Source organism: Wolbachia endosymbiont of Howardula sp. (assembly GCF_025021925.1).
In the GTDB taxonomy this organism is placed as follows: Bacteria; Pseudomonadota; Alphaproteobacteria; order Rickettsiales; family Anaplasmataceae; genus Wolbachia.
On record NZ_CP092368.1, the window covers coordinates 57,672 to 288,357 of the forward strand.

207 protein-coding genes, 12 tRNA genes, 3 other RNA genes and 3 pseudogenes (2 of these 225 only partly in view) are annotated in these 230,686 nt (G+C 29.1%); 129 read left to right on the forward strand and 96 right to left on the reverse strand.

The genetic code is table 11. The annotated features are described in order from the left end of the window. Positions 1–1,441, forward strand: the 3' portion of a protein-coding gene (locus MC061_RS00280; RefSeq protein ID WP_259535925.1) for an aminopeptidase P family protein. Its footprint begins 227 nt before the window's first position; only the last 1,441 of its 1,668 coding nucleotides appear in the window; its start codon lies beyond the left edge, outside the window; the stop codon is at positions 1,439–1,441. Between the two features lie 161 nt (positions 1,442–1,602). On the opposite strand, the gene MC061_RS00285 is transcribed toward MC061_RS00280, so the two are convergent. From MC061_RS00285 to MC061_RS00330, 11 genes are all read right to left on the reverse strand, one after another. Continuing rightward, entirely contained in the window at positions 1,603–2,568 is a 966-nt protein-coding gene (locus MC061_RS00285) for a beta-ketoacyl-ACP synthase III (protein ID WP_259535927.1), read from the reverse strand. Then, positions 2,561–3,589: a phosphate acyltransferase PlsX gene (plsX, locus tag MC061_RS00290; protein ID WP_259535929.1), complete on the reverse strand. Its 1,029-nt coding sequence runs from the start codon at positions 3,587–3,589 to the stop codon at positions 2,561–2,563. Before plsX ends, MC061_RS00285 begins: the two co-directional genes overlap by 8 nt. A 29-nt stretch (positions 3,590–3,618) precedes the next feature. Beyond that, a complete protein-coding gene (gene rpmF / locus MC061_RS00295) occupies positions 3,619–3,801 on the reverse strand; it encodes a 50S ribosomal protein L32 (RefSeq protein WP_259535931.1) in 183 nt (60 codons plus the stop codon). A 204-nt stretch (positions 3,802–4,005) separates the two neighbouring features. Next, entirely contained in the window at positions 4,006–4,395 is a 390-nt protein-coding gene (ccmE, locus tag MC061_RS00300; RefSeq protein WP_259535933.1) for a cytochrome c maturation protein CcmE, read from the reverse strand. Next, on the reverse strand, positions 4,379–4,516 hold the full coding sequence (locus MC061_RS02660; RefSeq protein ID WP_458695057.1) for a CcmD-like small membrane protein: 138 nt from the start codon (positions 4,514–4,516) through the stop codon (positions 4,379–4,381). The genes ccmE and MC061_RS02660 overlap by 17 nt, the downstream gene beginning before the upstream one ends. Continuing rightward, positions 4,513–5,256 (reverse strand): biotin--[acetyl-CoA-carboxylase] ligase, encoded by a 744-nt coding sequence (locus tag MC061_RS00305; protein WP_259535934.1) that lies wholly within the window; start codon positions 5,254–5,256, stop codon positions 4,513–4,515. Before MC061_RS00305 ends, MC061_RS02660 begins: the two co-directional genes overlap by 4 nt. A gap of 3 nt (positions 5,257–5,259) precedes the next feature. Continuing rightward, complete coding sequence (locus MC061_RS00310; protein WP_259535936.1) at positions 5,260–6,660, reverse strand: NADH-quinone oxidoreductase subunit N; 1,401 nt, start codon at positions 6,658–6,660, stop codon at positions 5,260–5,262. After that, positions 6,657–8,114 (reverse strand): complex I subunit 4 family protein, encoded by a 1,458-nt coding sequence (locus MC061_RS00315; RefSeq protein ID WP_410543433.1) that lies wholly within the window; start codon positions 8,112–8,114, stop codon positions 6,657–6,659. Before MC061_RS00315 ends, MC061_RS00310 begins: the two co-directional genes overlap by 4 nt. Before the next feature lies 1 nt (position 8,115). Then, positions 8,116–9,972, reverse strand: coding sequence for an NADH-quinone oxidoreductase subunit L (gene nuoL / locus MC061_RS00320; protein ID WP_259535940.1), 1,857 nt, complete (start codon positions 9,970–9,972; stop codon positions 8,116–8,118). A gap of 11 nt (positions 9,973–9,983) precedes the next feature. Beyond that, a complete protein-coding gene (nuoK, locus tag MC061_RS00325; protein ID WP_259535942.1) occupies positions 9,984–10,295 on the reverse strand; it encodes an NADH-quinone oxidoreductase subunit NuoK in 312 nt (103 codons plus the stop codon). Then, positions 10,283–10,873 (reverse strand): NADH-quinone oxidoreductase subunit J, encoded by a 591-nt coding sequence (locus MC061_RS00330; RefSeq protein ID WP_259535943.1) that lies wholly within the window; start codon positions 10,871–10,873, stop codon positions 10,283–10,285. The genes nuoK and MC061_RS00330 overlap by 13 nt, the downstream gene beginning before the upstream one ends. A 304-nt stretch (positions 10,874–11,177) precedes the next feature. On the opposite strand from MC061_RS00330, the gene MC061_RS00335 reads away from it, so the two are divergent. Beyond that, positions 11,178–13,106 (forward strand): ATP-dependent helicase, encoded by a 1,929-nt coding sequence (locus MC061_RS00335; protein ID WP_259535945.1) that lies wholly within the window; start codon positions 11,178–11,180, stop codon positions 13,104–13,106. Positions 13,107–13,259: 153 nt separating this feature from the next. After that, positions 13,260–13,332, forward strand: a tRNA-His gene (locus tag MC061_RS00340). Between the two features lie 44 nt (positions 13,333–13,376). On the opposite strand, the gene MC061_RS00345 is transcribed toward MC061_RS00340, so the two are convergent. Together MC061_RS00345 and MC061_RS00350 are read right to left on the reverse strand one after the other, a co-directional pair. Continuing rightward, the gene (locus MC061_RS00345) at positions 13,377–14,135 is read right to left on the reverse strand and encodes an alpha/beta hydrolase (protein ID WP_259536207.1); all 759 of its coding nucleotides are present in this window, start codon (positions 14,133–14,135) and stop codon (positions 13,377–13,379) included. Positions 14,136–14,145: 10 nt separating this feature from the next. Continuing rightward, the gene (locus MC061_RS00350) at positions 14,146–14,670 is read right to left on the reverse strand and encodes a c-type cytochrome (RefSeq protein WP_259535947.1); all 525 of its coding nucleotides are present in this window, start codon (positions 14,668–14,670) and stop codon (positions 14,146–14,148) included. A 248-nt stretch (positions 14,671–14,918) separates the two neighbouring features. Between MC061_RS00350 and recJ the strand changes: the two genes are divergently transcribed. Further along, positions 14,919–16,664, forward strand: coding sequence for a single-stranded-DNA-specific exonuclease RecJ (gene recJ, locus MC061_RS00355; protein ID WP_259535949.1), 1,746 nt, complete (start codon positions 14,919–14,921; stop codon positions 16,662–16,664). Between the two features lie 6 nt (positions 16,665–16,670). Here the strand turns inward: recJ and MC061_RS00360 are convergent, their stop codons facing one another. The 4 genes from MC061_RS00360 to tsaD all read right to left on the reverse strand — a co-directional run bounded on the left by MC061_RS00360 (position 16,671) and on the right by tsaD (position 20,070). After that, a complete protein-coding gene (locus MC061_RS00360) occupies positions 16,671–17,843 on the reverse strand; it encodes an NADH-quinone oxidoreductase subunit D (RefSeq protein ID WP_259535951.1) in 1,173 nt (390 codons plus the stop codon). Between the two features lie 267 nt (positions 17,844–18,110). Beyond that, on the reverse strand, positions 18,111–18,584 hold the full coding sequence (gene ssb / locus MC061_RS00365; RefSeq protein ID WP_259536208.1) for a single-stranded DNA-binding protein: 474 nt from the start codon (positions 18,582–18,584) through the stop codon (positions 18,111–18,113). Positions 18,585–18,650: 66 nt separating this feature from the next. After that, a tRNA-Arg gene (locus MC061_RS00370) sits at positions 18,651–18,724 on the reverse strand. Positions 18,725–19,053: 329 nt separating this feature from the next. After that, positions 19,054–20,070, reverse strand: coding sequence for a tRNA (adenosine(37)-N6)-threonylcarbamoyltransferase complex transferase subunit TsaD (tsaD, locus tag MC061_RS00375; RefSeq protein WP_259535953.1), 1,017 nt, complete (start codon positions 20,068–20,070; stop codon positions 19,054–19,056). Between the two features lie 505 nt (positions 20,071–20,575). On the opposite strand from tsaD, the gene thyX reads away from it, so the two are divergent. Then, entirely contained in the window at positions 20,576–21,448 is an 873-nt protein-coding gene (gene thyX, locus MC061_RS00380) for an FAD-dependent thymidylate synthase (protein ID WP_259535955.1), read from the forward strand. 488 nt (positions 21,449–21,936) lie between these two features. On the opposite strand, the gene MC061_RS00385 is transcribed toward thyX, so the two are convergent. Further along, complete coding sequence (locus tag MC061_RS00385) at positions 21,937–23,466, reverse strand: lysine--tRNA ligase (protein WP_259536209.1); 1,530 nt, start codon at positions 23,464–23,466, stop codon at positions 21,937–21,939. Positions 23,467–23,676: 210 nt separating this feature from the next. Here MC061_RS00385 and rsmD point away from each other — a divergent pair, with 210 nt between their 5' ends. The 3 genes from rsmD (at position 23,677) to MC061_RS00400 (ending at position 26,058) form a co-directional block, all read left to right on the forward strand. Further along, positions 23,677–24,228, forward strand: coding sequence for a 16S rRNA (guanine(966)-N(2))-methyltransferase RsmD (rsmD, locus tag MC061_RS00390; protein WP_259535957.1), 552 nt, complete (start codon positions 23,677–23,679; stop codon positions 24,226–24,228). A gap of 1,066 nt (positions 24,229–25,294) precedes the next feature. Further along, positions 25,295–25,642, forward strand: a complete 348-nt coding sequence (locus MC061_RS00395) for a ferredoxin family 2Fe-2S iron-sulfur cluster binding protein (RefSeq protein WP_259535960.1) — start codon at positions 25,295–25,297, stop codon at positions 25,640–25,642. 65 nt (positions 25,643–25,707) lie between these two features. Further along, on the forward strand, positions 25,708–26,058 hold the full coding sequence (locus MC061_RS00400; RefSeq protein WP_259535961.1) for a cytochrome c-type biogenesis protein: 351 nt from the start codon (positions 25,708–25,710) through the stop codon (positions 26,056–26,058). A 109-nt stretch (positions 26,059–26,167) separates the two neighbouring features. Here the strand turns inward: MC061_RS00400 and fumC are convergent, their stop codons facing one another. Continuing rightward, a complete protein-coding gene (fumC, locus tag MC061_RS00405) occupies positions 26,168–27,559 on the reverse strand; it encodes a class II fumarate hydratase (protein WP_259535963.1) in 1,392 nt (463 codons plus the stop codon). Positions 27,560–27,952: 393 nt separating this feature from the next. On the opposite strand from fumC, the gene MC061_RS00410 reads away from it, so the two are divergent. Together MC061_RS00410 and MC061_RS00415 are read left to right on the forward strand one after the other, a co-directional pair. Further along, positions 27,953–28,870 carry a ribose-phosphate diphosphokinase gene (locus tag MC061_RS00410; RefSeq protein WP_259535965.1) on the forward strand — a complete coding sequence of 306 codons (918 nt, stop codon included), beginning with the start codon at positions 27,953–27,955 and terminating at the stop codon, positions 28,868–28,870. Between the two features lies 1 nt (position 28,871). Then, complete coding sequence (locus tag MC061_RS00415; RefSeq protein WP_259535967.1) at positions 28,872–29,219, forward strand: Asp-tRNA(Asn)/Glu-tRNA(Gln) amidotransferase subunit GatC; 348 nt, start codon at positions 28,872–28,874, stop codon at positions 29,217–29,219. A gap of 17 nt (positions 29,220–29,236) precedes the next feature. On the opposite strand, the gene rsmA is transcribed toward MC061_RS00415, so the two are convergent. Further along, positions 29,237–30,034, reverse strand: a complete 798-nt coding sequence (gene rsmA / locus MC061_RS00420; protein ID WP_259535969.1) for a 16S rRNA (adenine(1518)-N(6)/adenine(1519)-N(6))-dimethyltransferase RsmA — start codon at positions 30,032–30,034, stop codon at positions 29,237–29,239. 81 nt (positions 30,035–30,115) lie between these two features. Between rsmA and MC061_RS00425 the strand changes: the two genes are divergently transcribed. Both MC061_RS00425 and MC061_RS00430 read left to right on the forward strand, forming a co-directional pair. After that, positions 30,116–30,188: transfer RNA gene (locus MC061_RS00425), tRNA-Thr, on the forward strand. 85 nt (positions 30,189–30,273) lie between these two features. Then, positions 30,274–30,984: a triosephosphate isomerase gene (locus MC061_RS00430; protein WP_259535971.1), complete on the forward strand. Its 711-nt coding sequence runs from the start codon at positions 30,274–30,276 to the stop codon at positions 30,982–30,984. Positions 30,985–31,073: 89 nt separating this feature from the next. Here MC061_RS00430 and prfA read toward each other — a convergent pair whose 3' ends face one another. Further along, on the reverse strand, positions 31,074–32,156 hold the full coding sequence (gene prfA / locus MC061_RS00435) for a peptide chain release factor 1 (RefSeq protein WP_259535973.1): 1,083 nt from the start codon (positions 32,154–32,156) through the stop codon (positions 31,074–31,076). Positions 32,157–32,273: 117 nt separating this feature from the next. Here prfA and yihA point away from each other — a divergent pair, with 117 nt between their 5' ends. Genes yihA through dut form a run of 3 tightly spaced genes read left to right on the forward strand, consistent with a single transcriptional unit; the run spans position 32,274 to position 34,317 of the window. Next, positions 32,274–32,870, forward strand: coding sequence for a ribosome biogenesis GTP-binding protein YihA/YsxC (yihA, locus tag MC061_RS00440; protein WP_259535975.1), 597 nt, complete (start codon positions 32,274–32,276; stop codon positions 32,868–32,870). 3 nt (positions 32,871–32,873) lie between these two features. Then, on the forward strand, positions 32,874–33,812 hold the full coding sequence (gene argB / locus MC061_RS00445; RefSeq protein WP_259535978.1) for an acetylglutamate kinase: 939 nt from the start codon (positions 32,874–32,876) through the stop codon (positions 33,810–33,812). 55 nt (positions 33,813–33,867) lie between these two features. After that, the gene (dut, locus tag MC061_RS00450; RefSeq protein WP_259535980.1) at positions 33,868–34,317 is read left to right on the forward strand and encodes a dUTP diphosphatase; all 450 of its coding nucleotides are present in this window, start codon (positions 33,868–33,870) and stop codon (positions 34,315–34,317) included. 88 nt (positions 34,318–34,405) lie between these two features. Here dut and MC061_RS00455 read toward each other — a convergent pair whose 3' ends face one another. Beyond that, positions 34,406–37,078 (reverse strand): 2-oxoglutarate dehydrogenase E1 component, encoded by a 2,673-nt coding sequence (locus tag MC061_RS00455; protein ID WP_259535982.1) that lies wholly within the window; start codon positions 37,076–37,078, stop codon positions 34,406–34,408. 288 nt (positions 37,079–37,366) lie between these two features. Here MC061_RS00455 and MC061_RS00460 point away from each other — a divergent pair, with 288 nt between their 5' ends. The 3 genes from MC061_RS00460 (at position 37,367) to MC061_RS00470 (ending at position 41,095) form a co-directional block, all read left to right on the forward strand. Then, positions 37,367–37,978 carry a superoxide dismutase gene (locus MC061_RS00460; RefSeq protein WP_259535983.1) on the forward strand — a complete coding sequence of 204 codons (612 nt, stop codon included), beginning with the start codon at positions 37,367–37,369 and terminating at the stop codon, positions 37,976–37,978. Positions 37,979–37,987: 9 nt separating this feature from the next. Then, on the forward strand, positions 37,988–39,253 hold the full coding sequence (locus MC061_RS00465; protein WP_259535985.1) for a M16 family metallopeptidase: 1,266 nt from the start codon (positions 37,988–37,990) through the stop codon (positions 39,251–39,253). Between the two features lie 174 nt (positions 39,254–39,427). Further along, the gene (locus MC061_RS00470; RefSeq protein ID WP_259535987.1) at positions 39,428–41,095 is read left to right on the forward strand and encodes a 30S ribosomal protein S1; all 1,668 of its coding nucleotides are present in this window, start codon (positions 39,428–39,430) and stop codon (positions 41,093–41,095) included. Between the two features lie 75 nt (positions 41,096–41,170). Here the strand turns inward: MC061_RS00470 and MC061_RS00475 are convergent, their stop codons facing one another. Beyond that, entirely contained in the window at positions 41,171–41,437 is a 267-nt protein-coding gene (locus MC061_RS00475) for a succinate dehydrogenase assembly factor 2 (protein WP_259535989.1), read from the reverse strand. 217 nt (positions 41,438–41,654) lie between these two features. Here MC061_RS00475 and rseP point away from each other — a divergent pair, with 217 nt between their 5' ends. The 7 genes from rseP to ffh all read left to right on the forward strand — a co-directional run bounded on the left by rseP (position 41,655) and on the right by ffh (position 51,892). After that, positions 41,655–42,659 carry an RIP metalloprotease RseP gene (gene rseP, locus MC061_RS00480; RefSeq protein ID WP_259535991.1) on the forward strand — a complete coding sequence of 335 codons (1,005 nt, stop codon included), beginning with the start codon at positions 41,655–41,657 and terminating at the stop codon, positions 42,657–42,659. A 31-nt stretch (positions 42,660–42,690) separates the two neighbouring features. After that, positions 42,691–44,988 carry an outer membrane protein assembly factor BamA gene (gene bamA, locus MC061_RS00485; RefSeq protein WP_259535994.1) on the forward strand — a complete coding sequence of 766 codons (2,298 nt, stop codon included), beginning with the start codon at positions 42,691–42,693 and terminating at the stop codon, positions 44,986–44,988. Then, the gene (locus MC061_RS00490) at positions 44,989–45,546 is read left to right on the forward strand and encodes an OmpH family outer membrane protein (protein ID WP_259535996.1); all 558 of its coding nucleotides are present in this window, start codon (positions 44,989–44,991) and stop codon (positions 45,544–45,546) included. Between the two features lie 23 nt (positions 45,547–45,569). Beyond that, on the forward strand, positions 45,570–46,016 hold the full coding sequence (gene fabZ, locus MC061_RS00495; RefSeq protein WP_259535999.1) for a 3-hydroxyacyl-ACP dehydratase FabZ: 447 nt from the start codon (positions 45,570–45,572) through the stop codon (positions 46,014–46,016). 12 nt (positions 46,017–46,028) lie between these two features. Then, a complete protein-coding gene (locus tag MC061_RS00500) occupies positions 46,029–48,827 on the forward strand; it encodes an FAD-dependent oxidoreductase (protein WP_259536001.1) in 2,799 nt (932 codons plus the stop codon). Positions 48,828–48,992: 165 nt separating this feature from the next. Further along, positions 48,993–50,567, forward strand: a complete 1,575-nt coding sequence (locus MC061_RS00505; protein WP_259536003.1) for a proton-conducting transporter transmembrane domain-containing protein — start codon at positions 48,993–48,995, stop codon at positions 50,565–50,567. Continuing rightward, positions 50,552–51,892, forward strand: coding sequence for a signal recognition particle protein (gene ffh, locus MC061_RS00510; RefSeq protein WP_259536005.1), 1,341 nt, complete (start codon positions 50,552–50,554; stop codon positions 51,890–51,892). Before MC061_RS00505 ends, ffh begins: the two co-directional genes overlap by 16 nt. Positions 51,893–52,016: 124 nt before the next feature. On the opposite strand, the gene rpsI is transcribed toward ffh, so the two are convergent. Beyond that, positions 52,017–52,478 (reverse strand): 30S ribosomal protein S9, encoded by a 462-nt coding sequence (gene rpsI, locus MC061_RS00515; protein WP_259536007.1) that lies wholly within the window; start codon positions 52,476–52,478, stop codon positions 52,017–52,019. A 17-nt stretch (positions 52,479–52,495) separates the two neighbouring features. Then, entirely contained in the window at positions 52,496–52,954 is a 459-nt protein-coding gene (gene rplM, locus MC061_RS00520) for a 50S ribosomal protein L13 (RefSeq protein ID WP_259536009.1), read from the reverse strand. 300 nt (positions 52,955–53,254) lie between these two features. On the opposite strand from rplM, the gene MC061_RS00525 reads away from it, so the two are divergent. Then, the gene (locus tag MC061_RS00525; protein ID WP_259536210.1) at positions 53,255–53,848 is read left to right on the forward strand and encodes an RlmE family RNA methyltransferase; all 594 of its coding nucleotides are present in this window, start codon (positions 53,255–53,257) and stop codon (positions 53,846–53,848) included. Between the two features lie 22 nt (positions 53,849–53,870). Here the strand turns inward: MC061_RS00525 and MC061_RS00530 are convergent, their stop codons facing one another. Further along, positions 53,871–54,458, reverse strand: a complete 588-nt coding sequence (locus tag MC061_RS00530) for a heme exporter protein CcmB (protein WP_259536011.1) — start codon at positions 54,456–54,458, stop codon at positions 53,871–53,873. Between the two features lie 319 nt (positions 54,459–54,777). Here MC061_RS00530 and MC061_RS00535 point away from each other — a divergent pair, with 319 nt between their 5' ends. Further along, entirely contained in the window at positions 54,778–56,412 is a 1,635-nt protein-coding gene (locus tag MC061_RS00535; protein WP_259536012.1) for a ribonuclease J, read from the forward strand. A gap of 221 nt (positions 56,413–56,633) precedes the next feature. On the opposite strand, the gene MC061_RS00540 is transcribed toward MC061_RS00535, so the two are convergent. Then, positions 56,634–57,008, reverse strand: a complete 375-nt coding sequence (locus MC061_RS00540; RefSeq protein WP_259536211.1) for a ferredoxin family protein — start codon at positions 57,006–57,008, stop codon at positions 56,634–56,636. A 441-nt stretch (positions 57,009–57,449) separates the two neighbouring features. On the opposite strand from MC061_RS00540, the gene MC061_RS00545 reads away from it, so the two are divergent. Both MC061_RS00545 and trxB read left to right on the forward strand, forming a co-directional pair. After that, positions 57,450–58,049, forward strand: coding sequence for a peroxiredoxin (locus tag MC061_RS00545; RefSeq protein WP_259536015.1), 600 nt, complete (start codon positions 57,450–57,452; stop codon positions 58,047–58,049). Next, entirely contained in the window at positions 58,050–58,994 is a 945-nt protein-coding gene (trxB, locus tag MC061_RS00550) for a thioredoxin-disulfide reductase (protein WP_259536017.1), read from the forward strand. An 81-nt stretch (positions 58,995–59,075) separates the two neighbouring features. Here the strand turns inward: trxB and MC061_RS00555 are convergent. The 3 genes from MC061_RS00555 to MC061_RS00565 all read right to left on the reverse strand — a co-directional run bounded on the left by MC061_RS00555 (position 59,076) and on the right by MC061_RS00565 (position 60,234). Beyond that, positions 59,076–59,149: transfer RNA gene (locus MC061_RS00555), tRNA-Ile, on the reverse strand. A 2-nt stretch (positions 59,150–59,151) separates the two neighbouring features. Next, the gene (locus MC061_RS00560; protein ID WP_259536019.1) at positions 59,152–59,481 is read right to left on the reverse strand and encodes a thioredoxin family protein; all 330 of its coding nucleotides are present in this window, start codon (positions 59,479–59,481) and stop codon (positions 59,152–59,154) included. A gap of 105 nt (positions 59,482–59,586) precedes the next feature. Continuing rightward, a complete protein-coding gene (locus MC061_RS00565; RefSeq protein WP_259536021.1) occupies positions 59,587–60,234 on the reverse strand; it encodes a ribonuclease D in 648 nt (215 codons plus the stop codon). A gap of 184 nt (positions 60,235–60,418) precedes the next feature. On the opposite strand from MC061_RS00565, the gene MC061_RS00570 reads away from it, so the two are divergent. The 4 genes from MC061_RS00570 to MC061_RS00585 all read left to right on the forward strand — a co-directional run bounded on the left by MC061_RS00570 (position 60,419) and on the right by MC061_RS00585 (position 62,497). Beyond that, a tRNA-Gly gene (locus MC061_RS00570) sits at positions 60,419–60,491 on the forward strand. A gap of 102 nt (positions 60,492–60,593) precedes the next feature. Further along, positions 60,594–61,250 (forward strand): HAD family hydrolase, encoded by a 657-nt coding sequence (locus tag MC061_RS00575; RefSeq protein ID WP_259536023.1) that lies wholly within the window; start codon positions 60,594–60,596, stop codon positions 61,248–61,250. Continuing rightward, complete coding sequence (locus MC061_RS00580) at positions 61,247–61,741, forward strand: RDD family protein (RefSeq protein ID WP_259536025.1); 495 nt, start codon at positions 61,247–61,249, stop codon at positions 61,739–61,741. Before MC061_RS00575 ends, MC061_RS00580 begins: the two co-directional genes overlap by 4 nt. Before the next feature lie 144 nt (positions 61,742–61,885). Continuing rightward, positions 61,886–62,497, forward strand: a complete 612-nt coding sequence (locus MC061_RS00585; RefSeq protein WP_259536027.1) for an SURF1 family protein — start codon at positions 61,886–61,888, stop codon at positions 62,495–62,497. A gap of 74 nt (positions 62,498–62,571) precedes the next feature. Here the strand turns inward: MC061_RS00585 and MC061_RS00590 are convergent, their stop codons facing one another. Continuing rightward, the gene (locus MC061_RS00590) at positions 62,572–64,275 is read right to left on the reverse strand and encodes a monovalent cation:proton antiporter-2 (CPA2) family protein (RefSeq protein WP_259536029.1); all 1,704 of its coding nucleotides are present in this window, start codon (positions 64,273–64,275) and stop codon (positions 62,572–62,574) included. A 9-nt stretch (positions 64,276–64,284) separates the two neighbouring features. Next, positions 64,285–64,854 (reverse strand): thioredoxin family protein, encoded by a 570-nt coding sequence (locus MC061_RS00595; protein ID WP_259536030.1) that lies wholly within the window; start codon positions 64,852–64,854, stop codon positions 64,285–64,287. A gap of 122 nt (positions 64,855–64,976) precedes the next feature. Here MC061_RS00595 and tmk point away from each other — a divergent pair, with 122 nt between their 5' ends. Then, entirely contained in the window at positions 64,977–65,603 is a 627-nt protein-coding gene (tmk, locus tag MC061_RS00600) for a dTMP kinase (RefSeq protein WP_259536032.1), read from the forward strand. Between the two features lie 84 nt (positions 65,604–65,687). On the opposite strand, the gene ftsH is transcribed toward tmk, so the two are convergent. Next, positions 65,688–67,529 (reverse strand): ATP-dependent zinc metalloprotease FtsH, encoded by a 1,842-nt coding sequence (gene ftsH / locus MC061_RS00605; protein ID WP_259536034.1) that lies wholly within the window; start codon positions 67,527–67,529, stop codon positions 65,688–65,690. A gap of 12 nt (positions 67,530–67,541) precedes the next feature. Beyond that, positions 67,542–68,846: a tRNA lysidine(34) synthetase TilS gene (gene tilS, locus MC061_RS00610; protein ID WP_259536036.1), complete on the reverse strand. Its 1,305-nt coding sequence runs from the start codon at positions 68,844–68,846 to the stop codon at positions 67,542–67,544. 711 nt (positions 68,847–69,557) lie between these two features. Here tilS and MC061_RS00615 point away from each other — a divergent pair. From MC061_RS00615 to MC061_RS00630, 4 genes are all read left to right on the forward strand, one after another. Further along, complete coding sequence (locus tag MC061_RS00615) at positions 69,558–70,991, forward strand: gluzincin family metallopeptidase (RefSeq protein WP_259536038.1); 1,434 nt, start codon at positions 69,558–69,560, stop codon at positions 70,989–70,991. 590 nt (positions 70,992–71,581) lie between these two features. Further along, complete coding sequence (gene mnmA / locus MC061_RS00620) at positions 71,582–72,691, forward strand: tRNA 2-thiouridine(34) synthase MnmA (protein ID WP_259536212.1); 1,110 nt, start codon at positions 71,582–71,584, stop codon at positions 72,689–72,691. Between the two features lie 90 nt (positions 72,692–72,781). After that, positions 72,782–73,288, forward strand: coding sequence for an inorganic diphosphatase (ppa, locus tag MC061_RS00625; RefSeq protein ID WP_259536040.1), 507 nt, complete (start codon positions 72,782–72,784; stop codon positions 73,286–73,288). Between the two features lie 170 nt (positions 73,289–73,458). Further along, positions 73,459–73,550: transfer RNA gene (locus MC061_RS00630), tRNA-Ser, on the forward strand. Positions 73,551–73,606: 56 nt separating this feature from the next. Here MC061_RS00630 and ispF read toward each other — a convergent pair. Continuing rightward, positions 73,607–74,932, reverse strand: coding sequence for a 2-C-methyl-D-erythritol 2,4-cyclodiphosphate synthase (ispF, locus tag MC061_RS00635; protein WP_259536042.1), 1,326 nt, complete (start codon positions 74,930–74,932; stop codon positions 73,607–73,609). Positions 74,933–75,421: 489 nt separating this feature from the next. Here ispF and MC061_RS00640 point away from each other — a divergent pair, with 489 nt between their 5' ends. Further along, complete coding sequence (locus MC061_RS00640; protein WP_259536044.1) at positions 75,422–76,135, forward strand: lysophospholipid acyltransferase family protein; 714 nt, start codon at positions 75,422–75,424, stop codon at positions 76,133–76,135. A 70-nt stretch (positions 76,136–76,205) separates the two neighbouring features. Continuing rightward, positions 76,206–76,481: a 30S ribosomal protein S20 gene (gene rpsT / locus MC061_RS00645; RefSeq protein ID WP_259536046.1), complete on the forward strand. Its 276-nt coding sequence runs from the start codon at positions 76,206–76,208 to the stop codon at positions 76,479–76,481. Positions 76,482–76,545: 64 nt separating this feature from the next. Here the strand turns inward: rpsT and MC061_RS00650 are convergent, their stop codons facing one another. After that, positions 76,546–77,178, reverse strand: coding sequence for a ferredoxin reductase domain-containing protein (locus MC061_RS00650; RefSeq protein ID WP_259536048.1), 633 nt, complete (start codon positions 77,176–77,178; stop codon positions 76,546–76,548). A 204-nt stretch (positions 77,179–77,382) separates the two neighbouring features. On the opposite strand from MC061_RS00650, the gene purF reads away from it, so the two are divergent. From purF to hemA, 3 genes are all read left to right on the forward strand, one after another. Continuing rightward, positions 77,383–78,771, forward strand: a complete 1,389-nt coding sequence (gene purF / locus MC061_RS00655; RefSeq protein ID WP_259536050.1) for an amidophosphoribosyltransferase — start codon at positions 77,383–77,385, stop codon at positions 78,769–78,771. 164 nt (positions 78,772–78,935) lie between these two features. Continuing rightward, positions 78,936–80,873 carry a molecular chaperone HtpG gene (gene htpG, locus MC061_RS00660; protein WP_259536052.1) on the forward strand — a complete coding sequence of 646 codons (1,938 nt, stop codon included), beginning with the start codon at positions 78,936–78,938 and terminating at the stop codon, positions 80,871–80,873. Between the two features lie 174 nt (positions 80,874–81,047). Continuing rightward, positions 81,048–82,247 carry a 5-aminolevulinate synthase gene (gene hemA, locus MC061_RS00665; RefSeq protein ID WP_259536054.1) on the forward strand — a complete coding sequence of 400 codons (1,200 nt, stop codon included), beginning with the start codon at positions 81,048–81,050 and terminating at the stop codon, positions 82,245–82,247. Here the strand turns inward: hemA and MC061_RS00670 are convergent. The 3 genes from MC061_RS00670 to rimM are packed head-to-tail and all read right to left on the reverse strand — an operon-like array spanning position 82,184 to position 84,082. Beyond that, complete coding sequence (locus MC061_RS00670; protein ID WP_259536056.1) at positions 82,184–82,978, reverse strand: inositol monophosphatase family protein; 795 nt, start codon at positions 82,976–82,978, stop codon at positions 82,184–82,186. The genes hemA and MC061_RS00670 overlap by 64 nt on opposite strands. Next, positions 82,950–83,507, reverse strand: a complete 558-nt coding sequence (locus MC061_RS00675) for an elongation factor P (protein ID WP_259536058.1) — start codon at positions 83,505–83,507, stop codon at positions 82,950–82,952. Before MC061_RS00675 ends, MC061_RS00670 begins: the two co-directional genes overlap by 29 nt. 59 nt (positions 83,508–83,566) lie before the next feature. Continuing rightward, positions 83,567–84,082, reverse strand: a complete 516-nt coding sequence (gene rimM, locus MC061_RS00680; protein WP_346268841.1) for a ribosome maturation factor RimM — start codon at positions 84,080–84,082, stop codon at positions 83,567–83,569. A 797-nt stretch (positions 84,083–84,879) separates the two neighbouring features. On the opposite strand from rimM, the gene recF reads away from it, so the two are divergent. Next, positions 84,880–85,950: a DNA replication/repair protein RecF gene (recF, locus tag MC061_RS00685; RefSeq protein WP_259536062.1), complete on the forward strand. Its 1,071-nt coding sequence runs from the start codon at positions 84,880–84,882 to the stop codon at positions 85,948–85,950. Between the two features lie 10 nt (positions 85,951–85,960). Here the strand turns inward: recF and MC061_RS00690 are convergent, their stop codons facing one another. Both MC061_RS00690 and MC061_RS00695 read right to left on the reverse strand, forming a co-directional pair. Beyond that, entirely contained in the window at positions 85,961–87,148 is a 1,188-nt protein-coding gene (locus tag MC061_RS00690) for a SurA N-terminal domain-containing protein (RefSeq protein WP_259536064.1), read from the reverse strand. A gap of 241 nt (positions 87,149–87,389) precedes the next feature. After that, positions 87,390–87,689: an ETC complex I subunit gene (locus MC061_RS00695; protein WP_259536066.1), complete on the reverse strand. Its 300-nt coding sequence runs from the start codon at positions 87,687–87,689 to the stop codon at positions 87,390–87,392. Between the two features lie 148 nt (positions 87,690–87,837). Here MC061_RS00695 and MC061_RS00700 point away from each other — a divergent pair, with 148 nt between their 5' ends. Together MC061_RS00700 and MC061_RS00705 are read left to right on the forward strand one after the other, a co-directional pair. Next, a complete protein-coding gene (locus MC061_RS00700) occupies positions 87,838–88,491 on the forward strand; it encodes an alpha/beta hydrolase (RefSeq protein WP_259536068.1) in 654 nt (217 codons plus the stop codon). A 1-nt stretch (position 88,492) separates the two neighbouring features. Further along, positions 88,493–89,293: an SDR family oxidoreductase gene (locus tag MC061_RS00705; RefSeq protein ID WP_259536070.1), complete on the forward strand. Its 801-nt coding sequence runs from the start codon at positions 88,493–88,495 to the stop codon at positions 89,291–89,293. Positions 89,294–89,378: 85 nt separating this feature from the next. Here the strand turns inward: MC061_RS00705 and MC061_RS02640 are convergent, their stop codons facing one another. The 4 genes and pseudogenes from MC061_RS02640 to MC061_RS00715 form a co-directional block, all read right to left on the reverse strand. Further along, complete coding sequence (locus tag MC061_RS02640) at positions 89,379–89,654, reverse strand: SurE domain-containing protein (protein WP_410543434.1); 276 nt, start codon at positions 89,652–89,654, stop codon at positions 89,379–89,381. A 6-nt stretch (positions 89,655–89,660) separates the two neighbouring features. Further along, positions 89,661–89,777: pseudogene (locus MC061_RS02645) on the reverse strand (5'/3'-nucleotidase SurE); the annotation flags it as partial. After that, a pseudogene (locus MC061_RS02650) lies at positions 89,746–90,046 on the reverse strand (5'/3'-nucleotidase SurE). The pseudogenes MC061_RS02645 and MC061_RS02650, both read right to left, overlap by 32 nt. A gap of 254 nt (positions 90,047–90,300) precedes the next feature. Then, positions 90,301–91,623, reverse strand: a complete 1,323-nt coding sequence (locus MC061_RS00715) for a malic enzyme-like NAD(P)-binding protein (protein WP_259536214.1) — start codon at positions 91,621–91,623, stop codon at positions 90,301–90,303. A 135-nt stretch (positions 91,624–91,758) separates the two neighbouring features. On the opposite strand from MC061_RS00715, the gene pgsA reads away from it, so the two are divergent. Both pgsA and bamD read left to right on the forward strand, forming a co-directional pair. Then, the gene (pgsA, locus tag MC061_RS00720) at positions 91,759–92,292 is read left to right on the forward strand and encodes a CDP-diacylglycerol--glycerol-3-phosphate 3-phosphatidyltransferase (protein WP_259536072.1); all 534 of its coding nucleotides are present in this window, start codon (positions 91,759–91,761) and stop codon (positions 92,290–92,292) included. A gap of 201 nt (positions 92,293–92,493) precedes the next feature. Beyond that, positions 92,494–93,192 (forward strand): outer membrane protein assembly factor BamD, encoded by a 699-nt coding sequence (gene bamD / locus MC061_RS00725; RefSeq protein WP_259536074.1) that lies wholly within the window; start codon positions 92,494–92,496, stop codon positions 93,190–93,192. A 123-nt stretch (positions 93,193–93,315) separates the two neighbouring features. Here the strand turns inward: bamD and hslU are convergent, their stop codons facing one another. Together hslU and hslV are read right to left on the reverse strand one after the other, a co-directional pair. Beyond that, positions 93,316–94,782 (reverse strand): ATP-dependent protease ATPase subunit HslU, encoded by a 1,467-nt coding sequence (gene hslU / locus MC061_RS00730; RefSeq protein WP_275976645.1) that lies wholly within the window; start codon positions 94,780–94,782, stop codon positions 93,316–93,318. A 4-nt stretch (positions 94,783–94,786) separates the two neighbouring features. After that, entirely contained in the window at positions 94,787–95,335 is a 549-nt protein-coding gene (gene hslV / locus MC061_RS00735) for an ATP-dependent protease subunit HslV (protein WP_275976646.1), read from the reverse strand. Between the two features lie 118 nt (positions 95,336–95,453). Here hslV and gshA point away from each other — a divergent pair, with 118 nt between their 5' ends. After that, positions 95,454–96,614, forward strand: a complete 1,161-nt coding sequence (gshA, locus tag MC061_RS00740) for a glutamate--cysteine ligase (protein ID WP_259536076.1) — start codon at positions 95,454–95,456, stop codon at positions 96,612–96,614. A gap of 100 nt (positions 96,615–96,714) precedes the next feature. Here the strand turns inward: gshA and hemH are convergent, their stop codons facing one another. Next, positions 96,715–97,722: a ferrochelatase gene (hemH, locus tag MC061_RS00745; protein ID WP_259536078.1), complete on the reverse strand. Its 1,008-nt coding sequence runs from the start codon at positions 97,720–97,722 to the stop codon at positions 96,715–96,717. Between the two features lie 266 nt (positions 97,723–97,988). On the opposite strand from hemH, the gene ndk reads away from it, so the two are divergent. Continuing rightward, positions 97,989–98,408, forward strand: a complete 420-nt coding sequence (gene ndk, locus MC061_RS00750) for a nucleoside-diphosphate kinase (RefSeq protein ID WP_259536079.1) — start codon at positions 97,989–97,991, stop codon at positions 98,406–98,408. 56 nt (positions 98,409–98,464) lie between these two features. Here ndk and MC061_RS00755 read toward each other — a convergent pair whose 3' ends face one another. After that, entirely contained in the window at positions 98,465–99,886 is a 1,422-nt protein-coding gene (locus MC061_RS00755) for a metallopeptidase TldD-related protein (protein WP_259536220.1), read from the reverse strand. 68 nt (positions 99,887–99,954) lie between these two features. Between MC061_RS00755 and MC061_RS00760 the strand changes: the two genes are divergently transcribed. The 3 genes from MC061_RS00760 (at position 99,955) to MC061_RS00770 (ending at position 101,890) form a co-directional block, all read left to right on the forward strand. After that, positions 99,955–100,041, forward strand: a tRNA-Leu gene (locus MC061_RS00760). 320 nt (positions 100,042–100,361) lie between these two features. Continuing rightward, on the forward strand, positions 100,362–101,069 hold the full coding sequence (locus MC061_RS00765) for a uroporphyrinogen-III synthase (protein ID WP_259536081.1): 708 nt from the start codon (positions 100,362–100,364) through the stop codon (positions 101,067–101,069). A 2-nt stretch (positions 101,070–101,071) separates the two neighbouring features. Continuing rightward, positions 101,072–101,890 (forward strand): exodeoxyribonuclease III, encoded by an 819-nt coding sequence (locus MC061_RS00770; protein WP_259536083.1) that lies wholly within the window; start codon positions 101,072–101,074, stop codon positions 101,888–101,890. Positions 101,891–101,974: 84 nt separating this feature from the next. On the opposite strand, the gene infC is transcribed toward MC061_RS00770, so the two are convergent. The 6 genes from infC to MC061_RS00800 form a co-directional block, all read right to left on the reverse strand. Then, positions 101,975–102,493 carry a translation initiation factor IF-3 gene (gene infC / locus MC061_RS00775; RefSeq protein ID WP_259536085.1) on the reverse strand — a complete coding sequence of 173 codons (519 nt, stop codon included), beginning with the start codon at positions 102,491–102,493 and terminating at the stop codon, positions 101,975–101,977. 12 nt (positions 102,494–102,505) lie between these two features. Continuing rightward, the gene (thrS, locus tag MC061_RS00780; RefSeq protein WP_259536087.1) at positions 102,506–104,407 is read right to left on the reverse strand and encodes a threonine--tRNA ligase; all 1,902 of its coding nucleotides are present in this window, start codon (positions 104,405–104,407) and stop codon (positions 102,506–102,508) included. 198 nt (positions 104,408–104,605) lie between these two features. Continuing rightward, a complete protein-coding gene (gene nuoI, locus MC061_RS00785; RefSeq protein WP_259536089.1) occupies positions 104,606–105,085 on the reverse strand; it encodes an NADH-quinone oxidoreductase subunit NuoI in 480 nt (159 codons plus the stop codon). A 107-nt stretch (positions 105,086–105,192) separates the two neighbouring features. After that, positions 105,193–105,972, reverse strand: a complete 780-nt coding sequence (locus MC061_RS00790; protein WP_259536091.1) for an enoyl-ACP reductase FabI — start codon at positions 105,970–105,972, stop codon at positions 105,193–105,195. Positions 105,973–106,430: 458 nt separating this feature from the next. Beyond that, positions 106,431–109,670, reverse strand: coding sequence for a carbamoyl-phosphate synthase large subunit (gene carB, locus MC061_RS00795; RefSeq protein WP_259536093.1), 3,240 nt, complete (start codon positions 109,668–109,670; stop codon positions 106,431–106,433). Between the two features lie 169 nt (positions 109,671–109,839). Beyond that, a complete protein-coding gene (locus tag MC061_RS00800; protein ID WP_259536095.1) occupies positions 109,840–110,589 on the reverse strand; it encodes an SDR family oxidoreductase in 750 nt (249 codons plus the stop codon). Between the two features lie 370 nt (positions 110,590–110,959). Between MC061_RS00800 and MC061_RS00805 the strand changes: the two genes are divergently transcribed. The 8 genes from MC061_RS00805 to MC061_RS00840 all read left to right on the forward strand — a co-directional run bounded on the left by MC061_RS00805 (position 110,960) and on the right by MC061_RS00840 (position 117,990). Continuing rightward, the gene (locus tag MC061_RS00805) at positions 110,960–111,829 is read left to right on the forward strand and encodes a 4-(cytidine 5'-diphospho)-2-C-methyl-D-erythritol kinase (protein ID WP_259536096.1); all 870 of its coding nucleotides are present in this window, start codon (positions 110,960–110,962) and stop codon (positions 111,827–111,829) included. Between the two features lie 22 nt (positions 111,830–111,851). Further along, positions 111,852–112,211 carry an MTH938/NDUFAF3 family protein gene (locus MC061_RS00810; RefSeq protein WP_259536097.1) on the forward strand — a complete coding sequence of 120 codons (360 nt, stop codon included), beginning with the start codon at positions 111,852–111,854 and terminating at the stop codon, positions 112,209–112,211. Further along, positions 112,204–113,004 carry a metal ABC transporter permease gene (locus MC061_RS00815; RefSeq protein ID WP_259536098.1) on the forward strand — a complete coding sequence of 267 codons (801 nt, stop codon included), beginning with the start codon at positions 112,204–112,206 and terminating at the stop codon, positions 113,002–113,004. Before MC061_RS00810 ends, MC061_RS00815 begins: the two co-directional genes overlap by 8 nt. Before the next feature lie 120 nt (positions 113,005–113,124). Further along, positions 113,125–114,126, forward strand: coding sequence for a DNA polymerase III subunit delta (gene holA / locus MC061_RS00820; RefSeq protein ID WP_259536099.1), 1,002 nt, complete (start codon positions 113,125–113,127; stop codon positions 114,124–114,126). 445 nt (positions 114,127–114,571) lie between these two features. After that, a complete protein-coding gene (pstB, locus tag MC061_RS00825) occupies positions 114,572–115,330 on the forward strand; it encodes a phosphate ABC transporter ATP-binding protein PstB (protein ID WP_259536222.1) in 759 nt (252 codons plus the stop codon). 762 nt (positions 115,331–116,092) lie between these two features. Beyond that, positions 116,093–116,917: an oxygen-dependent coproporphyrinogen oxidase gene (gene hemF, locus MC061_RS00830; RefSeq protein WP_259536224.1), complete on the forward strand. Its 825-nt coding sequence runs from the start codon at positions 116,093–116,095 to the stop codon at positions 116,915–116,917. Positions 116,918–117,181: 264 nt separating this feature from the next. Continuing rightward, positions 117,182–117,253 (forward strand) — tRNA-Glu (locus tag MC061_RS00835). Between the two features lie 32 nt (positions 117,254–117,285). After that, complete coding sequence (locus MC061_RS00840) at positions 117,286–117,990, forward strand: 16S rRNA (uracil(1498)-N(3))-methyltransferase (RefSeq protein WP_259536100.1); 705 nt, start codon at positions 117,286–117,288, stop codon at positions 117,988–117,990. Positions 117,991–118,091: 101 nt separating this feature from the next. Here MC061_RS00840 and MC061_RS00845 read toward each other — a convergent pair whose 3' ends face one another. Together MC061_RS00845 and MC061_RS00850 are read right to left on the reverse strand one after the other, a co-directional pair. Beyond that, positions 118,092–119,318 carry an IscS subfamily cysteine desulfurase gene (locus tag MC061_RS00845; protein WP_259536226.1) on the reverse strand — a complete coding sequence of 409 codons (1,227 nt, stop codon included), beginning with the start codon at positions 119,316–119,318 and terminating at the stop codon, positions 118,092–118,094. Between the two features lie 90 nt (positions 119,319–119,408). Next, positions 119,409–120,563 (reverse strand): cysteine desulfurase family protein, encoded by a 1,155-nt coding sequence (locus MC061_RS00850; protein WP_259536101.1) that lies wholly within the window; start codon positions 120,561–120,563, stop codon positions 119,409–119,411. Positions 120,564–120,714: 151 nt separating this feature from the next. On the opposite strand from MC061_RS00850, the gene MC061_RS00855 reads away from it, so the two are divergent. Then, the gene (locus tag MC061_RS00855; RefSeq protein ID WP_259536102.1) at positions 120,715–121,374 is read left to right on the forward strand and encodes an alpha/beta hydrolase; all 660 of its coding nucleotides are present in this window, start codon (positions 120,715–120,717) and stop codon (positions 121,372–121,374) included. Between the two features lie 184 nt (positions 121,375–121,558). Here MC061_RS00855 and MC061_RS00860 read toward each other — a convergent pair whose 3' ends face one another. Then, positions 121,559–121,993 (reverse strand): HesB/IscA family protein, encoded by a 435-nt coding sequence (locus MC061_RS00860; RefSeq protein WP_259536103.1) that lies wholly within the window; start codon positions 121,991–121,993, stop codon positions 121,559–121,561. Between the two features lie 371 nt (positions 121,994–122,364). Between MC061_RS00860 and rpsO the strand changes: the two genes are divergently transcribed. Together rpsO and pnp are read left to right on the forward strand one after the other, a co-directional pair. Continuing rightward, the gene (gene rpsO, locus MC061_RS00865; RefSeq protein WP_259536104.1) at positions 122,365–122,637 is read left to right on the forward strand and encodes a 30S ribosomal protein S15; all 273 of its coding nucleotides are present in this window, start codon (positions 122,365–122,367) and stop codon (positions 122,635–122,637) included. A 51-nt stretch (positions 122,638–122,688) separates the two neighbouring features. Further along, positions 122,689–124,941 carry a polyribonucleotide nucleotidyltransferase gene (pnp, locus tag MC061_RS00870; RefSeq protein ID WP_259536105.1) on the forward strand — a complete coding sequence of 751 codons (2,253 nt, stop codon included), beginning with the start codon at positions 122,689–122,691 and terminating at the stop codon, positions 124,939–124,941. Between the two features lie 18 nt (positions 124,942–124,959). Here the strand turns inward: pnp and rpe are convergent, their stop codons facing one another. Beyond that, positions 124,960–125,637, reverse strand: a complete 678-nt coding sequence (rpe, locus tag MC061_RS00875; RefSeq protein WP_259536106.1) for a ribulose-phosphate 3-epimerase — start codon at positions 125,635–125,637, stop codon at positions 124,960–124,962. Between the two features lie 186 nt (positions 125,638–125,823). Between rpe and MC061_RS00880 the strand changes: the two genes are divergently transcribed. From MC061_RS00880 to mdh, 6 genes are all read left to right on the forward strand, one after another. Then, positions 125,824–125,897 (forward strand) — tRNA-Arg (locus MC061_RS00880). Positions 125,898–126,169: 272 nt separating this feature from the next. After that, a complete protein-coding gene (locus MC061_RS00885; protein WP_259536107.1) occupies positions 126,170–126,538 on the forward strand; it encodes an HIT domain-containing protein in 369 nt (122 codons plus the stop codon). Between the two features lie 24 nt (positions 126,539–126,562). Next, the gene (gene ndhC, locus MC061_RS00890; protein WP_259536108.1) at positions 126,563–126,913 is read left to right on the forward strand and encodes an NADH-quinone oxidoreductase subunit A; all 351 of its coding nucleotides are present in this window, start codon (positions 126,563–126,565) and stop codon (positions 126,911–126,913) included. 3 nt (positions 126,914–126,916) lie between these two features. Next, positions 126,917–127,450, forward strand: a complete 534-nt coding sequence (locus tag MC061_RS00895) for a NuoB/complex I 20 kDa subunit family protein (protein WP_259536109.1) — start codon at positions 126,917–126,919, stop codon at positions 127,448–127,450. Then, positions 127,443–128,033: an NADH-quinone oxidoreductase subunit C gene (locus MC061_RS00900; protein ID WP_259536110.1), complete on the forward strand. Its 591-nt coding sequence runs from the start codon at positions 127,443–127,445 to the stop codon at positions 128,031–128,033. The genes MC061_RS00895 and MC061_RS00900 overlap by 8 nt, the downstream gene beginning before the upstream one ends. Then, on the forward strand, positions 128,020–128,970 hold the full coding sequence (gene mdh, locus MC061_RS00905) for a malate dehydrogenase (protein WP_259536111.1): 951 nt from the start codon (positions 128,020–128,022) through the stop codon (positions 128,968–128,970). Before MC061_RS00900 ends, mdh begins: the two co-directional genes overlap by 14 nt. A 13-nt stretch (positions 128,971–128,983) precedes the next feature. On the opposite strand, the gene MC061_RS00910 is transcribed toward mdh, so the two are convergent. Beyond that, positions 128,984–129,772: a TatD family hydrolase gene (locus MC061_RS00910; RefSeq protein WP_259536113.1), complete on the reverse strand. Its 789-nt coding sequence runs from the start codon at positions 129,770–129,772 to the stop codon at positions 128,984–128,986. A 334-nt stretch (positions 129,773–130,106) separates the two neighbouring features. On the opposite strand from MC061_RS00910, the gene rsfS reads away from it, so the two are divergent. The 6 genes from rsfS (at position 130,107) to fabF (ending at position 135,330) form a co-directional block, all read left to right on the forward strand. Continuing rightward, a complete protein-coding gene (gene rsfS / locus MC061_RS00915; protein WP_259536115.1) occupies positions 130,107–130,424 on the forward strand; it encodes a ribosome silencing factor in 318 nt (105 codons plus the stop codon). A 63-nt stretch (positions 130,425–130,487) separates the two neighbouring features. Beyond that, a complete protein-coding gene (gene tyrS, locus MC061_RS00920) occupies positions 130,488–131,744 on the forward strand; it encodes a tyrosine--tRNA ligase (protein WP_259536116.1) in 1,257 nt (418 codons plus the stop codon). 247 nt (positions 131,745–131,991) lie between these two features. After that, the gene (ruvA, locus tag MC061_RS00925) at positions 131,992–132,570 is read left to right on the forward strand and encodes a Holliday junction branch migration protein RuvA (RefSeq protein WP_259536118.1); all 579 of its coding nucleotides are present in this window, start codon (positions 131,992–131,994) and stop codon (positions 132,568–132,570) included. Further along, positions 132,561–133,547, forward strand: a complete 987-nt coding sequence (gene ruvB, locus MC061_RS00930; RefSeq protein WP_259536120.1) for a Holliday junction branch migration DNA helicase RuvB — start codon at positions 132,561–132,563, stop codon at positions 133,545–133,547. The genes ruvA and ruvB overlap by 10 nt, the downstream gene beginning before the upstream one ends. Before the next feature lie 239 nt (positions 133,548–133,786). Next, the gene (gene acpP, locus MC061_RS00935; RefSeq protein ID WP_259536121.1) at positions 133,787–134,053 is read left to right on the forward strand and encodes an acyl carrier protein; all 267 of its coding nucleotides are present in this window, start codon (positions 133,787–133,789) and stop codon (positions 134,051–134,053) included. A gap of 5 nt (positions 134,054–134,058) precedes the next feature. Then, entirely contained in the window at positions 134,059–135,330 is a 1,272-nt protein-coding gene (gene fabF / locus MC061_RS00940) for a beta-ketoacyl-ACP synthase II (protein ID WP_259536122.1), read from the forward strand. A 114-nt stretch (positions 135,331–135,444) separates the two neighbouring features. On the opposite strand, the gene MC061_RS00945 is transcribed toward fabF, so the two are convergent. Beyond that, a tRNA-Met gene (locus tag MC061_RS00945) sits at positions 135,445–135,518 on the reverse strand. 212 nt (positions 135,519–135,730) lie between these two features. Between MC061_RS00945 and MC061_RS00950 the strand changes: the two genes are divergently transcribed. Next, complete coding sequence (locus MC061_RS00950; RefSeq protein ID WP_410543435.1) at positions 135,731–136,573, forward strand: TrbG/VirB9 family P-type conjugative transfer protein; 843 nt, start codon at positions 135,731–135,733, stop codon at positions 136,571–136,573. A gap of 329 nt (positions 136,574–136,902) precedes the next feature. Here the strand turns inward: MC061_RS00950 and truA are convergent, their stop codons facing one another. Next, positions 136,903–137,640, reverse strand: a complete 738-nt coding sequence (truA, locus tag MC061_RS00955) for a tRNA pseudouridine(38-40) synthase TruA (protein ID WP_259536123.1) — start codon at positions 137,638–137,640, stop codon at positions 136,903–136,905. 165 nt (positions 137,641–137,805) lie between these two features. Between truA and recA the strand changes: the two genes are divergently transcribed. The 6 genes from recA (at position 137,806) to plsY (ending at position 144,147) form a co-directional block, all read left to right on the forward strand. After that, positions 137,806–138,867 (forward strand): recombinase RecA, encoded by a 1,062-nt coding sequence (gene recA / locus MC061_RS00960; protein WP_259536124.1) that lies wholly within the window; start codon positions 137,806–137,808, stop codon positions 138,865–138,867. A 213-nt stretch (positions 138,868–139,080) separates the two neighbouring features. After that, positions 139,081–139,776 (forward strand): phosphatidylserine decarboxylase, encoded by a 696-nt coding sequence (locus MC061_RS00965; RefSeq protein WP_259536125.1) that lies wholly within the window; start codon positions 139,081–139,083, stop codon positions 139,774–139,776. After that, positions 139,773–140,543, forward strand: coding sequence for a CDP-alcohol phosphatidyltransferase family protein (locus MC061_RS00970; RefSeq protein ID WP_259536126.1), 771 nt, complete (start codon positions 139,773–139,775; stop codon positions 140,541–140,543). The genes MC061_RS00965 and MC061_RS00970 overlap by 4 nt, the downstream gene beginning before the upstream one ends. 100 nt (positions 140,544–140,643) lie before the next feature. Next, a complete protein-coding gene (locus MC061_RS00975) occupies positions 140,644–141,957 on the forward strand; it encodes an alanine/glycine:cation symporter family protein (RefSeq protein ID WP_259536127.1) in 1,314 nt (437 codons plus the stop codon). After that, positions 141,947–143,413, forward strand: coding sequence for an alanine/glycine:cation symporter family protein (locus tag MC061_RS00980; protein WP_346268842.1), 1,467 nt, complete (start codon positions 141,947–141,949; stop codon positions 143,411–143,413). Before MC061_RS00975 ends, MC061_RS00980 begins: the two co-directional genes overlap by 11 nt. A 134-nt stretch (positions 143,414–143,547) precedes the next feature. Further along, the gene (gene plsY, locus MC061_RS00985) at positions 143,548–144,147 is read left to right on the forward strand and encodes a glycerol-3-phosphate 1-O-acyltransferase PlsY (protein ID WP_259536130.1); all 600 of its coding nucleotides are present in this window, start codon (positions 143,548–143,550) and stop codon (positions 144,145–144,147) included. Positions 144,148–144,184: 37 nt separating this feature from the next. Here plsY and MC061_RS00990 read toward each other — a convergent pair whose 3' ends face one another. Both MC061_RS00990 and MC061_RS00995 read right to left on the reverse strand, forming a co-directional pair. Further along, a complete protein-coding gene (locus MC061_RS00990; protein ID WP_259536131.1) occupies positions 144,185–145,090 on the reverse strand; it encodes a cation diffusion facilitator family transporter in 906 nt (301 codons plus the stop codon). Positions 145,091–145,126: 36 nt separating this feature from the next. Further along, positions 145,127–145,199: transfer RNA gene (locus tag MC061_RS00995), tRNA-Val, on the reverse strand. Between the two features lie 626 nt (positions 145,200–145,825). Here MC061_RS00995 and ssrS point away from each other — a divergent pair. From ssrS to dnaN, 9 genes are all read left to right on the forward strand, one after another. After that, a non-coding RNA gene (ssrS, locus tag MC061_RS01000) (6S RNA) lies at positions 145,826–145,986 on the forward strand. A gap of 37 nt (positions 145,987–146,023) precedes the next feature. Then, positions 146,024–146,482, forward strand: coding sequence for a type II toxin-antitoxin system RatA family toxin (locus MC061_RS01005; protein WP_259536132.1), 459 nt, complete (start codon positions 146,024–146,026; stop codon positions 146,480–146,482). A 60-nt stretch (positions 146,483–146,542) separates the two neighbouring features. Further along, positions 146,543–147,250 (forward strand): DsbA family protein, encoded by a 708-nt coding sequence (locus MC061_RS01010; RefSeq protein WP_259536133.1) that lies wholly within the window; start codon positions 146,543–146,545, stop codon positions 147,248–147,250. Positions 147,251–147,649: 399 nt separating this feature from the next. Next, positions 147,650–147,740: signal recognition particle sRNA small type (gene ffs, locus MC061_RS01015), an RNA gene on the forward strand. 23 nt (positions 147,741–147,763) lie between these two features. Continuing rightward, positions 147,764–149,251, forward strand: coding sequence for a DNA polymerase III subunit gamma/tau (gene dnaX, locus MC061_RS01020; protein ID WP_259536134.1), 1,488 nt, complete (start codon positions 147,764–147,766; stop codon positions 149,249–149,251). 28 nt (positions 149,252–149,279) lie between these two features. Next, entirely contained in the window at positions 149,280–149,612 is a 333-nt protein-coding gene (locus tag MC061_RS01025; protein WP_259536135.1) for a YbaB/EbfC family nucleoid-associated protein, read from the forward strand. Between the two features lie 265 nt (positions 149,613–149,877). Then, on the forward strand, positions 149,878–150,576 hold the full coding sequence (locus MC061_RS01030; RefSeq protein WP_259536136.1) for a P44/Msp2 family outer membrane protein: 699 nt from the start codon (positions 149,878–149,880) through the stop codon (positions 150,574–150,576). A gap of 189 nt (positions 150,577–150,765) precedes the next feature. Continuing rightward, positions 150,766–151,659: an RNA polymerase factor sigma-32 gene (locus MC061_RS01035; protein WP_259536137.1), complete on the forward strand. Its 894-nt coding sequence runs from the start codon at positions 150,766–150,768 to the stop codon at positions 151,657–151,659. A 200-nt stretch (positions 151,660–151,859) separates the two neighbouring features. Beyond that, positions 151,860–152,957: a DNA polymerase III subunit beta gene (dnaN, locus tag MC061_RS01040; RefSeq protein ID WP_259536138.1), complete on the forward strand. Its 1,098-nt coding sequence runs from the start codon at positions 151,860–151,862 to the stop codon at positions 152,955–152,957. A 167-nt stretch (positions 152,958–153,124) separates the two neighbouring features. Here the strand turns inward: dnaN and ftsY are convergent, their stop codons facing one another. Then, entirely contained in the window at positions 153,125–154,039 is a 915-nt protein-coding gene (gene ftsY / locus MC061_RS01045) for a signal recognition particle-docking protein FtsY (RefSeq protein ID WP_259536140.1), read from the reverse strand. A gap of 195 nt (positions 154,040–154,234) precedes the next feature. On the opposite strand from ftsY, the gene iscU reads away from it, so the two are divergent. Genes iscU through MC061_RS01065 form a run of 4 tightly spaced genes read left to right on the forward strand, consistent with a single transcriptional unit; the run spans position 154,235 to position 157,258 of the window. Beyond that, positions 154,235–154,657 carry a Fe-S cluster assembly scaffold IscU gene (iscU, locus tag MC061_RS01050; RefSeq protein WP_259536142.1) on the forward strand — a complete coding sequence of 141 codons (423 nt, stop codon included), beginning with the start codon at positions 154,235–154,237 and terminating at the stop codon, positions 154,655–154,657. Beyond that, a complete protein-coding gene (locus tag MC061_RS01055) occupies positions 154,650–155,051 on the forward strand; it encodes a HesB/IscA family protein (protein WP_259536144.1) in 402 nt (133 codons plus the stop codon). Before iscU ends, MC061_RS01055 begins: the two co-directional genes overlap by 8 nt. Then, complete coding sequence (locus MC061_RS01060; RefSeq protein WP_259536145.1) at positions 155,008–155,511, forward strand: iron-sulfur cluster co-chaperone HscB C-terminal domain-containing protein; 504 nt, start codon at positions 155,008–155,010, stop codon at positions 155,509–155,511. The genes MC061_RS01055 and MC061_RS01060 overlap by 44 nt, the downstream gene beginning before the upstream one ends. After that, positions 155,489–157,258: an Hsp70 family protein gene (locus MC061_RS01065; RefSeq protein ID WP_259536146.1), complete on the forward strand. Its 1,770-nt coding sequence runs from the start codon at positions 155,489–155,491 to the stop codon at positions 157,256–157,258. The genes MC061_RS01060 and MC061_RS01065 overlap by 23 nt, the downstream gene beginning before the upstream one ends. A 19-nt stretch (positions 157,259–157,277) precedes the next feature. Here MC061_RS01065 and lepB read toward each other — a convergent pair whose 3' ends face one another. After that, positions 157,278–158,006, reverse strand: a complete 729-nt coding sequence (gene lepB, locus MC061_RS01070) for a signal peptidase I (protein ID WP_259536147.1) — start codon at positions 158,004–158,006, stop codon at positions 157,278–157,280. A gap of 375 nt (positions 158,007–158,381) precedes the next feature. Then, positions 158,382–158,831, reverse strand: a complete 450-nt coding sequence (smpB, locus tag MC061_RS01075) for an SsrA-binding protein SmpB (RefSeq protein ID WP_259536148.1) — start codon at positions 158,829–158,831, stop codon at positions 158,382–158,384. A gap of 100 nt (positions 158,832–158,931) precedes the next feature. Here smpB and MC061_RS01080 point away from each other — a divergent pair, with 100 nt between their 5' ends. After that, a complete protein-coding gene (locus MC061_RS01080) occupies positions 158,932–159,459 on the forward strand; it encodes a Na+/H+ antiporter subunit E (protein WP_259536149.1) in 528 nt (175 codons plus the stop codon). A 46-nt stretch (positions 159,460–159,505) separates the two neighbouring features. Beyond that, the gene (gene purN / locus MC061_RS01085; protein WP_259536150.1) at positions 159,506–160,066 is read left to right on the forward strand and encodes a phosphoribosylglycinamide formyltransferase; all 561 of its coding nucleotides are present in this window, start codon (positions 159,506–159,508) and stop codon (positions 160,064–160,066) included. A gap of 152 nt (positions 160,067–160,218) precedes the next feature. On the opposite strand, the gene ribF is transcribed toward purN, so the two are convergent. Continuing rightward, positions 160,219–161,148, reverse strand: a complete 930-nt coding sequence (ribF, locus tag MC061_RS01090) for a riboflavin biosynthesis protein RibF (protein WP_259536151.1) — start codon at positions 161,146–161,148, stop codon at positions 160,219–160,221. Between the two features lie 76 nt (positions 161,149–161,224). On the opposite strand from ribF, the gene MC061_RS01095 reads away from it, so the two are divergent. Both MC061_RS01095 and topA read left to right on the forward strand, forming a co-directional pair. Beyond that, a complete protein-coding gene (locus tag MC061_RS01095) occupies positions 161,225–161,476 on the forward strand; it encodes a glutaredoxin domain-containing protein (RefSeq protein ID WP_259536153.1) in 252 nt (83 codons plus the stop codon). A gap of 306 nt (positions 161,477–161,782) precedes the next feature. Further along, entirely contained in the window at positions 161,783–164,254 is a 2,472-nt protein-coding gene (gene topA / locus MC061_RS01100) for a type I DNA topoisomerase (protein WP_259536154.1), read from the forward strand. An 80-nt stretch (positions 164,255–164,334) separates the two neighbouring features. Here the strand turns inward: topA and trhO are convergent, their stop codons facing one another. Together trhO and apaG are read right to left on the reverse strand one after the other, a co-directional pair. Beyond that, positions 164,335–165,147, reverse strand: coding sequence for an oxygen-dependent tRNA uridine(34) hydroxylase TrhO (trhO, locus tag MC061_RS01105; protein ID WP_259536155.1), 813 nt, complete (start codon positions 165,145–165,147; stop codon positions 164,335–164,337). A gap of 170 nt (positions 165,148–165,317) precedes the next feature. Then, complete coding sequence (apaG, locus tag MC061_RS01110; RefSeq protein ID WP_259536156.1) at positions 165,318–165,722, reverse strand: Co2+/Mg2+ efflux protein ApaG; 405 nt, start codon at positions 165,720–165,722, stop codon at positions 165,318–165,320. A gap of 135 nt (positions 165,723–165,857) precedes the next feature. On the opposite strand from apaG, the gene MC061_RS01115 reads away from it, so the two are divergent. Continuing rightward, positions 165,858–166,913 carry a 5-(carboxyamino)imidazole ribonucleotide synthase gene (locus MC061_RS01115; RefSeq protein ID WP_259536157.1) on the forward strand — a complete coding sequence of 352 codons (1,056 nt, stop codon included), beginning with the start codon at positions 165,858–165,860 and terminating at the stop codon, positions 166,911–166,913. Here MC061_RS01115 and MC061_RS01120 read toward each other — a convergent pair. From MC061_RS01120 to MC061_RS01135, 4 genes are all read right to left on the reverse strand, one after another. Next, entirely contained in the window at positions 166,910–167,944 is a 1,035-nt protein-coding gene (locus tag MC061_RS01120) for an aspartate-semialdehyde dehydrogenase (protein WP_259536230.1), read from the reverse strand. The two genes, MC061_RS01115 and MC061_RS01120, sit on opposite strands and share 4 nt — an antisense overlap. A 172-nt stretch (positions 167,945–168,116) precedes the next feature. Then, positions 168,117–169,406, reverse strand: coding sequence for an APC family permease (locus tag MC061_RS01125; protein ID WP_259536158.1), 1,290 nt, complete (start codon positions 169,404–169,406; stop codon positions 168,117–168,119). Beyond that, on the reverse strand, positions 169,390–170,850 hold the full coding sequence (lpdA, locus tag MC061_RS01130; protein WP_259536159.1) for a dihydrolipoyl dehydrogenase: 1,461 nt from the start codon (positions 170,848–170,850) through the stop codon (positions 169,390–169,392). The genes MC061_RS01125 and lpdA (MC061_RS01130) overlap by 17 nt, the downstream gene beginning before the upstream one ends. Continuing rightward, complete coding sequence (locus MC061_RS01135; protein WP_346268839.1) at positions 170,819–171,976, reverse strand: PQQ-binding-like beta-propeller repeat protein; 1,158 nt, start codon at positions 171,974–171,976, stop codon at positions 170,819–170,821. Before MC061_RS01135 ends, lpdA (MC061_RS01130) begins: the two co-directional genes overlap by 32 nt. A gap of 325 nt (positions 171,977–172,301) precedes the next feature. On the opposite strand from MC061_RS01135, the gene lpdA (MC061_RS01140) reads away from it, so the two are divergent. Then, positions 172,302–173,687: a dihydrolipoyl dehydrogenase gene (gene lpdA, locus MC061_RS01140; RefSeq protein WP_259536160.1), complete on the forward strand. Its 1,386-nt coding sequence runs from the start codon at positions 172,302–172,304 to the stop codon at positions 173,685–173,687. Between the two features lie 149 nt (positions 173,688–173,836). Here lpdA (MC061_RS01140) and gshB read toward each other — a convergent pair whose 3' ends face one another. Continuing rightward, a complete protein-coding gene (gene gshB, locus MC061_RS01145) occupies positions 173,837–174,796 on the reverse strand; it encodes a glutathione synthase (protein ID WP_259536161.1) in 960 nt (319 codons plus the stop codon). A gap of 522 nt (positions 174,797–175,318) precedes the next feature. Here gshB and MC061_RS01150 point away from each other — a divergent pair. From MC061_RS01150 to lon, 5 genes are all read left to right on the forward strand, one after another. Beyond that, a tRNA-Leu gene (locus tag MC061_RS01150) sits at positions 175,319–175,400 on the forward strand. A 160-nt stretch (positions 175,401–175,560) separates the two neighbouring features. Next, positions 175,561–176,898 (forward strand): trigger factor, encoded by a 1,338-nt coding sequence (gene tig, locus MC061_RS01155; RefSeq protein WP_410543439.1) that lies wholly within the window; start codon positions 175,561–175,563, stop codon positions 176,896–176,898. 20 nt (positions 176,899–176,918) lie between these two features. Then, positions 176,919–177,527: an ATP-dependent Clp endopeptidase proteolytic subunit ClpP gene (gene clpP, locus MC061_RS01160; protein WP_259536164.1), complete on the forward strand. Its 609-nt coding sequence runs from the start codon at positions 176,919–176,921 to the stop codon at positions 177,525–177,527. A gap of 3 nt (positions 177,528–177,530) precedes the next feature. Then, positions 177,531–178,811 carry an ATP-dependent Clp protease ATP-binding subunit ClpX gene (gene clpX, locus MC061_RS01165; protein ID WP_259536165.1) on the forward strand — a complete coding sequence of 427 codons (1,281 nt, stop codon included), beginning with the start codon at positions 177,531–177,533 and terminating at the stop codon, positions 178,809–178,811. Positions 178,812–178,821: 10 nt separating this feature from the next. Further along, complete coding sequence (gene lon / locus MC061_RS01170; protein ID WP_259536166.1) at positions 178,822–181,209, forward strand: endopeptidase La; 2,388 nt, start codon at positions 178,822–178,824, stop codon at positions 181,207–181,209. 232 nt (positions 181,210–181,441) lie between these two features. On the opposite strand, the gene MC061_RS01175 is transcribed toward lon, so the two are convergent. Continuing rightward, positions 181,442–182,662, reverse strand: coding sequence for a phosphoglycerate kinase (locus tag MC061_RS01175; RefSeq protein ID WP_259536167.1), 1,221 nt, complete (start codon positions 182,660–182,662; stop codon positions 181,442–181,444). A gap of 146 nt (positions 182,663–182,808) precedes the next feature. Continuing rightward, positions 182,809–183,744 (reverse strand): AEC family transporter, encoded by a 936-nt coding sequence (locus tag MC061_RS01180; protein ID WP_259536168.1) that lies wholly within the window; start codon positions 183,742–183,744, stop codon positions 182,809–182,811. A 568-nt stretch (positions 183,745–184,312) separates the two neighbouring features. Between MC061_RS01180 and gmk the strand changes: the two genes are divergently transcribed. The 3 genes from gmk (at position 184,313) to MC061_RS01195 (ending at position 186,978) form a co-directional block, all read left to right on the forward strand. Then, positions 184,313–184,900, forward strand: coding sequence for a guanylate kinase (gene gmk / locus MC061_RS01185; protein ID WP_259536235.1), 588 nt, complete (start codon positions 184,313–184,315; stop codon positions 184,898–184,900). A gap of 232 nt (positions 184,901–185,132) precedes the next feature. After that, complete coding sequence (gene recR / locus MC061_RS01190; RefSeq protein WP_259536237.1) at positions 185,133–185,717, forward strand: recombination mediator RecR; 585 nt, start codon at positions 185,133–185,135, stop codon at positions 185,715–185,717. Between the two features lies 1 nt (position 185,718). Continuing rightward, positions 185,719–186,978, forward strand: a complete 1,260-nt coding sequence (locus MC061_RS01195) for a KAP family NTPase (protein WP_259536169.1) — start codon at positions 185,719–185,721, stop codon at positions 186,976–186,978. 87 nt (positions 186,979–187,065) lie between these two features. On the opposite strand, the gene MC061_RS01200 is transcribed toward MC061_RS01195, so the two are convergent. The 7 genes and pseudogenes from MC061_RS01200 to serS form a co-directional block, all read right to left on the reverse strand. Then, positions 187,066–188,256 carry a dihydrolipoamide acetyltransferase family protein gene (locus MC061_RS01200; protein ID WP_259536171.1) on the reverse strand — a complete coding sequence of 397 codons (1,191 nt, stop codon included), beginning with the start codon at positions 188,254–188,256 and terminating at the stop codon, positions 187,066–187,068. A gap of 119 nt (positions 188,257–188,375) precedes the next feature. Then, on the reverse strand, positions 188,376–189,389 hold the full coding sequence (locus tag MC061_RS01205; protein ID WP_259536173.1) for an NAD(P)H-dependent flavin oxidoreductase: 1,014 nt from the start codon (positions 189,387–189,389) through the stop codon (positions 188,376–188,378). 307 nt (positions 189,390–189,696) lie between these two features. After that, positions 189,697–190,914: pseudogene (cysS, locus tag MC061_RS01210) on the reverse strand (cysteine--tRNA ligase); the annotation flags it as partial. Beyond that, positions 190,898–191,563, reverse strand: coding sequence for an exopolysaccharide biosynthesis protein (locus MC061_RS01215; protein WP_259536174.1), 666 nt, complete (start codon positions 191,561–191,563; stop codon positions 190,898–190,900). The pseudogene cysS and the gene MC061_RS01215, both read right to left, overlap by 17 nt. Positions 191,564–191,671: 108 nt before the next feature. After that, entirely contained in the window at positions 191,672–191,842 is a 171-nt protein-coding gene (gene tatA, locus MC061_RS01220; protein WP_259536239.1) for a twin-arginine translocase TatA, read from the reverse strand. 508 nt (positions 191,843–192,350) lie between these two features. Next, positions 192,351–193,622 carry a phosphoribosylamine--glycine ligase gene (purD, locus tag MC061_RS01225; RefSeq protein ID WP_259536175.1) on the reverse strand — a complete coding sequence of 424 codons (1,272 nt, stop codon included), beginning with the start codon at positions 193,620–193,622 and terminating at the stop codon, positions 192,351–192,353. Positions 193,623–193,646: 24 nt separating this feature from the next. Beyond that, the gene (gene serS, locus MC061_RS01230; protein ID WP_259536242.1) at positions 193,647–194,927 is read right to left on the reverse strand and encodes a serine--tRNA ligase; all 1,281 of its coding nucleotides are present in this window, start codon (positions 194,925–194,927) and stop codon (positions 193,647–193,649) included. 302 nt (positions 194,928–195,229) lie between these two features. On the opposite strand from serS, the gene dusB reads away from it, so the two are divergent. Next, positions 195,230–196,129 (forward strand): tRNA dihydrouridine synthase DusB, encoded by a 900-nt coding sequence (gene dusB / locus MC061_RS01235; RefSeq protein ID WP_410543440.1) that lies wholly within the window; start codon positions 195,230–195,232, stop codon positions 196,127–196,129. Here the strand turns inward: dusB and pheT are convergent. Further along, positions 196,109–198,490, reverse strand: coding sequence for a phenylalanine--tRNA ligase subunit beta (pheT, locus tag MC061_RS01240; protein ID WP_259536176.1), 2,382 nt, complete (start codon positions 198,488–198,490; stop codon positions 196,109–196,111). The genes dusB and pheT overlap by 21 nt on opposite strands. 230 nt (positions 198,491–198,720) lie before the next feature. Here pheT and MC061_RS01245 point away from each other — a divergent pair, with 230 nt between their 5' ends. The 4 genes from MC061_RS01245 to MC061_RS01260 are packed head-to-tail and all read left to right on the forward strand — an operon-like array spanning position 198,721 to position 200,768. Continuing rightward, positions 198,721–199,449 (forward strand): F0F1 ATP synthase subunit A, encoded by a 729-nt coding sequence (locus MC061_RS01245; protein ID WP_259536177.1) that lies wholly within the window; start codon positions 198,721–198,723, stop codon positions 199,447–199,449. A gap of 59 nt (positions 199,450–199,508) precedes the next feature. Beyond that, entirely contained in the window at positions 199,509–199,736 is a 228-nt protein-coding gene (locus MC061_RS01250; RefSeq protein WP_259536178.1) for a F0F1 ATP synthase subunit C, read from the forward strand. A 10-nt stretch (positions 199,737–199,746) separates the two neighbouring features. Further along, positions 199,747–200,229, forward strand: a complete 483-nt coding sequence (locus MC061_RS01255) for a F0F1 ATP synthase subunit B family protein (protein ID WP_259536179.1) — start codon at positions 199,747–199,749, stop codon at positions 200,227–200,229. 5 nt (positions 200,230–200,234) lie between these two features. Then, entirely contained in the window at positions 200,235–200,768 is a 534-nt protein-coding gene (locus MC061_RS01260; protein ID WP_259536180.1) for a hypothetical protein, read from the forward strand. 61 nt (positions 200,769–200,829) lie between these two features. Here the strand turns inward: MC061_RS01260 and dcd are convergent, their stop codons facing one another. The 3 genes from dcd to mgtE all read right to left on the reverse strand — a co-directional run bounded on the left by dcd (position 200,830) and on the right by mgtE (position 204,132). Then, positions 200,830–201,384 (reverse strand): dCTP deaminase, encoded by a 555-nt coding sequence (gene dcd, locus MC061_RS01265; RefSeq protein ID WP_259536246.1) that lies wholly within the window; start codon positions 201,382–201,384, stop codon positions 200,830–200,832. A 268-nt stretch (positions 201,385–201,652) separates the two neighbouring features. Beyond that, positions 201,653–202,672: a substrate-binding domain-containing protein gene (locus MC061_RS01270; RefSeq protein ID WP_259536181.1), complete on the reverse strand. Its 1,020-nt coding sequence runs from the start codon at positions 202,670–202,672 to the stop codon at positions 201,653–201,655. Between the two features lie 92 nt (positions 202,673–202,764). Next, positions 202,765–204,132 (reverse strand): magnesium transporter, encoded by a 1,368-nt coding sequence (gene mgtE, locus MC061_RS01275; RefSeq protein WP_259536183.1) that lies wholly within the window; start codon positions 204,130–204,132, stop codon positions 202,765–202,767. Between the two features lie 143 nt (positions 204,133–204,275). Here mgtE and prfB point away from each other — a divergent pair. From prfB to glpX, 3 genes are all read left to right on the forward strand, one after another. Beyond that, a protein-coding gene (prfB, locus tag MC061_RS01280; protein ID WP_410543436.1) for a peptide chain release factor 2 occupies positions 204,276–205,392 on the forward strand; the annotation gives its coding sequence in 2 pieces (ribosomal slippage) (positions 204,276–204,341 and positions 204,343–205,392; 1,116 coding nt in all). Between the two features lie 191 nt (positions 205,393–205,583). After that, complete coding sequence (gene ppdK / locus MC061_RS01285; RefSeq protein WP_259536186.1) at positions 205,584–208,211, forward strand: pyruvate, phosphate dikinase; 2,628 nt, start codon at positions 205,584–205,586, stop codon at positions 208,209–208,211. Positions 208,212–208,381: 170 nt separating this feature from the next. After that, on the forward strand, positions 208,382–209,305 hold the full coding sequence (gene glpX, locus MC061_RS01290; protein ID WP_259536187.1) for a class II fructose-bisphosphatase: 924 nt from the start codon (positions 208,382–208,384) through the stop codon (positions 209,303–209,305). 274 nt (positions 209,306–209,579) lie between these two features. Here glpX and ychF read toward each other — a convergent pair whose 3' ends face one another. Next, positions 209,580–210,665: a redox-regulated ATPase YchF gene (ychF, locus tag MC061_RS01295; protein ID WP_259536188.1), complete on the reverse strand. Its 1,086-nt coding sequence runs from the start codon at positions 210,663–210,665 to the stop codon at positions 209,580–209,582. Positions 210,666–210,994: 329 nt separating this feature from the next. On the opposite strand from ychF, the gene MC061_RS01300 reads away from it, so the two are divergent. After that, the gene (locus tag MC061_RS01300) at positions 210,995–212,185 is read left to right on the forward strand and encodes a CCA tRNA nucleotidyltransferase (RefSeq protein ID WP_259536189.1); all 1,191 of its coding nucleotides are present in this window, start codon (positions 210,995–210,997) and stop codon (positions 212,183–212,185) included. A 63-nt stretch (positions 212,186–212,248) separates the two neighbouring features. Here the strand turns inward: MC061_RS01300 and sdhB are convergent, their stop codons facing one another. From sdhB to MC061_RS01320, 4 genes are all read right to left on the reverse strand, one after another. After that, positions 212,249–213,031: a succinate dehydrogenase iron-sulfur subunit gene (gene sdhB / locus MC061_RS01305; RefSeq protein ID WP_259536190.1), complete on the reverse strand. Its 783-nt coding sequence runs from the start codon at positions 213,029–213,031 to the stop codon at positions 212,249–212,251. Between the two features lie 87 nt (positions 213,032–213,118). Beyond that, positions 213,119–213,553, reverse strand: coding sequence for an rRNA maturation RNase YbeY (gene ybeY, locus MC061_RS01310; RefSeq protein WP_259536191.1), 435 nt, complete (start codon positions 213,551–213,553; stop codon positions 213,119–213,121). A 1,236-nt stretch (positions 213,554–214,789) separates the two neighbouring features. After that, on the reverse strand, positions 214,790–215,338 hold the full coding sequence (pth, locus tag MC061_RS01315) for an aminoacyl-tRNA hydrolase (protein WP_259536192.1): 549 nt from the start codon (positions 215,336–215,338) through the stop codon (positions 214,790–214,792). A gap of 16 nt (positions 215,339–215,354) precedes the next feature. Beyond that, positions 215,355–215,972: a 50S ribosomal protein L25/general stress protein Ctc gene (locus MC061_RS01320; protein WP_259536193.1), complete on the reverse strand. Its 618-nt coding sequence runs from the start codon at positions 215,970–215,972 to the stop codon at positions 215,355–215,357. Positions 215,973–216,132: 160 nt separating this feature from the next. Between MC061_RS01320 and mtaB the strand changes: the two genes are divergently transcribed. The 4 genes from mtaB to gatA all read left to right on the forward strand — a co-directional run bounded on the left by mtaB (position 216,133) and on the right by gatA (position 222,688). Next, complete coding sequence (mtaB, locus tag MC061_RS01325) at positions 216,133–217,371, forward strand: tRNA (N(6)-L-threonylcarbamoyladenosine(37)-C(2))-methylthiotransferase MtaB (RefSeq protein ID WP_259536195.1); 1,239 nt, start codon at positions 216,133–216,135, stop codon at positions 217,369–217,371. 149 nt (positions 217,372–217,520) lie between these two features. After that, positions 217,521–218,360: an outer membrane protein gene (locus tag MC061_RS01330; RefSeq protein WP_259536197.1), complete on the forward strand. Its 840-nt coding sequence runs from the start codon at positions 217,521–217,523 to the stop codon at positions 218,358–218,360. 176 nt (positions 218,361–218,536) lie between these two features. Then, positions 218,537–220,927 carry a DNA topoisomerase (ATP-hydrolyzing) subunit B gene (gene gyrB, locus MC061_RS01335; protein ID WP_259536199.1) on the forward strand — a complete coding sequence of 797 codons (2,391 nt, stop codon included), beginning with the start codon at positions 218,537–218,539 and terminating at the stop codon, positions 220,925–220,927. 309 nt (positions 220,928–221,236) lie between these two features. Continuing rightward, positions 221,237–222,688, forward strand: coding sequence for an Asp-tRNA(Asn)/Glu-tRNA(Gln) amidotransferase subunit GatA (gene gatA, locus MC061_RS01340; protein WP_259535394.1), 1,452 nt, complete (start codon positions 221,237–221,239; stop codon positions 222,686–222,688). Between the two features lie 580 nt (positions 222,689–223,268). On the opposite strand, the gene MC061_RS01345 is transcribed toward gatA, so the two are convergent. The 3 genes from MC061_RS01345 to rnpB form a co-directional block, all read right to left on the reverse strand. Next, positions 223,269–223,739, reverse strand: coding sequence for a phosphatidylglycerophosphatase A family protein (locus MC061_RS01345; protein ID WP_259535396.1), 471 nt, complete (start codon positions 223,737–223,739; stop codon positions 223,269–223,271). Positions 223,740–223,756: 17 nt separating this feature from the next. Beyond that, positions 223,757–224,734, reverse strand: coding sequence for an NAD(P)H-dependent glycerol-3-phosphate dehydrogenase (locus MC061_RS01350; protein WP_259535398.1), 978 nt, complete (start codon positions 224,732–224,734; stop codon positions 223,757–223,759). 558 nt (positions 224,735–225,292) lie between these two features. Further along, positions 225,293–225,643: RNase P RNA component class A (gene rnpB, locus MC061_RS01355), an RNA gene on the reverse strand. Between the two features lie 205 nt (positions 225,644–225,848). On the opposite strand from rnpB, the gene nuoE reads away from it, so the two are divergent. The 6 genes from nuoE to trpS all read left to right on the forward strand — a co-directional run. Then, on the forward strand, positions 225,849–226,352 hold the full coding sequence (gene nuoE / locus MC061_RS01360; RefSeq protein WP_259535400.1) for an NADH-quinone oxidoreductase subunit NuoE: 504 nt from the start codon (positions 225,849–225,851) through the stop codon (positions 226,350–226,352). Further along, complete coding sequence (gene tgt / locus MC061_RS01365) at positions 226,349–227,533, forward strand: tRNA guanosine(34) transglycosylase Tgt (RefSeq protein WP_259535402.1); 1,185 nt, start codon at positions 226,349–226,351, stop codon at positions 227,531–227,533. Before nuoE ends, tgt begins: the two co-directional genes overlap by 4 nt. Before the next feature lie 167 nt (positions 227,534–227,700). Beyond that, positions 227,701–227,946, forward strand: a complete 246-nt coding sequence (gene rpsP / locus MC061_RS01370; RefSeq protein ID WP_259535404.1) for a 30S ribosomal protein S16 — start codon at positions 227,701–227,703, stop codon at positions 227,944–227,946. 74 nt (positions 227,947–228,020) lie between these two features. Further along, positions 228,021–229,007, forward strand: a complete 987-nt coding sequence (locus MC061_RS01375) for a polyprenyl synthetase family protein (RefSeq protein WP_259535406.1) — start codon at positions 228,021–228,023, stop codon at positions 229,005–229,007. 66 nt (positions 229,008–229,073) lie between these two features. After that, on the forward strand, positions 229,074–229,676 hold the full coding sequence (locus tag MC061_RS01380) for a nucleotide exchange factor GrpE (RefSeq protein WP_259535408.1): 603 nt from the start codon (positions 229,074–229,076) through the stop codon (positions 229,674–229,676). An 88-nt stretch (positions 229,677–229,764) separates the two neighbouring features. Beyond that, on the forward strand, positions 229,765–230,686 hold the 5' portion of the coding sequence (gene trpS / locus MC061_RS01385; protein WP_259536248.1) for a tryptophan--tRNA ligase. The gene runs 86 nt beyond the window's last position; 922 of the gene's 1,008 nt are visible here — the first part of the coding sequence; the start codon lies at positions 229,765–229,767; the stop codon falls past the right edge of the window.

Below are 230,686 nucleotides of genomic sequence, written 5' to 3' on the forward strand. Positions count from 1 at the left end.
TTTTCATGTATATGACATACGAGAGCTACATCCAAAGGAATGGATAAAAAAGAATATCAAAAATTCTACTACCTTAGGATATTATTCTCATCATTTTACTTTACAAGACATTAGACAGTATTGTGGACTATGTCAACTTATACCTTACTCAATTAACAGTTATAGTTATCAAAAACAAATGATTACTATACATCCTATGAAATATTCCGGTGAAAGTAGCAAAAGTAAATGCATACGAGTATCTCAAAGTATAAAACACAAAGATACAACACTGCTTTTAACAGATTCAAATTCAATTTCCTGGTTATTAAATTTAAGAAATAATCATAATCAATATTCTCCCTATATTAAGGGAATTGCTTTATTATATAAACAAGGTAATATTGACCTCTTTACTGTAAATCTTGAATATCAAACGATCACTTATAATCTAGAAGATCATATCAGAATGAGAGATATTAGATTACTAGAGCAATCGATACAGAATTTATTATCAATAGCGATCATTCCAAGTTCAATTCCAATGAATATTATCTCAATGATAAAAAGCCATCAACATCTTATTGAGGTGCAGGATCCTTGCATGATTTATCAAGCAATAAAAAATCACACTGAAATTCTTGGTACCATTAATGCTCATATTAAAGATGGTAGAGCGGTAACAAATTTTCTGTACTGGTGTCTCAATAATATTGATACAGAAATCCATGCTGAAGAACAGCTTTTTAAATACCGTAAAAAGCAACCATTATTTCAACAATCTAGCTTTGCTACTATTTCTGCATTTCATACAAATGCAGCAATAATTCATTATCGAGCTAATCATAAATCTAATACTCTTATCCAAAGTGATGGATTATATTTGATTGATTCTGGAGGTCAATATTTAGATGGTACAACTGATGTCACAAGAACTATAGCTATTGGTAATCCTACTAACCAACAAATCATAGATTATACAATCGTATTAAAAGCTCATATTGCAATAGCAAATGCTTGTTTTCCTAAAGGAACTACTGGTGGAGAATTAGATATTTTAGCACGAATTCATCTTTGGAAATATGGTATGGATTATCCACATAGTACAGGTCATGGTGTAGGAAGTTATTTATCAGTACATGAAGGAACTTATGCAATATCAAAAGGTAATCAAGTCATTCTTATGCCAGGTATGATTTTGTCTAATGAGCCGGGTTATTATATTCCAGATAACTATGGTATAAGAATTGAAAATCTCATGTATGTTACACACCATCAAGGCATTTTTTTAAAATTTCAACAACTAACATGTGTACCGTATGATAGAAGATTAATAGATATCAAAATGCTCAATGCAGAAGAAGTGATATGGATTAATTTATATCATCAATTTGTTTATAAACATCTAGAGCGATATGTACAAGATAGAGCGTGGTTACAAACCATATGTAAAGCATTATAATACACAGAACAATTACTATATATCATGATAATGATATACATGCATCAATAACATTAATCATTCATGGTGGTTTAAATAAAAAATTAAATAACATATAAGAGAACCTCTAAAAGAGTCTAGGTGATGAGAATAACAAGTATAGTGTATATATATTCCTGTATTTAGTAACGCAATAATACTGAGCCCCAACTCAATCCTGCTCCTATTGCAATCAACAAGATTAGATCTCCCCGTTGAATTTTTGCTTCTTGTATTGCATGATCAAATGCAAGCGGAATAGATGCCGATGAAGTATTAGCATGTTTTTCCACTGTTTGAATTACTTTTTCTCTCGGAAATTTTGCTTCTTTAACTATAGCATCGATAATGCGAGTATTTGCTTGATGTGGAATCAGCCATTTAATATCATGTACATTTAAGTTATTAAACTGTAAAGTATCATTTATTAATGATGTTAATTTATCTACTGCATATTGAAAGACTTTTCTACCATTCATACAGATTTTGCCTGCTGTACCAGTGCTTGAAATCCCACCATTAGTATACAAAATATCTATTTCACCATCAGAGTATAAACTAGTTGAAATGATACCTTGATAAGTCTTATTAGAGGCATGAGATTTCATAATAACTGCACCTGCCCCATCACCAAAAAGAATACAAGTAGCTCTATCTTGCCAATCAACAATTCTAGACATAGTTTCTGCACCGATGACTAATGCGTATTTAATATTGTCATTATATCTCATATAGGAATCTGCAATTGTCATGGCATATATAAAACCAGAACACGCTGCTTGAATATCAAAAGCACATGCGTTGTAACATTGTAACTTATTTTGTACAATTGATGCACAGCTAGGAAGAGTCTTATCAGGAGTTGTTGTTGCAATTATGATTAAATTAATATCACTAACTGTAATTTTCGCTTTATCAATAGCATTTCTTGCAGCATGTACTGCTAAATCTGAAGTATATTCTTCAGTATTTGCAATATGTCTTTGAGTAATTCCTGTTCTCTGTCTTATCCATTGATCATTTGTATCTACTTGTAACGCAAGTGTATTATTCGAAAGTATCCTTTTTGGTAAATAAGAACCAGTACTGAAGATATAATTTTTAATCAATGTGACTGACCTCATGGATGATTTTGTGATTTAATTTTTCGAGAATTGTTTGTACTGCAAATTGTATGGCATGACCAAAAGAAATAGCATCAGCATTACCATGACTTTTTATTACAATACCATTCAATCCTAAAAACATAGCACCACCTCTTATTTTAGGGTCAAAAGTGATAAATGCTCTTTTTAGTTTCTTTTTTAGCAATGAACCTAAAATCCAAGAATTATATAATTCATATTTTATTACATCTAAAAAAGTATTAGCAGTAGCTTCAGCGGTTTTAAGCATGACATTACCGACAAATCCATCTGCTACTATTACATCAACATTGCCTTCTAAAAATTCACTTGCCTCTATATAACCTTTAAAATTAATTGTATGAGATGTATTTTTTAGTAAGCTAAAAGCTCTACGCACTGAATCATTTCCTTTTATTTCTTCTGTACCAATATTTAATAAGGCAATCTCTGGATGAGAAATTTTTAGTGCAATTTTTGCGAGAATACTTCCCATTAATGCAAATTGAAATAATGTTTCGCCATTACAATCAACATTAGCACCTAGATCCAGTAAAATACAGTTTTTTGTTTTAGTAGGTAAGATTGAAGCAATGGCAGGACGATAGATATTAGGTAATGTACCTAAAATAATTCTAGAAATAGCCATTAATGCACCAGTATTACCTGAAGAGATTACTCCAGAAGCTTCACCTATTTTTACTGCTAAAATTGCGGATTTCATACTTGAATCTTTCCTATATCTTAAAGCAAAAGATGGTCTATCATTTGCAAGAATATTATCAGTACAATGAGTAAATTGAGAATTATTACTTACTTTTTTATACTTTATAATCAATGGATATACTTGTTGATAATCTCCATAAATTTGAAAAAAGACTGTAGTATGTACATCATTCAGATGAGCTAAAAAAAAATTAATACCTTGAATGATAGAAAGAGGTGCATAATCTCCTCCCATAGCATCAAGTGCAATTACTATATTATTTTTCATATTAGAATACATCAAATGAGATAGTATAATATATCAGATATTTATTCTGATTGATGTATTATAAAAATCTGTTTTCCCTTATAGCTACCATCACTTGCTATATTATGAGATAACATAAATTCTCCAGTTTTTGAGCATACTACAACATTTTGTGATTGAATTGCATTGTGAGAACGATGCATGTTACGTCTTGATTTTGATTTTTTTCTTTTTGGTACTGCCATAGTATACCTGATCTATCTATTAAATAATACTGATTATTAGTAACATGTTTTATATAGGAAGTAAATAATATAGATTATAGAGTGTTTACGAGATCTATCATTAATTCTTATATTTGTATATAGCACGCATCCAGTACTATGCATTTTTGATTATTTTATAATTGATAATATTTAATATATAACAATATATTATTTCTTGATGTATTATTTTTTGGGAATATAGTGTTCATCATGTTTTGCAAAGACAAATTCTGCAAGAAAAATATTATTGTTATCTGTCATTTTACCTTGTACGACTACGCCACTACCTTCTGAAAACATTGGCGGTAATATACCTTGATATATTACCGTCATAATCTGATTGAGATCAGTTATTTGAAATAGTAACTCATTTTCTGTATATAATATACTATCATTCATCACTATCCCTCCAATACGGATTGGATTTTTATAATTTGTTAATACTACAGCCTCACTCACTGTATAGTAAAATGATATATTATCTTTTAATATCATTAAAACATATAAGATGAGGCAGTTTAAAAACAAGAAGAATCCTAATATTGTCAATAATCTTTTATGTTTTTTCTTCATTATTTTGTTTTATGGTTTTTAACATTTTTTTACTTTTTATATAGCAAGAAAAAGTAAATATTAATTCTCCCATCATTAATATACAACTCATGAGATAGGCGATCAGTACATATTGATTCATAATAAATTATTAAAAAAAAGCTCACCTGCATTAAAATACATTAAACTGCTGTCTTTTATCTTTAATATTAATTGACCTTTGTCATCTATATCAATAAATGTACCTTCATATACTTTATGAGATAATTGTATACTAATTTTCTGTTCTATATTCAATGCTTTCATAAGCCACATATTTCGTATTATATTAAAGCCATGATCAAGCCATTTTTTTCTTATCTTGATAAAATTTATAATTAGCTTATTTAATAATATTAAATTGGATATTTTCAGATCTTCTTTATTCATGTATTCATATAAAGAAGTACTTACACAAGAAATAGGAGAATCATGTATATTAATACCAATACCTATCACTATCCAATTAGAATAAGATTTTTTTTCAATCAATATTCCACTAATTTTCTTACTATCCATCAAAATATCATTCGGCCATTTATATTGGATATTAAAATTATGTCCAAATGATTTTAATGTCTCTCCAACTGCTAAAGCAGTAACAAACGTTAATTCTGTGAGTTTCTCAATATTAGTCATCTGCTTGATGATTAAGCTTCCATAGAAATTTTTTTCTAGAGAAATCCATTTTTTACCAATTCTACCTTTTCCCTTTACTTGTTTATTTGCTATAATGATCGATTCAGATGATAATCCATTCTCAATCATCTGAAATGCCGATTCATTCGTACTTAATACTTCTTTATAATGATAAATATGAAAATCTTCTGAAATATTTTGCATAAATCATTTTATTAAACCTATAGTAAGAGAGTTAATGAACCAAGATATCTTATCTAAGAATATAAAGCATAGAATATTCAGTAATGAAATCAATGAAATAACATAAATAAGAGTTTGAGAATAATTAATTTGCTCATCTACTGCATGATCAAAATAGATCATTTTTATGATATTTAAATAATAGTAACATGATATTATACTTGAGATTGCAAGAATCACAGATGTTATAAAATATCCGGATTGTATTAAGCTGTTGAATACAAACAATTTGGCAAAAAATCCTGCTAGTGGTGGAAGACCGGACATTGAGAGAAATAATATACTCATATGGAATGCTAATACAGGAGATTTAATTCTCATACTAGAAAGATGAGTAATATTGCAATCATCATCATCAATTTGAATAAAAAATGCAAATAAACCTACAGTTGTGATAACATATATCAGTAAATATATTAAAGCACTACTTATGCCTTCTTGTGTAAAGACACTCAATGAAGCAAGAATAAAGCCAACATGGCCTATTGAGCTATAAGCTAATAACCTTTTCATATTGCGTTGATGTAATGCTCCAAATGAAGAAAGTAATACAGATAGTAATGCGCAGCACAAAAAAATAGGCTGAAAATTCTGTCCTATACTAATTAATTCCTCATTGAGAAAACGAATTAAAAATGTCACAAGAGTAACCTTGGGAGATGTAGAAAAAAATGCAGTGATAATTGTCGGTGCACCCTGATAAACATCAGGAACCCATATATGAAAAGGCGCAATAGCTAATTTAAAGCACAAGGCAATAATAATAAATAATAATCCAAATAATAACCCATAACTAATTTGATTATTAGTATAAAATATGCTAATTTCAGAAAAATTTACTTTTCCTGTATATCCATATATTAAGGAAATGCCATATAACATAATACAGGACGAAAGTATACTGAGAATAAAGTATTTTATCCCTGCTTCACATGAATATTGCGAATCTTTATTATATGCTGTGAGAATATATAAAGAGAGATTCATTAATTCAAAAGATAAGTAAAAAGAAATAAAACTATTGGATGCAATGACATTCAACATACCAAAGATACTCAAGAGTATTAATATTGAGACTTCATATTTATAATGAGTCTTTGATAAATACAATAATAAGAGTATTAAAATACCAGTAGTCAGAACTAGTAATTGAGCATATCTAATATAGCAGTTAAGTTTTAATAATGAATTTAAGATAAAGATTTCATGTGTATCTATCGTAAGTATTAACAGTATAAAAGTAATAATTGTGATAGATAGTGCTAATAAATTGATAGTTCTACTGTGTAATACGATACCCAGTAAGAGTAAACACATAGTAGAAGAAATAAAGAATAATTCTGGTAATATTTGTATATCAATCATAATTCATGATATTTCATTAGTAAATTTAATGTAAATGGCTTTAAATAATGAAATACTAAAGTAGGATAAATTCCTAGGATAATAATACAAGTTACAAGCATAATTAAAATGCAATACTCTATCCCACTTAGTGGTATATTAACAGATTGAGTAGTATTGATTCCCCAGATTATTTGTTTGCATAAATTGAGCATATATAAAGCACTCAAAATAGTACCCAATGTAATAAATCCTGCATATATAAATTTTGTTCTTGCAAAAATACCTAACATGGATAAAAATTCCCCTATAAAACCACATGTTCCAGGTAATCCTATTGCTGCCATAGTCAATATCATAAAAATGATACTAAATTTAGGTAGTAAATGTGCAAGACCAGAATATTGTGCAATTTTTAAAGACTGAAATCTAGAATATAAGATTCCAATACATAAGAATAGAGCAGTTGATATCAATCCATGACTAATCATCTGAAATATGGCTCCTAGTATTCCCTCTTCACAAAAAGAAAAAAGACCGGCTGTCACAAAACCCATATGTGATATTGAAGAATATGATATAAGTTTTTTCATATCACTTTGTGCAAATGCTATGAGAGAAGAATATATTATGCCAATAATACTGAGACATATGACATATTGTGAAAAATATATACTTGCTTGAGGGAGCATAGGGATAGAAAGTCTTAAAAATCCATATCCTCCCATTTTAATCAGTAATCCAGCTAAAATGATAGATCCAGAAGTAGGGGATTGAACATGTACATCAGGTAGCCAAGTGTGAAATGGAATCATCGGTACTTTTATTGCAAAAGCGATAAAGAAGAGAATCCATAATAATAATTGAGATCTAAAATCAATCTGCGGTACTAGTATTGATAATTTTTGTATATCAGAAGTATGAAATATACTATACATATATATTAAGCCAATTAATAATAATAAAGAGCCAGTTAATGTATAGAGAAATAATTTAAATGTTGCATATATTCTATCTCTTCCTCCCCAAATCCCAATAATGAAGAACATGGGTATTAAAACTGCTTCAAAAAATATATAAAAACTTGTAATATGTAAAGAAATAAAAAAACCTATTATAAAACTCTCAAGTAATAAAAATAATGCTATATATAGTTTCAGAGATAAAATAGATAAGTTATAGATTTGTATATTATAAAATATACAAATAACAAATAAGAAAGTAGTTAATATTAAAAAGAGTAGCGAAAGACCATCTACACCAACGCCAAAATGTTTTATTGGATAGCTGATCAATTGAAATTCTATGCTTTGATAATCGAATTTTATCAGCACTATCAGACTTAGAAAAAAAGTCAGTAAGACACAAAATAGAGAAATATATCTGATAATATATTGAGAGTGAACGTTTACTTTGATCATCGCTAAAACCAAAGCACCTAATAGGGGTATCAAGAAAATACTTAATAATAACACTTTATTTCATTCTAATAACATATAAAGAAAAGAAGATCAGAGAGCAAAACATGATAAAGGCATAATCAAATATATAACCAGTGTGTAACTTGAGTGTCATGTTTGAGCATTTATTAATCAATTTGATCAGAGCTTTTGGTCCAAATGTATCAAGAATTGCAATATCAAAACTATATAGATATTGAGAGATGACTCTAATAGGTTTGACTATAAAAAATGAATAGAATTGATCAAAATACCATTTATTTTGGCATATACTACTTAATAATTGATTTTTTATTTGAGATATGATGTGATAATAATATATCAACCATGCTAGTGTAATTCCTATCATACTAACTATCATTGGCAGTAATTTTATAAAAAAATTATGTGTGTCATTATGGTTGATAAATTCTAAACTTGATTGCCAAAATATATTACTAGTGATATCTAATATATAAATTCCCCATATTCCAGAAAACATCGCTCCAAATGCAAGAATTAATAGCGGTATACACATAATTTTAGGAGGTCTGATGATCTTCAAGTTATTTGTTTTATGACTATGGAATACAATAATTAATAATCTCCAGGCATAAAGTGAAGTCCAGCATGTGACAATGAGACTGACTACAAAAGCAAATTTATGTGTATGATAAGCAATATCTATTATAAGATCTTTAGAATAAAAACCTGCAAATGGAAATATTCCTGATAGCGCAAGAGTTCCAATACACATCATAGCATAGGTAAAAGGCATTTTATTCCAACAGCAATTTTCCATTTTATGAATGTTCTGTTCATTATTCATAGTATAGATTATATTGCCTGCACCAAGAAATAGCAAAGCTTTAAAACAAGCATGTGTCATTAAATGAAAAATAGCAATATTATAAGCGGATAATCCACATGCCATGGACATATATCCAAGTTGACTACATGTGGAATATGCAATGATTTTTTTTATATTATTCTCTGTCATTGCAACTGTTGCACCAAAAATAGCAGTACATGCTCCAATGATCACTATAATTTCTCTCGTAATTTCTGATAGTGCAAATAAAGGAGAACATTTGGCTATTAAAAATATACCAGAAGTGACCATAGTAGCTGAGTGAATCAGTGCAGATACTGGAGTGGGACCTTCCATTGCATCTGGAAGCCAGATATGTAATCCTAGTTGCACAGATTTAGCCATAGCACCAATAAACAGTAATATACATATGACATGTATAGTATTACCATAAACATCAAGATTTTGAGTAGCTATATAATCAATTTGATCAAAGATATCAATAAATTTTAAAGTATGAAATATATGGTAAATAATAAATATTCCAATAAGTAGTGCACAATCTCCTATCCTATTCACTAAAAATGCTTTAAAAGCTGCTCTATTTGCAGAGGGTTTATGAAACCAAAATCCTATTAGTAAATAGGAACATACTCCTACTCCTTCCCAACCAAAGAATAACTGAAGAAAATTATCACTCATGACCATGATCATCATGAAAAAAGTAAACAATGATAAGTAAGAAAAAAAAATTCTTTTTGTCTTATCATGCTCCATATATCCAATAGAATATAGATGTACTACAAAAGAAATAGTTGTAATAATAATTAGCATAATAGATGAGAGTATATCTATATTGAATACCCAATCTACTTTTAATTTCTCAAGATATATTAAAGGAAATAAAATTAAGTGAATATTATGAGAGAAGGTAAGAAAAATATACCAAGAGAACAGCATAGAAATTCCTATACATCCTGTTGAAATGATTTGACCACTGAATATAGTATTTTTTCTCATATATACTGCATAGCATGATCCTAATAGTGGGAAAAATACTAGTAATGTTAGAATAATATACATCTATACCTTAACTATTCTTTCATTGAATTTATCTGTTGTATATCTACATTACCACGTTTTCTGTAATATAGTACTAGAATAGCCAGTCCTACTGCTGATTCTGCTGCTACAACTGTTAAAATAAACATAACAAAGATTTGTCCGATAATATCGTTCATAAAGGCAGAAAATGCAACTAAATTTAGATTAATCGCCAAAAATAGTATTTCTACTGAAAATAGTATATGCATGATAGTCTTACGATTAATAAATATACCATATATACCAATAGTAAATAAAAGGGCAGCAACAATCAAAAAATTATTTAGCTCTATTGTTTCCATTCTATTCCTTGTCGAAATTTAGTGTTGACCAACTGTACATATGAAGTATGCTGTATTTGCTTGACTCGATTTTGTTGTTTATGATGCTGTTTTTTACTTTGCAAAGTAAGAGTAATAGCACCAACAATTGCAGTTACAAGTAAAATACCAGATAGATGGAATGCATACATATATTCAGTATACAGTAAGTTGCCAATAGCATGTACATTATCAATGCTATACTGAATATTATTATTTGTATTGTTATTTGAGGTTTTAATTAAAAAATTGATTATCAGAAAAAAAATGATACAGAGCATAATGCTAGCAATTAAATACTTTGTGCGTCTGTGATACAATGCAATATGTTCATTATCAATCATCATAACGACAAAAAGAAATAAAATCGCAACTGCACCAATATATACTATAAGTATCATCATAGCAATGAACTCAGCTCCTAGGAGGATGAATAATCCTGAAGTGTATATAAAGGTAAGAATTAAAAATAATAATGCATGTACAGTATCTTGTAAAAGAATAACACAAACAGCTGATACAATACTTGAAAGTGAAAAAAAATAAAAGAAAAAATGCATTACTACCCTTGTAACTCATAATAGATATTAATGTAAAATAAATATGTTAATTAATCAATCTTTACAATATATCTGTTTGCAAGTACAGACAATATCTATCTCTTGACATAATCTAAAGTAGAGATGTTATATACTTTTTATTAATAATCTATCTATATAAGATTCATTATAAGATTCATTATAAGATTCATTATATAATACACAAATTATTTATATGCATTACTCAATGTAATGTGAATAAATACTATACATTATATAAATAATCAGGTTAATTGATCTTAGTAGGATTTGCAATTATAATTAGATGAATAATTATCTTTCTCTCTTAAATTCACAACAATACTCAGCTGTGATACACATAAAAGGTCCAGTCTTGATATTAGCTGGAGCGGGCACTGGAAAAACAAAAACCATTATTTCAAGAATCGCATATATTATATGTAATGGGCATGCTAATTCTCACGAAATATTAGCTGTAACATTTACAAATAGAGCAGCAAATGAAATGCTTTCAAGAATATTAAAGTTAACAAATATTCATAACATACCATGGTTTGGTACCTTTCATGGAATTGCAGTTAAAATTTTACGTGATCATGCTAACATTGTAGGATTAAACTCTAATTTTTCAATTATTAGTGTTGAGGAGCAATTACAGATAATCAAAAATATTATTAAGACAATAGATTCAAAGAATATCTCAAATAAATATAGTAATATTATGTATACTATTCAACAATGGAAGGAAAAATGCTTAACGCCTTATGAAGTAGAATGTCTATCAAATTCTAATGTAGCAAAAAATCTCATAGCATTACAAGTATACTATCAATATCAAGAAATATTACATCGTCTTAATGCTGTAGATTTTGGTGATTTGTTATTATATAATATACAAATCTTCAATCGTAATCGCGAGATTCTATCTTATTATCAATTGAAGTTTAAGTATATCATAGTAGATGAATATCAAGATACAAATACAATTCAATATTTATGGTTACAATATCTTGCAAAACATCATGCAAATATTTGCTGTGTAGGAGATGATGATCAACTAATATATAGTTGGCGTGGCGCAGAAGTTGAAAATATTTTTAATTTCTCTAATGATTTTGCAAATGCAAAAATCTTTAAACTAGAATGTAATTATCGATCTACTTCTCATATATTAGCAGCTGCATCTTATATGATAAACCACAATCAGGCGAGACTACAAAAAACATTGTGGACTAAAAATATTGCGGGAGATAAGGTCAAGATTATCAAACTAGTAAATAGTAAAGATGAAGCAAGATTTATTATTCAACAAATATTACAATTACATCAGTATAGATTGAGTGATATTGCAGTTTTAGTCAGAGCAAGTTTTCAAACTAGAGTGTTAGAAGAATTTTTTATAAAACACTCAGTACCTTACAAGGTACTGAGTGGAATAAGATTTTATGAACGTCAAGAAGTACAAGATATTATTGCATGTTTAAGATTAATTATAAATCATAATGATGATCTAGCTTTTAGTAGAATTATTAATCGCCCAAAAAGATATATAGGAGCTATCACTATACAAAAGATACACAAAATTGCTCAGTGTGACAATATTTCCTACTTGGCAGCATTAAAAGTGCTAATAGATAATCATCAAGTAACAGAAAGAATCAGATTTGCATTAAATAAATTTTTCAACGACATTAAGTATTTAACAGACCAAATCTCTACATGTCCACTGTACAGTTTTGTAGAAAAAATAGTTATTCAACTAGGATATATAACAATGCTTGAAAATGAAGGGATAACAGGCATAGTCAGAATGGAAAATATTAAAGAATTAATATCATCTTTAAAAGATTTTGATAATCCTAAAACTTTCTTAGAGCATATTAGTCTCGTAATGGATACAGATAATATTAAAAATAATGACGAACATTATGTATATATTATGACACTTCATGCATCTAAAGGACTTGAATTTCCATGTGTCTTTCTTCCTGGATGGGAAGAAGGATTATTTCCTCATCAAAGATCTTTTGGAGATAAAACTGGTAAAGCTTTAGAAGAAGAAAGACGTCTTGCATATGTTGGCATTACTCGAGCAAAATCAAAACTATTGATTTCATGTGTAGAGAGAAGAGAAATTAACAATCAATGGCATAAGATGTATATTTCACGCTTTATCAAAGAATTACCAAAAGAACATATTGAAATAATGACACGCAAAGTTTTTTTACCTTAAAAAATAGCAAATAACATATAAAGTTGAATGTCAAATATATGTTAAATCAGACCAATAAATATAGAGAATATTTGTAAGATAATAAATAATTAGTGCAAAATTTTCAATTGACTGTTAAGATCTATTTTAGATTGTTATTTCATCATAAAATTGGCGGGTGTAGCTTAGGTGGTAGAGCGTCAGTTTGTGGTACTGAATGTCGCCAGTTCGATTCTGGTCACTCGCCCCTTAAAATGTTTTAATGCGTCATTATCTTCAATATCACTGATTCTAAATGACAGATGATAAAAGCTCTTTTATTATTTTAAATAATTTTTCTATTGATGTATTATCAGACATATTATGTGATGCGGACTTGATCAAGTGTATTTCAACATCATTTGAAGCTATTTTATGTGCTAAATTTAATGAAGTATGATAAGGAACATCTTTATCATTCAGACTGTGTAGTAAACGTACAGGACAATATATCTCTATGAGATTCTTTGTCAAAAGTAGATTGTTTCGTCCATCTTCTATTAATTCTTTAGTGATTTGATATGTACAATTTTCATTATCATGTGCACTGAAGTGTATCATACCATATAAAGATAATGCTATCTTTTGCTGATCTGATAATTTTTCAAATATTAAGTTTTGAGTAAAATCTATAGCACATGAGATACCAATAAGAGCTAAAATCGTTTGTGGTAGTTGCATAGCAATAAGACACATCAACCAGCCTCCCATACTTGAGCCTATAATGATTTGTTTACCAATTGTCAATTGACTGATAATTTCTATACAATTTTGTTTCCAATCACTAATTGTATAATCAGTGAAATGACCGCTTGAAGTACCATGACCAAAATAATCAAATAATACAAGTGATAAGTCGTGTGCTTGGCAGAATTTATAAATAGCAGTTGCTTTAGTACCATTCATATCAGATCCAAAACCACCCAAAAACACTATAGAAGCTCTTGTTCCTCGTATCTGACGATATACTATATATTGATTATCTTGATCATATAATCTATCAACTTTAATATTCATATTATTATGGTAAGGCAACAGGAGTATCACTCATAGTACGTAAATAAGCAAGTAAATCAGCAATTTCTTGTGAATGTGCTATTCCACCAAATGCCATACGTGTACCTTTTATATATGATTTTGGATTCTGTAAAAAAAGAAATAATTCTTCATATCCCCATATTCCTCCCTTTGCAAGTAAGGCTTTTGAATAATAAAATGCATTACGATCGGCTTTTTTGCTACCGATTATATTCCACAAGTTTGGTCCTACTTTATGACCTTTCTCTTTTTCAAATGAGTGACATGCTATACATTTTTTTGATGCTAATTTACCTTTATCAAAATTGGCATTTTGCATAAGAGGTACTATATTCATAGCTACTTGCTCTATTTTATTTTTATTCTGATGTATTCTTTCATCATGTGATACTATGATTTGATGCTCAATATCTTGTTGAGGATTGTACAGTATATCCACTAAATTACTTACTAGTAATATCATAAGACCAGAAAATAATATCGATGCTGCAATTTTATTCAGTTCCATTCTTTTTAATATATATCAATTGATGATTCGATGTTCTGATTCGTAATACATATTATTATTTATTTAATATACTCCTACTTTATATAATCAGAAATTCAGAAAAAATACAATATTATTATAATGTATACTACAATGATATATTGCATATATAATGATATTTTTTTAAAATATGTGACATATCATACTACAATGATTTGTAGAATTTTCTGAAGAGATTTGATATAAGAATAATAATATTACTATATAATATGTTATTGCACACTACTACACAATGTAGTATCACAAATGCATTATGGTCTTTGCAAGAAGTAAATCATAGAGCAGCCTTGACATTATCTCAGAAATTTCAATTACCAGAAATTTTGGCACAAATACTCGTGATACGTGGTATTAAGATAGAGAATATGATCAACTTTCTTAATCCAAGAATTCAATCATCACTTCCAGATCCATTGCATCTGATTGATATGGATAAAGCTATACTACGTATAATACATGCAATCAATCATAATGAAAGAATTGCAATATTTGGTGATTATGATGTTGATGGTGTATCATCATCAGCATTAATTCATAGATATCTAAAAGAGATTAATGTAAATTCTATCATCTATATTCCAAATCGGATTAATGAAGGATATGGATTAAATTCCAATGCATTGTTGCAATTAAAGAAATTGGGTATAGACTTATGTATTGCAGTGGATTGTGGTACTATATCATATAAACCAATAGCAGACGCACAGCAAGTGAATCTTGATATCATAGTAATTGATCATCATCTAGGTGCAAACGCACTACCATGTGCTGTTGCAATTGTCAATCCTAATCGTCTAGACGAAAACTCTCCTTATAATTATCTTGCAGCAGTAGGAGTAACTTTTCTTCTACTTGTTGCTCTTAATAGGGCTCTACGTATGCAGGGATTTTTTCTCAAGCAAAAAGAACCAAATTTATTTAATCTATTAGATCTTGTAGCACTTGGTACTGTATGTGATGTAATGCAAATGATCGAGTTAAATCGCGCATTTGTTTTACAAGGATTAAAAGTCATGGCACAAAAAAAAAATATTGGATTAAGTATATTATTTAATTACTTAGGGATTCTTGAAAAGCCAAATGCTTCTAGATTAGGATTTAGTATTGGTCCATGCATAAATGCGAGTGGGAGAATAGGTGATGAATCACTTGGTACAAAATTACTCACGACAAATGATATAAAAGAAGCACATACTATAGCGCTCAAATTAATAGAATCGAATAAGATAAGACAATCATTAGAACGTGAAGCTATTTTAGAAGCTATGATACAAGCAAAAAAGTATATTACATTAAAGACAAATTTTATCATGGTTTTAGGTAAATGGCATCAAGGGATAATTGGTATTATTGCTTCACGTTTGAGAGAGCAATTTCACTTACCAACAATTGTGATTTCTATGAGTCATGGCATAGGAAAAGCAAGTTGTAGATCAATTGTAGGTATCGATATCGGAGCTGCAATTTTATCCGCAAAGGAAATGAATCATATTATTGAAGGTGGTGGACATAATATGGCTGCGGGATTTTCAGTAGCAGAAGAAAAAATAAGCGAGTTACATGATTTTTTTGCAGCAAGATTTTCACATTCTACACAGAATAAAATTCTAAAAGCAGATTTAATAATTAGTATACAAGCAATCAATTTATCTTTATGGAATCAAATAAAAAAGTTAGAACCATTTGGCCCGGGTAATCCTGAACCAAGATTCATTCTTCAAGGAATAAAAATAAAACAACCTTCAATTATAGGAAAAGATCATATCAGATGTAATATTACTGATAATACTATTGTAGTAAAAGCTATTGCATTTCGTGCAGTCAATACTGAACTTGGTTTTGCTATCATGCAAGGTAATGTTAAAGAGATTTTCGGTAAACTCTTGATCAATTATTGGCATGGTAATGAATATATTCTATTTTCAATAGAAGATCTACTCACTCTATCCTCTTAGAGATTACTATCTATCAATTTCACCAAATACTATATCTAGAGATCCAATAATTACTGCAATATCAGATAACATATGACCTCTTGCCAGAAAATCTAATGCTTGTAAATGTGCAAACCCAGGAGCTCTAATTCTACATCTATAAGGTTTATTTGTACCATCTGAAACTATGTATACTCCAAATTCTCCTTTTGGAGCTTCTACAGAGACATAAGATTCTCCTGCTGGTACATGATAGCCTTCTGAATATAGTTTAAAATGATGAATCATCGCTTCCATTTCTATTTTGATTTTTTTCCTTGAAGGTGGAGAAATTTTTCTATCTTCAGTTTGAATTGGACCATCAGGAAGATTTTTTATACACTGTCTTACTAAATTAACAGACTGCCTAATCTCTGCCATTCGTACTAAATAACGATCATAGCAATCACCATTTTTACCAATTGGAATCTCAAAATCCAATTGTTCATATATTTCATATGGCTGATTTTTTCGTAAATCCCATGGTAAACCTGCAGCACGTAACATTGGACCACTAAATCCCCAATTCAGTGCTTGAGCTATAGAGATCTCACTAATCCCTACATTACGTTGTTTCCAGATCCTATTCTCTGTTAATAAATCATCAAGATCATCTATATAATAGAGAAATCGTTCTGTAAATTGCATGATATCATCAGGTAAATCCTGTGGAATATCTACTGATACACCTCCTGGTCTGATATATGCAGCATGAAATCTTGCACCTGATGCTCTCTCATAAAACTGTAATATTTTTTCTCTTTCTTCAAATAACCATAATAAAGGAGTCATTGCGCCGACATCAAGTGCTTGAGATGAGATATTTAGTAAATGATTTAATATTCTTGTAAGCTCTAAAAATAGTACACGTAAATATTTTGCTCTAATAGGAATACTACATTGTAATAATTTTTCTACACATAGAGCATATGCATGTTCTTGTGACATTGGCGCAACATAATCAAGACGATCAAAATACGGTACAGCTTGGAGATAGGTTTTATATTCTATTAATTTTTCAGTACCTCGATGTAAGAGTCCAATATGAGGATCAGCTCTTTCTATTATCTCGCCATCCATCTCAAGAATAAGACGTAATACGCCATGTGCAGCTGGATGCTGAGGTCCAAAGTTTAACAGCATATTTTTTAAGTCAGGCATATAAATTGAGATGATAGAGATATTTAGGAATTCATATATTAAGATAAATGATGAGTCAATATAATTGTGATATCTATATTGAGAATATTAAAACCTGTATTCTATCCATTCTACAGAATATTGGTATCTGATTTTATATTTAGATGAAGAGCTTTTAGAGAGATTATTCTATATTTTCGATCCTTTTTTGCATTAATGATTCTCTCTTCATAATGTTAGAGCATCTTTCCCTTATATATAAACTCTTGTCATTGAATATCACAGAAATTAAAATGGTATTTCATCATCAAGAAACTCATCTTTTATACTGTTAATAAAATTTTCATGTTTACTTTTCTTCTCATTTTCATTTGTTAAGAATTTATCTGTTGTATTATGAGTATGATTCTTTGTATCTAATAAAGTTAATCCTCCGTTAAAATGATCTACTATGATTTCTACAATATTTTTTTCAACACCATTTTGATCAGTCCACTTTCTTGTTCTTAAGGAGCCTTCAAGATAAATTTTACTGCCTTTATGTGCAAATTCCTTAAGAATTTTTACTAAACCTTCACTAAACACGACAATATTATGCCATTCTATCTTTTCAGTCCGTATACCAGATATTTTATCTGTCCATTTCTCAGAAGTAGCTAGCGAAAAACTTGCCATTTCCTTACCAGTGTGAGTTGTTCTAATATCTGGATCTTTTCCTAAATTACCAATTAAAATTACTTTATTGATGGTACCACTAGCCATTTTTTTCAATGTAAATAAATATAATTTTATATTTAATAAAGTCTATTTGTCAAATACAATTTAAAGATCGCTTGGTGGGATTCGAACCCACGACTCTTGTCTTCGGAAAACAAGGCTCTATCCAGCTGAGCTACAAGCGAATATATACTATACTGAAGAAAGTTGATGTATTATCATGTACTATTACATCCTTCTATTTTAAGCTAAACAAGCTATTAAAATACACATTGTCAATTTTTTAATTCATCATTATCTTTTACATATTTTAATACTTAAAATGATGTTATTTTTGAAAAAATCACATATTTAATTTTTGGAAAATTTTATACTATAATTTTATAATATATTAAAAAATACTATTGCTATTGAGCGAGAGCATTATCTTTAGAATAGAAAGATTATAAGCGTTACTAGTAATTGACATGACGCTTTAATTTCTTTTAATAATATCACTATATATTTTCTATCTTCAAGTAGATTGCTCACTGACTAATTCCCACTTAGCTCTTGGTATACAATTTAGCGATGCTATGCAATTTTTATGCAACATTTCAATACCTGTCCATCCTACCATTACTGCATTATCTGTACATAATGCATGAGGAGGTACAAAGATATTGAGTTTTATTATTTTTTGTAGTTTTTGTATTAGAAATTGATTTGATGCAACACCTCCAGTAACAACAACATTATTGATTTTGATATCTAAAGATTCAGTCATTATGATGGCATTATTTATTCTGTCGAGCAAAATATCAATAACGCATGTTTGAAATGAAGCGCAAATATCATATATATTTTGTTTAGTCATCTCTATACTGCGGACTAAGTTTTGTACTGATGTTTTAAGGCCAGAAAATGAAAAATCACATCCCACTCGTCCTAACATTGCTCTTGGTAGCCTAAATTTTTTTCCGTTACCTTGTTTAGCATATCTTTCAATTATTGGGCCTCCCGGATACTGTAAACCTAACATTTTAGCGACCTTGTCAAATACTTCTCCTAAAGCATCATCAAGAGTTGTTCCTAATTGAATATATTGCCCTACATTTTGTGCAATTAATAATTTACAATGGCCTCCAGATATCAATAATACCAAGAATGGAAATTGTATATCATATAGTAATCTGATGACTAATGCATGCGCTTCAAGATGATTCACTGAAATAAAAGGTTTTTGTATCACATGAGCAATTGCTTTAGCCATCATTGTACCAACAATTAATCCTCCTATTAATCCTGGTCCAGTTGTTGCAGCAATTGCATATAAATCGTGACAATTGAGATTCGCTGTATATAGAGTACTTTGAATTAAATCTTTTAAATGCGTCATATGATTACGTGCAGCAATCTCAGGGACAACACCACCAAATTTTATATGCTCTTTTTGAGAGATAGTTTGATGCGCAAGGACTTGCTTATTGCTAGTGACAATTGCTACAGAAGTATCATCACAGCTTGTTTCGATGGCTAAAACAGTCTTCATATTATAATTATTAATGCAATCTAAACACTATATCTAGAAATACTATAATAATAAAACGAAAGATTCATGATGTTGTGACATAAAGAATCACAAGAATATATAATATACTTAATGTGTGAGACTGAGCAGTTGAATCTCATAGTGTAATATCAATAGAACATTGCATAGAATCTAGAGAGCAATAGATAATATAATATCTTCATTGAAAAATGTACTATATCGATCTATATTTATATTAAGTTATAATCTTATAATAATTAATATAGCATTTATTAGCTCTTAGAAAAAAGAAGGATTGTTAAAATATAATTTCTCTAGATGATTGTATGATATATAAATGTAATGGGAAAATCCTATATAGGGAGCAAAAAATAAATAATACTCATTATAATGCAGGTAATGCATTCATATATCATATATAATCTATGAATAGAATATATAGAGGTAAAAAACAAACTAAACGCATATTGTATTAAATACTCAATAAGATCTTAAGGAAATATTTATGAGCAAGCAATATAGCACGACTAAAAGAATTATCGTACAAGATATCGAAGATATTCTATATCAGAAAAATCAAGTATTAGATCATGGATTTATTCGTGTAATAGACTATATGGGTTCTGATAGTGCTATAGTACAAGCTGCGCGTGTATCTTATGGTACAGGTACAAAAAGTATAAACCAAGATGAAGAGCTGATAAAATATTTAATGCGACATTGTCATACTACCCCTTTTGAAATGTGTGAAATTAAATTTCATGTTAAATTACCAATTTTTGTTGCAAGACAATGGATTAGACATAGAACTGCAAATATCAATGAATATTCTGCAAGATATTCAATACTTGATAATGAATTCTATATACCAAATCCAGAAAATATTGCCAAACAATCTGATCATAATAAACAAAGTAGATGTGAAACTTTCAATATTGAGGCATCACAAAAGATCATAGATTCTTTAAAAAAAGATACTCACTTAATGTATACTCATTATGATAAATTTATTAGACAAGGAGTAGCAAGAGAGATTGCTAGAATCAATTTAACACTTAATTATTATACGCAATTTTATTGGAAGATAGATCTACATAATCTTCTTCATTTTTTAAGATTAAGAGCTCATCCTCTTGCTCAATATGAGATGAGAGTCTATGCAGAAGTGATGATAGATATAATAAAAAAATGGGTACCTTGCGCTTATAATGCTTTTTCTGAATACTGCTTAGATTCAGTCTGCATTTCAAGAAGAGGTCTAGAAATAATTCGGAAACTAATAAAAGGAGAAAAGATTACTAAAGAAAAATCTGGACTTGGTACTAGAGAGTGGAATGAATTGATGTCTATTTTAAAAAATAACACTCAAGAGACATAATTTTCGATGTTCTATCACTCAACAAATAAATATTTTTAGCAATATTTATTATATTATTGATTGCAGAAATTGATTCAATATATGTAAGTATCCAGTCATACTGTGGATATCTTAAGATTTATGAATACTTGATATTAAATAAATTCTCAAGTATTATCTATAAATTGAGGATTTTAGAAAACAATTTACACTGATATTACTCATTAGATCTAATAATATAGTTATAATAGTAAATTTTATCTTTTGATATGAAATCATACTATGTTGATGTAATTCACAATTTTGTATCTCTTAAATTATTAAGGTAGAGATTTTACAATATATACAGTATAATATCTAAATAATATTTTTAGATATTATACTACTGTATAACTTGCTAACAGTAATGATGAATCATTCTCTCTATAATAATTATTATATCTATATAAGCAACTTTCTCATATCTCAATAGTGCAAAAAATGACTACATCATCTAATGATATATGTAGTCATTTTTTGAGCACCTCTGCTACAAGAGTAATAGTGTTGTTTATTCCATATAATTGGATAAAAGAACCTATTCTAGGACCATGTTGTTGTCCAAGTAATGTTTCATATAATAATTGAAACCAATCGCGTAAACTATTATATCCACATTTTATACCTATAGACAAAATTTGTGCTTGAATTTCCTCTGAAGTAGCATGAATAGATAAAGCTTCCATTGCTTGTTTTAACTCAAAGAGTGCTATTTTTTCTTTTATATTAGGAATTTTATATGATTTTTTGGGTTTGATAAAATCATGATAATATTTCACTGCAAAATCAGCAAGAGTGTCTATTACTTTGCTATTTTCTGGTGTAACGTTCGATTGATAATGAGAAATAAATCCCCAAAGAATCTGTTTGTGTTCAGCGTGACATGCTGTCGCAAGATTTAATAATAAAGTAAAGTTGATGCCTGAAGTATTTATAACAGGAACATTACCAGAATGAATATGCCATACTGGATTATTAATGTCTTGTTCTGTATTTGTATGATAGAGACGTATGCAATCTAAATATGCATCAGTTGATTTTGGAATGACATCAAAATATAAACGCTTAGCTTTTTTAGGATTCTGAAAAATATATAATGATAAACTTTCAATTGAAGAGTAAGTCAGCCATTTTTCGATTGATAAACCATTTCCTTTTGATTTTGAAATTTTCGTACCTCTTTGATCAAGAAATAGTTCATAGCAAAAGAGAAGTGGAGGTGTATGTTTTAATATTTGACATATCTGACTTGATAGTGTGGCAGATGGTGTAAGATCTTTTCCATGAGCTTCATAATGTACATTAAAAACTGCCCATCTCATTCCCCAATCTGCTTTCCATTGCAATTTACATTTTCCTTGAGTCACGATCGTTTCTATCTTTTGTCCATTTGGATGAAGATATACTATGGTTTCTTTCTCTGTATTGACTTCAATGACTTGTGCTTGTAATACACAAGAAGTATATGGACATAATGGTAAAAAAGGACTATAAGTTTTCTTTCTTGCTATACGCAAAGATGGTACAATTACATCTATAACATTTTTATAATTCCTAAGAATCAATGAGAGTGTTTTATCAAAAATACCAGTTTGATAACAATGTGTTGCGCTCATAAACTCATATTCAAGATCGAATAAATTAAGAAATTTACATAATAATGAATTCATATAATCGCTATAACTTTCATCAGATCCAAATGGATCTGGAATCATGCTTAAAGGCTTATTTAAATGATTTTTAAGCATATCTTGATTTGGCATATGCTCTGGTATTTTACGTAAACCATCCATATCATCTGAAAAGACAATCAATTTTGTCTTTATATTAGGTGCAATATGTTTTAATGCATTCATTACTACTTTTGTGCGAAAGAATTCTCCAAATGTACCTATATGAGGTATGCCAGAAGGGCCATAACCAGTTTCAAATATTATTTCTTGTTGATTAGGAAATCTTTGCAATATTTTTTCTGCTTCTTGAAAAGGCCAACTAATCATGTGATAATTTGAATATAAATTCATTATCGTATTATTTTACTCACAGTAATATTCATTACAATAAGTATTTTAATACGATGAGATGTTGCATAAAAATATAGTAATTATGATAGATTACTATATTTTGCAGAATCCATGTACCTGATATAGATCTATTGACATGAAAATATTTTATAGATACACTATCGATTCTTTAAAAAATCTCATTATATGCTTCATATTACTGCTGGAAAATATCGAGGAAGAAAAATATTTACAGATTATAATTTATCTGTAAGACCTACTATGGGTATCGTTCGAGAAGCAATATTTAATATCTTATCATCTCAAAATCTTATTTATAATTTAAATATTCTTGACTTATTTTGTGGCAGTGGATCCTTATCTTTTGAGGGATTATCTCGCGGAGCACGTCATGCATTTATGGTAGATACAAATTATAAAACTCTACAATTACCTAAAAAGACATCAGAAATTTTAGGTATTGAAGAACTAATTACTCTCATTTGTTGTCATGCTCATGAATTACCACAATCTTCTGTAAAATGCGATATAGTCTTTATAGATCCTCCGTATTATACTAATATAGTCGAATTAGTTTTAAATACATTACCGAAATCAGGATGGTTACAGCAAGATGCAGTGATCATTTTAGAAGTACAAAAAAATCAAAATATTCAGTATAATAAGAATATGCGTGTAATTTTAGAACGTACTTATGGTATGACAAAAATCATTTTTTTCTCAATAATTGACTCTTAAATATTGTACTGATATATTCAAATATTAACTTATCAGTATTTAATATATAAACTTTTTTGATAGATAACATTCTTAAAAGTAGTATCCTATTAAAAGGATATCAAGTATTTTAGATCGAAAATATCATAATATTATACAATAGATTGTGTATTTTTTAGCATTTTTCTTAATATCTTTATATGCGATCTTATGATCTTAAGAGTGCGACATTATTTTAATAACATATGAATCTTGTTATATATTTTTTAATACTCTGTCAGAGTAAACGCTACACTATCATAGATCATACATATGAGCTATGAGAATGCGCGTGCATAATGCCACATGTGGCATAACATTATTTCTTACTACATATTTTTATAAAATTTTTTATTATTTTATATTGCGATTATCTTAATGAAATTTAAGATATATTGATATGAAATGTGTAACATGATATTGATTCAATACTGCTATATATATGTATATACTATCAATTTTCAATATGAATAAAGTTATTTTGTTTTTTATCTCATCTTACGATATTATCGAAAATCTAGAATAAAAAAAGAATATTAAGGGATTGAGATCATATTTATATATCAATGTATTACTATTACTCATTTATATGATACTTACCATATATATACATCTCTATATTCATACTGTAATCTCACATAATATATGTCTCTATTAATAATAGCAATGACGAGAAATAATAGATGATCTATTGTTATTCTTAATACTTTGTATCTCGATGAGATGATAGTCCATCATAATGTAAAATAAGTACATGATATATTCTACTATATCATCACATTTTTATATGTAGGTTTGATTAATTAAATATTACAATGAGAGATATAAGTAATATTGTTATAAACAATTAATATGTCATTTTAAATATAAAAAGTTTCCCTATAATTTTGTTCAAATATACGCATCATCTAATATAACATCATTGATGTCATACTCAAAAAAACTTCAATCTTTTTTTAAGATTTCAGTGTTAAGATATGTGTAAATTCCTGTACTAATATACATATATATATTAATATGAATAATATTTCAATATTAGGAATATGTGATGATATCTATTACGTTTATTTTACCTGATGGTAGCAAAGAAAGTTATGAAGCTATAGAAGGAGAGACTATTCTTGAGTTAGCTCATAGAAGTAATCGAGATCTACTTGAAGGTGCATGTGAAGGTGCTTTAGCATGCTCTACATGTCATATCATTATTGATCCAATGTCTTATAATAATATAGAAATATTAAATCCACTTTCTGATGAGGAGAATGACATGTTAGATCTAGCGTTTGGACTCACAGAAACATCAAGGCTTGGATGTCAAATAAAAATCACAAAAGAGATTAATAATCTACATATTATAATTCCTAAGGGAACAAGAAATATATCATTAGATAGATAATATAATGAGAGATGAGTGAATCTTTGATTATTCATAAAAGAGTTTATATAATATGTATGATTATCATGCTGATCACAAATACCATTACGCATGCTTTTACATTAGATTGCACAATTCGGGATCCAGAACTAGAACAAAAAGCAAATAATCTATTTAGAATAATAAAGTGCCCAACATGTTATGCTGAAGCTTTATATGATTCTGATTCAGATGCTGCATTTGATATGAGAGCAAGAATTCGTGATCAAATTAGTCAAGGATCTTCGAATCAAGAGATTATTCTTGCACTTAAAAAGTATTATGGAAATTCTATTATTATGATACCACCTGTTAAATCAAGCACTTATATTCTTTGGCTTGCACCTTTATTTATCTTTTTGATAGGAATTTTTTATATAAAAAAAATTATCTATTAGATATATTATATCTCATATCCTTAATACAAGTTATTTTAATAAACATATGGACTTTAAATCAATATATTCTATATCTTATAGAAGTCAATATGTTCAATAAAAGTAAATATTAAAAATATATCATATTTTCTGGTTTTACAATTTTATCAAATTCTTCTGCATCAAGAATATTCAGTTTTATTGCTGCATCTTTGAGAGAGATATTGTCTTTATGTGCTAACTGTGCTATTTTTGCTGCATTATCATATCCTATATAAGGGTTTAATATCGTGACTAACATTAAGGATTTATTAAGTAATTTTGTAATTCTCTTTTTATTTGCTTTGATTCCAAGTATACACTTGTCTGTAAAATTAACGCTTATATCTGATAATAGCATAATGGATTGTAATACATTATAAATAATCACCGGCTTAAAGACATTCAATTCTAAATGACCACTTGCGCCACTAATAGTGACAGTCACATGATTTCCCATCACTTGAGCACAAATCATAGTCATTGCTTCACATTGAGTAGGATTAATTTTACCAGGCATAATTGAGGAACCAGGTTCATTTTCTGGCAATATTATCTCTCCAAAACCACATCTTGGACCAGAACCAAGTAATCTAATATCATTGGCAATTTTCATTAAACTAACTGCAAGTGTATTAAGAGATCCGCTCAATTCAACTAAAGCATCGTTTGATGCTAGTGACTCAAATTTATTTTCTGCCGAAATGAATGGTAGGTTAGTGATTGTGACTATTTCTCTAACAAACTCTTTATCAAATCCTGGTATAGTATTTAATCCTGTTCCTACTGCAGTAGCACCTTGTGCCAATTCATATACTTGATTCATACTTAATTTTATTCTCTCGATACCCTTATGAATCTGCATTGCATAACTAGAAAATTCCTGACCAAGAGTGATAGGCACTGCATCTTGTAAGTGAGTACGTCCTACTTTTATAATATCTTTAAATTCCTGTACTTTATTATTTAATGCATGATTTAGTTTCGTAAGATTTGGTAGTAATGCAATAGAAAGTTCCTGTACTACTGCAATATGCATTGCAGTTGGAAAGGTATCATTTGATGATTGACCATAATTTACATGATCATTAGGATGAATAGGGATTTTGCTACCTAATTGACCACCTAAAATCTCTATAGCTCGATTACTAATGACTTCATTCATATTCATATTGGTCTGTGTTCCAGAGCCAGTTTGCCAAATCATTAGGGGAAACTCTTGATCAAATAATCCATTTATGACTTCTAGTGAAGCTGTAGAAATTGCATTGCCTAAAGCTTCATCTATAATGCCATTTTTCATATTTACACGTATAGCAGCAAGCTTGACTATTGCTAATGCCTTGATCATAGGCTTAGGCATTTTTTCTATACCAATTTTAAAATTCTCTAAAGCACGCTGAGTTTGCGCACCCCAGTAATTTGTACGCGAGACTTCTATTGTTCCTAAAGAATCTGATTCTATTCTAGAGTCTTTTTTCATATCATATGTTCTAATTATAGTTATTTTAGCCTCTTCATAATTATTCAATATTATAATAAATATACTAGATATTCTGGTTGATTGTGAAATAATTATGCATGCATTATACAATATTCTGCATTTTTGTATTAAGAATGATATCTTAGAATTAAAATATTGATATATTATAATATGGAGAATTTAATTCTATTAATATCTTAATGCACATTTTAAATTTCTATAAATGCTTTCAAAAATCATGATCATCAATATATAATACTATTAAAGGAATATTCAAGATTTATAATGAAAAAAAAGATTGATGATGGTAAAGTGTCAATATATGACTAGCGTATTTGACTCATAGTTTATGATAAAATTATATATAATATTGATAATAATCTTAAAAATATCATGAAAGTATTAGTAGGAAATATCAGTAAAGAGTTAGTAAAGATGATATCATATCAATTAGCAATGACTCCATCTGCTCTGCACATCTCTCAGTTTTCTGATGGTGAAAGTAATATAGAAATAGAAAATAGTTTTTATAATGAAGAGGTCTTTATATTACAATCCCTTTCCTCACCTGTTAATCAACATCTTATAGAACTGTTACTGATAATTGATTCAGTAAAAAGGCAAGATGCAAAAAAAATCACGGTAATTATTCCTTACTATGGGTACAGTAGACAAGATAGAATGATAAAAAATAATAATATGCAATCTTCCGTAGGTGCAAAATTAGTTGCAAAGCTTATTCAAACTGCAGGTGCAATGTGCATTGCAGTTATTGATCTACATGCCAAACAAATAGAGGGTTTTTTTGATATTCCAATAATAAATTTTCATTGTTATGAAATGTTTTGTAATACTATACAATGTAATAATCTGTCAGTAGTTGCGCCTGATATTGGAGCAATTGATAGAGCACGAGAGTTTGCGAGTATCTTAGATAAGAGATACGCAAGCAATATTGCGCACAACATTATTGTTATAGATAAAAATCGACAGCAAGCAGGTACTTCTCAAGTAATGAATGTAATAGGCAATGTTGTAAATAAAAATTGTGTTATTATAGATGATATAGTGGATTCTGGTGGAACATTATGCAATGCTGCTATTGCACTTAAAAAGCATGGAGCTCAGTCTGTCATTGCATGCATTACACATGGTGTCTTTTCAGGAGATGCAATGATAAAGATATCATCTTCTCTAATAGATAAACTTATCATTACAGATACAATAATACATACATTTGAAAAAACTAATAAAATAGAAATTATCTCAATTGCAAGTATTATTACAAAAATAATTCAGAAAGAGCGCTAATATGTCAAACAAGACAACAGAGGATATTATAAGTTCTTTAATAGAATTTGTGAACAATAGAAAAGTCACAATTACTCAAAATGATATGTTAAAAATTGCACATCTTGTAAGAATTAAGTTATCAAATGAAGAAATTGAGTATTATTCAAAAGAACTAACAATGTTAGATTGGATTCATAATACTTTATTGCAGGTCAACACTGAAAAGATTACACCTATGCGATATGGTAGTATAGATACGGAATATTACATACAAGATGATATTGTATATTATGATAATACCAAAGAGGATATATTATCTAATGCACAACATAACAATGGATATTTTATAGTACCAAAAGATATTTAAGGTTTAAAGTAATATAATTATATCATACTGCTTAAATTATTCGTTAATATACAAAGTTGTTCGATAGTTAAACTTGCTGGACGTTCTAAACCGCTTAATTGAGTATTGTCAAGTACTACATTGACATGATTTGTTATACCTTGTAATATTTTTCTGATCATCTTTCTTCTTTGTGTAAAAATGATATTAGTAATTTTAATTAAAGAGTCTAAGTTGACTTCATATCTTTGAATAGGTAAGACATTTAACGTAATCGCTGCAGAATGTACTTTTGGGATAGGATAAAAGTCTGTAGGTAAAATATCAAACTCTTTTTTGATATTACATAATAACTGGCTGATAATTGATAAAAATCCGTAATACCTAGAATTAGGTTGCGCTACGAGACGTTCTACTACCTCTTGTTGTAAAATTAATATCAAACTAGTAAAATATTTGATCTTATGTAACCACTTTATACACAACATAACTGATATATTATATGGAAGATTAGCAATTAATTTAATTGGTGGAGATATTAGTGTTTCTTCTGCAAGATATAATGCATCTGCTTCTATTATTCTATATTTTGATTTATATGTATTGAGCAAATGTGAATGAAATTTAATGAAACTACTGTCTTTTTCTACAGCCAATAAAGATTTTGGATTATGCTTAAGAATTTCTCTTGTTAAGGCTCCATATCCAGGACCAATTTCAATGATATTAAAATGCTCTAAAGTACCAGATATAATAATCATTTTTTTTATTACTTCATCAGAAACAATAAAATGTTGTCCTAAATTCCTTTTATGCTTGAATAATACTCTTCTCATACTATGCTCTCACATGCAGTGTTCAGTTATCAGAAAAATCAATTGACTATAATATATTATATAATTATAATTTGAGCTTTAGCCGGCTTAGCTCAATTGGTAGAGCAACTGACTTGTAATCAGTAGGTTGTCAGTTCAAATCCGACAGCCGGCATACAAGAAGCCTAATCTTAGGATGTATCCTAATAGTTAAGAGTGCTATTTATATTATATACTTATTATATTGTAAAGTCAATAATATGTCTTTTTTGATAGTTGCTAACTGGAAGATGCATGGTACACGCAAATCTTTTACTAAATATATCGCACAACTTAACAATATCAATCAGAGTATTACCTCTCGTATAGTCATATGTCCTCCATTTACTGCATTGCTAGATGTGATCAATGTGCAGAAGAATGTTTATATAGGAGCGCAAAATTGTCATTATGAATATTCTGGTTCTTATACAGGTGAAATTAGTGTACAAATGTTGCAAGAACTAGGCTGTACTTATGTAATAGTGGGACATTCAGAAAGAATGTATGAGCAAGATCGAGACATTAGACTTAAAGCTGAAACTGCTATAGCATGTCATGTGCATCCTATTATTTGCATAGGAGAGAACTTAGAGGAACATAGAAGTGAGAACATCAAGTATATCATAGAATCTCAATGTAACAATCGTTTACCTACATATGGTGAATATACTATAGCATATGAACCCATATGGATCATAGGAACAGGATCTATGCCTAATATTGCATCAATTACCAAAACTCTTGATATGATAATATCTTATACAGGGACAAAATCCATCATATATGGCGGGGCTGTTAATAGACAATCTATAAAAAAGGTACTAGAGATCTCAAGTATATCAGGAGTGTTAATTGGAAGTGCAAGCTTAGAGTTCGATCACTTTGAAAATATTATATATCAAATTGAACAAAGACATTCTATAGATTAACAAAAATTCAATCATCTGAGATAAGATCTATATCATATTATAAATGTAACTCTCAAAATACTTATATTTGGTAGTATATAAATATGAATTTATACGATATCTCCAACCATTAATGATATTTCAGAATCTGAAATTAATAATTCAATAAACTCATCTAATTCTCCTCCTTTTACAATTTGCTCTAATCTATGTGAAGTAAGAGAAATTCTATGATCCGTAACTCGTGATTGAGGAAAATTATATGTTCGGATTCGTTCCGAACGATCTCCAGATCCAATCTGATGTTTTCGCATTGTAGCTCTTGCTATAATTTTTTTTTGTCGTTCGATTTCATACAGTCTAGATCTTAATACTTTGAGCGCTTTAGCTTTATTTTTATGTTGTGATTTTTCATCTTGTTGTACTACTACTGTACCTGTTGGAATATGAGTAATACGCACAGCACTATCAGTTGTATTTACTGATTGTCCTCCAGGACCGCTGGATTTATATACATCTATGCGCAGATCTTTTTCTGCTATCTTAAAGTCAAACTCTTCTACTGAAGGTAGAATCGCAACAGTAGCTGTAGAAGTATGTAATCTCCCTGATGATTCAGTTTCCGGTACTCTTTGTATTCTATGTACCCCTGACTCAAATTTCAATCTTGCAAATACTTCTGTTCCATTGATTAATGCAGATACTTCTTTATATCCACCTATTCCTGTATGTGTAATATTAATCAATTCAAATGTCCATTTTCTAATTTCTGCATATTTTTGGTACATACGTAATAAAATTGTTACAAATAATGATGCTTCTACTCCTCCTGTCCCTGCTCTTATTTCCAATATAGCATTTTTTGTATCATCTTGATCTTTTGGTAATAATGCTCTCTCTAAATGAGATTTCACTTGCGGTAGTAATACTTTTTGTTTTTCATAAAGCTCTTCTTTTGCTAATTCTTTTATATTATCTTCAGTATTATGATCTCGTATTAGAGCTGTTAAGTCTACAATATGTTCTTGTAATAACTGATATTCATTAATCCTATTAATTATAGGAGTGAGTTCAGCAACTATCTTAGATAGATGAATAAATTCTTTATGATTCAAAGTAGTAGAATGTTCTAAATCATTTTGTATATCATAAAATTTTTTTTTTAAGTCACGTAAATGATTTTCTATATCCATATTAGTGATATACCATAATATTCTTATTCATTCATAACATTCTGAAAGAAAAAATTTCTTATATCAAGCAATAAAATATATACTGATAGTGAGTGATTTAATTTTTTGTCATAGCACATGTTTACACGAAAAATAACAGAGCATTGCAATTTTGTATTTGGTATCTCAGATATTCACTCTCTCCCAAAGATATTGTGTCCAGAGATTGCATTTGTTGGTAGATCAAATGTAGGCAAATCTAGTCTCATCAATTTACTAATAAATAGTAAGAAAGCTGCAAGAGTTTCCTCTAAACCTGGATGTACACAACAAATTAATTTTTATTCAATGTATAATGATCAATTTAGAATTGTTGATCTTCCAGGATATGGATATGCTAATTTAAGTAAAACAGCAATTAATAAATCACTACAATTAATTAAGTACTATCTCAATCATGGAAGAACACTCAGAAGAATATTTGTATTAATAGATAGTAGAATAGGATTAAAAGACATAGACAAGAACTTTGTTTATTGGCTACTATATCATAATATTACATTTAATGTTGTGCTCACAAAAACAGATCAAATTAGTCATATAGAACTAGATGCCATTATAGATCATACACGCAAGTGGATTAATAATTCAAGTATTACAATTTATCATATAAATATTCATTTGACACTTAACGTAGATAAAGTACGAAAAGATTTTTTTAAGTTTACAAAATAAAAGATGCAGAGAAGTGAATTGTTAAATAACAAAATATCCTTTACACAGAAATCAGATATACTGCTCGAAGTATTATCTAATATTACATATTTCATAGGTGACACTTTTATCATTAAATGTGGTAATATTACAATCTCAGATGAAGCTATTTTGAATTCTTTTGTTCAGAATATTGTATTATTAAAACAACTTGGAATTCATCCTATAATAGTACATGAAGGAGAAGATGAAATTAACTCTGTACTCAAAATATTGGGCATGAAGAATCAATTTATCAATGATATAAGATTGACAGATCAAGAGACAATTAAAATTATTGAAATGGCATTATGTGGATCAGTAAATAAAAAAATTGTGCAACAGATTAATACTGCTGGTGGTACAGCTATTGGTATATGTGGTAAAGATGGAAATTTAATAAAAGCAGATAAAATAAGTACTACTTTAACAGCAAGTAATGCAGATAATATCGACAAGATATTAGATATGGGATTTATTGGTAAGCCTATTGAAATCAATCCAGATATATTATTTTTTGTTGAAGAATCAGATTTTATTCCTGTCATTGCGCCGATTGCTCATGGTAAAAATGGCGAGACATTTCATATTGATGCTGATACTATTGCTAGTGCAATTGCAATTGCAGTTTCTGCATCTAAAATGATTATTTTTAGTGATCAATATGAAGAAATAAATAAGATTGTTGATAAAATAGTCTTAACGAAACAGTTGAATGCATCAATCCATTGTGGTAGAATTACAGGAAAGAAATTTATTACACAATTAATGGCATATGCTAAAATGGCTGAGACATGTGCTGGAATTGTACACATAGTTGATGGGAGTATTCCTAATATTATGCTTGATGTCTTTACTCAAGATAATTCTAGTATATCAATATTGGATGACTTATCACTAAATCAACGAAGATTTAGTGATTAATATGTTATACTATCAGTAAACGATACACACGTAGAGACACTATAAAAATACTAAAATGGAAATACAGATAAAAAAGTTATCACACGCTGAAGGAATAGCAACACCGTACTATGCTACTACACAGAGTGCTGGTATGGATATTTCAGCAGCGGTAGATACTTCTATTACTATTATGCCATTTGAAAGATTACTTGTACCTACTGGCATAATAATTGCCATCCCACAAGGTTATGAAGGACAAATCAGACCACGTTCTGGCCTTGCTTTGAGATATGGAATTACCATTCTAAATGCCCCTGGTACTATAGATTCTGACTATCGAGGTGAAATCAAGATATGTCTTATTAATCTTAGTCAACAACCATACAAAATAAAAAGAGGAGATAGAATTGCACAGTTGATTATCACTGCTATACATAGGATAGTATGGAATACTTGGATAGATGATTTATTAATAAATAAAACTTCTCGTAATGAAGGAGGATTTGGATCATCTGGTAGATAGCGCGTAATTATATATTATGTTTTTAATTCATTGAGTGAATAAAATAAAGATGCAAATGGAATTGCAGATTGTAACATAAATGCTCTCTTTAAAGAATAATTTGCTTGATAATTTGTTCTTGCTGATTAGCATGTATCACAAAAGATCCACATGCAGGAGATGCTGCAGCAGGTCTGCCAATATACTTGAGTTTTTTTGCATGTATATCAAGATTAGATAATATATCTTCTATTAATGTATTGATAAAAATCCATCCACCCATATTTTGAGGTTCTTCTTGATACCATATTATCTCAGCATTTTTGTATCTCACTAACTCATCACTGATTTTATCTACAGGTAATGGGTATAATTGCTCTATACGTATTATTGTAATATCATTACGCATGCTATAAGAAGACAATACATCATAATAAGCTTTACCACTACATAATATCACAATTTGTATATCATGATCTGATACTAAACCAGCGCGACTGTCTGATATCATTGTCAGAAATTGACCTGTAAAATCTGATAAATTAGAGACTGCTTGTTTATGTCTTAACAAAGACTTAGGTGTCAATATAATTAAAGGACTACGAAAGTCTCTGTAAATTTGTCTACGTAATACATGAAAGTAATTTGCGGGTGTTGAGCAGTTCACGACTTGCAAATTACTTTCTGCACATAGTTGCAAAAACCTCTCGAGATGTGCTGAACTATGCTCTGGTCCTTGACCTTCATAACCATGAGGTAATAATAATACTAAACCACTTGATCGTAACCACTTTGTTTCTGCGGATGAGATAAATTGATCTATAATAATTTGTGCACCATTTGCAAAATCTCCAAATTGACCTTCCCACATAACTAGTGAATAAGGAGAATCAATACTATATCCATATTCAAAACCCATGACAGCGTATTCTGATAATGGACTATCTATTACTTCAAAATATGACTGTGTATTATTAATATTATTCAATGGAATAAATACTTCTTCTGTGACTTGATCAATAATTTTAGCATGACGATGAGAAAAAGTACCACGACTTGAATCTTGTCCGGATAATCTTACTGGAATTCCTTCTGTCAGTAAGGATGCAAATGTCAAACTTTCAGCTGTTGCCCAGTCTATATTCATGCCAGAATTCACACGCTTCACTCTTTCTTCAAGCATTTTTTTGACTTTAGCATGAATATTAAAGTATTTTGGAATATTATTATTCATTTCCAAGTATAATTGTTGTAGTTTGAGAGGCAAAACACCAGAATCTGTATAATATTCTCTTAAATCATGTACTTTTACTTTTCTTAATTGTGACCAGTGACCTTCAAAGCATTCAGCTTTGACTGCAGTATATAATTTTGAATGCAAGAAACTTTTATCTAACTGTGCTCTAAAATTACTTTGTAATTTATTGATTTCTTGAGAATTTAATATATGTTTTGATATTAAAAATTGTGCATATGATTCAGCGAGTGACTGATGTTTTGATATCAATTGATATATCATTGGTTGAGTAAAATGCGGTTCATCTCCTTCATTATGTCCATGTCTGCGATAACATATGATATCAATGATCACATCTTTTTTAAATTTAGCTCTGTATTCCATTGCGATACCTATCACAATACTCACAGATTCTGGTTTATCTCCATTAACATGAAATACAGGGATTTCGATAGATTTTGCAATATCAGTGCAATAAAAAGAGGAGCGTGTACAACACGGATTAGCAGTAAAACCTATCTGATTATTAATTATAATATGAATTATACCATTCACGTTATATCCATTAAGATGACTTAAAGTAAAAGTTTCAGCAACTACTCCTTGGCCTGTAAATGCAGCATCTCCATGGATTGCAACACCTAGCACAGATCTTGTGTTTTGTTTTGCTCTGATTCTTCCAGCGAGAACAGGGGTAATAGCTTCAAGATGAGATGGATTAGAACATAAACTCAAATGTATTTTTTGTCCATTTATAAGTATTCTATCAGAAGAATAGCCCATATGATATTTAACATCACCAGAAATATCAAGGTATGAAGGATATGATAAAGCACCTTGGAATTCAGAAAAAATTGCGTGATATTCTTTGCCTATAACCTTGGTAATCACATTCAGCCTACCTCTATGAGGCATACAGAATACTATTTCTTCAATATCATATATACCAGCAGCATCACTAATAATCTTTTCAATTGCAACAATTGTGGATTCTCCTCCTTCAAGTGAAAATCTTTTATATCCAGGAAATTTTATATGAAGAAATTGCTCAAATAATTCTGATTCAATAATGTGTTTTAGTATTTCTTTTTGATCTTGTGCATTCAATATATTATTTTGATGTTCAATTTTTCTTTGTAACCATATTCTTTCTGCGTAAGACGTAATGTACATGAACTCAAAACCTATATTTGTACAGTAAATATTACGATACATTGTAGTATTTACCTGACTGATCAGGAGATTGGAATATTTTTCAAAATTGATCTCTTGTTGATTATTTGTCTTTAAAGGATTCAGATCTGCAAAAAAGTGACCATATGATCTGAATAAATCTGCAACATGTGAGCTAGTATCATGAAGAGTATTATGTACTTCACTGATTTTAATATCATTTTCTCTATTTATTTCTTGCAAAATATCTAAATTTGTATGAAAGAGTTGATACCAATCATCTCCTATTGAGTGATCATTTTGCAAGTAACGAGCATACATTTCTTCTATAAACTCTATATTGTCACTATTAATACATTGTGCGTTTAACATAAGAAAGATTATATGTACAAAATATTCAATTATATAAAGATACTAAATTTGTGAATATACTGAAAGTGTAAAAAAATAAAGAATTTTATTTTATAATCATGATTTAAGTGCACAAATAGAAAGATAACTTCAATATGAATTCCTGAAATATTGAGATATTATTTCAATCAGTGAATTATATTCAAAAATAATATACGATATATTGTAAATAATATATATTACTTTAATATATGATATGCTATATTGTAGATTACAGAAGATTTTTTAGAGAATTCATTTGGAGATTATATGAGTTTTGTTATACCTGATTTACCATATAATAAAGATAGTTTAGAACCTTATATTTATTCAACTACCTTAGATATACATTATAATCAACATCATAAGGGTTATTTAAATAAACTCAATTCTCTTATTGAGCACACCGATTATCAATATTTTACTGATATTCAAGAATTGATTACAAAGGTTTACTCTAATAGAGATCAAGTGAATATATTTAATAATGCAGCACAAGTTTGGAATCATTCTTTTTATTGGACTTCAATGAAGAAAAATGGAGGCGGTCAACCACAAGATGATAGTATAATAGCAAAAAAAATTAGAGATGATCTGGGAGGCTTTCAACAATTTTATGAATTATTTTATACGTATGGTATAAACCAATTTGGTAGTGGATGGGTATGGTTAATTCTTGAAAATGGTAAACTCAAAATAACCAAATCCTTAAATGCAGATTTACCATTTACTCATGCTCAAATACCACTACTGAATATGGATGTTTGGGAACATGCTTACTATTTAGATTTTCAGAATCGTAGAATCGACTATATCAAAATTTTTCTCGAGAAATTAATAAATTGGGATTTTGTAGAAGAGAACTTAAAGCGCAATCTATAAATTAGAAGTATGATCGAACCTACAATCACAACATTAGACAATGGAATCCGTATTGTCACTGATTATATGCCACATGTAAATTCTGTAGCATTTAATATACATTTAGGTGTTGGCAGTAGAGATGAGAGTATATCTCAGTATGGTATATCTCATTTTTTAGAACATATGGCTTTTAAAGGGACAAAAACAAAGACTGCTCTTGAAATTGCACAAGCATTTGATAATATAGGAGGTGTCTTCAATGCAAGCACTGACAGAGAAAGTACCATGTATTATGCAAAGGTGCTCAAGCAAGATATCATGATTGCTATTGATATTCTCATAGACATACTCATGAATTCTACTTTTCCACCAGATGAATTAGAGCGTGAAAAATCTGTAATAATACAAGAAATTTTCCAGACTAATGACTCAATTAACGATATTATTTTTGATAAATATTTTGAAGTAGCATATCCAAATCAAGCATTTGGTAAACCTATATTAGGTACACAAGATAGTATAAAATCATTTACTAGAACAGATCTCACCGATTATATGGATCAGCATTACTATGGAAAGAATATCATATTTGCAGCTGCAGGTAATATTACACATGAGGAGCTTGTAATTCTTACAGAAAAACTGTTATCACAAATATCTTATCAAAGAATAAATAAAAGAAGTCATACAAGATATATAGGTGGTGAATATATGGAACATCGTGTATTAGATCAAATATATCTGATGATGGGTTTTCCTGGTGTTTCTAGATATGATAATCAATATTATGCACTACAAGTACTTGATTGTGTATTAGGAAATGGTATGTCATCACGATTATTTCAATCTATTAGAGAAAGGCAGGGACTAGCATATTCTATATATTCATTTCATGCTAGTTATGCTGATACAGGAATCTTTTCTATCTTTGCTAGTACAGATCACTCACATGTAAATCAATTATTAGAATCTATAATACTAGAATTAAAAATCATATCTTCAAATTTGAAAGAAGAAGAGATAAAGAGAGCAAAAGCAAGAATGATATCCCAAATTTTGATGTCACGTGAATCTGTCAGTTCTCGTGCTACATCGTTAAGTTATTATTATAGTCAATATAATACATATATTACTAAACAAGAGTTAATAAACAAAATCAGTATGATTAACGTGCATGAAGTAAAACAATCAGCTGAAAAGTTGCTATTACAAGCAAAACATATTACTTTAGCAGCAATAGGAGATATCAAAGCATTACCAAATTATAACAGAATTATCTCTATGATAAGCTAAATTATATTTTCTAATTTTTAATCTCACGCGATAAACTTTTAATATTTTTTTGTTTCTGATAATCAGCAGGATTGTATATGCTAGACACTCTCAGCACTGATATTGTCAAGAATAAATACTTGTAAATCACTAGTAAGATATTATACTATCACTATAATTAGAGTATTTAAAGAGATGCTACAAGAAACTAGTGATAACAATTCATCTGGCAAGTGTTTATCAACCACTATCAAGAGATTATCCTCAAATAGATTTATAGGAGAGATTAATCAAATACAATTTGATTATCAGGATAAAGTATTCTGTGAAGACTCTTATATTAATAAAATTAAAGAAGGAGATATAGTAGAAGGTATTATTGCGCGAATTAATATAAACGATGTTGTCATTGATATTGGGTTAAAATCTGACGGTAGAATTCCTATTAAAGAAATGCATTGCAATGATATAATAATAATTGGTGCTAAAATTAAAGTTTATATCGAAAGAATTGAAGATTATCATGGTAATGTAGTATTGAGTCGTGAGAAAGCAATTAGAGAAGAAAAATGGCAAAAATTAGAAGAAGATGCACTTTTAAAACATGAAATCAGTGGAGTGATGAAGCGTGCAATTAAATGTGGCTTTATTGTAGATCTTGGTGATAGTATCAGTGCTTTTTTACCGCTTAGTCATGTAGATTTAAAGCAAATAAAAGACATGAGGTTTTTACTAGATACTGTACAGAAGTTTATTATATTAAAAATGGATAAAAAACAAGGCAATATTGTAGTATCACGAAAAATGGTCTTAGAAAAATTGCACTTAGGTGAAAAAATTAAGTTTTTAAATTCTCTCAAAGAAGGAGATATAGTAGAAGGTAAAATAAAAAGTATCACACATTATGGTGTATTTGTGGGTATACATGAATCAGATATAGTAGGAGTAATAGATGGGTTACTACATATCACAGATATATCATGGAGTAGGATTAGTCATCCATCAGCAGTTTTCACGTATGGTCAGACTATAAAAGTCAAAATTATAAAAATAGATAAAGAAAATTCAAAAGTATCGTTAGGTGTCAAGCAATTAGAAGAGAATCCATGGCAAAATGAAGAATTGCAATATCCAATTGATAGTACTCATAAAGGTTATGTAACAAGTATAGAAGATTATGGAATATTTGTTGAATTAAGACCTGGCATTGAAGGTTTAGTACATTCCTCAGAAATATCTTGGATTAAAAGTAATTTACCATTAAATCATATCATGACTCGAGGACAAGAAGTATCTGTCAAAATCCTTAGTATTGATATTACAAAAAATAGAATGAGTCTCAGTATAAAAAGATGTTTGTCAAATCCTTGGGAAGTATGTATCTCTAAATATCCTCCTGGATCTATTCTTTCTACTCAAGTAAAGAATAATACTGGATCATATATATCAGTACGATTTCTTGATGATACAATAGATCATAACGTAGAAGGTATAATATATGCGCAAGATTTAACTTGGTCTAAAAATAGTTCAGATGAGATTAAAAAATATAATATTGGTGATACTTTATCAGTAAAAGTGATAAGAGTAAATATACATCGTACAAAAATTTATCTAGGAATTAAACAAATAGAATATGATCCTCTTGAAGAGCTAATAAAAAAAGTACGTATGGGAGATAGATTATATGTCACTGTTACAAGAATTGAAGAGAATGGGATAGTTGTTGAAGTAGATGATGAAATCACCCTTTTTATTACTCAAGACCGAATACCTGGCAATAGAAAATTCTCTATATCAGAAAAAATAGAAGTAGAAGTATATGATATGGCGAAATATAACATATTATTATCTGTCAAATAATCCTTATACATCTCTAATAAGTAGATTATTAACATCATTGTTATCCTCTTATTAGAAAATCTTGTTCTATATCATTCAATGAATGTTTTCAACAACAAAATGAATAATAGCTCTGATCATGCCTCGATCTAAGTGAGTAGGCAGGCTTGCGTAATGATTTATATAAAAATACAGTATATCATCATCAAGATCAACGATCTTTTCATATCGTATGAGTTCAGAGAAGGAAAAAGAATTGATAAACTTTAATGCAAAAGCTCCAAGAATAATATCAGTTTCCTTGCATCCTCTATGAGAGCTTCTATATAGCAATTTTTTTCTTAGTAAAGATATATTATTCATTTTAATAATTAATACTATTAATGAATAAATATGATTAATTAAATACTTGTCAAGTATATGAGATACTAATATACTAAAGATTTTATTAAAATCTAATGTACAAATAGTGTTGATTTCTCATATAATGAGTTACTGTGGCAATGTCACATTTTGCTGTTTATCAGTTTTCTTCATTATCTCTTGTGTAATTTTGATACATGAATTAGGTCATTATATAATGGCAAGAGTATGCAAAGTCAAAGTTGCCTCTTTTTCTATAGGATTTGGTCCTGAAATAATTGGATTTAATGATTACAGTGGTACTCGTTGGAAATTAAGTATGATTCCATTTGGTGGATATGTTAAGATGTTAGATGATTTCAATCTTATGAATACTTATCATAGAGAATATAACACAGATAACCAATTATATTTATTTAATGTAAAAAATAGATATCAAAAAGCAGCAATAGTTTTTGCCGGACCTTGTGCAAATATGATATTTTCCGTTCTCCTTTTTACAATCTTTTTTAGTCTTTCAGGTAATTATATTACCCCACCTGTAATAAACACTATCGTCATAGATAGTCCAGCAGAAAAAGCTGGATTATTGCCAGGTGATACTATTCTTCAAATTAATAAATCACAAATCAAATACTTTGAAGATATTACACGCATGATCACTTTTTATCCGAATGCTTATATGGAAATTAAATATAGAAGAGGTCATGACCAATATACAACAATTCTTAATCCATCGACAGTAATAGATAGAGATATTATTGGGAACAAAATAGAAAGAACTACTATAGGAATTACATCGGTTAATATAGATAGTATAAAACAATATTCTGTATTGAAATCTGTTATTTTATCAATCAGACAGACTTACTATACCATGTCTTTAACAATTCAATCTCTTGTGCAGATTATTACTGGTAATGGTAATATAAATGAAATAGGTGGTCCAATTAAAATTGTACAATATTCAGTACAATCGGCCAAGTTAGGTGGTCTGACAGTTATATATTTTATGGCAATACTTTCTGCTAATTTAGCAATAATTAATATATTTCCAATACCTATGTTAGATGGTGGACATTTATTTCATTATATTTTAGAAATATTGATACGTAGAGAATTAAATCGAAAATATCAAAAATTCGCATCATATTGCGGTGCATATCTTTTATTCTTATTAATGATCATAGCAATTGTGAATGATATTAGACATCTCTTGTGAGAGAAAGATGATCAAGTTATTCTATATAATAATGATTATCCTTTTTTTACCATCTATCTTAGATGCTTTAGACACTCAAAGCACAATCTATATACAAGAAATCAAATATCTAGGCAATCAACGAATCAGCAACCAAACAATAGATATGTATGTCACATGTGCTCAAAATAGTGAAATCACTCATTCTGATATCAATACGATTATTAAACGTCTATATAACACACAGTTATTTGCAAATGTCACAGCTTATATCGATGATCATCATAATTTGATCATCAAGATACAAGAAAATCCTCTCATCAATAACATTAACTTTAAGGGTAATCACACCTTAAATAATAATATTATAATGGAGAATGTGATAAAATCACAACCGTTTATGATATTCAATAATACAAGATTACAACAAGATTTATTAAATATATCTGCTCGCTATAGAGAATATGGCAAGCTCAATGTAAAAATTGTATACGAAATCAATACACTTGACAATAATATGATTGATATCTCTGTTACAATACAAGAAGGAATATCATCGAGGATTCTAGATATCAAATATATAGGTAATAAAAATTTTTCTAGAGATCAATTAACACAAGTGATGAATCTACAAGATAATAATGTATTTAGTAAGTTATTTTATATTATTTTTCAAAAAGACAATTATTATTCTTCTAAAAAAATAGAAATACAAAAACACTTAATAGAATCTTTTTATCTTGAAAATGGATATCTCAGAAACAATATTCAGTATATTGCTGAAGTAGATCGTAATCATCACATAGTATTAACTTTTCTCATTGATGAAGGGTCACAATATTTATTTGGAAATATTAATATTGAGGTACAGAATCTCGATCTTAAAAAGAACCTCATGAAACTTATAACAGAAAAAAACAATGATATTTTTAATAAACTGCACATTACTCACACAGTAGAAAAAATGAATAGTTATTTGCATCAAAATGGATATGTATTTGCACAAATTAAACCAGAATATGTAGAACGAGATAATAAGATAGATATAGTATATAAGATAATCACTAATCAGAAATCTTATATAAATCAAATTATCATTACTGGCAATGAGCGTACTTTTGATCAAGTAATAAGAAGTAAGATTCCTGTTTCTGTAGGAGATCCATATAATATATTTACTATTAAACAAATCCATGATTCTCTTATGGAGAGCAATTTATTTGAAATGGTACAGATAGATAATATTATTGAACATGATGCCTGGATTGATCTGAATGTCAATGTAAAAGAAAAAAATACTTCTGTATTTTCTTTAACAGGAGGTATATCTATGCCTGATGGCATGTTTGTTAAAACAAATTTTAAAGATCATAACTTATTTGGTACTGGTAAGGAATTAGAATTTTCACTTGAAAAAAATCAACACGCATTTTTAACTGATATTAAAATATCTAAATATCATTTTAATGATTCGCATACCAAGTTAGGAATAGGTCTCTTTTGCAAGATACAAGATAAATTAAATACCGATTTTAGTAGTTATGATATAGGATTTTCAACACAATTATCATATTTAATAACAGAACACTTTACTAATTTATTACATTATTCTTATAGGTTGAATCTGATAAATGTATTAAATAATTCTCAACAAAATAGTCAATACACTCAAAAAGTGCATGAGCAATATAATCAAAATATTATTTCATCAATAGGATATACATTACTCTATAGTACCTTAGATAATCCATTTGTTCCAAAAAAAGGTTATTTATTTCGTGTACATCAAGATATTGCAGGACTTGGAGGAAATATTACATTCCTCAAATCTGAATTGCTATCTTTTTATACTCATTCTATTTTTAGAAAAATTGCAAATGATATAAATATTCGTTTTAAAGTAGAGGCAGGGCATATTTTTTCTTATACAGATCAAGCATTACACGTAACTCAATACTTTTTTAAAGGTGGTAATGAGATTAGAGGTTTTGAACATACTGGAATTGGTCCTAGAATGAAAGATAGCGATCACACCGCATTAGGAGGTAAAACGTATTTCAATTTAACACAACAAGTAGATTTTCCATTGTTAACCTATTTATCAAAAATAGGTGTTAAGGGATCATTCTTTATTGACTATGCAACACTTTTTGGTTTAGATTATATAGATAAAAAGTATCAACATGAATATAATGATAGCAAACTCATGAGAATTGCACCAGGTTTTGGAATTTCATTACCATCTCCATTTGGAAGGTTAAGATTAGATTTTGGTTTTCCTATACTAAAGACATCTTATGATATCATATCATCACATAATATTAAATTTTCTATTGAATCAGGAATCTGAATGAAAAACGTCAATCTCTTTATATCATTAATTGCTTTATTTCTTTCTCTATTTGCTATCTATCATTCTTTTTATCATCACTCTGACTGTTTATACAATACCAACACTGCTATTATTGATAGTGATAAAATCATTAATGAATCCCTCATTTTACAAAAAATTCATCATCAAATAAAAGAAAGAAGTTCTGAATTACAACAAGAATTTGATGATGAAATAGAAAAAATCAAACCATTACAAGATGAATTTGAACTACTCTCAGAAAGCGCTCAAAAGGAAAAAACAGATCAATTTAATCATTACGCTACTAAGATTAAAGAGGAATACACTAAAAAAATTGCATATATAGAACAAAGATACAGAGAGTCATTAGATCAAATATTTTATAAACTCAAGGAATTAGCTATGATAGAAGCTAAAAAGCATGATTTGTCTTTAGTGCTATTTATTTCAAAGAAAAATCAAGTTTTATTCTCTGCACAATCAGTAGATTTATCAGATAAAATATTAAAAAAAATAAATAATGAATTACAGGACTTTGCGTTACAAGAGAAATAAAAGAATTATCTTATAAATAAATCATGAAATTAAATATCAATGAAATAATAAAAATTATTCCTCATACTTATCCATTTCTACTAGTAGATAAGGTGATAGAATGTAAGCCTACTAAGAGTATTATAGCACTCAAAAACGTCACGTTTAATGAGCAGTTTTTTATTGGACATTTTCCTGGTTATCCAATAATGCCAGGTGTCTTAATCATTGAAGCTCTAGCTCAGGCATCTGCAATATGCATGATGAATAATCAGAATCATATAACAAGTAAAGAGCAAGTTCTTTACTTCATGTCTATTGAAAAAGCAAAATTTAGAACTCCTGTGATTCCCGGAGATAGTCTTGTACTGCAATCTAATATTATAAATGCACGTTTAGGAGCTTATAAATTTGAGTGCGTAGCATATGTGAATAACAAAAAAGTGACGGAAGCAAAGATTATAGCAATGTTACATAATATCTCGCTATAATAATATAGTACAATGCAAATAGATTTTAATATTTCATTTTCTAATCTATATACCCGTCATGGGTTAATAGAATTAGATAAAATATTCTTAAATTATGTTCAAGTCTATAACAATCAGTTATTTCACTTATTAGTTGAAATTAGACAATGCATACATTTTCAATCACATCCAATATCGAAAATTAAAAATTACAGCAATGTGATCTTAGAGCTTGCATACTTACTTGATGCTTTTATTGCAAAACTTTTTAAGATTGACATGCAAATAGAGCAATTGACAAAAAACCATAAAGACTTTGTATCTATATATCAATGTAAAAGATTATTCATACATCGTTATGCATTAAAAAAATATACTAACATCATCAATATAAATTTTGATGATGTTGTCACAAGATTAAGTCATTTTTTTATTATACCAATCACAGATATGACGTTTGCACATCAGGTAATGTCTTGGTTACAAAATAAAGAACATCATAAAGCAGAATTAGATCTTGCTGCACAATATGCAGCCTGGAGAGTAAAATATCAACAGAGTATATTATTTAGCACAAAGAAGATTCTTAATCATAAGAATCTTATCTCATATGATAAAAAGCAAATAGATGATATTGACATAATATATTCATCTCGCCCAACAAGAAGACAAGGTTTTAATCTTACAAGTCAGAAACCATCTTTAGATGAAATATTAGAAAATACTCATTATTGTATACATTGTCATAAACAAAACAAAGATAGTTGTTCTCATGGTTTCTTCGATCAGAATAGAATATTTAAAAAATCTATTTTAGATGTTGAATTACATGGTTGTCCATTAGAACAAAAAATATCAGAAATGAATCTAGCAAAAAGCTTAGGATATAGTATTGCAAGTCTTGCAATTGTGATGATTGATAATCCATTATGTGCAGCTACTGGATATAGAATATGTAATGATTGTATGAATTCTTGCATATATCAAAGACAAGAACCTGTAAATGTACCGATGATTGAAACAAGAGTATTAGATGATGTCTTGAATCTACCATATGGATTTGAAATCTATTCTTTACTAAGTCGATGGAACCCTTTGAATTTTCAACGTACTATACCAAAAAGTGATACTGGAAAAAACGTCCTCATTGTCGGTCTTGGACCATCAGGTTTTAACTTAGCCCATCATTTGCTCAATGATGGGCATAACGTTGTGGCAATTGATGGGCTAAAAATTGAACCTTTAATAGATACAAAACAACTAATTAAAGATTTTCACTATGAACAGTTAAGTACACGTATAGCAGATGGATTTGGTGGAGTATCAGAATATGGTATTACATCGAGATGGGATAAGAATTATCTTAAAATTATAAGATTATTACTTACTAGACGTACAAATTTTGCAATGTATGGTGGTATTCGTTTTGGTAGTTCTATCACTGTTACAGATAGTTTTAATTTAGGATTTGACCATATTGCCTTAGCGCTTGGATCAGGAAGACCTAAAATTATAAAAATAAAAAATATATTAGCACGTGGGGTACGCATGGCATCTGACTTTCTGATGTCGTTACAACTCATAGGAGCAATGAAATTTGATTCAATAGTGAACTTACAGATTCGTATACCAATAGTTGTAATAGGTGGAGGACTTACTGCAATTGATACTGCAACTGAAGCTTTAGCCTATTATCCAGTACAAGTAAGAAAATTTCTTATGCGTTATAATCTCTTAGTAAGTAAGTATGGTATAGATTATGTAGAAAGAGATTGGACAGAAGAAGAACATATTATTGCAAATGAATTTATATCACATGCAAATTTAATTCATTTAGAACAAGAAACAGCAAATAATGAAGGTAGAGAGATAAAAATATTAGAGTTAATACAAAGTTTAGGTGGAGTAAAAGTAATATATAGGAAAGAGTTACAAGATTCACCAAGCTATAGAGTAAATAGCGCAGAACTAAATCATGCATTACTAGAAGGAATTTATTTTATTGAAAACTTAGAACCTCTTGAAATCATCACAGATAAATATAATCATGCTAAGTTATTAAAGTTAAAAGATACAAAATCTCAGACCATAAAATATATAAAGGCACGTTCTATTTTAATAGCAGTAGGCACTGAACCAAATACAGTGATTGCAAATGAAGATAAGCAACACTTTAAAGTGAATAATGGATATTTTATACATTTAGATTCCTTAGGTAATGAGATAGCGCCCAACTTTTCTCCTAAAACAGAACATCAAGACAGAATCTTAGTATATAAACAAGAGAATAAAGCAATTAGCTTTTTTGGAGATCTGCATCCAGGATATCATGGTAGTGTTGTCAAAGCAATGGCAAGTGCAAAGAATGGTTATCCTATCATCACGCAACTCTTAATGCATAAGTTATATCAAAAGGAAGATTTACAATCTCAAATCACACAAGACATCATATGTCCAAATATAATTTCTCGTATGAATAAAGCATTTTTTCACAGAATCAAAAAACAATTTATCTCACAGATAATCACAGTTAAATATTTAACAGATAAGATCATGGAAATAGTGATTAGAGCACCACTTGCCACAAAAAATTTTCAACCTGGACAATTTTTTAGATTGCAGAATTTTGCATCTTATATGACTAAAAGATATAATACAACTCTGACTATGGAAGGAGTAGCGGTAACTGGCATTTCTTCTGATAGAGATAAAGGTACTATATCAACTATAGTATTAGATACTGGAGGTTCTACAAATATCTGTAAACTTTTTCAAGTAGGTGAACAAGTTATTCTCATGGGTCCAGCGGGTACTCCTACTGATATTCACTAAACACAATTTATTAGTTATATGATCATGAGGGTTTTTGTGATATTGCATATAATGCACTGATAGTAAGTAGTCATATAACAGAGAATTCTTGATCTTCGTGTACAAGTTGATTTTTTACATATATTGAGATAGCATATAGTATATTACTGTAGTATTCTGAGATTAGTGTATAAATTCTTATTATTACTTTTACTGACTATATTAATAACATCAATACTGATATTATGTGATTATTCAGATACTAAAATTATCTATCCACATCTCGCAATTATCAATCTAGATTTTTCCATACAGATCATTCTATTAGCCTTTCTATTGGGTGCATTTTTAATTGTATTATCAATTATCAATCTCACTCTTTTCGAATTAATCTCTTTCTTTGCATATACTATAAGTACGTTATGCATGATAGCATCTACAAACATGATCTTTATTATAGTGTTTTGTGAGTTGATGGCTCTCAGTGCATTTTTTATTATTGCATATCCATCTAATAAAGATAATAATTCTGCTGTAAGATATGCATGTCTACACTTTTTTAGTGGGATAATACTAACAATAGGATTGGCATCTCATAGCTTTACTATGATCAATATTGGTCTATTAATCAATTGTGCTTGTTTACCCTTTTCTTTTTGGGTTGCTGATGCATATACTGCTGCATCATTACATGGTTCAGCATATCTTGCTTTCTTCACTACTAAAGCTTCTTTCTTAGTATTAATACTGCATACTGCAAATACATTGCATATGCATAATGAAATATTAGCATTTTTGGGTATCGTCACTGCAATATATGGTATCATCTTCGCTGCTATTGAAAGAAACATTCGTAGACTATTTGCCTATAATATAGTAGGACAAATAGGAATGTTACTTCTCACATATAGTCTACTGAAAGACTCACTATATGTAATTCCATTATTGATATGGAATATCATAATTTCTATGATATATCAATTATTGCTGACTTCTGTTGCACATTCAATTATAGCACAGAAAAAAGAAGAAAATTTAAATGCTATATCAATATCAATAATATCAGTAGAAGGAATATGCGCACTAATTGCAATATTGACAATGGTGGGATGTCCTGGTACTGCAGGTTTTATTATTAAATCATATACATCAGAGTTCATACCTTCTAACACTATTATGCTATCATATTTACAAAAATGTCTCAATTTATTGCTTTATTTAAGCGTTGGGGTTAAATTTATTTATTATCTATTTATTCGCAATAATATATTTCTACCTTTAATGAAAATATATAATAAAAACTCTATATGGAGTACCATCCCTATGGTGATTTTATCAATTTGTTGTATAATAGGAGGAAATCCCTATATATTACTTTATAATCAATCTGTAATATTAGATTTAATATATTATAAAAATAATGTTCTTTTTCAATTGATTGTAATTTTGTGTTTTACTTTATTGTTTATTCCTATGCATAAGTTATTCTACCCTAGAATAAGTATAAAAAGAGATATTGATTGGATATTAAAGTCATGCGTTTTGCATTATCTTCAATCTTTCATCAAGAGATGGATCTTAAGAATAAAAGCACAATATACTCTCAATATGAATATCTTGATTGAATTAGTCATTCATTTACATAATACTATTATGTATCGACTGATAGAAATATTTGGTTATCATTCAATAAGCTTTGTGATTTCTACCTCTCTCTTTTTAATGAGTATTTTATTAGTATTACTATGTTTCAATCATTAACTACAAGTTTAAACGCTATCTTTAGCAAGATTAAAGGCAATTCTATCATTTCTGAAAATCAATTCAATCTAGCAATACGTGAAATACGTGTAGCATTGATTGAAGCTGATGTTGCATTAGAAGTAATAAAAATATTTATCAGTAATATTAAAGATAAAGTCATTGGAGAACAAATAATAAAACAAGTATCTCCAGTACAAGCGATTATAAAAATTGTTTATGATAATTTAGTGATGACACTTGGATCAGAAAAAAGTAATTTAAAGATTCATGAAAAAAAACTCACTATTATTATGTTAGTTGGTATACAAGGTTCAGGAAAAACAACTATTTCAGGTAAGTTAGCCCTAAAACTAAAACAACAAAAGAAAAAAGTCATGCTTATATCTTTAGATATATATAGACCAGCTGCTCATACTCAACTTGAATTAATAGGCAAACAGATTGATGTACATACTTTATCGCACATCATTAATGAAACTCCATGTGAGATTGCAAGAAGAGCAATAGAATTAGCAAAAAAAGAGAAGTATGACATAATAATTCTAGATACAGCAGGTAGATTACATATTGATCATGAAATGATGCAGGAATTAAAAGATATCAAAGATATCACTAGACCTACAGAAATCTTGTTAATAGCAGATGCTATGATAGGACAAGATGCTATCAATATAGCAAAATCTTTTAATAAAATATTGGATCTCACTGGAATTATTCTAACACGTATTGACGGTGATTCTAGAGGTGGTGTTGCTCTTTCTATGAAGATGATGACTAAATGTCCTATTAAGTTTATTTCTTGCGGTGAAAAATTAAGTTCACTTGAGGATTTTTATCCTGAAAGGATTGCAAATCGTATACTTGATATGGGCGATATTGTTTCATTAGTAGAAAAAGCTACTGAAATTGTTGGGCAAGAGGAAATTGATAAGATACAAAAGAGAGTACAAAAGGGTAAATTCGATTTTAATGATCTTATGAGAATATTAACAACTGTTAATAAAATGGATGGAATTAATAATATAATCAAATTTATGCCTGGATCTTTAACAAAAAGAATTAATCCAAAAGGAGCATTAGATAATATTACAGTAAAAAAATATATATCTATTATCAGATCAATGACTAGAGAAGAAAAATTTAATCCTAATATCTTGAATACAAAAAGAAGGATGAGGATTGTACAAGGCTCTGGTACAAAAATGTCAGATATTAATCTTTTGCTCAAACAGTATACGCAAATGCGTTCTATGATATATAAACTGAGTAAAGTAGATCAGAAGAAATTACAGGAAAGTGATTTTATGAATATGTTGAATTGAAAGATTAAAAGAATTTTAATAATATAATGATATTATTAAAATCTTAAAAACTCAGAATGTATGGTAGAATATGTTATATATATATTGCTATTAATAATATTATATGGCTATATTTTATCTTAAATTATCTTTTAGAAAACTGACACTTTTTCCTAGCTTTATGCTGACCATATTTTTTACGTTCTACAACACGTGAGTCTCTAGTTAAATGCTGATTTTCACGTAGAATCACATGTAAATCAGGTCTGATAATATTTAAAGCTTTACTTATGCCATGAGCTAGAGCGCCAGCCTGACCAGATAAACCTCCCCCTCTTACAGTTGCAAATACATCATATTTATTTAATGTGCAAGTTGTAATAAAAGGTTTCTTGATGACCTGACAGACTGTGTCTCTCTTAAAGTATTCTTGAAGAGTACAATGCTGATTCACAATCCACTTACCACTACCTATTTTCATCCATACTCTAGCGACTGCTTCTTTTCTTCTACCAGTAGCATATGTACGCCCCAAAGAATCAATAATAGAATTCTTTATGATTCCTTGTACTTTATCAAGCTTAAAATGTGTTATAGAAGCGTCCATATAAAATACTCCATATCTTACTTTTTATTTTTAGTATTAAAAGAGGCAAAATCTATCCTCTCGGGTTGTTGTCCTTGATGTTTATGTTCTGGTCCAGAATAAACATATAAATTTTCAAATCTTCTTCGTGCGAGTGGACCACTATCAAGCATTCTTTTTACTGCCATTTTGATTATCTTCTCAGGAAATTTGCTATTTAAAATATCTAAAGGAGTCTCTTGTTTTAATCCACCAGGATATCCTGTATGTCTATAATAGATCTTGTCTTGCAATTTTTTTCCTGTCAAATGAATCTTATTTGCATTTACAATTATTACATAATCTCCACAATCCATATGAGGTGTATAGTCAGATTTATGCTTACCACGTAATAATTTTGCTACAAAAGATGCAAGTCTTCCTACTACTACATGATCTGCATCTATAATCAGCCATTTTTTATTAATCTGCTTCTTCTTTAAAAAGAAAGTTCTCATCTATAGTCCAATTATATTGCATAGATATAAATACATTATATTCATGATATGTCAAGCACTAGAGTATCAACACTACCTAATATAATAACATTTAAGAGCAAATTAGATGTAATATGATATGTTTCTCTGAATATCTTAAAAAATTCTTATAGCATATATTCATCAGTATTCGCATGATAGAAGCTACAAGTATCTTGATCTCTTTAAATGAGTAATGTATATTTAACTGCATATCTAATTTGAGGATCCTGAATCATAAAGAATAGACTAAAGACTGCAAAAGGTAGAACCCTCTCTTCTATAAGATGGTTATCTCGTCATTTAAGTGATCACTATGTACAAAAAACTAGTATAAATGGCTATAGATCTAGATCTGCTTATAAACTAATAGAAATACATAATAGATTTAACTTACTATACCCTGGACAACGAGTTCTAGATTTAGGAGCTTCGCCTGGTGGATGGTCACAAGTTGCAACTAAACAAGGGGCACATGTGATTGCTATTGACATACAAGATATGAAACCAATTACTGGAGTGCAATGTATTAAGTGTGATATTGTGAATAATAGTCACACTATAATTTCATCTCTAAAAGCTAAGAAATTTGATTTAATATTATCTGATATGGCATCACAAGCTTGTGGTATACACTCTTTACATCATATTAGAATTATGATGTTATGCGAAGCAGCACTATCATATACTAAAGTATTATTAAAATCAGGAGGAGTATTTGTCGTTAAAATTCTGCAAGGAGAATATGATCAACATTTCTTTTTTGAATTAAAAAAACACTTTGATAAAGTACGATACTTTAAGCCTCAAGCTAGTCGCTCTGAATCCACAGAAATATATTTAATTAGCACAGGTTTTTACTCCATTACGCAATAAATTTAGTATATATTACATCATTTTAGTCTTGTTCTATGGCATATCTCAATGCCATATGAGTAGCAAGCGCACTATTTACTATAACAATAATACAAATTAATAAGGTAATAAATAACATATAAGTTGTTACCAAGACACTTGTACATTGAGCAAGTAATTTAAAATAAATGAAGGTTGGCATGATCAGAGGCAAAATAAGAATCTGTGAGATTTCTGATGTAAGGTTCTCTTGTCCAATCATTAATGCATGACCAACAGCTGAAATATTAATGATAATTAATGTATTAAATAATAAAGATATTCCTAATGTTAATGAGCGTGTCATACTCTCTCCAGAGAAACAGTGAAATATTGCAGCTATAATTGACATAGAGACACCAAATAATAACCAATGATTAAAAATTTTAAACGCTATAATTAGATGTGACGATACTGGTTGTATAAAATACTGTTCTAATATTCCTTGACGATAGTCAGAGATAAATAAATTTCCTGTGGAAATCTGTAAAACGCATGTAGTACATATCCATGTTAAAGTCAGTAATGTCTCATCCACTGTATTAATACTTACACATGTAAATGAAGATACACTCATCATTATGATAAACATACATATGGTATATCCAAAATTCTTATTAGTCATAGCAGTAATAGTGATTAATATAATATGAATATATCTCTCAATATATGATAATTATATATTAATCCGTAATTGCTCAAGTGATTTAAAGAGTATTAAATGATAGTAATAGCATTAATTATAGGATTTATTTTTATGTGATATATTTAAGTAATTTTAGATATCAATAATGACCTATAATATGAATGAATTGTGCAAGAGACTTTATGATTAATTTTTGACTTATGAATAAAAGTCTTTCTTTAATATAGAAGTTTTGATATCCTAATTCAGGATAACCTGGCAATCAATGAATGTAAAGAATAATGAATTTTTATTTCTTCCACTAGGCGGAATAGGAAAAATTGGCATGAATGTAAATCTATATCATTATGCTGGTAAATGGATTATAGTTGATCTAGGAATAGGATTTGCAGATCATAATATGCCAGGTGTTAATCTCTTGGTTGCAGATTTAGGTTTTATTGCAAGTAAAAAGAAAGATTTACTTGGAATTATCATTACTCATGCACATGAGGATCATTGTGGTGCATTACCTTACTTATGGAAGGAATTACAGTGTCCAGTATATACTACTAAGTTTACAATGAATTTTTTAAAAGAAAAGTTCAAGGAATTTCGATTACAAGATCAAGTACCTTTAAAAGAAGTAAATATTAATGGTATTATCACTTTAGGTCCATTTACTATTGAATTTATTCATATGACTCATTCAATTCCTGAAGCACATGCAATCTTAATTAGCGTGACTGTAGGTAGTGTATTGCATACAGGCGATTGGAAATTTGATCCTAAACCTGTGGTTGGAAATGTTTCTAACATCACACGCTTAAAAGAAATTGGGATCACAGGTGATTTACTCGCAGTAGTATGTGATTCAACCAATATATTAAGTACACAGAAACATGAGTCTGAAGGTGCATTATATGATAATATCCATACTATAATAAAAAATTCTAAAAAATTAGTTGCTATCTCTCTCTTTGCTTCAAATGTTGCTAGAATTAAAACTATTGTACAAGTTGCACAATCTTTAAATAGACAAGTAGTATTACTTGGCAGATCTTTATGTAGAATCGTAAAAGTAGCACAAGAAAGTGGATATTTAAGTACAAAATTCAATTTTTTAGATGCAAAACACGCTAAAAACATTCCAAGAGATCAGCTTGTTCTCTTATGTACAGGATGTCAAGGAGAGCCAATGGCAGCAACCTCAAGACTCGCTTATCATACGCACCAATCATTTAAAATACAACCAGGTGATACAATAATATTTTCATCAAAAACTATTCCTGGTAATGAAACTGAAATACGCGATATGTTGAATTCTTTTATTAATATGGGAGTAGAGGTAATAACTGACAAAACAGACTATATACATGCTTCTGGTCATCCTACAAGAGTAGAATTACAGAAACTGTATTCCTTAATCAAACCAAAAATTTCTATTCCAATTCATGGTGAATATATTCATATATATAAACATGTACAATTTGCGAAAAGTTGTGGGATTAAACAAGCTCTTATGCTATCACCAGGTGATATGATTAATTTAGAAAATGGATATAAAAGTTATACTACTCATGCTGGATTTTTTGGTATTGATGGTGCATTTCTTAGGCATCCTAATAGTAATGTGATTAAAATGCGTAAGAGTATGCGAGATTCTGGTTTAATTGTAGTAACAGTAATATTAGACAAGAATAATGTTCTGATTGCTAAGCCAATATTATTTGCACCTGGTGTGTTTGCAATGCGAGAAGATGCGTTGATTTTATACAAAATTATAGAAAAAATTGAATCAATATGTCATTTACACGAAAGTACAGGAATAAAACATAAAATTACAAACGCAATATTAGTCATTATAAGAGAATATGTATTAAAAAAACCTGTAATTCATATCCAAATAGAACAACTCTGAAAAAGACGGAACCTCGTGATCACAAGGAATAATGTAATATTACATAAGGTAATATTACTCATTCGCAGTACTATAATGCATCATCCCCGATGTAATTTTTTGACTGTATCAGTAATTCATGATAGAAGTCTTCTTGCATAAATAATTCGTAGATGATTTTTATCGATTTTCTTCTAGAGAATAATATACAAGATCATTCTTGATAATATGATCAAGGATGATCACTCCAGATTTTCCTGAAAAAAATCTACCTTTTCTACTTTATATTGAAATTCTGATGCAGTAGACAAAGGATCTTTTTTATAAGTAATTTTAGGCCATTTCTGAGAATATTCTATATTTATGCTATAAAATAATTTGAGATTATTTTGGACTGGATTAAGTGTTTGTGGATCTAATGTTAATATATCTATTACAGCGTCATCTGTAACAATTGCATCTAATGGACATTCAGGAATACATACTCCACAATCGATACATTCATCTGGATTGATCACAAGCATATTTTTACCTTCATAAAAACAATCTACTGGACATACTTCTACACAATCGGTGTATTTGCACTTTATACATTTATCTGTTACAAAATGAGTCATATAATACACCAATAACATATCTTGTATACATGAAAGGAAGTATTATTTCAATAATTTTTACTTAGTATCCTAACAAGATATCACATGTTAAACAATTAATTTACAAGATGATTGCTTTGATCTATAATATCAACGTATATTAAGATTCTTACAAGAGCGCTTAAAATTATATTTAAAACAATAAATACATAAATCTCGTGATATCTCATAATTGATCAAGTTAGTATTATAGCATTTATTACATACATCTAATCAGGAAATGAGTATGAGGCAAGCTTTGAATATATATTATAAGAAGTGAAATATTGTAAAATCACAACAACAGCAACATGATCTATCATGATAGAATATGACATTCTCATATCATATGCAAGATACTTGCATATGATATCATCAAGATGTATAGTATAAGGACATTGAAATAATAAAGAGGTATTCATTATGAATCTTGTGACAAAATCTGCTATTGATTTTCTTGCTCCAGCTGTTCTTCCGGATGGAAAGATCATTGAGAATTTTTGCTTACGTGAATATATAAAAGATAAGTATGCAATACTGCTTTTTTACCCACTAAATTTTACTTTTGTATGTCCCACTGAATTAATTGCTCTTAATAATAGAATCAGCGAATTTGCACAGCGTGATGTTGAAGTCATAGGAATCAGTGTAGATTCACAATTTTCACATTTAAAATGGCAAGAGACTCCTGTAAACGAGGGTGGTATAGGAAAAATAAGTTATTCTCTAATATCTGATATTACAAAATCTATCTCAAGAAACTATGGCGTATTATATAATGATGCAATTGCATTACGAGCAACATTTATTATAGATACTAAATTTATGATACGACACCAATCAATCAATGACTTACCTATTGGCCGTAATATTGATGAAATGATCAGACTAATTGATGCGCTTATATTTCATACACAATATGGTGAAGTATGTCCTGCAGGATGGAATAGAGGTCAACCTGCTATACAACCTAGTAATGCTGGAATCTCTGATTATCTAAATTCTCACTGTGAAGAATTATAAATGCACATTAATACTGAAGTACTCATTATTGGATCTGGGATTGCTGGTTATTCTGCTGCAATATATGCATCACGTGCACAATTATCTCCAATAGTAATCACAGGATTACAATCTGGTGGTCAGCTTATGATGACCACTGATGTTGAAAACTATCCTGGCTTTATATCAGTGCAGGGGCCAGAATTGATGGTACAAATGAGATTACATGCAGAAAAAGTAGGAGCTCAAATAATAGATGATACGATAACACACATTAATCAATTTAAAGAAGTGCAAGACTTTCAATTTTGCGCTTCTGGTGAGTATCAAGACTATCATTCTAAGAGTGTTATTATTGCATCTGGTGCACAGGCAAAAACTCTGAATTTAGAAAGTGAAAAACAATTTCAAGGGTATGGAGTATCATACTGTGCAACTTGTGATGGTGCATTTTTTAAAAATAAAGTGGTAGCAGTAATAGGAGGTGGTGATACAGCAGTTGAGGAAGCGATCTTTTTAACTCGTTTTACTAAATCAGTAATATTAATACATAGATCCCATAAGTTAAGAGCAGCACAAGTCACTCAAAATCAGATATTGAAAAATAAAAAAATCACAGTCATGTTAAATTATACTGTACAGTATATCCTAGGGATTTCTAATCCACATAAAGTCACTGGATTAATAATAAAATCAAATGATGATGATGTATTACAAGAACTGCAAGTTGAAGGGGTTTTTATTGCAATTGGACATATACCTAATACAAGTGTTTTTAAAAGTTTTATTGATCTAGATCAGAATGGATATATTGTAACAAAACCTGGTACTACTCTCACGAGTAGATTAGGAGTCTTTGCTGCTGGTGATGTGCAAGATCACAGATATCGTCAAGCAGTTGTAGCAGCTGGGTCTGGATGTATGGCAGCTCTTGATGTAGAAAAATTTTTAGAATTATTAAATTAATCATTATCAGTATATTCTGAAGAAGAAATTAAAGATTCAAACTTTTATCTATATATACACTCTCTAGATTAAAAAGGGATATGGGATTGGTAGGGCTCGAACCTACGACCAATTCGTTATGAGCGAACTGCTCTAACCAACTGAGCTACAATCCCCCTTATATATTTATTTTACTCTCAACCCATCCTGATAAATCATTAATTGCACCAACTGTACGTGCAATTTCTCTACCATTTTGTAATATTATTAAAGTAGGTATAGATTGAATGCAATATTTACTTATTACTTCAGTTCCTTCTTCATCTATACAAAATTTACATACTTTTATTGTATCTTTTTTATCATAAGCAAGCTGTTCAATATGCGACATCAAACTTTTACATGGTCCACACCATTCTGCCCAAAAGTCTACCATAACAAAACCTTTATAGTCAATAACTTCAGATTTAAAATTCTGATCATTTATTGAAATTATTGTATCATTCATATGTGTCCAGATAATTAATAGATAATATATCGTACCAATATATAAATAATCAACTAAATTCTTTTTTTTAGAATTATTAAAGTATAACAGAAGTAAAAATACTCTCTAAGTTTTCTTATAGCACTTGTCAGGAGATACCTTATGATTAAAAATATCTATAGATTCCCAACCAGATAAATCTAATTCAATACGAGTAGATAAGAACGCAAAACATCTCTTTGCTAGCTCTTTTCTATTTTCACGCTCTAACATTAGATCTAATGCTTCCTGTATTCTATGTAAATGTAATACATCAGATGCAGCATAGTTTTTCTGTTGTTCTGTTAAATGTATACGCCCCCAATCAGAAGATTGATTTTGTTTATTAATCTTAATATTGAGCAATTCCCAACATAAGTCTTTTAAACTATGATGCTCTGTATATGTACGTGCTAAACGAGAAGCAATCTTTGTACAGTAACAAGGTAAAGCCCAAGTATGTAAAAAAAAATATAATATACTGATATCAAATTTTGCAAAGTGAAATATTTTAGTGATGTTATTATTAAATAATATTTGTTTTAAATTTGGTGCTGTATAATCATTTGTAAACTGAATTAGATGTGCATGTCCATCATTAAAAGCAAGTTGTACTAAACATAATCTATCTCTCACATGCAATAAACCCATTGCTTCTGTATCAATTGCTACAGATTTTAAATCGCTTGGTATTACGCTATATGGTATATCATTTCTATGTAAAAATATTCCCATAATGTGTTATTATATATCATTAAATATTAATTATACACTCAATATCATATTAATGTATATGACAATATACATTAATATGATGTGAGATCATGCACTTAGTACTCTCTATATCATATTACATGTTGATTGCATGATATATAATTTTATATTATATTCTGTAATACATGATACAATTTATTAATGTGCGGGAGTAGCTCAGTTGGTAGAGTGCAACCTTGCCAAGGTTGAGGTCGAGGGTTCGAATCCCTTCTCCCGCTCTTAATATTTTCAAGAGAATATTATATACATATGATACAAAACAGTAAAAATCACTGACAAGTTTTTCATTGATTAGTAAAAATTAAGTCACAATATTAAGAATGAATAAAAAATACTCATTAGCAGTAGCATTTGACTGGGACAATACTTTAGTTGATACTCAAGACAATATTTGTAATGCTATAAAATATACTATCAACTTAATGGGATATAGTAATAAACCTATCAATTATCGTAATGCTAATGAATCAAGAAAAGATTACATGATCAATTTATTTGGAAATCAATGGCAACAAGCAAATCAAATATATCAACAATATTTAGATAATGCAATATTACAAAATATTACTCTAAATCATGGAGTAGAAGAAATGCTATATACGTTAAAAGAACGCAATATTTATCTTGCGATAGTGAGTAACAAAAAGAATATCCATTTACGTAAAGAAGTGATCTATTTTCAATTAGAATCTTACTTCAAAAAAGTCGTTGGATCGTGTGATACATTAGAAGATAAACCTTCTCCAATACCTTTATTATTTGCTTTAGCAAATAGTACATTACATATAAATAGAGAAAATGTGTTTTTTGTTGGTGATAGTATAACAGATATTTTATGTGCACGTAGTGCTAATTGTTTACCTATTATATACAGACAAACAATTAGTGGATATGCAGATGTATTATGTTTTCAACATTTTTCTCAATTGACATACTTTATCGTAAAATATCTAGATCATAGAGAGAGTATATCATGAGACAATCCTCTTGTATGGAATTTGCAAGCATTCAAACACGTTTTTGCGCATATCTAATAGATACAGCAATATTATTAGTACCTACTCTCATTATTGTCCTATTATTAAATCATTTACCATTAATTTTACATCTATCTTATATATGTATACACTGTAGTTATTTCACATATTTTCTTTCTTCAAAGAGACAAGCAACCCCAGGTCAGCAGTTAATGCATATATATACTGTCACATTGAATAATTCTAAAATAGATATAATATTGGCTTTTGATAGAAGTCTCTCACAATTCTTTCTACCTGTCTTGAATAGTGCAACTATGACTCTTATTGACTATTTATCTCACACTAATGTATTAGTCAGCATTTTAAATATATTAAAAGTAATCATTATATTGTTAACATTGATCTGGTATCTCATAACCTGTTTATCGAACAAGAAACAAGCATTACATGATATAATATTTGATACTTTTGTGATAAAAAAAAGATGAATTATATTATTCAGCATACTAATTAATTATATGATAAAAATTATGATTAATAAGAAATTGTTATCTCTATTTTTATAGATCATTATCAATACATTGACTATTCCATATATGATATATTTATAACTTATTCATTAATATATAAATATGTTAAAAAAGATTTTACTGATTTTACTATTACCTACATTACTTTTCTTTTTATTGGGATTATGGCAAGTATCTAGATACAATTGGAAAAATAATATTATAACAAATATGAATCTGCCAGATATCTATCTGTTAGATAGCTGTAATCTTAATGAATTGAACTATAGACGTGTTATACTTTCTGGTATTATAAGTAACATAGAATTATACGTGTTTGCAGGACAAAAAGGGTATCACATATTATCTCCTATGCTATTATCTGATGGACATTATTTATTAATCAATAAAGGAATCTTTCAAGAAAAAACAGATTCAATACCACAGATCAAAAAAATAGATATAAATGGAGTATTATACTGCGATAGTGATAAAAGTAAAATATGGTTTATCAAGAATGATATCTCTGCAAATATATGGTTTACTTTTAATATAAATGAAATATCTAATGAATTAGGTATTATTTTAGATAAATGTATTCTTTGGCACAGTAATTCTGAGGTAGAGACAATCATCATAAAACAAATGAAACACTTAGAATATGCAATTACTTGGTTTTTACTTGCCTTATTATGGATGATTATGTGTGTAATTTACTACTTTAAAAATCCTTAAGGGTATCTCTTGAGATGAGAAACTTATATATGCAAGTATCATATCTTTCTATCTTTTATCTACTCTAAAACACTTCAAGATTCTTTGATCATAATGCTATAATTATCTTTTCTCATGCGATGTTGTAAAGACATGACTGTGCTCTCACTCATTCCGCTTAAGCTGAGAGCAGCTCCTCCTAATTGGGATCCTATTTCAGAGACTTCAGGAATAATTTTGCTTGCTCCTAATTTTTTATACATCTCTACATTACTAAGATCTGGTACACGTATTATAATATTAACATGTGGAAAATTCTCTGCAACTAATGAAAGAATTTTTTTGATAGTCACCTCATTTTTGATTGATACTACAAGAGCTTGAGCTCTTTCAATGCCTATTGATTTGAGAATTTCATATCTTGTAATATCTCCAAGATATATAGGAAAGCTTTCACTTTTTCCCTCTTTAACGATTTTAGATTGAATATCCACAACTACATAACTGAGATGCTCTGCAGTAAGCATTTTCGTGACTATATATCCTACTTGACCAAATCCTGCCACTATCACATGATTATATAAATCTTGTGTATCTTTTTCAATAGCATAATTATCTAAGATTGTTTTTTCAGAACTACATAAATTTGCTATACAATCTCCTAATCCAGATAAAAGAGGAGTAAAGGCCATTGTTACTGTCGTGACCATCATAAGGATTTGAGCAATTTCAGTAGGCAATACATTAATCTCATTTGCTAAGCGAAATAATATGAATGCAAATTCACCACCTTGTGCAAGTAGTAAGCCAGCTTGTATTGCAGGAGCAGTTTTAAATCCAAAGAACCTACATAACATGTATATTATAGCAGTTTTAACAACAATAAGAAGAATTGATAGTAAAGTAATGAGTAATAATTTATTGACCAATAGTTCAGTATTAATAGACATACCCACAGTCATAAAAAATAACCCAAGAAATAAATCTTTAAATGGTAAAACTGCTTGCTCTACAGAATGTCTATATTCAGTTTCCGCAACTAATAATCCAGCAACAAAAGCTCCTAATGCCATTGATAAATGGAATTGCTCAGTGATAAAAGCTGATCCTAATACTATGAGAAGAGTTGTCGAGATAAAAACTTCATTATTGCCCATTTTAGCAATTACTGCAAATAAAGGTCTTAATAATAATCTACCAGTTGTAAAAATGAGAACTAATGCAATTGATGCTTGTAATAATGAACCTGCTAATGAGCTGAGTAAACTATGCTCAGAATTGCCAGCAAGTAGAGGTAATAAGACTATTAATGGTACTACTGCAAAGTCTTGCATTAGTAGTACTGCTATTGATAATCTACCTACTTGACTAGCATGAGATCCTTTTTCTTGTAGAACTTGCAATACTATTGCAGTTGAAGAAAGTGCTAATCCTCCTCCAATTACTACGGAAATTTGTGTATTAATACCAAACGCAAGTGCGATGCACCATATTATTATAATCGTCACTATAACTTGTAGAGATCCAAAACCAAAAACATGCATTCGCATAGCTATCAGACGTTCAAAAGTAAGCTCTAATCCTATTATAAATAATAAAAATACAACACCAAATTCTGCAAAATTATCCATTGCGTCTACTGAATGTATCAAATTAAATCCATGAGAACCAATAACTGCACCAGCAACAAAGTACCCTAAGACTGGACTAATATTCATTTTCCAAAATGCTATTACTATAAAAACAGCAGCAGAGAGTAAGATGATAATATCAGGTAAATGATGAGAGTGATTGTGCATGTAATACCTCTATGTAACATGAGACCATTTGATTGAACATCCAATACTTGATGTTTGAATCAAGGGTGCATGATTTGTTTCTGCAATTAATTTCATAGCTTTAAATAATTCACTACTTCCTACTATATAGTTATGTTCTTTTTCTTTTGAAGTCTCATTAAAACGTCCACGATAACATAGCTTTAAATAAGAATTAAAACCAAAAAAGTCAGGAGTACAGACAGCACTATAAGCTCTAGCTATTTTCTGTGTACTATCAATTAAATATGGAAAGGTAAAATTATTTTTATGGGCAAATGTAATCATATTGATAAAAGAATCTTCTGGATATAGCTGAATATCATTTGACATAATAGCCACTGAATTTACTTGATACTCTTGTCTGAGTAATTCTACATCTTTGACTATATCTTGAATAATTGATAGAACGTAAGGACAATGATTACATATAAACATGACAATCAGACCATTTACACCAGAACAATCATTGAGAGTATGATGCTTGCCATCTACTCCTAATAGATTAAAATCCTGTGCAACAAAAGTAAAATCTGCTTTAGGAGCATCAAGAGCGACCATATTGATAGATGAACAACGATAGTATAATATACAAATATAATCTTACCAAGTAAGTGTCAAATAATTTTTCTATATACTTTGAATATATTCTTCTAATATACTATCTTCAATAGTAAATCTTTATGTTTATAACTTTTGAAGGAATAGATGGTTCTGGTAAAACAACACAATCCAAGCTCATCGCAAATTATTTTAGACAAATTCTAGGTGAACATCATGTAGTGTTAACTAGAGAACCAGGAGGAACTCTTTTTGCAGAAGAGATACGAAAGATATTATTAAAAAATAATATTGCACCTCTCTCTGAGCTTCTGCTGTTATTATCACTCAGATATGAACATATGAATAAAATCATCCTACCATCTCTTGAGAAAGGTAAGATAGTAATTTGTGATCGCTTTATTGATTCCACTATAGCATATCAGGGATATGCTCTTGGTCTTGACTTGGATTTAATCAGATATTTACATCAATTAGTAAAAATACAATATCCAGATATGACGTTTGTATTAGATATAGAGATTGCAATGGGATTAAAGAGAACAAAAATCAAAACTAAATATGAAAAGATGAATAGATCTCTCTATGAGAAAGTACGGATGGGATTTCAAAAAATAGCTATAAAAGAGCCTAAAAGATGCATTCTGATCTCTCATATTGAAGATAAATGTCAAAATCAAGTATATAGAGAAATTGTTAGTTACTTACAACACTCTTCTTTAAGAAGAATTTATTCTATTACTAAGTAAAATATTATATCATTACTTTGAAGATCTTAAATTTAATGTTCAGTATTATCTCATTATGTTTAATATATTGAAATAATATTTACATTAATAAAAAAAGAAGGAGGATTTTTGTGGCATATTTTGTGTTTTATTATCTTCTTTAATCATTTTTTTACCTTTTAATATCTCTTGTATATCGTTTCCGGTTAAAGTTTCGAATTCCAGTAGATTCTGAGCAATTAAATCTAAGTTGTCTTTATGTGTATTCAAAATCTCTTTTGCTTGTTCATAACAAATAGAAATAATGCGTTTGACTTCTGAATCTATAAGTTGCAATTTATCTTCAGAAATGATATCAGGGCCTTGCATACTGTCACGATTGTTATTATAACATACTGGACCTATCATTTCACTCATTCCCCATTTTGTAACCATAGCACGAGATAAATCAGATGCTTGTTTTATGTCAGAAGATGCTCCACTTGTTACCTTATCATAACCGAAAATTAACTCTTCTGATACCCTTCCACCCATAGCTACTGTGATATCTGCTATCATTTTTTCCCTTGTAAGAGCTACTCTATCTGTTTCAGGTAATCTCATAACTAAACCTAATGCTTGACCTCTAGGAATAATAGTCACTTTATGTATAGGATCGGAAGCAGGCATATTCACAGCAATAATAGCATGACCAGCTTCATGGTATGCAGTCAACTTTTTTTCTTCTTCTGTCATCATGATAGATCGTCTTTCTACTCCCATCATCACCTTATCACGAGCATATTCAAAATCGTCCATAGTAACAATTCTTTTGTTTCTTCTTGCAGCTATGAGAGCAGACTCATTTACCAAATTTGCAAGATCAGCACCTGAAAAACCAGGTGTCCCTCTTGCAACTATTTTTAAATTTACATCTGGTGCCAGAGAGATTTTTTTAATATGAGTATTTAATATTTTCTCACGTCCATTTATATCAGGTAAAGAAATATTGATCTGTCGATCAAATCTCCCTGGTCTCAAAAGAGCTGGATCTAAAACATCTGGTCTATTAGTTGCTGCAATGATGATGACACCTTCATTAGACTCAAAACCATCCATTTCAACTAATAACTGATTAAGTGTTTGTTCTCTTTCATCATTACCACCGCCTAACCCAATACCACGATGACGACCTACTGCATCTATTTCGTCTATAAAAATTATACAAGGAGCATTTTTCTTACCTTGATCAAACATATCACGTACACGACTTGCACCCACACCTACAAACATTTCAACAAAATCAGAACCAGAAATGCTAAAAAATGGCACATTAGCTTCTCCAGCAATTGCACGAGCAAGCAGGGTCTTACCAGTGCCTGGAGAGCCAATTAAAAGACATCCTTTTGGAATCTTACCACCTAGTACTTGAAATTTCTCCCTGTGCTTTAAAAAATCAACGATTTCTATAAGTTCTTCTTTTGCTTCATCAATACCAGCGACATCATTAAATGTCACTTTTGTTCCAATTGTCATGAGCCGAGCTCTGGATTTTCCAAAGCTCATTGTTCTACTACCACCTGCTTGTGTTTGTTTTAAAAGGAATAATAACAATCCTATAAAAATAAAGGTTGGAATCCAAGAGATCAATAATCCCCCAAGAATACTCATTGCAGAGTCTCCAGTTGAGAAAGAAAAATGTACCTTTTTATCATGTAGCATTTTTATCAATTCACTATATATAACTCCACTTGAAGAAAAACCTGAACCATCAAGAAATTTCCCTTCAATATTTTGATTTCTAATAATAATGCTATCTACATCATTATTGTCTAATCTAGTTAAAAACTCAGAAAATGGTATAGTAATTTTTTTGCTTTCTATACTTCCGTGGAATTGAATATATGCAACTGAAATAAGTACTATAATGACCAACCAAATTAACAAGCCTTCTAAAAATTTTTTCATTCTTATTTTTTACTAAATACCAATCAAGGTTACCAAATTTTGTTTTATTATGCTATCAATAATACAATGACAATGATTCCCAGTCATATCCTGTTTTGTACAAATAATTTGAGGATAAGCAATAATCTTTGTATCTAGCATTACCACAGGTAATGTAAATATTACTTCATGATGACAATCATAACTTTCTCTTAAATACTTAGGAAGTGTTCTTGTAATTTGTCCTAAAGGTGCAAGAGTTACTGAGCATTCTGATATATTACCTAGTATTGAGCATTGAAATCTATTATCCCATATAACAGACTCTGTGACTGGTACAGTAAGAACTATGCTTTTTATCTTTGATATTTCACGCAATATTAAAATATACTCTCTATATTTCTTGATTTTACATCCAGATAAAGTACAAGTAAGATTACTATCTTTCTGTAAGATTTTACTGAATATTTTATTGATACTATCAAATCTTGGTTTGTACAAGGCATTGCCAATTATCATAATAGAATACACAAGGATTCTGAGTGACATCTCTTCTGGTAACTGATCAAATGCGCTAAGTTTAATTGCAATATATCCAAGATCATGTAAGAGCACATGTTTATTAAATTCTATATTTAAATAATATTTTAATGCTTTTATAGCTCTTCTAGCATGCAAAGCTGTTAGACAGATTCTATCTGTTAACATCTTTTGATTACTACTGATATGTAATAATTTGCGATATAAAGTACGCTTATATTTTACATCTAAATTACTTTTATCTTCTCTCCATTTCAGATTGTAATAAAGTGCATATTCTTCTATATTATTACGAGAAAAATCTAATAATGGTCTGATAATATATATACCATTACACAAAGATTTATAATTCATCGATGATAATCCATCTAATCCGCTCCCTCGTTCCAATCTCAATAAAAATGTTTCCGCTTGATCATCTTTATGATGAGCTATAAATAGTTGTTTTATATTATTATTTTTACACCATCCTATTAATAATTGATATCTCGCATCTCTTGCTTGTGCTTGAATATTATTTTTAATATTCTGACCTTGCCATTCTAATATTAATGCTTTTTGTACACCAAATTCTTTTGCATAGTGTATAATAAACTGGGCATCTTGACTTGATTCAAGTCGAATACCATGATTTACTGTGAGTACTATAGGTAATGGATAGTGACATTTTTTAGTCCAGTTTGTAATTAAATGTAGTAAGACAACACTATCTATTCCACCTGATACTGCAACTGCCAATTCATTATTATGAGAAGCCAAGTGATTAATTTTATTTTGAAAGAGACGTTCTAATTTCATATCTATCTTTATAATCTTAATGTATTCTACAGTTGAATATTATTTTGTAGATAGCAATATACCTAAAAGAATTCAAGCTGTGATTGATCATGATAATGATATCGTAAAGATAATGTTCAAGATCAAATTTCCTTATAATCGTTCTAGATATATTGATCAATATATACTCAAGATATCTGATGAAAATATATCTTCATATATATACAAATCATTCATATATTTAAAGACAGAAATATATAAGAATCAGTGCTAAAAAAAGATCGTTATATCATACATATATTCCTTATCTCGAAGATTAAAATGCAATGTACTTTAAATTAAGAGTTTATTATTTTCAGCCTTATTATTTCTATAGCATTAGTTATAGATCTGATAATGCAACACTAATTATACCTATACATTATGTAATATATTGCGATTAGATTTTATATTCTCTACTAGCAAGATATTACTAAACACATATTATATTTTTGCTCTTACGATCATAAAAATAATCATAGCGTAATTCAGTACAATACATTCTTTTAATTAAAAACATTATACTAAAATACTGAGATACAATTTTCTAAAAATTATTATGAATGTATATAAAAATATTATTAAAAGTAAAAATATAATTTTTATTATCACATAGATATAGAAATATACTGTTTTATTGTACTTTTACTATATTATAGAATGAGGTATTATCCCATATGAATAAATTGCAATATGAAATCTTATAAGTTTTTAGAAGAAGTATTATCTAAAATACAGAATATAAAAAATATACTTAAAGTGCTAAATCAAAGCCAGTTGGCTTTAGAGGAAAAAATACAGCAAATCAGTCTTTTAGAAGAGATTAGACATGAAATGATCTCTCATAATATAATACAGGAATCATTAGAAGAAGCAGATGCTATAATCATTAAGAATAAGGGTATACAAGATTTAAAACTAAAATTAATAGAGAGAATACACAGAAGCAATAGAGCTGTTCCAATACACTTAGTTAAAACTCTGTCTAAAACTAAAGTAGAATGTCACGCTTTATGGTGTTTATCTCATACTGAAGTCAGTCATTTGAATAAACTAAAAGAAAGGTTTGCAGAGTTAATTAAACTCACTCGTGAAGTCGCTGCTATCAAATCACAACAACTACAATGTTCAGAATATGATGTGCTTCTTTCAGAATATGATTCAGATATTAAAGAAGCAAATATTAAGGAAATATTTCCTAAAATAGGAAAATTCTTTAGTGATAATATAGATCAAGTAATTGAACAATATAAGAAAGATAAGACTATGCATATGCAAAAAGTGCCTATACATAAACAGATTGCACTTGGATCTTATTATTTACAGAAGATAGGTATTGCATTGCATGATGTGAATACTGCATATCATGTACCTATTAGGTATCATGAATCTGATTTTTGCTCTAACTTGTTTTCAACATTGCGATTGAGTGGGTATGCAATGTGCCAGAAATACTTAATTAGTAATTCTATTACTAGTCTCATCACACGAGATATTATGTATGAAATGCATGGTCTCTTTATGGAGAAGATGATAGGGAAATCGAGAGAATTCATAGAGTTTATTCATCCATATATAAAAGAAAAATTTGCTATAAAAGGTAAGTGTAACATAAATGTCAGTAATATAGAAAATTTACATTTACTTTTTCATAAAGTGAACCTCTCTTCATCATTACAACAGATCGATGAGTTTAGTTTGTTAGGACATATTATGTTAAGAACAAAACTCGAACAAGATCTCATACGTGGTACATTAGACATTCAAGATTTACATAATGCATGGATAGAAGGTATGAAGCATTACAAAATTCCAATAAAAGTAAAAAATGAACTTGATACTTACTTGCAAGATGAATACTGGGTACGAGGTATGATAGGTTATTTTCCTATCAAAATGATATCATTAATGTCTGCTATACAAATCTTTTTATTTATTAAACTTCATCATACTGAATCTTTAAATTCTATCATAAAAGGAGATTTTAGTCTATTAATCAATTGGTTATCCAATAATGTATACAATACAAAATCTACATTTTTAGATATGCTAAAAAAAGTGACAGGCAATGGCTTAGACATCGAGAGTTGTACTAGATATTTATCTCATAATTATCATCTTTCTTAAAATGAAATGATTTTCTACACTAGAATCATTATTAGGTTAGGATAGGAATGAAATTTGTAGAGAGATGAGAATCACATAATAGCTATTATTACAGTAACATATAATGATCATAAATTTTATGAGAGATAGTAAAAAAGCACAAAGTCAAAGTATGATAAAAACAGGATATTTAATATATAATATGAGACAGGGAATTTATAATTCTGATATCAAGTATATCACATAAACTTATAAATCTTCAATTGTTATGCTCTTTAATTGTGAAGATCATCACACTGATTCAGTACATTATGATTTTTGATAACGTCTTAATACTCTATACATTAAGCGAGTCATTTTTATCCTAACATGAGTATTATATAATTGACATAATAGTCAAATAAATAGATATTTTATGTCAACATTGACAATTTATATCGATATTTATCTTAACAAATATATGAGATTGATGTTTATCGCAAAGAAAAATCACTAAGAATCAAAATGCTTGTTGTTATACAAATTCACATCATAATCAATATAAAGGAATATAATAATCACAATGATATATATTGATTTATTAGAGATTTATATCCTTAATGAAGGTAATGATGATTACAGAATTTAATATTGAGGATCTCTTACAAGATAAAGCACCACATCAAACTAAAGTTGTAGTCGCAATGTCAGGAGGAGTAGACAGCGCTGTAGCGGCTTCACTACTACATGCCCTAGGATATCAAGTAATAGGAATCACGATGCAACTCTATAATACTGAAATAACTAGTATAAAAAAAAGTGCATGTTGTGCTGGAAGGGATATTTATGATGCTAAGCGTGTGGCTGATAGTATTGGATTTCCTCATTATATTTTAAATTATGAAGCAGTCTTCAAAAAAGAAGTAATAGAATATTTTATCAATAGCTATGTGCATGGCGAAACTCCCGTACCATGTATAAAATGTAATCAAACAGTAAAATTTCGTGATCTCTTGCAGGTCACAAAAAATCTTGATGCAGATGTGCTAGTGACGGGACATTATGTGAGAAGACTAGAACAAAATGGCAAAGTCAAACTGTATACAAGTATAGATAAAAAAAAGGATCAGAGCTACTTTCTCTTTTCTATTACAGAGCAACAGTTACAGTTTTTAAGATTTCCATTAGGATGGTTTTATAAAAATGACATTAGAAAATTAGCACAATACTTTGGTTTACAAATCTTTGATAAACCGGATAGTCAAGATATTTGCTTTGTTTCTGAGAGTTATAACAAAACAATTGCTCATTTAGCTCCTGCATCTATTCAGAAAGGCACAATTATAGATACTGAAGGAAAAATATTAGGTGAGCATAATGGTATAATAAATTTCACAATAGGTCAAAGAAAAGGTTTAGGTCTGAACTCTCATATACCTCTATATGTGATTAGACTAGATATAGAAAATAACCAAGTAATAGTTGGTACAATAAATTATTTAATGCAAAAAAAAATATTTATTAAAGAGTTAAATTGGTTAGAAAAACCAAAGCAAGATATGACAGTACTTGTTAAATTAAGATCATCACATACAGGTAGCTTAGCAACAATACATGCAAGTGAAGAACAAAATACAGCATGTATTACATTACACGATAACCACTTTGGTATTAGTCCAGGTCAAGCATGTGTTGCATATAAAGATGAGCAAGTAATGGGAGGTGGATGGATATATATTTAACTATGTTATACATGACTGATAAATAAATATAGAAATTTGTATTAGTATATTATATTCTTTCTTAATGGTTTTATAGGGATAACTCTTAATATGAATTTAAGTCAAATATCATCAACGCAACATATTCTAAATGTCATGATTGAAATCAGTGCACATTCTTTTCCTATTAAATATGAATATAATCAAGATATAGAACTATTACAAGTTGATAGATTTCTATCGACATCTATGATATATCCGTGCAATTATGGTTTTATACCTAATACACGTTCAGGAGATGGTGATCCTATAGATATCTTAGTCATTACACAATGGCCATTAAACTCTAATGTAATGATCTCAGTACGTCCAATAGGAGTATTATTGACCACAGATGAAAAAGGACAAGATGAAAAAATATTATCCGTTCCCTCTTCTCAGGTCGACAATTATTACGATAATATCTTCAATTATTCTGATCTTCCTAAAAATCTATTAGATAGAATAGTACATTTTTTCACTCATTATAAAGATTTAGAAAAAGAAAAAGCAGTTATAGTAGGTGAATGGATGAATGCGGAAACTGCAAAAAGATTCATTCAGAATTCTATTCTGTGAATATATACTTAGTCGAGAGTGATTTTTTATATTAATTAATATATAATAATAGTATTATATAGCATGGCTTAATATATATTGTCATCACAAATGAAACATTCTGCAACTTATATTGGAATCATGATATACAAGAAAAAAACATACTATCATATCAATACATAATATTATTTGGAAGGATGGCCGAGATGGCTTAAGGCGTCGGTTTGCTAAACCGTTATACGATATTAGAATTGTATCGAGGGTTCGAATCCCTCTCCTTCCGTCAAATTATATATAATCTCATATAATATCTTGTGCTATTTTTTTCTTCTTTAGCATTTATAGAGATTCTCTAAGAGAGGAGACGTGTAACAATAATACAGATGCATATGCTTTTATTCCCTCACTTCTCCCAAGTGAACCTAATTGTTCTGCAGTAGTTGCTTTAATATTGACAGATTCATCCTGTATATCTAATACATGAGCAATAATTTTTTTCATTTGCTTCTTATAAGGAGATATGATAGGTGTTTCACATACTATAGTAATATCTAAATTTGATACGATATATCCTTTTTCTTGTGAAAGATTAACTACAAAATATAAGAAATATAATGAATTATAATTCTTCCACTTAAGAGAATCAGAAGGAAAATATTCACCTATATCACCACATCCTAATGCTCCTAGTATTGCATCAACTATTGCATGTATTGCAACGTCACCATCAGAATGTGACTCTATTGACATATTATGTTCGATTTGTACACCACAAATCCTTATATATTGTGTCTCTTCATCATTATTTTTTATAAATCTATGTATATCATAACCATGACCTATACGAAACTTAGATTTCTCAAAAAGAAGATGTGCAATATGAAGATCTTCTTTTGTAGTTAATTTAAAATTGCTTTTTTCACCTGTTATGATCATAACTTTTTTTTTGCATGCTATCATTAATGATGAATCATCAGTAAAGTCTTGCGCTAATTGACAAGATGAATGATTAGAAAGATCATGATTTGATTTATAGCACGATAATAATGTCTTGAAATTAAAAATTTGAGGAGTCTGTATATTTCGAATATTATGTCTTGGAATAATACCTTGAATAATATCATTACTAATAGATGCTGTTGTATCTTCTACTGCGATTACTGGTACTATTCCTTCTATCATATGTCTTTTTCTGATCATAGATTGCACTATATTATTAATCAATATATTACCTAAAAAAGGTCTACAAGCGTCATGTATGATCACAAAAAAAGGCTCTATCTTTTGTAAGCTTTCAAGTCCTAATTTTACTGATAAATACCTTGTATCTCCTCCATATATAGGAGATAGTAATTTCTTTTCTAGAGTAGTTTTTATCTGAATAGGTAATAATTGTGTTTTCAATATACCTATGTTACATATCGGCGATATATCAATGAAATGATTTATCGTCTCTTGATATAAATTGCTGTGATTTTTGTGAATGATCACTCTTATATAATCTATATATTGATTAGTAAGAAACTTTTTTATCGAATGCCATAACATGGGGTAACCATCAAGCTTAATATACTGTTTAGGGATATTAAAATTACATCTATTACCTATTCCTGCTGCAACTATTAATGTAGCTATTTTATATTTTTTCTCTTGTATAAGATTCATATGAATGCGCTTATTAGCATAATAATTGACAACTTATATATGACTATTCATAAGTACTCTATAATAATGAGAAGATTATATATAAACTAATACACTTGGATATAATATATAAAATTGTGAGAGAAGAATCTTCATGATAATATACTATCACTGCATCTTACATATCATTTTGATAATCTCTCTGAGAGATCATCTTGTAATAATAAAAATATTTAACTATGCAAGTCTAATCTTATTATAGAGCGAGTTTCAAATTTCTATTTTTGAAATATTATGACATATATGAGATTTTTATCTCTCAAGATGAATATATTATTCATATAATGCTACATTTTAGCTAGTATATTACTTATCATCTTGGCTATATACTACATCATTGCAACTAAATTAAAAATAGTTATAATAATATTACGGATATAAGTAGTATGACAAAATATATATTCAAAATGTACTTATGTTAAATGATGATTAATATCATGTGTGATATTCATGTTTGGTAATATATTATTTAATATTTTTCTTATAATATGGGAATTATTCTTCACTATATTGACTCTTCCTATAGTGTTTTGCTCTAAATATATTCTCAAGATCATTTTTACCTTATCAGTAAGAATTGTATTATTTATGCTACGTGTATTATGTAGTATTACATACGAAGTGAGAGGTTTGGAAAATATTTTAACATCTCCCTGTATTATTGCCTCTAAACATCAATCACCATTTGAAACTCTTATTTTTATGCTTTTATTTAAAAATGCGGTTTTTATTCTAAAGCATGAATTACAATGGATACCATTTATTGGTTTACATCTCAAAGCATTAAGAATGATTTTTATTAATAGAGCAAATGGAATTGCTTCTATTCGTCATATAATAAAATCATCAAAAATACTCATAAAAGAAAACAAAAGTATCATCATTTTTCCTGAAGGTACGAGAACAGAGATAAATCGAAAAATAGCATATCATCCAGGTGTATTTATATTATATTCCCTATTATCTCTTCCTGTATTACCAATAGCTTTAAACACTGGTTTATTTTGGCCAAAAAGCATTATATCTGCACATAAGCATCCTGGAATCGCAATAATAGAAATATTACCTCCCATACTACCTGGGTTAAGTAAAGAGGAATTCTTATACAGACTAGAAAGTGCAATTGAAGCAAAAAGTCTCGCATTGACTAAGAAAAAAAACTAGTATTGCATATGAGTAAAAGTTATATAAGTACATTATAGTAAAAAACAAAGAATGAGGTTATCAAATATATATGGCAAATCATAAAAGCGCGAGAAACATGATTAAGGTATCGGCAAAGCGTACTTTGATAAATAAGATGCGTAAAAGTCAGACTCGTACTGCGATTAGAAAAGTATATGATACATTCACTAATAGTAATAGAGAGAATATGATTGTGGCATTTAAGAAAGCTGAATCTATATTACATAAGTGTGTTAATAAAGGTATTATTCATAGAAATACTGCTGCACGCAAGATTAGTCGTCTAAATGCAAAGATCAAAACATACATGATAGGAAAAGATTAAGAGTGAGTAGTGCTAGTGAGCAAATTATTACTTCTAGATATCTGTATGTTATATAATCATCATATTAACTAATACTTGTGTGATATTCTATCCATTTTACAGTCAGTTTTTCTTGTAAGCTATTTTGCATTAAACGCTCACTTAAAAAATCGAAATCAACGTATTCCATATTCTGATCTTGAGTGCTACAACTATAAACAAAGGATTCTTGGCCTGTATTAACATTAAAATGTCTTTGTAAACATTGAGCACAGATCTCTTTCATCATGCATTGCATAGGAGAATTAATAGAAGATATTGCGATGTGATTTGATTTTAAATATGGCTTGAGAATTGTCATTCTAGCATGATTTATAGCTTTCATCATATGCACAGAACCTACAGTAATAATTGTATCTATTTCTTGTAACTGTATATGATGTATACCACATCTTCCTAATTGATAGGCTATAATACCTTCTACTATATTACCATGAAAGGATTGATCTTGCATTCTATTGATTTCAATCATTCCTTCTTCACATGTCCATACAACCACATTTGCGACGGTTTCAATCATATTGCGTTTGAAGACATCATTAAGTCTTTTAAAACCCGCAAAGTACAATACTTTATTATTCTTTTTAAGACATAACTGTCCTATTGAAAATAATACTGCATTTCCTACACCACCCCCAACTAGCATGATATTGCTCATATTCAAACTGAGAGTCTACTCTCTTGCTTAATTATTCATATTACATCATATACAATATTATGCGATTCATCAACTCTGAAATCCTTGTCAAGGATTTCAGAGTTAAAGTACTATACTAGCTCTGATACACTAAAAAACTGAATAAATAAAATACTTGTACTTATATATGTGTTCAAGTAATATTAAGTTTTACTGAATATTAATATGCTAGATGATATCCATGAGGAATGTGGAGTATTTAGTATAAGCTGCAATCACGATGCTGCCTTTAACTCTGTACTATCCCTACATGCTCTACAGCATAGAGGTCAAGAAGCTTTTGGTTTAGCAACAAGTGATAATGGTCAATTACACTATTATCACTTACAAGATGAAGTGAGTAGTGCATTTGATAATATAGATAAAATAAAACAAGCCTTACCTGGATATTATGCAATAGGTCATGTGAGATATTCTACAAGCGGGACTAAATCTGGTGCTCAACCGATATTTGGATATAATAAAAAATTTGGATGTTTTGCAATAGCTCACAATGGTAATTTAATAGGTATTTCTCCTATACGGGATGCTCTCATTCAACAAGGATGTGTCTTTCAATCGGATATTGATACAGAAATAGTAGTGCGTTTATTAGAAAGAAATACTCAAGACAGTTTTGTCAATAGTGTGATAGATGTTCTAAAACAAATAAGAGGTGCCTATTCTTTTGTACTGATTCATCAAGATATCATACTAGGAGTACGAGATCCCGCAGGCATTAGACCTCTTGTATTAGGTAAGTTAAATAATTCTTATATCATGACATCTGAAACGTGTGCCCTTGATATTATCAATGCTGAATTTATTAGAGAAATTCAGCCTGGTGAATTAGTAATTATTGATCGTACTGGTTATCTTACGTCTAAATTTCCCTTTTTAACACAAAAGTCAAGTTTTTGTCTTTTTGAATATATTTATTTTTCAAGACCAGATAGTATTATGATGAATACATCTATATATAATATAAGAAAAAAAATAGGCCGTGTTCTTGCAGAAGAAAGCCCTATAAGAAAGAATGTAGATATGATCGTGCCAATTCCTGATTCTGGAATACCTGCAGCTATTGGATTCTCTCAATATTCAGGAATATCTATGGAATTAGGAATCGTGCGTAATCATTATATAGGAAGAACTTTTATACAGCCTACAGATAAAATACGCCAAGTAAGAACAAAATTGAAATTTAATGCTAATAAATATCTTTTAAAGAATAAAAATATCATTTTGATAGACGATAGTATCGTACGTGGCAATACCTTAAAAAGCATAATTTTCATGCTAAAGAATGCAGGAGTACAAGATATTCATCTCAAAATCTCAAGTCCACCAATGAAATATTCCTGTTTTTATGGTATTGATACTCCAAATTCCAAGCACCTTATTTCCGCTAATCAATCTATAATAGAGATGCAAAAGAATATAGGAGTAACGAGTTTATATTTTTTAAGTATTGAAGGACTTTATCGTGCTGTTAATGGAGAGACGCGCAATAATAATGCACCTCAATATTGTGATGCCTGTTTTACTGGCGATTATCCTATTGGAAATAGTTAAAACGTATGCAGTATATCACATAAATGAAGAGGGAGCTCTTAAGGAGCTTAATCTTTATATTCATTTTTTTGATAAATATTTAGTTTAATTAATATATATTACCTTGAAAGATTCAAGCATCATACTTAAATCTTTAATACAATAACAGATTAATGAGGCGGATAATGCATAATATAAAGGATACTGAGAATCTACAATTTGATACTGAAGTCAGTAAAATACTTAACATAGTGATTCATGCTCTTTATACTAATAAAGATATTTTTTTACGTGAATTAGTATCAAATGCATCAGATGCCTGTGATAAATTACGTTATGAATCTCAGTTAAATTCTGATTTATTGAGCGTTAATGATGAACTAAAAATTAGTATCAGTTTCAATAAAGATAAGAGTGCACTATACATTACAGACAATGGTATAGGTATGAATAGACAAGATTTAATTGATCATCTTGGTACAATTGCAAGCTCAGGGACACAGAAATTCTTGGAAAATATTAAAAATACTAAGGACGCACAGAAAAATATAGATGTAATTGGTAAATTTGGTGTAGGTTTTTATTCAAGCTTCATGGTTGCGTCAGAAGTAATAGTACAATCAAGAAAAGCAGGAGAAGAAGAAACTTGGATGTGGACCTCTAAGGGAGATGGTGGATATTCAATTAGTAAATTAGAAAATATCAATACTCATCATAAAAGTGGTACTAAAATTACACTCATTCTCCATGCTGGAGAGCATGAATTTTTAAATCAATCTCGTATTAAAAATATTATTACTACTTATTCAGATCATATCACTTTTCCTATTGAATTTATAGATGAAGAACAAAAAAAGAGCGAAAAATTAAATAGTAATGCATCTATTTGGACTAAATCAAAAAAAGAGATTACTCAAGAAGAATACAATGCATTTTTTCGTTACATTTCTAATATGAATGATAATCCTTGGATGACATTGCATAACAAAAGTGAAGGAATCATAGAATATACAAATTTATTATATATCCCTTCTGTTAAGCCTTTTGATTTATTTCATCCAGATAGAAATTGTTCTGTAAGATTATATGTCAATAAGGTCTTTATTACTGAAAATAATGTACAAATTATACCACAGTATTTACGCTTTTTACGAGGTATTGTTGATTCACCTGATTTGCCTCTGAATATTAGTCGAGAAACATTACAGAATAATCGTGTTGTTGATCAGATCAAAAAATCTATCACGAAGCGTGTGCTCTCAGAGATCAGTAAAAGAGCACAAGATAATATAGAAGAATATATTAATTTCTGGAGTAATTTTGGTGCAGTATTAAAAGAAGGTCTATGTGATTCTCTTGCTACAGAAGATCGTGAGATGCTACTCTCAATTTGTAGATTTCATAGTACTAAATATGATACATTAGTCAGTCTTGATGATTATATTTCAAGAATGACTCCGGATCAATCTCATATTTACTATCTGACAGGCAACAGTCTTACTGCAGTCAAAAATAGTCCTCAACTTGAGGGATTTATTAATAAAGGATTGGAAGTATTATTATTTATTGACCCAGTTGATGATTTTTGGACGAGTGTAATTCGTCAATATAAACATAAGGAATTCAAATCTGTGACAAGATCTGGTGTTGATATAGAAAAATTTTCTTTAGAGAAACAAAATCAGAATCAATCAAATATAGAAAATAACGAAACTATTCTTGATAATATCAATTCAGATCCTATAATAAAATATTTTACAAAAGTACTTGGTACTTTAATAAAAGAAGTCAGAGTTTCAAAAAAATTAATTGATAGTCCAGTATGTTTAACTGTTGATGAAGGTGGAATAGATCTAAGAATGGAACGCTTTTTACGTGAACAAAAACAATTAGATTATCGCACACCTAAAGTATTAGAAATAAATCTTAAGCATATTATTGTCAAAAACATTTTGAATGCTTATAATCAAAATGGAGAAAATCAAATATTAGAAGACATCATTTATTTATTGTTCTATCAAGCGTGCATTATTGAGGGTGAAGAGATAGATAGTCCACATATTTTTACTAATAGACTCAATAATATACTTGCTAGCATTTTAATGCAATCATGTGTTCAATGATATAAAGAAACTTGAAGGTTTATTCTTTCATCTCTATATCTGAGAGATCATCATTACAAGATATTTACTTTAAGAATCAAGAATTTTTCTCTTAACTGCAATATTCATTGCAATATTATACTTGATGTTTTAATCATTTAAAATTATAATTTTAAATGATTAAAACATCATAATATGATAGATTACGAAAAAATATTTTTACAAAAAATCATAGATATCAAACAAGAAGGAAGATATCGTGAATTTACACATTTTGTTTCTGTACCTGGTAAATTTCCTCATATTATGGACTATGAAAGAAATAGAGAAGTGATAGTATGGTGTAGCAATAATTATCTAGGCATGTCACAAAATAAACACGTTATTGCTGCTATGCAAAGTTCATCAGTTGGTGCAGGTGGTACAAGAAATATTTCAGGAACAACAAAAGAAGTTGTAGAACTTGAAAAGTCTTTAGCTACATTACATAATAAAGAGGATGCTTTAACATTTTCTTGTGGTTATCTTGCTAATCAAACAACACTCAGTACATTATCTTCTATAATTCCTGATGTAGTTATTTTTTCAGATGAAAAAAATCACTCTTCAATAATAGAAGGAATAAAATCAGGTAAAAGACCAAAATATATATTTAATCATAATGATATATCTCATTTAGAAACATTATTAAAATCTATCAGTATTAACATACCTAAGATTATAGCTCTTGAATCTGTATATTCAATGGATGGTGATATAGCACCTTTAAAAGCAATATGTGATCTTGCAGATCAGTATAATGCAATTACTTATTTAGATGAAGTACATGCAGTTGGAATATATGGAGAACATGGTGGAGGTATTGCTGAACAAGAGGGAATTATGAATAGAGTGACTATTATTCAAGGGACATTATCAAAGGCTTTTGGAGTCATGGGAGGATATATTGCTGCTTCAAAGAATTTAGTAGACGTCATAAGAAGTTCTGCACCAGGTTTTATCTTTACTACCGCTATGTCTCCTATTTTAGCAGCTGCAGCTAAGGCAAGTGTTGAATATCTAAAATCCAGTAATATTGAAAGAGAGATGCATAAGATAGTTGTGAAAAAAGTAAAAATAGCATTAAAAAATGTAGGTATCAATTTTATTGATACAAATACTCATATTATTCCGATCATAATTGGTGATTCACAATTATCCAAAAGTGCATCAAAATTGATGTTTGATACATACAGCATATATGTACAACATATAAATTATCCTACAACTCCAAGAGGCACTGAACGTTTTCGTATTACCCCTACACCTTTTCACACTGATAACATGATACATCATTTAGCAGAATCTTTAGTCAAGGTTTTTAAATCATTATCTATTCCTATTAGAGAATCATGATTCTCTAATTGAACATTGCCAGCGATTATTAGATCTTGATGTTCTATAATGCTACCTCCACTTTCCTCAAGAAAAAGCCTTCCTAGTAAAGTTTTATATTTATTGATACCTGAATATATTAATCCAGTATACCTGTCTGTCGCAAGATATACAAAACCTAAGACTGAAGATCCTATTGATCTTATATTCATATTATGAGATGAAACTCTGTGTAACAAGTTACTACTGATATCTATTAATCCACCTGATCTATTTTTAGTGCGAAGTTTTACATTACGTGATCTCGCATCTTCAAGAAAAGCACCTTTTTTTTCTTCTGCCCAAAAAGTTTCTCTTAAAGCTGGAGCATCTATCACCACTGCTATAACTTTATTTTTATAAATTAAACAAACTGATATAGCAAAATATACTATACAACTAGAAAAATTTTCTTTACTTTCTATAGGTAAAATAAACCAGTTATAATCTCTACTGACTGTCTCTTCTTGTTCATTCTCATAGATAAATCCATAATCTTTTTTATAATTAAATAAATATTCTTGTATCATATTCTGTGATCTTGAATATGTTTTATTAATAAAATCTTCTGATCTAATATTATAGATTTGTAATTCATTAAAATCTCTCATAAGTTGTTTAGAAGCGCTTTTTATAGACTCAAGCATTACATTAATTCTAGGAGATGAAATAGAGGACATAATATTACCGCACTCTTGCGTGATAACTATCATTAGGAGTATATACTACAATTGTATCTCCTATTTTAATAAATTGTGGTACTGTTATTCGCATACCATTTTCTAAAATCACAGATTTATAAGAAGGTGCAATAGAATGTCTTCTTTCTTCTGTATCCTTAACAATTAATATGACATAATCAGGAATATATGCAGCAATAATTCTCTCTTGATAGGATGTGACTTTTATATTCATATTGTCCTGTAAATAATGTTGTTTATCTCCTAGCAAATCTTTATTGATCATAATCTGTTGATAATCACTCATATGCATTAAATGCACAATTTTACCTTCAGTAAAAAGATAAATATAATCCTCTTCGTTGAGAATTGCTATTCTGATGATAGCATCAGAACGAAATCTTGCATAATGTTTATTTTTAGTGATAATATTTTTCATCTCAGCTTGTATATATGCAACCCCTTTACCAGGTTTAGTATGCATGACATTTATCACTAAAAATAAACATCCATGATGTTCTAATATTTGTCCAATTCTGATATCATGTGCTTTATCTGCCATATAGTATAATTATATCAGATTATAGTAATATTCTTTTATATTAGATATTAAATGTTTAATTAGTCAAGTGAGTCGATAAATTCAGGTAAATTCACGATCATATATTTTTTTTTTATATTGAGATATGGAAATATATCTTGAGTAAACGGTAACATAATATGTTGTTGATTCTTTACCATTAGAATTTTTAGTATATCTCCTGATCCAAAATTATCTATAGATACCACATATCCATATAATATAAGAGTATGTAATCTCACCTCCATATTTAGCAGGTCATCATAGTAATAATGATCTGAAATATTAAGTTTTGGTAGTGTATTTCTTGTGATATATAACTTTTTACTTTTCAAGAGAGATGCATCATCATATGAATTAATATGACTAATTTTTGCAATCACTAAATTCCATCCTATTACAGATAGAGAATTAATTTCGTATTTCTCAAAATCACTTATGAGTATACCATATAATGAAATATTTTCTGGATATTCAGTAAAAGTCCTGATTTTTACAGCGCCATGAATACCATGAGGAGATATGATCATTCCTAAACATATTAAATGATTATTCATATAATCAATTTTAGGCTCTTGATATCCTTTCTTCATACTTTACTAATTAACTTATTTTGCAGATATTTCTACTGCAATCTATTATCTCTTCATTATACTATACTGTTTTATATTACTGATATTACTATCATGATACAAATTATTAGTCTTTGCTTTTATTCAATATCTTAATTTTAGTTATGACTCTCTCTTGTTTTCTTAGATGATTGACTGGATACAATAAAGAGTCAGACTTTAAAAGTGTATATGACTGCTTTCAAGACTAATATATCATATAAATACTAATAATATCTCTCTTTGAGATATAAAGCGATATCTATTTACTCATGCTATAGTATACTTCAAAATTATTATTTTGAATGTTTTTGAATAAATATAATGTCATATTATTTGTATGATTACATCTCTTGAGAGATATTAGTGCATGAGATCACTATTATGATATTTATTAATAATATTCATTACATATGCGAGATATAAAGGTGCTAATAGTTTTGCTAAGATTTAGCATCTCATAAATAGGTTTGAATTTCTATAAAAATCTTAAAGGTAAGTTGAGTATAACTTATCAATATCTAGTAGTAGCAAAAGATTAATAACCTGAATATCAGTGTTTTTCTATCGATATAGATGTGAAATATAGCATTGAAAATAGTTTAATTGCTTAATTTCTCAAATGAGACAAAGAATTCGAGGATTTTGATATCAAATATCAGATATATTCAATATATTCATCAAATGAAATCAGCAATATGTACAATCATAAATATATATACGATCTTGATAATCATTAGTATATGAATAGAAATTGTTATTTAAAAAAGTTACAATTAAGTAATTTTCGTAATCATTCATACTGTGAGCTTTTATTAGAAAACAGGTCAGTAGTAATTACTGGAAATAATGGCATTGGTAAAACCAATATCCTTGAAGCTATTTCATTGCTGGGTAAAAGTAATGGTATGAAAAAAGTAAAAGTCCATGAAATGCAAAATAGATTTAGTACTGAAGATTGGATGATATATTATGATTTTTTTAATGGCACAGCTTATAATGCTATTAAGATTATGAAACGATCAAATAAAAAACTCATATATATTGATGGTACAAAGCAATCAAATTATTCAGAGCTTTATAGTTTATCTCATGTGATATGGTTAATCCCCCAAATGGATTGTATACTACTAAGTAGTCCAAGTGAGAGATTAAAATTTTTAGATCGCATCACTATACTATTTAAATCAAACTATGCAATATATTATCTGAAATATAGAAAAGCTAAACTAGAACGAACAAAATTATTAAGAGACAAAATATCAGATGAGATGTGGCTTACTAGTATTGAAAATATCATGGCAGTTAATGCAATCAATATTTTGCATATGCGCATTTCTGTTTTAAAAATAATACAAGAAGTAATTGATCAAGATGCAACGAAATTATTTCCTAAGGCTAGTATGAGATTTAGTAGTCAGGTCAAGATATATGATAGTGTAGCATGTTATCAAAAGCACCTAAAAAACAATAGAACACAAGATGTATTATCTGGTAAAACTACGTTTGGTATACATAATGATCATTTACAGATCTTTTGTCAAAAAAGAGATCTTCCTATTGCTCTCTGTTCTACTGGAGAACAAAAGTTATTATTATTATCTATTATTTTATCAAGTATCAAAGCAAGATGTATACATTATAATAGCGCTCCTCTCTTATTACTTGATGATATCATGTCTCATCTAGATGCGCATTATAGAACTGCTCTCATAGAAGAAATATTAACTCTTAAGTGTCAAACTTGGATTACTGATGTTAATCAAGACTATTTTGATTATTATCTTCATTCCTTTAATTTTTTTAAATGCTAATGCATATATTTTAATTGAAATCTGGTGGTATAGTAAATATCGTATTATCATGATAGTGAATAACTGCATTTCTACGTATATCATTTATGAGTAAATGACTCTGTTTCAAAATCTTTTGAGTATATAGTATCTGTTTAATATCTTCAGTATATGAAGTCATATGATCTTCAGTGAGTTCACAGAATAGCATTAATTTTGTAGTATTATTGTCTGTAAATGGCACGATCTCATTCATATTAGTTTTACTAAATAACATTTGTAAATGATGATTTAAATCTCTTATTTTTATTGCAAATTCTTTTATGTACGGGAGTTGTAAGTACTCTGTGAAGTGATCTATATTTGAACAGTTGATTTGAAATTTCTTTAAATGTTCTAATGCTATGTATGGATTTTGTAATGTTAACTGTTTAAATTTTAATGTACTTCTGAGAAGTGAAGAATCCAATTGAGCCTTATCTATTATTTTAATAATAGAGTAATAATCTTTTGTATAATGTATTGGTGCACTGATCTCACCTACTTTTAATTTTTCTAAGAGTGTCTTACGAGCACCTTTCAATTGATTGATATTAACAGTTGTAATTTTCATGTCTATTTTAGAATCAAGAGAATGAATATCGATTAATTTTGTCAAGACATCATTATTCTCTATACTAGAAATATTAAGATTTTCTTGAATAGGAATGAAGAATTCTTGAAAGGAAATCAGGTTGACAAAATTCTCCATTTGAACTTTTTTATTTCGTATTTCTTGTTCACTGATATGAATAAATGGTACAATACTTGCAGTAATAATTTTGTGCCATAATATATGACATTTAATTTGTTGTTTTAGTATTTCTAGATCTATATTGTATGTTTTTATGTATTGAGCTACTTCATGAGTATGAATCTTAAAATGCTCACTCAAATATAAGATATTAGTCTCATTGATCTCATCATTACTACATGTTAAATTCAATCTTTTTGCTTCATGTATTATTAATGCTTCATCTATAAGTTGCGTTAAAATATTACGCGTTCTCTCATGTTGAGTCATATTTTGTTGTCCAAATAATACATTCATTAAATTGATATGTTGCTCGATATCCCAATTTGAAATGGGATCACCATTGACATCAACAATGATTTCAATAATACAAGCATATAATTTAAGTGGTAAGAGAATTAATATTAATATTAATATTTTACGCATATAGTAATATTTATTTTAATTGAATACTAAATGTCAATACATATAATATATCTTAATTGAAAGACTCATGCGCTTGAATCGTAAGATATGAGACATACTGATTATAAATATTGATATAAATACAATATTTATGATAACATCTATCTATGATATTAGAGATTCTCAATAAAGGAGAATACAAAAACAATCTTCTCTCTATATCCTCTATATGAATTTTAGGATTAATATATAAAATATTCTATCATAGATACTCCCTTAGAATAAAATTCTGTGCATAAGATTTAATAATCTGTTTAGCAATTTTTGGTATATTAATAATATATCTTAAATTATGTTTTTTTGCAAAAAATACTGCTCGCTCACAGGATTGAAAATACAATACAATATGTTTTGGATCCTTTGAACCAATCCAACCAATGAGTGGATCAATATAGTAATCATGAGATATACTTTCTAAATGCCATCTACGTGTATTTCTTAAACCATACTGTGTAACACTTTTTGTCGGCTGATAAATTCTAAACGATACTTCGTCTTTCATATATTATAAAATCAGAGTTTTGTATTTCATAGAGAGTAATATATACTATATTATATTACATTGTAAAAAATAAAGATAAAAATATAATTTTTACAAATTGAAAAATTAATGTTAGATATATTCATATATGAATTATATTAGATAATATATGATCACATTAACAGGACCAGAAATTTTTCAAAATTCCAATAGAGATCATCTGATAATTTTTTTGCATGGCTGGGGTTCAAGTGGCGAAAATTTTGTACATCTTGCTAAGATTATGAGCAAGAAGTTGCCTAACTCGTATTGTATAGTGCCAAATGCTCCTTTTAAAAGAGACGTAGGTATGGGATATCAATGGTTTAGCTTAGAAGAGCGTAATGAAGGTATGTTATATAATGGCATGAAGCAAGTCGCACCAATTATTAATCATTTTATTGATGTAAGATTAAAATCTTTTCATTTGAAAGATACACAACTTTCTTTAGTAGGATTTTCTCAAGGTGCAATGCTTGCAATATATCTTGGATTAACTAGACCACAAGCATGTTCATCTGTTGTTGCATATTCTGGAAGGTTAATTTTATCTGAACAAGTTGTACAAGAAATTAAATCAAAACCTAACATCTGCATGATTCATGGTGATAATGATCAAGTAGTACCTTTTAAATATCTTAAATTAGCAGTAGATACTCTGAAAAAACATGATATTAAAATTACAGAACATCCAATTCTTCAATTAGATCACATGATTAATGAACAAGGAATAAAATTTGGAATAGAATTTATAAAACAACATCTTATCATTTCATCTAAATAATATGCAGCTATTTTGTTTTGGATATGGATATGTAGCACAGTTTCTATCATATACTCTATTAGAGAGAGGTTGGACAATAGGAGGTACCTCTTCAATAAAAAAAACAGATAATAGTATTACTATCTATAGATATGATAGAGTAAATAAAGATTTTCTTCGAGCCTCAACGCATATTTTAATCTCTGTACCTCCTGAAGGTGATGATATTCTTGAGAGATATGGTGATGAAATGAGAAATATCAAATGGTTGGGATATTTATCTGCTACTAATGTATATGGTGATCATGCAGGTCATTGGGTCACAGAAGAATCTGAAACAAGACCTATAGAAGTGAGAGGAAAAAGTCGAATACATGCGGAAATAAAGTGGATGCATAGTATATTACCTATACATATTTTTCGCTTATCTGGAATTTATGGCCCTCAGAGAAATGTATTAGTTGATTTACAACATCACAAAGCAAGAAATATCCAAAAAACAGGACATCTTTTTTCTCGTATTCATGTCTTCGATATCATCAATATTATATTATCTTCAATGCAAAGAGTTAGACCTGGTGAAATATACAATTGTGCAGATGATTTACCAGCGACACAATCTGAAGTATTAATGTATGGAGCTCAATTACTGAATATGGCACTTCCACAACCAACTGAGATTTCTACTTTATCTGAACATGGTCAGAGTTTTTTCTTAGGATCAAAAAAGGTAAGTAATTTAAAAATTAAACAGGATTTAAAAATTTCTCTCATGTTTGCTAATTATAAGATAGGACTTAAAGAATTATATCGTAAATTATAATTTATTTTATAATAAGTAATATGATAATCATTCATCTACATAATGTATATGTAAAAATATTGTAAATTATAGATAAATTTATCTGTTATTTAGAAATAGAAGAAAATATATCTGCATAAGAATTTTTCATCGCATATAATATATCATAATCTGTCAAATCTAATTTTACTGGTGTAATAGTAATAAATCCTTCTTTAATTTTACCCACACTACCACTACCAGTGTATTCTCGACACCACTTCAATCTTAAAGATTCATGTAGATTTTTAGTACATGCAATATCTCCGATTATAGAATATGCATCTGGTTCAGCAAATTCTATACCTTTTACTTTTTCTGTAGCAGGAAAATTGACATTCATAACGACATTTTGAGGCCATCCTACTTCGACTAATTTTGTAATAATTTTAGGTGCAAATATTTTAGTATTATGCCAATTTATTAATTTACCATTATATTCTTGACTTAGTGCAATAGATGATATAGATCTTGATGGCTCCTTCCATTACAGCACCAATTGTTCCTGAATAACATATATCATCTCCTACATTAGATCCAATATTTACTCCAGATAATATCACTTGGTTTTTTATGCATCACGTTATTTAGAATAACAATCACACTCTCTGCAGGAGTGCTAGAAATACTAAATTCCCTTTCACTATGTTGCTTGATTTTAATAGAACGATGAATTCTCTCAGTGAGAGAGTGTGATGATCTACTTCTGTCTGAATCTGGTGCTACTATCCACACTTCTGATGTCAAATTCAGAGCAACATTCTTAAGTAATTTTCAGCTTTTACTATTAAATCCATCATCATTTGTGATGAGTATTATCATAATATATATAAAAAGTTTTGTATAATTAATATTCAGTGTACAGTGAGAACACTGATTGTATTCTATTATTGTTGTCAATATGAATTAATGCTTTAGTTCTCATGTCATTAAAATCAATATATATATATTAAGAGAATGATATTTATACTCTCATAATATACATATTGTTATATATGTAATGATAAAATTTTTAAAATATTCAGAACTCTAGTAATACGAGAGTGTAACTGAGTTTCATATTGATACCAATTATTTATTGTCTTGCGTGCTACACCTGAAGTAATTGCAGCTTTTGCAACTGCAGAAGATACTACAGCAATTAATCTTGGATCAAATGGAGTAGGAATAATATATTCGGGACCATAGCTCATTCTTCGTCCACCATATGCTGCAGACATCTCGCATGGTACTGGCTCTCGTGCAAGCTGCGCTATTGCCTCTACAGCTGCAATTTTCATGTCATTATTTATTGTTGTTGCACGTACATCTAGTGCTCCTCTAAATATATAAGGAAAACCTATTAGGTTATTCACCTGATTGTTATAATCTGATCTACCAGTAGTAATAATTGCATCTGGTCTGATTTGTTTTACTATTTCAGGTCTTATTTCTGGGTCAGGATTTGCAAGAGCAAAAATAATTGGATCTTTATTCATAGACTTCAACATTTGTTCATTTAAAACATCTTTCGTAGATAATCCAATAAATACATCAGCTCCTTTTATTGCATCTAGTAATGTACGATCAGAAGAATCAATGGCATATTGTTCTTTCCATATATTCATATCTGCTATTCTTCCTTTATATATTACTCCTTGCTTATCACAAGATACTATGTGATTAGCACCCATAAACTTTAATATTTCTAAACATGCTATTCCAGCAGCGCCAGTACCATTCATAATAATCCTTACATGTTCTAATTTCTTACCAACAATATCAAGAGCATTTTTGAGACTTGCAGCAACAACTACTGCAGTGCCATGTTGATCATCATGAAACACTGGTATATCTATAATATCATTAAGAGTTTTTTCTATTATAAAACAATCAGGAGATCTGATATCTTCTAAATTAATACCTCCCCAATTTGTACCAAGAGCTCTGACTGTATCGCAAAACTCTTCTATATTCTCTGTATTTATTTCTAAATTGATTGCATCAATATCAGCAAAACGCTTAAATAAGATTGCCTTACCTTCCATTACTGGCTTTGCAGCAAGAGGACCTATATTACCAAGTCCAAGTACTGCAGTACCATTTGAAATGACAGCAACTGAATTACCTTTTGATGTATAATCATAAATTGAATCATGATTTTTTACTATTTCAAGACATGGATATGCAACACCAGGAGAATAAGCAAGTGATAAATCATATTGATTAGATAAGGATTTTGTGGGTAAAACTGATATTTTACCAGGATAATTTCCTCTACTATGATATTTAAGAGCCTCTTGCACATGTACACTATTCCAATCATTCATCATTGTATCTCCTAAATATTTTACGTTATTATTTTTTATTATAAAGCCTTTATTGTAAATTTTCAATGAAACTATTAGCTTGTAAAGCTTACTATAATTATATATAAATTTATGATACTGTGCTAAAGTTATCACTACGTGTTTAAGAAAAACTTACCTAATCTTCTTACAATATCTCGTGCACTTGCAATTCCAGGTATAATCATCAGTTTTAGTATAGATAGTAAATATGCAAATATAATAACAATCTCAATATTTATGTTTGCATGTATTACAGATTTTTTTGATGGCTATCTAGCACGTATATGGAAGGTACAATCAAAATTTGGTACTCTCTTTGACCCTACTGTCGATAAGCTGATCGTTGTCTCTACTATCATTATGCTCATTTACAAACATAAAATCAATGGTAATACAATCGTGCCATCTCTTATCATAATATGTAGAGAAATATTAGTCTCTGGGTTACGAGAATTGCTTATTGCTCAGAATATTAGTATACCAGTTAGTTATTCTGGTAAACTGAAAACATTTGTACAAATGATCGCAGTAACATCATTGATAATGAGTAACTATGAAATCATGCAGTATATAGGTATTATTTGTTTATGGATTGCTGCTTGTATTACAGTTTGGTCTGGTTATCAATATGTACTTGCGGGAATTAAGTAATATACAATTCTCTCTAAAATAGAATATTGAGAAATAATCAGAAACAATCTCTCTATAGAAGAGCAAAACACTTGCATGTTTTATTCCTATGCAATGTTTAAAAAAAAATCTCCATTTCTTATTATAGAGTTATAGTATATCGTATATTTTATTGTATCATTTGGATAATAATCTGCTACTTCTGTATAGATTCGATCTCTTATGTATAAGACTATCATTGTATATTGTATAATCTCTTTACTGTTTTCATATACGAATTTATATGGAAATATATATACTAATTTTAATAAAACTGAAAATGAATTGTATCAATCAGGATATTCTCTATTTGTAAATAAAAAATATTTACAAGTAATTCAATTATATCAAAATATGGAATCTATATATCCTGGTACGTATTATACACTGCAGATACAATTATTATCTAGTATTTCTAGCTATAAAACAGGTCAATACGCACATGCCATTAGCAATATAGAGAATTATATATATAAGTGTAATATACGTAATAACATAAATATACCATATGTATATTATTTAAGAATATTATTCTATTATATGCATATTCATAATATCAAGTTCGGACAAGAAACTGCATATAAAACTCTAGAATTTGCTAGAACATATATAGAGTTATTTTTAGATAGTAAATATCTAAATGAAGTGCAACAAATAGAAAAAAGAGTAATAAATCATATTGCATATAGTGAATATTCTATAGGTAAATTTTACCTACAGCATGGTAAATACTTATCATCAATTATATGTTTTCAAAATATATTAAAAAAATACAAAAATAGTGACTATTATAGTAAAGTAATAAAAAACCTAATAATTGCTTATTCGGCTTTAGGGCTATATCAAGAAGCGTATTACTGTCAAAATGATATTTTATATTAAATTTTATAATATGGTTCTATATATGATGAGTATGAGCAGTTTTCTTACTCTCCTTAAGTAGTTTTTGTAGATATGTATCTTCACTGTTTATTTAATACTATATAAAACAAAACACTTTAATTTTTAAAGTATAAATTTAGATAAATCTCTCTGCTGTGCAATAGAGGATAATTTATCTTTAACATATTGACTATCTATTAGGAATTTTTTGCTATCTTTATTAGAAGCAATAAAACTGATTTCATCCAAAAGTTTTTCCATAATAGTATGTAATCTTCTTGCACCTATATTTTCTATTTCTCTATTAACCTTATATGTCATTTCAGCTATTGCTTCAATTCCGTCATTCGTGAACTCAAGTATGACATTCTCTGTTTTTATTAATGCTATATATTGTTTTATTAAACTTGATTCTGTATCTCTTAATATTCTTACTAGATCTTCTTGAGTCAGAGCTTTCAACTCTACTCTAATTGGTAATCTGCCCTGCAGTTCTGGCAAAAGATCAGATGGTTTAGCCTGATGAAAAGCACCAGATGCAATGAATAGAATATAATCTGTTTTTATATGTCCATACTTGGTTGATACTGTTGTACCCTCTAGTAAAGGTAATAAATCTCGTTGTACTCCTTCTCTACTCACTTCACCTTTGATTGCTGTACATGATGCAATTTTATCTATTTCATCTAAAAATACTATTCCTTCATTACTTACAAGATTTAGAGCTTGTTTAATTATTTTATCTTCATCCATCAGTTTATCACTTTCTTCATTAATAAGAATTATACGTGCTTCTTTTACTTGTACATTGATTGTTTTTGTTTTTTTATTTCCATTAAACATTTTACCCATTATTTCTGTGACGTTCATAATTCCAAGCTGAGCACCTGGAATGCCAGAGATATCAAGAGTTGGCAATGTAGAATTGCTTTCTTTAACATTGATCGAGACTTTTCCTTCTTCACATTCTTTATTTCTGATTCTTTCTCTAAAAGTGTTTCTACTTGCTTCAGATGCATCTTCACCTACCATAGCAGTGACAATTCTTTCTTCAGCTAAAAATACAGCTTTTTTATATAAGGCTTTACGTACTTTTTCTTTCACTAAAATTATTGCTTCATCCACTAAATCGCGTATGATAGAATCTACATCACGTCCTACATATCCTACTTCAGTAAACTTTGTCGCTTCAATTTTTATAAAAGGAGCACCTGCAAGTTTTGCTAATCTTCTAGCTATCTCAGTTTTACCAACACCAGTATGTCCGATCATCAGTATATTTTTAGGTATGATGTCATCGCGTAATGGAAGAGGAACCTGATTTCTACGCCAACGATTTCTAAGTGCAATAGCAACCGCACGTTTTGCATCATCTTGACCAATAATAAATCTATCTAATTCTTTAACTATCTGTTGTGGCGGAAGATCCTCTAATGGCATTTGTATTTCACCATCATTCTCCTGAAAAGACTCATCTTCTGGATGAGTATCGATGTTTGAATCTGCATATTGAGAACACTCTGAATGATTATACGAAAGAGTGACAGAATCATTATCATCATTCTTAAGAATATTTTTTTTAGAAGACATATCATTACTCTATCTTTTCAATTACTATATTATTATTTGTATATATGCATATATCTGCAGCTATCCTCATGGCTTTTTTTGCAATTTCTTCTATTGAAATATCTTGAATATCAATTAATGCTCGTGCTGCAGATAAAGCAAAATTACCCCCAGATCCAATAGCTAATACTCCATCTTCAGGCTCCAACACATCTCCTGTACCTGTAATTAATAAAGAGAGAGAAGAATCTGCCACTATCATCATAGCTTCTAATTTTCGTAAAAACTTATCCATTCTCCAATCTTGTGCAAGTTCTACACACGATCTCATCAACTGTCCTGAATGTTTTTCAAGTTTATTTTCCAGACGTTCAAAGAGAGTAAATGCATCTGCTGTTGCTCCCGCAAATCCAGCAATGACAGAATCACAAGAAAGACGTCTCACTTTTTTCGCACTAGATTTTACAATAGTATGACCCAATGAGACTTGACCATCTCCTATTATTACTACAGTATTATGCTTTCTAATTGACAAAACAGTAGTGCCATACATTTGTTGATTATTATAATGCATTATATTTCCATTATCTTACATAAGATTATTATGAAATTTAGTATTGGCATAATGTGAGTAATTTATTTTAATCATAGATTATGATATAGTATTTGTTATTATATCATTTAAAAGATAGATGCAAAACATAATTCTTCCAATTTTAGAAAAAAGTATTAATAGTTGGTTTGAAAATAAATTTCACAATCTTATCTTACCGCTTTATAGCTCTATAGATTTAAGATACTCAGGGTATAAAATTGCTCCTGTAGATGCAAATTTATTTCCAGCAGGATTTAATAATTTAAATCAGTCATCAAAAATAATAGCATCACATTTCATGAAGATTTACTTTAAAAAAACTAAATATACAAAAGCGCTGATCATACCTGAAAAATATACAAGAAATCAACCATATATAGCAAATGTATTTGCTATAGCAGATATATTAGAACTTGCAGGTTTACATACTAAGATTGGCATGTTATATGAAGAAAATTCTTCACCTTCATGTTATGAAAGCGTTATTAGAGATAATCATACTTTAAAAACAACATCAGGATTTATACCTGATGTGATTATATTGAATTTTGATATGACAAGTCATATTCCTAATATACTACACAATATCACACAAAAGATATTACCAGATCCACTATATGGATGGCACAGAAGAAAGAAATTTAAATATTTTGCAATTTATCAAGATCTAGTATATGAATTTTGTCAAGAATTTAAAATAGATCCATGGCTAATTTCTATATTTACATCAGAATGTAATAATATTGATTTTAGTGATGATATATCACTACAAGAGATCTCTCATAAAGTTGATGATATGCTATATATAATGCAAGAAAAATATAAAGAACATAATGTAACAACACAACCATATGTTTTTATCAAAGCAAGTAATGGTACATACGGTATGGGAATTATTACAGCAAGAAATAGCAAAGAAATATTCTCTTTAAATAAAAAAAAACGTAATAATATGAAAAAGGTAAAAGAAGGAGTCAAGATAAATAGTGTCATTATACAAGAAGGTATTCCTTCCTTAGATATATTTCAAGATATGACTGCAGAGCCTCTTATATATTATATAGCAAAAGATCCTATCTGTTATTTATACAGATGTAACAACAGAAAAGATAAGTTTTCTAGTTTAAATGCAATTGACTGTGAATTTTATGATGTAAGTAGCAATGTAAATGATAATATTCTATTGCTATGGAAAGTCATCAGTAAGTTATCAATACTAGCATTATCTCTAGAAATTACATCTGAATCAAGTTATTAAAATAGTGAGAGTCTAGTTGAGATAAGTGATAGTTTTTTTCTTTCTTTATCTTAATAGAAAATATCATCTGTATATATAATACTACTATTAAAAATACATTTTATTCATCATGACTAGATATACGCTGTACATATAAATCAGTTAAACATGCAATAAATAAATCATCTGTACCAAGAGCAGGTACACGAAAGTAATACCCATCTTTAATAATTGCTTTATATTCTATATCAAGTTCAACTAGCGTCTCAGAGTGTTCAGAAACAAAGGAGATAGGACATAATACAACTGGTATATTATCTGATTTGACACGCAAAAGTTCACTTTCGGTACTTGGTTCTAACCATTTGATAGGACCAATCTTACTTTGATAGCAGACTGACCAATCTAAATTCTCAATAGCTAACTTTTTTACTATTAATTCTGCAGTGCTTTTAATTTGTGAAGCATAGGGATCACCCTTTTTTATGATGCTTATAGGCAAACCATGAGCGGAAAATAAGACTCTTGGCTTCTTGTTACTAGTACTAGCTAATTGATAATATTGAGCAACTAAATTAGCATGTGCTGTAATAAAATATTTATTATCATAATAATGATGAATGATTTTGGTATCACATTTAAGATCATACTTTTTTGCTTGTATATACCAATCTTCTACAGATGATAATGTTGTAGTAGTAGAGTATTGAGGATATAGTGGTAGTAATACTATTTCATCTGGAATAAATTTTTTGACATTTTGTACTACTTCTTCAGCAAATGGATGCCAATAACGCATACAAATAAAAACTTTTAATTGATCTTGTGATTTGATCATGCAATTATCATGTATTTTTGGAGAATTAAAGATAATGCTATTCAATGAAGCTTCAAGTGCTTGAGCTTGCATTTGTGTATTCTCTAGAATGGGAGATTTACCTCCAATATGCTTATAAATCTCTTGTGCGATTTTTTCTCGTTTTTTTGAAATAAATTTTGCTAAAAAAAAACGAATAGGATTTGGTACATTAATTATTCTTTTATCATAGAAGAGATTAAATAAAAAAGGCCGCACTGTTTCAAGTGAATTAGGTCCACCAAGATTAAATAGTACTATTGCTTTATTCATGATATATCAATTTATAATGAAAGTATCTATATTAAAGAAAAAAGAATATATGTCTATATTGTATCACTAATTATTGAATGATCCGTAGAAAATTTATATCATAGTAATGTTGAAGTGTAATATCAGCAATACTAGTAATTAGACATTGACTATTTAATATCAAATAGCAATTATTTATTATAACACAAGACATATGACAAGTAAAATAATTCTCTTTATAAAATAAAATTTTACAATACAATCATCTATAAATATTTTATAAAAATATGATACTGCAAAAAACACTTTCAATATTAAAGCCTGATACAGTGAAAAATAATATTACAGGTAGCATAAATGCATATATTGAAAAATCTGGACTGAGAATTATAGCTCAAAAAATGCTGTTATTAACAATAAAACAAGCAGAATTATTTTATCATATTCATTATGACAAAGCATTTTTTGGTGAATTAATAGAATTTATGACTTCTGGACCTAGTATTATTCAAGTATTAACCGGTGAAAACGCAATTAGCAGATATAGAATAATAATGGGCAATACTGATCCTAAAAAAGCAGATAAAGGAACAATCAGAGGTGATTTCGCCAATAATATTCGCGAGAATAGAATTCATGGTTCAGATAATCTGGAAAATGCTAATAGGGAAATTTCATTCTTTTTTGCTATGTGTGACTTATTGTAAATCAAAGCATTCAATTATTCAAATACTAGCAAATATATATTCTTGTAATATAAAAATTATAATTCAGTACCTCCAACAGTGAGTCCGTCCACTTTGATTGTGGGTTGTCCTACACATACTGGAATATTTTGTCCCTCTTTTGAACAGATTGCAGTGCCAGTATCCAATTTGAGATTATTACCAACCATAGAGACTTTTTTTAATAATGTTTGACCATCACCAATAAAAGATACACCTTTAATTGGATATGTAATCTTACCGTTTTCTATTAGATAAGCCTCTGAAGAAGAAAAAACAAATTTTCCTGATGTAATATCAACTTGTCCACCGCAAAACTTTACTCCATATACTCCTTTCTTAACACTTGAGATAATTTCTTCTTCTGTATATTTTCCAGGCAACATGTAAGTATTTGTCATTCGAGGCAATATAATAGATGCATAGCTCTCCCTTCTTCCATTACCAGTTATCGGAACATTCATATGTTTAGCATTCATATGATCTTGTATATATCCTTTTAATATTCCATTTTCTACTAATATATTATATCCTGATGGATGTCCTTCATCATCAATATTCATAGAACCACACATATAAGGAAGAGTACCATCATCTACAATAGTCACATCATGAGATGCAATTTGTTTACCAATAGAATGTGAAAAAGCAGATACTTTTTTACGATTAAAATCTCCCTCTAATCCATGACCAACAGACTCATGTATTAATATACCTGGTACACCTGCAGATAATACAACTGTCATTTCTCCTGCTAACATTGGCATTGCTTCACAATTCATTAATGCTTGTGCTAATGCTTCATCTGCTACTTTTTGCCACTTTTGTATATTGATACACTGACCATACATTTCTCTTCTACCATATCCTGCATGCCCTTTTTCTATACGCCCTGCTTTTTCTACTATGACTACTATATTCAGACGTACTAATGGTCTGATATCACTGATTCTATAATTATCACCTTTTATGATTTGTATTGCTTGATATTCTCCACTGAGAGTAATTTTTACTTGCGTAATGAAATTACTTTTAGAACGTATATATTCGTTGATATCATGCAATAGCGTGAGTTTTTCTTTAAGAGACATTTGATGTATAGGATTAAGATTTGAGTATAAATTTTTTCTCTTTCCTTCTAAGTGGAGTAAATTATTTTGATTCAAAGACAATGTATTTATGACTATAGATGTAGCCTTACTAATCTCTTGTTCACTAATTTCAGATGAGCATACAAAAGAGAGAGTATTGTCACAAAAAGCCCTCAAACCAAATCCACTATTTGTGTTATAATTCATATGTTTTAACATATTATCTTCAAATAGCAAAGATTCTGATTGACGGAATTCCAGAAATAACTCGCCACCATCGTTATTTCTTAGTGCATGATTAACGATTTTATATATATTATTAATATTAATATTGTTATGTGTAAAAAATATCTTATCTATATCGCTGATCATCATCTTTAAAGTCAAAATATTATCTAAGAATATTCCTTTATGTATATTAAGTCAAAGCGTAAAAAGCCTGAGTGGTGGAATTGGTAGACACACTAGCTTCAGATGCTAGTAACTTTGTGAGTTATTTGGAAGTTCGACTCTTCTCTCGGGCACTCTTACTATTTAAGGTTAAGTATTGATATAGTGATTATTATTATCACATTCTATTAATCAATTGAGCATTAGTGATAGCACTATGTCCTGTGATGTCTTCATTATTAGAAATATCAATCATCATTCTATCATTCTATCATTTGTTAAAATTATAATTTTGATATTTTGAAATGAGTATCTCAAAAATGATCTTATAATATCAAGTACTCTCCTAAATGCTTAAGTAAAAATTATTTTGAATATCATCTTTTAAAGAAGATATTATTATTATAAATTAAGGTGTATTATTCTTATAAATAGACAATTAAAGATGAATTTAATGAGTAAATCTATTTTATTAACTAGACCGATGTTAGATTCTCTAAAGACAAGCAGGCTTTTAAGAAAATCTGGACATAAAGTATTAATAGAACCATTATTTGCCCTTGAATATCTGAATGTTGATATATCTTTATATGATTTTGATATCATACTTGCCACAAGTCAACACAGTATTAAAGCATTAAGTCAAATTTATAGATCACGTCACATTCCGATAATTACAGTAGGAAACGCCACTATGCAAACTGCTAAAAACTTAGGTTTTTTTAATATTACATCAGCCAATAGTAATGTTGAAGGATTAATCACATTAATACAGTCTCACTATTTTATAGGCAAAAAATTTCTATATATTAGAGGACATGACATAACCTGTGAATTACAAAAAATATTATCAGAGAAAGATTTTTTTATAAGAGAAGTATTATTATATAAAACACTTATTAAAAATGATTTTAGTTTTAGATGTCAACACTGGTTACTAGATAAACAGATTAACAGTGTAATATTTTTTTCCTCACAAACAGCAAACATTTTTTGTACTTTGGCAGCGAAGTCAGGTCTTAGTCATATTATGAGTGACATTACAGCTTTTACAATGAGTACAAATATATCTGAAAGATTAAAATCTATAAGATGGAAAAAAATTATTACATCTATAACACCTTCTCAAGAGGGTATAATTGAGGTCATTAATAAGAATTAATCATGATCAAAATTGCTACTTGGAATGTCAATTCCATACGTAAAAGAATAAATCAAATTGCTCAATTTATTGTTGATAATAATATAGATATTCTCTTGTTACAAGAGATCAGATGTACAGAACAACAATTTCCTTATTCTGTAATAGAACAATTAGGCTATGAATATGCTATAAATGGTCAAATTACAAGAAATGGAGTATGTATTATATCAAAATATCAGATACTACAAACATATAAGGTTGATATGATCAAAAATGTACAAGAAGCTCGTTATATAGAATGCATTATAAAAATAGATATTCATAAAATAAGAGTAATAAGCGTTTATGTTCCAAATGGTGGGCAAGGAGGAAATTTTTATATACGCAAACTAGAATTTCTTGATAACTTATATCATAGAATACAGAGTGTAATAAAAAATGAAGAAGTCATTATTCTCGCGGGAGATTATAATATTGCATTAGATATGCTTGATATCTTTGATATTAATTCATTCAATGAACAAGGGTGCTTTCATATACAAGCACGTCAAAAATTAAGAGCTATCTTAAATCTTGGCTTTAAGGATATATTTAGACTGCTAAATCCTCATTTACAAGAATTCACATGGTGGTCTTATCAAGGCAAGGCCTTATATAATAATCAAGGTCTTAGGATAGATTATATACTGTTATCAGCAAAAATTATTGACAGATTAAAAGTATGCTATATAGATCCACAATGGCGTAAGATAGCGCCACATTCATCTGATCATGCGCCCGTGATATGCGGTATAGAATTAACATCATCTCTTATGAACGGTAGAAATAGATTATTTTAAGCGAAATGTCAGAGTAGCGAGATATAAAATAGATATCATATGATCTTGTTTTCTTCAATTGAATTAACATGACAAAATGTTTTACTATTTAACTGCAAGAATCAAATAATACTGATTTCCTTCCTTTTTAGGAGCTAATTCTACTTTAGCAATTTCTTCAATATCTTTTACTAATCTGTGTAACTTATTTAATCCCATATCAGTATAGATAAGTTCTCTACCTCGAAATTTCATTGTTACCTTGACTTTATGACCATGCACAAGAAAAAGTTTTATTTGACGAAGCTTTGTGAGATAATCATGATCGCTAATATTAGGTCCAATCTTAATTTCTTTTGTAGTGAGTGCTTTTTGCTTTTTACGCGCCTCGCTAGCTTTCTTTTTTGCATAATATTTTTGTTTACTATAATCTAGTACTTTACATACTGGAGGAATAGAATCAGGTACAATTTCTACTAAGTCTAAACCTGCATTTTGTGCATATTCTAAAGCTTCCTCTATAGAGACAATACCTATCATTTCTCCATTAAAGTGTACTAAACGTACTTCTTTAGCTGTAATAAACGCGTTTACTCTATTTTGATGATTCTTTTTAACTTGCAAAGTGTAAGTTCCTCAATTCACATGAATATTTTTTAAAAGTAACTGAAAAGCATGTTTAAAAGAACAAGATTCTTGTATCTGTGATCCTAAGTATCTTACTGATACAGTTCTATTACTTACTTCATTTTTACCTATTATCCATAATATAGGAACCTTATTTGTACTATGCAAGCGTATCTTATAACTAATTTTTTCATTTTTGAGATCAGTCTTAATTCTAATGCCTTCTTTTTTAAGAATATTACTAATTTCAATAGCATAATCATTTGCCTCATGAGTAATAGTGAGAATTGCAAGTTGTATAGGCGCAAGCCAGACTGGTAATTTGCCTGAATAATGTTCTATTAAAATCCCAATAAAACGCTCGAAAGTTCCCAGAATAGCTCTATGTAACATCACTACATGATGCCTTTGTCCATCTTGACCTGTATATAAAGCTCCTAAACGTTCTGGTAAAATAAAATCAACTTGTAATGTTCCACATTGCCACTGTCTTCCGATTGCATCTTTTAATATAAAATCTAATTTTGGACCATAAAATGCACCTTCACCTGGATTCAATTCATAACTTAAATTCGCTATCTGAATTGCATGCAGTAATGCATGTTCAGCTCTATCCCATACTGTATTATTACCCGCTCTAATATTCGGACGATCTGAAAATTTTACAGAAATGTCATGAAATCCAAGTTCTGAATATACTTCTTTTAATAGAGTGCAAAATTTTATAGTCTCAGAATTAATTTGTTCTTCCATACAAAAAATATGCGCATCATCTTGAGTAAAACCACGTACTCTCATTAATCCATGTAAGGAACCTGCGCTTTCATCTCTATGACACATACCAAATTCTGCCATTCGTATTGGCAAATCTCGATAACTTCTGATCTGAGTATTAAAAATTTGTACATGACATGGACAATTCATTGGTTTCACTGCTAATTCCTTACTTGCAGACTCATGCACAATGAACATATTATCACGAAATTTATCCCAATGTCCAGACTTTTGCCATAGCTCTTTACTTACTAGTAGCGGAGTACGTACTTCGTAATACTCGTTCTCAATGAGTTTTTTTCTGATGTAAGATTCTAATGTATGATATAAGGTATATCCCTGTTCGTGCCAAAAGATTTGCCCAAGAGCTTCATCTTGAATATGAAATAAATCCATATCTTTACCAATTTTTCTGTGATCACGTTTTTCTGATTCACTTATCATTGTAAGATAAGTATTTAATTCATTGTGATTTCTCCATGTTGTACCGTATATTCTCTGTAACATGCGGTTTTTAGAGTTACCACGCCAATATGCACCTGATACTTTCATGAGTTTAAAATCTGTAATTCTTCCAGTGGAAGGAGAATGTGGACCTCGACACAGATCCACAAAATGCCCTTGTCTATAGATAGATATTTCCTCATCTTTTGGTATAGATAATATAATCTCAACTTTATATTTTTCTCCTATATTACTAAAATAATTCATTGCTGTATTATAAGACCATACTTCTCTGACAAATTTATCATTACTTTTTATGATATTTCTCATTTCTTGTTCTATAATATTTAGATCTGTCATTGTAAATGTATGATCCGAATCAAAATCATAATAAAAGCCGTTCTGAATAGTTGGACCTATTGCAACCAGAGTATTAGGAAAGAGATTTTTTACTGCATGGGCCATGATGTGCGCAGTATCATGTCTTATGATCTCTAGACCCTCTTTATCACTCAATGAAATCACTTCTATTTTTGCATCTGATGCAATAGATCTTGATAGATCATATAATACATCATTGATTTTAATTGCAATTGCGTCTTTTGGAATATTTGGATGTAACATATCAATTGCAGTCACTGTTTCTCTATGTTCTTCGATTTTTTGTTCTCTAGGTGCGATGATTTTAATCATATTCTTATATCATAATATCTATACATTTAGGAGTATGAGTGTAATAAGTTTGACAAATCTTTTATATAAAGTATACAGAAAGCGCTGAGTAAATATCATTTATCTTTTAATATAATAAAGCGAATAATTACATGATCATTTTTATGTAATAATATGAAATATTTAGACAGTCAAACCTGATCAAGTATGATATAAGATCTAGAAGTACTGACTATTCTTTTTTAATCTCAGCGCAATCGCGTCTTCCCAAAGATCACCATTAAGTAATAATTTTTTTTTATCATATATCAATTCTTTGCGTGTTTCTTTAGCAAATTCAAAGTTTGGTCCTTCAACTATAGCATCTACTGGACATGCTTCTTGACAAAATCCACAGTATATGCATTTTGCCATATCAATATCATAACGTGTAGTCCTGCGACTACCATCTTCTCTTTCTTCTGCTTCAATGACTATTGCTTGTGCGGGACAAATTACTTCACATAATTTACATGCAATGCATCTTTCTTCACCATTTTCATATCTTCTTAAAGCATGTTCACCACGAAATCTTGAACTTAATGTACCTTTTTCCATAGGATATTTTAAGGTGACTTTAGATTTGAAGAAATATTTTAGAGTCACAAAAAAACCCTTAATCAAATCTCCAAAATATGAATGCAGAGATAATTTTTGCATCTAATGTTTCACAAAATATACATGATTGTCAGTAGAATTCCCAAATTGTGACATAGTTGTTTTTTATAATTGATACTAGATATTATATAGTATATCTGACTAATCAATTAATCAACAGCTTTCATACCTATAATATTATATCCAGCATCAACATGTAATATTTCTCCAGTAGTACCACTACTCAATTCACTTAATAAATATAATGCTGCTTTACCTACATCTTCTATTGTAATGTTTCGTCTGAGCGGAGAATGATTTTTATTCCATTCTGAGATACAACGAAAATCTCTAATACCAGAAGATGCTACAGTTTTTATTGGTCCCGCAGAAATCGCATTGACTCTAATCCCTTGTGGACCTAGATCATGTGCAATGTATTTTACACTTGCTTCAAGTGCTGCCTTGCATACTCCCATGACATTATAATTCGGTATCACTTTTTCAGCACCATAATAAGATAAAGTAAGTATACTACCACCATTTTTCATAATTTTTATCGATTTGTTTGATAATGCAGTAAAAGAATAACATGAAATATGCATTGCATTAAGAAAGTTATTTAAAGATGTAGTAACATATTGACCAGTTAATTCATGTTTATCAGAAAATGCTATTGCATGTACTAAAAAATCAAACATTTCCCATTTTTGCTCTATTGTATCAAACACATGATTTATCGTAACATCATTTAACACATCACAATTTAATATTAATGTCACATTTAATGCTTCTATAATATGTGACAATTTTTCTTTTATCATTTCATTTTGATATGTGATAGCAAGTTCTGCACCATGTTCTGAGAGTGTTTTTGCAATACCATATGCTATTGATCTCTTATTTGTGATTCCCGTAATTAAACCTTTTTTACCTTGTAATAACTTCATAATTATATCACCTATTGCACTTATAATGTGAAATATGCAATAGATCAAGTCAAGATATTCATAAGAATTTTAATGTATCGTTTCAAAGTACAATCTTTGACAATATATCTTTTAAGCACGATGAAATATCTGTAGTAGATCTATTAAACAGAATAATATCTCGAGATGAGATAGTAAAAACAAATATCTGAATTTTACAAATACTCTTACAAGTGAATTATTTGCATGGAAAATAGCATGCAGTGTTTATTGCATGCACTTGTATATTTTGTAACAAGAAGTATGACCAAAGTCACATCATGATAATGAATATTAAGGATCAGTTTTTTTGAATATCCTCATACAAGATAGTCTACCAATATATAAAAATAGTATTTATTATATTTTTATATTCTCAAGCATTACAGAAAAATGATCTTTACTATATATCTATAATATATAACATAGAAATCATATGTTCACTTATGTATCTGTATATTATGAATCTCATGCAATGAGTGTACTTGCAATGCATTATTTTTTATATATTGAATTGCTAATACTAATGCTTTACTTCCAGATGCAGTAGTACTATAAGATATATTTTTGAGAATAGCAATTCTTCGAATTTCCTTACTATCTGATACTGCTTTGACTCCTTTTGAGGTATTGATGACCAGATCAATTTGTCCATCTTTCATCATATCTACGATATGAGGCCTCCCTTCTCGTACTTTATTCACAACTTTTACATGAATGCTATGAGAATTTAGATATGAAGCTGTACCTTGAGTTGCATATATTTCAAAGCTTAGCTCTTGCAATATACGTGCAATCTGTACTATATATGCTTTATCACTATCCTTGACTGAAAGTAACGCTCTTCCTGATATTGGTAGCTTATATCCTGCAGCCATATGTGTTTTTGCTAATGCTGCTTCAAATGAAAAATCAATTCCCATAACTTCACCGGTTGACTTCATTTCAGGACCAAGTAAGATATCAATTCCAGAGAAGCGATTGAATGGAAAAACAGCAGCTTTAAATGCAAAATAATCTAGAGATATTTTTTTTTGATTTAATTTTTTGCCTAAAATAACCTGAGTAGCAAGTTTTGCAAGAGGTATATTGAGCACCTTCGAGATAAAAGGTACTGTACGACTAGCTCTTAAATTGACTTCAAGTATATATATCTCATTCTCTTGAATAGCAAACTGAATATTAATTAACCCTTTTACTGCTAATGCAATGGAAATTCTTTTAGAAAGTAATTCTATTTCTTGTATCAAGCTCCTGCTTAATGTATTTGTTGGTATTGAACATGTTGAATCGCCAGAATGAATACCTGCTTCTTCAATATGTTCCATTACTGCTGCAATAAATACCTCTTCTCCATCACATATGGCATCTACATCAACTTCTACTGCGTTAATTAAAAATTTATCAAGAAGTAGTGCACCAGATTCAAAAATGTACGTGTGAGTTGAAGCATATTCTTTAAAACTTTGAATGTCATGTACTATTGACATAGCTTGTCCTCCTAGGACATAAGAGGGTCTGACTATTAGAGGAAAGGTTACTCTTTCTGCATTTAATAATGCTTCTTCTATAGAATGACATATAGCATTATCTGGTTGCTTTAAGTTCAGCTGTAAAGCAAGATTTTTAAATCTCATACGATTTTCTGCAAGATCTATAGAATTAAACGATGTCCCGAGAATATTAAAACCTTTTTCATATAGTATTTTTGCTAATTTTAAAGGTGTTTGACCACCTATTTGTACTATAATGCCCACTAAAATTCCATGTTCTTGTTCTTTGTATAAGATCTCTAATACATCTTCTTCAATGAGAGGAGCAAAATATAAGCGATCAGAAATATCATAATCAGTCGATACAGTCTCTGGATTACAATTGATCATAATAGTTTCATACCCCATTTCTTTGGCAGCACATACTGCATGTACGCATGCATAATCAAACTCAATACCTTGGCCAATTCTATTGGGTCCACTACCTAAAATAACAATTTTCTTTCTAAACGATACATTTGCTTCACATTCTGTCTTATATATTGTATCGCCTTCATAACATCCATACATATAATTAGTACTTGATTCAAATTCAGCTGCACAGGTATCTATGTGTTTATAAACCTGTTGAATACCAAATTTTTTTCTCATTGCTTCAATATATTGAGCAGTATTCCCACTTAACTTTGCAAGTCTAGTATCTGAAAATCCCATCTTTTTTAACTTAAGTATTTCATATGCATGTTCTGGAAAGCCCATATCCTTAATTTTTTGTTCTTCTAATATAATGAGATATATATTTTTTAAGAACCATAGATCATAACCTGTAATAGCATTTATTTCTTCTATACTGATACCATGTCGCATTGCATCAGCGGCAATAAGTAATCTATTTGGCAGTAATTTTGATAATTGTAATCTAATATACTCAATATCTTCATCTTCAGAAAAGACCTCATCAAGTCCTGATAAACCTATTTCAAGCGAGCGAAATGCTTTCTGAAGAGATTCATTAAAAGTCCGTCCTATAGACATAATCTCTCCAATTGATTTCATAGAAGTAGAAAGCTCACAATTTGTCCCTTGAAATTTTTCAAATTCAAAACGAGGCATTTTAGTGACTATATAATCTATCACTGATTCAAATGCAGCAGGTATCACTAGTGCACAATCATTACTAATTTCATCTAAGGAATATCCTATTGCAAGTTTAGTAACGACTTTTGCAATAGGATAACCTGTAGCTTTTGAAGCGAGCGCAGATGATCTAGAGACTCTAGGATTCATTTCAATGACAACTAATTGATTATCTCTTTTAGGATTCACTGCAAACTGTACATTCGCACCACCACCATTAATATCTATTTCTCTCAGAATAGATATAGATGCATTTCTCATTTGTTGATATTCTGTATCACGAAGAGTAAGCGCAGGCGCAACTGTCATACTATCTCCAGTATGTACTCCTACTGAATCTATATTTTCTATTGAACACACCACTATACAATTATCTTTACAATCTCGTAATACTTCCATTTCATATTCTTTCCATCCCATAATAGATTCATCAATTTGAATTTCATGTATTGGAGAAATAGTTAAAGCGTGATCCGCAATATTAAAAAACTCTTCTTTGTTATATGCTATGCCACTACCTTCACCTCCTAGTGTAAAAGAAGATCGGATAATCGCTGGCAATCCAATGAAATCTAACGCATCTTCTATTTGAGCGTGATTTTTTACAATCATACTTTTGGGATATTTGAGATGGATATTATCTAAAGATTGACGAAACAACTCTCTATCTTCCGCTTTTCTAATTGCTTCTCTATTAATGCCAATGAGCTCAACATTAAATGCGTCAAGAAGACCAGTATCGGCAAGATTAATTGCACAATTCAGTGCTGTTTGTCCTCCCATTATTGGGAGAATGGCATTTGGTCTTTCTTTTATAATAATTTTTGCTATTATTTCAGGAATTATTGGTTCAATATATGTTGCATCAGACAGTTCAGGGTCAGTCATAATTGTTGCAGGATTAGAATTCACTAAAATGACTTTGTAGCCTTCACTTTTTAATATTTTACAGCTTTGTGTGCCTGAATAATCAAATTCACATGCTTGTCCTATTACTATAGGACCTGCTCCTATAACTAATATAGATTCTATATCTACGCGTTTTGGCATAATGATGTATTATGAATTTTATAATATTATCAATCTTTTTTATTGATGTGAATGTTTATTCACTATGTAGTATATCTTCTATGTAGAATTTATTTCTATTAATAAAAGAATATTAACATAAAAATATTGAAGATTATGCATATCAGTCTTATTGCATTGCTATGATTACTTATCCAATAGATTTGCTCAGAGGGAATATATTGCCTGAAACAATACAATCTTCAGATGCTAACTCTACAAATTTATCTGTCAGTATCTCTGGAGAAATTAATTCAGAGACATCCTTCCCTGGAAATGCTTGCTGATATATTCCGGAATCTACAGGTCCTAATGGATATACAGCATTTATACATAATTTTGTATGTTTTGTTTCAGATGCGTAGATTTTGACCATGATCTCAAGAGCAGCTTTACTAGCTGCATAAGGCATCCAATATGGATAATAAGCAGGAGAAAATGTCACTTCTGAAGTGATAAAAATGACTCTTCCAGCATTAGATCTTTTTAACATAAAGTCTAAATTTTTTAGTAGATACCAATTTGCAGTAAAGTTTATATTCATGATATTTTGTAATTCTTCAAGTGTACATTCATGAATAGGATATGATTTACCTAAAATACCAGTACAGGATACTAGTATATCTAATACTCCAGTTTCTGATAGCTTAAGACTTTCTATCATATGTGTTAATATTATCACATTTTCGAAATCTAAAAGATCAAGTTGAATAATTTTGACATAGCCTTCTCGAAATTCTCTTAATTCTTGAATAGTATTATATAAAGGTTTTAGATTGTCTACAGATCTTGACATCAAGATTACATAGGCACCTTCTTTTATAAATCTTTTTGCAACTGCAGTACCTATCTTACCAGATGCTCCATTAATCAGCGCTATTTTTCCTTCCAATTTACCCATAATTCTTAATCCTGATAGGAGCTCATTACGATATTTTATCTCAAAACAAGCATCTCTTCTACAAAATAAACTAATGATATATATTGAAAAATAACGGAGATATCAATTGAAGTCATATCTCAGTGTTTATTACTCATAACATTCAAGATTATCTCACAGATGTATATTTATAGTGTATTACGAAATATATGAGCACTTTAATTATAAAAAGCAAATGAGAATTTTAATATGCATTGTTCATTATTTAATATAAATAATAAAAAAATCTGAGTTATTGTTTAGCGGTAGTATGATAGCATATAAATTATACAGTCAGTTGACTCATAGGTGATATATTGTATTATAGAATACATTTAATATACATTCATTAATGACAAGGTTTTGTATCAAAGCACCTGCTAAAATTAATCTTTTTTTACATTTGGTAGATAAACAAAAAACTGGATATCACATTATTGAAAGTATAATGTGTTTCACGACTCTTGCAAATATTGTAGAAATTCAAGTGAGTGATAAGCATTATATGCATAATCCTTCTGTGACAGTGGAATTTTTCCATTGTGAATCTAGTATTGATCATTTAGATAATACAGTGATAAAAGCAGTGCAACTAATGCTGAAATACGCTCCTGCGCATACTCAAGTATCTGTAAAAATTGTAAAAAATATACCAACTGCCTCAGGTTTAGGTAGTGGTTCCGCAGATGCTGGCGCAGTGATACGGACTCTTGGAAGATTATGGAAGATTAAAAGGCAGATTTTGCATAATATCGCTTTAAAGATTGGATCTGATGTTCCATCAAGTATATATAGTCAGTCAGTATTTGTACAAGGAATAGGAGAACAACTTTTGAGATTAAAAAACTTTTTTCTTCCTATTTATGTGATACTAGTCAAACCTAAAAATAAATTTTTAAAGACATCTGAAGTATTTTATAAATATACAGAACCATTTTCTAAGCCCATTACATGGAATATTTATAGTCAAAAAGTATTATATAATATTCTTCAAAGCACAAAAAATGATCTACAAGATATCGCAATCTCTCTTGTACCAGAGATTAAGCACATAATTACAGAACTCAATTCACAACAAGGTTCCATATTTGCTCGTATGTCTGGAAGTGGTGTAGGATGCTTTGGGATCTTTGATAATGAAAAAAATGCACAATATGCTGCAACAAATATGACATTATTACATCCAGATTGGTGGATATGCAGTACACAATTAATAGTTTAAATATATGGATTTAATGTCTTTAATGTTAAAAAACACAAATCTTATAAATAGATATACACAAGGAAAATTTATTGTAAATAATAAAGAATATTCTGAAGAAATTTTAATTCTTTATGACAGAGTCATCGAATTGCGTAAATGTAATATTACAATACAACACTATCTCGAATCAATTGCACTATTAGAAATAGATATTTTATTAATAGGTTCTAGTATAAATCGTGATATACTCAAGACTCCAATTGGATTATACCTTATGGAACATAATAATATTATTCATTTTGAAGTTATGACAATAGGTTCAGCATGTAGAACTCACAATATTCTTATATCTGAAAGCAGATCTGTTGTAACTTATTTATCAGATATAAATCATGCTTGAAATACTTACTCAGGATTTTTTTATTATAAGTATGATTGCAATCATACTTATTAGTGCAGTAACAGGAGCATTAGGATCATTTATGATATGGCAAAGATTATCTTATTTAGGGGATAGTCTTTCTCATTCTTCATTATTAGGTACTGCAATTGCCTTAATTTTTAATATCAGCGCATCATTAAGTATTATATTAATTGCTATTACATTTGCAATATTACTCTCTATAAACTTTTATAAATTATATTCTATAGATACAATCTTAAATATTACGACTAATGTAATTTTATCACTTAGTTTAGTACTTATGGCATGTTTACCATCAGGTGGACATAGCATTATGAATTCTTTGTTTGGTGATATTTTAACATTAAATACAAATGATATCATGTTAATTTTTATAGTTTCTATAGTAGTTGCTTTAGTCTTGACATTGAGATGGCGTCATTGGTTAATCATTTCAATGAATCCAGAATTAGCAGTAGTAGAAAAGATTAACACTAATTTTGTAAGATTAGAATTCTTAGTGACTCTTGCTATCTTCATAGCAATTTCTGCTCAATTAATAGGAGTATTACTAATTGCTGCATTTTTATTAATTCCTGCAGCATCTGCAAGATTAATTGCAAAGACTCCAATACAAATGATTATTATTGCAACAATCTTTTCTATAATATCTGGCGTATCAGGATTAATATTATCTGCAAGTTTTGATTTATTTACTGGCCCAGCTATTATTCTTGCTTCAGCATCATACTTAATAATTGCTTATTTTATACGATTGATATTAAAATAAAGTCTTCTAATGCACTAGAAACAGTGTAATTCTGTTAAATTCAATATATGAAGAACAATATATACGGGACTTTTAATAAAATTTTATAACATAAAAATCATAATATTTAATTTATTTCAAATGAAAATTATATCATCTCAATTGAGGAAAGTATTATATCAGCCTGATGCAATAAGAGGAATAATGATTTATGGTAGTAATAAAAGTCTTATTGATTGTTATATACATCAAATTACTTCGTCTCTGAAAGAGTATTCGATACAAGTGATGGATTTTACAATCATCAATAAAACACCTAGTGTGCTATTATCTACGATAAGAAATAAATCTATATTTACTCAAAAAAAAATAATTAAACTCATCAATGTTAAAGGAGAAATATCTACAGAGTTAAAAAGCGTTTTAGAGTATAACATAGGTGATGATTATCTTATATTTGTAGCATATGATTTAGCATATCATGCAAAAATTAAAAGTTATATGGAAGATTCAAAAATTTTTGGTATCTTGAATGTGTCTAAAAATCAAAATAATAATATTTGTGATATCATTGCAGTTTTCTTAAAGCAAAATGATATACAATATACGAACATGATACTTAATCACTTAGTATCGTACTTTAATAATCATGATCTTTCTATATACTCTGAACTTGAGAAATTAGTATTATATTTAGGAGATCAAAAAGACTTAAATTTACTTGACATAGAATCATGTTTTTTATCCTACTATAATCAATACAGCAATCTTAATCATCTATTTTCTGCTATCGCAACAAGAGATATCAGTAGATTACTTATAGTAACCAATACATTAGTACAACAAGCTCATCTTTCGCCTATGATACTCACCAGAGTGATCTCAAATTATTTCTTATATATTGAAAATATGTTGCTATTAATGCAATCTGGTATGAATGCATATGATGCTAGTCGATATATGATACTTAAATTGCATTATAAATATGCATGGAATCTTAGAGCACATATTAAAAATTTTCAATTATCAGAAGTGAAATGGATTGTGGCAAAATTAATCAATTTAGAAATTCTTTATAAGAATACATCTTTGGAACATCATATATTGTTTCAACAAGCAATGAATTTTCTTTTTGATATATAATAGCAGTGACAAAATATTTATTTTTAATGAATATCACTAGCTTACTGTTCTTGAACTCACAATGAGTATCAGATAAAATATAATATGTATATCTATAAAGAAAGATTATGCAGTTATTAAACTATTAATGATATATCTTAAAAACTTAAGAGATTCTACAGATTAAGAGTAATATATTATATACTACATCTAATAGATGATTAATATATAATATTGAGATTTTATAAATATGTTGTATATTTGTAATAGATCAACAGAACATGATCACAATTTTGCTAAAATCATAACATGATGTTAATTAATCATTACAAATGTATAGAGTTACATTATAAAGCAATCAATACATTCCAATTGAGAATCAAAGATACAATTCATCAAGATCATCATGATACAAAGAGAAGAAAGCTGTACTACTTTCAAAGAAAATACAATTGCAGAGTATAATATGAGCTGTATACACGCTGCTGTGAAAAACCTTAGTTTATGGTACGGTATTCAGCAAGTATTATTTGATATTAATTTGAATATTTATAAGCAAGAAGTAACAACGTTCATTGGACCATCAGGATGCGGTAAATCAACATTTTTACGTTGCTTTAATCGCATGAATGACTATGTCCCAGAACATAAAGCTGTTGGTGTATTAGATATAGATGGTTTAGGTGATATATACTCAAATAATATGGATGTTGTATTATTAAGAGCAAAAGTAGGTATGGTCTTTCAAAAACCTAATCCCTTTCCAAAATCAATATATGATAATGTTGCTTATGGACCAAAATTGCATAATATGGTCAAGAATACGAGAACATTAAGTGAAATAGTGGAAAATAGCTTAATCAAAGTAGGGTTATGGGCAGAACTAAAAGACAGATTAAAAGATAGCGCACTAAATTTATCTGGTGGACAACAACAAAGATTATGTATTGCCCGAGCAATTGCAGTACAGCCAGATATTTTATTGATGGATGAACCATGTTCTGCTCTTGATCCAGTTGCTACTAATGCAATTGAAAGTCTTGTACAAGAGTTAAAATTAAGATTTACCATTATTATGGTGACTCATTCAATGAAACAAGCTAAAAAGCTTTCTGATAATATTATTTTTTTTTATAATGGAAAAATTATTGAATCTGGTAGTACTCAAGAACTTTTTCAAAATGCTCGATCGTCTTTAACAAGAGAATATATTTTAGATCATTAGTATAAAATTTTGAATCGCAATTGTTATGTTTTTTTTCATTCCTCCTTATTGATATATAGAATAAATGAATTCATAGACATGTAATATATCACACAATCTCAGTATATATCTCATAAGATTTCAAGATGACAGATCTACTATTCAGCTATTCAGCTTAATTTCTTCTTGAATTATTTTTGTATTATGACGTAATGGAAAATATTCAAGCATTTTGTCATAAAATGATCTTATAAAACAGTCTCCTGATACCTGATATTATAAGAATATATAGTGCAATTCAGTCAATTTTTTATCGATATCATAAGTTACGCAAGCGAACCAAATATTATATAGTACAATGCATCTCTCTCTATAAGCATAATAAAACAAAGCTTTCATCTATATGATATAATAAAAGTGTCAACGCGATAGATTGTTATGTAGACTAATTAAATCGTGATAGTTATATTCTCTCAATGACATATTTTTGTCAATATAACAAACAATTATAAGTGCATTGAACAATGCATAGTCTTAAACATGTGTATGATAATAATCAATTGATTCAAAGTAATATATGAGATTACTCCCTCTCGTTTTATTATTCTATAATATTAATATCTATAATAATTAATATTATAGTACAGATATTCAAATCAAGAATATGTCTTAATTCAGTAAAAATCTCTTTTACTAATTGCAAGAATACAATAGTTTTATTCCCTATTAGTATAATTAATGATATACTTTAGATAAATAAGTATATAAATGGGTATAGTAATGATTCAACAACAAAAAACACAAGCATTTAATTGGTTTTGTACTCTCAGAGATAAAATTGTAGAAGCTTTTTGCTTAATTGAAAAACAGTCATCTAAAGATCCTAAAATAGAAACAAGACAATGGGAGCGTCCAGGTGGAGGGGGAGGTGAATCAACTGTAATTTATGGTAATGTATTTGAAAAAGTAGGAATTAACGTCTCAAAAGTATATGGAACATTTGGACACTTAGTGAGAAAGGAAATTCCAGGTGCAAATGAAAGTAACGGAGAATTTTGGGCAAGTGGTATATCGTTAGTCTCGCATATGCAATCACCTCTTATTCCTGCAGCACATATGAATACAAGATTAATATATACTGCTAATCAATGGTTTGGAGGAGGAATGGATTTTACTCCAATATATCCAAATATTGAAGAGTCTAATTACATTCATACAGCAATTAAGAATCAATGCGATACATTTGATAAGAATTATTATCCTCAGTTTAAAGAACAGTGCGATCAATACTTTTTTTTACCACATAGGAAAGAATCTCGTGGCATTGGTGGCATTTTTTATGATAATTTTAATTCCGGTAATTGGACACATGATTTTCAGTTTACACAATCAGTAGGAGAAATTTTTTTAAAAATTTACTCGCATATTATATATAAAAATATGCATCAGGTATGGACACAAAAGCAACGAGAAGATCAAATAATAAAACGTGGTAGATACGTAGAATTTAATCTTTTATATGATCGTGGTACAAAGTTTGGTTTAATGACTGAAGGAGATCCAGATGCAATAATGATGTCACTTCCTCCACTTGTAAAATGGATATAAAATGTGATCAAAAAAAATCACAAGATATAAAAATGATGTGTGATTTTCTATCTAAGATAGAACTCTATCAATAATTTTCAACAAGAAAACATATCTTAATGTTCTTATACATGTGATGATTATTAACTCTGAAAACGCATGAATATTATGAGATAGAAGATGTAAGAAGAGTCTTCTATACAAGTCCTTGTTTATTTATACAAGTGATTCCAATAATTGCATTGACTTAATGTATACAATAAATATAACTTACTTATTTAAACTGACTCTTTCGTCTAGTGGTTAGGACATCACCCTTTCAAGGTGGCAACACGGGTTCAAATCCCGTAAGAGTCATTCTCTATACTGCAGATCAATACTAGAGAATAATGAAAAAATATACTAGATTATATATTCAACAAAACCTATCACAAGGTCTTAATATAGAACTTAATAGACAACAAAGTCATTATATTAGTAATGTGATACATCTAGTAAAGCATAATTATATATTACTTTTTAATGGACAAGATGGAGAATGGTTGGGAGAAATCATACATATTTCATCACATAAGCTAGTCTCTATCTCTCTTAAACATAATACTCAGCCTCAATATGAGGAAAAAAAAATATATTTATATTGTGCAATAGTTAAAAATACAGCATTAAATAATATAGTGAGACAGGCTACTGAAATGGGAGTGACTTCTATTCAATTCCTTTGGACAGAAAGAACAATCATGAAGACTCTGAATCTTAATAGAATTATTTCTCAAGTTATTGCAGCATCAGCACAATCTGGAAGAATGAGTATACCGAACATTTATTCTCCTATTGATTTTTATGATTTACATGATCATCATAATAGATATTTCTACTTATGTGATTATACAATGTCCTGTCTCGATATAAAAACAGAAATACAATATAATAAAAATATTGCTATTATTATTGGTCCTGAAGGAGGCTTTTCATCTTCTGAACTTTCATTTGCAAGCAAATTTTGTCAAAAATTAAACTTAGGACGAAGAATTTTAAGAGTAGATACCGCAGTAATTGCTGCACTTTCTTTAGTGAATTATGAATATATATGAATGATGATGCGTCCTTTCTTTATATATTATCCTCGGTATTCTCTTTGCCTGATTTAAGGCTTCTTAATATATCAGTAGTTAGTGCAAAAACCATAAAAATTTTAGTGACCATCCCATTTTACAGTACTAAGATCTATGCCCTCCTGTACCATTTCTAAAAGAGGACTCATATCTCTTAATCTTCCTACATTCTTTGTGATCAGATGAGCAGCATATAATATTTCTTCTTTAGTGGTAAAACGTCCTAATCCAAATCTGATAGATGAATGTTCAAGATCATATCCATTATTAAGTGCTCTAATGACATATGATGGCTCTAAAGATGAAGATGTACATGCAGAACCAGAACTAACTGCTAAATCTTTAATTGCCATAATTAATGATTCACCTTCAACATAAGGAAAGCTTAAGTTTAAATTACCTGGAATTCTGTTCTCTTGATCTCCATTGAGTACTACATCCGGAAATGAAGTCTTTATTTGTTGATATAAAAGATGACTTAACTCTTGTATTCTATATGATTCTTCTTGCATATCTTGTTGAGTGATGCGTGCAGCTTCACCAAAACCTACTACAAGAGGAGTGGGTAATGTACCAGAACGCATTCCTCGTTCTTGTCCTCCACCATTAATTAATGGAGTTAAGCGTACTCGTGGTTTTCTACGTACATATAATGCTCCTATTCCCATAGGTCCATAAATCTTATGACTTGAAATACTCATCAGATCAATATTCATGTCGTTGACATTTATTGGAATCTTTCCAAAAGCTTGAGCTGCATCTGTATGAAATAATACATTCTTATTTTTACATATTAACCCTATTTCTTTTACAGGTTGAATCACACCTATCTCATTATTTACCATCATGATTGATACTAAAATCGTATTATTAGTGATGATCTCATCCAATGCTAGTAAATCAATCAGACCATTTTTTTGAACAGGTAAATATGTAACTTTAAAATCTTCATTTTCTAAACTCCTACAAGAATCTAATACACACTTATGTTCTGTACATACAGTGATAATATGCTGACCTTTATTTCTATAAAAATGCGCAATACCTTTAATTGCCATATTATTTGATTCAGTAGCACCAGAGGTAAAGATAATTTCCTTACTATCTGCATGTATTAAATCAGCAATATACTTTCTGGATTTTTCTACACCTCTTTCGGCATTCCATCCAAAAGAATGGCTACGAGAGTGTGAATTACTAAATTGATTAAAATAAGGTATCATTACTTCTAATACACGAGGATCTACTCTAGTAGTAGCTTGATAATCTAGAAATATAGGCAATGTGACTTTCTTATTATATTCCATTTTGCATCTCATGTTCATAAAACTATTATTGGAAATATATCTATAATCATGACCTAATAACATGATTAATCAAGCTGTTCAAGATATTATTCAAATATAAACATGTCTTTTATGATAAAGATTATACCAGCATGATTCTATCTTCTTGATATCCTGCATGCTTGTATCTGGTCCTATACTAATTCTTATAGCGCATTCTGCTTCTGTATGTGTGATTCCCATTGCAAGGAGTACTTGTGATGCTTCTATTTTTCCAGAAGAACATGCAGAACCATTACTTACTGCAATATTATTAAGATCAAAATACATCATTTGAATATCATTTTTGACACCTGGCATATATATAAAACTTGTATTTGGTAGTCTTTTAGAGTTTTTACTAAATATTTTGATCTTGCTATCATAACTTAAGACTTGCGTTTCTAGATGATCACGTAATATTTTAATTGTATGCATTCTTGATAGCAATTCTGGAATATCATCTAACGCAGTAGAGAGACCTGTAATAGCAATTACATTCTCTGTACCTCCACGTATACCTCTTTCTTGTTGACCACCTATTATGATAGGTTTGATCGCAATATTTTTATTAAAAATAAGTACCCCAGTTCCTAATATACCACCAAATTTATGCGAAGAGAATGTGAGTAAATCTACTCCTAACTCTTCCATATCTACTTTAATCTTTCCAACGCTTTGCGTAGCATCAGTATGACATAGTGCTTGAAATCTATGTGATATTTGTACTATATCACCTATAGGTTGAATAACTCCTGTTTCGTTATTTGCCATCATTACTGATACAATGATTTTCTTACCTGTTAATTTTATTAAAGTCTTTTCTAATGCTAATAAATCAATCACACCTTCATGATTTACTGGCACAATATGTGGATGATCAGCAGATTCAAGAATTGAAGGATGTTCTATCGCAGAAATGACTTGATGATGATCTGTTATTCCTTTCATTACCATATTATTTGCTTCAGTTGCACCAGAGGTAAAAATAATCTCTTGAGTACTTGATACTCCTAGGACATTACGCACCTTATCTCTTGTATTTTCAAGTATTCTGCGTGCTTCTTGTCCTTTCTTATGTAATGATGATGGATTAAGTATGCATTTATATAATGTGTCTATAATATGTTTTTGTACATTTTTGCTAATAGGAGAAGTGGCATTGTAATCAGCATATATATAATTATTCTCTTTTAAAGACAATAAATTCAACAGTCCGTCTGACATGAGATGATTAATCAATTGTAATTCAATGCATGTGAATTTATCACATAATAAATTTATTGCAATAAAGTAAATACATGTTTAATAGTAGAGCATATAAGTATATAAGGCATAACATAACCTTATATAGGTGCGAGTTTTATTAGGATTGTGAATGGTAGAAGTTTTTTTAAACAATGCAACAAAAAAGATAGAAGGTGAATATCATCAGAGTCATAATTTAGATGCGCCAGTTGTACTCATATTACATCATCATGCTCAGTATGGTGGAAGTTTAAATACTAAAATGATACATGGTGTATATAATACTTTTATTGCAAATAACTTTTCTGCATTAAAAATTAACTTTCGTGGTGTCGAAAAATTTATCGGAACCATTGATAAGGGTATAGGAGAGTTAACTGATGCTGCAGTAGCAGTAGATTGGATTCAAGAACATCATTTTAGTAAGATTCCAATTTGGATATTTGGTTTTTCTTTTGGCGCATGGATAGCCATGCAACTAACAATGCGCAGACCTGAAATAGTAGGATTTATTGTTATTTCTCCTCCTGTTACTAGATATGATTTTTCCTTTTTATCACCATGTCCTGTTCCTGGACTAATAATACAAGGAAGTCATGATATTATTTCAGAAAAAAGTCATGTTACGGAGCTTGCCACAAGATTAATTAATTCACTACAAAGTCATTATATGGAATACTATATAGTGGAAAATACTAATCATTTTTTAAGTGATAAAGAGGAAGAAGTCATGCAAATAATAGATCGATATATAAAACTAAGATTACATGACAATGTAATCACTATTTAAAAAATCTTTTAATGTCTGGATGATCATATCTTAAGTAATTAAACTCTCTTAATGATAAAAATCTTAATGTGTTATATTATAACAATATATTATGAAGAGTATAAGATACTCACACACAATTTCATAATTGATAGATAAAGATTATGATTATAATAACAGCATGATGCTGCTATGAGATACTCATTTATAATGCAAAACTTTTACCGCACCCACATTTAGATTTCACGAGTGAATTATGTATATGAAAACCAGCACTACTAAGATTTTCGATATAATCTATCACTGAATTATTTAAAAATCTTGCTGAGCATACATCACATATGAGTATTGGCATACCTTCTCTATCATAGATTATGATATCTTGACTTATTATATTGTCATTATATATAGATCGATCATCTACTTGAGTGTGATCTTTATTTTCAACATAATGATTATTGTTATCAGAAAGATTATTACCTATGTGATCCATAAGAAAATTATATTTAAATCCAGAACATCCTCCACCTGACACTGTAATGCGTAACACAGATTCTTTATTTTTTTCTTGAGATATCAAATAGTGAATTCTTTGTACAGCACTTTCAGTACATGTGATATTATTCTCTTTTATTAACATAGTTTTACAAGTAATTTATTATTAAAATCGAATGTATACAATAAAGATTTAGATAATTACATATATATATCATAATTTCATTAATAGACCACAAGTTCCTGAACAGGCTTTGCATTGATTAATGAACGCATAAATAATTGATTGCATTATTATATAGTATATTGTACACTAAATTTTAGTATATACTTGATGTACACAATTAAGTATTTTATAGATAAATGACTAGTAATTCTATAAATTACTTGCATTGTAGAATGCAATAATGGTGTAATCTCTCGATATCTTACACGATTTATTTAAAGATATATATTCATTTTTATCCCTAAGTAATTTAGGTTTAATTGTATTGTAAATAATGACATGAGGTTAAGATGACAATAACATCTGAGGTAAAACAGAAGATTATAATAAGATACGCAATTAAAAAAGATGATACAGGTTCCTCTTTTGTACAATGCGCAATTCTTACTGAGAGAATTCATTGCCTCACTGAACATTTTAAGAAACATAAGCATGATAATAATTCAAAGCGTGGATTACTGATCTTAATAGGCAGAAGACGTAGACATTTAAATTATATAAAACTTAAATTTGGTGATGAGACTTATAGAGAATTAATAAGAAAATTGGGCATTAGAAAATAATTGAGAAACCTAAAGTTTAGGTATTACAAAATAATAATTGAGGCATATAATATGTTTAAAATCATCAAAAAATCTATCGAATGGGGTAATAACACATTAACTTTAGAAACTGGAAAAATAGCAAGATATGCAGATAGTGCAATAGTTGTAAGTTATGGCAATACATCAATATTAGTAACAATTGTCAGTAAAAAGAGAGAAGAAACCGTAGATTTCTTACCTCTCACTGTGCAGTTTATTGCAAAAAGCTACGCAGTAGGTAAAATTCCTGGTGGATTTTTTAAAAGAGAAGGTAAGCCTTCTGAAAGAGAGACTTTAATTTCAAGATTAGTTGATAGAAGTATTAGACCTCTCTTTCCAGAGGGTTTCTATCGTGATATTAGTGTAATTTGCCACTTACTGACTTATGATTCAGTGACTCCTCCTGAAGTACCAGCATTAATTGGTACTATGGCAGCTATTGCAATTTCCGGACTTCCTGTTCGCGATGTAATAGCTGGTGTAGCAGTCGGACGTAATATGGATCGTAATTATATACTGAATCCTTCTGTACAAGAATTAAAAATAAGTGACTTAGAGTTATTTTTATCTGGTGATGAACATTCCGTATATATGATTGAATCAGAATCTCAAGAATTATCTGAAGAAATACTAATTGATGCAATTAAATTTGGGCATCAACAGATTAAATCTATTACTAAATTTATCATAGAATTTGCTAGTCAAGTAAAAAATAAATCAGATCATTACTCTACTCCTAGTATATTAGAGATAGATCAATATGTAGAAAAATATAATGCAGACTTTGAAGCAGCATATTATTCAAATTTAAATAAATATGAGCGTCTCAATATGTTAGAAGAAATTAGAAATAACATATTAAATATCCTTAATAACAAACTTAAAGATGATAAGTTGGTAAAATATGCGTCAAGATGCATTGAAAGATCTGCAATACGTCAACTTATTAAAAGAAAGGGCATGAGAATAGATGGGCGTCAATATAATGAAATACGACAGATAGAAATTGAAATTAATACTTTATCTAGTACTCACGGCTCTGCACTTTTTACTAGGGGTCATACCCAAGCATTAGTGATCACTACTCTTGGCACTACACAAGATGAACAGATTATAGATGATATCGAAGGTGATAGACGTGAGCATTTTATGCTACATTATAATTTCCCTGCATTTGCAGTAGGAGAAATTTCTACTCCACGTGCTCCTGGAAGAAGAGAGATTGGACATGGTAAACTAGCATGGAAAGCAATAAATCCTATTTTACCTGATAAATCTCAATTTCCTTATACTATAAGAGTAGTATCAGAGATACTAGAATCTGATGGCTCATCTTCTATGGCTACAGTATGTGGTACTTCTCTTGCACTTATGGATACAGGTGTACCAATAAAAGCACCTGTTTCTGGTATTGCAATGGGTTTGATAAAAGATCAAGAAGGATATATTATTCTCTCTGATATATTAGGTGATGAAGATTATCTAGGGGATATGGATTGTAAGGTAGCAGGTACGCATACAGGGATTACAGTAATTCAAATGGATACAAAAAGTACTGGTATTAACTGCGAAATTATCAGTCAAGTATTAGAGCAAGCACGAGATGGTAGATTACATATTTTAACAAAAATGAATTCAGTAATTTCAGAACATAGCTCAAATATAAAAGATCATGCACCAAAGATGATAGTATTTTATATAGATAAAGAGAAAATAGCTTCTGCTATTGGATCTAAAGGCAAAAATATTCGCAGTATATGTGAAAAAAGTAACACAAAAATTGAAATAGGAGATGATGGTAAAGTATCTATTTTTGCTGTAAGCAGTATAGCGGCTGAAACTGCAAAAGATTTGATGTTGATTTCAACAACAGACATAGAACAAGGTTCTATAGTAGAAGCCAAAGTAATAAAAATAGATAAATCTATTGTTGAACTTGAACTTATCAATGGAAGAAGAGGAAAAATGCATATTAGTGAGGTAGCAAATCAGCACATAGATTCTATAGAAAGTATTTTAAAACAGAGTGATACTTTTAAAGCATTAGTCATTGATTTTGAAAAAGGAGGATGTCCAAAACTCTCCAGACGTAGAGTGAATCAAGAAACGGGAGAGTTTTTTGCAGGTGAACTCTATAATGTAGATAGAAAAAATCACCTTTCTGATAATAATGATAATAATTATCGTTCTAGATCTAATAGGACGCGTGCTAATTTTAGTAGTAAAAATAATAGAACAAAATCATCTAGTAGCGATAATTCTTCATCATCAGGATTTTACTAAAATGATTGGCGAAAATGATCAAATATAAGAACAGCAATCTTTAAAATCATTTACGGTCTTAATAATATCTTGAGAGAGGAATATTGCAGATCCTATGACTAAAGTATCTGCTCCTGCCTTGATAATATCTCTCGCATTAGTAAGATTAATACCACCATCTACTGCAATTTGTGTGTTGAGACCGTAATATTGTATCATTTTTCTGATATTAGTTATTTTATGTAAGTGCGAAGAAATGATTTTCTGTCCACTAAAGCCTGGATTAACAGACATGATCAGTATAACATCTAGTTCATGTATTATATACTCTAAGACGCTAGGTGGAGTAGAAGGAACAATTGATACTCCTACCTGAATTCTTTTATTATTAATTTTATATGCTTTGATTGTTTGAATCACTCTTTCAAGATGGATCTCTGCTTCTGCATGTATAGTGATAATATCAGATCCAGCATATACAAAGCTTTCGATATAATGACTAGGAGATTTAATCATTAAGTGTACATCAAAAGGTAGATGACTATATTTTCGAATTGAAGATATCACATTTGGTCCAATTGTAATATTGGGCACAAAATGACCATCCATCACATCTATATGTATATAATCTATATTCAGAGTACTAATTTTTTTTATTTCTTCTCCTAATTTTGCAAAGTCTGCTGAGAGTATAGAGAGAGAGATTTTAACATTCATTTACTACCTATAAATGGAATATATAATTAATAGAAATATTGTATACTATTAATATCTCGCATTATCAATATCTGTATCTCTTTAAAATAAAAATACTGATAAAAATAACAGTAATATTAAGTATTATTCATCATATAATAAAAAACCTTGACTTTACAGATTTGAAGAATCATTTATATATTTTGGGTGCCCGTAGCTCAGCTGGATAGAGCAACAGCCTTCTAAGCTGTAAGTCGTAGGTTCAAATCCTACCGGGCACACTTATGTATTACGCTTATAGAGAGTTTTTCTACATACTAACACAAATTCTTTCTACTGAAATACTGAATTATCATTATATTATTACAAAAGTACTAGGATGTTGTTATATACTATCATTCAAGATCGTTATCATTCATTAACAATCATCATTGATCTATATTATAAAAATATAAATATAAAAAACATAAACTTCTGTTGGACGCACTATCTGTATCATGATATATATACAACATAACAGGACGGTAAGAGATAGAGGAGAATACCATATAATATGAATAACATTCTCTATGATACTAGTAATATCTTTTTTCAAATCTTGAAAGGAAACCTACCCTGTAGAAATATTTATGAAGATGAGTTTGTCTTGGGTTTTTATGATAAGTATCCTGATGCACCAATACATATTTTGGCCATACCAAAAAATCAATATATTTCTTATGATGATTTTATTGTAAAAGCTGAATCAGTAGAAATAATCAATTTTTTTAAAGCTGTCAGAATAATCACTCGCGCGTTTAATTTGGATAAAACAGGATATAGATTAGTAACAAATCATGGTCATCATGGAGAACAAGTTGTACCGCATTTTCATATACATATTTTGGGTGGTAAAAAATTAGGAAAACATGTTAATATATAACTTATTTTATACATTTTTTATTATATGACAGAATATCTTGCTATCATTATTTACATTTGTATTGCAATCATAATATCTGTCACTTTATGTGTTTTACCTATATTGCTCGTTAGAAATAAGCCAAGTTTTGATAAACAATCTACATATGAATGTGGATTTAATACTTTATCCAGTGCAAGAAAAAACTTCGATATTAAGTTCTATTTAGTATCAATATTATTTATTATCTTTGATATTGAGATTATTTTTCTTTTTCCTTGGGCTATTTCTCTATCTAAGATACACTATACTGGATTTTGGTCTATGATAGTATTTCTTGCTATATTGACTATAGGCTTTATCTATGAATGGTGTAAAGGAGCATTAACATGGTAGGGAATGAATATTAAACTTAACGATAAGTTGTCAAATCAAGAAGACTATGGAAATTACAAAAAAGACGGCTTTCTTTTTTGTAAGTTTGGTCATTTAACAGATTATATTATAAAATGGGCAAGAGCTGGTTCACTCTGGCCTATGACTTTTGGCCTTGCATGTTGTGCAGTAGAAATGATGCACACTGCTTCTAGTCGTTATGATTTGGATCGATATGGTATTATGTTTCGAGCAAGTCCAAGACAAGCAGATGTAATGATTGTTGCAGGTACATTGACTAATAAAATGGCTGCTGCATTACGTAAAGTATATGATCAAATGGCAGAGCCAAAATATGTGATCTCTATGGGTAGCTGTGCAAATGGTGGTGGTTATTATCATTATTCCTATTCAGTAGTACGTGGATGTGATAGAATTGTTCCAGTTGATATATATATTCCTGGTTGTCCTCCTACTGCTGAAGCATTATTACATGGTCTGTTATGTCTACAAAATAAAATAAAATGTTCTAATACTATAGGTACTTTCCATGCATAGTATGGTACATTATATACAAAAAAACACTAGATGTACTTGTATACACTCGTATGATAGTACTATTGTCATGTATTCATTATTGAGTGATCTAAAAACACACTTACTATTTTTACGAGATGATCAAAACTGTAGATATGAAGTACTCATTGATATTTTTGGAGTTGATTATCCAAATAGAGATCAACGTTTTGAAATAATATATAATTTACTCAGTATTGTACATAACATGAGGATACATGTAAAATGTAAATTATATGAAGGGGAATTACCTATCAGCATAGGTACTATATTTAGCACAGCATCTTGGTTTGAGAGAGAGATTTTTGATATGTATGGAATAGCATTCTCAGAACATAAAGATCTTAGAAGAATTCTCACGGACTATGGTTTTCATGGCAATCCAATGTTGAAGGATTTTCCTATAACTGGTACTCAAGAAGTAATATATAATGAAGAAAAAAGAAAAGTTGTATATCAAGCTATAGACTTACCACAAGATTTTCGTAGATTCGACACTCTATCTCCTTGGGAAGGGCAAGTACATAACATAAATATAGAGGAGAAAAAAAGTGACAATATATAAAAAAAAAATATCTATCATAGGTGCAGGCAATATAGGTGGCACTCTAGCATATCTGATTATGTTAAAGAATCTTGGAGATGTGATTTTACTTGATATTAGAGAAAACATAGCGCAAGGTAAAGCGCTTGACATATCAGAGACAGCACCTATTGAGAGATTTTATAATAACATTATTGGTACAAAACATTATAAAGAAATAGAAAACTCTGATGTCATAATTATCACCGCTGGCATTACTAGACAGTCTAATATGAATAGAGAAGATCTTATCAAAATAAATATTAAAGTAATACAGGAAGTTAGCATCAATATTAAAAAATACTCGCCAAATGCATTTATAATAGTAGTTACTAATCCTTTAGATGTCATGGTCTCAGCAGTACATAAATATGCACAGATTCCAGACAATATGATTGTCGGAATGGCTGGAGTGCTTGATTCTGCACGTTTTCGCTATTTTCTTGCAATTGCACTCAAGATGTCTGTTGCAGATATTTGTGCATTTGTACTTGGAGGCCATAATGATACTATGGTACCTCTCATCAGATATACATCTATTGCTGGTATTCCTCTTACTCATATGCTTCAAATAGGGCTTATTACTCAAAATCAAATAGATGAAATAATACATCGTACTCGTAATGGAGGAAAAGAAATCATAGATTTTCTGCAAAATGGCTCTGCGTATTTTGCTCCTACATCTTCTATTATATCTATCTTACAATCATTCTTATATAATGAAAGACGCATATTGCCATGTGCAGCTTATCTAAATGGTGAATATGGGATCACAGGATTATTTATAGGTGTGCCTACTATTATTGGTAATAATGGCATTGAAAGGATTATAGAAGTTCAAATGAATGATAGTGAATATATCATGTTTAATAAATCTATAAATTCTGTGAAGAATTTAATGAGTTTAATAGATCTTTAAAGAAGAGGGAGTGTCATGAGTTTTTTTGAACCATTACATTATTAAATAATCTAAAGAAATTATTAGTTGTAATATCTGCAACATTCCAAAATGATTCCGACCATAATTCTGATATACATTCTATAATATATTTGAGCATATATGGCTCATTCTTTTGTCTTCTATAGGGATGAGGTGTCAGATAAGGGGTATCAGTTTCAATTAATACACGTTCACGAGGTATTAGTTTGAAAATTTGTCTTAATATACTAGCGTTTTTAAACGTAATAATACCAGAAAACGAAATATATAATCCTAAATCTAATAATTGATAAGCAAGTTTCTTAGAAGATGTAAAAGAATGTATCAACCCACTAAATTCACCTTTATGCATTTCTGATTGCAATATTTTAATAGTGCTTTCATCTGCATTTCTAGTATGAATCACTAATGGTAAGTGCGATACTCGTGCTGCTTCTATATGAGATAAGAAACTTTTTTCTTGATTATCTTTATTATTCGATTTTAAAAAATCTAATCCTGTTTCACCTATACTAATAACTTGTTGTATTTTACTAAGTTGTATTAGCTCACTATGTTGTATACAAATACCTTCTTCTATAGAAGAATCAAGTGGATGAATACCAATAGAAAAAAATACTTGCTTATATAATGAAGAGATATCTACTAATCTAGGTATATCATCAAGCTTGACGCATATATTATGTAAAATCTTTATATCAGCTTGTGAAGCTCTCAATATGATATTTGAGATTTCACTATCAGAAAAATCAGTTAAATGACAATGACTATCTATTATCATACAATTTTTTTTGTAGATTGATTTTTTTAAAAAATAAAAACTTCTATGATCAAATCATAGAAAAACTCTATGAGTATGCTATTCCATATCATGGATATACTTTGTCACAACAAATGAATGTTTTGATTACACATCATGATAATGATACATTATATAATAAGAAAATCATATTATTATTAATATAATCATCAGAGAATCCGAGAATTCTGTTACATATTATAGTATATATTTGTTGTTAAAATTCATTATATAATGAATCAAGTATATACTGAAATGTATACACAGTATATACTTTTAGTATATTATAAAAAGACTCTTCACAGAATATAAAAAAATGCTTATTGAAATAAGAGACATCATAAGAGCTATTGAAACTATAATATCTCAAAATCAAGGGTATGATATAGTCAGTTTTGAAGTCACGCATAAAACTATTATTGCTCAATTTATGATTATTGCATCTGGTAATTCAATACGACATGTACAAGCTTTATCTGAATATATTATCACATATCTCAAGCAATATAGTAAAATAGAAGTTGAAGGTATAAATGGAGGGCATTGGATTGTCATGCATTCTCTAGATATTATGATTCATATTTTTAGATCAGAAGTACGAGACTTTTATAGAATAGAGGAACTATATTCTTAGAAATGTTATAATATAATTTTTTTTGAATATAATCATTATCAATATACACTTAAGATATATATTATGCATAAAAATTCTGAGTTTTTAAACTTTTTACAAGAACGAGGATATCTATATCAGTGTACAAATCTTCATGGATTAAATAAATTATTACTGAACAATGAGTATATCATCTCTTATATTGGTTTTGATTGTACTGCTAGAAGTCTACATATAGGTAGCTTAATTCAGATTATGATCTTACGACATCTTCAGAAATTAGGTCATAAACCTATAGTGGTATTAGGAGGTTGTACAACAAGAATAGGCGATCCTTCTTTTAGAATAAAAAAAAGAAGTATCTTGTCTATAGAAGAGATGCAAAAAAATATATCTAATATTAAAATGATATTAGAGAATATATTATCATGTCATCATGAGCACAAAGTAGAGACATTAATAATAAATAATGCAGACTGGTTAGATAAAATCAAATACATAGATTTTCTCTTAAAAATCGGTGCTCATTTTTCAATAAAACGTATGTTAGGTTTTGAGAGTATGAAAACTAGGCTTGATGTGCAACATAACCTAAGTTTTTTGGAATTTAATTATATGATATTACAAGCCTATGATTTTATTGAATTAAATAAACGATATGGATGCCGCGTACAGATCGGTGGATCAGATCAATGGGGAAATATTATTAACGGTATTGAATTAGGAAAAAAATTAAACCTACCTGAACTATTTGGAATCACTACTCCATTATTATTGAACTCTCAAGGATGTAAAATGGGAAAAACTGCAGGTGGTGCAATATGGCTAGATAGTAATATGTTATCTCCTAATCATTACTGGCAATATTTTCGTAATATTGATGATCAGCAAGTAGGTTATTTTTTAAAACTATTTACCGATTTACCTCTTAATGAAATTAAGAAGTTAGAAACCTTAAAAAGTCATGAAATTAATGAAGCAAAAAAGATTTTAGCAACAGAGGTCACAAAAATCTGTCATGGAGATAAAGCATCAGAACATGCTTTATATCATGCAGTACATACTTTTGAAAAGCAAGAAGATATTTTATTGCCTACATTTGAAATCAATATGATGCAAGCATTGCATGGACAATTATTGATTGATTTATTGTATATTACAGGACTCACTTCTTCAAAAACATCTGCAAAGAGAGTAATAGAGAATCATGGATGTAAAGTTAATGACATCACCATCACTGATATTAAATATGTAATACATTTTAAATGCTTTAAAAAACAAAAAAGTATCAAATTATCTGTAGGAAAAAAAAATCATATTATAGTTGTTATTATCCAATAAATTATTTTCAAATATAAATAATAAAATATTGAGAAAGTATAATTGATTTAATAGGTTAAAAAACTCTTTTTACAAGATAAAGAAAAACTAAATTGTACATGTGAAGTTTATTGAACCAGTTGATATATATGCATAGTATCTTTAACTATAGATATTTTTAAGAAAAATCATTATCTGCTCTTGTCATTAATTGACATAAGGGAATAAAATTTTTTAAACTGTATTTTTATATTATAATATCAAATGAATGATAGATAATCTGAAAGGAATAGTTGAAGCAGTATATAATAATCATATCATATTAAATGTTCATGATATTGGATATATAATACACTTTTCAGAAAAGACCTTAAAAAAATGTGAGACGGGTACGTCTCTAACATGTCTTATTGAGGTGTATATAAATAATAGAGATCATATGACGCAACTTTATGGATTTATTTCTCAAGAGGAACGACAATGTTTGCGTTTACTTGTCACAGTTAATGGTGTGAGTTATAAGACTGCAATGTCAATTTTAAGTACATTAACTCCAAATCAGTTATTTACAGCAATTAGTATAGATAATAAAGCAGCATTAAAAATACATGGATTAGGTACAAAACTGATAAATAGAATTATGATTGATTTACGTGATAAGATATATAAATTAAAAATACAGTATCCTTTCTGTAGCGCAGTGCATGAAGATGCAGTGTCAGCATTAATTAATCTTGGATATGATAAAACACAGGCTTTTCATATTATTGCACAATATGATTCTCACTTAGATACTAAAGAGATGATTCGTATGGCACTCAAGGAGCTCTCAATATTATGCAATTAACCTCCTGTAAAATAATATCATCTGAAGATTTAAGACATATTCAGCTAAGACCTGATTATCTTGATGATTTTGTAGGACAGGGAGAATTGATAAATAACTTACAAGTCTTTATCAGTGCCGCTAGGTCAAGAAATGAAGCATTAGATCACGTATTATTATGTGGTCCACCTGGATTAGGTAAAACTACTTTAGCGCATATCCTTTCTAAGGAACTAAGGGTTAGTTTTCGTACAACTTCTGGACCATTGTTAAATAAAGCTGGAGATTTAGCTGCAATCCTCACTTCTTTAAATGAAAAGGATGTATTATTTATTGATGAGATCCATCGATTAAATCATTGTATTGAAGAAATATTATATCCTGCAATGGAAGATTTTTGTTTAGATGTATTAGTAGGTGGAGGTCCATCAACTCGCACTCTGAGAATAGATTTACCGCCATTTACATTAATTGGTGCAACAACAAGAATAGGTTTATTATCTCATCCTCTTAGAGAGCGTTTTGGCATACCTATATATCTTGAATTTTATTCTTGTGAGGAATTAATAAAGATTATTAAAAGAGGTGCAACTTCTCTCTCTATTACAATTCATGATTCTGCTGCACAAGAAATTGCACTCCGTGCACGTGGTACTCCCAGATTGGCATTAAGATTACTCAGAAGAGTAAGAGATTTTGTTGAAGTGAAAGATCAGAGTATACAAATTATGTATGAGAGTGTGCAATATGCACTCTCGCAATTAGGCATAAATAAAATAGGACTTACTACACTTGATATACGATATCTTAAATTTCTATTTAATACCTCAAGACCTGTAGGAATAGAGACTCTCTCAATAGCATTATCTGAAGATGTGAGAAATATTGAAGATACAATAGAACCGTATTTAATAAAAATAAGCTTTATACATCGCTCATCTAGAGGTCGTATTTTAACTAATCAAGCACAAGAGTATTTAAAATCATTATTTGCATAACAATATCCTATTATATTTAGTAATAAAATATTGAACAATTGATTACTTAAATCTTGTATTCATATCTCAGAATGTAGTATATATCTTGATTCTAAGATTTAGTCTCAAAATAGATTAAGATCTGATTACATAAGTGGTTTATAGTGAAATACAAATATTATAATCATCTATGATATGATAAAAATATTGCAAACACAAAAATTTTTTATAACATCATAGAATAGATTTTTTGGTATCAAATGAACGATATACTGCAAAACAATATAAAAAACGATATAGAAACAAAAATAGAGAAAATTGTATTAGAACATATTAATACAGATATAAATAAATTTAATGGTGATTCAAAACTTTCAGATCATGGAGCAGATAGCTTAGATGCAGTTGAAATTATAATGGCATCAGAGGAAGAATTTGGTATAGAAATTCCTGATGAAGATGCACAAAAAATGGAAACTATGAATCAAATAATTAGATATATCAGTGATAAAAAATCTAATATTTAGCCTCAATGCTGAGAAGAATAGTAATTACTGGTGTTGGTTTAATTACTCCACTTGCATCTGACGTCTCTAATACTTGGTCAAGATTAATAAAAGGTGAATCTGGTATCAGAGCTATTGATGTAGATAGATTTGATACTTCCGATCTACCTTGCAAAGTTGCAGGACAGATTATTCCTCAATCTTATAACAATATATATTCTTTTAATCCTTTGGAGTATATGTGTGAAAAAGAATTACATAGAACAGATCGTTTTATTCATTATGGTATTGCTGCGGCTATTCAAGCAATCAATGATTCCTGTATTTTAGAAAATCAAAATATCAATCGAGAACGTATAGGTGTAGCTATCGGTTCTGGTATAGGTGGTCTACCTATGATTCAGAAGAGTATTATTACTATGCAAGAAAAAGGTCCAAGAAGGGTAAGTCCTTTTTTTGTACCTTCAAGTTTAATTAATGTTATTTCTGGACATATTGCTATTAAATATGAATTTACAGGCCCAAATGAGTCAGTCGTGACTGCATGCTCTACTGGTGCTCATGCAATTATAAATTCCGCAAGAGCCATCAAAATGTATGAGAGTGATATCATGATTACAGGTGGAACAGAAAGTGCACTCTGTAGAATGGGAATTGCAGGTTTTGCATCTATGAAAGCGCTCTCAACTAGTTTTAATAGTATCCCAGAAGCATCTTCAAGACCATGGGATAACAAACGTGATGGATTTGTAATGGGTGAAGGAGCGGGCATTCTTGTTTTAGAAGCATATGAAAGCGCAAAAAAAAGAGGAGCAAAAATATATGCAGAATTAGTAGGATATGGAGTGACAGGAGATGCATATCATATTACAGCACCTCATCCAGAAGGTAGAGGTGCATTTCAAGCAATGCATCTCGCAATACAAAACGCAAAAATTGATCCAGAACAAATTGGATATATTAATGCTCATGGTACATCAACGATTCTTGGAGATAAAGTAGAAGTAATTGCAATAAAAAAGTTATTTGGAGATTATGCTTATAATATTCCTATTTCTTCAACTAAATCTTCTATTGGACATCTACTTGGTGCAGCAGGTAGTGTAGAAGCTATTTTTGTAATACTTGCTTTAAATAGTGGGATTATTCCCCCAACTTTAAATCTTGATCACCCATCAGAAGACTGTGATTTAAATTTTGTACCTTTGAAAGCACAAGAACATAACATGAGATATGTACTTTCTAATTCATTTGGTTTTGGTGGCACAAATGCTTCACTCATATTTGCACAAGTATAGTCATCGCTACATCTTTATCTTCAAAACTCTATCTATATTAACATATGAAGTACATACATATTGATTTTCACATATCACTAAACAGTATATCGGGCTAAAATATGAACAAATGGGTTGCGGGGGTAGGATTTGAACCTACGACCTTCAGGTTATGAGCCTGACGAGCTACCGAGCTGCTCCACCCCGCTAAAATTAAAAAGTTAAGATATCAGTATAGATCTATAATAATAAAAAATCAAAGAATAAAATGTCATCTAAAAGATTTTTATAATATTTAAAAATATATTTACATTAGAATCTCTAAATATATTATGATACATCAATACTATTTAATAGATTCAATATATGCAATATAACAAATATAAAAATATTATGATATCTTTTTAAGAATGTATAGAACATGCAAATTAATAAAGACTATAATTTTATGTTACATATTATAATTTATTTATTCTATTTTTGTAGTTATGCAACTTTTGCACAACAGGAAGCACGATCAATAGATACAAATCATCATATCAAAATAATAAATTACAAAGCTCAATCTATACATAAATATGTAGGGTTTTACGGTTATCAATCTAGTATGTTATTTGAACAAGGAGAAATAATAGATACTATTTCGATGGGAGATTCAACTGGTTGGCAACTAATTCCACAAGGTAATAGATTATTTCTCAAACCTATAGATGATTTTGCAAATACGAATGCAACTATCATTACAAATAAAAGAGTATATCATTTTGAGTTATATGCTGAAAATGCATCTGGATTAGATGATGCTAGACTAGCATACGAAGTAAGATTTATATATCCTGTCTGTCATAATGCTTCAAGTGATATTATATATAATAATATACTGAATCAAAGTACTGAAAAGACTGTGATTCCAGATATTTATAATCCTAAGATTATTGAGCAAGGATTAAATTTTAATTACTATATTTCTCATACTAAAGGCAGTCATGCGATTATACCAATTAAAATCTTTGATGATGGAATATTTACATATCTTCAGTTTCATAATATTCACTCTGAATTTCCTGCAGTGTTCATGAAAGATCACGAAAATAATGAATCTTTAGTCAATTTTCGTACAATTGATAATTACTTAGTAATTGAAAGAATTGCTGACTTTTTCATATTAAGACATGGTTCCAGAGTAGTATTAATATTTAACAATGGAGATCAATCTTATAAAACATATAATACTATACCTATAATGCGTGAAAAACATAAATAATGAGAGATTTAGGGGTATATTAATAATGAAATGCTCTTATATTTATAGACTCACACTTGTGTAATATGAATACTAAGATTAGTATCTGACTTAAAAGCTCTAAAGTAGAGAGATCTATATGACATACTTATATCAGTGATATTATTTGATATGATTCAATAATGTGAGCAATATTCATGTATTGATGTTGTGCGATAGCTCTGTATAATTACCAGCAAGAGAATGGAGTTCTTATACAAATCATCAAATCTTTCATACTCTCTAACTATAGTCTAGTAAGAATATGTTATACATGTGCATTCGTTATACTAATGTAGTATAATAAACATTTAATAATCTATCTTGACTAAATAAAGGCCATAAGGTGGTGCAGTCATACCGGCTGCGCTTCTTTTACATTGAGTAATAATATTGAACATTTCATGAGGATTTGTATTTCTTTTGCCAAAATCAATTAAAGTACCTACGATAATTCTTACTTGCTTATATAGAAATGATATTGCAGATATTGTAATATAAATATGATCGATTTTTTTTACAATATTAATACTATCAATTGTTTTTATTGGATTTCTCACTTGACAATCTTTCGATCTAAAGCTTGAAAGATTATTCTGACCAATGAGATATTGAGCTGCTCTATTCATAATATCAATATTAATTGGTTCCATGACATACCATGCATAACCAGAGCCCAATACTATTCGTACATCTCTATTAATAATACGATATTCATAATATCTTTTTTTTGCTGAAAATCTTGCATGAAATGTATTATCTACAATACTTACATTGAGTATCACAATTGGAATTGATTTGAGATAAAAATTTAGTGCATTACGAATTGTTTCAAGTGTGTACTCCACTTCAAGATCACAATGAGCGACTTGTCCTATAGCATGTACTCCTGCATCAGTTCTACCACTACAATATAACTCTACTCTTGTACCAGTAAATAAAAATATTGCATTTTCTATTGCCGCTTGAATGGAATTAGAAGATTGTTTTTGCTTTTGCCATCCCGAGAAAGAATAACCATTATATTCTATAATAAGTTTATAACGCATAAAAGCCTTAATTTTTCACATATACCTTAATCAGTTTAACATACTCTCTTTGAGAGAGTACAATGAATCTTTATATACTTTAAATTATTATATCGCACATAAAGCCTTGGCAAACTAGTCTGAGTATCGCATAATTATAACGTGATATAACATATACCAAGATTTATGAATCTAGAATTAGAGGATAAACAATCTGATAAACAGCAATCCTTGGAAAGAGTAATCAATCATATTGAAAAGACATTTGGTAAGGGTATCATCATGAAGCTTAAACAACATCCTTTAGATCAAGTCGAAACAATATCAACAGGATCTCTTGGACTGGATTTAGCGCTTGGAGTAGGTGGATTACCAAAAGGACGTATAGTAGAAATATTTGGACCTGAGAGTTCTGGTAAAACTACTCTTGCTTTACATGTCATTGCTGAAGCACAAAAAATAGGAGGCATTTGTTCTTTCATTGATGCAGAACACGCATTAGATCTATCATATGCATGTAAACTTGGAGTACACATTGATGATTTAATCATTTCACAGCCAGATAATGGAGAACAAGCATTGAACATAGTAGAAAACTTAGTCTGTTCTGGTGCAATTGATGTGATAGTTGTTGATTCTGTAGCAGCATTAACTCCAAGAGCAGAAATTGAAGGTGAAATGGGTGAACAACATGTAGGTTTACAAGCAAGGCTTCTTAGCCATGGATTACGTAAGCTGACTTCTGTAGTTGCAAAAGCAAATTGTATATTAATATTTATTAATCAAATACGTATAAAAATAGGCTTTATATATGGCAATCCTGAAACTACTACAGGTGGTAATGCCTTAAAATTCTATACTTCTATACGATTAGATATTAGAAGAATTGGCACAATAAAAGACAAAATAAATATTGTAGGTCATGAAACACGAGTAAAAGTAATAAAGAATAAAGTCGCGCCTCCATTTCGAGAGGCAAAATTTGATATTATGTATTCTGATGGTATCTCGCGCACAGGAGAGATATTAGATATAGCAACAAAGCTTGGCATGATTATAAAATCAGGTGCTTACTATTCTTATAATAATATCCGTCTTGGACAAGGGAGAGAGAATGTAAAAAATTACTTTAAAAATAATCAGCAGATTGCACATGAAATAGAATTGAAAATTCGAGATTTCATTTTTAAGCATGATGATGATATCTGTATAAATATAGATAGTAATCATCACATTATAGAAGAGTAATAGATGATCTTTAACGATAAAAATATATTGAGAGAGAGTTGAGTATCGCTTTATCATATATTCAATATTATATTTAACTATCAGAAAAAGGAATCCTGTACTACATTAAATAGGTCACTGATCACATATAATGAAATTACTATTCAAAAAAACATCTTCACATGCTCATTGAGAGATGTTAAGTTATTAACAAATAATCTATATGTAATCACAATGAAATGTTATGTCTTCCCTAATATACATAAATCAGGATATCCATTTATATTCTTCTTTTGTATAGTTACGTGTATTGCGTGTGTTTTTTTATGGACTATTGGCGTAGTATGTATATTTTTAACATTGTTATGTATTTATTTTTTTCGTGATCCCGTGAGAATTGTACCAGATAACAAGAATCTAATACTCAGTCCTGCTGATGGTATTGTGAGTCATATTCAAGAAGTTATTTATCCACAATCATTCTCAGGTGAAGAAAACAGAAAGTATACACTTATTAGTATATTTTTAAGTGTATTTAATGTGCATGTTAATCGCATACCTATTTCTGGTACAATCAAAAAAATGCAATATAAGAAAGGAAGTTTCTTATCTGCAATGAATCACGATTCTTGTAATGAAAATGAAAAACAAATAATTTTAATTGAATATCAAAAAGGTAAGGAAATTATTTTAGAACAAATAGCTGGTATGTTAGCTAGACGCATTATATGTCATTTAACAGTTTCGCAACATGTTACAGCAGGAGAACGATTTGGTATTATAAGATTTGGTAGTAGAGTTAATATTTATCTTCCTTCTAATATGAATATTAGGATTGCAGAAGGACAAACTCTGATAGGTGGTGAAACCATTATAGCAAGCTTAAGTACAGAAGATATGCAAGAGAAACCCACTTATCACTGTATATGAATCAAGATAGTGATAATAATAGATTATTACCTATTACTAAGCTATTTCCAAATTTTATTACTTTATTAGGATTATGTTCTGGTCTAACTTCATTAAAATTTACATTTAACCAACAATGGGAATGTGCCGTGATCTTTGTAGTGATTGCTGCAATAATAGATGGTATGGATGGTAGGATAGCTAGAATACTAAAATCAACTAGTGATTTTGGAGCTCAACTTGATTCTTTTGCAGATTTTCTCAATTTTGGTGCAGCACCTGCCTTTCTTTTGTATTTTTGGAAATTCAGAGAAATTAAAATTATGGGTTGGATATTAGTAATGATATATGTTATTTGTATCTCAATTAGACTTGCAAGATTTAATGTTTTGATACAGATAGAGCAACTACATTGGGAAAAATTTTTCTTTTCTGGTGCTCCTGCACCAGTATGTGCTGTCCTTGCATTATTGCCAATTATTATTACCTTACAATCTCATGAAAATGCACTTTTCAAATTAATGGAATATATTTTTAATATGAGAAATAGTGCTTTTTACTTTTTAGGAATCGCATTATTTTCGATTAGTCATATTCCTACTTTTTCTGCTAAATATCTTTATATCCCCAAAAATCTCTCTTATATATTTCTATCATTTGTTGGAATACTAATTGTTTTATTGATCAGCAAACCATGGATTACATTACCAATTCTAATAATAATTTATCTATTGAGTACTCCTATTAGCATAGGTTATTACATATATTTTGCATATACAAATAAGTAAATCACATACAAATATAATCATAGTAGATAAAAGTAAAGACATATGACAATAATGTTTAATTATAAATATATACCAATTATTATACTAAATATCTAAAAATATGTGGACTATTCCATTCATCACTATATGGGTTCTCACTACTGGTATATTCTGTACTGTACAATTTAAATTTATTAATATTAGATTATTCAAATATGGAATACACACTTTAATTAATCTTAATCATAATATTAATAATTGTGGCGTCATTACCCATATTCAAGCTTTCTCTACGGCCCTTTCCGGAACAATAGGTCTAGGCACAATATCAGGAGTTGCAATTGCTGTGACAATTGGAGGACCAAGTACAATTTTTTGGATGATCATTACAGGAATATTTTGTATGTCGATAAAATTTGCTGAAGTAGTACTAGCATTTATTTATAGATCCGAAAATCCTATTGGAGGATCTTTTTACTATATTGAGTACGGCCTTGCAAAACTTGGATTTATTATAACAGGCAAATTACTTGCTTATATTTATGCCATAATACTTACAATTGCTATGCTATTAGGAGGTATTCCATTTCAAGCAAATCAAATATCTATGTTATCAAATAATCTCTTTCAATATGATATATCAATTATTATCTCGATAGTTGTATTTATTGTATCCCTTGGAGGGATCAGAAGTATTTCTTTTATTGCTACAATCTTAACTCCCATCATGGTAATACTATATATAGTTATATGCATATATATAATATATTTACATGGACATAATTTATTATATTCTTTTTGTCTTATCTTTCAGGATCTTTTTAACACATCTGCTATAGGAGGAGGGATTTTTAGTGGATTAATCACTGGTATAAGAAGAGCAGTTTTTGCTAATGAAGCTGGTACAGGTACAGCTGCTATAGCACATTCAATAGTGCAAGAAAGAGATCCAATAAAAGTTGGTTGTGTTGCAATGCTTGCACCATTTGTAGATACAGTATTAATTTCCTTTCTTACTGGGATCATAATACTGATTACAGATACACATAATAGCATCAATACTATAGGAGATATTACATTAATTAGTAAGATTCTTGTAACAGATATACCCATCTTAAAGACATCTATCTTACCTGTTATGATGTTTTCCTTTGCTTTTTCCACAATAATAGCATATTGTTACTACTATGAAGTAGCTTTGTATTACTTATTTGGTGATAAAAAGATTTCCATCTTATTCCAAATTTTTATAGTAATTTCAGTATATATCAGTTGTGTATCAGAAAATATAGAATATATATCTTATATGGGAGAAAGTTTATTTATGTGTCTCATCATTCCAAATTCCATTGCAATATTTTTGCTAAGAAAAGAAATACTACATGTGATTGATTCCTATTACAATTCTAAAAGGTGTGTTAAAAATGTTTTATAGATCAATAATATATCTTACATTGAGTTATCTATTCTGTAATAATGCGTATAGTTCTGGTTTTTATGAATGTTATGATAGTGTATTAAATCAGATCAATAACTTTATGAATACAGTGCTATTTTTTAAGATTTTTTATATCCCATTTATCATCCTTTTATTATCATGCGGTTATGTTTTTTTAACATTACGTTTTAAATTTCTGAATATCAGAATGTTTTATCACGCATTATCTATTTTATGTGGAAAATATGATACTGAACATCACAGTGGTCATATTACACATTTTCAAGCATTTGCTACTGCATTATCCAGTACAGTAGGGCTTGGTACTGTTGCTGGTGTTGCAATTGCTGTTTCAATGGGCGGACCAGGAGCAGTACCATGGATGATGATTACAGGATTTTTTGGGATGTCAGTAAAATTTTCTGAAGTCACATTAGCATTTAGACATAGAACAGAAGGTCAAGATCAATTATTTAGTGGTCCTTTTTATTATATTAGAAATGGATTAGAAGAATTTGGATTTAGAAAACTTGGTATTATACTCGCTGCTATATATTCAGTATTTTTTGTATTATCAGGTTTTGGTGGAAGTGTCGCATTCCAAACTAATCAAATGGTATCAATATTATCTTATTATTCAGTATGGATAGATAATCATCATTGGGTACTATCTTTGATAGTCTCTATATTACTTGGATTAGTTATTATAGGAGGTATTAAGAGAATCGCTATAGTCTCTTCTGCACTAGTACCTATTATGTCAATAATATATATTGTAAGTTGTATTATTATTATAATATTTAATATTCATAATCTTAGCTATACATTGAAAATACTATTTTCTAGTATGATAGATTTTCATGCTGTGGGCAGTGGAATTTTAGGAGCATTTGTTGCTGGTATTCAAAGAGCAATATTTGCAAGTGAAGCAGGAATAGGAGCTGCAGCAATTACTCATGCAGTTACAAAAGATAAAGAACCAGTAAGAACAGGATTGGTTGCTATGCTAGAACCTTGCTTTGATACTATGCTAGTATGTTGTTTAACAGGTGTCGTAATTGTTATTACAGGTGCATATCAATCTGGTATTGGTGAAGGTATATTAATTACTCAGAAAGCATTTGAAACAGTTGCTCCATGGTTTCCTATACTATTAGTGATTTCTGCTCCTTTATTTGCATTCTCATCTGTAACATCATTTGTATATTGCTGTGAAATGGGATGGCAATATTTATTTGGATTAAAGAGTGTATTTTTATATAGAATAACAGTCATAATAGTAGCATTTTTTTCTGGCCTGTCACAAGATATTATGACTATTGCAAATATAGGTGGTACTTTATTTTGTTGTTTAGCTCTTATCAATATGATCGCTCTTATACTTTTTAGCAATCAAATTAATAATGAAATACAGTGTTATCTAACAAGATTAAGTAAAGATAAAATAAATTAGTATTTTTATATAACTTGATATATAGATATCAAGTTGATGTATTATGTTGATGTTCATTATACTATTAGAGAATTATATATAATAAACATAGTCATAACATGTCTGCTTATCTATAGTAATATCTGTGGTCTAACATGTTATTTTATCTAATTGCCAGCTTATCCTATATTTTAGGATCCGTTCCTTTTGGCTTGATTATTACAAGAGCAAAAGGAATTAATTTACGCATAATAGGATCAGGAAATATAGGTGCTACTAATGTTATGAGGACAGGACATAAGATACTTGCAGTTATGACTTTATTATTTGATATCTGTAAGGGATTGCTCTCTGTATATATTGCAGAACAATATTTATATGAACAATATGAAATATTGATATGTACTTTTTTAGTAGTCTTAGGTCATATGTTTCCCATTTGGATTAAATGCATTAATGGTGGCAAGGGAGTAGCAACAACTTTAGGGATATTAATAGGATTTGATTTAAGCTTTCATACTTACATAAGTTTATTATTTATCCTTACCTGGGTGATAGTATTTTACATTTTTAGATATTCTTCACTTGCATCTTTAGTCGCAACAATAGTAATTGCGTTATTATTTCTAATCGTCATGAGTAAAGAAGAATTTGCTATGTTATTAGCAATTGCAATATTAATTTGCTGTAAACATTATAGAAATATCATCAATATTATACAAGGTACAGAATATAAATTCTTTAAAAAAATATAATAGAAAAAAATCACTTTATAATATCATATAGTAATTTTTACTGTAATATAGGTATGATTCTCTTATCAATACACTCATTATTCTCAATTTCTACTGTAGAATGAGCAATACTAAACCTATCTAATAGTATCTTTTTTATCTGATATAAGATATCAGTATGCTTAGCATTATGTGTCACCTGAGCATGCATAGTAAGAATCACATACTGATCAGAGAGTGACCAGATATGTATATGATGTACATCTATTACTTCAGTCAATTCTGAGATAATGTGACTTTTAATTTCTTCAGTAGAAATATCTTCAGGTGTGCCTTCAAGTAGAATATGCACAGAATTCTTAAGAATTTTATATCCACTATTAAGTATTATAACACTTACAAATACTGATAAGATAGGATCAACCATTTGCCATCCAGTTATCATGATAATGATGGATGCAAGTATAGCAGCTATAGAACCTAAAATATCTCCTACAACATGTAATACAGCACTTCTAATATTAATATTGCTTTCATGTTTGCTATGTAATATCAAAAAGACTATGATATGGGATGTCAAACTCAGTACAGAAATAATAAGCATTATTTTCCATTCGACAGTAATAGGAAAAATAAATCTCTTAATTGCTTCACTTATTATAATAATTGCAATAAAGAATAAGGTCAGACCATTAATAAATGCTGCGATGATCTGTAATCTATGATATCCATATGATCTCTTTAAATCTGATTTTTTAGATGACAATTTATGTGCGAACCAGCTGAGCACTAATGCGCATAAATCAGTCATCATATGACATGCATCTGATAGTAGAGCAAGAGAATGTGAAATGACTCCACCTAATATTTCCATACACATTGTAATCGCAACTATTACTATAGAATATAGTAAACGCTTCGATTGTGCAGACGATACGTGTTTACCATTATGAATTGCTGTCATATTAGGATCTTTAAATTTTTATCAAATTATTAGTTATGGGTAATACTGGATTCGGACCAGTGACCTCTTGTATGTCGAACAAGTGCTCTACCAACTGAGCTAATTACCCAACCTAATTTGAGTATAATATCTATAACAGAGCAAAAGTCAATAGACCATTTAATATGCACATATTACTAAAAAAAAGCTTTTTCTCTATTAAATCAAATAATATTAAGTATGCCAAAATCTTGCTTTGTAGCACATTCCATTGACATCTCATTCTTCTCATCAAACATTTTTTTTTAAATCCAATCATCCTTCTGTTTGACAGAAGATTATTCTTAACAATGAGAGATCAAAGTTTCTGTTTTATAAAATCTGTTCTATCTCTTCACTCATTCGTTTTATTCTGATTTTCATTTATTATGAAATAATATTGTTAATATATCAAACTTAGTACTCAAAAATTATGTTATCGATGAATATGTAAGAAATATATAATTTCAAGATTAAGGTATACAAACATTCCATAGTTTCCTCATTTTTTATAGTTTGCTAACTTGTCATAACAATGTTCTTATGATTGTCCAAAGATAGAATGTTAGTTATTATTATAAATCTTGATATAAAATTCTACTACCTGATTTTTTTACGAAAGTCTCTTAATTTCATTTAAGATTGAATTGGCGATTTTATAATTAGATCTACTATATCATTTATAGACAAGACATATATAAATGATATAATCCTGATCAGGATCTGTTCTATACGTGCTTAGTGAAGTAATGCATTTCCGAGCGATAAATTGCAAATCAAGGGAATTACCTCTGTTGATTTTTGAATTGATATGTGATACCCACCTTAACTTCAGGTCTTGGAAAGATACTAGAACTGACGGTAGATACGGATCCTAATATTATTAGGGACATCTTTCCGATTTACTAGACCTTTATGATACATAAATATACAGCACAAGAGATTGTATTATGTACTGCTGACAGAGCATTTCACATTGTGTATGATATTGAGCAATATCCTAATTTTCTTCCTTGGTGTCAATCAGTATGTATTAAAAATAGGAGTGATAAGATGATAGTAGATATGACAATCTCATTTCAAGGTATTGAGGCAACATATACATCAGAAGTGCATTCTCTCTTTTCTCATGAGCTCCATAAAGGATGGATCAAAGTAGTCTCAACACACGGAATATTTCAATATTTATACAATGAATGGAAATTTGTGCAAATAGATCAAAAGAAAACAATAGTTATCTTTTATATAGAATTTATCTTAAAATCTCACTCATTTTCTTATCTACTCAAATTAGTATATAGGTATATATATAACAAGATGATTGATGCATTTAAAATAAGAATGCAATTTTTAAATGAAAATCAAGTATCTTGACAGATTTTAGATCTGAATGTATTTTTGATACTCATCTAATGAGATAGAATCGATATTTGCATGGTTAAGCCATTTCTTTTTTTATTTCTCTGCATCTTATGCATAAGTAGTAACAGATCTTGTATATCAGAAATTGTACACATTCAAGCACAAGAGCAAGATTATATAGGGAGATCAGAAGATGATGTATTATCACTACTAGTCGATGATAGATTTCTAGGTGATCTACAGGCTCCTATTATTATGATTGAATACTCTTCGTTAACCTGTTATCATTGCGCACTTTTTCATAAAGATGTTTTTCCAAAAATTAAAGCTAAATATATAGATACAGGTAAAATGCTCTATATATTTCGCCATTTTCCTTTAGATTATAGAGGTTTACAAGCTGCAATGTTAAGTACATGCTATGATAATCACGAAGATTATTTTCGCTTTAATAAAGATTTTTTTGAATTATCATCAAATTGGAATTTTAATAATTTAAGTGATCTTGCAATGTTACAAAACATTGCCGAGCTTAATGACTTAAGTACTGAAATGTTAAATCAATGCATGAATAATATCACAATACTGAATAAGATTGTTAATAATAAAGCAATTGCAATAAATAAGCTTGGTATTACTGCTACTCCAATTTTCTTCATAAAACTCAATCAGCATTCTCCTGATATTAATTTGAATGATATCAGGCATGAAGGATCTAAAAAGATTGAGTACTTCATGGATATAATAGATACATTATATGTGAAAACTATAGTACACTAAATTTAGTAGTAGAAATGATATGATCTTATTCTATATTAATATACCTACTGTGTTCTAGTATGAACATAATATATTAAGACAATTTAGAATGATATGAACATTCTCATTGCTTAGGCATCCTAGTGTATCTTACTGACACATCCGATAAAATCAGACATTAAATCTTTTTTTTTTGCAATATATGCTTTCATAGAAAAATGCTAATCTCTTTAATATATAGAATCTGAGATACAAGAATTCTGCTATGTCCTTCCTATCTTAAAGAGTCAGATGATAGATAGACAAGTCAATAGAATCAAAGTAAGATTTCAATATTGATATTATGGAAAGAAGAAATATAAAAAATATAAATCAATATATGAGATATTGTACAATTAAAAAATACAGTATAATATTTATTTATGGTATGCAGGCAAAAGCTCTGTAATCTGGTCAGGTCAGAAATGAAGCAGCCATATCAGATATTCTTTTGGGTTGCATACCGATTCAAAGATAGTGAATGTCAGAAATCTTATGAATATCGCACTAAAATATCGTCCTATTAGATTTAAAGATTTAGTTGGTCAAGATATATTGGTGCGCATACTAAAAAATGCTTTTACTTTAAATAAAATTCCACAATCTATATTACTCTCTGGTAGTAGTGGGATTGGAAAAACTACTACTGCTAGGATTATAGCTTTATATTTAAACTGCTCTTCTCAAGAATCTATACAAGAACCTTGTGGTATATGTGAAAATTGTATAGCGATTAAACTCTCGAACCATCCAGATGTGATAGAAATTGATGCAGCGAGTAATACTAGTATTGAAGATGTCAAAGTTATCTTAGGCAATATTTGTTATGCACCTATGAGATCTAAATATAAAATATACATAATAGATGAAGTACATATGTTATCTAATAGTGCATTTAATGCATTACTTACCACACTAGAGTCTCCACCATCAAATGTTAAATTTATTTTAGCTACTACAGAAATCAAAAAAATTCCTATGACTATTATTTCTAGATGCTACAGATTTGATTTACATAAAATCACTATTATTAACATAATAGAACGTTTATATGAAATTGCACAACAGGAAACTTTTTCTATCGAACGTGGATCGTTAGAATTAATTGCAAAACACTCTAGCAATTCAATGAGGAATGCATTATTTTTAATGAATCAAGCAGTATTATATAGCGGAGATAATACAACAATATCTATTATACACATAAGAGAAATATTAGGCTTAGTAGACAGTAGTATTACTTTTAAGCTATTAGATGCAATTCTCATGGGAGATATTAAACAAGCTATTTTAATATTTGATACAAGATTACATCTTGTAAATCCTATTAAGCTTTTTGAGGATATATTGCATACAATACAATTAATATGTCGTTTTTTAATTATCAAAGATATTGATGTGGTCATTCCAGAGTATGAACAAAATGAAATAAAAGCATTAAGTATAAAGAAGAATTTAATATTTTTTGCGAGATTATGGAAGGTATTACTCAAGGGACTACAAGATATTCAAGCTTCAACATGTAGTGATGTTGCTATCGAAATGATATTAATTAGTCTTTGTTATCTTACTGATCTTCCATCTCCAGAACAATTAATGAAAAATAATATTTTAACATATCATGATCAAGCGCAAAATATTAATAATGTCGAAAAGATCAAACAACAAAACTATGATTTTGAAAAAATTTTACAATTATTACAAGAGAATGATCAACTTTATCTTTACAAAGAATTATCTACTAATCTAGAATTAGTAGAGTGTAATCCTGGTTATTTAAAATTAAAAGCTAAATCTAAAATAGATGGTAACTTTTATACTCACTTAAAAAATTACTTAGAGAAAATGTTTCAAAAAAAATGGATTATTGAGAGTGAGCAAGATCATCTGGAGCATCAGATCAGTAATGTCAGCGATATACCTGAGATTAAGGATGTTCTTGATGCATTCCAAGGAGCACAAGTGATTAAAATACAAGAATAATAAATTAAAAAATAATGAGGTATAAATTGTGGATTTAACTCAAATAGTAAAACAAGCACAAGAGATGCAGAAAAAACTATCTGATGCTCAAAACAAATATCTTGGAAAGGAGTTCCAAGGTATATCTGGTGGTGGAAAAATTTCTATATTAATAGAAAGGGTCAAAATAGGTAGCTATAAGGTTACAAAAGCAAATATTGATTTAGATTTGATACGTACAGAAGAAAAAGATATAGTAGAAGATTTAATAGTCGCTGCATTTAATAATGCTATGAAAAAAGCAGATGAAGAAATCGCAGATGTTGCGTCTGAGATTGCAGGTATGGTACCTTTGCCACCTGGATTAAAGTTTCCATTCTAACAATTTGATTTACGAGATAATTACTTCATATTCTCTAATACTTATCTCAAAATCTTTTCAATATAATCATATTATCTAAAAGATTATGTACGCTATTGCATATCATAGATCATATTGCAAGAGACATTTTGTCTATGCCCTGATACTGTTGATAGTAGATCTCAACCATGTAAAATTTTGTTGTATGTGATTAGAGCGCTTGACTGAAATTTATTTTGCAATCACAATATTATGTGTAAAATAATTTTATTTATAAGGAGCAATTATGAATTATAAAAAGTGTTTTTTATCAATAGTGTTGGTCACATTGCTCAGTATTTCACACTCTTCTTTTTCTTTAGAAGCTTTAAGAGAGATATATGACTATGATGAAGAAACAAATTACTATATTAGTTTACAATACAATAGCTCGTTCTTTCCTGTTAATAAAGAAATAATTCATGATCAAAATCATAATCATACAAATAAAATAAGACATCCTTTTAAGTCTTCTTTTTTTTCTGGTAGTGCTGCTCTTGGTTATCAGATAGACGATCTAAGAATAGAACTTGAAGGTATTTACTCACCAATTAATGAAAATATATTATCTAAGATATCTACAGGATATAATACTGAGCTTGCTAATGATTTTTCAATCATATCAGGAATAGTAAATCTATACTATGACATAATAATAGAAGATTTCTCTCTCACACCATATGTAGGACTTGGAGTTGGAACATCTTATATAAGACATCCTAATATAGACAACTTATTTACTAATAATAGTAATATTTTTGCTTTTGCATATCAAGCAAAAGCTGGGATTGGTTATGAAATGACGCCAGAAATAACAATATATGCTGGTGCACGATACTTTGGAACTTATGGAACTACATTTGAACAATTAGTTGTACAAGACAACAGAACACAAATAATTTACAGCACTCTTGGTGCAGAAACTGGTATAACATTTAATTTTTAATATGATTTTTTTAGAAATATTTCTTGACCCTTTAGAACTGTATTATATTATATCATTGGTATCATTATAGGAACAAGATCTCTTCTTGTTTTTTTAGTAATGAGCTATCTGTGAGTGTTAATTATAGTAAATACTTCTTAAGTATAATATCTATATGCAATAAATGGAGATCATGAATGAGGAATAAATATGTTTACTTCAATAAAAACTGTATATGGTGATAATACTACTAATATCTTACAATACATGACTAAGGTAAAAAAGTTTCCTCTGTTATCTCAAGCAGAAGAAATAGAATTATCAATAAATTGGCATCAATATCATGATGTAGAATCTGCACATACATTAATTACTAGTCATTTAAATTTAGTAGTAAAAATTGCAATGAAATTCAAGAATTATGGTCTTTTATTGATGGATCTAATTATGGAAGGAAATATAGGTCTTATGCATGCAGTAAAAAAATTTAATCCTCACTTAGGATTTAGATTTTCTACTTATGCTGTGTGGTGGATCAAAGCATCAATAAAAGACTTTATATTAAAATCCTGGTCATTTGTAAAGATAGGTACAACACAAGCACAAAGAAGATTATTTTTTAGTTTACGAAAAACTAAAAAAAGAATTTTACAATGTAGTAATAGAGAAGTTTTAAATAATGAAGAAATTAAAGCTATTTCTAATGAACTTGCTGTTTCTGAAATGGAAATTATTCAAATGAATCAACGATTTGCTTTAAGAGATCAATCACTCAATGAAGCAATAAAAATAGATGATGACTCTAAAAGACAATTGCAAGACATCATCTCATGTAATACTGAAAATCAAGAGATGAATTACCAATATCATGAAGAAAAAGAGATTAAAGAGAGAATGCTAAAAGATGCCTTAGATACTTTAAATGAAAGAACTAGAGACATTTTTATTAGTAGATTTTTATCTGAACATCCAAAAACTCTAGATGATTTGAGCAAAAAATATTGTGTATCAAGAGAAAGAATTAGACAATTAGCAGAACAAGCGATGTGTAAAGTAAAGCAATATATCCAATCTACAAGAGCTCACTTTCATTTACAGATATAGATATATATTATAAATATATCTATATCATGAATGCTTTTTGTGTCATTGCTTATTCAAACGAAATATTTTTTTATTATGACTAATCATGATTCTTTGAGACTTGAGAGAATAATTTAAACAATGATATTAAAAGTTATATTCTATATTATATAGTATATAATCTCATCACCATATTGGTCACTTTATGCATTACTCGAAATATGAATTTTAGTGTCAGACGAGATAGTCTGCTGAATATTCTCTCTAGAATCAGTGGTGTTGTTGATAAAAATAACTCAAAAGAGATTATCTCTTATCTTAATATTAGCACTCAAGAGAACAGTATCAAGTTCATGGCGACTGATCTTGATATTGCAATATTTGCTTCATTAGATGCCACTATATTACAATCAGGAGAAGTAAAAATATCAGTATATACTTTACATAGTATAGTAAAAAAGTTATCAGGTGAATTAATAGTCACTTTTACATTCACAGATCAAGGTAAGTTACTGATTTCTTGTGGTAATTCATACTTTTCATTACCGAATTTAATCTCTAATCATTATCCCTCTCTTGAAGAGGATAATTTTAAATTTCAATTTTCTATACTAAAAACAGCTCTAATAGATTTATTAAATAAAACTAAATTTGCTATTTCATTAGATGACACGCGATATAATCTAAATGGCATATATCTACATACGGATCATCAATTTTTATATAGCGTTGCAACTGATGGTCATCGTTTATCTTGTATAAAAACGATTAAGCCCAAAAATATTAATAGTAATTTTGGTGTCATAATTCCACGTAAGACTGTCCTAGAACTCTTAAAAATATCAAATGACTGTAACGATATTCACATAAAACTCTCAGAAAGAAAAATCCTATTCATATGTAATAAATATATTTTGATATCAAAATTGATTGATGGTCACTTTCCAAATTATATATCTTTCATACATATAAATCATGATAAACATGTTGTTATTGATAGCAATACTCTTTCAGATGTGATAGAGCGAGTTTCAGTGATTCTATATGACAAAGTCAAAGCTATTACACTCTCCTTACAATTCAATCTATTAACATTGTATGCTCAAACTCAAGATAGTAGTGATTCACGAGAATCTATACCTATAGACTATAATAATTTACCCATAAAAATAGGATTAAATGCACGATATTTACTTGATGCTCTATCATGTATTAATAATAAGTGTAAAATTCAGTTTACTGATGATACACATCCTATCATCATTACTGATGAAGATGATTCGCATGCTTTATATATAATCATGCCAATGAGAATATAAAGATATTGATGTTTTGTTATATTGTATATCCTTAATATATTAGGCTTATAGATATCATATTATATTTTATATACTTTTTTTATGTAAAAAGTCCTGTGATCAAGTCGATAAGTCAGGATGCATTGAATTTAACAGTTTAAATATAAAATCATTCTGTGATAATAATATCAGTCATAATAATTAAATAATGCTTTAATAAATTCTATGCTAGTACATTCTCTGATATCTTCTATACTTTCGCCAGTACCTACAGCATATAGCTTAATTTTATAGGATGAGATTAAACCCACTATTACACCTCCTTTTGCAGTACCATCTACCTTTGTAACAATTATTCCTGTCACATTAACTATTTTATTAAATGCTTCTAATTGATGGTATGCATTTTGTCCTGTAGTTGCATCAAGGACTAAAATTACATCATGTGGAGCACTATTTTCTACTTTCTTAATAGTATTATAAAGTTTTGATAATTCTGCCATTAAATTTATATTGTTTTGTATTCTCCCTGCAGTATCAATTAACACAACATCAGTATGATTATGTATTGCTTGACGGATCGCCTTATATGCTAAACTTGCAGGATCAGAACCATGCTTGCTAGTCAAGATACTACAATTAGAGCGCTCTGCCCAAATAGTAAGCTGCTCATTCGCAGCATGTCTAAAGGTATCACAAGCAACAAGCATGACTGATTTACCAATTTTCTTATATTTATTCGCTAATTTACCTATTGTAGTCGTTTTACCATTTCCATTTACTCCACAAAACATCATGATATGTGGTTTTTTATTCATTCTTATTGGATGTACAGCATCTTTTATTATCATATCTATTTCATAGATTAACTGCCGCATAATCACATCATGTGTAGCGTCTTTATTAAAAGTATAATGTGCTAGATTACTAGTAATCAATTTAGAAGTTTTATAACCAATATCCATACTAATCAGTAAATCCTCTAAATTATCTAGAATAACTTGATCTATTATCTTTTTATTAGAAAGAATCCTTTTGATTCCAGAACTAAAAAAAGAAGAAGTTTTTAATAATCCTTTATAAAGGTGGAGAAGAGTGCTCACGTGATACCTCGATTTAAAAATAAACTTACTGCGATATTAAAAAAATCATTTGCTATATAAAATTACATATAGAGATTACTTTTTAAAATCATGTGATATAAAAATAATACTCTTTTAAGAATTATATTTACTTAATTACTTTAATATAATCTAGCAATATGTTACCATCTGGAATTAGAGTTTCTAGGTAATATTATGAGTTATAATAAAAAAATTCTAGATCACTATGAAAACCCAAGAAATGTTGGTTCTTTAGATAAAAAAGATCCAAATGTTGGAACCGGTCTAGTAGGAGCTCCATCTTGTGGAGATGTTATGAAATTACAAATAAAAATTGATGCACAAGGTATAATTGAAGATGCCAAATTCAAGACTTTCGGTTGTGGGTCTGCCATTGCTTCAAGTTCATTATTAACGGAAATGATCAAAGGCAAAAAGATAGAAGATGTTATGAAAATCAAAAACACTCAGATCTCTGAAGAACTATCTTTACCTCCAGTTAAAATTCATTGTTCTGTCCTTGCTGAAGAAGCGATAAAAGCTGCTATTCGTGACTATAAGAGTAAGCAAAGTCAAGATTTATTAATGAGTCATATCAAAGATCAAGATAATGAATAAACCGCAACAAAATATTAATAATAAACCTCTAATTACCCTGACAAAACAAGCAGTGGAAAGAATAAGATATTTGATGACTATACATACACAAGAGACTTCTAGTCTATTAACATTACAAGAAGTCATAGGTATAAGGATAATAATTACACGGAAAGGATGTGCTGGTTTAAAATATAATATTGAATATGCATATGAAATTCATCCTTTAGAATATATGATTGATATTCAATGTAGTGACGAGAAAAATATTAAGGTACTGCTTGATTCAAAATCTTTAATGTTTATAATAGGTACCGAAATGGATTATATAGAAGAGAAATTTTCATCTGGTTTCCATTTTAAGAACCCTAATGAAAAAGGAAGATGTGGTTGTGGAGAAAGCTTTATTGTCTAATAATTATTTTAGATTATTTAAATTGCAGGAAAAGTTAGATATTGATCTTAATGAATTAGAAAATCAGTATATAAAATTGATCAAGTATACAATATGCGAACAGCAATCTCAAAATATTGTACAAATTAATATTGCTTATCAAGTTCTTAAATCACCATTAAAGCGTGCTGAACATTTATTAGAAATCCTGAATATACAAATCACACAAGATTATTGCAATGATCCTACTATACTGAATGAAGCAATCACAATAAGAGAAAATATACTTGAATATAATGATTTCAAAAGTGCGAGAATAATGATTGATACAAAACTACAAGAATGTCTGCAAAAATTTTCTCAAGCTTATGATATTCGAGATTTCGAAATATCAATTAAACAGATTATCAGATTAAAATATTTATCTAAGATTTATGCAGAAGTAAAAGAACAAGAGAATGCAATCTATGCAAATGTGTGAATTACCGAATACAAATATACTAGATTCAAATGAAATAATCTTTGGAATAGATCTTGGCACAACTTATTCTTTAATTGCTATGATACATCAAGATGGTAACTTAGAGATATTCAAAGATCAGCATCAAAGGATGCTTTTTCCTTCTGTCATATCATATAAAAAAAATATATTGAAAACCGGCTATGATATAGATGAAGATGCAATCTATTCAATCAAATGTTTAATGGGTAAGAGTGTACAAGATATTGATAGCAATGCTTTTAATTTTAAGATAGATACTGAAAGTAAAAAAATTATTAGAATAAAATGTAATAATGAAAAATACTTAACGCCTATAGAGATTACCTCTCAAATATTAAAATCGCTATGTCAAATGGTAAAACTAACTAAGCAGATATGTGTAATCAAGGCAGTAATTACTGTTCCAGCATACTTTGATGATGCAGCTAGAAATGCCACTAAGCATGCAGCGCAATTAGCTGGCATACAAGTTGTACGTCTCATTAATGAGCCAACTGCTGCTGCTTTAGCATATTCAATTGAAAAGAAGAATAATAGTGGCATATATGCAGTATATGACCTTGGAGGAGGAACATTCGACATTTCAATATTAAAATTACATCAAGGAGTATTTCAAGTACTTGCAGTAGGAGGAGATACTCAATTGGGAGGTGATAATTTTGATGACTTATTAAGAATAATAGTTCTTAATAAGTATATCAATCAGATGGATATACATACTAATTTAACAATTCTTAATACTAGAATTAATAATATACGTGATGTGAAAGAATTTCTTAGTCAATATACTGTAGGTACTTTCGAATTTACAATTCAAGGAAATCAATTTAGCTGTACGATTACTAGAGAAGAATTCTCTCATGCAATTAGTCCATTAGTAAATAAAACTATTAATATTATGACTCGTACTATGCGAGATATAGAGATCACATTAGAAGACATACAAGGAGTAATTTTAGTAGGTGGTTCTAGTAGAGTACCTCTAGTATATAACGCACTCATTAATTTTGTTGGCATGAAAGTATTACATGATATAAATCCAGATACAGCAGTAGTCACTGGTGCAGCTTTACAAGCTCATTACTTAACTTCGCACTCAAAAGAGTCTCACATTCTATTAGATGTATTGCCATTATCTCTTGGGATAGAAACTATGGGAGGAATAGTTGAAAAAATTATACAAAGAAACACACCATTACCAGCGTCAGAAAAAAGAGAATTTACTACCTATACTGATAGACAAGATTCAATAAAAATTCATGTTTGTCAGGGAGAACGTGATATGATCGAAGATAATAAATCACTAGCAGTATTTGAATTAAAAGTAGCTTCTGATAGAGCTGCAGGCTCTGCAAGAATTGAAGTAGAATTTATTGTCAATGTTGATGGTATCCTCACAGTGATCGGCCGAGAAAAAACTACTGGCATTGAAAAAATAGTAACAATCAATTCAAGTATTGGTCTAAGTCGATCTCATATTCAAGATATGATACATCAATCACTTAGCAACTTTGATCACGATATAAAAGCTCGTACTCTTGCATTAGCTAAGATAAAAGGAAATAAACTGATTCATTTAGTAGAAACACATCATCATCTGTCATCTAGCTTAGAATTAAAAACACTATTACAAAAGACAAAAGAGACATTAAAAAGTAATAATATTAATAATATAAATATTATGATTAATCAGTTAGAAATGCTTTCCTTTAAGTTATGTAAATGAAAAAAATCAGTAATCTATATCAGATGACATGATGTAATATTCTATTTAATCTCAAAGCAATAGGAATTCTCATATTAAATGGTATCCAGTCTTTTTTTGCTAACTTAAATGATAAGACAACCATATGTACGCGCCCAATTATATTTTCCATTGGTACGCAACCTACTTCAGGAAACCTACTATCCAAAGAATTATTTCTATTATCTCCCATAACAAAAAAATGATCATGAGGTACATAATATACATTAGTGTTATGTGATAAATGATGAGATAAGTTATCTATTATAATTTCATGTTGTATATTTTGATTTAAGGTTTCTAGATATCTAGAGATATAGCGATTTATATCTTCATCAAAAAAACTTTTCATCTTGATATGTTGTACTTTTTGATCATTGATGTATAATGATCCTGATATCATTTGTACTTTATCACCAGGTAATCCTATTACTCTTTTTACAAATCTCACACCTTCATTGTGTGCAGGTTTAAACACTATGACATCACCTAATTTTGGAGGTACATAAAAAATTCTACCGCTAAAAAAATTTGGAGAAAATGGTAAGGAATGTTTACTATAACCATATGAATATTTAGTAGCAAATATATAATCTCCTTCAAGTAGGGTACTTTTCATTGAACTGGAAGGTATATGAAATGGTTCAAAAATAAAACTACGTATCAAGAATACAATTAACAAGATACTGAATAATGAATAACTTTTATGAAATGTTACTGTATTGAACATATGATTTAATGATTTTAAATAATAGTAATAATTGTAAAATTATACTCATTTCTCAATCTCTTGTTATAAAACATTCATCTGTAAATTATCAAATTTATCTATTAATTTTATTAATTGTTAAAAAAAAACATATTAGTATATAATTAAAAATTATCATTAATAAATGAATATATATTATAGTAAAAACTTATAATGCAGTATTTTATACTATCTTAAGCATTTCTTGATTCTTAAGTTATGATTTTTCTCTCTTCATAATTTCTCTGAAAGAGATAAGATGTTTTTTCTTAATATTCTTATATGTTCATGATATATATCAAAGATATACTTCATAATACTAATATACAATATTAATCCAATACTTAGATAGATTAATTATCCATCTCTCTGAGAGAATCTACTTTTTTCACGCTCCCATACTCTTTGTTTTATAATAGATCTTTTATCGTATAGTTTTTTCCCTTTTGCAATTGCAATCTTAATTTTTACAAATCCTTTATTATTGAAGTAAATTGATAGTGGAATAATTGTCATGCCAGATACTCTAATACATATCACTAATTTCTTAATTTCTTGTTTATGTAAAAGTAACTTACGTTCCCTTTTAGGATTATTCATTCTGAATTGTGAAGTTGAAGATTCTGTAATATGCATATTACGTAGCCACATCTCGCCATTTTTTTCAGTAACATAAGCATCAGCAATACTGACTTGTCTTGCTCTCAATGGTTTTAACTCACTACTTAATAGTATAATTCCAGATTCAAAGATTTGTAAAATAAAATATTCAAATTTTGATTTTTTATTTTCTGCAATGATTTCCATACTCTCTCAAGAGATTTATATATTGATGTATATTACAAGTTTTTCAAATAAGTGTATGTTATATCTTTACTTTCAAGATGAATGTCATACATATTATATTATGTACAACCTAAATTTTAAGTATATCGTTGAATTGTTCTTTTTATTTAGCTCTTTACTCACTATCTGGATTATATTATCAGGTCGTCTTGAGATCGTTTGTATCATATGTGGTGTATTATCTTCTCTTATAGCGCTATATATCTTTAAAAAGATCACAAGAGATAACTATCTTTTGCATAAGATTCTACTTAATACATATAGATTCTCTATTGTAAGATTAATTCATTATATACTATGGTTAATATATCAAATGTTTATTTCAAGTATATATGTTGCAAAACAGGTGTTACAACCCAAATTTAATGCTCATATGCCAATTATTATTCTTTTTGCAGCATCTCATAATCATACTGAAAGTAGTATTGCTCTCTTCGCACATTCTGTGACCCTGACGCCAGGCACTTTAACTCTTGATGTTGTATATCACAATGAAATATACTTATTGCGTATATGTATTATGAATCATAGCTTAGAATGCGGAATTTCTGCAATAGAAATGAGAGTATTAAAAATAATACTCTCATAGAGTCTTAATAGTTAATTCACTATAGTTAGTATATATGTAATTGAGCATGACAAAAATAAAATTAGGTATATTAATATCTGGTAGAGGATCAAATATGCATGCTATTATTCAGGCATGCTATGATCAGAATTTTCCTGCAGAAGTTTCCTGTATTATTACAAATAATAATTCAGCTCCTGGACTAAAGATAGCAACACAAATAGGAATTCCAGCGTTTGTAGTACATGATAAACCTTTAGATGAAACATCAATACATGAATTACTTGTACAACATGCAGTTGATTTAGTATGTCTAGCAGGATTTATGAGAATACTCACATCTGATTTTATCAGTAAGTGGTATAACAAAATTGTCAATATTCATCCATCTTTATTGCCTGCATTTAAGGGACTCAACCCTCAAAAACAAGCATTACAATCAGGTGTTAAAACAGTAGGATGTACTGTACATTATGTAACTTCTGAAGTTGATAATGGTGCAATTATTATTCAATCCACTGTACCAGTGTTATTAAATGATAATATTCATAGTATTTCAAAACGAATTCTTGATGCAGAACATAAGTGTTATGTACAAGCAATAAAATTGCTAGCGCAATTGCATTAAATGCATAAATGATAGATCAGAGATGATAAAGATAGTGCAATGAATATATATGGAATATAAGATATATTTCATCATTTTAAACATTTAACTCTATGTATCATATTCAATATATACGGAATGTTGATATATGAATCAATCAATAAAATATCGCATTAAGCTATGTAAGACTTTAGTTGACGTACTTTTATAATATCATCTTGAATTTGTTGTATTAATTGATCAAGAGCAGAAAATTTTTTTTCTGATCTTATAAATTTTAAGAATTGTATATATACTGTATCATTATATATATTTTGATTAAAATCTAATATGTGCATTTCTATTATAGGTGCCGTAAGATCTTGACATGTAGGTCTCATTCCTACATTTACTACTCCATATAAAGAATGGTTACAGTATATTACTTTAGCGTAATATGTCCCAAATTTTGGCTTAATCATTTCCTCTTGTATTGCTATATTAATTGTGGGAAAACCTATTATCCTGCCTCTGCATGCACCTTTCATAACAATTCCTGATATTTGATAAGGGCGCCCTAGTAATTTATTAGCAATGTCTATCTCACCTATTCTTATATAATTTCTTATTAAAGACGAAGAACAAATTTCTTGATTCATTATTAATGGTGGCAATATATTCAAAGAATACTCGTGATTTTTCATATACTGCTTTAAAGCTAATATATTACCTAATTTCTTATGCCCAAAAGTACAATCTTCTCCAACAATGATATGTTGCGCGTGATATCTTTTTATTAAAATTTCACTCAGGAAATCCTGATATTTTATCTGAGAAAAAACTTTAGTAAAATGAATAATATATAAGTAATCTATATCATAATGACTGATTAGATTCTCTTTTTGCTCTTGATTCATTATTCTAAAATCTTTTCTATTAAATAAAATAGTTGCAGGATGAGGTTCAAAAGTTAATACACCAGATGGTAACCCTTTATCTCGAGATATTTTTTTAAGAGTAGAAAGTATATATTGATGTCCTAAATGCACCCCATCAAAATTACCAAAAGTAACTACTATATTAGTATATTGTCTTTCTTGATCATAATTATCAATTACTTTCATAACATGTTATTTGATACTGCATGATACTATATATTATGTATGATAAATAGATTTTAAAACATTTAAGAGAGAAATTATGCGAAAAAACAAAGTGATAATTTATGTCAAAAATACATGTATATTTTGTCATCATACAAAAAAGTTACTCATCCAAAAGGATATTGAATTTGAAGAGATAGATGTATTACAACATTCAGATTTATTTCAACAAATAAAATTACAATTTCATGTAAATACTGTACCACAAATCTTTATTAACAATCTACATATTGGTGGATATGATCAATTACTACGTATTACTAAAGAAGGCGCATTAGATAAAATCTAATAATCTCATATTTTATGGTATTGCATTGATCGAATTTCTCCTTAAATACATGATAGCTCTATGTTTTCTTTGTATGCCCTTGCATCTAAGCATGCTTACTGTATTGTACATTATATAGTCTAGACTAATGAGATCAAATCTATTATATAAATTTAATATTAGTGAATATTAATACATTAATTTTTTATCATTAGATAATCTTGAATTTTAAATAATTCAATTAACAAAATATCATATAATATTCTTTTTACTTTGCATTATATATTTCTTAACATACTATTGCTCAGTATTAAATAGTGAATCAATATGCAACTATTAATCGTTGAATCACCTGCAAAAGCTAAAACAATTAGTAAATACTTAGGTAATGCGTTTAAGGTTCTTGCATCGTTTGGACATGTTAGAGATTTGCCACCTAAAAATGGCTCTATTAATCCAGATAATAATTTTGATATGAAGTATGAAATTATACCAAAATCAAAGCAATATATAAAAGATTTAATAATAACTGCTAGTCAAACATCAGAAATTTATCTTGCAACAGATCCTGATAGAGAAGGAGAAGCGATAGCTTGGCATATAATAGAAGTATTTAAAGAAAAACACATTATTAGTAATGTACATTGTATTTATAGAGTAGTATTTAATGAAATCACAAAGAATGCAGTGCAAAAAGCAATACAAAACCCACGTAAGATCAATATGGATTTAGTACAAGCACAACAAGCACGTAGAGCTTTAGATTATTTGATTGGATTTAATATCTCACCATTACTATGGAAAAAATTACATGGCAGTAAGTCTGCAGGACGTGTACAATCGGTTGTATTAAGACTAATATGTGAGCGAGAAGATGAGCTCAATAAATTCATTTTACAGAAATATTATAGTATCGAAGCAGAAATACAAAGTGATCACGATAAAGTGTTTCATGCAATATTAGTACAATATCAAAATCAAAAGCTAGACAAATATGATATTTCTAGTGAAGAGCAAGCACAAGAGATGATATATAACATTCAATCAGGTCAATACACTGTGAGTCAAGAATCATGCACTCAAATTAAGAAAAATCCTGCACCTCCATTTGTCACATCTACTTTACAACAAGAAGGAGTCAGAAAGCTTCATTTAAATGTCAAAAATATTATGCGTATTGCGCAAAGTTTATATGAAGGTATAGATATTGGTGGTGAGACTGTAGGTTTAATCACCTATATGCGTACAGATGGATTTCATATTGCAGATGAAGCCATCATATCAATTAGAAAGATGATTGAATCAATATATGGAGTACAATATCTCCCACAGACTGTTCGTAATCATAAAAAAAAGATTAAAAATACTCAGGAAGCTCATGAAGCAATACGTCCTACTGATATCACCAGAATTCCAAATAGAATGACAGAATACTTAACTCAAGATCAATTTAAACTATATGAGTTAATATGGAAGAGAACAATTGCAAGTCAAATGGAATCAACAGTACTACATCAAGTAGTATGCGAAATCAATTCTTCTGATAAGAAGATTCTTTTAAGAGCAAGTGGATCTAATGTATTATTTGATGGGTATAGTAAAATATATCAAGATAGTAATATAGACATTGTTCCTGATATCATGCCTCCTATTATGAAGATAGGAGAAAGATGTAAATTAATATCAGTAAAATTCATTCAACATTTCACAAGACCTCCATTACGTTATAGCGAAGCAAGTATAGTACAAAAAATGGAAGAACTTGGAATAGGAAGACCTTCAACTTATGCAACAATTATTTCAGTACTAAAGGATCGTGGTTATATCTTATTAGATAAGAAGACATTTATTCCAAGTAACAGAGGTAAAATTGTTACTATTTTTTTAAAAGTATTTTTTGATCGTTATGTAGAATATGATTTTACAGCAGATATGGAAGAAAAACTTGATGCTATATCCAATGGACATGCAGATTGGAAACGAGAATTAAGTAATTTTTGGACACCATTTTTTAAGCGTATTAATTCTGTCAATCAAATGACACATGATGCTGTTATCAGTGAGATTCATGACTTAATAATAGATTCTTTTTATTCAGAAGAAGAAAAAAAACATTTAGATATAAAATGTTATAGTTGTACTAGTGGAATATTAAAATTAACTTTTGGGAGAATGGGAGTATTTTTTGGATGCTCTAATTATCCTATATGTCGCAATACAAAAGATATTCTACATCATGATGAAATCATAGAATTTCCAAAAAGTTTAGGTATAGATCCTCATAATCAACAAGAGATTTTAATTAAAAAAGGTCCTTTTGGATTATACTTGCAGTATCATAATAATTTAAAAAAGAAAAAGTCAATTTCTATACCAAAAGATATCAAGATACAATCTCTTGATTTACATTTGGCTATAAAATTATTATCTTTACCCAGTGTGATGGGAAATCATCCAGATACTGGAAAGTCCATAACATTATACCTTGGTAGATTTGGATACTATTGTATATATGATAATAAATACTTTTCTCTTAAGAAGAGTTCTCAAGAAATATTGAATATGCAATTAAGTGAAATATGTGAGATCATTACATATTATATTCAGAAAGCATTAAAATCTCTTGGTTATGATGCATTTGGCACAGAAGTATTCATATGTCATGGTAGATACGGATTATATATTAAACATCATAATACAAAGATCAAGTTGTCTGAAGATATAGATATTGAGAATTTAGACCTAAAAAAGGCTCTGGAATTAATTAATAATCAAAATACATATTTATTAAAACAATAAAACTATCTATGAGATTAAAAAACTAAATAATAAAATTTATTTCTCATATAGAAAGAATCATCATGCATATCAATACATATTTAAGTAGAAGATTTACAGTTAAAACATATTGCTTTTGCCCGTGTCACTGATTTCATCTCATTACTTGAAACTACATTTGAGCATATTGTGCATCTAATTTTATTACTTGGATTTAATGAGTGATCAATGGCAATTCTATCATCAAATACAAAACACTCACCTGTCCAATTTCCATATTTATTATGTGTATTTTTTAGATAAGAGATAATACCACCTTTTAAATAAAATACATTTTTAAATCCCAATGTCAGCATATATGCTGTGGATTTTTCACATCTAATACCTCCGGTACAATACATAGCGATTGTAAGATCTTTGTGTATAGTACATGAGTTACACCATTGTGGAAATGCTCTAAAATTTAGAATATTAGGATTGATTGCATTTTTAAATTTACCTAATGCTACTTCATAGCAATTTCTAGTATCTATTAATATTACCTTAGCGCTATGAATAAAATCATCCCAAGATTCTGCATCAATATGTTGTCCCTTTAAAGATATATTCAGATCACTCATACCAAGAGTTACTATCTCTTTTTTTAGTCTTACTTTCATCTTACTAAACGTATGATCAGTTGCTTGACTTTCTTGCCATGTCAGATTTGCTAATTGAGGATAAGAATGTAAAAAATCAAATACCTTATCAATTTCATGTCTTCTACCAGAGATAGTACCATTAATACCTTCTGCCGCAAGAAGAATAGTACCTTTTAAATTCATACAATCGCATATCATTTTTATTTCATTTTTGAGTACATGATAATTAATCAGTTCTACAAAATGATAGAAAGTGGCAATGATGATGCTCATAATCATTTATATCTGATAGATAGTATAAAATATATCAAATGATAAAAAATAACTCAATATATATAAGTGTTTCAAAAAAAAACTTATAAATTCTAAAGATATATATAGTTATAGATATGATTAATCAATATTAAAGCCTAAAAATTATCTCAAAATATTTGCATAAGATATTAATGCGGTCTAATATTAAGATATGGACTATCTAAAGAAAAAGATGGTATTTTAACCTCGAAAGGTTGTGTACTATCTTCACTTAGAAATTCATACTTACCTTGCATGATTCCAGATGGAACATTTAAATAGGTTGCACTTGTGTATTTAAATATCTCTCCACATTTGATTATTGGCTGTTCTCCAGTCACTCCTACTCCAACAATTTCATTAATCTTACCTTTATAGTCTATAATTTGCCAATGACGACTAAGTAATTGAATAGTTGATTGACTTTTATTTTTTATTTTTACACTATAAAGCCAAACATAGCAATCCTCATAAGGGATGGATTGCTCTTCAACATACACTGGTAAAACTGTTACCTCAACAGAGTTAGTAGTAAGTTTATATTTTATATTCATAATAAAATATATGAGATTGATCAAATAAATATGACTTAATATTATTAATAGAGTATTTTGCTAGACTGTTCAAGCATATAATTATATTCTTATTGTTAATATAATTGATAGTTTAAGAAGATACAGGAGAGCACAATGCGTGTATCACAAAAAGTGATAGGAATAATCGGTGGTGGACAATTAGGTAAATTAATTGCAATATCTGCAGCAAAGCTTGGACATACAACACATGTTTTGACTGATATTCAGGATCATTGCTCTTTTGCTAATGTTATAACCGTTGCAGATTTCTCTCATCATCAATCACTTGAATTTTTTGCAAAAAATATAGATGTTTTTACTATTGAGTCCGAGAATATTCCATGTGATGTAATAGATTATATCTCATATTATAAAGCTTTTTATCCAGGGAAAAAAGCTTTATATATTTCTCAAAATAGGATTAGAGAGAAAGATTTTTTTCGAACATTAAATCTTCAAACTACTGATTATGCATGTATTCAAGATTATGATAGCTTACTAGAAAAAAGTCAAATCTTTGGATATCCATTAATCCTGAAAACAGCAGAAATGGGATATGATGGGTACGGACAATATCTGATACAAAATGATAATTCAATCATAGACTTTGTTGAATTTCAATGGAATACACAATATATACTAGAAGTATGTGTAGATTTCGTAAAAGAGCTATCAATAGTTTTAGGAAGAGATGAAAATGGTAGAGTGAGCTTTTTTCCTATTGCAGAAAATGACCATATAAATGGTATATTAAATACTTCAAGAGCACCAGCGCAAATAGATCACACAATCATTCAAGCAGTACAATATCAAGCACAGAAAATAGCAAATGCATTAGAAATAATAGGATTATTAGCTGTTGAATTCTTTTTGACTCAAGACAATAAATTATTAGTGAATGAGATAGCTCCAAGACCTCATAATTCTTGTCACTGGAGCTTAGATGCATGTAATATTAGTCAATTTGAACAGATGATTAGAATAATGTGCGGTTTGCCTATGCAAGAAGTAGAACTACATTACCCGTGTATGACAAAAAATATCATAGGTAGCATGCCAATTTTAAAATATTTTAGTAATCAACATGCAAGTATTACTTTATATGGTAAAAGAGAGATAAGAGATAAACGAAAAATGGGACATATTAATTTCAATTTATTAACTAGCTAATCATTGTGCATTTGAGCAACTAGAGTGGTAAGAATTTGTATGATATTTAGCGCTGCTCCCTTTCGTAGATTATCAGAGACGATCCACATATTTAATCCGTGTGTTACTGTCTCATCTTCTCTAATACGAGATATGTAGACTGCATCTTCACCTACAACATCAATATGAGTTGTATATCTAAGTTCTTGTGGGTTATCACATACTAATATACCATTTTCTTCATCAGCATTTAGAATTTTACGAGCTTGTTCTTTAGTAAGATGACTACAAAATTCTACATTTACTGATATCGCATCTCCGATAAAAACAGGTACCCTGACACAAGTAACATTCATTTTTATCTCTTCATCTAAAATTTTTTTCGTTTCTTCAGAGATTGTTAATTCTTCTTCTGTAGCACCATTATGCATAAATTCTCCTATATGAGGAATACAATTAAATGCAATTTGCTTAGAGAAGATTTCAGGAGGATGATTTTCATTCATAAAAATCTTTTTTGTTTGATAATATAATTCATTCATTGCATTATTTCCTATTCCAGAGGTTGACTGATAAGTTGAAGCAACGATTCTTTTGATATGTGCTCTCTGATGTAACGGATACAATGCTAGTAATATATGAATTGTATTACAATTTGGATTAGAGATTATATTGAGATTTTTATATCTGAGTATTTGGTTTTTATTAATCTCTGGAATAATTAGTGGTACTTGTGTATGCATGCTAAAATATGAAGAATTATCTATTACAATACATCCGGCTGCTGTAGCAATGGATATATATTGTTCAGAAATATAAGCGCCAGCACAAAAAATTGCTATGTTCATTCCTGAAAAATTATAATCCTTAAGACAACACACAGTGAGCTCTGTATTGCCAAAACTAACCTTTCTTCCACTTGATTTATATGATGCAAGAGCTACTACAGTAGATATAGAAATTTTTCCTGCATTCTGAAATTCAGCCAGTATACTTAATACTTTTCTACCGATACTGCCAGTTGCACCAACAACGGCAATTTTATATTGCATTTCAATAAAAATTACTAATTTCAAATATTATCTTGAATCCTTGATATAATGTACATAAATTTTAATGTTTTTTTTTACTTCTAATATATTGAGTATATATCTCAAGATACTATATCATTAAGTATTGAGTACAATATGACAAAAAAGACAAAATAATATATATGTCAAAATATCAAGATAATACCATTTTACGGTACCATAATAAATAAATTGGAATACCGCTAACAGTAAATAAACTAGCAATTAATAAAATATTCACTGATAGTGTACATATTAACCATATACAGAAGGATATAGCAATGATACCAATCCATAATTTAAAATAGCATTTCTCTTGTGCCATGATGGTAAGAAAGACAAGAGAACATACTAAATATACAAATAAATATGATACTACAGATATATTAATTATAAATGTTATTTGTTGAGCAAAATTTTTACTTGCAGTGAGCATCAGTAACAGACAAGTACCTAGTACACTCATACTGATACCCCAAATAGGAGCACCATACTTATTGCGTGTAGTAAAAATTTGAGGCATAAACTTCTCTTTTGCCAAACTCAAAGCAACTTGTCCACTTCCTAATACCCATGCATTAAGTGAACTAATACATACAATCATAACAATTATAGATATTATTATCTGTCCAGATATGCCATAAAATATCATTTGCATTGCATCAAAGTATGGTGCTTGTGATATAGCAAGTTCTTTACTATCTATTAATCCCATAATTGCAACGCTATTAAATAAATAAATAAAAGCAACAAGTATCGTACCCAATATCATTGCTCTTGGTATTATCTTAATAGGATTATTCACCGAATCTGCAGAAATTGTGGCTGATTCAAGTCCAATAAAACACCATAGAGTTAGTAATGTAGAACGTGCAAGCAACTGAGTAGTTGTAAGATGCAATAATTTCTCACTGACAAATAAATGATTAATACTAAAATAGAATATTACTATTGTTGGAATGATAAGAAGAGCAGAGATTTTTATAATCATCAGTATCACTTCGATATATCCTACAATAGTAATACCTCTTAAGTTGATTAACATAATAAAGATCATGAGCATAATCTCTAAAATGAGATTAATATTTTGTATCTTACCATTAGAACAAAATGATACAAAATAACTAATGCTGGCAATGACAACAGCTGTTGTACTTACCCAAGAAATAACCCAATATGTCCAACCAACAAAAAAAGCTATTGTATTACCAAAAACATACTTAACATAAATATGTGGACCTCCAGTTTCTGGAAATTTACTACATAGTATAGCAAATACTAAAGTAAGACATATCGCTCCAAATCCTGATATTATCCAACTGATCGGAGCATATACGCCATATGGCGCTAGACTAATTGGTAAAATAAAAATCCCAGATCCAATTTGACTACTTATCACTAAAGCAAACACAGAAAAAAATCCTATTTTATTTGATCTTATCATACTTTAATTCTATATTGCTTTTTAAGAAAGCATCAGTACATGCATCCCGAAAAGCTTCATTAATATCAGGATGAGAGTGGCATATTCTATATATGTCTTCTGATGATGCTTCATATGCTATAGCAACCGATGCTTCATTAATTAATGAATCAGCATGTGCACCTAATATATGTACACCTAATATTGTATCTAATTTATTACAAGTGAGTACTTTTATGAAACCCTCAGTATCATCAGTTATTTTTGCTCGTCCATTTGCATTAAATCTACATCTACCTACTGTATATTCTTGAAGACATGTTTTTAATTGCTCTTCAGTTTTTCCAATAGCAGATACTGCAGGATGCGTGTAAATTACAGATGGAATCATTCCATAATGAATACTAGGTAATTGTCCTGATATTATTTCTGCAACTGCTATTCCTTCTGCCTCTGCTTTATGTGCAAGCATTGCACCGCCTATGACATCACCAATAGCAAATATTCCCTTGATAGTCGTTTCATATATATGATTTACTTGGATAAATCCATAGTTATCTTTTTTTATTTTTCCCTCTATATTCAGATTCTGAGTATATGGCTTTCTCCCTACTGCAATTAAGACTTTATCTGAATCGATAGAGTGAGTGTGATGATCTTGAATATTGCGTACTGCAAGTTTGAGGGTATTATCATGTTTTGTAATTCCTTCAACTTTTGTATTCAACATAAATCTTATGCCTTGTTTTTTTAGAGAAGCAAGTAAATGATGACTGATCTCTCGATCCATAGTAGTAGCAATTCTATCATAGGATTCTACTATAGTAACATGAGTACCGAGTCGATTCCATATAGAAGAGATTTCGAGTCCTATTGCACCAGCACCAATTACAGACAGAGTTTTTGGTATATCAGTCAGTGATAATGCTCCAGTTGAAGATATAATATCTTGTTCATCAATATCAATATCCATGATAGAATTCACTGCAGAACCACTTGCAATCACTATATTTTTTGTCCTAAAAATTCGATTAGGCTTAACCAACACATGCAAGTTATTATATTCAAAAGAAGTAATTGTTCCAATACCATGAATCTTATTAACCTTATAAAGACTAAACAAGTATTCTATTCCAGATGCAAGTTCTAATACTTTACTATCTTTATATTCTAACATCTCTTTAAGATTAAAATGAATATCTTGAATATGTATCCCTAGCTTTAATAGATCAAATTTTGTATGAATATATTGATAAGAAGAATGTAGTAATGATTTAGATGGTATACAGCCTACTCTTAAGCATGTACCACCAAAAATGCTATTTTGATCAATACATGCAACCTTTAATCCAAGTTTTGCAGCAGTAATAGCACATTTATATCCTCCTGGGCCACCACCTATTACAATCAGATCATAATCATTGGTCATAAAATTATTTCCTAATAAAAAAAACACCATATTCATATGTTGTGACATATATCTTGTCATGAGTAAAGACTGGAGTATGAAAAACATTATCAGGTATTTTAATTACTTGTGGTATATCATATAAATCACACTGAAAGTTTAAGATAACGCCTTTATTGCTAATAAGCCATAGCTGATTCTCATGAAGAAATGGAGCGAATAATTCAGTATCTTGTATATAATTGGAATGCCAAATGATTTCTCCATTTTGAATATTTAATCCAAGAAGTCTATTATCTTGAGTCACTATGAAAATTCTTTCTATCTTTTGTTTGATGTTTTCAGATAATATATACTCATATTCTTCAATCTCTGATGTATTTTTTACTTTGAGTGATTGTGACCAGATAATACTGCCTGATTCTAGATCTATACCATAAATATAAGAATTGTTTGTTGTCACTATAATGCGCTTGCCTAATCTAGGTGTAGTTGTAATATCTGTAAAGATCGTCTCCAAAGACTTAATTGCTAGTTTTTGACTCCACAATTTTTTACCCTCTTCATTAAAAGTTATTAATTCTCCATTTGAAAATGGCGCAATAATTTTATTTGCATAAATTGCTGGTGATATAGAATATTCTCTTCGTAAGTGATTTAATCCATTATCATAAGACCAAAGTACGCGTCCATTCTGGACATCCAGGATGTGAAGATAATTATCAATTGTTAAGATAGTCAATTTATCATTTATAAATGACATGGCACTACTTACAGGTGCTGTAAGCTCTTGACTCCATATTACTAAACCGTTATTTACGTTTATTGCATGGAGAATAGTATCAACTACACAAAATAGTTGTTCTCCATAACAAGCGAGACTAATCTTGCAAATCTTTTTACTATGTGAAAGATTCAATTTCCAATGTAACTGATTTTCATCATTAATATCAATAGAGTATAAAGTACCATATTTATCTACTATAATGATACTATGTGTTAAAGCAATTGGTGCAATATCTCCCTGAGAGTCTTTGTGATCAATGAAAGCAATGCTTATAGATGCAGATGATGCATAATCACTATATAATAGTAATATTAGTATAATAATTAATTTCATACCTGGGTTCCAATTATTAGATACAGTTCTATCGCTATATTGTGATATAATATTCAATATCATAAATAAATTGAGAATGAGTTTATTAGTTTAATATTAATTAAATCTTTATTAAATGATGTATATATAACTATTGACAATATATAAACAGTATTATGAATATATTATATGATAATCAGACTCAAATGCATGATAGATAGATTGACTGTTTAAATATATGTTCATACTTTAGAATAATACTGATTTTCATAATCTTATACTATCAGTCATCCTGTTTTACAGATCTTGATCAATATTATAATTGAAGGTGAAAAAGAAATTATGATGCAATCATATTAAGTAGTAACATGATATCGAGAATATTTTATATTAAAGAGTACAACATCAAGTGAATCAATACGATATTATCATCTTAGGTAGTGGGCCTGGTGGATATATAGCAGCTATTAGATCGGCTCAACTTGGATTTAAGACTGCAATTATTGAACAAGAAAATAACTTAGGAGGTATATGTTTAAATTGGGGATGCATACCAACAAAATCTCTACTCAGAACATCTGAAATTTATAGATTAATAAAAAGATCTAGTGAATTTGGTATACATATTGAAAATGTGAATTTTGATATACAGTCAATCATTACGAATTCAAGAAATGTGGTAGATAAATTATCACAAGGTATAGCATTTTTAATGCATAAGAATAATATTACTGTATATAAAGGTTTTGGGTCAATAACGAATAATCATACCATACAAGTAATAAATACTAATAATACTCAGAATATTATTGCTGAAAGGATTATTTTAGCAACAGGTGCAAGTATTAGAAATCTTTCTAAAATACAGATAGATGGTCATTTAGTCTGGAATGCACAACATGCGATGTCGTTAAGAAAACTACCAGATTCTCTACTCATTATAGGAGCAGGTGCAATTGGAATGGAATTTGCAAGTTTTTATAATGCTTTTGATGTGCAAGTGACAGTTGTAGAAATACAAGATACGATCTTACCAACAGTAGATAAAGATATTGCAGTTTTAGCACAGGAAATATTTATACAACAAGGAATCACAATATATACAAATAGTAGTATAAAAAATCTAATTAAGAATAAAGACTCCATTCAAGTATTATTTAGTAGTGGAGAAATAAGGGTATTTGATAGAGCTCTTGTTGCTGTGGGAGTTCAAGCAAATACAGAACATCTAGGTTTAGAAAATACAGATATTCAACTAAGTACTTCTGGTTTTATTAAGATAAATGATTACTGTGAAACACATGAACCAAGAATATACGCTATAGGAGATGTCACTGGACCTCCATATCTCGCACATAAAGCAAGTCATGAAGCTATAATATGTGTTGAAAAGATCGCAGGAAAAAATACTTATACGATGAAAAAAGAATGCATACCACATTGTACTTATTCTTATCCACAAATAGCAAGTATAGGATTAACTGAAGAAGAAGCTAGAAAAAAAGGTTTTGATATTAAAGTAGGTAAGTATTTTTCTTACTTGCATGGTAAGTCTATTGCTTTAAATGAAACTGATGGATTAAGTAAGACTATCATAGATAAAAATACAGGTGAGTTATTAGGAGCTCATATGATCGGGGTAGAAGTAACAGAATTAATTAGTAATCTTGCACTGATAAAACAACTAGAAGGTACAGATTATGAAATAAAATCTACAATCTTTCCACATCCTACTATTGCAGAGATGATCAAAGAATCAGTACTTATGGCAAATAATGAATCTATAAATAGTTGAATAAATAGTATGAATATATATAAAGAAGTTAATATAATATTTATATCTCATATAGAATATCAAAATTACTGATAGATATAATATAATGTATGTGATATTGATATTACCTTTTATAGCAATCATGTATTATAGAAGGATCACCATTTTTGCTAATGAGATATGTTAATAGCATTTATTTTAGATATATTCTGATTATGTAATTGTACTTTTTGTTCAAAACAATCCCATAATACTTTTTCGAGTGCAATATTATATAATTTATTAAAATGTACTATGCCTGTTGGAGAAGTGGTATTAATTTCCAATAAGAAATTATTTATGATATCAATACCAACAAAAAGTAACCCTCTTTTTTTTAATTCAGGTCCAATTGTACGGCATATTTCTTTATCTATCTCATTTAATTCAGATGGTTCACAACTTGCGTTAAGTCTAATATTTGTCCTGATCTCCCTACTGACTCTTGGTACTCTTTTTATGACTCCAATTGGATCTCCATCCAATAACAATATCCTCTTATCTGTCTCGATATTTGCACAAAATGCTTGTATAATAATAGGGCATGCATATTTTGAAATCATAAGTTCTACAAGTACATTAATATTCTGATCATCTTGTATTCTGATGACATCTCGTCCTCCGTAATTATATAATGGTTTGATAATAATATCTTGATATAACGAATAAAAATCTTTGATCATGGAAAGATTTTCAGTCACTAGAGTAGGAGGAATGAGTGTAGGAAACAATGATGTAATAAGTTTTTCAGGAGAATTTCTTATTTCTTTTGGATTATTAATTACTAACGTACTTGTTTTTTCTAAAATATAAGTAGTGGTGATATAACGCATATCTAATGGAGGATTCTGTCTGATAAATATGATATCTATTTCATTTAAATGAATCATTATATCATTTTTAATAGTAAAATGACTATCATACAGTATGATGTTTTTAGCCAGAGCAATTGGATTATTTAAAAGTAATCCTATATCTTCTGGATAATATATCACAATATCATGACCTCTATTGTGTGCTTCTTTAATTAACAAGAATGTAGTATCAGTATCGAACTGTATATTGCGGTCTATTTGAAAAGCAACTTTCATGTTTATATTCTTAACTTATAATACTCATATATATTTTTTTCTTAATATATTCAATTTTACTTGATTATCAGAATAATACTAGTTAATGACTAATTTATATTATATTCTTTTAATATTTCAAAGAGTGTACATGGAATTATACTACAGATATAATATATTGTACAATGAAAGAAGTAGTTTATATCATACAACTGTTCTATTAGGTGCACAATATAGCATATGATATGATAAAATTTAAGTAATATAAATATTATCTGAACTTCCATTTGAATACATATTCAATATTTCAGTACTATCATGATTTTAGACATTTCTATATGAGAAGTATTATATTTATGTATTCAGGTGAAGATATGATAATTATGTCATTACTTTAATTTTATTATTTTTATAAATATTTTGAATACATGTACAGATTAGAGTAAAATATTAAAGAGTAACAAATCTTCTGATAGTATCTATGCTCTATTTGGATTAGATTGCTCTTGTGATGAAATAAGCACTCAAATACTAAAAATTTTTGTGGATATGACGGAATTGGTATACGTGCCAGGTTTAGGTCCTGGTGAGCTTGCTCGTGAGGGTTCAAGTCCCTCTATCCACACTTAATGCAATTATATATCTATCTAATATATAATCTCCACATAGCTTTTACTATATCAAGTGTATTTATTTTAAAACTAAATTCTTAAGGATTGTATTTAACATAAAGTCTGATAAAATGTATTTATTAGAATATCAATTAAAATACTAAGAAATAGATTATTATGTCTAATAATACAGTACAAGTAGATATACCAAATAATATATACATGTATAGAGAGCTTAAAAAAGAAAAACTCAAGTATGAATATGAAATTACAGTTAGTAGAGAGTATTTACAACAGGCATTAGACATGAGGTTACAAAGAATATCAGAAAGTGCAAAATCACCTGGATTTAGATCTGGCAAAATCCCTTATCCATTAATTGTTAAAAATTTTAAAAATGAAGCGTTACAATACGTTACGAATCATGCAATTGAACATTGTGCGCAAGATTTAGTCAAAAAGTTTAATATTAAATCTCATGTTTATTCTAAAGTAAAGATAATATCTATGCCAGATTTAGATCAAGTAGATAAAAATAAAGGCCAATGTATATATACATTCTCTTTTGAGAGAGTACCAGATGTACCATCTATTGTACTAGATACGATATGCTTAAAAAACATCAAAATAATTATTGATCAAGATGATATAGAAGAATATCTAGAATCTTTAAAATCTAGAGCATCTCATACTACTGCTGTAGAAGATAGATTGTATCAAGCACAAAATGGCGATCAACTTATTATAGACTTTGAAGGTAGAATTAGAAATAAACTTTTTAAGGGTGGTAGTAAAAAAAATGTATCTATTACCATTGGTGCTTGTCATTTTATTACTAATTTTGAAAATCAGTTAATCGGCATGCGACAAGGAGAAACAAAGCGTTTTAAGCTAATATTTCCTGATGATTATACATTAATTGCGCTTGCAGGACAAGAAGCTGAATTTATTGTGCATGTACATAAGATTTTAGTGATTATAAGAGAGCAAAATCATGATACTCTAATTGAAAGTATGGGATTTAAAGATCATGATGCTCTTATACAACATGCAAAAACACAGATTAACAAGCAATGTCAAAAAATGAGCGAAATAATTATCAAAAAGGAATTATTTGATTACTTAGATTCTCATTATAGTTTTGATTTACCAATAAATATAGTACAAGATGCAAAAAAAAGAGTGACACAAGAATTACGCTTAGAAGATAATTATCTTCTATCTCAAGAAGCTGAAAAACGAGTAAAACTTGGAATGTTATTTATGCAATTTAGTGTAGAACATAAAATATTATTAAATCAAAATGATATCTTACAAGTGATTGCTAAACAACATATACATTCTAATAGCTCTATCGAGAAAGTGCTCAAGTATTTTCAAGATAACAAACAATTTCAAGATCTGGTAAAAGGTCAAGCATTAGAATATAAAGTAACAAACTATATCATAGAACAAGTAAAAAAAAGAGAGCATGTCTACTCTGTAAAAGAATTAAAAAATTTATTAAAGTAATATTGTAATAGGTAAGAATTATGACTCTTATTCCAATTGTAATTGAGCAAACTAGTAGAGGTGAACGTGCTTATGATATATACTCAAGACTAGTCAAAGAGAGAATAGTATTTTTAACTGGTCCTGTTGAGGATCATATGGCTAGTGTGATAATAGCACAACTGTTATTTTTAGAATCAGAAAATCCTGATAAAGAAATTCATATGTATATTAACTCGCCTGGTGGTATTTTAACATCTGGTTTATCAATTTATGATACAATCCAATATATCAAGCCAGATGTTTCAACGTTATGTATAGGGCAAGCAGCATCTATGGGTTCTTTATTACTTGCATCTGGTGCAAAAGGCAAACGCTACTCTTTACCTCACTCAAGAATTATGATACATCAACCATCTGGAGGATATTCTGGTCAAGCAACTGATATTGCAATACATGCTCATGAAATTCTGAGAGTAAAAAAACAGATCAATTGCATTTATGAACAACATACTGGTCATTCTTTTAAACAAATTGAAAGAATGATGGAAAGAGATAAATTTATGGATCCTAAAGAAGCGTTAGAAATTGGCTTAATTGATAAAATAATAGCTGATCGTGCAGATATTAAGAATCAAAATAAAGGATAACGCATGAATAAAAATAATACTTTATACTGCTGTTCTTTTTGCAATAAAGTGCAGGATCAGGTAGATAAATTGATTGCTAACTCTTCAGAGAATCTTAAAGTCTTCATTTGCAATGAATGTATAGAATTATCTTATAGAGCAATCAATCAAAAACAAGGTATATCTTCTAATGCAGATTATGTCTCTCATATAAAACGATTACTTAAGAAGCCTGAAGATATAAAAAGTTTTTTAAGCCAGTACATTATAGGCCAAGAACATGCTCAGCAAGTTCTATCTGTAGCTATGTATAATCATTCTCAAGCTATGTCACAGTTTGATACTATTAGCGATATTGAAATTGAAAAATCAAATATTATGCTGATAGGACCAACAGGTTCCGGTAAAACTTTACTAGCAAAAACACTGGCTAAAGTATCAGATGTACCATTCGCCATGGCAGATGCAACAACTTTAACTGAAGCAGGATATGTCGGTGATGATGTAGAAAGTATATTATCTCGTCTCTTACAATCAGCAAATTATGATGTTACGAAGGCTCAACACGGTATAATCTTTATAGATGAAATAGATAAAATTACACGCAAATCTGAAAGTACTTCCATTACTCGTGATGTTTCAGGTGAAGGTGTACAACAAGCCTTACTGAAAATTATGGAAGGTACAATTGCTTATGTACCTCCACAAGGAGGTAGAAAACACCCACAACAAGAGTTTATTCAAGTGGATACTAGTCATATACTCTTTATTTGTGGAGGAACTTTTGAAGGTCTAGAGAAAATTATTGCTGCAAGAAAAAAGGGCACATCATTAGGATTCGGAGCAGATATTAGTAATAATTACTTTCAGGGAGGTTATAGTCTGTTACAAGATGTACAACCTGAAGATTTAATGAAATTTGGATTAATACCTGAATTTGTAGGGCGTGTGCCTATTACTGCGGTACTTAAGCATTTGGAACATGAAGATTTAATACATATCTTGACGAAGCCAAAAAATGCTTTAATTAAGCAATATCAATCATTACTTTCATTTAGTAAAGTGAATCTTGAATTTTCAGATGATGCAATCTCTGCTATTGCACAGAAAGCAATAAAATATAAAACAGGTGCAAGAATGTTACGTGCTATTTTAGAATCACTATTACTTGATATTATGTATATAGCTGGAAATGGTTATTATGAAGGCGCTACTATAGTCATCACTAAAAAAATGGTAGAATTAGGACAGGCAAGACTGAATGATAATAATAAAAATATTATAACAGTTAGTAGTGAAATTTGAGGGATATCTTATGAAGATTATAAGTAATTTGAAATCTGAGTGTGCTATATTGCCAGTCCTACCCTTAAGAGAAGTAGTCATTTTCCCTACTATTATGGTTCCATTATTTATAGGTAGAAAAAAATCTATTTATGCATTAGAATATGCTCTCAATAATTCAATTAATAAAAATGAGATTTTTCTTGTAGCACAGAGAGATGGTGCTATTGATAATCCAGATCCAGAACATTTATATCAGGTAGGTGTAGTTGCAAAGATTATCCAACCATTAATTAAATTACCTGATAATGCAGTAAAAGTTGTCATTCAAGGGATAAGAAGAGCCAAGATTTCAGAGTATATTACTTCTCATGACTTACTACAAGGTAAGCTAGAAGTAGAAATCAATAACATACAATACATAGAAGATGAAGAACATATTGATTTAGAAGCTTTAAGAAGATCTGTAATTAATGCATTTGATAATTTGTGTAAATTGAATAAGAAGAATCAACCTGACAGTATCATGAATCCTATTGATAATATCACAGATATTGATCAACTAGTGGATACTATAGCATCATATTTAAATATTAAGGTTTCAGATAAACAAAGTCTTCTTGAGACTTATGATCTGAAAGAACGTTTAAAACAAGTGTTTACATTGATTGAGCAAGAAATTACTATTTTAAATATACAAAACAATTTATATAAAACAATTAAATCGCAAATTGAGTCTACACAAAAAGTGTATTACCTGAATGAACAATTAAAAGCCATTCAAAAAGAATTAGGTGAATTTGAGAATGTTGATGAAGGAGATTCGATTAGTGAATTCGAAAAAAAAATATATGATAGACAGCTCTCACAAGAAGCAAAAGAGAAAGCACTCTCTGATTTAAAAAGATATAAAAAAATGAATGCTATGTCACCTGAAGCTACTGCTATCTCCGGATATCTCAATTGGTTACTTGATTTACCATGGGGTAAATATAAAAATGCAAAAATTAATTTGAATATAGCAAAAAGCATATTAGATAAAAACCATTATGGAATTGAAAAAGTAAAAGATAGAATAATAGAATTTCTAGCAGTACTAAAAAGAGTAAAAGCAATAAAAGGACCTATTCTTTGTTTAGTTGGACCTCCTGGTGTAGGTAAGACTTCCTTGGCAAGATCTATGGCAAAAGCAGTAGGTAGAGATTTTGTACGCATTTCACTTGGTGGTATACGTGACGAATCTGAAATACGTGGACATAGAAAAACATATATTGCATCCATGCCTGGTAAAATTATTCAACAGATGAAGAAGGCAAACTCTTGTAATCCGCTGTTTTTGCTAGACGAGATAGATAAAATGAGTTCTGACTCTCGTGGTGATCCAGCATCTGCATTACTTGAAGTCTTAGATACTGAACATAATAAGCATTTTACAGATCATTATTTGGAGGTTGAATTTGATCTTTCACGTGTTATGTTTGTAGCAACAGCAAACAGCTTAAATTTACCTCATCCTTTATCTGATAGAATGGAGATCATAAAATTATCTGGTTATACTGAAGATGAAAAAATGAATATTGCTAAGTATCATATAATACCTAAACTAAAAAAAGAGCATGGTATTCGTCAAAAGGAATGGAATATTACTGATGATGCATTATATCAAATAATACGTTTATATACACGTGAAAGTGGTGTGCGTAATATGGAAAGAGAACTTGCAAAACTTATGAGAAAAGCTGTCAAAGAAATTCTCATCACAAAGAGTAAGCAAATTTCTGTTGAGGTGAATAATCTAAATGATTATTTAGGTGTACATCAATATTCTTTTGGTATTGCAGAACATGAGAGTTTATCAGGCATTGTCACTGGACTCGCATATACTGAAACAGGTGGTGATCTGTTAATGATAGAATCAGTATTAATACCAGGTAAGGGAGAAATCAAATATACAGGTAAGCTTGGAGAAGTGATGCAAGAGTCTATAAAAGCTGCATATAGTTATATTCGCTCCAATTGTGTATTTTTTGGTATTAGACCTGATAAATTTCAAGATAATGATATTCATCTTCATGTACCTGAAGGTGCTATTCCAAAAGATGGTCCTTCTGCTGGTAGTGCAGTCTGTACTTCTATCGTTTCCTTAATGACTAATATACCAGTAAATAAAAGTATTGCTATGACAGGTGAAGTAACATTACGAGGTAGAGTACTAGCTATCGGAGGTTTAAGAGAAAAATTACTAGCAGCATTAAGAGGCTCAATTCATACTGTGATTTTACCTAGCGCTAATAAGAAAGATATGCAAGAAATTCCTACAAGCATAAAAGATAGAATCAAAATAGTCTTTGCTAAAAGCATTGATGAAGTAATTAAAATTGCCTTAATACAACCTATTATTCCAATTAGTAATGAATAGAATAATATCTTTTTCATATTCTACAAAGCATATAAAGACATTTTTTACGGAAATATAAGATTCAACAGAAGATTTACAAATAATTTGCATATAATATACACAAGCTTTTTATATGATATTTATATTGCACAGTATTAATAATACGAGTCTAAATACAACGAAGAAAAAAGAAGAAATAATAAGTTTTTATTAATGAATTTCTATATTATATTTATTGTGATATATTATAATACTATTTCTTGATATCAGTAGCATAGTTATTTGGATTGTTTTTTAAAGCAATAATTCCTGGCATTTCATTATTACTGAACCAATTTAAAAAAGCTCCTCCACCAGTAGAAACATATGTAAAATCTTTATCAGTTAACATTGTGCTATGCATTGCAGAGATACTGTCACCTCCACCGATTATGCTAGATAATTTTCCTACATAAGTGAGTCTACTAATTTCTTTCATTAATGCAATTGTACCATTTGCAAAAGCTGAATGTTCAAACATACCCATTGGACCATTCCAGATGAGCATTTTGCTCTTTCTAAGTATAGTCTTTATAGAATGTACAGTCTTAATGCCTACATCTAAAATTGTATCATCATCTAACACATCTTGAATGTTTCTCAGAATACTCACATTATAATTAGAATTTCTAGCTACTAATATATCTTCTGGTAGAAGAATTCTACAATTATTGTTATGTGATGTCACAATACACTCCTCTAATATACTATCAATCCCATCTTGAAAAAAAGATTTTCCTATATTAATTTTATTAAAAAGTAAAAAATTATTAGCAATAGCACCACCTAAAATTAAATAATCAACTTTTTGTGCTAGTGTTTTTAGAATCTTGATCTTATTTAGTATTTTTGAGCCTCCAATAATTGCAGTGACTGGTTTATCTTGATATGATATCGCTTGCTGAAGAAATTTAATCTCGTTTTGTAAACAAAATCCTCCATAGGAAGGTAAAAATCTTGTAATACCTACAATAGATGCATGAGTTCTATGAGAACAAGAAAATGCATCATTTATATATATATCAGCTAGATCTGATAATTCTCTAGCAAAGTCGGAGCTATTAGATTCTTCTTCTTGATAAAATCTAACATTTTCTAATAGAATGATATCACCATTTTTCATCTTCTGAATCTTTAAGAGTACCTTATGTCCAATACAATCATCAATAAATTGTACATCTCTATTGAATATTGATGATACAGTATCAACTATTTTTCTAAGAGAAAGATTATTATTTCTCATAGTAGGACGTCCAAAGTGTGATAAGAGAATAATCTTTGTATTTTGATGTTTTAAATATTGAATAGTAGGTAATACTCTCAAAATGCGAGTAATATCACAAATCTTATCATGTTCTATAGGAACATTAAAATCTACTCTGAGTAATACCGTTTTACTGTGTAGATTACAATGCTCTATATTGGGTATGCTCATTATGATATCACACAGAATATGATAATATTATACATATTATATATCAGCAAGTAAAGAACGACTCATAAAAGAGTATATTGATAATTATAGACCACTTCTCTCTCTTTATAAAGAAATAAAAATAATAATAATAATGATACTTGATATTAGAGATAAATAGGGATAAGTTGAGAAAAAAACAATGATATTACCATAGGTACATAAAATAATCCTACAGTAAAACTAATCAGTAATAATAAAGTAGCTTTATCTGGCTGGTAATTTAAAATACTAGCAAGTACTATACTAGAGCCTGATACTGGGATGATAGCTAATAATAGTAACGCTTTATATATATTTTCATCATATAAACCTATAATAGATTTATCTATAAGAACAATTCCTAATACAAATAATGGCCAAAATAAGTATTTTGCTATTACAGTAGTAAGAGCAAGCGTCCAATCTACTTTAAAACTTTTAATTTGTGCAATACTGACACCAAGTAACATCATACCTAATGTGATAAATGTACTTCTAATATTTAGCATAATATCTATTAAAAAGTTAGGTACTGTGATATTATATATACTCAAAAAGAATCCTAAGATCATTGCATATGATGAAGGCAATTTAAACAGTCGCAACATGCTTTCTCTTGCAGTATAAATACCATTTGCTGCTATATAAAATCCTAAGCTATTTTCAAATAATGCCATACCTATATAACAGATAACATATACAGATATAGTCTCTTCATCGAATAATGCCATAGCAATCGGCAATCCAAAGTATCCCATACTTGTACTTCCTGAACTAAATGCTAATATATTTCTTGTATTATCTTTAAATAAAAAAGAAGACAGATAATATACTAATAAAGACATAGTAATACCAATAAACCATATTAAAATAGGCAAAGAAATAACTTTTAAATTTACTTCTGTACGAGAGACTCCATATAAAATGACTATTGGATTCGCTATATAAAAAAGAATTTGAGATATAGTATTTCTATCACTTTTAAGATATTTACCCGCTAAATATCCAATAAATATTGTAATATAAATAGGTAATATTTTTAGAAAAAGAGTCAGGAACATGCGAGTGTGAATTACAACCTGTCTGATATTGTATGATTGATAACATCACATTAGATATTAAGATATTAGAAAAGTAAATATAATTTTATTACAACACACTCAAATGATAATACATTCTATACTATTGTTAATTTTCAATATATTTCTATAGACAAATCTGTAAAAATACAATATATCATCTCATCATATATATTATAGTATAGATTGAAGATAACATCTCACTAGATATTGCTCATATGAGAGATATGTTATGACTATAACATACGTAAATTTTATTTTAATATATAAAAATATCATAGCATATGTCTTATTAATATAATGAAAACTCTAAAAGAGCTCACTGATATTTCTGAAGAATAAAATAGAAAATAATATATAAGAATTATATAATATTTATAATTAAGATTATTATACAGTATTGACACTATATTAAGGAATACCCATGAGAAGAGAGATTGTAAATGTAAGTATTTATACTTGACATTTTCTTTTTTCTTTCTATCTTTAGAACTGCATTCATGATTAGCTAAAACTCAATTTGTCTTCATCTATTGTTAATCATATTAGAATGATTTTAAAAAATAAAGGTATATTGTTTGTTCTTTCTTCTCCATCTGGAGCTGGTAAGACTACTATATCTGAAAAATTACTTATGCATGCAACGAGTTTAGTGAGATCTATTTCTGTAACTACACGTCAACCTAGACCTGGTGAAATACATGGTAAAGATTATTTCTTTGTTACAGAAGAAAAATTTCACAAACTATGTCAAGAGAATAAGATGCTTGAATATGCAAAAGTTTTTAGACATTTTTATGGGATACCAAAAGATTTTATAGAGCAAAATATTAATAATCAAATAAGTGTGTTACTTACTATCGATTGGCAAGGAGCATTTCATTTATTTAACACAGTCAAAGAACAGGTTGTAAGTATTTTTATTATGCCTCCTTCAATGGGAGAGTTAAAATTACGATTGAAAAAGCGCAATAGTGATCATGCAAGTGAAATAGATTTTAGATTAAAAGCAGCATATAAAGAAATTAATACACGACATAAATATGATTATATAGTAGTCAATGATGATATAGACCACTGTGTACAAGAAATAATTATGATTCTCAATACAGTAAGAAGAAATATATGTGAGACATAATGGTGATTTCTAATATACTTGTATAGTCTGGTACTATCACACATTATCATCTCTAAACATATATAAAAAAAGTTTTGATCTATGTATTTTTTTATTCATATCAATTATCCGATTATAATAGCAAGATTAAATTTTAAGTTGTCGCATCTATAAAATTACCGTATATATTACTTCTCTATATTAAATAGAGTAGTAGAATATTTATAATTTCTTCTTAACTGATATAATGAATATTCATATAAAAAAATTAATTTATGCTTTTTCTAAGCTTCCAGGTTTAGGTCCCGCATCATCACGTAGGTTAGCAATACATTTACTGCAAAATAAAGAGCAAGTGATGATACCACTTGCATTTTTAACGAAAAATTTAGCAGAGATTATAGTAAAGTGTGAATTATGTAATAATCTAGATATTCAATCTCCTTGTTCAATATGTAATAATCCAAAACGTGATTCTAAATTATTATGTATAGTAGAAGGATTAGGTGATTTATGGGCGTTAGAAACAGCTAACATATATTTTGGGTTATATCATGTATTAAGTGGTAGATTATCTGCAATTAATGGTATCACTCCAAAAGCACTGCATCTCGATATTCTTTTAAGAAGGATTTCTCAATCTAAAATTGAAGAAATCATTCTTGCCATTAATTCTACATTAGAAGGGCAAATAACATTACATTATATTGTGTCTTCTCTTAGGAATACAAAAGTCAAAATATCACGCCTTGCTTGTGGTATACCAATGGGAGGAGAGATTGATTATCTCGATGAAGGCACTTTAAAATCAGCAATGATGTCAAGACAAGAAATATAAAATGCAAATTATTCAATACATCTTACGTAAGATTACGATACTATTAAAATTTAAAAAACAAGAAAAATATTTACAACTCACGAAGCTAATTCCTTGGCAAAACGACTATTTAGGTTATCGCAACTTATCAAAGAAATTCAATAATATTACTCTCATGAATCGCAGTGATTTTAAAATAATATTACTAGAAGGATATGAAGGATGGGGTAAGACATTCTTTTTAAAAGAATGGGTACAAGACTTCAAACAAAAGAATATTATTGCATCTTATTATAATGCATGGACTATCAACGCATTAGATCAACCACTCCCATCTCTCTTAAATTTTTTATTTCAAGATTTATTTATTTCCTATAAAGTAAAAAGCGATATGATACGAAAATTTAAGAAGATTCATCATGGCATTTTTTCTTTTAATACTTTAGAAAAACTTCTTCGTAAATCTCCATTAACTATATTAACTTTGTTACTTGATTCTATAAAAGAAACCGATAACAAAGATATTGATTTCGTGTTAAAAGAATTAAGTATTCTACAAAAGAGAGTGGCAAACGTTAAGGATTTTACAATACAATTAGGCAAAATAGTGAATAGTATTAGACGAAATCATAACATATATATTATGGTAGATAATTTAGATATATGTCGTCCTAAATTTATTGTTGATTTTTTAGAATCTATAAAATATATTCTTAATATAGAAGGATTGGTGTTTATTGTTACTGTAAATAAAGATCAAAGTAATGTATATCGCGCTATTCATTCTATTCTTGGGTCACATTATGATCCAAAAGCTTTTTTTGATTTTTCCTTAAATTTACCAAAATCTTCTATAGTGATACTGACGCAAGAATTATTCAGATCCATTAAATTGCCAGTACACGCACAATATTTGATTATTGATAGTTTTATATTATATGCAGAAAGTTTCTTATTATCACCTAAAATAATAGCATATTGTATAAAAAGAGTAGAATTTTATCTTATAAACTATGTATTGACAGAATTACCTGCTGCAACTCTATTTACATTTTTAGTGATACTAGAAGTAATAAATATGAATATATATGAAGAATTAAGTCATGCATATCCAGTTGCATTGGATAAAATTATCAAGGAATTTAAGGATCAGATTATCAAGCATAAAAGTGGTCAGAAAGAGTGGGAAATATTAATAATATATCTACATAATGCTTTTTCGCATGATCAAACATCAGAAATGACAGAAGATGTCAAACAAGTTAAAAAGATACTATTTTAATTCATCTATTATCTCACTATTAATTTAAAGGATAACAACTATGTATTTTTTTAAAAATACATAGTTGTTATCCGTTCTTTATCATTATCATATGTCAATCAGCATTGTGATAGGATGCTCTATATATTTCTTAAAACATATTAAAAATTTTGCACCTAATACTCCATCAATCATTCTATGATCAATCGAGAGAGTCACTGTCATAATTTCAGAGATTGCTATCTTATCGTTAATCACAACCGGTTGTTTTATAGATGCTCCAACTGCCATAATACAAGACTGTGGAGCGTTAATTATCGCACTGAAAGATTTTATACCAAACATACCTAAATTCGATATAGTAAAACCACCACCTTGAAACTCTTCAAGTGCTAATTGTCCGTTTCTTGCTTTCATTACTAAATCTTTTACCTCTTGTGAAATTGATAAAATACCTTTCTTATCAGCATGTTTGATAATAGGAGTAATCAAACCATCCTCACGTGCTACAGCAATTGAAATATCTATATTTGAATATTTCAGTATATTATTACCTTGCCATGAAGCATTGATCTCAGGAAATTGTTTGATGCTACATGCAACTGCTTTAATGATTAAATCATTTATTGTGACTTTATTATTTTTGTCTTCTGCATTAATCTCATTTTTTAATAAAATTAATCTATCAACTTGACAATCTATAGTTAAATAAAAATGTGGAATATCATGCTTGGATTGAGTAAGTTTCTGAGCTATTACTTGGCGAATATTACTTATTGTCACCGTGCTATCTATTTTAGAGGTAATCAAATGTGTAGCATTTTTTGAATATTCTAGTATATCATTTTTAATGATTCGTCCATACGGACCAGTACCTTTTATTTTATTTATATTAATTCCTTGATTATGAGCGAGCTTCTTAGCTAATGGACTCACTCGTATTCTATTGCAATCATCTTGATATGCTTTATCTTGTGATATTGTGTTAATATCTACTGTTAACGTATCTTGTGCTATAGATAAATAACTATCAAGTATACTGTTATCTTCTCCTTCTTTCAGTATTAGTGCTATTAATTGATTGACAGGAATACTACTTGTGCCTTCTAAGACTAAAATTTTTGCAAGTATTCCTTCATCTATAGATTCAAATTCCATTATAGCTTTATCAGTCTCTATTTCAGCAATCACATCTCCTATTTCAATTTTTTCTTGCTCTTTTTTATGCCATCTCACAATTTTTCCTCCAGTTTTACTCATTGTTGGAGAAAGAGCAGGCATTAGTATCTCTATTGGCATATTTGGTATTATAATCTATTTAATTTTTAGTTTAGTATTACTATTATGTCAAATCTTATATAATTAGAAATTCTCATTACTATATAATATATAGATAATATCATTATTTATTTTAATGATTAATCTCTTTTAAGAGATTTACTGTGAATATAATGGTTTGCTTGACTGATAAATATTTCTATCACTTCTTTGACATGCTGTTCTTTGTGAATCATACCTACACTTTGACCTGCCATTAAAGATCCATTGATTATATCTCCATCAATCACTGCTTTTCTTAAAGAATCAGCCCAGAATTTCTCTATTTGAAGCTTACCATCTTCTTTTGAGATATCTCCTTGAGAATATTTATTTATGATCTCTTTTTGTAGTTGTAAAAATTCATTACTTGCTTTATTTGCAATAGCTCTAACAGGAATTACAGGAAAATCAGCACTAAGTTGTATAGATGGAATTGCATGTCTTGATGATGATTTAATCAAAATATCTTTGAAATTTTTGTGAGCTATTGATTCATAAGTACATACAAATAATGTACCTATTTGACATCCACTTGCTCCCATTTCTAGATAGTTTACTATCATTTCACCTCTTCCTATTCCACCTGCAACAAATATTGGAATCTTTTCATTTTTAAAATAAGGTAAGATTTCTTGTGCAAGGACGGCAGTACTTACTGGACCTATATGTCCTCCTGCTTCCATACCTTCTATGATTAAAGAATCTACTCCCATTTTGATTAATCTCTTTGCAAGACTTAATGAAGGAGCAAAACAAATTACTTTAATATTTGCATGCTTAATTTGTTCTATATTATCCTTCTTAGGTACTCCACCTGCTAGTATAATATGACTGATTTTTGTACTAATACATACATCTATTAAGTCACTTAGAGATGGATGCATAGTGATGAGATTTACCCCAAATGGTTGATTAGTACACTGTTGTGTGTTAATGATTTCTTTCTTTAGTAGAGCAGGACTCATTGCTCCACAAGCAATTATTCCAAAACCTCCAGCATTTGAAATAGAAGATACTAAGTTTTGTTCTGATACCCAGCTCATAGCGCCACCTATAATTGCAAACTGAGTACCAAGAAAATATGTTCCTTTTCTCCATAAGTTACTTAACATGGTATTTATCTTGAATCATCTTCAAAGTATTATATTAATTTCTATGTGCAATATATATATCACATATAGTATCTAAATTTTTCATTCATATATACAAAAAAAAGAACAGCATATAGATGATATAAAGATATATTCAAGTGCTTTATATCTCTGATCTATTCCAAATCTAAAAAATTACGATTTTTATTTTAGAGTATTATGAATATTACTATATTCTTGACAAGATATTTTATAATATATCATGTGTTACATCGTTGATTATTGTATCAATTATTTATTCTCTTATAGTCTCGAAATTTTAGTGGTAAAACCACTCTTGATAACTAGATTTTAATAGCCCAATAAATTGAGCATTCTTAACAAGAATTTTAGTTAATTTCCATCGTTCGTATTTATTACTTGTTTTTTTAATTTGTGTAGCTATTTTATGTAAAATAGTGAGAGCTTCTGGAATATTCAAATCATTTTGTATAGTTTTAAGAAAATCTTTCGATATTTCTGTTATATCCTGTATATTGAAAGCATCAATTTTAAAATCAAATAGTAATCGATAAAACTTATTCAAGGACTTTTGTGCGTCATCAAGAATTTTATCTGTCCAATCAAGTGGTTTTCGATAATGAGTTTTGAGTAATGCATAACGTATTACTTCGCCCTTGATACCTTGTTGTAATAATTCTCTGACTTTTACTATATTAAATAATGATTTACTCATTTTTTGTTCATGTACCATTACAAATCCATTGTGTATCCAGTATTTTGCAAAAATTGATCCTGCAAATGCAGATTTGCTCTGTGCTATTTCATTTTCATGATGAGGGAATTGTAAATCTATACCTCCACCATGAATATCAAAACTACACCCAAGCAATGCATATGACATTGCAGAACATTCTATATGCCATCCTGGTCTTCCTTTCCCCCATGGACTATCCCAATAGCTTGCAAGTTGAAAATCAATATGATTTGCCGGTTTCCATAATACAAAATCTCCAGGATGATGTTTATCATGATTAATAGCCACTCTATTACCATATAATAATGAATCAATTTTTTTACCTGATAGTGCACCATATTCAGGATAAGAAGCAACACTAAAATAGATATGTTTATTTACCTCATAAGCATGACCAGATTTTATTAAACGATTAACTAATTGAATAATAGTATGTATACAGTCTGTGACTTTTGGTTCATGTGTTGGAGAGACACAATGAATGCTATGCATATCGTCATGAAAAGCCTGAGTATAATATTGTACTATACTCTTGACATGTGCATTATTTCTATACGCTACATTAATAACTTTATCATCAATATCAGTGATATTACGTACGTATGTTACTTTTTGATAACAAAATTTTAGTAACTGAAATAATATATCATATACAACAACGGACCTTGCGTTACCTATATGAGCTGTATCATATACTGTAGGTCCACATACATACATTTTGACATGCTCTGTATCAATTGGTATGAATCGTTCCTTACACTTTGTTAAAGTATTATATAATAGTACCATATACAAAACTTTTAAAAAAAGATAATACACTCATTATTAGATGAGGCCCTTTGATTATGACAATAAAAGTAAGTATTAATCCACATAATGATATACAAACTCCTAATAGAGATAGAAAGCCATCTTGACTTATAATGCCTAATGAAATAAGAGTAATACCAATTGCAGGCATAAAGTTAGTAAGAGGTAATGGCAAAGCAATAGATAATGCACATATTAACATCATAAAAGCTAAAATTTTTTCACCAGGACCATAGAAAAGAAAAGATAGTCTTGGCTTCATAAATTTCTCTATTTTTTTTAATGTAGGAGAAGTTTTATCTATTATCAGAGCTAGTGTTGAACGCTGAAAAGACTTTTTTTCTAGCCAATTTGGAATCCAAGGAACATGAAACCCAAATAGCAATTGTAATGAGAATAATATCAGAGGTATAGCAAGCATGGTTGTATAGCCAGGTGGTACAGGTATAGGAAGAGAGAGAGGTAAAGAAAATATAATCATTAAAATACCAAATCCTCTCTCATGTAAAGAAGTTTTAATATCGTGTAAAGTGACTTTATCACCATTAGGAAATTTACTCTCTGCAACTTCTCTGAGAATATCAGAAGCTAATTTTTTATTAGAATTCAATTTTCTATTTTTATACACAATATTCCTACATTTTATCCTTTATTCATGCGCATGATTGAATTTTTTTATTATGACATGTGTATATATCACATGTCATAATATGATAATAATATCAAATATAGAAAGCTAACGATCTATCTCATGGTGCGATGATAATTTATCTCCTTCCTTAAGTTCTTGTTTGAGATTCTTAATACCTTTTCCTAAATCTCCCATTACTTGTGGTAATTTACCAGCACCAAAAAGAACTAAAATGATTACTAATACTAAAAATAATTGCCATGGTCCTAAACTCATTTTTCCTCCATTTATCATTCTCTACTTTAGAATATTTATTTTCAATAATCTAATATCTAGACTACATCATCTTGATATAGTTGTAAATCAAGACTTTTTATCTTGATAAGCAAATTTTTAAGGTAAATATTATCTAGTACTTTAACTTTTTTTCTCTTAAAATATTTGATATTTATGTTAAAATTCTCTTTGCTCTTTAAATCTCTATTAATTATTTGAATATTACAATAAATTTCTCTTAAGGTATCGAAGATAATTGCTCAAAGCAATGATTATCATAACATTATATAGCGATACCAATAAAACGCATATTTTAGTGACAATATATTATATGATCACTAATACGAGAGTATAATACATTTATATATTGTGATGTGTACTATACTGAATATGTATTATCACATTGATATCATGAGAGAGCAAGTCATATATTTTGATGATATATCTATATTTTAGTTATGAAGAATATTATGAAGAATATAGTGATAGATAGATGAAAAGGGTATATTTAGCTACCAATATCATATCTAAAAAAACCACCTGGCCATTTTAAATAATGCAATGCTGAGTATACTTTACTTTTAGCTTCTTCTTTTGTTTCACCATCTGCTACTATATTCAACACCCTACCACCATCAGAAATCCAATTTCCATATTGATCTAGTTGAGTGCCAGCGTGAAATACTAATATACCAGGTAATCTAGAGATTTCATTTAATCCTTGAATCATTTCTCCCTTGTAATAATTACTAGGATAACCTTTACTTGCTACTACTACACAGACTATAGATCTATTATTGAACTCTATTTTACTAATGTTAAGATTGCCTTGTGCAACTGATAATATCAATTGTAATAAGTCACAGTTAGGAGAAAGTCTAGGTAAAATCGATTGTATTTCTGGATCACCAAATCTCACATTATATTCAAGAAGCTTAGGACCATCATGACAAATCATCAGTCCAGCAAAAAGAGCTCCTCTATAAGTAATACCTAGATTATTGAGAGCATGCACTGTAGGATGTATGATTCTCTCTAAAATTTCTTGTTCTAGTGCTTGATTAATCAAATCAGGTGAAGAATATGATCCCATACCGCCAGTATTTTGACTATCAAAATTCATATTTACTCTTTTGTAATCTTTTGCACATCCAAATGATACTATCTTTAAACCATCTACCAGAACAAAAAAACTTACCTCTTCTCCAGATAAAAATTCTTCTATAATGATTTTTTTGTTTACATTACCAAATTTTTTCTCTACTAAAATTGCATCTACTGCTGCGCAAGCTTGATCTTTAGTTTGACATATTATGACACCTTTACCGCGTGCTAGTCCATTTGCTTTTACTACAAGAGGAAAGTGTGTTTTTGTACTATAAATAAAATTTTGTGCTTCTTTTGCATCAATAAAGCACTTATAATCGGCAGTTGGGATACCATATTGAGTACATAATTTCTTAGTAAAAGACTTTGATTTTTCTAGCATTGCAGAGTCTCGATCTGGACCAAACACATGTATTCCTATCTCTACTAATACATCAGCTAGACCATCAATAATTAACTTTTCTGATCCAATAATTACTAACTCTATATTTTTTTTCTTACAAAATTGTATAATATTCACTGTATCATCAATCTTAATATCTACAATAGTAGCAAGATTTTTCATAGCATAACGACCAGGAAGAATATACATCTCACTCAAGAGAGGAGACTTGTTCAATGCCCATAATATTGCATGTTCTCGTCCTCCGGATCCTATAACTAAAACTTTCATAATTTCCTCATTAGCAACTCAATTCTATATATTGATAGTACTACTGTTACCTAGAAATGGGCGTAATATCTTTGGAATAGTAATTGAACCATCAGAATTTTGATAATTCTCCATTATTGCAATAATCATTCTTCCTATTGCGACTGCTGATCCGTTTAAAGTATGCACATATTTCTTAACTTGCTTATTATACAGCATGGAATATTTTGTATTCATTCTTCTTGCTTGAAATGCGCCGCAATTTGAACAGCTTGATATTTCTCTATATGTTTTTTGATAAGGCATCCAAACTTCTATATCATAGGCCTTTTGTGCAGCAAAACTCATATTCATGCTACATAATAGCATTATTCTATAAGGTAATTCTAATGTTTTTAATACTGTTTCAACAATACTAATGATACGATGTAGTTCATTATTAGATTCTTCTTGATTTGTAATACTCACTAGTTCTACTTTTCCAAATTGATGTTGCCTTATCATGCCAATATTATCTACACCTGCATTTCCAGCTTCTTTACGAAAACACTCTGAATACGCAGTAACTCGGATAGGTAATTCTTCTTCTTTTAAGATCTTATCCGATACTAAATTTGTTAAGACTACTTCGCTTGTTGGAATTAATCTTAATTCATTCTTAGTGCAATATGAATCATCAGAAAACTTAGGGAGTTGCCCAACATTATACATTGCATTGCTTTTCACAAGAGAGGGATGATAAATTTCAGTATAACCAAATTGATTGACATGCATTTCAAGCATAAAATGTGTTAATACTCGTGCAAGCTTAGCTAATTGTCCTTTTAATATAACAAATCTTGAACCTGAGATTTTTGCTGTTTGTGCAAAATCCATTAAATTTAATTTTTGCCCTAAATAAAAATGAGATTGAGGAATAAAATCAAATATTCTTTTATGCTCTTCATCTTTTTTAATTTCTATATTATCATTATCATGATCACCTATTGGTACGTCTCGTAGTGGAATGTTAGGCAAGTGAGATACAATCTTTAATAATTGTTCTCTATTTTGTTGTTCTTTTAGGACAATTTTATCTATTTTATTTGTGATTTCTTTTGATAATAATATTTTATGTTGAATACAAGCATGATTCATTTTTAGTATTTTGATTTCCTCTGTAATTTGATTACGTTGTTTATGTAAAGCTTGCAATTTAGTAGTAAGATGTCTTTTTTGACAATCGATTTTTAATATCTCATGTACAGTAAAGTCTTTTATACCTCTACTTTGTATTTCTTTTGCAAACTTTTCAGGATTATTACGTATATATTCTATATCATGCATTGTATATTTTATATCATTCATCCAAGATATTGTGAATATACTCACAAATCTCTTAAGACTCAATATTTTCTTAAAATTAAGCGTGATAGTGTGTAATATATCATTTCCTAAATAATACTGCTATAAAATGTAAATATATTGAATCATACCATCTAATGATGAGCAATAGAATTTTCTATAAAATCATTATCATATCTTCAATCTTTATAATATAAATGATATTATCACATATCGTTACTTATAATATTATGTCACTGCAATTAGGAGATTTGATATTTGACAAACCAGTAATTTTAGCTCCTATGTCTGGTATCACTGATTATCCATTTAGAACTCTTGTGAAAAAGCTTGGAGCCAATTTATTAATTTCAGAAATGATTGCAAGTAGAGCTATGATTGCTCAAACTAATAAAAGCATGAGAAAAGCACAAGTTGATGAATTAACTGCTGTACAACTTGCTGGATGTGATCCTGTTATTATTGCGGAAGCTGCAAAATTAAATGAGGACATGGGAGTAAAAATAATAGACATCAATTTTGGATGCCCTGTTAAAAAAGTTGTCAATGGATATGCAGGTGCAGCTTTGATGTGTGATGAAAAAAAAGCCTCAGAAATCATTGCATCTGTGGTACAATCAGTGAAGATACCAGTGACATTAAAGATGCGTACTGGATGGAATGCGCAAAGACTTAATGCTACTAAAATTGCAAAAATTGCTGAAGATCTTGGCATACAGATGATTACTGTGCACTGTAGAACACGAGAACAATTTTATACTGGCTCAGTAGATTGGACATTTGTGAAAAAAATTAAGGAAGTAGTAAAAATTCCAATTATAGTTAATGGAGATATTAGAACTATTAGTGATATCAAGGAATCTCTTGCACAATCTAGCGCAGATGGCATAATGATTGGTCGTGGTATATATGGAAAACCATGGTTCATTCATCAAGCAATTAATTTCCTCAGTCAAAGTGAGATATATGAACCTACAAATTTAGAAAAATTAAATATAATACTTGAGCATTATGATCATATATTAGAATTTTATGGAAAGAATATAGGGGTTAAAATAGCAAAAAAACATATAGGTTGGTATAGTATGGGTATTCATGATTCATCAATATTCCGTGCAAAAATTAATAGTATGTATGATTTTTTAGAAATAAAAGACAATATTTTAGCCTTTTTTAGTAGATGACTCATATCTTAAAATACCTCCTACATTTTGCGAGATCAATTGTATTATTATATTTGAGGCTTTTTGAATTTCTTCTTCATTAAGAGTATGAGTTGGAGAGCATAAAGTTACAGAAAGTCCTATAGACATTTTGTTCAAATCTGAATTCTCTCCATGATATATATCAAAGACTGATGTTTCTACAATAAGTTCTGAACTATGTCGTACTATTTGTACTAAAGTATCGACTGCAACATCATTATTTACAATAAATGCAAAGTCACGTTTTACATGTTGAAATTTATAATCAATAAATGCTTTCTTTTTAATAGGTAGATCTTTTATATTCTGTAATATTAGTTCAAATCCTACAATTTTTTGTCTTACTTCAAACATACTTAATACTTTCGGATGTATTTCTCCAAAATAACCTATTATTGTATTTGCAAAAGATACAGTACCTGATCTACCTGTATGATAATATACTTGTTTGATATCTTCTTTTGCTATTCTACAAATAGTAATATCCTCACAATCAATGTTGAAGATCTCTAATGCAGATATTAAATCAGCTTTTACATCAAAAAGATCTACTTCTCGATTATCATAATAATGATTTCTTGGAATATTCATTCCTGTTCTTACACCACTTAAAACATCTATATCGTAATTCAGAGAAAGATTATGAGTATTATAAATTGGCCCAATTTCAAAAATTGCGAGATCAGATATTCCAGTAGAAAGATTCTCTTTAATGACTTGTAATAAATTTGGGATTATAGTTGGTCGCATAATAGTGTAATTGTAATTGAAAGGATGAGTAATCATAAATTTCTTGTTATGATAGCCGAATTTTTTAGCTATAATATCACTCATAAAGGACCATGTGAGCACCTCATAAAATCCTCTACTTACCATCAAAACACGTAAATCATCTGTGTTATCCCATGATGAAACAGAAGTTTCTAATATAGATTGTTCTTTTATGTTATTAACACCATATATTCTGACTACTTCTTCAATTAGATCGATAGGTAGAGTAATATCTTGTCTCCAACTAGGCACTATTATGTTCCAAAAATCTCTTTCTTGATTTGTAATGATAAATCCTAACTTATTAAAAATATCATGTATCTTGTGAAGAGTAATAGAGATATTTCCAAGTTGTCTAATGTGCTCATAACTTACATTGATATTCATCTCTTGTCTTGTAAGAATACCATCAGATATTATAAATGAATTCAATCCTCCACATATATCTAAGACCATTTTAGTTGCAAGTTTTAATCCACTCAATACAAAATTATGATCGATTGATCGTGATAATCTACAACTATATTCTGTATGAAGATTAAGTGTTCTTGAAGAATACATAATAGAAAGTGGATTAATGATCGGTACAATAAATAAAATATTAATAGTTTGAAATGTACATGCACTATATGTTCCACATATAATACCAGCAATACCATGAATATTCAGATCATCAGAATAAATATCTATTTTCTCATTTAATAGATATTCTGTACCATTTAATGCAAGGCAACTATCTCCATGATTAGCTTTTTTAATTGCTAATGTAGAATGCAATTTATCTGCATCAAATACATGTATTGGGAGATTAAAAGAGATCATAATGTAATGCATAATATCAACTATTGCATTGGTAGTATTCATACCTATTGATGCTAATTTAGTACTTAACCACTGTGGAGTTTCTTTGTTTGAAATATTGTTCATGTATATTCCAATCATGATATTGTCAATATCATGTACTTTGAGATTTATAGGTGATTCAATAGATGGAATAAGATCCGGGATATTTAAAGTTTTTAATGTCCCAATACCAGCAGCAGCAAGATCTCTGGCTATTCCATAAATACCAAGACAATCTCCACGATTTGGTGTGATATTGACATCAATACATGTCTCATAATAAAAAAAGCTAGTGCCTACTTTATACTGATCAGATATAATGATGATCTCATCACTATATGTATTAGATCGCCCTAATTCATACTCAGAACATATTATACCTTCACTTACAGATCCACAAATTTCTTTTTTTTCAACTTTACAATTTCTTTTTGGTAAGACAGTACCAAGAGATGCAAGAACAATGTTTACCCCTTCTCTGAGATTATGCGCTCCGCATACTATTTGAAGTGTGTGAGTACCATCATATACTTGACATAAGTGTAATTGATTAGTAAGTGGATGAGGAATGATCTGTAATAATTGTGCAATAATAAAACCTTCTTGTCTTTCATGCTGAATAATATTTTCTACTTCTAACCCGATATATGTTAATGTATTGGTAATTTCATCTACACTAGCATCAGTATCTAAATATTCTAATAACCAAGAGAGTGTAAATTTCATGAATTTCACGACATACTTTGTAAGTAAAGTACTTTAACATATAAGATCACTCTTTGAAAGTAGTTAGTAGATCTATAAATCTATAGCACGATACGAGTCATTCAATGCATATGTGATATGCAATATTGAATTACATAAAAAATATTTTAGTGATCACTTTAGCACTTGACGCAAGGTAATAAACTAGATATTGATCATCTTATCGTCAAAAAAGATTATAAGTAATTAAAATGTTATTAAATCCTATAGAGCAATTTAAGATATATACAATAATAGAATTACCTCAGTTGTTAGGATATGAAATACATATTACTAATTCTGCTATTTTTATGTATATTGCGATCATCAGCGCAACATTTTTTTTACTGCTTAGTTTAAAGAATACATCAGTAATATTACGATATATGTATATTATGGTCGAATATATATATCAATTTGTAATTTCAATAATAGAAAATAATACTGGTATTAGGGGACTGAGACATATATCGTTGGTATTTACAGTATTCATGTTTATTTTATTCTGCAATTTGCTAGGAATTTTACCTTACAGTTTTACTGTGACCAGTCATGTTAGTGTAACTTTTGCTTTATCAATGATAGTATGTACTTATATTACAATTGTAGGATTTCAAGAAAGAGGAATGAAATTTTTTCGTATATTATTGCCTAAGGGTACTCCATTCTGGCTTGCACCAATGATGATTTTTATTGAATTATTTACATATCTTGCAAGACCTATTAGTTTATCAATCAGATTAGCAGCTAATATGATTGCAGGTCATACAATTATCAAAGTAATAGCAGGATTCATGATGAGTATGAATATATTATTCTCTCCTATCATTCTTTTGTTTATAATATTATTAATCTGGTTTGAAATATTTGTTGCTATTTTACAAGCTTATATTTTTACGTCTTTAACGTGTGTATATTTATCAGATGCAGTAAATAATTGACTTAATTGATTTCAGACGATAGAATCGGTTCTGTACAAAAATACTTAGTTAGGTAACATATGGATTTGGAAGCTTTAAAATTTATAGCAATTGGTTTTAGTGTATTTGGCATGTTAGGTGCAGGAATTGGTGTATCAAACATATTTTCAAATATGTTAAATGGACTTGCAAGAAATCCTGAATCAGAAGATAAAATGAAAAAATATGTATATACAGGAGCAGCTTTAGTGGAAGCAATGGGACTATTTGCATTTTTACTTGCTTTATTATTAATATTTGTTGCATGAGAATGATATAATGCCTCAGCTTGATCTATCAACATTTTCTTCACAAATTTTTTGGTTAACTCTCTCCTTTCTTTTTATGTATTCCATAATTAGTTATATCTTTTTGCCAAAGTTAGAACAAAAAATATGCTATAAAAATAATATGATATTAGAATCTTTTAATAATTCTCTTTATATTTTATTCATGATAGAACATAAATTAATTAAGTATAATTTAGCTTTACAAGGAGCACACAGACAAGCAAAGAAGATCTTAAATGATGCATTTGATCAGATAGATCAAATAAAAAGTAATTTGATACTTACATTACAAGAACAAGATAAAGCGACTCTTCAGCAGATTCATAAACAAATAGAAATATTTAAATCTAATCATAGTCATGAACTACAACAAATCGCACTTGCTATTACGTCAATTTATTATTCAAAATTGACAGATCGTGAGATGAAAAAAAATCACTGTGTTGTTCATTTTATTGAGGGAGTGTTTTAAAATTTATGTCTTCTTCATTAATGATTAGTATAGCTTTCTTAATCAGTATTATGACCGCATATATATTATTAAAAAATAAGATAAAAGATCTTCTTGATAATGAGCATAATAAAAATTCTTTAATGAAAGAAGAAATTGAGCGTTTTAGCAAAGAAGTAAGAAATTATTACAAAACATTTTCTGAAAAATATGATAAATTAGATATAGAGATTAATAAAATTGTAGATACATCAGTACATCAAGCTAATGCAATGCTTGAAAAGCAAAGACAGGATATGCAAAAACTTCTAGATCATAATTCTCATATCAATTTAAAGAAAGTTACTGAACAAATAAAAAAAGATATTGTAGAATTACATATTAATTCAACATGTATAGCAGCTTCTGCTGTGGAATATATAATATCTAAAAATAAAGATGTTAATTTGTATAGTCATATTATCTCTTCATATATTCATCAAGTAAATGCAACTCTTCAACAAGTATTTTCTGTTGATAATCAAAAGAGCATAAATGCACATCATCATGATACAGAATAGAAAAAAATTAGTACAATTTAATATATTTGAGTAATCATTTAAATGATTATTCAAATATTTATTATATAAGTGGTAAAGTAATTCCACGCTGCTTCATATATTTTCCTTGCATCTCATCATATGATTTCTCGCACTCACTGGTACTACTCAAAAATAATAATTGACATGCTCCCTCTTTAGCATAAAGTTTTGCAGGAAGAGGAGTAGTATTGGAAAATTCTAATGTGACATGCCCTTCCCATCCTGGCTCTAAGGGAGTAACATTTACTATAATTCCGCACCTTGCATATGTTGATTTACCTACACAAAGTACTATGATATTTCTTGGAATACGAAAATATTCTACTGTACTTGCAAGCACAAAGCTATTAGGTGGAATGATACAAATGTCTGTTTCTTTATCTATAAAGCTATTCTCAGAAAATTGCTTTGGATCTATTATTTCTGAATGTATATTAGTAAAAATCTTGAATTTATTATTCAGTGTTGCATCATATCCATAGGAAGATAATCCACAAGAAATGACGCCCTTGTTTCTTTTATAATTAATAAATGGCTCTATCATTCCAAACTTTTCAGCTTGTTCTTTTATCCATAAATCTGACATCACGCACATCATAATTCTTTAAAAAAGATAATATCTATCATACTACTAAAATCATCATATTGTAAAATAAGTTTATTATGTAATAGATATGATTTTAATTAAATATATCTTAAATTCCTCATGAATTATATATTATCAGAATCTCAACATAAAATTTTTACAATATATCTATCAATAGAAATTTTGCTCAATATGATTAAAAGAATAATATAAAAAGTTATACTGTAACGTAATCACAAAAAAATTCTTTTTTTATTGTTTGAATTTGCATTCAAATTCATGATATGATATCCTCAACTTCTAATAATACCTTATTCATATCTTCATGAGAAAGTAAAATGAGACCTAATCTAGATAAATATCCATCTTTGGTACTTATAGATTCGATCACTTCTCTAATGAATTCTCGTAATCCTTCAGTAGTTTCTAGATGTTCTGTCTTAATATATAAGTATAAAGGTCTTGCTAATATATAGTGTCCAGATGATATATTATCATAAGTTGGTTCAATGCCTGCAATTGAACTGCCCTGTATCTTATCTTGATTTCTCATCAAAAAACTAAAACTGAATATGCCAAGAGCATTCTTATTGCTCTTTAATTTTTGTATGATAATATTCTCATTAATTCCTACTTCTATATATCTACCATCATCCCTGATAATACTATATACTTTCTTTTTTCTTTGTTGAGCATCGTTATCTTTGTAGATGACATCTGAATTCATAAGTAAATATTGATCAAGTATAATAGTATTAATCAAAGTTTCATATGTTCCTGTATTCTGATGTGGTCCATAAATCTCAATTTCTGTTTTTGGTAATGTATTTTTTATATCATACCAAATTTTTTTAGTATTTTTGACTACTTGATCGTCTATTTTAGAATATGCAGACAAGCTATCGAATATATCCTCTTTCGTAAAATCAAACCTATGACTTTGATTAGAATTTGCAATCACAATTCCATCATAACCCATAATAATCTCTTTTATCTTATGAATTTTATTTAATTTACACAATTCTCTTTCTACTTCTTTAATAGGGCGTGAAGAGGTAGTAATATCTGGAGTATTTCCTCCTATCCCTGAGCAAAACATTTTAAATCCTGCTCCACTTCCTATTGATTCTACAACTGGAGTTTTGAATGATAAAACGCGATGAAAATCCTCAGCGATAAATGATATAAAAGGAAAAACAGTTGAAGATCCTACAATTCTAATATATTGTCTTGCATGAATATCTGAAAAAGCAAAAAATACTATTAAGATAATAATTGCATAAAAAGTTTTGAGCATGATTTAGTTAAAAATTATCTTAAAATTACCATTATAAAATATAATTAAAATAGATTATATCTTCTTGTAAGATATCATAATTTTTTTATCAGTTATTTAATAATAAAAATTGTAGCTAAACCAAGAAATATCACTACTGAGAGAATATCAGTGGTTGCAGATGTCAGAATTGAAGAAGAAATAGCAGGATCAGACTTTAAACGATATAACATAATAGGAATAAACGCTCCAATAAATGTTGAAATAATTGCCATAATGACCATAGAAATTGCAAATATGATTTCTATTTGAAAATTATGAAATCTTATATCTATCACTGTCAAAGAAATAATTGATAAAATAATGCCATTAATGCATCCTATAGATAATTCTTTTATGAGTATTCTCTTTGCATTTTGTGCAGTTAAGTGCTTTGTAGCAATCGCTCTGATTATAAGTGTTACTGTTTGTGATCCAGAATTACCACTCATTGATGCAATAATTGGTAGAATAATAGGTAAAATAATCAAATTCTTTATTGTATGTTCAAAGACACCTGTCACTATTGAACATATAGTAGCTGCTAGAAGATTGAATAATAACCATGGAAGTCTTGTAATAATTGTTTTATATAATGGAGCATTGATATCCGTCTTGGAGAGTACTCCACCAATTTTTAACGCATCTTCCTCTGTCTCCTTCTGAACAACTTTTATTACATCCTCAATTAAAATTACACCTATGATTTTACCACGCTTATTTACTACTGGCGCTGATATGAGAGAATAATCTTGAAAGATTCTTGCTACTTCCTCTTGATCTATACCAGTTTGAATAATTTTAATATCGCGCTTCATGATTGCCTCTATCATAGTATCTCCTGAATGAGATATTACTTGATTTAAGTGAATACTTCCTATTGGTTCTAATCGGGAATTAATAATAAACACTTGATAGAATTTTTCTGGTATTTTTTTATAATTACGTAAAAATTCTGTTAATTGATTAATTGTCCAATGATAAGGTGCTATAATCATGTCTTTATGTATGAGTCTTCCTGCACTTTCTTCTGGATATGAGAGTAATTCCTCTACTTCTTTTCTAATTTTACTAGGTATATAATATAGGATACTACCCGTGCATTTACGATCTAAGTCTTTGATTATAGTTACTATATCTTCAACATGTAATAACATTAATAGTTTTGCAGTATTTTCTATTCCTAGTGTGTTGATAATCTGAACTTGTAAATCTGGCACTACATGTACTAGCGCTTGACTTAATGCATACTGATCTAAGATTTTTACTAATTGATCTCTTTGATCATTGATGGAAGTAGATAAAAAGTAAGCTAGCTGTATGCTATCTATAGATTGTATAATATTTTGAATACTGTTTATATCTTGATTATCAAGAGATTCTATTAAATCATCAATAACCTTATTTTCCAAATAATAATGAGAATTTGTGTCAATATCCATTTTTTTACCTTTACATATATGCTTGATTACTGTGAATATAAGAGTATAATGAAATTATTTTGAATTAACTACAATATGGTAAAATTTCTATTTTCCTGCCTACTATTAATAGTAATAGCTAATATTTTAAAATCTAAAACTTAATGAAAACTGATGCAGAAGTTTTAGAACATTTTCAAAGTTTACATCACAAGATTTCTATTATTCGGAGGGGTCTTTGACATAGAAAAATTAAAGTTACGTTTTCAAGAATTAAAGCTTAAGATTCAGGATAATAATCTATGGCAAGATCATAACACAGCAGATAGACTGCTAAAATTACATGCGCACATTAAAGATACAATAGACTCTTTTTTAAAAATTGAAAGTGATTATAATAATAGCATAAGCTTGATGCAAGTGGCTATTGAAGAGCATGATTTAGAATTCTTCTTAGAAGTAAAACGCGAGTTATTAACATTAGAAAAATTAATTTTACGACAAGAACAAGATATTCTATTTACCCAAGCAGAGGATAAAAATGATTGTTTTTTGGAACTCCAATCAGGAGCAGGAGGCACAGAGAGTAATGATTGGGCTGAAATCTTGTTACGTATGTATATAAGATGGGCAGAAATTTATCATAACTTTCAAGTAGAAATTGTAGATAAATTAGTAGGTGATGAAATTGGTATAAAATCCGCAACAATCAAGATTATGGGAGAGAAAGCTTATGGCTGGTCAAAACACGAAAGTGGAATTCACAGATTAGTAAGAATTTCACCTTTTGATTCTAATGGAAAACGCCATACTAGTTTTGTAAGCGTAGGAGTGATTCCAATCATTGATGAGACAATTAATATATTAATTCATGAAAAGGACTTAAAAATTGATTCTTATCGTGCGTCTGGCGCTGGAGGACAACATGTAAATAAAACTGATAGTGCTATTCGCATAACTCATATACCAACAGGTGTGATAGTGCAATGTCAGAATCATCGCTCTCAACATAGAAACAAAGATGAAGCAATAAAAATACTAAAAGGACGTTTATATCAAAGAGAACTAACAAAGCAAGAGAATAGCATGACTGAACAATATCATAAGAAATGTGATATAGGTTGGGGAAATCAAGTACGATCATACGTTATGCATCCATATCATATGGTTAAGGATTTAAGAACTGGATATGAAGAAGGAAACCTTAGTGCTATTTTTAATGGTAATATAGATCATTTTATCATGAGTATGCTCACGCATAATATGAATACTAAATCATAAGAATAACTCATATCTCTAATCTAGTTTATTATATCTTATCAGACTAATGTAATGTCGTTAATATTCCAATTCTTACGACAAGCAAAGCATATTTTAGAGTTTTATAAAAAATATTATTATTTCAAGTTTAAAGTAGTAATAGATTTTTATTGGAACTAGAGATAGAATATAGTAAATATAGTGATAAAAAAATGGCAAATAAATTAATATATCACTTTAGTAAAAACAAATGCGAAGGTAGTGCAAGCATGAAGCATCTATTAGGCTCAAAAGGTGCACACTTAGCAGAAATGTGTAATCTGGGCATACCCGTACCTCCTGGTTTTACAATCTCTTGTATGAGTAATTGGCAAGAAGCATTATCTCGTAATATATATAATGAAATTAAAAATAGTATTCTCACTCTAGAAGATGAAATGGAATGTCAATTTGGAGATGAAAGTAATCCATTATTAGTATCCATACGTTCTGGAAGTATTCACTCAATGCCTGGTATGATGGATACTGTGCTAAATGTTGGTTTAAATGATCAAACTGTTATTGGAATGGCAAGAACGCATGGTGAGCGTTTTGCTTATGATAGTTATTGTAGATTTATTAATATGTATGCTAATGTAGTATTGAATCTTGATAATCATTTATTTCAAAATATCATTGATCATGAACAACAAAAAAGTAGAGTACAGAATTTATCTGATCTTGACATTTATATTTTAAAAAAAATAATCCGTGAGTTTAAAAAGATAATATACATCTCTACTAAAATACATTTTCCACAAAATGTCTTAGATCAATTATTCAACTCTATCAATGCAGTATTTAAATCTTGGAATAATAATAGAGCTATTGCTTATAGAAAGATACATAGTATTCCTGATACATTAGGTACTGCTGTTAATATTCAAGCAATGGTTTTTGGCAATCTAAATGATCAATCAGCAACTGGTGTAATATTTACACGCAATCCTTCAAATGGAGAGAACAGACTCTTTGGAGAATTCTTAATGAATGCTCAAGGATCAGATATAGTGTCTGGGATATATACCCCTATGCCAATTTTAGGTCATCAATCTAATTGTATGGCACAATTAATGCCAATGATCTATCAAGAGTTATGTCTGATATGTCACTCTCTTGAAGCCCACTATAAAGATATGCAAGATATTGAATTTACTGTACAAGACAGTAAATTATGGATTTTACAAACTAGATCTGGTAAACGTTCCACTGAAGCTGCGATTCGCATAATAGTAGATATGGTGAACGAGAAAATTATTACAAAAGAAGAAGGAATAGCAAAAGTTGATATAAAAGCTTTTGTTAGTCTATTACATCCTGTATTGGATGTGCAGAAAGCGCAAAGAGTAATAGGAATGGGGTTACCAGCTTCTCCAGGAGTTGCATCTGGATATGCATTATTTAATATAAATGATGTAGAACAAGCTATCTTACAGGATCAAAAAATCATATTAGTTAGATCAGAAACAAGTACTGAAGATATTAATAGCATGCACACTGCAAGTGGTATTATAACGACAAGAGGAGGTATGACCTCACACGCAGCTGTTGTAACAAGAGGAATGGGAAAACCATGTATTTGTAGTGTGAGTGATATGTATATTGATCAAAATGGTGATTTTTGTTTTATAGGAAATACTAAAGTAAATAAAGGAGATCCAATTACTATTAATGGAGGAACTGGAGAAGTCATGCTAGGATTATTACCTACTATCCTACCTACAGTATCGCAAGAATTTAATACAATAATAAATTGGACAGATGAAATAAAAAAAATTGAAGTTAAAGCAAATGCTGATACTCCACAAGAGATTCATACTGCTAAAGCATTTGGTGCAGAAGGTATAGGACTATGTAGAACAGAGCATATGTTTTTTGCTCATGATAGAATTGATCTGATTCAAAAATTGATTATAGCAGATAGTGCACATGAAAGATGCAGTATACTAAGTCAATTAGAAAAAATACAAAAATCTGATTTTAAAGAAATTTTCTCTATAATGAAAAATCAAAGAGTTACAATACGCCTTCTTGATCCCCCATTACATGAATTTTTACCTAATAATCAATCCTCTATAGAGAGAATTGCTAGATCACTTAATAAATCTGTTGAATCAATAAAAAGCAAAATAATACAACTGTCAGAAAAGAATCCTATGCTTGGTCATAGAGGCTGCAGACTAGCAGTCTCTTATCCTGAAATATATAGTATGCAAATTAGAGCAATTTTTAGTGCTGCAGAAGAAATAATAGAAATAACAAAACTATCAATTGTTCCAGAAATTATGGTACCGTTTGTAATGAATGAGAAAGAGTTGATTTTAATATGTCAAATGATTAAACAAGAAGCTAAAAATTTTGATATACAATACATAATTGGTACTATGATAGAGTTACCACGTGCAGCACTAATTGCTGATAAGTTAGCAAAACACGTAGAGTTTTTTAGTTTTGGTACTAATGACTTAACGCAAACAACTCTTGGATTATCTAGAGATGATGCATGTCATTTTATAGATTTATATAAAAAAAGAAATGTATTAGAACATGATCCATTTGAAGTACTTGATATTGAAGGTGTAGGGGAATTAATCAAAATTGCGATTTATAAAGGTAGAGAAAATAATATAAATATGAAATTTGGTATATGTGGAGAACATGGTGCAGATCCAAAATCAATAGAATTCTTCAGTCACTTAGGAATAGATTATATTTCCTGTTCTCCATATAGATTACCAATTGCAAAATTAGTATTAGCTAAATTAAATACTCAACAAAGAGATATTAATTCATTTTATTAAATCTCTATCTTCGAAGAGATATATGTATTAGTATACATCAATTTCATTATATATGTAAAATTATTTTTGATATGTGAAGAATGATGTATTCAAATCTTATGATTCCTTGCAATCATTGCTAGTATAAGATAAATTATGAGATATTAATCAATTTATTCTGTAATAATAGAATGGAATTCTTAGGGTATCATCTTGTACAAGTTACGCAATTTGCTGCTATTGCTGCATACAAATTATGTGGTTTATGTGACGAGAAAAAAGCAGATCAAGCTGCTGTTGATGCAATGCGCACAGCGTTACAGACTCTAGAAATTAATGGTATCATTGTAATTGGTGAAGGAGAAAGAGATAAAGCACCCATGCTATATATTGGAGAAAAGGTTGGCACTGGTATTGGTCCTAGTCTTGATATTGCTGTTGATCCTCTTGAAGGTACTACAATGTGTGCATATTATAAACAAGGAGCCATGTCCGTACTTGCTGCAACAAAACAAGGAAATTTTTTACATGCTCCTGATATTTATATGGAAAAAATAGCTATAGGTAAATATTTACCATATGGTATAGTATCACTTAAAAATAGCATTCGAAAGAATCTAGAGAATTTATCTCAAGTAAAAAACTGCCAGGTGAGTGATCTAAAGATTGCCATTTTAAAACGCAAGAGACATATTAAATTAATAAAAAAAATTAGTAAATTATCAGCAAAAGTTAAATTAATAGATGATGGAGATATTACTGCAATCATTTCATTAATACACGATCATCACGATATGTATATTGGTATAGGTGGAGCACCAGAAGGTGTACTTGCAGCTTCTGTACTACGTTCTATGGGTGGACAGATGGAAGGAAGATTAATATTTAATACAGAAGAAGCAAAAAAAAGAGCACATGATTTTCATATCCATGAATTAGACAAAATCTACTCTTTACAGGATATGGTAAGAGGTGAATCAGTATTTATTGCCACTGGTATTACAAGTGGAGAACTGTTAGAAGGAGTGCAATTATATAAAAATCATACTTCAACGCACTCTATCATTATATCGCCTAATAAGGTAGTGAGACTACAGACAGTACATCATGTTTAGCTGTAATGTTTTACTTATCCTATTTAATCATCCTCATTGATACTGTATTGCATCATCTCAGTGTCTTTTTGATTTAAAAAATCTGCATCTTGTCACATATTACCACTCGATATTTTTGGAATCATTATGGTAATAGCATTCTTATGAGATATGCTTTTTTCTTTAATCATCTTATAAGAATATATATAAGAATTATAAGAAAATAAAAAAACAGTATGGTTGTATTAATAAAGTCCAGTCTTGTGAACAGGTATAACATGAAGTATAGATTCTATTATATATTGAATCTAAAATGCATGATATCACCATCTTGTACAATATAATCTCTACCTTCCAATCTCACTTTGCCAGCTTGCTTACAAGCTGCTTGGCCTCTATATTGAATAAAATCTATTAAACTAATTGTTTCTGCTTTTATAAATCCTGTTTTAAAATCAGTATGAATCAGACCTGCAACTTGATCAGCTTTAGATCCTCTTTTTACTGGCCATGCACGCGCTTCTTTAGGTCCTACAGTGAAGCAAGTGATCATTCCCATGATATCATATAAAATACGTGTCATTTTATTCAAAGCTGATTCTTCTAATCCAAATTCTGATAAGAAATGTTTTTGTTCCTCTGAAGTCTCAAGACGAGAAATTTCGTCTTCAAGTTTTACTGAAATACAACAAACCTGACTATTATGTTGTTGCGCCATATACATAACACTTTTAGATAAAACATTGCCATTAATCATATATGTATCTTCTACATTACAGATATATATCATAGGTTTTGTTGTCAATAATTGTAATCCTGTTATATCATGTTTCTTAAAGAGTCTAGCAGGTTTTCCTGACTGCAAGATTACTAAAATCTCATATATTAAATCAATCTGACTGTTTTGTTCTTGATTGTTATCTCTCACATGCTTTTTTAAATGAAATAATTTTTTTTCTAGTGTATTAATATCAGCAAGTATTAATTCCATATTCACTATTTCTGCATCTAATACTGGATTAATGACATTATGGACATGACTAATTTCTTCATTACTAAAACATCGCAGTACATGTACAATCACATCTACTTCTCTAATATTGTGCAGGAATTTATTTCCTAATCCTTCTCCCTGATTTGCTCCTTTTATCAATCCTGCAATATCTACAGCTAAGAGCTGGACCATAATTATATTCTGAGATGAAACAATAGATGCAATTTTGTGTAAACGATCATCTATCATAGATACTTGCCCAATATTTGGCTCTATAGTACAAAAAGGATAATTAGCAGATTCAGCGATACTAGAACGAGTCAATGCATTAAATAATGTAGATTTACCTATATTAGGCAATCCTACTATACCAAAGCTCAAATTCATATGTTGTTATGTAATATCACTTATAATATCGAGATTTATAGAATGTTGCTATATATTATTTTACGCACTGTATATATTAAAATAATTGATGATATCATCAGAATAATACTTAGCTCGTATCATATAAATGTAATATCTAATATATACAGTAGTGACTAATGAATTTAAGAAATATCTAAAGATAATTCTATTATCTTGTTGATTTTATTAAATAGAATAACAACAAAAGAAAAATTTTATTTTCAAAATAGTAATATTATCTCAACAGAGTTGCAAGTCTTCTTAGTGTTATATAGTATAGTGTTCATTATCATGAAAATATCAAGCTCATGCAATGTATAAGAGAATCGTCTCATTTAATATTTTCTGCAATCGAAGAATATGGAGGAATTGCTAGGCTTGTTGGTGGATGTGTAAGAGATGCATTATTAGGTTGTGTCAATCATGATATTGATTTAGCTACTAATCTTCTACCAGAATATACAGTAGAAGCATTAAAAAAATATAATATTAAGACTATTCTTACTGGTTTACATCATGGGACTATCACTGCAATTCTAGATAAACAATCCTTTGAAATTACAACACTCAGATATGACACTCAGTGTTACGGTAGATATGCTAAAGTAAAATTTACTGATAATTGGCAAGCTGATGCTTCGCGACGGGATTTTACATTTAATGCTTTATATGCAGATATGTCAGGTAAGATTTATGATTACTTTGATGGAATACAAGACTTAAAAAACAGAAAGTTACACTTTATAGGTAGACCAGAAGATAGAATTCAAGAAGATTATTTACGTATTTTGAGAGCTTTTCGTTTTCATGCGAAACTATGCTTAGGCAAATTAAGTCATGATATACTGAGTACATGTAAAAAATATTCACATCATATTGACTATCTCTCTGGAGAAAGAATTAGAGAGGAAATATTTCAATTATTACGATGTGTTAATCCTGCTCCTACACTTAAGCTAATGCAAGAATCAGAAATTCTACAAAAAATCATTCCAATGGAAGTACAATGCGATATTTTACTATCTAAACGTCTTGTGAATACTGACGTACTAGTAAAATTAGCATTGATATTAAGAACTGCTAAAAAGCACAGATTAGACCTTGGAGAACATGTCAGTAAATTATTACGACTTTCGAATAAAGAAAAGAAAAAATTATTATTTCTACTCTCCAATAATTTTATAAGAGGAATCTCAGAGAGAGAACAGGAAAGATACATATCTTTGTTTAGTAAAGCATTATATTGCGACTTAGCACTCATTTATAGTATAGAGTCTGGAGAAGATGTTGAGCAATTCATTTCATTTGCTAATACATTTACTATTCCAAAATTTCCCTTATCTGGATCTGATTTGATTAGTATAGGTTATGATCCAGGAGAAAATTTAGGAAGGACATTGAATTATCTTAGGAATTGTTGGGAAAATAGTGCTTATACTTTAACTAAAGATGAATTGATGCAAAATGTTACTGGCATCTCTATTATAAGAAACGATTGATATATACATTAAGTGTCTCTATATATTATATCGCCTATTCATCTTATAAGAATATATCACATATTAGAAATTGCATTCTAGAATCAACCGTTTAATGTTTACTATTGCTTTTGCAGGATTTAATCCTTTTGGACAAGCTTGTGTACAATTCATAATTGTATGACAGCGATACAATTTAAAAGAATCATTTAATGCATTAAGTCTTTTACGAGTATTAGTATCACGACTATCCATAATCCATCTATATGCTTGTAACAATATTGCAGGTCCTAAAAACTGATCACTATTCCACCAATAACTTGGACATGATGTTGAGCAACATGCACATAAGATACAATCAGATAGACCATCTAACGCCTTTCTCTCATGAGGAAGTTGAGCATGTTCTTTATTTATTACAACAGATTTATTTGTGTGTAACCATGGTTTAATTGATTTATATTGCTGATAAAATTTACTCATATCCGATACTAGATCTTTTATTATATACATATGAGGTAATGGAAAAATTCTTACTGTACCTTTGATATCTTGTATAGATTTGACACATGCAAGAGTATTGATACCATCTATATTCATGGCACAAGATCCACATATTCCCTCTCTACAAGATCGTCTAAAAGTGAGAGTAGAGTCTATTTCATTCTTTATTTTGATTAAAATATCAAGTATCATTACTCCACAACTATTCATATCAATAAAAAAAGTATCTATTCTAGGATTGTTATTATCATTAGGAGACCATCTATAGATTTGAATTTTTCTTATATTTACTCCTTTTGGAACAGGATATCGCTTACCTTGAGTGTTAATTACGGCATTCTTGGGAAGAGAAATTTGTACCATATGTGGTTTTCCTTTATGATTATTGAAGTGTGATAGTGATGTATTTTAAATAACATATTTTATAATATCAACTATATCTTTTGTTTTTTACATGAGTAAAGTAAGAATTTGATTTTCCAAATTTTTCATGATTTCTGCTTTATCTTCTTGTTCGTGAGAATATCCAAGTAAATGTAGTAATCCATGTAATAACATATGCTCAATATGGTATATTATAGGTATAAAAAATTTAGATGATTCTTTTTGTATTGTATCTATTGAAATAGCTATATCTCCTAAATCACACTTATGTGATAATGTCTGATGAGGAAATGACAAGACATTAGTAGGATTATCATTTCCCCTAAATTTAAAATTTAAAGCACGTAAAAATTGATCATCAGCTAATGCTATTGATATATTACATTGATATTGTATTATTCTTAATTCTTGCATCGCAATATTCATAATTTGTGATATAAATTTTTTAGGGGACTTAAGGATACTATACCATTTTGCATTTATAATGTTTACTTCTAACATGAGAGTATCAATGATTGATGATCAGGATATAAAAATTATGTATACAACATGCACATAAGATAGTCTAACTGGTACTGACAGGAATTTTTTATAATAATCAATCCCCATATATGATGTTTTAAAAAAAATGCTTCTCACATATAGAACCTGAATGCTTTTATAAAAATATTTTATGCTTTCATTTAGATAAATTAGGAAATTACATCATTGATGTCAACGTTTTTTTCTCCTAATCTTATGGATCATCACGCAATTTGTAGAGAATCATCTATGATAGACTCTTTATTGCAATCAACTCAAACATTATGCATAATATGCATTAATGCTTTACTATCAATTCTATTATTTCATTATTAATAATATCTATGATAGAATAATCAAAAGATTCTTGTTGTACATTATATCATATCTCATGCTATATTATACTGTGAAGATTTATATTTTTACTCTATTAGTAGCATCAGTGATTAATAATATTAGAACATATATTTTGTAAATTAATAATTTTCATGCAGTATCTTACTGTTTGTACAAACTATGATTAAGTAATATATAAAGTATTGTATATAGTGAATATAGCATGTTATGTTCATTTTTTAATGCTGTTACATGACTAATATTAAATTATTGCATTATTTCATGTAACTGAGAATCGTTTTACATCCATAAAATCCAAATTCACAAATCTGATATTAGAACAATCACTACTCTCAATATCAGCATTTAATATGCTATTATTATCAAGCAAAAAAAGACATAAAAGTATAGTTTGTGCATTTTACAATTCTCAATCATTTTAGAATTAATGCTACAGTTTGTATACTATTGGTTCCAGCAAAGATTCAATAGCAGATTGTTTTAAGGATTTGCTTTATGTGTAAATATAAGGATTGTATAACAATCAAAATTTACTTCTTATAAATCACTTTACTCTTTCTACTAATTTTTGATTTTCTAGACTATATTTTCGAATATAATCTCAAACAGTGCACTAATCATATTATGATTCTTATACTAATATAATAAGATGTCTGCTTTTATTTGTTCATCCCTATCATGCTCATTTATTTCAGATTTACTGATATAAGTTTTTTTAAATATTATTCTCTTTGAATAATAATATTAATTTTATTCAAATGTGTTTTTATATATTATGGGAAATTATGGAGTATTACTATTATATTGAAGAAACGAGATGATTATCTCCAATTTATTTTAAAAAAATCACTTGCAAAATTATTTCACTGAATTTATGAATTCTATATTTCTTCCTTGAAGCATTAAGTATATATACTTTGATATTTTCCCTATTAAATCAGTCATATTATCAAGATTTGAAAATTGTGATAATACGTATTCTGAAACACTCATATGATCTTTTGGTCTGCTCACACCAAATCTTATTCTCAAATAATTTGATCCAATAGCTTGATCAATAGATTTGAGTCCATTATGTCCAGCTGTACTGCCACCTTTTTTTACTTTTATTCTTCCAATTTCTAGGTCAATATCATCATGTATTACAATCATATCATCCAATAAGATTGGATAGTGGTTTATGACTTTTGAAATTGGAGTACCAGAGTTATTCATAAATGAATAAGGCTGTAGTAATAGTACTGAAAATTCATTAATATGACCATATGTTATGAGATAATCTTCCTTTTTATGAAAGGGAGCAAATGCCCAATACTTACAGATCTCTCCTATGATGAGGAATCCGATATTATGATATGTATTCTGATATTTTATACCGGGATTACCTAATCCAACTATGAGTTGCATTCTGATACTTCTTGCATTATGCTGCTCCCCCTGTCTCTATTGCAAGCTCTTCGCTTCTACTGTTAATAGAAGAAATTCTTGCAATAGTAAAATTTATCTTTTCAGAAGATGCATATTTAATACCTTCTGGTAATTTTAAGTCAGAGAGATATATAGATTGCCCAATAGTTTTACCAGATAAATCAATCTCTATAGTTTTAGGTATATTATCAAGCGCGCATTTTATAGTCAGACTACGATATAATATATTTAATACTCCTCCTAATCTGATACCTGGAGATTTATTATCATTTATAAATGACAGAGGAATATTAATTTTTATATCATTTTTTTTATCAATAAATTGAAAATCGACATGTTGTATCGTATCGAATATAACATGTCTTTGAATATGACGCACAAGGGCATATACCTCTTTATCTAAAATATTCAAGATCACTACATGTGTAGAGAGAGCTCCAGATTTACAGTATTTGATAAATTCTTTTGTACAAATCGTAAGATTAATATTTTGGTACCCTTTTCCATATATAATACCTGGTATTTTACCTCTCTTTCTAAGAGAGAAAATAGCTTTTTTCTTTGTGACTTCACGTATTTCTGTATCAATTATTACCACTTGTTGTGCTATCATATTACTACCTAATATTTGAGATCTATAAATATTATAGCTCAGTAGTGAAAAATAACATATAGATATTTATTTTGCACTACAAACTACATTTTCTAGTATTTTATGTAGAAAGTATGTATAGAGTATCAGGATTATATATCTACTAAAGTAAAATTCTGTAATGAATGAAATCATAACATTTGGATGTCGTCTTAACTTTTATGAAAGTGAATTAATAAGACAAGCACTGAAAACAACAAATAGAAGAAATGTTGTGATAGTACACAGCTGTGCTGTTACAAATGCAGCAGAGAGACAAGTAAAACAAAAAATACGTAAAATTCATAAGGATAATCCAAATAAGGATATTATAGTTGCAGGCTGTGCCGTACAACTAGATCCAGAAGGATATAGTAATATACCTGGTGTCAGTAGAGTATTAGGTAATCAAGATAAATTGCAACCTGAAAATTACTTACTAGATCGTAATAAAATTATTGTTAGTGATAATAATACAGTAAGGAAGACAGCTCCTATTCTTTTATATCAGTATCAAAATAAATCAAGAGCGTTTATTGAAGTTCAAAATGGATGTAATCATGAATGTACATTTTGTTCAATTACTCACGCAAGAGGCAATAACAGATCTGTATCAATCAGTAGTATCATAGAACAAATTAAGGCTTTTATTACAAATGGATATCAGGAAATAGTATTTACAGGTGTTGATATTACAGATTTTGGAACAGATATCTTTGGTATCCCATCACTTGGTGTGCTTATTAAAAAGGTTTTAAAGACAATACCAGAACTAGCAAGATTGAGACTTTCATCTCTTGATATTTCTGAAATTGATAATGAATTAGTAGATATCATAGCATGTGAGCCAAGACTTATGCCTCATTTACATTTAAGCCTACAATCTGGTAATAATTTAATCTTAAAAAGAATGAAACGTCGTCATAATAGAGAGCAAGTAATAGAGTTTTGTAATAAATTAAAAGTTCTGAGACCTAATATAGCATTTGGTGCTGATGTGATTGTTGGCTTTCCGACAGAGACACATGAAATGTTTCAAGATACTGTCACTCTGCTGAAAGAGATTAATACAGTATATTTACATACTTTTCCATTTTCACAAAACAAAAACACTCCTGCTTCACGTATGCCACAAATATCAGACAGCATTCGCAAAGAAAGAGTACGTTATTTAATAAACATAAATCAAGAAATGATCGCTAATTTTTATAAATCTTTGATTGGTACTAAACAGCAAGTGATAGTTGAACATAATGCTCTTGGTAGAGCAGAAAACTTTGCATTAATAAGACTTGAGTCTAATGCTCAAGTGAAAAGCCTTGTGCAAGTAAAAATCCAAAGAGTAGAAAACAATTATTTAATTGGGAAGATTTTATCCTAGTCTTTAATATATAAAATTATGATAATGGAATTATACATTTTAAGATGAATTTCTTTGTGAACACCAAAAGATACATTTACCTAAATATTGTCATGCTATGCATCTGTTTGTTTATTACCTTCGTAGTGAGTAATAAATGTTTTGCATATATGTTAATAGATTTGCCTATACATAATATAGATTCTCATGAGCAATTAGCTAGTCAGAATCTCATAAGAAAAAAACAAGCATTTACTGAAAATCTCAAAGACTTGACACAAGTAAATAGTCTAGCTCATAAATTATCCTGTTTATCTAATCAGAAGAATGCATGGTCACAGATTACTCATCAACCCGATATATCAGAAAAGACAAAAAAATCTGATTTTTACATTAGTATGTACCGTAGCAAAGTATATCAGGATACTCCAGAAAAATTCATAAGATGCATAACATCAATAAGAGAAAAAATCTTAGGATGGATAGATGAAGATCAATATATTCATGTGATGCTCAAAAAGATGATAACAGGAGAAATTAATAAAATACTTCACTTTAATGGTCACATTGATTTTTATTGGCTTAATAATATTGCTGTTGGTGTGAAAATAGGAGACAATACACGTCTTGATTTAGAAGCAATGTACTCTGAAATTACTATTCGTAATAGTCATGATATTACTTCTAGTATTGATCATTCATTAACTATGTTAGCACTTTTAACAAATATTTACTATAATCCTCACGTTCAAGATACAAGATTTACTCCATATGTAGGTTTTGGTATAGGTCCAACAGTTTTTAGATTGCAAACATTGACACCACTATCACATAATTCAATATCTATAGATCTGTCTTTATTTGTATATCAATTAAAGTGTGGCATAAATTATTCTATTTTACCAACCCTAAGAACCTGTTTTGGATATCGATTCTTTAATATTCCAATGCCTATTGCAGGTGCAATATCTACTCATAGTATTGAGGCTGGTTTAGTATTTGATTTTTAAATTTATCTTGTAATTAATAATTTTTTTCTGTTCTTTCTATCCTGAGTCTGATATTCTGATATATTAGAAATGCAGTATAAAAATTAAGTGATAATAATGCAATTGCAATTACTTAATGTGTGATAATTGGTAGTATAAACAAGTGTTAAAAAAAAACATTACAATAAAAAGTTCTTATGGAAACTAGTTATAATGCTAATTCAATTAAAATATTAAGGGGTCTTGAGGCTGTAAGAAAGCGTCCAGGTATGTACATTGGTGATACTAATGATGGATCAGGCTTACATCAGATGGTATATGAGGCTATTGATAACGCAATAGATGAATCTTTAGAAGGTCATTGTGATAAAATTGATATTAGTATTAATGAGAATGGATCAGTATCTGTCACTGATAATGGTCGTGGAATTCCTACTGATCTTTTTGAAGAAGAAGGAATATCAGCAGCGGAAGTTATTCTGACGCAACTGCATGCAGGTAGTAAATTTGATCATAATACCTATAAAGTATCTGGAGGATTACATGGAGTAGGTATTTCAGTTGTCAACGCATTATCAAGTTGGCTAGAACTCACTATATGGCGTAATAAAAAAGAATATTTTATCACTTTTAACAATGGTAACGCAATTGAACCTTTAAAAGTGATTAAAGATAATATTCCTAAGAGAGGCACTAAGATAACATTTATGCCATCAGTTCAGATTTTTAATAATATTGATTTTAGTTATTCAGTTCTTGAAAATCGTATCAGAGAATTAGCATTTTTGAATGCAAAGATTAAGATAACTTTACGAGATTTGAGCGCTAAGCCATCTAAAGAATCTTATTTCAATTATCATGATGACTCTCAAGATCATTATGGTACATCAAATTTCATCAGACATTTGGATAAAAATAAAAATATTGTCACTAAAATTGTCAGTATGGAAGGATATGTAGAAAATTTAGGCATCACTTTAGAAGTGTCAATGGCTTGGAATGATTCTTATTATGAACATGTCTTATGTTTTACAAACAATATCAAACAGCAAGATGGTGGTACTCATCTCTCAGGACTAAGATCCTCTCTTACTAGATGTATTAATAACTATGCTATACACGAAGGTTTTTTAAAAAAAGCAAAGATTAATTTAACTGGAGAAGATATTAGAGAAGGTCTAACATGTGTTTTATCTCTTAAAATGCCAGATCCTAAATTTTCTTCACAAACAAAAGATAAATTAGTCAGTGCTGAGGGACGTACAGTAGTAGAAAATATCATATCAGATAAATTTGGTACAATATTAGAAACTAATCCAAAATTAGCAGAAAGTATATTAGATAGAGTAATAAATGCTGCAAAAGGTAGAGAGGCTGCTAGAAAAGCACGTGAGATGATCAAAACCAAAAGTGGTATTGATAATATCATTACTCTACCAGGAAAACTTGCTGACTGTGAAGAAAAATCTCCAGAATTGTCAGAATTATTTATAGTAGAAGGTAATTCAGCAGGTGGATCTGCAAAACAAGGGCGCAATAGAAAAACACAAGCAGTCCTTGCGTTAAAAGGGAAAATTTTAAATGTTGAACGTGCAAGCTTAGATCGTATCTTTTCATCTGTAGAGATTTGTTCATTAATTACTGCAATTGGTACTGGAATAGGTATTGAAAATTTTAATATTGAAAAAGTCAGATATCATAAGATTGTTATTATGACAGATGCAGATGTTGATGGATCACATATTAGAACTTTGATTTTGACCTTTTTTTTTAGATATATGCGTGAGATCATTGATAAGGGATATTTATATATAGCACAACCACCACTCTATAAAGTGACAAAAAATTCTAAAGATACTTATATTAAAGATGATGCTATGCTTGTAGACTATATCATCAATGCAGCAGTAAAAAGATTAACTGTCAGTTCTATCTCCTCATCTTGTAATGACATACGATATATTTATAATATATGTGAAAAAATCTCCAATCTTAGTAAACTCTATAATAGAGAGATTCCACAGAATATTCTAGAATCACTATTAATCCTCATAAAACAGAATTCTGTTCTCAAATCTAATGATATCTTAGAATATTTTACATTAACATACAGCATGTATACTTGGGAAGTAGATATCACATATGATAAAACAGCAATCCATATTTCTAAGTTATTTCAGGGACTTGCAGATAAGTATATATTTCCTCTTATAATGATAGAACATCAAGATATTCAAAATATTCTCATTCTTCTTGATGAGTTAGACAATATATTTAATGGTAAAACATTTTTACAAGCAAAGGAAAATAAGATAAAAGTGACTTCTCCTTGTGAATTTGTTTCAACAATCATAGAATATGGTAAAAGGGGATTAGTTTTACAGAGATTCAAAGGACTTGGAGAGATGAATAATGATCAACTATGGGATACTACATTGAATCCTGATACTAGAACTTTACTACAAGTCAAAATACAAGATTATGAAGAAGCGAATGAGATATTCTCAATATTAATGGGTGATAAAGTAGATCCCAGACGAGATTTTATCAATAATAATGCTCTTTATGTCAATCTAATTGATTTTTAATATTGTATAAGATTATAGATATAAAATATGCATAGCAAATATCACAGAAAGAATTATCAGAGCTTTTCGAGCATAATATATACAAGATATATGGCATAAATACACAATAATCTTAATCTTAAGAGGGACATCAAAGTAAATGATATATAAAAATAATACATCTATTAAAGAGGCTTTATTGTAATCCTTATTAATATCATATATTAAATTAATATTACAATATATATACAGGTCTAAAAATACTAAAGAACTAGATATTTATTGTATGAATACTACAATTAATCTTTTTGATAAAGAGTTAAAAAACTAATGAATGAATTAAGAACTCTAAGCATTACACAAATGCATCATGGGCTTAAAAAGAGAGATTTTTCTTCTCTTGAACTTATAGAGGCGCATATTGAAGCGATTGAATGTGAAGAATTAAATGCCTTTGTGACAAAAACTCCAGAAATAGCAATAAAAGCTGCTAAAGCTGCAGATGAACATTTTTTTAAGAGATCTGATGATCTTATTTCACCATTAATGGGTATACCAATTGGTATAAAGGATTTATTTTGCACGAAAGGGATTAAGACAACTGCGTGTTCTAAAATGTTAGAAAATTTTATTCCCACATATGAATCTACTGTATCGTACTTACTCTTAAAGAGTGGAGTAGCTTGTATGGGGAAACTAAATATGGATGAGTTTGCTATGGGTTCTGCAAATACAAGTAGTTATTTTGGTTCTGTTAAAAATGTCTGGATTAGAAAAAGTGATGCACAAAAGGTTGTACCTGGAGGCTCTTCTGGAGGCTCTGCTGCAGCTGTTGCTGGATTTTTATGTGCTGGAGCGTTAGGAAGTGATACTGGTGGTTCTGTACGACAGCCAGCAGCATATTGTGGAGTCATAGGTATAAAACCAACATATGGTAGATGTTCTCGCTTTGGTATGATTTCATTTGCAAGTTCTTTAGATCAAGCCGGAGTAATTACTCGTTCTGTTGCTGACTCTGCATTAATGTTAGAAACAATTTGTGGATATGATAAAAAAGATTCTACATCCAGTAGAAAAGCTATACCAAAGTTTTCTAAACTCATTAATAATGATATTAAGAATAAGCGTATTGGCATTCCAAAAGAATATAAAATGGATGGTATTTCAAAGGATATCATGTATCATTGGGAGAGAGTATCTTATGCTTTACAAGCACAAGGTGCTGAAATCATTGAAATTAATCTACCGCATACTAAATATGCGATTCCAGTATATTATTTGATATGCTCTGCTGAGGCTTCATCAAATCTTGCACGTTATGATGGAGTGCGTTATGGACTAAGAGTAAATGCTGATCATGTTGAAGAAATGTATTCATTAACAAGAGCAGAAGGCTTTGGGAAAGAGGTAAAAAGGAGAATTTTAATTGGTGCTTATGCACTTTCTTCAGGTCATTATAATGAATATTATGAAAAAGCACAGTGTGTCAGAACATTAATCAGAAATGATTTTATAAAAGCATTTGAGCATATAGATTATATTCTTGTACCATCTGCACCAACAGAAGCATTTGGATTAAATGAAACACCAGATCCTCTAATTATGTGTATTAATGATGTCTTTACTGCACCAGCAAGCTTAGCAGGTGTCCCTGCTATTTCTATTCCTGTTGGCTTTTCTCAAGAATGTTTGCCACTTGCTTTGCAAGTCATTGGTAATTATTATGATGAAGCAGGAATATTAAATGTAGCAAGTATTATAGAACAAGAATATTGTATTTAAATGTTTGATATTTTAATTTGAATCAAGATCATTCTATGAATTCTACTCATTGATATAGATAAATAATCATCACAGTTTCGTTGTATATTTTAAAGATCACTATACTCTATCATTATACTCTTTTTTTTTATGATTTACTAAACTGAATTTTATGAGAGGAAATTTCTGAGTAATATCTAATTCTTTGGTAATATAATTTTATTTTTTATCTCGCTACTTAAATATTATGAACATATTCTTTGTCTTCAATATTTGACATATATCATTTAAAATTATCCCTATTATGGGATGTATCGCTTGATAAAAATATTTATCTTTAAGAAATTTTTCATATATATAGAGTATGCAGTAATTGATAAATGAATTTCAATAACATGTTCTTTATTTTAATAGATCTCCAAATATATATCTTCTTGAAGAGCAGTTAAAATGAGATATTCAATTAATACAGTAATTTTATTCTATGAGAAGATACTTATATATATATTTCACTATAAATGGGGATAATAATTTCAAATATCAGATAAAATGTTATTTTAGTATTAATGATATAAAATAATAGTTTTTATTTGATATATAATCATACTAGATAATATAAGATTACTGTCACAAGACATGCAAAACATCCAGCTAGTATATCATCCAACATGATACATATTGGATATCTAGTTTCCTTATCTATAATACTAATAGGCCAAGGTTTAATTATATCAAAAAACCTAAAAGACAGAAAACACAACAATAATATAGAATACGAGAGTCGATCTTGATTTAAGATAATAGAGACTAAAAATACTGTAAATAACTGACCTACTACTTCATCAATGACGATTTCTTGTGGATCACTACCAGTATGATAATATTTTATATAATATGTTGTAGACCATAATCCAATAATAAATAAAAAGATAATAATGATATAGCCTAAAATTTTATTACTAATAATAATGGGTACAATGGGAAAAGCAGCAATACTACCCATGGTCCCTGGAATATATTTTATAGTACCATATAACCACCATGTGGATATTAATTTATATATACATTTCACAAAAAGTCACCAGTATATTAATTTATTAGAATTTCAAGAATATCATTGATAATATAATTTTTATATAACAATCTATAGATTGCTTCACATATAGGAATCTTTATTTGTAATTGTTTTGATAAATTGTATGCGGATTTAGCAGTACTAAAACCTTCAATTAGTAACTTTCTTTCTGATATAATCTTCTGAACTTCAAAGTCATTTTTACTCTTGCCTATTTGCATTCCAAAGAAGAGATTTCTTGAATTTAAAGATGTACATGTTATCATGAGATCACCTAGACATGCTGGTCCCATTAGCGTGTCTATGTTAAGCTTCCCTATTTTTGCAATATATAAATTCATTATCTCACTCATACTTTTTGTAATAAGTAATGCATGAGTATTAGATCCTAAATTTCTACCCAAAATGATACCACATGCTATAGCAAAGACATTCTTGAGCGCTGCACATATTTGTATACCTACTACATCGCTAGTCAGAAATAATGCAAGATTTTTTTGTTGCAATTGTGATGCTAGAGAGGTAAGTAATATGTCATCTATAGAGGCTAATACCATTGAATATGGTAATTTTTTTACAACTTCTATTGCAAAACTAGGACCTGAAAAAATAGCGATAGGATTATTAGGTAATATCTCATTTACTATTTCACTGGGTAGTTTTAATGTATCCTGCTCTATGCCTTTACAAGTTAATATTATCACTACTTGTTGCTTTATATTATGATTATTCAATTGATGACATATCTCTCTTAAACATTGAGTGGGAACAGCTATTATAATTACAGTAGTATTAATCACATCTTCAATAGAGATGCTAGCAACAATATTATTAGGGATTCTACAATGAGCAAATTTATTACTTTTTCTTTGAAAGTTTATTAAGTCAAATGTATCTTGATTGCGAGTCCATAATATAATTTTTTGCTGGTGACTTAATGATAATGCTATTGCTGTACCCCATGTACCAGCACCTAAAACTGATATTGTCACAATTCATTCCTATACAATCCTTCTCCTAATTAATATCTAGATTTATATTATAAGCATAATATAAATAGTTGATACTTCTAATATATCTTCTTATTTCATCTTTTAATAATATATATTAATTTTAAAATCACAAAATAATAATAAATATTCAGTTCATTTGTCATATGAAAGGTTCTACTATACATATTTAGAGATATTCACTAGTTTTCATAATATGAGTCGCTATATTAGTAGCGAACTAGCAATATTATCTTGATGCATTGCATTTTTTTAAATTAGTAATATTTCATTTAACGATAAAGCACAATCATAGTATTATTAAATATTACACATCATGTTTATCTATTACGCGATACTCGATGAACTATTCACAATATCTTAATTATAAAACAAAATTTATGCGCTTGATCACATATATAAAATGCTTCTAAAATTATTTCGATGATTCAATTGTATGTAATAAGAGCATTGCTAGATATTCTATGATCTTAATAAGATGTGTAAAATAATTTATAGTATAAATAATCATCACAGAGAATAATCTCTATAGATTATTAATCTCTAGGTGAGGTATAAGCCGCATTCTGTTTATGTAGCTATTTATCTAGAGCAAATCTTACCATTTGCTTCATGCGATTTACCCGAGTAGATATAAGGAAAATATACAACCTACTCTTATTTAATCTTGCTCCTAGTGCTGGTTACTCAACTAATAATGTTGCCATTATTATGGTGCGCTCTTACCGCACCTTTTCAACCTTACCTCTATACAATAGAGGCGGTTATTTTCTGTAGCCCTATAACTGTAGTTCTCTACGGCGGGTATTACCCGTCACTATTTTTCCTTGGAGTCCGGACTTTCCTCTGCTATACTCTTGGGAGTATAACAGCAGCTACTTACCTCACCTAACAAGATTAGGATAATCAATTTATAATATAAAATCAATCACTATCAGTATACAGATATTCTGGATTAACAATATAGATGATAAAAACGATCTGTGCTCACTACTATTCAAACAGATTTTTTGTTAGTCTATGCTAGAATATATTATGAATTTTAGTAGCAGTTCAGTATATAATATATACTTTATAGTAAAAATCACACTTAAACATGAGCAAAGATCACACACAATTTATTTTTACATCACATAATCTTAAAAAGGTCAAAAAATGTATCTCAATTTATCCTAAAGGTAGAGAAGGTAGTGCTGTAATGCAATTACTGCATCTAGTACAAGAACAATTAGGGTGGATTACCGAACCTTCTATGCGCTATATTGCTAACATATTACATATTCCGTATATACGTGTATATGAAGTAGCAAGTTTTTACACAATGTATCATTTACAACCAGTAGGGAAATATTTAATACAGGTGTGTACAACAACACCCTGTTGGTTATGTAATAGTCAAAACATTATCAATACTGTAAATAATCAATTGGGCATTAGTATAGGAGAAACTACTAAAGATAATCTTTTTACTTTAAAAGAAGTGGAATGTCTTGGAGCTTGTATTCAAGCACCTGTTATTCAAATTAACAAAGATTTTTATGAAAAATTAACATCTAATAAAATTAGAGATATTATAATCAAACTGATACAAAGTACATGATAAGAGAATTTACATTTAGCATCATTAAACAATCATGCAATGCACGAGTAGGTGTGCTACACACTCCACATGGTAATATACATACACCAGCATTTATATTTTGTGCCACAAAAGCGACAATCAAATCTTTAGATATAGAGAGAGTAAAAGAATTAGGCACTCAAATCATACTTTCTAATACTTATCATCTTATGCTTCAACCTGGAGAGACAATCTTATCTAAACTTGGAGGATTACATAAGATGATGGGATGGGAGGGACCAATTTTAACTGATTCAGGTGGGTACCAAATATTTAGTTTGGGATATGGATCAGTTTCAGAAGAAATAAAAGGTATCAAGAAAAATCGTATTACTATGATTAAAATCAATGAACAAGGTGTCATTTTTCGCTCTTATATTAATGGTCAAATCTATTGTCTGACTCCTGAAAAATCAATTCAAATACAGCAAATATTAGGTGCAGACTTAATTTTAGTATTGGATGAATGTACTCCATTTAATACAAGTAAAGAATATACAGAACACTCAATGTTAATGAGTACTCGCTGGGCACAACGCTCTCTAAATGAGTTTGAAAAAAATGATCATGGTACACAAGCGCTATATGGTATTATTCAAGGAGGAATATACCGAGATTTACGAAGAATCAGTTGTGATTTTATCAGAAGTTTACCATTTTTTGGTCAAGCAATAGGAGGATCACTTGGTCAAAATAAAGATCAAATGTATAGTATTACTGCTTTTACTATGGAATGTGTACAACGTAATAGACCTACTCATTTATTAGGTATTGGTCAGATATCAGACATTTTTTACGGTGTAAGTATTGGAATTGACACATTTGATTGTGTATATCCTACGAGATTAGCACGACATGGTGGTGCACTCATTAAAGTGAAAAACAGACATTCTCTATCTTCTAAAAATAGAGATTATATTAATTTATATAATCATCAATTTATATTAGATAATAATCCAATTGAAGATGATTGCTTGTGTTTTACATGTAGAAAGCATTCAAGGGCATACATACATCATTTGCTAAAAGCAAAAGAATTATTATCATACTCTCTTATCACCATGCATAATATCTTCTTTATCAATCATTTGATGCACTCGATAAGAGATGCAATATTAAATGATAAATTGAATCAAGAAAAAAATAATTGGATTAGTTAACACTTTAATATTGTGTCTTTAATTTTGGACATATGCTATCTAGTGATGAATCAATATTTTTTTTATATCTATAATATGATATCAGGATAAAGTAATTCAATTGATTTGACTTAGACTACAATTTTTGTATAGAATTTTATTAGTATCGTTTAGAATGAGAGGTGATCATGGCAGTTAAGATAAGGCTAGCAAGATTTGGAGCAAAGAAACGTCCTTTTTATAGAATAGTGATAGCTGATGCACGTGCACCAAGAGATGGTAAAATTATTGAAAGAATAGGTCACTATAATCCTATGCTACAAAAAGGCGATTGCAACCGTGTCGTTATCAATAATGATAGACTACAGTATTGGCTAGGAGTAGGTGCACAGGCAACTAAAAAAATTATATGGTTTATAAAAAAAGGAATATAAGATTAAGTGATACCTATGAGAACTTGATGTCAAGATCATCATTTCGATCAATAGATATATAGAGAATCTTAGTCATGGAAATTAATACTCCAAATTATTCTATATTAGACGATATTATTTCTTCTGATATATCTGCGATGCATGATTTTCTTTCTCACAATATCCAAGATCATGAAGTCACTGCATATGCTTCAAATCTTCTACTACGTCTTGTGAGAGCAGGTGGAAAAAGGATTAGACCTAAATTAGTCTTTATTATATGCAAAATGCTGCAATATTTTGAAACAAATCGGATTCAAATTGCTGCTTCGGTAGAGTGTATACATTATGCGACTTTACTACATGATGATGTTCTTGATGATAGTGAGATACGTCATGGCATTCAAACAGCACATATTATTTGGGGAAATAAAGCAAGTATTTTAGCTGGAGATTTATTATTAACTTTAGCATTTAGATGGTTAATTGATTGTAATAATATCAATATTCTGCGCATTTTATCTCAAGCATCTCATGCTCTTGTCAAAGGTGAGATCAAGCAAATGACAGAATGTATTGATCTAGATCTAATGCATACAAATTACTTTGCTATTATTGGAGAAAAAACAGCATCTTTATTTTCTGCATGTTGTGAAGCAATATCTACTGTATCTACTGCTACACAGGATGAAATATATAGATTGAAAAATTTTGGCTTTAACTTTGGCATGGCATTCCAAATTATTGACGATATTCTAGATTATACTGCATATCAAGATTCTTATGGAAAAAAAGTTGGCAAGGACTTTCATGATAGAAAAGTGACTTTACCAGTCATTATTGCATATGAAAAAGGTAATATACAACAGAGAAAATTTTGGAAAGAATATTTTTATTCAAATGAACGCAATTTTGATCAAGCATGGAAGTATATTGCGCAACATCATGCTATCTATCTTTCTATACAAAAAGCACAATATTATCTCAATATAGCACAAGATAATCTGAATGACTTTCCTCATTCTCTCTACAAGAGTGCATTGATTACATTTATCAAATCTAGCATAAATAGAGAAACATAGCTAATGCTTGTATCTTGATAGATTAATTGCTATATATTGATCAGTATTTCTAAGGAAAATGATAAAATGTCAAACAGTGTTACAGAGCAAAAGGAGCAGTATACTAGTATAGATACTAGTATAGATACTAATATAGATACTAATATAGATACTAGTAATGAGTCTGAAAATAAAGATCAGTATCATACCGATAATATACATAAAAAATTAAATGAAGATTTTAATGTATTAAAGGAGCGAGCATCTCAGCTTGAAGATCATTTACGTCGTGCTATTGCAGATAATGAAAATGTCAAGCGAATTATGCACAAGCAAATTAATGATGCAAGTGATTATGCATGTACAAAATTTGCTCGTGATATGATAGAGTCATGTGATAACTTAAAAAAAATCATGGAAAATTTGCAAGAAAATGATCCTATTCATGAGGGTATTAAAGTCGCTTATCAGAAAATCATGAATGATTTTAAAAAATATGATATTGAAGAAATATATCCTTTAGGTCAGTACTTTGATAGTAACCTGCATCAGGCAATTATGGAAAGAGAAGATAGTAAAGAAACACCTGGTACTATTATTGAAATATTACAAACTGGTTATACTATAAAAAATAGATTACTTCGTCCTGCTATGGTCATTATTGCTAAAAAGATAGCATCACCTGAGTAGCATGAGCAATAATATCTGTTGAATCATGATACATTATATGTTCTATATAATAAGTGCAAATTGACATATTTTATATAAAAAACCTGTGATGTGTACACATAATACTTCTGTAATGTTCTCAGGTATTCAACCAAGTGGTATGATACATTTAGGTAATTATTTAGGTGCAATTAGACAATGGGTGACTTTACAAAAAAAATATCAATCTATCTTTTGTATTGTTGATTTACATGCTATCACCTCACAAAGATTGTCCTCTATACAATTAGAAAGTAATATATTGAAAACAGCGGCAACTTATATAGCATGTGGTATCAATCCAAAACACTCTGTTATTTTTCTTCAATCTTCAGTTAGTGCTCATGTGGAGCTTGCATGGCTTCTTGGATGTCATGTACCTCTTGGTTGGCTCAATCGAATGACGCAATTTAAAGATAAAGTGATACGTGATCAATATAAATCTTCTCTTGGATTATATAGCTATCCAGTACTTATGGCTGCAGATATATTACTATATCGCACTAAGTATGTACCTGTTGGTCAGGATCAAATTCAACACTTAGAGTTGACACGCAAGATTGCATTATCTTTTAATCAATATTATAAGACTGATTATTTTATTTTACCTGAAGCATTAATCTCAGAATCGACAGCAAGAATAATGAGCTTAAGAAATGGTACAAGCAAAATGAGTAAGTCTTGTACTTCAGATTATTCGAGTATTCACTTAGATGATTCAAATGAATTAATTGTAAAAAAAATACAAAAAGCAAAAACAGATTCAATAATAGGTTGTAATATTGATACTTTAGTAGAACGTCCTGAAATAAATAATTTGATAAAAATTTACTCTAGCGTGAGTGATCATTCTATTGAACAAGTATGTAGAGAGATAAATCAACATAATATGAGACGCTTCAAAAGAGAATTATCTGATTTAATTATCAGTACGCTATCTCCCATACGCATACGTATTCACGATTTATTACAAGATAAAAACTACTTACTAA

Bases quoted from the DNA above. Each gene is read 5' to 3' on its own strand.
- plsX (WP_259535929.1), bottom strand. From the start codon at position 3,589: ATGTATTCTAATATGAAAAATAATATAGTAATTGCACTTGATGCTATG.
- rpmF (WP_259535931.1), bottom strand. From the start codon at position 3,801: ATGGCAGTACCAAAAAGAAAAAAATCAAAATCAAGACGTAACATGCAT.
- ccmE (WP_259535933.1), bottom strand. From the start codon at position 4,395: ATGAAGAAAAAACATAAAAGATTATTGACAATATTAGGATTCTTCTTG.
- MC061_RS02660 (WP_458695057.1), bottom strand. From the start codon at position 4,516: ATGAATCAATATGTACTGATCGCCTATCTCATGAGTTGTATATTAATG.
- MC061_RS00305 (WP_259535934.1), bottom strand. From the start codon at position 5,256: ATGCAAAATATTTCAGAAGATTTTCATATTTATCATTATAAAGAAGTA.
- MC061_RS00310 (WP_259535936.1), bottom strand. From the start codon at position 6,660: ATGATTGATATACAAATATTACCAGAATTATTCTTTATTTCTTCTACT.
- nuoL (WP_259535940.1), bottom strand. From the start codon at position 9,972: ATGTATATTATTCTAACATTACTAGTATTTTTCCCACTATTAGGATCA.
- nuoK (WP_259535942.1), bottom strand. From the start codon at position 10,295: ATGGAAACAATAGAGCTAAATAATTTTTTGATTGTTGCTGCCCTTTTA.
- MC061_RS00330 (WP_259535943.1), bottom strand. From the start codon at position 10,873: ATGCATTTTTTCTTTTATTTTTTTTCACTTTCAAGTATTGTATCAGCT.
- MC061_RS00335 (WP_259535945.1), top strand. From the start codon at position 11,178: ATGAATAATTATCTTTCTCTCTTAAATTCACAACAATACTCAGCTGTG.
- MC061_RS00350 (WP_259535947.1), bottom strand. From the start codon at position 14,670: ATGGAACTGAATAAAATTGCAGCATCGATATTATTTTCTGGTCTTATG.
- recJ (WP_259535949.1), top strand. From the start codon at position 14,919: ATGTTATTGCACACTACTACACAATGTAGTATCACAAATGCATTATGG.
- MC061_RS00360 (WP_259535951.1), bottom strand. From the start codon at position 17,843: ATGCCTGACTTAAAAAATATGCTGTTAAACTTTGGACCTCAGCATCCA.
- ssb (WP_259536208.1), bottom strand. From the start codon at position 18,584: ATGGCTAGTGGTACCATCAATAAAGTAATTTTAATTGGTAATTTAGGA.
- tsaD (WP_259535953.1), bottom strand. From the start codon at position 20,070: ATGAAGACTGTTTTAGCCATCGAAACAAGCTGTGATGATACTTCTGTA.
- thyX (WP_259535955.1), top strand. From the start codon at position 20,576: ATGAGCAAGCAATATAGCACGACTAAAAGAATTATCGTACAAGATATC.
- MC061_RS00385 (WP_259536209.1), bottom strand. From the start codon at position 23,466: ATGATTAGTTGGCCTTTTCAAGAAGCAGAAAAAATATTGCAAAGATTT.
- rsmD (WP_259535957.1), top strand. From the start codon at position 23,677: ATGCTTCATATTACTGCTGGAAAATATCGAGGAAGAAAAATATTTACA.
- MC061_RS00395 (WP_259535960.1), top strand. From the start codon at position 25,295: ATGATATCTATTACGTTTATTTTACCTGATGGTAGCAAAGAAAGTTAT.
- MC061_RS00400 (WP_259535961.1), top strand. From the start codon at position 25,708: ATGCTGATCACAAATACCATTACGCATGCTTTTACATTAGATTGCACA.
- fumC (WP_259535963.1), bottom strand. From the start codon at position 27,559: ATGAAAAAAGACTCTAGAATAGAATCAGATTCTTTAGGAACAATAGAA.
- MC061_RS00410 (WP_259535965.1), top strand. From the start codon at position 27,953: ATGAAAGTATTAGTAGGAAATATCAGTAAAGAGTTAGTAAAGATGATA.
- MC061_RS00415 (WP_259535967.1), top strand. From the start codon at position 28,872: ATGTCAAACAAGACAACAGAGGATATTATAAGTTCTTTAATAGAATTT.
- rsmA (WP_259535969.1), bottom strand. From the start codon at position 30,034: ATGAGAAGAGTATTATTCAAGCATAAAAGGAATTTAGGACAACATTTT.
- MC061_RS00430 (WP_259535971.1), top strand. From the start codon at position 30,274: ATGTCTTTTTTGATAGTTGCTAACTGGAAGATGCATGGTACACGCAAA.
- prfA (WP_259535973.1), bottom strand. From the start codon at position 32,156: ATGGATATAGAAAATCATTTACGTGACTTAAAAAAAAAATTTTATGAT.
- yihA (WP_259535975.1), top strand. From the start codon at position 32,274: ATGTTTACACGAAAAATAACAGAGCATTGCAATTTTGTATTTGGTATC.
- argB (WP_259535978.1), top strand. From the start codon at position 32,874: ATGCAGAGAAGTGAATTGTTAAATAACAAAATATCCTTTACACAGAAA.
- dut (WP_259535980.1), top strand. From the start codon at position 33,868: ATGGAAATACAGATAAAAAAGTTATCACACGCTGAAGGAATAGCAACA.
- MC061_RS00455 (WP_259535982.1), bottom strand. From the start codon at position 37,078: ATGTTAAACGCACAATGTATTAATAGTGACAATATAGAGTTTATAGAA.
- MC061_RS00460 (WP_259535983.1), top strand. From the start codon at position 37,367: ATGAGTTTTGTTATACCTGATTTACCATATAATAAAGATAGTTTAGAA.
- MC061_RS00465 (WP_259535985.1), top strand. From the start codon at position 37,988: ATGATCGAACCTACAATCACAACATTAGACAATGGAATCCGTATTGTC.
- MC061_RS00470 (WP_259535987.1), top strand. From the start codon at position 39,428: ATGCTACAAGAAACTAGTGATAACAATTCATCTGGCAAGTGTTTATCA.
- MC061_RS00475 (WP_259535989.1), bottom strand. From the start codon at position 41,437: ATGAATAATATATCTTTACTAAGAAAAAAATTGCTATATAGAAGCTCT.
- rseP (WP_259535991.1), top strand. From the start codon at position 41,655: ATGGCAAGAGTATGCAAAGTCAAAGTTGCCTCTTTTTCTATAGGATTT.
- bamA (WP_259535994.1), top strand. From the start codon at position 42,691: ATGATTATCCTTTTTTTACCATCTATCTTAGATGCTTTAGACACTCAA.
- MC061_RS00490 (WP_259535996.1), top strand. From the start codon at position 44,989: ATGAAAAACGTCAATCTCTTTATATCATTAATTGCTTTATTTCTTTCT.
- fabZ (WP_259535999.1), top strand. From the start codon at position 45,570: ATGAAATTAAATATCAATGAAATAATAAAAATTATTCCTCATACTTAT.
- MC061_RS00500 (WP_259536001.1), top strand. From the start codon at position 46,029: ATGCAAATAGATTTTAATATTTCATTTTCTAATCTATATACCCGTCAT.
- ffh (WP_259536005.1), top strand. From the start codon at position 50,552: ATGTTTCAATCATTAACTACAAGTTTAAACGCTATCTTTAGCAAGATT.
- rpsI (WP_259536007.1), bottom strand. From the start codon at position 52,478: ATGGACGCTTCTATAACACATTTTAAGCTTGATAAAGTACAAGGAATC.
- rplM (WP_259536009.1), bottom strand. From the start codon at position 52,954: ATGAGAACTTTCTTTTTAAAGAAGAAGCAGATTAATAAAAAATGGCTG.
- MC061_RS00530 (WP_259536011.1), bottom strand. From the start codon at position 54,458: ATGTTTATCATAATGATGAGTGTATCTTCATTTACATGTGTAAGTATT.
- MC061_RS00535 (WP_259536012.1), top strand. From the start codon at position 54,778: ATGAATGTAAAGAATAATGAATTTTTATTTCTTCCACTAGGCGGAATA.
- MC061_RS00540 (WP_259536211.1), bottom strand. From the start codon at position 57,008: ATGACTCATTTTGTAACAGATAAATGTATAAAGTGCAAATACACCGAT.
- MC061_RS00545 (WP_259536015.1), top strand. From the start codon at position 57,450: ATGAATCTTGTGACAAAATCTGCTATTGATTTTCTTGCTCCAGCTGTT.
- trxB (WP_259536017.1), top strand. From the start codon at position 58,050: ATGCACATTAATACTGAAGTACTCATTATTGGATCTGGGATTGCTGGT.
- MC061_RS00560 (WP_259536019.1), bottom strand. From the start codon at position 59,481: ATGAATGATACAATAATTTCAATAAATGATCAGAATTTTAAATCTGAA.
- MC061_RS00565 (WP_259536021.1), bottom strand. From the start codon at position 60,234: ATGGGAATATTTTTACATAGAAATGATATACCATATAGCGTAATACCA.
- MC061_RS00575 (WP_259536023.1), top strand. From the start codon at position 60,594: ATGAATAAAAAATACTCATTAGCAGTAGCATTTGACTGGGACAATACT.
- MC061_RS00580 (WP_259536025.1), top strand. From the start codon at position 61,247: ATGAGACAATCCTCTTGTATGGAATTTGCAAGCATTCAAACACGTTTT.
- MC061_RS00585 (WP_259536027.1), top strand. From the start codon at position 61,886: ATGTTAAAAAAGATTTTACTGATTTTACTATTACCTACATTACTTTTC.
- MC061_RS00590 (WP_259536029.1), bottom strand. From the start codon at position 64,275: ATGCACAATCACTCTCATCATTTACCTGATATTATCATCTTACTCTCT.
- MC061_RS00595 (WP_259536030.1), bottom strand. From the start codon at position 64,854: ATGGTCGCTCTTGATGCTCCTAAAGCAGATTTTACTTTTGTTGCACAG.
- tmk (WP_259536032.1), top strand. From the start codon at position 64,977: ATGTTTATAACTTTTGAAGGAATAGATGGTTCTGGTAAAACAACACAA.
- ftsH (WP_259536034.1), bottom strand. From the start codon at position 67,529: ATGAAAAAATTTTTAGAAGGCTTGTTAATTTGGTTGGTCATTATAGTA.
- tilS (WP_259536036.1), bottom strand. From the start codon at position 68,846: ATGAAATTAGAACGTCTCTTTCAAAATAAAATTAATCACTTGGCTTCT.
- MC061_RS00615 (WP_259536038.1), top strand. From the start codon at position 69,558: ATGAAATCTTATAAGTTTTTAGAAGAAGTATTATCTAAAATACAGAAT.
- mnmA (WP_259536212.1), top strand. From the start codon at position 71,582: ATGATTACAGAATTTAATATTGAGGATCTCTTACAAGATAAAGCACCA.
- ppa (WP_259536040.1), top strand. From the start codon at position 72,782: ATGAATTTAAGTCAAATATCATCAACGCAACATATTCTAAATGTCATG.
- ispF (WP_259536042.1), bottom strand. From the start codon at position 74,932: ATGAATCTTATACAAGAGAAAAAATATAAAATAGCTACATTAATAGTT.
- MC061_RS00640 (WP_259536044.1), top strand. From the start codon at position 75,422: ATGTTTGGTAATATATTATTTAATATTTTTCTTATAATATGGGAATTA.
- rpsT (WP_259536046.1), top strand. From the start codon at position 76,206: ATGGCAAATCATAAAAGCGCGAGAAACATGATTAAGGTATCGGCAAAG.
- MC061_RS00650 (WP_259536048.1), bottom strand. From the start codon at position 77,178: ATGAGCAATATCATGCTAGTTGGGGGTGGTGTAGGAAATGCAGTATTA.
- purF (WP_259536050.1), top strand. From the start codon at position 77,383: ATGCTAGATGATATCCATGAGGAATGTGGAGTATTTAGTATAAGCTGC.
- htpG (WP_259536052.1), top strand. From the start codon at position 78,936: ATGCATAATATAAAGGATACTGAGAATCTACAATTTGATACTGAAGTC.
- hemA (WP_259536054.1), top strand. From the start codon at position 81,048: ATGATAGATTACGAAAAAATATTTTTACAAAAAATCATAGATATCAAA.
- MC061_RS00670 (WP_259536056.1), bottom strand. From the start codon at position 82,978: ATGATAGTTATCACGCAAGAGTGCGGTAATATTATGTCCTCTATTTCA.
- MC061_RS00675 (WP_259536058.1), bottom strand. From the start codon at position 83,507: ATGGCAGATAAAGCACATGATATCAGAATTGGACAAATATTAGAACAT.
- rimM (WP_346268841.1), bottom strand. From the start codon at position 84,082: ATGAATAATCATTTAATATGTTTAGGAATGATCATATCTCCTCATGGT.
- recF (WP_259536062.1), top strand. From the start codon at position 84,880: ATGAATAGAAATTGTTATTTAAAAAAGTTACAATTAAGTAATTTTCGT.
- MC061_RS00690 (WP_259536064.1), bottom strand. From the start codon at position 87,148: ATGCGTAAAATATTAATATTAATATTAATTCTCTTACCACTTAAATTA.
- MC061_RS00695 (WP_259536066.1), bottom strand. From the start codon at position 87,689: ATGAAAGACGAAGTATCGTTTAGAATTTATCAGCCGACAAAAAGTGTT.
- MC061_RS00700 (WP_259536068.1), top strand. From the start codon at position 87,838: ATGATCACATTAACAGGACCAGAAATTTTTCAAAATTCCAATAGAGAT.
- MC061_RS00705 (WP_259536070.1), top strand. From the start codon at position 88,493: ATGCAGCTATTTTGTTTTGGATATGGATATGTAGCACAGTTTCTATCA.
- MC061_RS02640 (WP_410543434.1), bottom strand. From the start codon at position 89,654: ATGAATGTCAATTTTCCTGCTACAGAAAAAGTAAAAGGTATAGAATTT.
- MC061_RS00715 (WP_259536214.1), bottom strand. From the start codon at position 91,623: ATGATGAATGATTGGAATAGTGTACATGTGCAAGAGGCTCTTAAATAT.
- bamD (WP_259536074.1), top strand. From the start codon at position 92,494: ATGTATAAGACTATCATTGTATATTGTATAATCTCTTTACTGTTTTCA.
- hslU (WP_275976645.1), bottom strand. From the start codon at position 94,782: ATGTCTTCTAAAAAAAATATTCTTAAGAATGATGATAATGATTCTGTC.
- hslV (WP_275976646.1), bottom strand. From the start codon at position 95,335: ATGCATTATAATAATCAACAAATGTATGGCACTACTGTTTTGTCAATT.
- gshA (WP_259536076.1), top strand. From the start codon at position 95,454: ATGCAAAACATAATTCTTCCAATTTTAGAAAAAAGTATTAATAGTTGG.
- hemH (WP_259536078.1), bottom strand. From the start codon at position 97,722: ATGAATAAAGCAATAGTACTATTTAATCTTGGTGGACCTAATTCACTT.
- ndk (WP_259536079.1), top strand. From the start codon at position 97,989: ATGATACTGCAAAAAACACTTTCAATATTAAAGCCTGATACAGTGAAA.
- MC061_RS00765 (WP_259536081.1), top strand. From the start codon at position 100,362: ATGAGTAAATCTATTTTATTAACTAGACCGATGTTAGATTCTCTAAAG.
- MC061_RS00770 (WP_259536083.1), top strand. From the start codon at position 101,072: ATGATCAAAATTGCTACTTGGAATGTCAATTCCATACGTAAAAGAATA.
- thrS (WP_259536087.1), bottom strand. From the start codon at position 104,407: ATGATTAAAATCATCGCACCTAGAGAACAAAAAATCGAAGAACATAGA.
- nuoI (WP_259536089.1), bottom strand. From the start codon at position 105,085: ATGCAAAAATTATCTCTGCATTCATATTTTGGAGATTTGATTAAGGGT.
- MC061_RS00790 (WP_259536091.1), bottom strand. From the start codon at position 105,972: ATGAAGTTATTACAAGGTAAAAAAGGTTTAATTACGGGAATCACAAAT.
- carB (WP_259536093.1), bottom strand. From the start codon at position 109,670: ATGCCAAAACGCGTAGATATAGAATCTATATTAGTTATAGGAGCAGGT.
- MC061_RS00800 (WP_259536095.1), bottom strand. From the start codon at position 110,589: ATGGGTAAATTGGAAGGAAAAATAGCGCTGATTAATGGAGCATCTGGT.
- MC061_RS00805 (WP_259536096.1), top strand. From the start codon at position 110,960: ATGACAAGGTTTTGTATCAAAGCACCTGCTAAAATTAATCTTTTTTTA.
- MC061_RS00810 (WP_259536097.1), top strand. From the start codon at position 111,852: ATGTTAAAAAACACAAATCTTATAAATAGATATACACAAGGAAAATTT.
- MC061_RS00815 (WP_259536098.1), top strand. From the start codon at position 112,204: ATGCTTGAAATACTTACTCAGGATTTTTTTATTATAAGTATGATTGCA.
- holA (WP_259536099.1), top strand. From the start codon at position 113,125: ATGAAAATTATATCATCTCAATTGAGGAAAGTATTATATCAGCCTGAT.
- pstB (WP_259536222.1), top strand. From the start codon at position 114,572: ATGAGCTGTATACACGCTGCTGTGAAAAACCTTAGTTTATGGTACGGT.
- MC061_RS00840 (WP_259536100.1), top strand. From the start codon at position 117,286: ATGAAAAAATATACTAGATTATATATTCAACAAAACCTATCACAAGGT.
- MC061_RS00845 (WP_259536226.1), bottom strand. From the start codon at position 119,318: ATGGAATATAATAAGAAAGTCACATTGCCTATATTTCTAGATTATCAA.
- MC061_RS00850 (WP_259536101.1), bottom strand. From the start codon at position 120,563: ATGTCAGACGGACTGTTGAATTTATTGTCTTTAAAAGAGAATAATTAT.
- MC061_RS00855 (WP_259536102.1), top strand. From the start codon at position 120,715: ATGGTAGAAGTTTTTTTAAACAATGCAACAAAAAAGATAGAAGGTGAA.
- MC061_RS00860 (WP_259536103.1), bottom strand. From the start codon at position 121,993: ATGTTAATAAAAGAGAATAATATCACATGTACTGAAAGTGCTGTACAA.
- rpsO (WP_259536104.1), top strand. From the start codon at position 122,365: ATGACAATAACATCTGAGGTAAAACAGAAGATTATAATAAGATACGCA.
- pnp (WP_259536105.1), top strand. From the start codon at position 122,689: ATGTTTAAAATCATCAAAAAATCTATCGAATGGGGTAATAACACATTA.
- rpe (WP_259536106.1), bottom strand. From the start codon at position 125,637: ATGAATGTTAAAATCTCTCTCTCTATACTCTCAGCAGACTTTGCAAAA.
- MC061_RS00885 (WP_259536107.1), top strand. From the start codon at position 126,170: ATGAATAACATTCTCTATGATACTAGTAATATCTTTTTTCAAATCTTG.
- ndhC (WP_259536108.1), top strand. From the start codon at position 126,563: ATGACAGAATATCTTGCTATCATTATTTACATTTGTATTGCAATCATA.
- MC061_RS00895 (WP_259536109.1), top strand. From the start codon at position 126,917: ATGAATATTAAACTTAACGATAAGTTGTCAAATCAAGAAGACTATGGA.
- MC061_RS00900 (WP_259536110.1), top strand. From the start codon at position 127,443: ATGCATAGTATGGTACATTATATACAAAAAAACACTAGATGTACTTGT.
- MC061_RS00910 (WP_259536113.1), bottom strand. From the start codon at position 129,772: ATGATAATAGATAGTCATTGTCATTTAACTGATTTTTCTGATAGTGAA.
- rsfS (WP_259536115.1), top strand. From the start codon at position 130,107: ATGCTTATTGAAATAAGAGACATCATAAGAGCTATTGAAACTATAATA.
- tyrS (WP_259536116.1), top strand. From the start codon at position 130,488: ATGCATAAAAATTCTGAGTTTTTAAACTTTTTACAAGAACGAGGATAT.
- ruvA (WP_259536118.1), top strand. From the start codon at position 131,992: ATGATAGATAATCTGAAAGGAATAGTTGAAGCAGTATATAATAATCAT.
- ruvB (WP_259536120.1), top strand. From the start codon at position 132,561: ATGCAATTAACCTCCTGTAAAATAATATCATCTGAAGATTTAAGACAT.
- acpP (WP_259536121.1), top strand. From the start codon at position 133,787: ATGAACGATATACTGCAAAACAATATAAAAAACGATATAGAAACAAAA.
- fabF (WP_259536122.1), top strand. From the start codon at position 134,059: ATGCTGAGAAGAATAGTAATTACTGGTGTTGGTTTAATTACTCCACTT.
- MC061_RS00950 (WP_410543435.1), top strand. From the start codon at position 135,731: ATGCAAATTAATAAAGACTATAATTTTATGTTACATATTATAATTTAT.
- truA (WP_259536123.1), bottom strand. From the start codon at position 137,640: ATGCGTTATAAACTTATTATAGAATATAATGGTTATTCTTTCTCGGGA.
- recA (WP_259536124.1), top strand. From the start codon at position 137,806: ATGAATCTAGAATTAGAGGATAAACAATCTGATAAACAGCAATCCTTG.
- MC061_RS00965 (WP_259536125.1), top strand. From the start codon at position 139,081: ATGAAATGTTATGTCTTCCCTAATATACATAAATCAGGATATCCATTT.
- MC061_RS00970 (WP_259536126.1), top strand. From the start codon at position 139,773: ATGAATCAAGATAGTGATAATAATAGATTATTACCTATTACTAAGCTA.
- MC061_RS00975 (WP_259536127.1), top strand. From the start codon at position 140,644: ATGTGGACTATTCCATTCATCACTATATGGGTTCTCACTACTGGTATA.
- MC061_RS00980 (WP_346268842.1), top strand. From the start codon at position 141,947: ATGTTTTATAGATCAATAATATATCTTACATTGAGTTATCTATTCTGT.
- plsY (WP_259536130.1), top strand. From the start codon at position 143,548: ATGTTATTTTATCTAATTGCCAGCTTATCCTATATTTTAGGATCCGTT.
- MC061_RS00990 (WP_259536131.1), bottom strand. From the start codon at position 145,090: ATGACAGCAATTCATAATGGTAAACACGTATCGTCTGCACAATCGAAG.
- MC061_RS01005 (WP_259536132.1), top strand. From the start codon at position 146,024: ATGATACATAAATATACAGCACAAGAGATTGTATTATGTACTGCTGAC.
- MC061_RS01010 (WP_259536133.1), top strand. From the start codon at position 146,543: ATGGTTAAGCCATTTCTTTTTTTATTTCTCTGCATCTTATGCATAAGT.
- dnaX (WP_259536134.1), top strand. From the start codon at position 147,764: ATGAATATCGCACTAAAATATCGTCCTATTAGATTTAAAGATTTAGTT.
- MC061_RS01030 (WP_259536136.1), top strand. From the start codon at position 149,878: ATGAATTATAAAAAGTGTTTTTTATCAATAGTGTTGGTCACATTGCTC.
- MC061_RS01035 (WP_259536137.1), top strand. From the start codon at position 150,766: ATGTTTACTTCAATAAAAACTGTATATGGTGATAATACTACTAATATC.
- dnaN (WP_259536138.1), top strand. From the start codon at position 151,860: ATGAATTTTAGTGTCAGACGAGATAGTCTGCTGAATATTCTCTCTAGA.
- iscU (WP_259536142.1), top strand. From the start codon at position 154,235: ATGAGTTATAATAAAAAAATTCTAGATCACTATGAAAACCCAAGAAAT.
- MC061_RS01055 (WP_259536144.1), top strand. From the start codon at position 154,650: ATGAATAAACCGCAACAAAATATTAATAATAAACCTCTAATTACCCTG.
- MC061_RS01060 (WP_259536145.1), top strand. From the start codon at position 155,008: ATGAAAAAGGAAGATGTGGTTGTGGAGAAAGCTTTATTGTCTAATAAT.
- MC061_RS01065 (WP_259536146.1), top strand. From the start codon at position 155,489: ATGCAATCTATGCAAATGTGTGAATTACCGAATACAAATATACTAGAT.
- lepB (WP_259536147.1), bottom strand. From the start codon at position 158,006: ATGTTCAATACAGTAACATTTCATAAAAGTTATTCATTATTCAGTATC.
- smpB (WP_259536148.1), bottom strand. From the start codon at position 158,831: ATGGAAATCATTGCAGAAAATAAAAAATCAAAATTTGAATATTTTATT.
- MC061_RS01080 (WP_259536149.1), top strand. From the start codon at position 158,932: ATGTACAACCTAAATTTTAAGTATATCGTTGAATTGTTCTTTTTATTT.
- purN (WP_259536150.1), top strand. From the start codon at position 159,506: ATGACAAAAATAAAATTAGGTATATTAATATCTGGTAGAGGATCAAAT.
- ribF (WP_259536151.1), bottom strand. From the start codon at position 161,148: ATGAAAGTAATTGATAATTATGATCAAGAAAGACAATATACTAATATA.
- MC061_RS01095 (WP_259536153.1), top strand. From the start codon at position 161,225: ATGCGAAAAAACAAAGTGATAATTTATGTCAAAAATACATGTATATTT.
- topA (WP_259536154.1), top strand. From the start codon at position 161,783: ATGCAACTATTAATCGTTGAATCACCTGCAAAAGCTAAAACAATTAGT.
- trhO (WP_259536155.1), bottom strand. From the start codon at position 165,147: ATGAGCATCATCATTGCCACTTTCTATCATTTTGTAGAACTGATTAAT.
- apaG (WP_259536156.1), bottom strand. From the start codon at position 165,722: ATGAATATAAAATATAAACTTACTACTAACTCTGTTGAGGTAACAGTT.
- MC061_RS01115 (WP_259536157.1), top strand. From the start codon at position 165,858: ATGCGTGTATCACAAAAAGTGATAGGAATAATCGGTGGTGGACAATTA.
- MC061_RS01120 (WP_259536230.1), bottom strand. From the start codon at position 167,944: ATGCAATATAAAATTGCCGTTGTTGGTGCAACTGGCAGTATCGGTAGA.
- MC061_RS01125 (WP_259536158.1), bottom strand. From the start codon at position 169,406: ATGATAAGATCAAATAAAATAGGATTTTTTTCTGTGTTTGCTTTAGTG.
- lpdA (WP_259536159.1), bottom strand. From the start codon at position 170,850: ATGAATATGGTGTTTTTTTTATTAGGAAATAATTTTATGACCAATGAT.
- MC061_RS01135 (WP_346268839.1), bottom strand. From the start codon at position 171,976: ATGATATTGAATATTATATCACAATATAGCGATAGAACTGTATCTAAT.
- gshB (WP_259536161.1), bottom strand. From the start codon at position 174,796: ATGAAAGTTGCTTTTCAAATAGACCGCAATATACAGTTCGATACTGAT.
- clpP (WP_259536164.1), top strand. From the start codon at position 176,919: ATGACTCTTATTCCAATTGTAATTGAGCAAACTAGTAGAGGTGAACGT.
- clpX (WP_259536165.1), top strand. From the start codon at position 177,531: ATGAATAAAAATAATACTTTATACTGCTGTTCTTTTTGCAATAAAGTG.
- lon (WP_259536166.1), top strand. From the start codon at position 178,822: ATGAAGATTATAAGTAATTTGAAATCTGAGTGTGCTATATTGCCAGTC.
- MC061_RS01175 (WP_259536167.1), bottom strand. From the start codon at position 182,662: ATGAGCATACCCAATATAGAGCATTGTAATCTACACAGTAAAACGGTA.
- MC061_RS01180 (WP_259536168.1), bottom strand. From the start codon at position 183,744: ATGTTCCTGACTCTTTTTCTAAAAATATTACCTATTTATATTACAATA.
- gmk (WP_259536235.1), top strand. From the start codon at position 184,313: ATGATTTTAAAAAATAAAGGTATATTGTTTGTTCTTTCTTCTCCATCT.
- MC061_RS01195 (WP_259536169.1), top strand. From the start codon at position 185,719: ATGCAAATTATTCAATACATCTTACGTAAGATTACGATACTATTAAAA.
- MC061_RS01200 (WP_259536171.1), bottom strand. From the start codon at position 188,256: ATGCCAATAGAGATACTAATGCCTGCTCTTTCTCCAACAATGAGTAAA.
- MC061_RS01205 (WP_259536173.1), bottom strand. From the start codon at position 189,389: ATGTTAAGTAACTTATGGAGAAAAGGAACATATTTTCTTGGTACTCAG.
- tatA (WP_259536239.1), bottom strand. From the start codon at position 191,842: ATGAGTTTAGGACCATGGCAATTATTTTTAGTATTAGTAATCATTTTA.
- purD (WP_259536175.1), bottom strand. From the start codon at position 193,622: ATGAAAGTTTTAGTTATAGGATCCGGAGGACGAGAACATGCAATATTA.
- serS (WP_259536242.1), bottom strand. From the start codon at position 194,927: ATGCATGATATAGAATATATACGTAATAATCCTGAAAAGTTTGCAAAA.
- dusB (WP_410543440.1), top strand. From the start codon at position 195,230: ATGTCTGGTATCACTGATTATCCATTTAGAACTCTTGTGAAAAAGCTT.
- pheT (WP_259536176.1), bottom strand. From the start codon at position 198,490: ATGAAATTTACACTCTCTTGGTTATTAGAATATTTAGATACTGATGCT.
- MC061_RS01245 (WP_259536177.1), top strand. From the start codon at position 198,721: ATGTTATTAAATCCTATAGAGCAATTTAAGATATATACAATAATAGAA.
- MC061_RS01250 (WP_259536178.1), top strand. From the start codon at position 199,509: ATGGATTTGGAAGCTTTAAAATTTATAGCAATTGGTTTTAGTGTATTT.
- MC061_RS01255 (WP_259536179.1), top strand. From the start codon at position 199,747: ATGCCTCAGCTTGATCTATCAACATTTTCTTCACAAATTTTTTGGTTA.
- MC061_RS01260 (WP_259536180.1), top strand. From the start codon at position 200,235: ATGTCTTCTTCATTAATGATTAGTATAGCTTTCTTAATCAGTATTATG.
- dcd (WP_259536246.1), bottom strand. From the start codon at position 201,384: ATGTGCGTGATGTCAGATTTATGGATAAAAGAACAAGCTGAAAAGTTT.
- MC061_RS01270 (WP_259536181.1), bottom strand. From the start codon at position 202,672: ATGCTCAAAACTTTTTATGCAATTATTATCTTAATAGTATTTTTTGCT.
- mgtE (WP_259536183.1), bottom strand. From the start codon at position 204,132: ATGGATATTGACACAAATTCTCATTATTATTTGGAAAATAAGGTTATT.
- ppdK (WP_259536186.1), top strand. From the start codon at position 205,584: ATGGCAAATAAATTAATATATCACTTTAGTAAAAACAAATGCGAAGGT.
- glpX (WP_259536187.1), top strand. From the start codon at position 208,382: ATGGAATTCTTAGGGTATCATCTTGTACAAGTTACGCAATTTGCTGCT.
- ychF (WP_259536188.1), bottom strand. From the start codon at position 210,665: ATGAATTTGAGCTTTGGTATAGTAGGATTGCCTAATATAGGTAAATCT.
- MC061_RS01300 (WP_259536189.1), top strand. From the start codon at position 210,995: ATGCAATGTATAAGAGAATCGTCTCATTTAATATTTTCTGCAATCGAA.
- sdhB (WP_259536190.1), bottom strand. From the start codon at position 213,031: ATGGTACAAATTTCTCTTCCCAAGAATGCCGTAATTAACACTCAAGGT.
- ybeY (WP_259536191.1), bottom strand. From the start codon at position 213,553: ATGTTAGAAGTAAACATTATAAATGCAAAATGGTATAGTATCCTTAAG.
- pth (WP_259536192.1), bottom strand. From the start codon at position 215,338: ATGCAACTCATAGTTGGATTAGGTAATCCCGGTATAAAATATCAGAAT.
- MC061_RS01320 (WP_259536193.1), bottom strand. From the start codon at position 215,972: ATGATAGCACAACAAGTGGTAATAATTGATACAGAAATACGTGAAGTC.
- mtaB (WP_259536195.1), top strand. From the start codon at position 216,133: ATGAATGAAATCATAACATTTGGATGTCGTCTTAACTTTTATGAAAGT.
- MC061_RS01330 (WP_259536197.1), top strand. From the start codon at position 217,521: ATGTTAATAGATTTGCCTATACATAATATAGATTCTCATGAGCAATTA.
- gyrB (WP_259536199.1), top strand. From the start codon at position 218,537: ATGGAAACTAGTTATAATGCTAATTCAATTAAAATATTAAGGGGTCTT.
- gatA (WP_259535394.1), top strand. From the start codon at position 221,237: ATGAATGAATTAAGAACTCTAAGCATTACACAAATGCATCATGGGCTT.
- nuoE (WP_259535400.1), top strand. From the start codon at position 225,849: ATGAGCAAAGATCACACACAATTTATTTTTACATCACATAATCTTAAA.
- tgt (WP_259535402.1), top strand. From the start codon at position 226,349: ATGATAAGAGAATTTACATTTAGCATCATTAAACAATCATGCAATGCA.
- rpsP (WP_259535404.1), top strand. From the start codon at position 227,701: ATGGCAGTTAAGATAAGGCTAGCAAGATTTGGAGCAAAGAAACGTCCT.
- MC061_RS01375 (WP_259535406.1), top strand. From the start codon at position 228,021: ATGGAAATTAATACTCCAAATTATTCTATATTAGACGATATTATTTCT.
- MC061_RS01380 (WP_259535408.1), top strand. From the start codon at position 229,074: ATGTCAAACAGTGTTACAGAGCAAAAGGAGCAGTATACTAGTATAGAT.